The following is a 230,686-nucleotide window of genomic DNA, read 5'->3' on the forward strand; positions in this document are numbered from 1 at the left end:
TGAACGCCTTGGAATTGTTTAAAAACCGGGCTCGGGCTCGCTCACGCGCCCGGGCCCGATTTGTTCCGTGAAAAGTTGAGCATCACGTTAAATAAGACTGTTGCGATGGACTATCGGAGGATCTGAAGGGGTGCCTCCGACTTCATCTTTGGCATTGTTAAATAGCGAGTTTTTACTTGGATTATTCACAAAGCCCGATTTGGTCATGAACAATGAATCGGAAAAAATGATTCTTTCTAGCATAATAGAGAAACTCGCCTTAAGGCCCACTTCCTCATCTTGGCCGGTATGATCAAGCCCATTACCCGAAATATCAACAACTGATATGGAAAGTTTGTTTACAAGGCTTGAAATAAATTGAGCCAAGCTAGATTCAATGGATAATACCAAATTATTGGCAGATAAGATTAAAACTTGTAACGTTTTTGGTAAATTATGTAACGCCTGATTCAGCTTATCAGCTGAATAACAATATAAGTCATTGCGACTTAAGTTTAGTTTTTGAAGAACAGGCATGCTATCACCGATGGTGTGAACGATACTGTTGAAATCGTCATACTTCAACAAACCAAGTTCATTATCATCAAGATGAAGCTCTACTATTTCTTTTGGTAATTCACGAATCCTTTGATTTAACTCGGAAACATCCATATACCTTAAGCCGTTATTGGATAACCGAAGAATTTTAGTATTTTTTGGTATTCTTGAGAAAATTTGATCCCTTTCCGTTCTACTCGTATATCCGATTTTCTGCGACGTTAAATTCACATCCATAAAGAACCCTTAAAATAGCAAATGATGCAAAACCATTCATTATACATAATGAGCAGATATATATCAATACTTGCCTTTAGTCATGATTGGATATAACAAGACCTCCTTAACCAATCTTTGTGTTAAACTGTGGAACCAGGTAATCAAATTATAGACGACAATCCCTTACTTAGTCTAAATTAGGGTATAAATTGGGCCAGTTAACCATGCATATTCGTTACGATAACGAATGGTTAACTAACCCTGGTTAATCTCTGTAGCAACTTAGTGCTTGTCAAATTTTGGCCCTGACTCTGGATCAGGCTGTTTTATATCACTGACTTTACCCTTAAACTTACTCATTTGCTCTTCAACTTTCCTTATTGTCTTGGATTGTGATTCGTCATGCATATCCGGTTTAACCCCATAAGCAGAAAAGACATGGCCAGTTTCCTGGGACTTAGATGTACCTTGATTTCCGATAACATCTAAGTATGTATCTAACTCACTCTTTCTCGCACTGATTCGAGTCATTTCGTCTTTATAATTAGGATCTGTTTTTTTCATGTCCCGTTCTTCTTGTCTCAATTGAAATAGCTCAGCGTGAACTTCATTTGATAGAAATATTCTGTTGAGTAACATGGCGTTATTGATTTGTTGTAATTCTTTCTCTGCTTTAACGGCGAGTGTTCCATATTTTGTGATTTGTTTTTGGGCTTTGTTATATTCAACCGGATCATAGCCCTTTTGACCTTGCTTAGGCGTCGCTTGTAACTTTTTGAATTCTTCCAAAAATTTATGACGTATCTCCTGTTCTTGCTTCAAATAATTAAATTTGCCAATAGCCCCTCCTTCAAATTTCTCCCTTACTTTTAAGCCAAAATCTAACCTTTGTTGACCAACGTGGGTTTGTGCATTGTAAAAGATTTGTTTTTTGAAAAATTCCATGGTTTTCGCATTAGAATCCTTGGCTATAATATCTGGCAATGGCAAATGATTGACAACGCCTTTAGCGACAACCTGTTGGTTTAATGCAGAGCTGTCTTTATTTCGTACTGTTCGGCCATGCAACTGGGGTGTGTCTAAGGCGTTATTTAACTCATCTTTGTCATTTAGAATCGCTTGCTGGGTACTTAACACACTGGGGATTGAGATCCCTGTGGAAAATGCCGTACCGCTTCCGACATGCATAACCAACCCCGTGCGCAATCCATCTAGCAAGGCATTTTTTTCACTATCACTCATATCATTGGTTGAATTAGCCGCATAGGTTGCACCCAGTTTTTCAAGGTCAATATTATCGCCCGAGCTCATCGCTTTAATAGCCTCTTTATCGTCAGCTGCAAACATAAAATTCACCGTGGTTTTTGCCACTTTTTCGATGATTTTTTCACGCTGATCAGGCGGTAGTCCACCCACAAAGTCCATGTTTCTTCTTAAATCTTCTTGAATCATTTCCCCAATACCTTTTTTATCGGTGGGTAATTTCTTTAAAAAGCTTGCAACTTTTTCTTGCCTTAACTGGTGTATCGCGGTTTCATCACTGCCCAACTTTTGGATATCTTGTTGTCCTGCTTCACTTTCAAAATATTTGTCAGCTAATTGTTTTGCTTTATTTTTTCGCCAGTCTTCCGGATGCGTATTTGCTTTGGACGAATCTTTCTCATTGGGTTTATTGTCCGTCATTAACTGATTAAATTTACCCTTACGTATTAACAACTCCATATCGAATGGCTTTTTTCCAAATGCAAGGGCTGCCGCGTTCGAATTGATAAACTGCGCAACTTGTGCCTTCTGAGATGCCTCAATTTCTTGTTTAAGATCAACCGGTTTACCTTCGCCTACTTGTTTTATTGCATCGTCTTTAATTTCGTGATCAGGTCGTTTATCGCCAAGTTCTTTCATCACTTGCATCCGATAATCAACCTCTGCATCTCTGCGCATAATTTGGATATTTTTTTGAAGCGCAGTTAAATCAGAATAGGTCCCTTTGGCTATTTGGTTATAAATACCCATCATTTTTTCTCGAAATGTGGGATCCCCATTAAAAAAGAAGTTTTTTTGATCGATGCTTTTCACGCGATTTTTTTCAACAAAGTAATCAACCTGTTCTGAGAGCGGTTTAGATTTCACATTGGCATTATTAGGGTCCGGTTTAACATAATCCTCACCCGATGATAAATAGGATTGGCGACCAAAATAGCCTTCGATGAGTGTCCGCTCAATATTGTCACTTGCAATATTCGTTTGATGTTGTGGAATGATAGGCCTTAATTGTCCGGCATCCATCACGGTGCGGATATTAACATCCACAAGCGCTTTGTTTCCAAATAATTCATTGAGCTTACTGGTAGGCGTACCAGTAACCGCCAACATGACGTTATTCTGTTTCATTGTTTCTAAATTATGAACTTGTGCTTCATTAAACGTATGCTGGTGGGATTCATCAATACAGACCGTGCGGTTTTTAACAAGCTTGCTCTTTTCAAAAAATAAAGGGTCATCCGCTGTCATGATGATTTGGACATGCTCTTCCTGAATCGCTTTTTTGAATTCGTCGACACTTAAATCCTTAGCCATGTATACTTTCGTGCTTTGTCCGTGCAGAACCATGATTGCATCTTTGCGAGTCTCCTTCGCTAAGCTATCATTGGGCACAACAAAAATCCCATGTCCTACAGCATGAGTCACGCCAGCAAGCACCCAGCTTTTTCCCGATCCAGTTCCCATAATTGCCAAATGACTCGGTTCACCGTTAGCTACTGCTTGACCAAATTTTTCAATGACATCGGCTTGTAACTCTCTTGGCGCGGGTGCTTTGCTGGTAAACACGGCATCCCCAGCTTTAATATCGATGGAGCTATCAGGATTAATTTTGGCGTGCATTACCCTGGCAGGAGTCGCTACCATTTTGTCATCGGTGTACTTGCCTATTACTTTTAAATCGTAGGTCGATTCACCCGTCCTTTCTATTTGAATTTCATAAACTCGGCTATTATCCGTTGATAGTTTAATGGCTTTCCCACTATCAATGGCTAATCCAAATTTATCCGGGTTAGAAATCATTTCATTAATAATATCCGCAGCCGTTAATTTTTTATTCGCTTTTTGCGCTGAGTCCACTAGCTCTTTAAAATGCACGTCCGTGATGGATTTGCCGTCAATGACATTGCTTAATAATATGCGTCCTAAAACAGCATCACCATATTCTTGGATTTGCTTACCCACTTCTTGGGCTAATTTTGAATTAGGCATTTCTCGCTCCGTTGGACTTTGGATTTATATATAAACATATATACCATTTTGATTCATGTTGCACATTATTGCGTCTGATTGATTTTGTTATTGTCGTTAATTTAGAGAGGGACATGTTGTATTTTTTTAATAAAAACAGATGGATACTGTATTGATTCATTCAAATTGATAAAAATTGAAATTTATTTATCAATTTGAAAATATATTAGATATTACCTTTAGGTTAGGTTGGTATAGTCAATGATGAAATATACTATGCCCATCACCCAGCAAGATGCTAGGCGATGGATGTATGATTAAAGAAAATTGCATAAGTGTGAGGGCTAAATTTTACTAGGGTTAGTTTGAAAATTTTTTCCGGATTTATATTTATAGGACTTACGAAAAACCCTAGAACCCGTCATCCTGAACATAGCGAAGGATCTACTGAATTGAGCATTGGTCTTCGGCAAAAGAAGATCCTTCACTACGTTCAGGATGACCAGCGCACATAAGAGAAATAAAGCAGATCTTTTAAGGCAAGTGTATAAGAGTCAATTGCTTGCTACTAGGGATTTCTGTTTCTGATTGATATTTATAAAGTGTGAATTCGCAACAAAGGACTTATTAATAAGCACAAACGGCAATTTATGTCTATAATGTTTGTAGGTTAAACACATAAATATTATGGAGTGCAATATGACTAAAGGTAGAGCTCGAAAGAAAGAAAATCAAAGGAATCAAGAGATTCAGGCTGAAATAAAAAAGCGTAATAATCTTTGTAAAAAGGATTTGTTGGGCCTTAATTTAAGTCAAGCACAAAGTCTTCTAAAAACACTGAAGGACCCAATTAAATATGGTGGATCTCAAGCGAACTTGGATGATATACCTAGCGAATACCCAACGCCGGGAAGTAAAGATTTAAGAGGTCATATTCGTACATTGCAAAAAAACATCGAATTACATAAAGCAACCCAGGAAAAATTATCTGAACTTATAGAGCAACTTAAAACTGGGCTTGGTGGAATCAACGATGAGAATGAATACAAAGAAACGGTTAGCAGTTTGGTAAGCGCTATAGAACAAGATACAAAAACATATTTAGATAAGCCTATGAAAGATCTAGAGTCTTCATTTAAGAAGTTTTCAGAGAATGTTGCTGAACGTTTTCTAAATTCTAAAGCTGATTTTCAGCCTAAAGTATGGCATGGTGTTGCTGATGTATTTATTTCTATGCTTAATGGATTGAAAGCTATTGGCAGGGCTCTTGGTGTATCATCCCAAAGAATGAAACTCTTCAGTGAGCAAAAAGCAGAATCTGAAGTAGTGAATTCAGCTATACAAAAATTATCAGAAGATGTAAGACCCTTAATATCTCCATCACAATAATAGTTAAAATTATAGAGTGAAGACCACATTAGCCATACGGCTAATGTGGTAGTCTGCAAAAGCGGATGCTATCCAATCGAGTCTGACCCCATTGGTTCGCCAGCCCGGCTGCAAGCCACACATGATTAAATTTTCTTATGTTAATCTGTTAACTAAAAGCTAACAATGAATTTGCAATAATTCAATTGTTCAAAATAAGTGCTATTGGTATAATTTTGTCAGTGGCATCTCTTCTCCAAAAAGACGAATGGAGAACTGGATAATCCAAGTTTTAATGATTAAACGGGTTTGTCGCTGAGATTTCGTGATGTTTTATGTTTTTGAACTCAGCTTCAATATTGGAAATAAACCCAATCTTTTAGATAAGGAGTTCATTTGCATTATGTAAAAAATTATATGCCTATCAAAAAAGAATTGAATAGGAATATCGATTTGATTAATCGCGAATTCTCACAAATATTAAACCAAATGCTCGCCATTATGAGTGCTAATAGTCACTTAGTGATTCGAGATAAAGAGGGTAATTATCTATATGCCAGTCCGAACTTAGAACAATCGCTAATCGATAGTCGGGTTTTAGCTCAAGGGGAGCACATCGTTGGCAAAAATTTAAAAGAAGTTTACCCCAGTGATTACAAACAGATTCTTGAAAATGATGAGACTGTAATGTCTCAAGGCGCAGAAATAACTTTTCATGAATTTTCATAAGATCAGGACTTACGGAAAACCCCTCATGCATAGTCAAAAGATCAAACTAAATTGAGATATTTCTTACAACCCCACTGTCTAAAAGATCAAAGTTATAAGATCAGAGCTATTGTAAAATACGCCCAATCTTACTAATCAGGTAGTTGTCATAAGCCGTCCTAAAAAACCATTTGACCAGTTAGACTATTGTCAATATTTACTGAGTAGCCAAGTCAATTACACACTAACCAACTATGCAGAACACGTTTCAAACGTTAGCCATGACTTGGTAAAACTATATTTGGAAAGAAATCGTCTGACAGCCAGCAATGTATGGTCTCAAGTAAAACCAGATATTATTGAAAGTGATGATGGGTATTTGGTTTTTGATGACACGGTTCTTGATAAAAGTCATTCACGTCGCATTGAGTCAGTCCGGTGTCAATATAGTGGAAATGCTCACAAGGTCATCAGAGGCATAGGTCTTGATAATTGCATTTATGTTAATCCAGAAACCAAGCAATTCTGGGTAATTGATTTTCGCATTTTTGATCCGGAAAAAGATGGTAAAGGTAAAGTTGATCATGTGGCAGAGATGTTAACTAATGCGATTTTCAGTAAAAAGCTCCCATTTAAAACTGTCTTAATGGATACATGGTATGCCACAAGCAAGCTTATGCTCCTTGTAAATGATCATAAGAAAAAATTTTATTGCCCAATTAAAAAAAATCGCCTGGCTAAAGCCCGTGAGACGGGCGATGAGTATCATCCCATCACAGAATTACAGTGGTCTGAAGACGAATTACACCAAGGTAAATCAGTGCGCCTGAAAGGTATGCCTGAACACCTCGCGATGAAAATGTTTTCCGTTGCTGTTTCTCCCAACAGAACGGATTTTGTTGTCACAAACGATACTAATCAAAACTGCTCTGATGATACAAAAAGTATTTGTGCCATTAGGTGGTTTGTCGAACAATTCCATCGTGAGGTAAAACAGCTTACAGGTATTGATAGGTGCCAATGTAGGAAACAGCGTATTCAACGAAACCACATTGCCTGTGCGATACATGTATGGGTAAGGTTGAAAAATATTGCCTATAAAACAGGACAGACGGTTTACCAAATCAAAAAAAACTTGCTCAAAAATTACTTAATTAACGAGCTGGCAATGCCATCGGTAGAAATGTGTTTTTCGTAAGTCCTGATTTGCTGGCTTCATTAACACCACTGCCAAAAAATGCAAATATATTAGCAATAGCACCCGCAGCATTGATGGCTGCGTGTTTATACTCACCCGCTTGTGCGGCAGCTACCGCATCATTTGTTAATGCACTGACTTCGCGCGCATGGGTGGTGGGCGCAGTGATTGTCGCGTCTTCCATTTCACTATGGATCATCCATTTACGGTAAGGAAATGGGTGCATTAATGGGGATGGATGCTGCCTTCTTTGATAACAAACGTGTTTTTAAAACCGATAAACGCCCTCTTACGCAGATGAATAATTCCAAATCAGCAAAGGAAGAATTAAACGATTCAGAACACGTTCTACTAATTAACTACCCTACTGGAACCGATCAGAACTCATCATCCAAGGCATACCACCAAGTGTATTTTGGTAAAAATAAAGACAAAACAGGCTGCTCTTTTTTCGACGCTAATTTGCCCGGAGGAAAAAGAGAAGGAAGTTGTGACGAGATGATCAAACTTTTGGCGAATTAAATAAATAACACCACATCCACAAATGATGACAGACCTTGCCTCGTTTCAAAATCTTTATAACACGAGGTCTCGCAATGAATGACGTAACCTTTATTTTTTGCCCGATATGAAGCTTACATTTATATCACTTTGTCTTGTTAATAAAATCTTAATAGAAAAAGTATATAATTAACTATATCGAAATTACATTTGGGGAGAAATAGCTTATGCCCCCTATCACTCGCGAAGACTTTCAACCTAAAAGCTGGAATGCTGAAAGTGAACAAACGACAAAGGAAGGCAAAAAACATGCCTTAGTCATTAAAACATCTCAAGAATTGATAGCGCCATTAGTTATTGATTGCAATCAAAAGGCTACCGATACTCAAAGCCCATTAGCACTCATTGATGAAGCATTCAAAGGGGGGTCTGAATCAAAAGCCTATAATGGTATAAAAGATCATAAGGAACGAACATGGGGGTTGATATATCATTTAGCCGATGCATTCATTGATTATCGTGATACCCTTGACGAGGAAAATCAAAAAGATATTGAACCTATTTTAGAAAATCTACTAGCATTATGGAAAAACATTAAAGATAGCCAAGCCCGAGAAGATTTACTCAAAAATATGACAGATTGGCTTAAAAAGCCCCCTTCTATCGAGAATATTGATAACACGGGAAGGATGCTGGAAATTGGTTATTTTGTTCTGAATGGACTGTCTTCTGAATTAAGTACGTTTGGAAGTATTGAAAAATCCATTGCTAGTAGAATGGGTGTTGATTTGGGTACCTTGAAGAATACCCTTGATATCTCACTAAAACCACTCGTTGCCCAAAAATATCAACAAATATCTCTGATTAAGAAGCTATCCACTAGTCCTGAAAATGCTTTTGCAATTATCGCATCTGATCGGGAAAACGCCGCGAAGGTATTATTAAGCAATATAAAATTAACTGAAGAAATCCTCAAAAGAGGAGACCAAGCCGCAAAAATTTTTATTTTGAATAATGACGCGTTAGTAGCAAAACTGATTAGTGAAGATAGAAAAAATATCTATTCTTTGATTGAAGCTAATCCCAAAGAGGCTAAGACAGTTTTCGAAAAAAACACGAAAGTTCGGGATCAGATTGCCATTCTACTCGGTGCAGATTTAGATTTTACAAAAAAGTTGGCCGAGGATCTATTAACAAATAAACAGCTGTCTATCCTCGAACCAATATTTAAGGTCAATTCAAAGCTTGCGCTTAAACTGAGTGGACAAGTTTCCTCAGATAGCGAACTCTCTCAATTTTTAAAACCATACGTCAAGTTAAGCGATGACCACGTAAAGATGATTCAAGGCCTTGGCGGCAATGTTAACCTATCACTTTCAGCGATTGCAGAAAATGTGGCTATTCCAGACAATACCACCTCTCAAAAAAAAGCGCTTCAAGCGACATGCGAGCGATTACAAACGTTGGATAAAATATTGTCTTTAGATGATAGTCAATTAGTAATCGCCTTTTGGGAAGAATACAATACTCAAGAAAAGCTAGATACGCTTAAAAGTGATTTGTCCTCCTTGTCAGAAGCGAACAAAACTAACTTGCAAAGACATTTTAGATCCGTGTTTGTTGGTGGTATAACCGGCATATTTGTTTCTGCCTATAGTTGGGTTCAAACCACCGCAAATCCTGAATTAACTGGGGGTGTCCCGCCTCTGTCTGGCATTTTAAGGGGGGCGGTGAAAGATGCACTATCCTCTTCTCAACAGACATTACAGAATCAAGCACTTGAAATCATGCCAACATTTGTCGTTTCTGGCGAGTCAACGCCAGAAAAATTAAATTGTATTAGCAACGTCTTAAAAGGCGAAACCAACGCAGAAATTATTATTAGGCTCACAGATGAGTTGAAATCCAACCTTGATAACTTGCCTTCTACCGACATTTTCACTGCAGATAGTGTTAGTGAGGCTATGTCGATATCTGTAAATTTATTCAACAGTGCAAATACAGATAAATTAGATAAGTTGGCTGAATACCAAAGAGTACTTCGAGATTTTGATAGCGCGTTAGCAATCATTGACAACCACCAACGGATGGTAGATATACTGAAGCAAATTGCATCAAATATAAACCAGTTAGAAGAAAAAGGGGTAGATGTCGTTCAATTACGCCAAGCTTTTGATAGACAAGTTAAAGACACAATTAAGCATGGTGGGGATATTTATAAATCAATACCGACTAATTCATCAGCTAAGATTATGATTGATGCCTTACAAAAAGATTTAACAAACGCTAAGACATCCATTCAATTAAACAGGGATGGATCAGAAAAATTGTTTAAAGTCATTCGTGACAATAAAGATACAATTGAAGAAACTAGAAAGTACCTTCAAACAAGAAGCAGTACCTGGGCTCACTTTTTTATGAACATTTTTTCACCCAGTTATCGAGCAATGTACAAAAACCTGAAAGAGACTATCGAACAATATGATAACAAACAAATATCTGAGCCAGTTGCAGTGAAAGCAATTCAAAAGACTATCACAGGCGACAAGGGCTATGACTCTGAAAAAATTGCAGGCATAAGAGAGCACATTGCCAAATCACCAACAATAGAACTCGATGACAACTCAACGCCGGCCAATAGTAAACTTTGAGCGTAACGCTTAAAAAAGTATGGAATATGAATTGCAAATAAATAATACCCACTGCCCTTATATTAAGAGCAGTTTAAGATCTGCCAAGCATGCAAGCAATTAGGCAAAATAGCCTGCAAAATAAACTTGGTACAATAAAAACAAGCCGATAATTAGGAAAATTACCGTTGATATCGTCATTCTCGTTGGATGGTTGATAAAATAGTGTCCCATTTTAATGGCCGTTTCTGGACAGAAAAATCGGACCAGGCCACTTAGCAACACAAGCCATGAAAATAGCGTCACAACCACTGGCCATCCCATCACCCAAACATTATGACTCGCGACCATGAGCAGTCCTAAAATGAGAGTAAATACAGCCAAGATAAAGACGAGACTGCGCTGTCCCATAATGTCTTGCATCACCGCTATTGAAGCATCACGTCGAAATAATGTAAACAGGCTGACGATGACCAAATACCAGCCAATGACAGTCGCCAAAAAGAGTGTATTCATGTTAATCTCCTCCTTCAATTCCTCCTATTATAAGTTTAGTTGAAATTAACCTCTTAAATCAGAATCTATCTCATTGATTATCATTTTAGGGTGCGGAATCTAGGTCAGGAGCAGTCCTGGTGATAAGCTCCTCTTGATATGTTTATTTGTTTTTCATATAACGCATTCTTTATACCACATCGCCTGGAAGTATTTATGAAAACCCCGATGTTTGATATGGACTATTTATCCTTTTTCAATCACCACGGAATCAGGTTACGCCATAATAATTTGGAAACGGGGTTATCAGAAAAAAAGTAATGATTGTTCAGGCTATGGCGGCGATGCGGTTAGTCTTGCTTAAAATAAATAACAACACGGGGAATATTGCTAAATTTCAGACATTAGTTGAAGAATTTATATTACTCTGCTGCAACAGTTTTCATTTAACCGAAAACCACTTTCAAGATATCGCCCTGTCACTTATTGATAGAGGTGATGATGCGAGAGTTCCCTATGATTTTTACAATTACCCATTAGGTAAATGTGGAAAAGCCCCTTTTTCTGCTACAAAAAACATTAATGACCATCACATCAGAGCACTATGATCAAGAAGAACCAGAAAATGCTGTTTTGTAATTGCTACAAAAGCTTTGCAGTGAAATCAACGAATATAAATCAAACCAAATTCGCAAATTAATAGCGAAGGCTTCAGAAAATCAAGCAGTTAAAATCATTTTAGAAGATATATTGGCCCTTTATTCAAATATGATATTTCTGAGCAATCCGATTTATAGACATCTCATGGAACTGGCGAAATCCACCCATGATTTTGAAACAATTTCAGAAGCACAAGTTTTAAATTTAAAAAACCAAATCAGTGCTTTGAATCAAACCACAAAGAAAGGGAAAGAGCTTCTGTCAATCACCATTAAAGAATTTAATACCAGCAACTTATTCCAAGACAACTTAATGAAATCAGAAAATTTAACAGTCAACCCTTTGAATGATTTAACAACGAATAAATTATTGTTTTGCTTTGACCTAATTGAAAAATGGCCTGCTCCCCAACCCATGGAGCTGACTGAATATCAAAAATTAGAAAATGGTTTAAAAACCTTGCATCAAATGATTCAAGCAGTTCAATCGGACTATATCAAAGTCTTAAAGCCCTCCAACAACCAAATACAAACCCCTTTTGATGCAATTTTACAAAAAGTCAGCAACGCGGATAAGGCACTTTCCCCAGACAATGATAAACAGCAAAATCAAAAGCTAATGGCTCAATGCTTAAAAGAAACGGTTGACGATATACATGCCATTATGAATGAATCAACCAATCAGTCATTACGAAATAGCACAAACCCAATTATCCGCTTTATCCCGTATTTATGGGATAATCTCACTTGGCTACAAACTTGGTTTGACAGGCCAAAATCTACCTACGAAAAACAATGTGATTTGGTGGTTAATCAAATCAGCCTCTTTCAAAAAAGTAAATTGCTATCTGAAGCAAATGAGCAAGAAGCAGCACTTACTAATCAAACGGTTGATAACAGTTTCTAATCGCAACTATAGAGTCATGCGTAGCATGAGAGTTGGATTATCAGCCGAGATCATAGGCTCCTCTATGCCTTAGATATCCTAGGGTCGATTAAAGTGCTATAATTTTTTCAACTTTCACCTATCCAATATTCGCATGAAGATATTAATCTCTGGTGCCGGCATTGCCGGTCTTTCTTTGGCCTACTGGTTAAAACACTATGGCTTTGAGCCAACCATTGTGGAACGAGCGCCCGCGCTTTTAGTTGGCGGGTATAAATTAGATATTCGCGGCAGCGCCTTAGAAGTCATTCGCCGCATGGGGGTATATGAGAAATTAAAGCAATTAAATACCAACATGCAAAATGCAATTTTAGTGAATAAACAGGGCAAAACCATTGAAGAGATGGATGGTGAAGCGTTTGGGCATCGGAGTGGCGATGATATCGAAGTGGTGCGTGAAGGTATTTGCCGAACGTTTTATGATCATTTATCCGGCATCGATATTTGGTTTGATGATGTCATTGAAGCAGTTGAACAAACCGATACGCATGTTGAAGTGAGTTTTAAACATCGCAACAAGCAGTCATTTGATCTCGTAATCGGTGCAGATGGCCTTCACTCAACTGTTCGTCATTTGGTGTTTGGCGAGGAATCTCAGTGGCTCCATGATTTAGGTGTGTATTTATGCGTTTATAATGCCCCAAATTATCTCCATTTAAACAACCAAGAGATGCAATTCACCGAAATTGGGCGCGTTGCTCAAGTGTGGAGCACCGGCGACAATCAACAAATGAAAGCTTGTTTTGGCTTTGTCAGCAAGGAAAAAGCGATTCCTCTGAAAGACCGAAAAGCGCATGAACAACGATTAAACCAAGCATTCCATGGCATTGACTGGGTGATGCCTAAGCTGCTTTCCTATCAAACTACGGGCGATGATTATTATTTTGATAAGGCTGCCCAAGTCAAAATGCCGAGTTTTAGCAAAGGTCGGGTAACCTTAGTTGGAGACGCCGGCTACTGCGCCTCCCCTCTTTCAGGACAAGGCACAAGCCTAGCAATTATTGGTGCTTATATCTTGGCAGGCGAGTTAGCGCGAGAGAAAGATAATTTTGCCGCAGCATTTATGACTTATGAAGATGTCATGAAACCGTTCATTGAAAGCAACCAGCGCCTTGGTCAACAGGCTGCCAATATGATGAATAGCCAAGGGTTTATCAGTCAGGTGATTGGTAATTTTATTCAAAAAGCCTTGAAATATGCCCCTGGAAAATTAGTACGATGGATCATTAACATGTCCACCAAACGTATCCAAACCGTTGCCAATTCCATCCAAATTAAGGACTACCCGTAATCAGTGATTAATGATTGTGTGGACATTTGATATAAAAGCTCTTAACTAACTTCACAATTTATTTCCTATTTAAGCGCATCGGTCTTCTGGACTGCTTCGCGTTGCTCGTAGCGACAGAAAATTTAACTTGGGACGTTTTTTTCTGGACCTGTATAAAGGCTCGCAACGACTTTGATGTATGAATTTATCCAACACGGCGATGCTAAGTATCTAGGGAAATATCCTTAATTATTTGGCGCATCATCGACGAAATAGTCAACAAATGCCCTTATTTTGGGTTGTAAATAGCGTTGCTTTTGCCAATACATGTAGACTGTCTGGTCGACTAAACTGGCTTCGGGCAATAACTCAATTAAATCCCCTCGTTTTAGTGCATCCTTAACCACATAATCATGTAAATAGACAATCCCCAGCCCTTCTAAAGCAGCCATGAGCATCGCACCGCTATCATTAAACGTTAGGTAAGGATCAATTTCTAGTCGTTGATCTTGCCTAAATTGGATAACATCAACAGGTTCACGCATTGAATGAGTAATATAGCGGTGTTGATATAAATCATGCACCTGTGTGGGATTACCCTGTTGGCTTAAATACTTGGGGGTTGCACAAAGCACATAGCGCGTTTTGGTTATCCCTCGGCAAATATAATCAAGCTTACCAGGCATGGTCACACCAAAAATAATATCAATTGCTTCCGAAGCGAGATCCGGCATTCGTTCAGCGAGATCAAAGGTGAGTTTTAATTGCGGGTATTTTGTTAGAAATTGAGGTAGTTTCGGGATAAGATAATGATGGGCAAAGTATCGATTGCAAGAAACGTTTAAACAACCTGATACATTTTTCTGGCTTGCAATTAATGCATTTTCTGCTTCAGATAAGGCGCTAAGAGCTTGCCGGCAATGGGATAAATAAAGCTGGCCTGCCTCGGTTAAACGAATTTGCCGCGTTGTACGATGTAAAAGCTTTACCCCCAATTCATATTCAAGCTGGGCAATTTGTCGACTGATTGCGGCTGTCGAGATTTTTTTTATCCTTGCCGCAGCCGAAAAGCCACCTTGCTCGACCACACAGATCAACGTCTGAACCGCATCAAATTTACTCATTTATTATTGCATTTTAGTTAATAGTTATTAACATTTTATCGAATTGTAAATTTATATGCAATTTATGATAATAGAATAACTATTTTGTATTTATTTAAAACGGTATAATGATGAACAACACCCCCTTCCCTTGGCTGACATTTTTGCTGATGATTTCATTTGCTTCGGTGAATGCCGTTATTCCAACACCGGCGCTGCCTGAAATCACCCATTATTTTGAAATCAACAACGATCAAGTTCAATTATTGATGAGTCTTTATTTGATTGGCTACGCAGTTGGTCAGCTCATCTATGGGCCTCTTGCGAATCGATTGGGCAGAAAACCGGCGCTTTATGTTGGTATTCTTGTCCAGATTTTATCAAATATTGTTTGCATCATGGCTGGCGTCTTGCATTGCTTTAGCCTGTTACCCATTGCGCGCTTATTTATGGGTTTGGGAGCCGGGGTCGGTTTAAAAATGGCTTTCACCCTGGTCAATGAAATGTGCAATAATCGCATCGCTGCAAAACGGATTGCGATTCTTGTCATAGCGTTTGCCATTGCCCCCGGTTTAGCGGTTGGCATAAGCAGTGTCATTTTGAGCCTTTTTTCCTGGCAAGGATGTTTTTATTTTGCATTAGGCGATGGTCTAGTTATCTTGATACTCGTATCCCGTCTACAAGAAACGCTATCAACCCCTGATAATAATGCATTGAATATTTCATACTTAATAACGAAATATCGACGCCAATTTCAAAATAAGTCGATTATTCAGGGCGGTGTACTACTAGGCTGTGCGAGCAGTTTTATTTACCTCTTTGCCACTTGGGCACCATTCATTTCAATAACTGGCAATGGATACAGTGAAAAAACGTTTGCGTTGATGAATTTGCTCCCGACACTTGGCATGCTTTTTGGCGCAATCACCAGTGCTTATTTAACACATTTCTTTTCGTCTTCTTTTATCATGAAATTGGGCGTCCGATTTGCAACTTTTGGCGTCCTTACCATGTTATATGCTTATATCATCGATTTTAGTCTTGTTTATTCTTTATTTTTACCCATGACGTTAATTAATTTTGCCTTATCATTCGTATTTGCAAATGCATCCTCGTTGGCATTACGGCATTGTGATGATACATCAAATGGCTCCGCAGTGATGAACTTTATTAATATGGGGATGACGGCAATCATCGTTCTTACAATTGGCCAGCTTCCGGCGTCACCTAAGTTATTGGTAACAGGTTTTATTGGAATATCCTCGATTATGGCGCTAACTTTCAAGATTGATTCTGGCATATCAACGTCATTAACTCGGCAAGCTGACATAGAAAACAATGCTGCCAACTAGTCTTTCAATTCAATGGCATTTCGTTATATAGATTTCAGCATGTTATGTTGAACATAATGATCACGTGTTTCTTCGTGGAGACTTATCGCATCAACCCCTTGATTAAATTGGTTTAAAAGCCTCTGACAATCGTAGACGCGATCTGAAATAATGGTAAAAAGCGTATCGCTTTGTGGATTCCCGTGATAATAACTCATGTTTATCCACTCACCTAAATCTTGCGGCTGAATGCTCGATTCTTTTGAAAAGTGATTGAGACTATCATTGAAGGCTGTTTCATAGAGATTAGGATTAGACTCAAGATTATGGATTGCTTGCTCGACCATTGTAGCAAAGCCCTTGCGCATACTTAAACTGATCGGATTGTTACCGGATAGATCAAACAAATTTTCAATAATTGTATGGGGAAGTAATGTGCCTACCCTCCCATCGAAAGGCAATGCAAACCGGTGTCGATAATCTTGTAAATAGTTACTTGTAAAGAAGCGATAATTGATTTTTTTACCTTTAGTAAAATTTTCATCGTCGATACAAAGACTATCATTGTGACGTCCCTTATAACTCAAATGACCACAAAATCCAAAATCCACAATGCAGGCTTTAAATTGATTATCAACTCGGATTTTTCCAGAGTTGAGAAACTTTGAATTTAAAATATCCCAGTGATTAAATATTAGGGCAGCAGCATAGATTTGACCAATAAAAAAAGCATCGTCCTCATTAAGATCTAATTGTTCTCGCCTTGGAATCTCACTATTTTCAAGCACTGCTCCAAATTTTTGGGTGACTTTTTGGTGTAAAAACTCATCAAAGTGACTAAGAATCTTTGACAAAAGTATCACCTGATTATTCTGGCCAACATGCAGATAGACCTCAGGGACCACCATTAGATCACCAAACAGCCCTTTCATCACGTTGGGGATAAGCAATTCTAAAAATGCCCCCTCAAATTCAAGTGAAAAAATATGGCGTTTGGTTTTGGGGTCTAATTCATCAATGGCTTGTGGTGGAACATACCCGTTAAAAACGTCTTTTGCCGTTAACGGATCGGGGGATTTTGCAATATAACTGTGCCCTTCTTGGTCTTGCATTATGGTCTTTGGCGTAAATCCTTTGCTGATTAATTCAGAATCTTCAGGACTTAATTTCGACTTTTCTTTATATTCTATTCGTAAACTTCCGGGAAAGTTCAGCATAATTTTATCTTCAGCACATACATATTGGTCTATTTTAAACCATGCAGGATTGAGTGTAAACATACTCTCTTGAAGAGGTGGGATTTATGCGAAGAAACGTCATAACCATACTAATAAAAGACCCTTCGTTTCGATGCTTATTTAAAGTAGTCCACATTTTCAAGACGAAGTTATTTCAACATAGCTTTAGCGTTATTGTTTCGCTTATGTGACTTCTTATTTCACTATTATGACAATCATCAAAACATCTTGTCTTAATTTATTTTCATCTATTCATAATCCATCTCTTTAATTAAATTTAAGCCCAGTTTCACGAATATTTGAACATTTTGTATTGACATTAATTTTAACCAGATGGTATTACTATTATTAGCATGATCGAATATGTGCTTATGCATCCTATTTTGAACCAGCTTGCCGCACCATGGAGGGTAGATTATGACGCTTGAAGAAATGCAACGAATGCTAATTTATTGCCAAATACTTGCGATTGATGGGTTAAGCAATGGAACGAATGCCATTATTCCTGAACTTACAATTGACCTTCTGAGTGGAAATTCCTTTTTTGGTTTAAAAAATAACCCTGCGATTTTCGTCACAGAAATCACTTACAAAAAATTGAAGCACGTTTATCCAGATTGGATTCCAAACGTTACCATAGCAATCAGTCAATCTTTTTTGGATGCAAAAAAAACAAGCCCCATAGATATTATAGGAGTACTTGTTCATGAAGCTGGACACGCATTTAATGTCTATGGGCGTATCTCTAATAACGAAGCTAACGCCTACATATTTGAAATTGAAACCCTGCTCAAGCTCTATAACATGAGCGTTCTATCGAGACAGTTTGACATCTCCAAACAAGACATGACGCAGTATTTTCAATCACGGTTAAATCAATATCAAATGAACAAAAAGAACGGCAAGTATTTACAGTCACTCATCGATGAAATTACGGAGACATTTGAGTTAGAAAATCACCACAGTCATCGAGTCATCGAATTTGTGACTAAAAACGCAATCAAGATTCATATAAAGCTAGGATTTTTTAAACACATGAATTCGGAGGATATTAAATTATCCAAAGATAGCTCCTTTAAACCCTATGTGAATATGACGAAGGTCCATACTTAGCGACATTCTTATGCCTAGGATTAGGTGGCAGTATTAATATTCACAGGCTTTAAGTGGAATTTATTAAATAAAACCAACTGGGCTATTGCGAGATACCCCATTAAAAAAGGTTGCTGATCAACGGCATAAGCTACGACGTTTTTGTCTATCAAAGACAGGGTATTTGGGGTTTTATCAAAACTAAATACGAGCGGCTTATAATTAAAATTATTCTTTTTAGGTTGAAGTAGCATTTGCCCAATGGGGTCGAGTGCCTGGGAGGTTAAGCAAAACAGGATCGTTGTATTGGGATGACGCAGAAAATAGGACTTGACTCTTGATTGTACAAAATTAGCATCGGTGCCCACATCCAGCTCTTCCACAACCATGTTATTTTCACTTAATACTTGCTTGATACCTTTAGCGCGCATTTCAAGACCAACATGGCCAGGTTGAGGATTCAATATAACCGCCCTCTCTTTTTCGCGTGCATGCTTAATTGCTTCCATAGCCAGCATTTTCCCTGCTTGGAAGTTATCGGATCCCAAAAACGCCAAATACGGATTTTTCTGATGATTACTTGGTTTCGTATCCACCGCGATGATTGGAATATGCTTACTTTCTGCTTGTTTTAAACTCTTCGAAAATACGGTATTCGAAGGAATCGTCGTCGCGATGCCCAATGGATCAGTGGCAAGGACACTTTCAATGAATTTTAGTTGCTTGGGAACGTCATTGGCACCGGGTGGGGATAAAACTTGGACTTGAACGTTTAAATCCTTCGCTGCTTGCTTTGCACCGTCAAATAAAGAAGTCCAATAAGGGTCCTGCGAACCATGAGTAATCAAATAATAAGTATTATTGGCAAAACTGCTCGTTACACTAAGCCAAAAAAACATGACAGAGTGTATAATTTTAAAGTATTTCAAAGTTAACTCCTTCTAAAAAGCGTGATATTCTTCTGTTTTTATCTGATTACGTTCACTTACCTTCCTCGCTACCAGGGCTCCTTTATCTAAATAGAGAATCTCCTTTGCAACCGCCTGCAAATGCTCTCTTTGGTGGCAAATGTATATAACTGCAATGCCAGCATCGGCCACGGATTTAATCGATTTTAAAACACTGTCCATACGATTCTTTGAGAGTGCACTCGTTGGTTCATCAAGAATGAGTAATTTCGGTTTAAAATATTTTGCCCGACATATCGCTAACGCCTGCCTTTCACCACCCGATAAATCACTCACTCGTGTTTGGGCTTGAAAGGTCTTATCCACACCAAAATCTGTTAATTGTTGCTGGGTTATCTGTTGCATTTGCTTAACATCTAACCGTCTAAAAGGAAAATGGCCTGTCACTAATTCATTGCCTAGAAAAAAGTTTCGCCATAGGGATAAATTTTCGATTAAGCCTAGCTGTTGATAGACAGTTTGTATACCAATGCGATAAGCATGAATAGGTCCGAATGAACGTCGATAGTTTAAGGGATTGCCTTGCCAATATAGGTTGCCTTTACTGGGTGAGTAATAACCAGTAATGATTTTCACTAATGTTGATTTTCCCGCCCCATTTTCACCCATTAAACCAATGATTTCCCCTGGGAATATCTGAAAAGAGACATCGTCCAATATGTTGACATTGCCAAACCACTTACTAATATGCTCCGCCTGCAATAGAGGCTTTTGTTTATTATCGCATGCCATATTTAACGCTACCAAAGGAATAATTAATCGAGACAGCAAGAATGAGGATCACACCAACAAATGCCCGGAACCAATAAGTTGATACACCAATCTGAATCAGTCCTGAGTCAATGGTACTGATGAGCAATGTCCCTAACGCAGCGCCGAATATACTGCCTTGTCCACCTTTCAATGACGTTCCGCCAATGACTGCCGCTGCTATGGCATATAGTTCATATTGTTCGCCAGCTGTGGGTGATAGGCTATTGATATGACTAAATTGAATAACACCTGCAAGTGCCGCCAGCATCCCACATAATGTAAAACACATTAATTTAATGGCGTGAGTGTTGATGCCCACAGAGTAAGCCGTATCTGGATTATTACCCGTGGCTTGGATATGATTTCCCAGTTTTGTTTGGTTCAATAGGTAATTAAGCAATACGCCAATCACTAACCACCAAAGAAACGATACCAACAAGTTATCAACGAAAGTACCTGCAAGCAGTTCCATCGTCATATTATTGCCATCAATGGTAATTGGATACCCTTCGGTGAAAAGGAGCACCACGCCTCTTAGTATCAACATCGTGCTTAGTGTGGTAATAAACGAAGGAATTCTTAGAATCAATGTGATTAGTCCATTGATAAACCCAATGCCAGCGCCTATCAAAAGCGCCATGCATAAGGCAAAAATTCCATGGCTAGCATGTTGCGATAGTGTAGCAAATATCATCCCAGTTAAAGCAAAATTTGAGCCCACAGATAGATCAAATTCCCCGGCAATCATTAATAAGGTCATCCCTAAAACGACAATGCCAAAGTCTGCGGTGAAATTAAGAATACTCGCCCAAGTTGGAAAAGTTAAAAAGGTCGGTGCTAATAAAGAAAACACACTTACTAGCAAGAGAAATGATAAAACGATGCCATTCGAAATATTCTGCTTCTTAAACATAAACTACCTTGTTTTTTTACGATGCGAAGTTTACCTGATTTTCAAAGCAACTTTAAGATAATATTAAAAAAAGAAACATAAAAAATTCGTGCGTCTAATACTATAAAATACTACCCCATAAATCTGGGTAAGATTTTTTAATCACGAAGCCCGAGTTATGGTGTAATTATTAGCACTACCTATAGTGATATTAAAGTATCTGTTAAGAGCTTACTGCTGAATTCATTTTGCTCTTTATTGACAATATATATTCATATTGTTAATATATACGACTAGAAATTCGTCAGGTAAAGAAATGGCTACCATTAAAATACATGTATTAGATTTTCATAGTATATTTACACACATCGAGATAGTCCTCGAAAACACATCAACAACCCCCCATACTTTTTACGGGATTAATCGATGGGAAGAACCTGGACATAATTGGGTAACATCAGGTCCTAATGCGTATATCGATCAAGCCAGCTCTACTTTTAGCTTTGATATTGAAGCAGACCCTAAAGACATCGTTAAACAATATCGAGACTATTGGTATTCAACTGACAAAGATGCTGGCATTTTATCCCTTAACTGCGGCGATACCGCGCAATGGTTTTTAAGCAAATATGCAAGAATTCCAAAACCAAATTTATCAAACATTAGCTGGAATCATTTTGCTCTAGGTATCATATGGCCTAGTTTTATTCCTTGTCCAATCACCATTCCTGGCCGCGTGATGGCTAACGCAAAATTCCATGTTAATGCCAGAAATAACCCTGAAGAAACTGACAAATATTCGCGTCTTTTTCTGTATACTTGCATGGCAGCTGCTTCCTTGCTCATTGCGACCTCTGTGTTCGCTTTAGTGGCATCGGTAACCATTCTAAGTGCTGGATTAGCAGCGCTTGCTATTGGAGGATGCGCCCTTGCCGGCTTAGTAGGCACTTATGGCTTTTTCAAAGCATATAACCAATTATCAGCTAAAAACATCGCTGATAAATTAAAAAATCCAGATGAATCGTTTAGCGCTGATCCTAGCAGTAATACGCCAGTCGAACACCCGGATATCGCAAGGGTTGCTCCCCAATAATATAAGTTAGCCCCCCAGCTGAGCCGTTACGCCAAGCAATCAGTTTATTCTTAACGGCTCTATAGCCCTTGACCAGAACAAGGTATCTAAATTCGCTTTCCTAAACTCATGTTGAAAATCAGCAGATAAACGCAATAACGTGTTCAATTTCAATTACTTTTTAAACGTTGATAAATAGAAATTTGAATGCTAGTATTTTAGAATATTTGAATATTGGTATGTATAAAATGCCTTCTAGAACGCTTATCTCGCAAGAACTAGCCAGTTATTTAAATGCGATATCCCACGCGCATCGTATCCGAATTATAGAAGAACTCTATACAGGTGAAAAAGATGTTACAAGTTTATCTAATTTATTAGAAATAAGTCACTCATCTGTTTCACAACACCTCTCCGTTTTAAGAGCAAAAAAAATGGTGGACCAACGAAAAGAAGGTAATCGCGTGTTTTATCGATTAGTCCAACCCAAATTAGCCAAATGGTTGTTAGAAGGTATTGAGTTCATTGAGGCCGGGTTTCAGTCACAACAATTGATTCGCAATGCGTCCTTTCAAGCTAAAATGCTTTGGGGTTGCGATGTGAGTCAGCCAGTAAAATAAATGATATCAAATAACACCGATTGACAATGCAATTCCTGGAGCACTGATATGGTAAACACGGTTAAAAACGATGTTGCAGCAAGCATTGTTGTATTCTTTGTTGCCCTCCCCTTATGCCTTGGAATTGCTTTAGCTTCGGGTGCACCTTTATTTTCTGGAATTATTGCAGGGATTGTTGGAGGAATAGTTGTTGGGCTAGCAAGCGGTTCTGCTTTAGGTGTCAGTGGTCCAGCTGCCGGTTTAGCCGTTATCGTGTTAAACGCTTTAAGTGTTTTAAATTCCTGGTCAGCCTTTTTACTTGCAGTGGTGCTGTCGGGGGGAATGCAACTTATGATGGGCTATGCGCGCACCGGGTTTATTGCCCATTTTTTTCCATCCTCCGTCATCAAAGGGATGTTAACAGGTATAGGTTTGTTAATTATATTAAAACAAATTCCTCATGCATTCGGATATGACAAAGATTATGTCGGTGAATTATCATTTTTTCAGCCCGATGGTGAAACCACGTTAAGCTCCCTCATTAAAATGTTTGACGCTTTTACCCCCGGGGCAGTCACGATTTCCTTAATATCTATTATCCTCTTGATAATTTGGGACAAAGTGTTGACTAAAAAGCACAAGCTGTTCCAGGTTTTACAAGGACCCGTTGCTGTAGTTATCTTAGGTGTCATTGTCAACATGCTATTCAAAATACATGCCCCCGAATTTTACCTTAATCAAGAGCATTTAGTGTCATTACCCGTGGCCTCTTCTGTGACTGATTTTTTTCATCAGTTCACGATGCCAAATCTATCAGAGATTACTAATTATTTGGTTTGGAAAGTAGCGATTGTGTTAGCCTTAGTAGCAAGCCTTGAGACATTGCTTTGTGTCGAAGCAACCGATAAATTAGATCCTTATAAACGAATCACACCCACCAACCGAGAATTGAAAGCACAAGGGCTTGGCAATATAGTTTCTGGCATGATTGGCGGGCTACCAATCACACAAGTCATCATTAGAAGCAGCGCCAATATAACGTTCGGTGGACAAACGAAATTATCTACCATTCTTCATGGTATATACATTCTTATCAGTTCTATTGCGATAGCCAATTGGTTAAATATGATACCACTCGCTAGTTTAGCCGCTATCCTCATATTCATTGGCTATAAGCTTGCAAACCCGGCTCTGTTTAAAAGAATGATACACCTAGGTGATGAGCAATTTGTGCCCTTTATTGCCACAGTAATAGGCATTTTAGCTACCGACTTGCTAATTGGTATCCTTATTGGCATTGGATTCGGTATCTTTTATACCTTAAGACACAGCTATCGTAACTCCTATTACATGAAAAAAATGTCTTCCAAGGAAAATACACATATTATTCATCACTTAACGTTAGCGGAAGAAGTATCCTTCTTTAATAAAGCAAGTATTATCAAAGCGTTAGATGAAATTCCTGCTGGTTCTGGCGTCATCATCGATTGCAGTAATTCAAAGTCAATCGCCTATGATGTGGTCGAGTTTATCAAAGATTATAAGAGTAATGCTCAGAGGAAAAATATATCGGTCGAAACCATTGGTTTCATCGAGCCAAACTAACATCATACGCAGTTAAATTAGAGGGGATATTTAATGAAAACGTTAACCAAAGAACTGCAAGAAAAAATAACACCAGAAATCGCAGTAGAATTATTGAAAAGAGGCAATGAACGTTTTGTTAATAATCTCAAAATTAATCGTAATTTACTCCAACAGGCCAACGAAACCTCCGATGGGCAACATCCCTTTGCCGTGATTTTAAGTTGCATTGACTCGAGAACGTCTGCTGAGATCATTTTTGATCAAGGACTCGGCGATATTTTTAGTATCCGTGTGGCTGGCAATATTATCAATGAAGACATCCTTGGCAGCATGGAATTTGGTTGTCAAGTCGCCGGCGCAAAACTAATCGTCGTCCTAGGCCACAGCAAATGCGGAGCAATAAAAGGAGCTTGTGATCACGTGGAGATGGGAAATTTATCCGCCTTATTAGAGAAAATCAAACCCGCAATCGATGACGAAGATACTGAAGTAAATAATCGAACCTCGAACAATCCCGAGTTTGTGGAAAAAGTAGCCCATATTAATGTCAAAAAGACGATCGATGCTATTCTTGACCGAAGCCTTATTTTAAAAAAACTCATTGAATCAGGCCAGTGCGGCATTATTGGTGGGATGTATGACGTATCCACAGGTCAAGTTACCTTTGACGAAGATTTAACAAACAGCTAGATATATCAATCTGTTACATGTTAAACAACGATAATTGGATTTAGCGACCACCGATGTCATTGACCCGATTAGTTTGGGAAGATGGATTTTAGCTTTCGCCACAACATTTTAGGCAGACAATGCCGCCAATAATTTATTAAGCATTACCGTTGGTGTAGCCCATTTATAGCTGTCTGGCAGGATGTCTTTTAACTCACCAATACACCAAAAAGTGAAAATAAGGAGACTTTAAGTAAAGGGTCCTGTCACATCATTTCCATTTTGTAAAAGACAGATAACCCACACTTGCTAGGGGTGACGGCTAAGTTGTCCGGCGCGCCGCATCTTAGCTGGCAGTGTTATCCATTCGGTTTTAAATCCTAATTTTTTGAGCGACTTATCATACAGCTTAGCCACTTTTTTAACGCCATTCAGATTAAAGGTGCCGCTATTGATGTTGACTGTTTTTTGGATAAATTCAATTTCTTGCTTTTCATTTTGATGGATGATTGCGACGATCTTTTTTTCATTTGCATCGAGCTCGCCTTTAGCATGAGCACCAAAGCAAACCAACATCAGTAGTATCAATAGTCCTTTCGACATTCTTGTCCTCCATCCTAGATTCCAATGCTGCAAACTTATCATTTCATTTTAATTCAACCTGAAGAGATTAAAACCCAATTCAATCCTGGTTCAGTTGTCTTTCCGTCTCTTTAGTGCCGATAGAAATGTAATCTAACGTCTGAGCTCCAGGACCATCCGCTTTAAGTAGAGCGGCGAGCATCCTAAGTGATTTCTAAAATTTCATAAATAAATCTTGTTTTCTAGTAGGAAATGACACGCAATAATTTGGTTTCACTTTTTTTGTTTCAACTTAATCTTTGTACCGGACAATTTTTTAAAAAAGCCGTCTTTGCGAACGTAGTGAAGCAATCTAGAACAGATTTCTGTTCAGAGATCGAACTGGATTGCTTCGCAAAGCTCGCAACGACAGTGCTTTTAAAAAATTGTCCGGCACAAAGCAACTTAATTGTCAATACTGGCCTATTAATGTTTTGTTAATATATAATATGTACAATACATTCTCATTCAATTAGATATATTTTAACCCCATGCCTAAACAAGATATGCTGACCGGTGGCTGTGGAACGTATGCCATTGATGTTAACGCTTTTTATCAATATTGGATGCCCTGCCAACAAACGTCTGTTCATCCATATTATGTCGATTCGTATAAAACTAAGATTCAACATGGCAGTGAAATTCTAGCACCGCTTTTGCAATCTATCGATTTTGATAACGATAAGATATGTATTCGAACCCTCGATGGTCGCCACCGAATCGCCGCGGCCAAAGAGTCGGGTGTTTCAATTATCCATGTTCGGATGAGCGAGAAGTTGTATTCTCAAATACAAGAGATATTTCCGGGCGTGATTCTAAATTTGAAATCTGAATCTGCATGCGAGAAAAATGAGGAAAAAGAAGAAGACACCTACCTTGACGATCTTGCGTATTTTAAAAACTTTTTTGCCAAACAAAAAAAGATGGGCGTAAGTAACGCTCCTCAAAATAAAGAAAATTTTACTAACACGAGAACCCTCTGATATACGCATACTCTTGATATAGATAAACTCAGGTTTTACGCCCCCAAGCATTAGAGTAGACCCATGCGATACTCAACTTTTCAAGGAACGTATCCCTTTTTTTCCCTAAACGCTAGATATGAACGAGCGCTTCTTCAGAAGCAGGTGATTTGGCCAACAAACCATCATATTCTTGAGTGGCGTGATTATTTTTTGTGATATCTGAAATGGTATAGTAAATACCGTTTATGGGATCTTTTCCTTTAAGTTGATAGTTCTTTATAAGCGCCTCTAAATCATAGACCTGATTTCCTCCCATGACACATACGGGAATCTGAGGCAACCCTAACGTAATAGCACATAGCAGGTCTTTATCCATTGGATGTCCTTCTAATTGAGAAACTTTTTGAAATCCTGCAAATCCTGGCCGATGACGAAAACTGGTTATTTCCATTTTTAGAACCGGGTTAAATTGCGGGTAATACTGAACTAATAAGTCCTTCGACTCAGGATAGATGTCAATAAGCCATTTTATATTTAATTCATCCTCACTGGGAATTTTATTGAAAAAACGATGCCTTGAAATCTGTCCATCGCGCGTGCGATTGACGGCGTTCACATAAGCGCGTTTTTCTCCAGTAAACTTTTCTAAAACAGATTCTCTTGCCTCCAACCCAAGTTCAAGGGCAAGGGTTTCAAAGTCACTTTGAGTTTTGTTGATTAATCCGGTCACTAACACGTCGACTGCTGATTCATCACAATAACTCATGATTAATTTTGCAAGGTTGGAAATAACTGTTTTAGGTGGCTCGTTTACCTGGATTAACTCAAAACTTTTAACTAATTCAACCGGGTAGCCATTACGCCATAATCGAGCATAGGGTCTGGTAACGGTTTCCTTGCCATTGAGCAGGTAAGTCATCTTCATGGCATCCTGAACATACCGTGCGGTATTTAAATCCATTTGGGCTTTTAGGCGAGTATCTTGTTGGATAATCTGTAATTTTTTCACGTTGCCATCGATTCTTTGTTCAATTTCATTGATTATAGGATGGATTGAAAATGATTTTTTCACGTTCGTTAATGTCGATTTTAGAAAGGCATTACTGTCTAATAACAATTGCCGCTTAATATACAATTCAAGAAAAGGACAATTATCTGCAAGAATTTTTATGAGATAGTCGGATAATTCCTGTGCAATACCATTTAAAATAAGTTGCGCTCGCTCATCAAAATAATCACCTGAATAAAGCGAAAAAATATCAAAAACATAACCAATGGACAGTAACCTATTCGCTTCATCAACAGCCGAACCAAGGATTGCTGGTGAGCTTGGTGATTTCGTCAGTGCAAATTCTCTTAAGGCCTTCCTATTATTGATATTCATAGAAGATAAATAACACTTATAAAAGTTGACAGCATCACTCACTTTTGAGAAATATTGTATGGAATTCTGGACAAAATAGTCTGTTTCTAAATTTTCGACTTGTTCTTTAGTTAAATCCCTGAACTTGGACAGCTTTGCTTTCACTTTTGCGATATTGATGGCTTTCGATTGAGGCTCAAACGCTTTCAAAATTGCGCGTTCCAATTGAGCCTTCACTTCCTTTTGATACTGTTCAATAAACTTATCAGATAGAATGCAATCCAATGCTAACTGCAACTGATTGTTAGCCATAGCATAGGATTGATCAACAATCCTTAATAAATCACTCATGGTATTTGACATTAGATTTTACTTCTCTGCTAAAAAATTAATTAGTCGAACTCTCCACGTACGTACCTTTGCGTTGGACAATTTCTCAAAGGCACCGTCGTTGCAAGCTTTGCGAAGCAATCCAGTTCGATCTCTGAACAAAAGTCCGTTCTGGATTGCTTCACTACGTTCGCAATGACGGCGTAATTTAAAAATAAACCGGGACAAAGCGCACAGAGTCTTTAAAAGTGCAGCGTAATATCTGTGTGATATGTGGTCAAGTGTTTTGACATGAAATTAAACTAAGTTAACTTGTTTAAAACAATGGCTAGAATCCACATAGCTAACATGAATGATAAGAGGTCTCAACCAATTTATTGCTGAATCGGGTATAACCCTTATCTTCTATGCTCAATCATTAGAACATGGGGAAACCATAATGCGGAATCTGAATTTCATCAAAAAGAAAACTATCATAATCCATTTTTTGCGGTCGAGTGCTTTGATCGCTTGAATGTGAGTGGTGTCGATGAGAGGTCTTGTCTTTCGTTTTGTTCGTGCAAGCTATTATGAGCAATACCTACCGAAAACCTCATCGCTTCAAACTGAACTGGATGCGGTGTTTAGTGTCCTGGAAGTCATTGCTCAACCCTCGGGGACCGCATCGCCAGAACGCCCAGAAGTTGGCAAAACTATTTGGCGAAACATTGCCGACCTAACCCACCTAACTTATTATTTCCAGTCGCAACACCAGCGTCAATTAATCTCAGCCACGCTCGCAAAATTCAATTTTAATGAAGGTGCCCCTATTGCAGAATTTGACCCCAAAAACCACTCAACCCTCACCGGTGATGTATCCGATTTCTTTAAGGCAGCATCATAGTTTGGCTGCATTTTTTGGGGGGTAATGACGTTTAAACCATACAATAGGCTTCAAGCTGAGCGTTACCTAGATTGACTAAATTAATTTGTGCGCCCGAGTCAGCACTAACCGAGTGACATGAATACCCAATAGAAAAGCATAAGGTGATGCTCAAGGATATATCCACTTTGATTGGATATTGACCTTATATGTTTAATCAACTTAGTTTAACAAAAAAAGGTATAAAGCGGCTGAAGCAAGCCACATAAATAGCATGAGCATGCTTAAAATAGCGGCGAAACGATTACGGGCGATAGTCCATACAATCATGAATTTGGAAACATAACTGGCGGTAATAGCAAGACTTAAAATCTCCAATGCCTGAGTTATGGTAATTTGATGATTAACAAATAATACTGCTATCGCATAAGTCATACCCTGTAGTTCAAATAAACCAGTAATAAAGGCCAGTGGATAAATAGCTTGTTCGCCAATAACACGTTTGGTTAGGGTAACTAAAACCAAAATGCTAATTAACACGGTTGCAAGAATGACTATCGATTTTATCTCAAGCGGTTTTAACGAGGATTTGACCGTTTTGTTCGCTGCTAATTTTTGATGCCATACAAAAAATCCATACAAGCATCCCAATATAATCATTGGGAGAATAATTGGTGTGATTCTTAAGGCTAATTTTGGCGAAACAAGGATTAACACAATAAGGAATTCAACCAATGTTCCAATGATGGCAAACACCGCGGCAATGAGGAGTGCCGATAAGGATTTCCGAGTTTTCGAGTTAGCTGATAAAGTTGCAAACACGGCAGTACTTGAAACCATTCCTCCTAAAAATCCCGTGAAAACCATACCGAAGGTCTCACCAAAAATGCGAATGGCTAAATGACTGCCAAATTGAATAATCGATAAAACCAATATAAGGAAACCGAATTGCTGTGGGTTAAATAATTGCCATGGATCAATCGTCTTGTTTGGTATAAAAGATAATATCCCTAAAGAAATGATTAGAATGGTGACAACTGCTTGAAGTTCTGCTTGAGTAATTTGATCCCTGGCAAATTGGTGCAAACTTTTACGACCTAACAGTAACAGCAAACAGGTAAAACCAATCGATAAACTCAGCAACGGATTTTTGGATGCTAAAATCCCCAATAAATAGACAAGACCGGCTGATATTTCAGTCGTTATAGCAGGCGATTCTCTAAATTTAGCTTTACGCTGATAATTCATCAGCAAGATTATAAAGACGAAAAAACTCGCTGTTAGTGTAATCATCGTTAAATTCAATTCAGCAACAACCACACCAAATAAAGCGTAGAGAATAAAAGTTCTCATACCAACATCATGGTCGCCTTTGGGAATATTGCGCTCTCGCTCAATGCCAATGAGAAGTCCAATGACAAAGGCTATAGCAAATGGTTGCAGTTGTTCAAACATAGTTTCCCCGAGTATAATCAAGGTGTTGCAAATGACATTTCATTTGATTGTAATATAGACTCAAGATACGTCAAAGCCTAACGATGGCTTTAATCTTATACTGGAGTTATCGAACGATGAATAATGCCATCCACATTATTGCAATTGGCTCTCCGTTCGGGGATGACCGATTAGGGTGGGAGATGGCTCGGCAATTAACCGAGATTCTGCCTAAAACCATCTCAATCTTATCGCTTGATCGCCCAGGCATGTCGTTATTGTCCTATTTTAATCATGAAACAGGTGTTTTATTAATCGATGCTGTTCAATCAGGCGCCCCCCCTGGCACCATTCACTGGCTGGAAGGCGAAGATATTCCCAAAGCCCAACAGCCAACCTCTTCCCACGGCATTGGCATTCGCGAAGTATTTCAATTAGGTAAAACGTTAAATATACTGCCGCAGCAACTTAATTTTTGTGGCATTGAGCGCGATCCTGCATGGCAATCAATTGATGCCCTTTCCCCAGCTCTTTTAAAGTCGATACCCCTATTGCTGGAGCAAATAACCAATTTTATTCACTCGCCTGCTTGCAAAACTCCCTAGGGAAGGCCTTTCAAACTTTTGCTTGTGTTTAATCCCACAATTTTCTAGACTTAGTTTCAGGTCAATATTTTAAAAATTCATTATGCCTACTTCATTCTTAGCCCTTATCCCGATGGTATTTATGCTAGGTCTAAGACATGGCTTTGATTTAGATCATTTGGCAACCATTGATGCGATGACACGTAGTGTCAACCAAAAAGTGTTTTATGCGCGTTTGTGTGGATTTTTCTTTTCGTTAGGCCATGGCATCGTCGTCATTTTGGTTAGTTTAATTATTAGCCGCGGCCTATTATCAACGCATATTCCCAGTTGGCTTGATACCCTCGGTCAGTTAATATCCGTCCTTTTTTTGCTGTTGTTCAGTTTCATTACTTTATGGCAATCTTTAATCAGCAAAACCAATCCTGGTTTTGGGGTTAAGACCAGGCTGAGTCACCGGTTATTACCAAAAAATTTAACCCCCATCATGATGATGACCGTTGGTGCTTTATTTGCATTATCGTTTGACACCTTCAGCCAGGTCGCCCTCTTTACCATCACCGCTAACCAGTTAAAAGGCGGACTCTTACCCGTATTTTTTGGCCTAATTTTTATGATGGGTATGATAGTGTCGGATGGTTTAAATGGTCTTGTTGTCTCACGGTTATTAGTGAGCGCCAATGAGTTCTCAACAACTCTTTATCGCCTAGCCGGTTTGTTAATAGCCGCGTTTAGTTTTAGTATTGGCAGCATTGGGTTGTTCAACTTGGTTTGGGGTAGCTGATGCATGAGCTATCCATTTGTAAAAATATCTTATCGACTGTTCTTGATTACCATCAACAACACAAAAAATCGAGAACCATCAAATCCATTCAAATAGCGATTGGCCAATTAACCCATATCGATATTGCAAGCTTACGATTTAATTTTGCTGTGATTGCTCGTAACACGGCCGCTGAAAATGCTATGCTTGATATTAATCAAATTGATGCCAAAGCGGAATGCAATGCTTGTAACCGAGTATTTTCCTTAAAAAATTATTATGACCCTTGTCCTAATTGTCAGCAGCATTCTAAGACGATCTTGCAAGGTGAAGAAATGACCATTACTTCAATGGAGATTCAATAATGTGTGGAATATGTGGCTGTTCTGATACCAATAATCATCCTAATGATGTTCATCATCACCATCATCATGACCATGGGCATACCGTTCCAATTGAACAAGCTATTATGGCAGAAAACCATCGATATGCTGCACAAAATGCCGCTTATTTTGCTCAAAAAAATATGTTGGCCATCAACCTCATGTCAAGCCCGGGATCTGGCAAAACAACCCTGCTTAGCCATACCATCGCTCACCTACCTAAATCAACACCCGCTGCCATTATTGTGGGCGACCAACAAACCGATGCCGATGCAAAGCAATTACAGCAAAGTGGGGCCCAGGCATTACAAATCAATACAGGCCAAGTTTGCCATTTGGATGCGCACAATTTAGGTCATGCGCTGCAAACCATGAATTTAGCTAACAATTCACTGTTGTTTATCGAAAATATTGGCAACCTTGTCTGCCCAGCCTTATTTTCTCTGGGAGAACATCGCCGCATCGTCATTCTCTCAGTAACAGAAGGGGAAAATAAACCATTAAAATATCCGGATATGTTTCGTATTGCCGATTTAGTATTGATCAGTAAAATCGATCTATTGCCCTATATCGACTTTGATATTGACTTATGCGAAACCTACATCAAGCAAATTCAGCCTAATGCAGCAATCATCCGATTATCCAGCAAAAGTCACGATGGGATGGATTTATGGCTAAATTGGCTTCAAAAAGCCTATAAGATGCGACATGCCGAGCAAACGATATAAACTCCTGGTAAAAGGCACCGTACAAGGCGTTGGTTTTCGTCCTTACGTTTTTAACCTTGCTAAACAATTCCGTTTAACCGGCTTTGTTCACAACCAAGGTGACGGTGTGGCAATTGAAATCCAAGGAAGCCAAGCAAATTATTTTAAAACACAATTACCTCAATCGCTGCCAAAGCTTGCCATCATCGAGGACATCTTAACGCAAGAAATAGCACTGATTGCCCAAGAAGATGACTTTGTTATCATGCCGAGCAAACTGACTCAAGGCATGACACTGATTTCGCCTGACATCAATGTCTGTGACGATTGTTTGACTGATTTATACAATGCGAACAGTCACTATCACCGTTATCCCTTCATCAATTGCACCCAATGCGGTCCGCGCTTTTCGATTATCCATTCCCTGCCCTATGACAGGCATCACACGAGTATGTCGCAATTTCACTTATGCACTCGATGCCAAACGGATTATGACAATCCTTGCAATCGAAGACATCATGCCCAACCTACCGCATGTGTTGAATGTGGCCCCACCTATTCGCTTTCAATCGCTGACATGGCCAAAAAAATTGAGGAAGGTCAAATTTTAGCGATCAAAAGTCTCGGCGGTTATCAATTAATTTGTGATGGCCACAACCAAGACACGCTCACACGATTACGAAACCGCAAAAACCGTCCCTTCAAACCCCTTGCTGTGATGGTTAGTGATCTGGCGGATGCGAGCTTTTTTGTCAAAATCAATGAGGCAGAGTCTGCTCAATTGAATTCAGATGCTCGCCCCATTGTTTTATTGAATAAATACAACGATAATCTAGCAGAAATCCTTGCGCCTGGTTTAAACCAGCTAGGCATGATGCTACCGTCCACCCCTTTTCATCATCTTCTAATGGATCACTTAACAAAAAATCCACAGAGGCCACGCATGTTGGTTATAACCAGTGCGAATCGTCCAGGTGATCCGATTTTGATTGACGATGATGATGCGAAACACCTATTAAATGACGTAGCTGATGATATCGTTGCCCATAACAGAAAAATTGTTGCGCACGTCGATGATTCAGTGATACAAATGATTGATGAAAAACCGATATTTGTACGCAGAGCCCGAGGCTATGTTCCCAATCCAATTAAATTAAACCGCCCCCTACCGCCCATTCTTGCACTCGGCGCCTCACAAAAAAATACCATTTGTATAATCCGTGACGATCAAGCATTTGTTTCCCAATATATTGGTAGCTTATCCAGCCCACTGAGCATTGATTATTTTGAGCAAACCATTAAACATTGGTTAAATTTACTTAACGTGACGCCAGAATACCTAGCGCACGACTGCCACCCTGATTTTTATAGTAGCCGATGGGCAGAGCAACACCCTCTTCCCAATTTTGCCATTCAACACCACCACTCCCACCTTGCTTCGGTTATTGCCGAACATCAAATTACGACACCCTGTCTGGGTTTAGCATTAGATGGTTATGGATATGGCCCAAATGGCGAGATTTGGGGCGGCGAGTTGATGAGATTAGATGAAGCAATTTGTCAACATTTGGGTCAATTAGAACCGCTCGCAATGATCGGTGGTGAACAAGCTATTCGCGAGCCTTGGCGCATGGCCGCGGCATTTTTACATCAGACAGGACGACGTGATGAAATTCTGCCACGATTTGGTCAACTACCCATGGCTAAACCACTATTGCAACTTCTAGATAGCCAACAAATCAAAACAGCCAAAACCAGTTCCTGTGGGCGATTGTTTGATACGGCAGCCGCGTTAGTGGGAATTGGTTGGCAATCCTCTTACGAAGGCCAAGCAGCGATGCAATTAGAAAGCCTTGTCACCAAACCATCGGTGTTACCCAATGGTTGGATTATCGGTGAACATAATTTATCGCTTATCCCTTTACTCCATCATCTCGTCGATTGTCATTCCCCTGAATCGGGTGCAAATTTATTCCACGGCACTTTGATTACAGCGATCACGGATTGGGTTGTTTATCATTGTCAAAAACAAGGCATCAATCAAGTTGTCCTATCCGGTGGGTGTATCACTAATCGGGTACTGGCAAGTGGCTTAAATAAAGCCCTAAAACAACAAAATATTCTTGTCTATTTTCCTCACCGATTGCCTGCTAATGATGGGGGAATTTCACTTGGACAGGCCTGGGTAACGGGCTTGTTAGTCTCTTAGCATGGGAGTGAGATATCTCCAGAGATAAACGCCCAAGCTAAACTAACAACTTTTAGCTTTTATTACCCATCAGTTATGGTAGTATAAAAACAATTTTTTATTCATTGCAGCACTCAAGCCGAACATTTACTAAGAAGTGAACAGCCTGTTGAATAATGAAAACCCGTTATCAATCGCTATGAATTTGGATTTCTTATGTGTCTAGCTATTCCAGCAAAAATCATTCACCATTTTCAGGATGAAATGGTTGAAATCGATATCGGTGGAGTTCGTAGGACCGTTTCTATTGCGTTGGTACCCAATGCAACCATTGGGGATTATTTGATCATTCATGCAGGCTATGCCCTGACATTGCTTAATGAAGAAGAAGCACTAAAAACAATCCAATTATTTGAAGACATGGTGGCGAAAGACCAATGAAGTATATTGAAGATTTTCGCAATGCCGAACATGCAAGTGCATTGGCCAAACGAATTGCAAATGAAGTCGTTTCCGATAGATATTATCAATTTATGGAATTTTGCGGAGGCCACACTCATGCGATTCATCGTTATGGCTTACCCAAGTTATTGCCAGCCAATGTTGAACTTATCCATGGTCCAGGCTGTCCAGTATGCGTTTTACCCATTGCCAGACTGGATAAAGCAATCGCCCTTGCTCAATTACCCAATACCATATTAGCAACCTACGCTGATATGATGCGAGTACCCGGGTCAAATCGTAAAAGTTTGATGCAAGAGCGCGCAAGAGGCGCGGATGTCCGAATGATATACTCCGTTGACGATGCTTTAACGTTAGCGAAAGATAATCCAAGCAAACAAATTATATTTTTTGCTATTGGCTTTGAAACAACCACTCCCCCCACTGCCATCGCCATTGTCAAAGCCAAGGCACTGAATTTATCTAATTTTTCGGTCTTTTGTAACCATGTGCTGACTCCGCCAGCCATGGCTGGATTACTGGCCGGCGGTGATGTCAAGTTAGATGGTTTCATTGGCCCTGCCCATGTGAGTATCGTTACTGGCGCAAAGGCTTATCAACCTGTGGCGAAAGAGTATTGCAAGCCGATTGTCATTGCTGGATTCGAGCCGATTGATATATTGCATTCCATCTTAATGCTCATTGAAAAAGTGAACCAAAATCAATCGGATGTCAGCATTCAATATACGCGTGCAGTGACGCATGATGGCAATCTGAGCGCCCAACATTTAATGCAAGAAATATTTCAAATACGGGATCACTTTGAATGGCGTGGATTAGGCAGCATTCCTCGCAGTGCGTTAGCGATTGCACCGGCTTACCATGCATTTGATGCCGAAAATCGATTCCCCCTGGAAGACACCAAATCGAAAGAACACCCAACTTGTCAATGCGGGGATGTGCTCCGTGGAAAATCAAAACCTCATCAATGCCCCTTATTCGCTAAAATCTGCACCCCCGAGAATCCCCTCGGCTCTTGTATGGTATCATCGGAAGGAGCTTGCGCAGCTATCTATGCCTATGGACGGGAGACATGAATTGGCAGCCGTTAAACTGAACTTAAACAAAGAGTGTATTACCATGCAACATGGCAGCGGTGGGCGAGCTATGGTGCAATTAATTGAACAAATTTTTAGACCTGCGTTTACAAATCCGATCTTAGCACAACAAAATGATGGGGCTAGTTTCAAGGTTGAAGCAGGCCGTATGGTCACCACAACCGATGCCCATGTGGTTCACCCTTTATTTTTTCCGGGTGGCGATATCGGCTGTTTATCCGTTCATGGCACTATCAATGATTTAGCCATGTGTGGGGCAAAGCCGCTCTATCTCACCGCCAGCTTCATTCTCGAAGAAGGCTTACCATTAGCCGATTTAAAGAAAATTGCTGATTCGATGGGAGAGGCTGCGAAAGCCGCTGAGGTTGTTATTGTCGCAGGCGACACGAAAGTCGTCGAACGAGGTCATGGCGATGGTGTTTTTATTAGCACCACGGGCATTGGCGTCCTGCCTGTAGGGGTTCATTTATCGGGAAACCAGGCCCAAGTGGGTGATGTGATACTACTAAGCGGCCCCATTGGTGACCACGGGGTCGCCATCATGGCCCAACGCAACCACCTCGATTTTTTCACTAGCCTACAATCAGATACCTGTGCATTACACGATTTGGTTGCGCACATGCTTGCTAACAGTAATGGCATAAGATGTTTACGCGATCCAACCCGTGGCGGCCTAGCCACGACCTTAAATGAACTAGCACAACAATCTCAAGTGGGAATGTGCATTGATGAAAGGCTTATTCCTGTTCGTCAAGAAGTAGCCAGTGCTTGTGAATTACTTGGCCTTGACCCGCTTTATATCGCTAATGAAGGTAAGTTAGTAGCCATTGTCGCACCCAATGAGGCAGAAGCTTGCTTATCGGCCATGCATCAACATCCATTAGGTAAACAAGCAACCATAATTGGCGAAGTCATTCACGACTCACGCCAATTCGTCCATCTCAATACCCGATTGGGTGGGCGTCGTATTGTTGATTGGTTGGCTGGTGAACAACTTCCTCGCATTTGTTAGCTAAAGCCTCTACAATTAAATTGACTGGTTAGGATGACATTAGACTATGGCAGAACAAACGTTAGAATCCCCTCTTTTTCTACCTCATGACAGAATTGATGACTTGATCGCTGTCCTTAAACAGCATGGTTATCGCGTGATTGGTCCGCAAGTACGTGATGGCGCTATTATCTATGATGAATTAGCCATGGCAAAGCATTTGCCCTGGGGATGGCGAGATATCCAACAACCAGGTAGCTATCAATTAAAACAACTAAACACCAAACGTGCCTTTGCATTTTCCGTGGGCACCCAAGGTCTAAAACCCTTTCTGTTCAAACCCTATGAAACAGTGTGGCGTGTCGAACGGGATAAAGCAGGCAAATTAACGTTTTTTCCCTTTACTGCCGAAGAAGCCCCAATTGCATTTTTTGGCGCCCGTTCTTGCGATTTACGCGCCCTTGCCATTCAAGATAAAGTCTATATATACAATGATTATCCAGATAAGACCTATCAGAAAAGGCGAGAATCATTATTTTTGATAGCGGTCAATTGTAGTTATTCTTCATCCAATTGCTTTTGCCTTTCGGCAGGCGGTAGCCCTCAAGTTCATGAGCAAGCCGATCTTATCCTGACTGAAATTGATCATGGCTTTGTCATAGAAACAGCCAGTGAGAATGGTTTTAACATCATTTCATTATTAAAACTTCCCCAGGCTGAGAAACAGAAACTTACCCATGCTAAAGAAGAGATTGAAAAAGCCATCGTCATGCAAGAAAAACGCATTCCTAAAGACAACCAATCGGTATTAAACGATATCTTATTTGCCAACTTAGACCACCCCCAATGGGATGATGTTGCCGCGCGGTGTTTATCTTGCGGTAACTGCACCAACAGTTGTCCTACTTGTTTTTGCCATACCCAAGTGGAAAAACCCGACCTTGATGGACAAGCAAGCACCCATGAACGCCAATGGGATTCTTGTTTTAATGCAGGACATAGTTATTTTGCCAGACAGGTTTTACGCAATGACACGAAAAGTCGATATAAACAATGGCTGACCCATAAGGTGGGAAGCTGGCATGACCAATTTGGCTGCAGTGGTTGTGTTGGTTGTGGACGGTGTATCGCATGGTGCCCAACCGGCATCGATTTAACGTCTGAATTATCTGCTATCACAGGTGAATCAAATAAACGGAGTGATCATGACGGCCCAGAGCGCCCCTAATCTATTTATACCCATGGAAGCTGAGCTAGTCAGTCGACGAGATGATAGCCGTAATATATTTACGCTCGATTTAGTGTTAACCGATGCTCAATTAAATAAGATTTATGCGTTTCAGCCGGGACAATTTAATATGATTTATCTTTATGGCATTGGTGAGGTAGCTATCTCGATTGTGTCTGATCCCAGAGAATCCAATTTATTGAGCCATACTATTCGCGCCGTGGGACGTATCACCGATGCTTTGAAAAGCTTAAAGATAGGCGATAGGCTTGGAATTCGAGGCCCTTTTGGTCGCGGTTGGCCGATGAAAGAAGCTGCTGGCAAAGATGTGGTTGTGATCACAGGAGGCTTGGGCTGCGCACCTTCCGTCTCTATCATAGAATATATATTGAAACGACGAGAACGGTTTGGACAATTGAATATCCTACAAGGGGTCAAACACAGCGATGATTTTATTTTTCATCAACGCTATGAGCAATGGCGAAAAAGCCCCGATACCCATGTGTTTATTGCCGCGGATGAAGCCGGCTCGAAATGGCCCTGGCAAATAGGCTATGTTACCAATATGATTAACAAAACACAGTTTGACCCTAAAAATTCGATTGCCATGATGTGTGGTCCAGAGGCAATGATGGGAAATGCCGTACAATTATTGGCGAGTAAAGGCATGCCAGAATCGTGTATTTACCTCAGTATGGAACGAAACATGGAATGTGGCATGGGATTATGTGGCCATTGTCAATTCGGTGGTAAATTTATCTGTAAAGACGGCCCTGTATTTGCCTATCCCGAAATCAAAGCGTTATTTCATGAGAAAGGATTTTAATCATGGCCAAAATAACCGCAGCCGTTCATAAATTTACATCCTGCGATGGTTGCCAACTTGCTTTTTTAACCGCAGGTGAAACCTTATTGGCCTTATCTGAAAAAATAGAATGGGCCCATTTTGCAGAAGCCGGCCCCGTTAATCCAGACGCAACCGTTGATATTGCCTTTGTTGAAGGCAGTGTGTCGACCCCTCATGAAATCGAACGCATTGAAACGATACGTAAGAACACCCGATTTTTAATCACCATCGGTGCATGCGCAACCGCTGGGGGCTTGCAAGCATTACGTAATGCCGCCAATGCAGACGAGTGGATGGCAGGTGTATATACCAACCCAAAACACATCGATACATTGGTGACTAGCCTGCCGATCTCCAATTATGTGAGTGTTGATGCGGAGATCTGGGGTTGCCCTGTTAATATTGATCAAGTCCTTGCCGTGACAAAATCGTTATTGGCTGGGGCTAAGCCACAAATTAAACGCGATGCGGTGTGCGTGGAATGCAAACGTCAAAACAATGTATGCGTGATGGTTAGTCAAGGTATCCCCTGCATGGGACCCGTCACCCAATTAGGATGCGGGGCCATTTGCCCGAAACTAGGCCGGGGTTGCTATGGTTGTTATGGCCCGCAACAAAATCCTAATACGCAAGCCCTTGGTCACCTGTTTAAACATATTGGGCTTAGTGATGAACAAATTGCTCGTCACTTCAATCATATCAACAATCAAGCGCCTGCCTTTGCCAAAGCCAGCCAAACATTTAAAGGAATTGCCATTACTCATGAACAAAAAAATTAATATCAATGTGCCCGTGTTAGCCCGCGTTGAAGGTGAAGGCGCGCTCGATTTAACTATCCATGGCAAGCAATTAGAAAAGGTTCATTTAAAAATATACGAACCACCAAGGCTATTTGAAAAATTTCTTGAAGGCCGTAGTTATGATGAGATCTTAGATATGGTCGCCCGCATCTGTGGGATTTGTCCAGTGGCCTATCAAATGAGCGCAGTTCACGCAATAGAACAATGTTTTGCAACAAAAACCACACCGTGGGTACGAGAAATGCGCCGTTTGTTTTATTGCGGTGAATGGCTAGAAAGCCATAGTTTACATATCCATTTACTCGCCCTACCCGACTTTTTAGGCTTTCATTCAGCGCCTGAGATGGCTCATAAATACCCTGACGAAATAAAAAGAGGCTTGCGATTACAATCCTATGGCAATTCGATACTGCGCTTACTCGGTGGTCGCGCTGTTCATCCCGTTGGTGCTTGTGTGGGCGGTTTTTTTAAAGCCCCCTCGATGCACGACGTACATACGCTTCTTGGAGAAGGCGAAGCGAGATTAGCCGATTGTGAAGCCTTGATTCGGTTTTTAGCCACACTCAATTTGCCCGATCATCATCTTGATTTAACCACGGTATCTCTTTATCATCCACAGGAATACCCGATGTGTGAAGGTCATATTGTTTCCAATCGCGGGTTAAACATTCCCATTGAGGAATATGAATCCTATTTTGTCGAACACCAAGTTCCCCATTCTACCGCCTTGCATGCTTTGCTCAATGGAAAACCTTACCTGGTTGGTCCACTAGCGCGCGTTAATAATTGCTTTGGTCATCTACCTGAAGAAATTCATTTGTTGTTGCAACAACTTAATCTTAATTTCCCAGCGAATAACATGTGCCATAGCATCATTGCCCGTGCCATTGAAGTGTATTATGCTGTGTTAGAATCGATACGTATTATGCGTGATTATCAACCCACGGAAGCACCCCACACACCGGTTGAACCGAAAGCAGGGGAAGGATTTGGATGCACTGAAGCCCCGCGAGGTTTATTATGGAAACATTTTCGCTTGGATGACAAGGGATTAGTAACGAGCAGTCGAATCATTCCGCCAACCAGTCAAAACCAAGCACAAATCGAACATGATTTACGTGAATCCTTGATAAGATTCGGGCTAAATCGTCCTGAAAATGAGTTAAGACATTTCAGTGAGTTACTGATTCGCAATTACGATCCTTGCATTTCATGTTCAACTCATTTTTTAAATCTAACCATCGATCGTCAATAACTGGCATTTATTGCTTTTATTTTAGGTAATTTCTAGCCATCATTTTTTCAAGTTCGATGATGAAGAAAACAACTAAAACAAGGACAAATGAAACACCCCACTGCGCCATATTGAGAGGTTGCGTTTTGAATAGGTATTGCATAATCGGCAGATACGTAAAGGCTAATTGAAGTACGATTACTAAACCGATAGCAATTAACGCCGGTTTACTGCCGAACAGTCCTTCGATGCTAAGAACCGAATCATAGATTCGCCGACAATTTATCAAATACCCAACTTCTAAAAACACTAATACATTCACCATCAATGTTCTTGCGATTTCAATATGGATTCCTTGGTTTATTTCATAAATAAATAAGCCGAACATGCAGCAAACATATACCAGTGAAACAAAACAAATTCGCCAAATTAAAAAGAACGAAAGCAAAGGCTCATCCGGGTTTCTTGGTTCTTGCATCATGATATTTTTGTCAGGTTTCTCAAAGGCCAACGCCAGCGCTAAAGTGACTGTTGTCACCAAATTCACCCAAAGAATTTGTACGGGTGTAATTGGCAATGTGTAACCAAATAATATCGCTAAAAATATCACTAACCCTTCGCTACCATCATTGGGCAAGATAAATAAAAGTGCTTTTTTAAGATTGTTGTAGACATTGCGCCCTTCTTCAACAGCCTCTTTTATAGAAGAAAAATTATCATCCGCCAATACGATTTCGGAGGATTCTTTGGCAACGTCAGTGCCTTTAATACCCATGGCGATACCGATGTCGGCATTTTTCAGTGCAGGCGCATCATTAACCCCATCGCCTGTCATGGCAACAACATGGTTATTTGTTTGTAGAGCCTTGATAAGCCGAATTTTATGTTCAGGAATGGTCCTAGCAAAAATATCAATCTTTTCAACAGCATCTGCTAACTCCGCATCGCTCATTTCGTCAATGTCTTTCCCAGTGATGATACAAGTGGTTGGGATACCGATTTGCTGTGCAATAGCCTGGGCAGTTAAGCGATGATCACCAGTGACCATTTTAATGCGAATACCTGCTTGCTGGCACGCTGAAATAGCCTCTTTCGCTTCTTCACGTGGGGGATCAATGATGCCGACTATGCCGATAAGAACTAACCCTTTTTTCATATCAGCCATTTTAAAATCAGCAGGCGTTGAGGGTAGTTGTCGAAAAGCAAGCGCTAATACACGCATACCGTCAGCGGCTAATTCATCAATTTGTGAATGCCAAAATGATTTATCCAGCGTATTTAGAATTCCATTTTGTAACTCAAAAGAACACATCGACAATAACTTTTCAGGTGCACCTTTCACAAAAATATAGCCTTGTTCCTGTTGGTCATGGTGAAGACTTGCCATAAATTTATGCCTGGAATCAAAAGGAATGCTGTCTTTGCGAGGATAGTGATCCTTTGCATTCTGATAGTTCAATTTTGCTTTTAATGCTAAAGCCAATAAGGCACCATCCATAGGACTTCCAACAAGGATCCATTTCCCATCCATGCAGGTTAGTTCAGCCTCATTACATAACAGCCCTGTTCTAATCAATAAGGAAAGATCCGAATCATCTTCCATTCTAATCGGTGATTTATCCCTCTCAATGATGCCATCATCGTTATACCCACTACCAGTCACGTTATAGTGACGTTTAGCCAAAACAATTTTCTGAACTGTTAGCTCGTTTTTTGTTAGCGTCCCTGTTTTATCGGTGCATATGACCGTGACAGAGCTTAACGTCTCAACGGAAGATAAGCGGCGAATAATGGCATTACGCTTGGACATGCGCGTTACACCAATCGCTAAGGCAATTGTAATAATGGCAGGAAGTCCTTCAGGTATGACTGACACAGCGATTGCAACAGCAGCCAGCAACATCTCTTGCGTTGGGTAATGACGTATTATGATGCCAAATGGAATAATTAATAATGAAAAAAATAAAATGATCACGGCTAAGGTATGACCAAATTTTGCGAGTTGGCGTAACAAAGGCGTTGAATAATAGGACGTCCCCTTTAACATAGCAGAAATTCGACCAATTTCTGTATTGCTGCCAGTGGCAATGACCACACCTATTCCCATACCGAAGGTTGTTAACGTCCCCGAGTAGGCTATCGACTTTCGCTTCATAAGCGATTCAGTTGCCAGATCAGGGTGTTCATTCTTGTCGACGGGCCAAGACTCACCCGTTAAAATTGACTCATCAATTTGCAAATTGTTGGTACGAATTAATCTTAAATCAGCAGGAACTTTGTCTCCGGGTTGTAAACAAACAATATCACCAGGAACTAACAGGTCAGCATCCATTTTCATTCGCTGCCCTTCTCTAATCGCGTTCGCTTTTAAGGGTAACATTTTCCTTAAAGCCTCAATGGCCTTTTCAGCTTTGCTTTCTTGGATATAACCAATGAATGCGTTTATTAAAACAACAAATAAGATGACGAATGAATCGACGAATTGCTGGAAGAATCCTGTAAGAATAGCAGTCATAATCAATATATAAATCAAGACATTATTAAATTGATTTGCCCACTTTCTGAGTATACTTGTCTCGTTACTTAGACGAATTGTATTATGACCAAATGTCATCAATCGTTTTTCTGATTCGTTTAAAGATAATCCTTCTTCAGTAACATTCAGTTCATTTAAACAGGCATCTATCGTTTCAGCATGCCAATTGAGTTGTTTCATTTATGCCTCTAACTTCATTGTTATATCAGTAAAATTTCTTCAGCCCCATCAAGTTGGGTAGGTAAACCAAATAATATTAAAATATCTCCCGCATGTATGATAATATCGTCATTGGGCTTCAGATGCTTTTTACCTCGTCTTATAGCGACAACTTCCACATTTTTTAGCGCTAGTTGACTAAGCGCTTTATTAACAGCATGCGCCTGTGCAGGAATTGGAACAGGTCTTAAGTACTCATGTAAAGAACCTTCTTCGGTTACTTCTTCACTGAAGGTTCCAGGAAACACTTGGTAGAGTAGCGCGTAATTTTTGTCCCGAATCTCCTGCATCAGTTTCATAATTTTCTTTTCAGGAACGTGAATCAACTCTAATAAATAGCTTGCTAGCGATAAACTTTCTTCAAATACTTCCGTCACAACTTTGGTTGCCCCCGATTGTTTGAGCTCCTCATAATCGGATTCATCTTTACATCGTACAAGGATGGGAATGGTTGCGTTTTGGCGACGGATTTGCTCAATGATGTTAATCGCTGCATGCAAATCATTAAAGCAAATCACTAACGCTTTTGCTTTATCTAATTGGGCTGCTTTCAATATATCCAAATGAGTTGCGTTTCCATAGGCGACATTCTCCCCCGCCAATTGGCTATTTCTAATAATTTCAGGATCGAGATCTAAGCTTAAGTAGGGATATTTCATTTTTTTCAAAAATCGGGCAATGTTTTGTCCCACACGTCCATATCCGCAAATAATGATATGCTGTGATAAAGAAGGCGCGATAGCTTTGATATTTTCTTGGATTTCTTTATTGCTCTGCTTTACAACGTTGGGAAAGAAAAACGCCGCAATTTTTTTATTATAGCGAATGATAATAGGCGCTAACGCAAACGTAACCAATAATGTGGTTAAAATAACTTGGCCATAATCTAACGATATTAACCCCTTATCCAGTGAAAGCGTCAAAATCGCAAAGCCAAATTCACCTCCTTGGGATAACACAACACCCGTTCTTGTAGCACAGGCCAGGTCGATTTGAGAAAAATGACATAACAGGATAATCAAGATTGTTTTGCCAATGATGAGTGCAGCTAGCAAAAGAACAATCCACATCCAAGCATCCAATAGGGTGGCAATATTGACTAACATACCAACCGAAATAAAGAACAATCCTAATAACACGTCTTTAAAAGGCCTGATCTCAACATTAATTTGGTGCCGAAATTCTGTTTCCCCTAACATGATCCCTGCTAAAAAAGCACCTAATGCATAAGAGATTCCCAGGCTATTGGTAAACCAAGCAGATGCAATTGCCACAAACAAAACACTCAATGTGAATAATTCGATGATACGCGTTGAAGCAATGATATGAAATAATGGCTTTAATAACCATCGACCTAACCCCATGATAATTAGGATGGCTAAAATCCCCTTCGACAGAGCCCATAAAATAGTGGTGGGAAAAGCAGTCAGTTGTGTTCCTGACAGACTGGCAATTAAAACTAAAATAGGAATCACAGCAAGATCTTGGAATAATAAAATGCCGACCGCATTCAGACCATGCTTGGAATGCAACTCAAATTGATCCGATAGTTGTTTGATAACGATCGCTGTCGAGGACATGGCCACAACGCTGCCCACAACAATAGACTCAACCAGCGTCATTTGTAATGATAATCCGATAAGTGTTGTTATCAAGATGCTTATCAAAACTTGTAAACCACCCAGTATAAATACTTGATGTCGTAGTGCGATGATTTTAGAAAATGAAAATTCCAGACCGATGGTAAACATTAATAAGGCGACACCAAATTCTGCGAGTTCTTTGATATCGGCAGCCTCAGGCAACCAACCTAAAACATGAGGTCCAACCAACACGCCAACGACAAGATAGCCAAGAATGATGGGTAAGCGAATGATTCGAAACACAACACTAACGATCAGCGCCGTTAAAACCAAGATTAATGTCGTTTCAATAATGCTAAAATTCATTTTATGCGCATCCTGAAATATCTCTCTCCCTTGAACTGGAATATTCTTTGGAACACTATCAGGGCGATCTTGACCAAGCAATCATGTTTGATCTCTTAACAAAATTCTGCTGTGTCCGTTCGCAATGTCGGTTTATTTATCAATTTTGTAGTACAAATAAGTGTATACCCAAGTTGCGTCAAAATACGAGTCTTTGATTCTACTCAAGGGCGTATTTGTTCATCGGGTGATTCTCCCTTAGCAGGATCCTCTCTCTTATTAGCAGTATGTGTTTGTTCGTGTTTACTTTCAAACTGTCGCGCCAGTAGATGGGAGCCTTCTTTTATTGCATAGTCAACGAGATCATGTGAGGCCTTAGGCAACGCTTTTTTTAATTGACCCTCAACATAACCCGTTAAATTATCGGGTGCCTTTCCCTCGGCAATAAAGTCCATCACGCCTTCAGCCACCTTGATGACCTTACTAGCTTCAACCTCCTCCAGTGCATCAGCGATTTTCCCTTCACTGGCATTGGAAAAATAAATCAACTGATGTGTCAATTGACCTATCACTGGGACATATTGGAGCGCCTCATTTGCTTGACTTTTTAATAAATTAACCCGTCCAAGGATAAATTCAGCACCTTGTTTTGTCGCTTTACCAATCGTCGGTGCAAGCCATTTGGCAACCTTCCCAGCAACTGGACCTGCCGCCCCATCTGATAACGCATCCACGATTGCTGCAGCTATCCAAGGCGTTACTTCCTGAACGACATCACCGGTAAATTTTGCTATTTTTTTATCTGCTACAGTCGGCTTTGCTTTCGAAGAATCAACGGGCTTAGTTAAGGCTTCAAATATTTGCTTTGAGCTACTGTTTTTATCCTCTGGCATACGATGCTCCCATTACTGAATATATAATCTCATCGGGCATAGTTTGATTATAGCAACATTCTCGCTAGTCCTTCTTTACATCCTAGTAGCAAGCAATGAAATATTTCCTGGGGTGTCACACCTTTTATTGGGTATAAAATAGCCTGCTCGCATGACAGATTATGGTTAGATATCAACAAATCTTGGTGCTGAATTCACACAACGCGCAAACGCTCGATTTGCCGCCCGGAATGACGGATATTTGCCAAAATGGCCAGCACCGAAGTAATGACAAGGCTTGGCACTTCTAAAGCAACCAAAGTAATCGATATCGATATAAAATGGTGTCCGATGAATAACTTTTGATTGATAGCACACATAGGGCCTAAAACCATCCGAATAATAAACTCTTGTGGCAAAAGTAGAACTTGACATTAAAGCCGCGGCAGAAAAAAAGGCGAAGATACCCACCCGTTCATAAATACGCATAACAACTCCCTATGAACAACCGATATGGTTAAATATAGACCATTTGTGTCAATTAAGTAGCTATTTGAGGATAAAGTTATTGGTTCATCTCTATTTCTAAGGGAATGCGTTTATAGTAGGCCACCCCTAGTAAGACACGCTCCGCTCGATGCGCTTGCTTTTACTCATGGCTCATTTGGCGATAACTCTATACAAAATGAGTTACAAGATGCCGACTTGTGATTACTGACCCTTTAATAAACTTGCATATGCCTCAGGCGCAGTTCTTTCATCTAAACCCAAGTCATCTTTTGTACGCGGAGGTTGTTGAGTCGCTGTAAAAAAAGCATTAAGTGTGTTAGAAAAATACTGATTCGGCAAATAAGGCTTCCCCCTATGTGAGTAGGTAGGCTTTCCTTCTAAAACTGCTTGGTTAAGCAGTGCACCTGGAACCGCTTGGGTAATGCGATCTGCTGCCAAGGCAGCCTCGGCACCCGTCAAATTGGCCTTTAAAAAGAAAGTTTCATAGGTTGGGTTGTTAATCGTTAGCTCGGGTTTTTTAATGCGCATTAGTAAATTTTCAGGAAGAATAATTTTAAACTGATCAGCGACTTTATGATGAGGCACAATTTTTAATATTGCTTGCAAATAATCATCCAAATTTTGAATACCTGGGTGAAGTCCGAGACGAACTTGCATACTTGGGTGCTTGGGTAGCTCAGCTAATAAGCATGTTAAAAACTCTGAATCGATTTCAATGGGTTGAGTTGTGCTACTTGCAAATACCAACGATTGATTTTGTTTAATCCGTAGTGTTTCTCTGACTTCTTTTGGGTTAGTGGTTGCCCCACTATTCGCGGAAATCGCATTATCAATGCTCAAATGGCCAGTAATATGTAGCCTTTCTTTTGCAACAGGGAAGTCTTCTTGCGCAGATGCTAGAGGAATTCCCCAATGAACATTTAATTGATTGCGTAGAGATGGTAAGTATTTCCATAAACTATGGCTTTCGGGTTTAAACATAAATTCATAGGCAATGACAGATGGGATATTTATGATTTGTGCAATCTGAAACGGTATTTCATTTTGGACGGAAGGAACCCCCAAATACGCATAATCAATTTTTTCTTTGGTTAAAAAATCACTCACTAACGTTAACTGGTTCTTGGCTAGTGCACCATCAGGATACGCGTCGGCATCTAGTTGAAGCATTTTTGTAAGGGAGATTTGAGTAACCGATAACGACGATTGATAGTTTTCAGCCCGTTGATGCGCTGTATTAGTCAGTGAAATAATGAATACTTCATGCTGACTATATTTCTCTAAGGCAGTAATCGTTTTTAACGCCAAGTCGGTATCACCGACGCTACTAATAAAAAAAGCTGTTTTCATAGGTATCAATCTGTTAATTAACATATTATTATGCGCATTATAGCGTCATTTGTTGCATATGGCTAGAATCCAATACCATGACAAGAAAAATCGATTTAAGCGATCACTCCCCCATTTAAAAATTTAAATTTGCCTCAAGTGAAAAATGATCGCTGAGATCAGTATCTCCGTAATGAAATAGCATCCGTCGATTGAGTGTTGATATGCGGGTTGGGAACCGTATATTTAATTACTGTCATAGACAGCAAAACATTGGCTAGAAGTAACCATGAGGACCATAAAACAAACACGTGATTTCTTAAAGGACAAAAGAAATTGCTTTGGCTTAATAATGAAAGAAAGAAGGTTCAATGTAGTAAGTCCTTAAACAATTCAACTATCCCTCTATCCTATAGCTACCAGCACAAAGATTAAAGAAAAAGTTAAGCAGGACACTAATCAATCTTTATTGTTTCTTTGTCTATTAACCAGCAGCATTATAGTGCATATATAAGGTTAACTAATTGATTTAAAAATCGTTTTTACTCATGCCCAGTAGTTTATGAATTGTCGGGTCAATTGGGATTTCAATCAAGGTTGTCCCTTTGGATTGAAGTGCTGATTGAAAATGTTGTTGTATTTTTTCAATCGAGTCAGCGTGCATAACCTTTGCACCATACCCCTTTGCAATTGAAACAATATCTAAACCGGGTAGATCTAATCCAGGTATATTCGGCGTATTTTCTAATAACGCAAATGATTTTAGAATACCATATTCAAAATTTCGCAACGCAATGACAACGAGGTGCACGTCTTCTTGCACTGCAGTCCAAATCGCTTGCGGTGAATATTGAAACGAACCATCTCCTATGATTAATATCACCGGTCGATTACGACCTAATTGCTTTTCAGCAATGGCTAATCCAACTGCCGCAGGTAAATCCCATCCTAATCCGCCAGAGCTCATCGTATAAAAACTATCCGGTTTCGTGATGGTCCCTATGCCAGAATCTTGGAGATCATGGCCATTGGAAGGTGATTCTTGAACTAATACATAGTCGTTGGGAGCAAGCGGTGACAACACATCAAATACTTGCAGTGCGGTTAATGGGTAATTAGGCGATGACGATAATCCGGATGCAATCGTTTTGCGACTTTTCACCGTATTTTTCTTAGCCTTTATTTGTGGAATTAGCGCCTTTAAAGCCAGGGCGCTATCCCCTACTATCGCATCCCCGACGGGCGCTTTTGCTGCTTCATACGGGTCATCCGTAATTTGAATCAATTGTGCATTTTTAGGTAAATAAGAGCCGGGTATCCAAGGGTAATAACGAAATACCGGGGCACCAACCACTATAACTAAATCATGACCATTTAAATAATTGCATAATGGGCCAATGGCTGAGGGAAGCTCACCTTGGTATAAAGGGTGATTTTCTGGAAATGAAACGAGCTCTGAGAAAGGCCCCTTCCACACAGGAGCACTCAGTTTTTCAGCAAATTCAATACCTTCTTCCCATCCTTGACTTCTAGCAATGTCGCCGCCATAAACCAAGACGGGATTTCTACTGGCATTGATTTTAGCTGCAAAGATAGCAATATCTTCGGAAGATGGGACCGTTCGAGTAGGAACGGTTCGCATAATATGATTATCTTCCATGGGTTTATCCCAGTCATCCAAGGGAAGCGATAAAAAAACTGGGCCGGCGGGCGGTTGAACAGCCATTGCATAAGCCCGCATAAACGCACCGGGGACATCTTCAGGGCGAGCGGGTTCATAACTCCATTTAACCCAAGGTTTGGGTCCTTCCGTCGATTGAACGTTGGTAAGAAAAGGCTCCATTAACAACATTTCTCGTGTTTGTTGCCCTGCTGTGAGGATTAACGGGGTTTTATTCAACTTGGCGGTGACAATGCATCCCATCGCATTTCCCATACCAGCGCCAGTGTGAACATTAATCATAACTGGCTTTCGTAACCCTTTACATAGACCATCGGCAATACCCACAACACTTGCCTCTTGCAAGGCTAATATATAGGTAAAGTCTTCAGGTAAATTGCTTAGAAAAGTCTCTTCAGTTGAACCTGGGTTTCCGACAATGTTAGTTAACTGAAGTCGTCTTAAAAGATTGAGGGTCACTTCGCGAACAGTCGGCATGGTCTATGTCCTTATCTCATAATTTTATGAAATTATAGCTCATATAATGAATGATTAAATTACTTAGAACCCTGGAAGCTGTCAGAATTGCTATCTTGTCCGCTTTCTTCCTCTTCTTCCAAATCGCCATTCAGGGTATCATTTGCAGCCTTGCACTCAAAGCAATCATCCATCCCATCTAATGAACCCTTCAATTGGCCGAGCAGATCATGAACACTGGTGCCATTTGAAAATATTTCAGCTTGTGCATCCTTTATTGGCTCAGGCTCAGGCTCAGATTCAAATTCAGATGCAGATTCAGATGCAGATTGAGATCCAAGTTCAGGTTCAGATACATCCTCTGACTCAGCAAAAGGGTCATCCATCTCTTCAAGTTCATCATCTGACAATGAAGAATCACTTGAAAGCCGACCGTCAGACATCATGGATAAATCATCAAATAAGCTGGCGCTATCATTCGAAGAAATCGCTGACAACTCCCCGAACTCTTTCAGTGTGGGAATCGTCGGAGCAGACCTTGTTTCACCTAAATCGCTCCTTGCTGGGATTGTCGGTGGTGTTTTAGGCGCTTCTAAATCGCTTCTTGCAGGAACGGGTGGTGGTGATCTCTGCTCACCTAAGTCGCTCCTCGCTGGGATTGGTGGCGGTGATCTAGGCGCCTCCAGGTCACTTATTCCAGGTATCGGCGGTGGTGCTTTTGGATTTTGGCGCGCGTCAATTGCATCCTGGCGATATTCATAATTTGGCTCTGTGACGTCAGTTATCAATTGCTTAGCCGTCTCCTGGCTGGTTTGATCTGAAATTACTGTTTGATGTTCAGGTGGAATATCTCGACCTAATGCCCGATAGATACGTTGCCTTTGTATTTCGTGGGTCGCTAATTGTTGTTTTATGGTTCCGTCATTAGGGTTCTGTTTTAACATTTGAGCATCGCTATCGATAGCATCATTTAATTGAACAAGCTGTCGTTCACATCCATCTTGCAATGTATTGATGCGTTTATCTAGCACGTTTAATTGCCGCTTCAAACCAATAAGGGTACTCTCTTGGCGCTTCCTAGCATAGGTAGACTTAGCATCACTATTTTCAATTCGAGCAATTTCCTGCACAATCATCTCCCGATGTGCTTTTCTAACAGCAAGCCGCTGAGCGGTATAGTAAGGGGGTTCATTTCCTGCGGCAGTGGCCAGCCCATAAGATTTAGCGATTGAATTGTACGTTGCGCATAAGGAATCAAAATTTGAATCAACGTTGTACGTTTTTCCATTGATGGAAATCGTCAATGGCTCTTTAAGCATCCCTTCATCACGCACCAAATCAATGTATGAGGCTAAATCAGAAAGTTCTTGATCAACTTCTTTCAACACGACCACAATGGCATCATGGGCTTCTTTGGTTGTTTCACTGATATCAATCTTAGGTAAATGGGTGATAATGCCATCAATCGAATTTAAAATCGTAAAACAGTCCTGTAACTTTGTTTGATGATAAGATTCTGAATCTAAAGCATCGACAATGCCGGAAGTCGAATTGATAATATTCAAAATTGATTTGGCGGTTTTGATACTGGCAGAGTCATCCTTACTTATCTTGACATTTCCTTGCTTATCTAGCCTAATTTTATCCGGCGGAATTCCCTTTAATATCGAGTCATACGCCTTACTTAGCTGAATGTTCGCCTTGGTGATAGCCCCAGGCTTAATGGCTTTTGTCGGATTTTCAAGTTCCTTCGCTGCCTTGATAATCTGTTGGAATTTACCCGTCACATCAGTTGAAGAAATGTCATCAACCTTTTTCTGAACTTTTTCCCCGGTCGTCTTTGAGTCTTTCGCTTTCGCGATATCCGTTTGAATAGACGGTTCAAACAAAGAATCGATTGTCGATTGCAAAGATTCGGGCAAATAAGGTTTAACTGTATTCAAGGTACTTTTAAAATTTTTGAGCGCTTCTCCTGAATTACCATAAATGAGATTAATACTATTCTTCAGTTCCTCTATCGCTTGTGGCGTGAATTCATAATTGGTTTCATTTTCCCATTTGGCATAACCAACGTCTAATGCAGCATCTTTTACAACACCCGCCGCACTATATCCCGCAACAAGATATTTTCTTGGGTCATAGTTTTCTTTTGATAAAGCATATTCAGCATAATACAAAAAATTTAATACTTGTTGGCAAGCACGAACGTTAGCCGATTGGGGTTTAGACGTGTCAAACGCATCATCTGTGATTAAATGCCCATTAGAATCCTTAAACTCCTTCATGACTTCATCATCAAATGTTCCGTCCATTTTTTGCAAGAAATCTTTCCGTGTTGCCCCGATTTGTCTGGCTAGGCTTTTTTGGACGTTGACATTTTTTGCAACATTGGTATCAGTAAAACGAACGTTTGGGACATGCACCATTCCTTGCCCCAAGTTCATTTCAATCTGATTAAGCGAATCATTTTGCGAAGAATAATGATTAATTGAGCGTTGGTGGGCTTGAATTTGTTTGTCAATTTGCTCAACGAGCTTGGGTAAAAACTTCTTATCCAGTTTATCGGCATAGACGGGTGAGTCGCCTGTATTATTTCTTCTGGCTTCAAAATAAGAACCTAGCTCACCCTTTAACTCATCACTGATGTCAAGTCGATTATAATTTTTTTCAAGCTCATCCAGTGCATTGTCTGGCAGTTTTGACATTTTCAGGTTGGATTTTTTAATCCCGGAAAATGCGTTTCTTAACGCTTCCAGTGGTTGGATATCTGCTTGTTCCTTTTCGATTTTTCTCTGCAGGGCCTGCCTTTTTTCTTCGATATTATCCGGTACCCTATCGAGTTGCGCTTTCATTTCATCGATACGGGTTTGTATGGCTTGTGATTGCTGTTGGGTTGTTTCAATGGTGGCAGAATACCTGGCATCGGTCTTTTTGGCTTCCGATAAAACCTGAGCAACTAAACTAATCCCCGTTTTCTTCCCGGCTATCCCAATAGCAGTATCATAATAGCCAAGCTTTTTTACCGCCCCCTTGTTGTTTGGGTCATCCTGTTGAATTTTAGCTTCTAATGCTCCGCGAAATGATTTCTCAAGATCAGGGTCGAGTTTCAAATAATCGATGTTATCCAACAGATATTTGGCGCCGTTGGTTGAGAGGGACTCGATTTTATCATGTTTTTCAAGGAAATTGAGGCAATATTTAACGCGCTTTTGTTCCTTTTGCAAACGGTCTCTGTCACCTTGAAGCGCTTCAATATGAAGCTGGCGGGTATAGATACGTTCCGGTAAATAGTGCGTTGCATTTCCAGGTAAAGCCACACCTACTTCATCAGCAAGCGTTTGCAGCTCATCATGCGCTGATGTAACCTGACTGCTAAACACACCATTTTTGACTCGTGTTTGATCTTCGAATAAATCACTTAACTCATAAACCTGACAAAGATTAGCATCCACATCGCGCAATGTGTTTATGACACTATTTAGCGCATCACCGCCCAGTTCGGATTTGAGTGCCTTAATATCTAATTTTCCTAATTCACAACGTATGCTATTCACAAGCCTTAATTGGGATGTTCGGCTTACTCTTGCACTTGTCGCCTGATTTGTACTTAATTCATAAGTCGCATGAAGTATGTTGAGCAACGCCTTTTCGTTACATTGGGCGGTTGATTCATTTTTATCATGGGTATAATACCCTTTAGCATCTTTTTTAAAGTCTCTTATTGGTAAAGCATTCGATAGTACTTGCGCATCCGCTGCAATGTTTGAGGAATTATCAGCCATATTATCCGGAATGTTCGCTGCTTGCCTGGTTAATACGTTTGCAAACTGTTGGCTAGCAGGAATCGAACTATGGTGATCAATGTTGAAAGTCAAATCTGCCGCTCGTTGTGCCTTTTTCGGTAGATGATCATAGATTTGAGCGCCCGCTTCAGCCGCACTGGGGCTGAGCATGCTGGCATTGTTGTATAACTCACTAAACGTACCGCTAAGGTCTTCAAGAACGGATGGATCAATTTTAAAGATTTCCGTCACCGCATAAACATAATCTTTGCCCTGATAGAATTTAGACGTTTGCTTGCCTGCTGAGTCCGCATAGTACAGGGCGTTATACAAGTGTTTCATGCTGGCAACAATGGTGCTATCTTTTTCACTTATAGGAATGGGTTTGTCCCGAATATAATTACCATAGTTATCTTTAAATGCTTGTTGAATGGTTGGATCGTAATAATTATCGAGCGCTAAAAAAAAATTTTTTTTCGCTTCGGGAGTAGGATTAGCAAGTATGCCGTCAATGAAATCAGCATACGGTGTTGACGTCGTATAATCCTCGTCTTCATCTACTTGAGAAGAATCATCTCGTATCATTTCATCCGACTCTGAACTCATGTCAGACGTGATATGAGGAATACTGCTTGAATCGGACTCTCTTCCCATACTAGCTCTACCAATAAATTGCTTTCCTCTAAGTATTAGTTTAGACGAAAATAGATCCCTAGCATTGTGATAGTCTAACGACAAGGGAAAGAAATATCGTAAGAGGTTTCCTTAGAATACTTTGTTTTTGATAAAAATATTGATTATCAAAGAGGTAACTTCTGATATCATCGTCTCATTAGAAATTTGCGAACGATTAGATTTTCTGTCATTTCACCAAGGATGGATTAGTATAAACATGATTAAAAATGCCGTAACAAGCCTGATTTTAATTCTAGCTCACATGCTATTCTCTTTTTCAGGTGCACAAGCCGGATCCGCAGAAACGATTCACAATTGGTCAGGTTTTACTATTGGTGCCAAAACAGGCGCCGTGTATTCACAATTCGATCTGCAAACAGCCATTCAATCCGAGACGTTACTCAATCCAGACTATGCCAATATCGTCAATAACGCAGGGCGTTTAAGGTTAGATAGATGGGGGTTTATCAGTGGTATTGAAGGTGGATACGATTGGCAAATAAATACTATCCTCTTAGGAATCAAGTCAGATTTTCAATCGTTAAGTACGTATGGTGAAATCCATTCGGGTGCCCTCTTATCTCCTAACGGAATTAATAAGGCAGTTATCACGTCTTATGCCAATAATAATTGGTTATTTACCGCAAGACCGAGAGTTGGGTTTATTGTTGATAGATGGCTATTATATGCAACTGGTGGCTTAGCATTATCGCTTGTGCAAAATGATTTTGTCTTTTCTGATTATAATTTTCTTTCCGACTCGACACAATTTAGTTCAAGAAGATCTCGTCACTGGAAAGCTGGGTACGTCATCGGCGGAGGCATCGAAACCAGTTTAACCAACCATATTAGTTTAATAGCAGAATATCTGTATGAACAATTCAATCAATTAAAATCATACCCCATGAATAACAATCTGACTGCAGGCCAAATGTATTCTGAAATGGTTCACTTAAAATCAAGCATAGTCACGTTAGGTCTTATCTACCACTTTTCTGAATTGCCTACACAGAACCCACTTCTTCTAGGGTTATTTGATTTAAACCAATGGGAGAATGAACTAGGTGCTCGTCTATTTTTTAGTTCAGGTTTAGATGGTGCCCCAAATCCTTTATTAAATCAGTCAACTATTGGCGATAATCTTGCATCAAGACTAATTTTTAGCCATTTATCTGCCGTTTCTCAAGAGATATTTGGTCGGTTTGATCATCGAACTGGTTTATTTTTGAAAGGAACTGTCGGGGCTGGCAGTGTTAAACGTAGCCAGCTTAATGATGAAGATTTCCCAGGCGGTGAAGTCTATTCAAATACGTTAAGCAACGTTTGGGGTAGTTTGTCTTATGTGACAATTGATGCGGGTTATTCCTTCATTAAAAGCGTATTTGGAAACGTTGATGCTTTCATTGGCTATAATTACTTTGCACAAAATCTTGGGGCATATGGGTGTCGGCAGTTAGGTGGTGAATCAATTTGTATTCCAGCCACAGAGCTGAAGAACTTTCTTGGCATCAGTCAGAGTGATCATTATCAGTCAATGCGAATTGGCATCCTATTACTGTTCCATTTGACAGACAAATTATCCCTTATTTCAGAAGCCGCCTATTTACCCGTTGTAAATCTCGAGGGTTTAGATACGCATAATGCACGTCAATTGCTTGGTCCGGAGTCTTCTCATAAAGGCGATGGCTCAATGTTAGAAGCGATTTTGAATTATCAGTTAACCAATGCTTGGAGTGCTGGATTGGGTGGACGCTATTGGATGTGGAATATGCGTAATGGGAATGCCGGTTTCGACGAAATTGGTGAAAGTGAAATAGCAATTGAGCCAGCACGATATAATAGCAAACGATATGGTGTGTTTTTGCAAATCAAATATCGAAATGAGACCCCCTACATTTTGAAAGATGCGCCGATGAAAATGGATTGGCGGGGTATTTATATCGGTGGTAATTTGGGAGGGGCATGGGGAAAAAACACATGGTCTGACCCATTTGGCCCAACCATGTCGATGCTAGGTCCCGTTAATTATGCAGGATTTGGTAATCAAATCCAATCGACTGGGCCGCTTGGTGGCGTTGGTATTGGTATACTAGGGCAACTAGGCCAAGTAGTTTATGGTGCAAGTGGTAACTTCCATGTAACTAATTTACGCGGCGAGAATACCCTCTTTTCAGGGATCGGTGGTATCAACGGCCAAACAATCATTCAATCTTTTGGGACTATCGTTGGCCGAATCGGTACCACATTTGACCGTTCACTGATTTATATGAATGCGGGAAGAGCTGTCATCCAATCAAAATATGCAATCAACGCCAACACAGACGCACTAAGCTTAGGTAGTGAGAGCCAAACGATGTCAAATTGGGGTTGGACAGGCGGTTTTGGCATAGAATATGCCTTCAATGAGCACTTGACCGCAGGTGCAGAATATAACTACATCCATATTCCAAGACAGGTTGTCTCCTTCCCTTCTGTTATGATGATAAATGCGCAGCGATTGACAACAAAGCAGGTGTTCAATGTATGCAAGCTTGCGATGAATTATAAGTTCGATATTTTGACGAGGAATCAGGCTTAGGACTGAAGGATAGCCACTTTCATTTAAAACTTAGAATTATCCTCAAACGCCGACGTACCGCGGCTTGTCCGCGGTATCCAGAGATCCTTGTCTGCACTAAATAACAACATATCGGTCGAAATCCCTGGATCCCGCGGACAAGCCGCGGGACGTCGGATTAAACATTGTGCCAATGTATTATGCGATCCCTCTGTTTGAAAAAAGTGTCGATCCCTCAGGGACAAGCCGCAGGACGTCGGGTTAAACATTATGCCAATATATTATACGAATACTCTGTTTTAAAAAAGTGTCTATCCTTCAGGCTTAGGCCTTCCATTGACTAAAGAGAATGTGTAATCATAAAAGTCACAGCTAAAGCATTTTCGAGGGATTATGAAACTTCCAAAACGACTAGTTGGCTTGCTTTTTCTTCTATTAAGCAATATTTTTGTAAGTGCAGCTAGCCCAACCATTGCAAAATTAATTGAGATTGGAAATAACCATCTTATTAACGGACGGAATCCTATTTCATTTTGCAATGTGCTCTTTGCCAGTAGTTTTGCCGCGTTACTCACTTTAACCCTACTGTATTTCAAAGAGCTTAAGTCATTTAATCCGAATCAACTGTCAAGATCCCATTGGATAACTGTTGTGTTAAGCGCAGTTATTGCAGGATTCCTTGTCCCTATGCTTTATTTTTTTGGTATTAAATATAGCAATATCATTAATGTTGTCTTGATTTCGACGCTTCAAACACCGTTGTATATCCTAGCTGGTTGGCTTTTTTTCAAACAACCACCCTCTCCCACTGTGCTTATAGCCGGAATGTTTACCATGATAGGTGTTGTCTTAATCGTCCTTTTGCCCTCAGAAATGACAACCTCACAAATGACCTCTCCCAAACCCTTAGGCAATCCATTTTTGTCTTCTATCCCACATATTGGAGATATTTTTATTTTCTTAGCCGTCCTATTGACCACGATATCATCCATACTTATGTATCAAACAATTAAAACCATTTCGGGGAGTTTGTTTAATATTTTGAGTACAGCGCTGGGCACCGTATTTTTCGCCTCGATTGTCATCGTTCTTTTTGGTCCATCACATTTTAACGATCTATTTTCACCTTTTTTATGGCGCTGGATGTTGTTTTACGGTGGCGTCATCATAGCCTTAAGAGGTTATTTTAAGTTTATAGGTCTGAAAAATGCCAATATGGCGGATATCGCCATCAGCAATTCTCTGACACCCCTAGCATCGATTGTTCTGTCGTTTTTTATCTTAGGCGTATTACCTCAGTCAGCTCAATTAATTGGGGGTGCTCTCATTTTTATTGGCCTAGGGACAGCCTTGTATGGCAAGCTATCTGAAAATGAAAATCCGGTTTCCATCAGTCCTAAACAAGGAGCCACTGGTTTTTAAAAAAATATACCTCAGCATCAATCATTTGTGATTCACCTGAGATATCGGTGTGGATTTTTTTTCAATAAATGCAATGAATTATTTAAACTCCTTTTCAAATAGTACACTTTTTATCCTATAAGTTGGTATTAGGAGTTGCCATTAAACAATTTCAACCCTCAAATCGCTGCAATAGTTGCCTTAATTATTGGCCATATTTAAGTTCTTCTGATTATTTTCTTTGTATTGATTCATCAAGGATTCTATTTTTTCCAACCCGTGTTTTTGGATTAAACGAACTAATTCTTCCATCCCTTCTTCAACCTGTTCCGTTTGCTTTGGCTCTTTATTAGTTTGGGGGGCTTGCCGAGTTTGTCCGAAAAACTTGTCTTTGACGTCAATTGTTTTGGGGATAGCTGGGGCTTGGGGTTCAAACAAGTTTCTAGGAAAATTGGAGGGTGAAGGCAGACCTGCTTCGCTCATGATTAACTTAAACATATCCATTGGCAAAAAGTCTTCATTAAACAAGCTTTGATCATCAAATTGCCTCGAAAGTAATATTAATAGCTTAGGATCTAAAGGGGCTTTGTTTATTTCACTGGTAGGCTTATAGGATGATAAACCAGCTTCTTTCAATATTAGATTAAACCTATCGATAGGCAATGATTCGCCACTTAGGAGACTTTCCTTTTCAAACTCCCTGACTAAAAGCAGATACATGAGGCTTTTATTAAAACCAGGTAACAATGCTTGAGCAGAAGGATACGATAAATATTCCTGATGCAAAGAAATATTGGCCTTTAGAAACTTAGATAAGTCGACTTTCTTTCCAAAAAACTCCTCAAACAGGCCTTTTACTTCTTCAAAGGGCATATTTGGATTCGGCTTTATTAACTTCCCTAAGAAATCTTTTGTCTCTTGGCTGATATTGGTATCTTCTTGTACTATTTCATACCTGTCTTCTTCGCAAGGGTATGTGGAGCGCCCAGGTTTAATTTGCGTTAATATAGTAATCAGAAGATGTGGGATGCTAAGCGTCGGCGTGGCAAACTGATGCAGCTTAAATTGACCATTATCATGTTGGAAGCATGTGATCCCCATAGCACATACATCTGGCAGTGGGTAACTTTGCTTTAAAGCTTGGTCAGGGTCTTTTTGAAAAGTTCCAATGTATTTGACATCCACTTCATTTTGGTCTGTCACGGATATCACGTAATCATTTAAGTTGATAAAAAATGTTTTTGCATCGTTTTGTCCGGGAAGTACACCATACACATCTTGATAGTCACGAAAAAATTGGTACATTTTTAAAGTGATTGCTAATGCGATGCCTTCGGGAATTTCATTTTTTTCATCAAATACATAGTCGTGTAATGAAACATAATCCTTTCCGATGCCTTTATAAGTATATAATGAAGCGTCTTTGAAATGTTCAACATTGACCAAATTGGCTTTGCTTGGGTGCTCAATAAGCATGAATTTTCTTGTCTCATCCTCAGACATCGATTCTGCTGTGGCGGTGATAACGCCATAAAGCGCTTCGCCATGTTTGTTTGTTGCTCTAATGATGACTTGTGAACCACGGTCGATGTAGGAGGGCTTTACTATCTTGTAGCCCCTATTACTCCATTCGTTTATCACTCCCTGTAGAGCTTTTAAAACCAGGTTGTTAGCCATAATTTCCCCACTTAAGCTAATCTCATCTCATATCGATGAATTCGCTCAATCATTATGATATTTAATTATATGCTAAAAACACGGCAAGCGCATATTGATTATAGTTTGGTCATTTTTAGGGGGCATGGCCTACAAAGAAAAGCTCGGTCCAATCGAACACCTCTCTCTGACACCATTGATTTATTTAGATAGTAATTTTGTATGCCCCATGATGCTTATCAGCATCATGAACAAATTGCCCGAAAAACTCATGTGCACTAACGCCGTATCTATTGCGAATTTCCTTCCATTCAGCAATGTGACCTTCATCACCATTGTTCTTTGTTTCCATTTTTCTGGCACTTGATACACTATCTCTATCAGCCTTTAATTTTGCTTTTTGTAAATCGTCTTCTGGGATTGCAAGTCGTATTTGCTCGTCTATTTCAACCTTTTTAGCAAGCCTCTCACCCTTAAGACTATTATAAATTGATGCAAAGTGTGGAATAATTGTATCATCATAGCGATTCTTTCTAATTTCCTTTCGACTTCATACAACAATATATTCCCGATATTTTTCAGGTCTGTTACCAAAGGCTTGGGCAGGCAATACTATATGATTGACGGATTTTCCCGCTATGAGGTTAACAGCCAGTTTTAATCGATCTCCTACTAAGTAACGTCCCTGAAGTTTTTTAACACACCATCAAATCTCTAAAAATACACAGTTCTTGAAGTTTACTCCGATCTGCCCCCTCACCCGCGCAAGAAATTTGAATAAGGTGTGACCGGTACATAGGTAACAAACTTGACCGGATACATCGGTAACAAAACTGTATCATATTTTATACATTTTTTGTTCCCTATGTACCGGTCACACCAAATTGAGGGAAGTTATTTAGAAGTCCTGTAAAAATCAAGGGGGAAACCTTCTTGACAAAACTGCAACATGTCTTCAAAATCTTTAATTTTCTACTGATTTTTGTTGATTATATTGTATGAATGCTCTCCAAATGGCTTTTCGAGAACTAGAACGTTTTAAAGATATCGTTGAAATTAAAGAATTACTTCAATTTTATAATGCCCAAAAATCGAGGGTGCTCTCTTTAGAGGCTCAAGAGGATTTAAAAAATAGGCTAAACACGATATTGTCTAATTGCGAGTTTGCTGATAACGCTTTGATTCAGAACGCCGCTCATCGTTCTTTACTAGCACTTCATGTTTTAAATCCCAAAAACACCGTTGATCCGATTACACAAGAAACATTCAAAAAGCGATTTAATTTTAGGTATTTTTTTCCCAAAAGAAATCTGTTCATTGTTGATTCTTTGGGCCTTAAATTTGATTTATACGCATTAATTGAATGGCATCATAGCCGACCTTTTCGATGTCAGTTAGGAGAAACTCAAGATAGTAAGTATTTACTAAATCCTCTCACCAACTTACCTTTTAGTAAGCTTGATGGGGAACATATTATTCGGGTAGCAAAACAACATCGAGTGACAATTTCTAATCTAAGCCAAGTATACCAAGAAACGCCATATCGCCGCATGGCATGGTTAGGAATATTTGGGCAAGCTCATCAGGGTGATAGGGTTCCTGCTCCACAGGAAGAAGCTTTTCCTGCTCCACAGGAAGAAGCTTTTCCTCCTTCACAGGAAGAAGCTTTTCCTCCTTCACAGGAAGCGATTGATGCTACTTCAGATGATGAAACCACGGATTATATGATGTATTAAGTAGCGTCGTTACATCAAGACATTGACTTTTGCCCTTTGACCATGTCCAAATCCTCCAGCCCCTGTATAACCTGCTAAGCCAACAACAGATTGGTTAAAACCATTATATTGGTCAGATCGTTGCTTGTGGCAATTGAAACCTTTATTATTCGACACCGTTAAATTTGGATATATGAAAGGCCATCGCTAAGAAGCACCTTTGGTGCTTCTTCTAGATATATTGAGGTTTGTTATATACAACCCAATGATGTTTAAGGGAGTAAATGTGAGTAATTTGATCGATGAAATACCAGATAATGCACGGGTTAAGTTTACGGGAGATGTAACAGTCGGTAGAAATCTCGTTGCTATGCTTTTCCCCCACCTGACGTTACTAGGTTTATACGCGGATTGTTTCTAAGAAAAGTAACCTAGTTACAGGTAACTCGGCTAAACACTTAAACTTATTTGATAAGCTATTTTTGCATTTCAGCCTTCGATATTTCAGCAACCTCTAGAGCAAGATTTGCTGAATCACCGTCCTCTAAAGACCAAGCAGCAGATAAAGCGGCATAAACAAATATCCATTTAAAAAGATGATTTTTATCAATTCCCGTTTCTTTGGCCACAATATCGGCTTGCTTATTAAGACGACCGGGTTTAACGGCCGTTTGGTAATCGGGGTTACAGAATAAATTTGCATAGTCGTAACAGGGATCGCCTATCAGACCTTTGGGATCGATAGCAAGCCATCCCAATTCTCCAAAATCAAGAATATTTTGATGATGAATATCACCATGCAATACGATGTTTTTTTCCGATACGCTCAATAGTTCTCTGCTCACCATCTCCGCTTCAGCATAGATACCGCCATATCGTTGAGAGGCGGCATATAAAGAACGAAACCAATTATCCAGTGAGGTGAATTGAGAGGGAATAGGCTCCTTTTTATAATTATGCAGCTTTTTTACTACCTGACATATTATGCGAGTAGCATCATCATCTTGATTTTTGTCCACCCTATCAACCAGAGAGCTATTTTCACTCGCATGCTTCATTAATATGGCATGTTTAAAATGTTCTATCACAGGGACAGCGCCATGACCATTCCACCAAAGTAGCGCTGAAATGCCTTGTTGTTCTTCAGGAGATAGCGCTATTTTCAGCATAGCTTTTTGATTGTGATATATCACCGGCATAAGGCAGCTACTAGGTGTTGAAATAATGTCACCCGTTTGCTGCAAGTGCCAGTGGTTTATATACGCTTCAAACATTGATTTATGACAGGTATGCATGCCGTTATTCTTGATATCATTCATTGTCAGTCATTCTAAGTAGGGTGTTATTTAATCGCAATTGCCACTGCTGTTGGATTTGAAAACCGCTTCTTAAAAACGCTATCATCAATTTGTTAACTGGTAGTCTCATAAAAAATTGGTATTTTCGTGGTGGTCGTCGTCTTTCATCTCCGGATTCATTTGTTCTTTTGTTTTTGCAACCGTGGTTAAAAAACCAAGGCTAGCATTTGCGACCATTGAGGATTGCTTTGCCTTAGCAGTGACGCCCCCTTGATTCAATCCATTGATTTGGCCGTAACAGGCCAAAACAGGCTCACTCGTTAACAACTCATTCATGACTGGTTGGAGTAACTTTCTCGATAAAAATTGTTGGAAAGCATAGTAAACAACATTCGTATTTTTGTTTTCTAGTGTAATCCCTTTTTCATTCAATACACCATTATTGAGCATCAACTGATTGAGAGTAGTGATAATATCTAAATGCTTGCTGTAGATAACCACTTTGCGCCGAGGACTTTTGGTTTGATCATATGGCATTAACAAGACTAATAGATCCAAGCCTTTTTTTTCAGAAATCGCTTCAAAGTCTGGCAACAACTCATCCAAATTTTCAAACGAAAACCCTTTTGATGAGACAAGCGTCGACATGCCATATGTCACCTCCCCTGCGTTAAACTTTTTAAAATCTTTAAGCAAAAGCAACTTATGAGAAAGACCTGACGTATCTTCTTTTTTTAATCGTAACGTTTCATAATAATTGCTAGGCATTTTATCGCCAATTCGTTCTTCAAGTATGTTGTTAATCCGGATATCTTCTGACGTGGTTTTTTCTTTGGACTTGAGATTACTTGTATCAATCAATATCGGTGCCAGGATTAATCCTGCAAGGGCTTTTGGCATTTTCTCGATGGGTAGGACCTTAAGCATTTCATTGGCAACAAGACAAGTACACGAGCCAATGACTTTAATCGTTTTTTGTTTTAAAGCAGGATAGTTGATTTTGGCATCTGAATGATGATCGATGATATCGACCACCGTATTAACAAGATAACTTTGGTCGGGATTGAGTTCATTATGATCAACGAGATGTAGCTTTAACAGATTGGCCTGATTTAATAGCGCCAGGGATATTGGATCATCAATATACGATAAGTTTTCAGCTGAAATACCTAACCCTTCAAAAAGATATTGGACATCTTTGCGCAAGCTCAATTCCTCGCGCGGGATATTGATATAGGGAAGGTAAAGGGCATCATTTTCGCCAACTAAAAAAAGCTGATAGGCGCGAACAATCGACGATATGATTGAATCCATATCGGCAGATTCATTTCCTAAAACGATGTGTACGTCTGGTTTTGTCTGTGGTGATAAATGCATCCTATTTTGGAGCTGTTCTCGTTGCTTGTACAAAAAGCCCCGTAATTCATCGAGATCATGTTCATCAAAGCTAAATTCTGAACTTTGCACATCTTCTTTGACATCTTTGCCTTGGTGAGGTGGGGTATTTTGCAGCGAATCGTTCGAACTTTCCAATTTTTCTTGCATCACTGACTCCTCGTATGAATCGTTGTTTGTTGACTCAACATATATTTAGCATAAGTATTAGGGGCAATGGCGTCAAACTTCGCATGATTCCTCTTACTGGGTATATTCATAAAGGCATCTCCTAAAGGATGCCTCCATTATGAACCAATTCACGCTCAAAGTCCCCTGTCTATCAGAACCATCCTAGTGACAAGGCTTCCTTGTTTGTGCAGGCTTCGATACCGTAGTATTGCGGTATTTATTATTAGACTGTGTGTTTTAATATAAACCATTCGTGCGTGTGTTTGAATTATATTTAGGTAGCATAATAAATGATTAGAATTTTTCCCAACTCGTGTACCGATAAAAATGCTGTCCATGTATTTATCGGAATGTCTGATGGGTTTAATTTGAGTTGTATTTTACTTAAATAATGAAAACAGCTTATCGCAATACCAATTGCACTGAAATCACGCCAAACAGGATGATCGCCTAAAAAATAATAGGGTAAAATGGTAATGGTTAAAGAGCGGCCAAAATTATTAATAAATAATATAAATGCCATATAAAAACGTAAAAAAGCCATGTTTAGATTTTTGTAGGGAAAAATACCAATAAAGCCTAAATAGGCTGATAATGTCAATAGCAGGCGTAGTTCAGGCCCTGAGCAGAGGGATCTTGAGTTTTGAAAGTTGCCTGATATTTAGTCGCTGCGACCCAGAGCATAGCGAAGGGGAATCAGGTCGATATCAAGCTAACGTGTAGAGGTGTCAATTTTTTTAAGCAAATCTCACCTTACGCCTCAGGCTGATGTGGGCTAGACTCGCTGAATTAGTATGAGAAAATCACTTCAGCGCCGATTTAAATGACGTTTATGCAGCCACATTGTCCAATATGTTGCTATAATTTTCTCAGGTAATTAAAAAGGTCTCTGTTATGAAACTCCTCCTCAGTTCCATACTTATGCTCATCTCAATAAGCTCGTTGGCCATGGATTCAAATTCTAATCAACCCGCTTATAACACACAGTTATTACCCTCCCCGTTTCCAATCTTTATTATGGGTAGTTATGGCGTGGTTAATCATGAAGTCCCAGGCTCTCAGAAAAAAATGTTGCCAACCGACAATAGTTATACAAGTGCGCCGGGTTGCTATATTGCTTGCTATTCACATAATCCCGGCATTTATAGTGTTTCTGAATCAATTAGTGTCATGGGGCAGATTAGAGTTGCGGGCGAATATGATGGCAGAGTTTGTCAGCCTTCAAATTATAAAGGACAAGATATTAGTAAGCTTCAACTATTTAAAGATGCATGCGCTAAAAAAATTACTGGTTGTGAAAACGGTGATTGTTGGGCGGGTGGTGATACAGGTGGATGGTTTGGCATTCAGTAAGAAACATATTGGGTTTATATCCATCATAAATTTAGCAGACGTAGATCGGGCCCTCAGTGCCTAACCTACGTCTGCTAAATTTTTCGTCTTAATCACCCAACTCAGAATGTACATATTTTGCATGCTGTGATAAACTTCGCGTCGTTAATTTTTTCCGCCAATTAAGTTATGCTCACTCAGCTTAAAAAATATGTAACAAATTTAGGTGCAAATCTACTCTCTTTCTCAATAGCCACCTTTGAATCAACCAAGTCCCTTGCTTATGGTCCCAACATAAAAAATGTCATTAGACCACTAATAGCCATTTCGTTTGAAGACGTTCTACCAGCAATAATGGTTTATGCTTTAAATAATCACATTCAAAACAGAATCAGTGAATATCAGGACTCAAGTGATGACTCTGATGTATTCAATATGACTTTAATGGCTAGTGCAGCAACTACAAACATTTTAGTATCGGGTTTTATCATTCATAAAATTATTCGCGGGGGTATTCGCACAGTTGCACTTCGTGAGGCAATTCCTCTTATATTAAATGATCGGCCGCCGGAAGACATTCCTCCGCTGCAATTTGATATCCGAACCATTAAATTTAATGCAAAACGAATACAAAGGGTGTTTTACACCCTGCCTGATATCATGGTTAATAATTTCATTAACCTTTATTTACCAGAACACTATATTATCCAAATCCTTGGGGATTTGTGGATTGGTTCTGAAATAGTCAATATTGCCCTGGATGAAAGAACATTAAACCGATTAAACAATCTAAAAATAAACAGCCTACCATTTTTGGTTGGTAGTGTATATTTACTTGTTTCATCTTTAAAAAACAGCTTGTTACAAGACCTTCATAACCCTTATCTCGATGCGTGGATTGACAATGGGATCTTCGTATTGTTATTAATGGTTGTTGCCAATCTAAAATTACAAAATACCCCCTTAAAATCCGAATTATACTCGCCAAATCTACCTTCAATAATTGACATACTACCTATAAAAATACTGGCTCATAGGGTATATAAATCAATAAAAGATATGCCAACGGAAAAATCACGAATTCTGAAGCGTCTTTTCCAGAATTCTCTCTCTTTTCTAATACAAACAGGTATGGCGCCAGAAATGTTTCGGTCCCCAAAGAAATTTTTTGATGATAATGTTATTAGTTCATTATTGATGTCTTTACCTGAATCTAGCAAGGCATACCTAATAGAAAAGTATTCTAAACGACAAATAAGATCTTTGTTAACACACTTGTTATTAGGATTTTCCACACTATCGCCAAGTTCCCTTGATTTATTTTTATTATTTAGATTAGCCACAAAAATAAATAAAGCGGAGAGACGTGCAGACTCTATTTATAGCTTTTTCCATGTGGATAGGGGTGTCAGAGCATTAGAAAATAAAATTCATTCCCAACCCAGACGCCTTGAAAGAGATAATAACTTTCCTGGAGAGGATGTTTTTGAGGTGGGTCTAAGAGAATATCAGAATTGAATAGAATTTGCAGGCGTAGGTCTACCCCTCAGAGTCGGGCCTTGGCCCGACGATTAAATATCTACATTGAAATTTAAGAAATAACTATTAAAGTTAGTAGTGGTCTACGCTTGCTGCTTGTTTCATTGTGTCTGCATAGAAGCCTCTAAAATCCATAAAAGTACGTCAGGATATAACCAGTGTTTTGATGCTCTTACCCACCCAAAACACCAACGATGCAAGTAGATGATGATAAGTCGGGCAGACAACCCATCTTTGACCATTCACATCCTGAGTTATAAGATCTGGTTCATTCTACCTATACCCAGTTGCTTAAATTCTATATATGAGGCTGTTTACAAAAACTATTAATACGTTTCAATAGTAACAGTGATAGGGACTGATTTTGAAACAACATCATAAACAGGAGAGAAAGGGTAATATTTCTCCAGTTCTTCTGACTTTGCATTTGTTTTAATTTTAAAATGTATCGCTATATTTTGATAGCCTGGCCTCACTAAAGGATCAAGATTAAAAATTCCTTGCAGATCAAGTTCTCCTCGATACGAGGACGACATTTTTTCTATCTTGTAACCGTTTAATGCCGCATAATAGGCAATTGTCGTAGTCATACACCCAGATAATGCACTGAGTAAAAATTCCACAGGATTAGCCCCATTGTCATGGCCTGCTAATAGGGGTGGTTCACCAGCTTGCATTGTAAAAGCACTTTTATGACGTTGCTCCCCCCCTGCTGCATAAAAAGTTTCAACTTTTGATCGATTACTATCGCCATTTATCCATTCATTATTTAGACGAAATTCACAAAGCCCTAATTTTGGATTTTTTTGAATATCACCCACCACTTTTTTTAATACCCCTGTATCCACTCCATTTAATTGCTGGGTCTTATCCTGATGTGATTTCATAATATGCTCCTTTTTATCAATAACATTTAACTACTGAAGTATAGATGGAATTTTAAAAAAGTTTGGAAAATCTCACTTTTTTTGATCAAACAGCGTTTATGATATCGATGACAAAGATAAAATCTGTGGTTTCGGCTGTGAAAAAAAAAGGAAATTGGCGAAGAAGTCAGCGAACAACGAGAAGTCATTCCAGCAAGCCTAAAAATTGTTGCTAACATCCGATCCAAATATGCTTGTAACCGCTGTGATCAGTTAGCATATGTTATAGCTATATATTAATTCGAGTTAAAAGAAAATTTCATCTAAAGATACACAATACGAGCAATCAGTATAACTATAAATATTTTCCCTATAATTGCCTCTGTTGTAGCAAAAAATCTTGAAATCATATTAGTCGGCAAGACATCACCAAACCCACTTCTATTTACTTACTTTTAAAATGGCAGTATCTACTTTATCAAGTAATGATTGATAATAATATCCCACGTTGATACATTGGTAGGAATCAGTTTGACAAACTTAATTAATATGCAAAGAAAAGATCAAGATCAAACCATGTTTTCTTTATCTCTAGCAGCTCTGGGGATTGTATATGGTGATATCGGAACAAGTCCTTTATATGCCATCAGGGAGTCATTGGGTGGATTACCAATAAATCTTGTTGATGTATTGGGAGTGCTGTCCCTTATTTTTTGGGCCCTTACCTTGGTAATTTCTATTAAATATTTAACAATCATATTTCGAGCTGACAATAATGGAGAAGGTGGGATATTAGCATTGCTAGCTCTTTTACGAAGAAAAAACGGGAAACATCAGAGATATTTTTTTCTTATTGGTATTTTTGGTGCGGGGCTAGTGTTCGGCGATGGAATGTTGACACCTGCAATTTCTGTTGTCAGTGCCATCGAAGGTTTGGATGTTGCAATCCCAAAGCTATCTAATTGGGTAATACCTATATCTTGTATTATTTTATTAGTTCTATTCTTTTTTCAATCATTAGGAACTGCGAAAATTGGATTCGCTTTTGGCCCGATTGTATTTATTTGGTTTTGTACATTGGCTGTTTTAGGTATTAAAGAGATTATAGAAAATCCCATAGTTTTGAAGGCGCTGAATCCCTATTATGCAATTGAATTTATTCATACTAATGGTTGGCGGGGATATGCTTTACTTGGTGGAGTTTTTCTTGTTGTTACAGGCGGTGAAGCATTATATACAGACCTGGGACATTTCGGAAGAAACCCCATTCGATTAAGCTGGTTTTTAGTCGCTTTACCTGGATTATTGCTCAACTATTTTGGGCAGGGTGCTTATTTATTAAAACACCCTGAGGCTATTTCAAGTCCGTTCTTTCTAATCGCCCCTAGTTGGTTTTCCATACCCTTGCTGATCATTGCAACGTTGGCAACAATCATTGCTTCACAAGCTGTCATATCAGCAACCTTTTCTTTAGCAAAGCAGGCTGTTTTGCTAGGTTTATACCCCCGTTTACCCATAATTCAAACATCCGAATCGCAAAAGGGACAAATTTATATTCCACAAATTAATTTTATGCTAGCTTTGGGTACGCTTTTACTTGTATTCACATTTCAAACTTCAACAGCCTTAGCTCATGCCTATGGTATAGCTGTGAACTTAGATATGCTGCTGGTTACTTTTCTTGTTGCTTTTGCGGCATATAGAATATGGAAATGGAATATCTTCCTCATTTTACTGCTTTTTTCTGGGTTTTTATTTATTGATATATTATTCCTTGGAGCAAATGTTCAAAAACTTATGACAGGTGGTTGGGTACCAATTGTATTTGCATTGCTTTGCGCATTTATCATGTATACTTGGAACAAAGGCATGATGTACTTGCGTAAAAAGTGTTATTCAGACAAAGATGACATTTCAAAAATTTTAAAGCAATTGCATTACAAAAGTCTTAATCGATTACCTGATTTAACGGCTATTTTTATAACTGACATTTATGATAAAAGCGGTGGTAGTTTTTTACATTTTCTTAAACTAAACCGTGCCTTACCAGAGCACATCCTAATCGTAAATTACCAGATAGAAGATATTCCTTATGTGAGCTCGGCAAATCGATTCGAAGTCAGTTGTCTTGATGAAAATATATGCAGACTAACTCTTCATTATGGTTTCATGGATTTTATATCAATACCTCAAGCATTATATAATGCAAATGATAGAGAAATATTACCTTTCCCCATCGAGGTCGATTCGGCAACTTATTTAATGGAGATCCCCAACATTATTGCCTCACGAAAACAGAAGACACTTTGGTTTTTTTGGCAAGAAAAACTATTTGCATTCATGTCAAGGAACTACTCTGCCAATTTAAATATAGAATTTTATCAGCTTCCCTATAATCGAACAATTGCGATAGGCGCTTATTGCATTATCTAGTGCCCATTAGTATAAAATAATTAAATACCGGCAATGGATAAATAGAAAATAATGAGAGTTTAAATGTTTGCATATCAGTTACAAAAAAAATATTCTACTTTTTCTGACTATGCCATGTTTGTTATATTTCTTTGCTCAATTGGATTGGTATTGAATGCTTTTTTGTCCCTATCTTTAAATAGTTCCAATTTAATAGTAACTGAGTTTGCATTAAATTTATTGCTTAGTTATGCCATATATTCAATAAGTAAATATAAAAACGTAGCGATGATTCTCTTTTTTTTAACACTATTAATTTTTGCCACGAATTTTTTTAATAACTATATTATAGTGAATGATAACACTGTTTTTTTACTATACCTAACCTCCAAAACTTGCTATCTCGTTACGGTGGTCTATTTAACTATTAACTATGTTTTCACCTATAAAAAACTCTCAAATGACAAAATTTTTGGGATGATCGGCGCCTACCTACTTTTGGCCATTATTTGGGCATGTCTATATACAACACTTTTTATGTTTATGGACATACCTTTTTATTTTAAAAAACCCATCGTTATCGAAAGTTATGGTCCTGGCAATCCATTATCTTTTGCTATCTATTTGCCGCAGATGTTATATTACAGTTTTATAACACTAACGTCGTTAGCCTTTGGCGATATACTTCCCATAATACCAATTTCACGGACACTAGCTACTATTGAAGTCATGATTGGTAAATTCTATATAGCGATTTTAATAGCAAGAGCTGTACAGTTTGATATTGAAAATATTCATGCCCAAAAAAAGATATAAGATATAAGGGTCGGACCAAAAATTTCTTTTATTTAACAATTGCTTAAACATAAATATAGATGTTTATTGTGTCTTAGAAGCTATTTTTGACTATTAATATAGATTCTAAGAAAAAATAGACTGATAAAAGCACCTCACTTCTCGGACATATCCCTTAAAATCAATTTTTATAAAGAAAAATAGGTTTTAAGGCACAATATTAAGCTTGCCTTATAGTTAACTTTATGTTTTTCAATTAAATATTTTGGTCAGACCCCTAATAGCTCAGAAAGTGTACACACCATAAAACTCCATTTTCAGAAACTAGCCAAGGTCAGCCCCTTTGAAATACTGCCTATTATTAATTAAAGAGGGCTTTCACAGCCAGTCACTAATGACTAGCTATTCGCCCCATATGATTTTTATTGACCCATGTGATAATTTGATATACATTTATGGCGATTTTTAACTAATGAATTTCTTATTTAATGATGTCACCCAATATTGCTATACAACAATTTAATTGCAGATATCCCAGCCACAAATTGATTTCTTGATTCATTCCGGCTTCTCATTTTCTATTACCTTGGGTATTTGGCTCTTTTAAAGTTGCTAAATCGTTACGTTTAATAGAATCCAAAATGAACAAGCCTCTCCTTAGTTATTACTCCATTTTTATTTTATAACCCTAAATATAAGGAAAATACAATGAATCCAGACAATACTATTTTAGATAATTCCGATTTTTACTCGTTAGTCACAACTATAGAACAATGGTTCAATAAAGTTTACCAGGAAGCTAAGCAAGGTAAAAACGACAAAATACAATTACGCAATGAACTCGACATTCTAATGAAAAGAATTTTCGAATCGGAACACCTGGAAGAATTAATGGAAGCGAAATTGATAATAAAACCTTCTGCTGACAATAGTGATGATTTACAGATAACCCTGCGTTCAATACTACTTATTGAAGACAAAAAATTCATGCCAATATTTGTGAATATATTTGTTGACCGACTGCAGATAGTTCAATTTTTTGTTCACTCAGGATTAAGTATACTTGAGGCGGGTCTATACCATGATAATCAAAAATTATTAATTGAGTATTTTAAGATTTTCATTGAACTATCAACAATGCACTACAATAAGGAGTGGGTTGACAGACTGCTTAATGTATTGAAATCAGCCAAAATTAGTGTGTTCCAAAATAAGGAAATCGATATAGCATTGAGTAAGTTACCATCAGAAAAACTGACCGCTGATGATATGGCGCCGCCAATGAATGACCCCATGGGTAAAATGTATTCAGATTTTGCTAAAAATAAGTTGCATCTAAAAATGGATTATATGCAAAGGAACGAAAGCTATAGAAGAACATTACTGTTTTTTGCATGTGCCCATGACTTAACTGCCGAAACCGTGCTATCCAGAGATTATTTACCTAAAGATCTCATTAGAGTGATATGTAATTCTGATCTCTGGTAGCAAAGTTGGAAAGATTAGTTCCTGTAAACAACTTATTAAAACTCCTAATGTCGGGTCAATGCGACTTGAAATATTATCATTACTTATTTGATCAATTTTTCCCAACCTAGAACTCCCGTGGTCAGCCCACCGGGGTTCTATATCTTGAGGGATGAGAATAAGGAGCAGATATAGTAACAGATATAAGGGTCGGACCAAAAATTTAAGATATAAGGGTCGGACCAAAAATTTCTTTTATTTAACAATTGCTTAAACATAAATATAGATGTTTATTGTGTCTTAGAAGCTATTTTTGACTATTAATATAGATTCTAAGAAAAAATAGACTGATAAAAGCACCTCACTTCTCGGACATATCCCTTAAAATCAATTTTTATAAAGAAAAATAGGTTTTAAGGCACAATATTAAGCTTGCCTTATAGTTAACTTTATGTTTTTCAATTAAATATTTTGGTCAGACCCCTAATAGCTCCCCTAATAGCTCAGAAAGTACTGATTCCAAAAAAATTACTTTAATACCGAATTAAATGAATTAGTCTACTAACTAATTCAAATTAATTAATGTATCGGAACAGTCCCATACGCTCTGAGATTACTTTCGCTATTTGGCTTTCTCAAAATTACAGATCCATCTAGCCCTTGCAACTAGACCCTTTACTTTATTATCAGGCTCAGCTTTTCTTAAATGGCTATCAGCCAAAAAATTACAACCAAAAGTATCATGAACTCCGCTAATTGGTGAGTAGCGATAGTTGGAGCGTTTTTGGCCTTGCTGAAAATTGTGGTCTTATTCGTATAACATGCAGTGGGCATCAATCTGAACTAACAGAAATGATGAATAGATTAGAGCATTGCCTTTTCTTTGCGAGAAAAGCCAGGCACAATCAATTAGTATCGCAGGTAAGTGATGGACTTTGGCAATTAAAACAATATGAAAAAGAAGTTTATGATTCCTTGCATGCAAAGGTGGCATCGTATTCTAAAGACACAGCAAGCACAAAAGAGTTAAAGTCTAAAAATGATTCTTTGATGAAAGCCCTTACAGTCATTAACAACTTGCTGTTTTTACACCAATCACAGTAATCATGAAAATGCGTGAGGAACCTCAACCTTCATGGTGGCTGCTTTTATTGTATTTTTTCATATTAAAGACCAATAATTGAGTTAAGATCTGTTTAGTTGGTTCTATATTGGTAAAAGACTATTTGAATTCTCTTGGGTTTTGGGATGTGTTTGCACTAAATCTTTAAGTTTTTTAAAAAAGTGAGGTGCATTCATTGCAGAAATACATATTGCGGATGCATAGTCTGGATTACAATTCATTGATAATAATACAGCTTTACTTAACTCCATAATAATGATAATTGCCATACCTGTTAAAAATATTTTACAAGCCCCTAAAAGAAGCCAATAACTGCAGGAAGTGCATAAAGATATAATAGGTTTTAACATGGTATGAATCTTGATAATAAAAAGAGCATTATTACACAATAATGCTCTTAGTTACAATATTAATGACTCGAGATAACGAGGGACTTTGGCTTAAGACTCGCCCTCACCTTCAAGAAAACTTCTTAGCTTTTCTGAGCGAGCAGGGTGGCGAAGCTTTCTTAGCGCTTTGGCTTCAATTTGTCGTATACGCTCACGTGTTACATCAAACTGCTTACCAACTTCTTCAAGCGTATGATCAGCATTCATTTCAATACCAAAACGCATTCTAAGAACCTTAGCTTCACGGGGCGTGAGCGTTGACAGTACCTCTAAGGTCGCTTCTCTAAGTCCCTCTGCTGTGGCCATATCAATAGGTGATTCCATGTTGCTGTCTTCAATAAAGTCACCTAAATGTGAATCATCATCACCAACAGGCGTTTCCATGGAAATTGGCTCTTTTGCAATCTTTAAGACTTTTCGAACCTTATCTTCACTCATGTCCATCTTTTCAGCCAATTCCTCAGGGGTAGCCTCACGGCCAGACTCTTGAAGGAACTGTCTTGAAAAACGATTAAGTTTATTGATGGTTTCAATCATATGAACAGGTATTCGAATGGTTCTCGCCTGATCAGCAATTGAACGCGTGATATAGTAACAGATATAAGGGTCGGACCAAAAATTTCTTTTATTTAACAATTGCTTAAACATAAATATAGATGTTTATTGTGTCTTAGAAGCTATTTTTGACTATTAATATAGATTCTAAGAAAAAATAGACTGATAAAAGCACCTCACTTCTCGGACATATCCCTTAAAATCAATTTTTATAAAGAAAAATAGGTTTTAAGGCACAATATTAAGCTTGCCTTATAGTTAACTTTATGTTTTTCAATTAAATATTTTGGTCAGACCCCTAATAGCTGATTGTATGTACACAAAGACTACCAAAGAAAAGGGATCGCACGATTAATTTTTGAAAAGTGGCTTGCATTTGCAAAAGAAAGAGGATTGAATGAGCTTACAACAGCTGCAAGCATTACGGCTTAGCCTGCAGCTGAAGCGCTAGGCTTTAAGGTTGTTCAAAAACAGATGGTTGAGAAACATCAACAGACCTTTATAAATTACAAGATGGTTTATAAAATCGGTTGAGAGTTCGCCAGCCGTCATGGATCAATTATATTCATGGAGTGAAGATGTTTAAGCGTTTATTTTTTTGGGTCTCACTTGGATTTTTATTCTGGAATTCATCGTTTGCTACAAGCTCAGGTCAAGGAAGCTCTGCTAATCATGAAGAGTCCTTCACCGGGCCACTAGACCTGCATTACACTGTATCACCTTCAAACCTCCCGCTGAAATCTGCAGTCCAAAATTCAGGATTTGAACAAGAGACATTGCTGGTTAGGCCGTTTATTCAGTCAATTGAAACGAATTACGATAACTGCAAATTGATACGCTCCACCATTAAAACTGTCTTCCCACTGCAAATATTAGGGTTTTATACTGATAGTGGGCAACAACTTTTTGAAGTGCGCCGTCAAGTGTGCCTCTATCCAGATAAAGATGCCCCAAGCTCAGAGTTAACTTGCTTTAATTCTAAAGAAACTCTAACCATATCCTCAGATGAAAACCATTCTATCGATGTGGATATTGATCTCTATAATTTAAGGCAAGGCCGGTATTTTGTTGAAGTAACAATGTTTGTTACGCAGCTATTTCCACCAGCAGGTAATTGGCCAATTACATACAGTGCGATGGGTGAAACTAAAGCTTTAGTTGTTGCGGAAAAAAATTGTGAGAATCTGGTGGATTAGAGTCCCTGCTTTTATAGGCAGCCATGTTGAAGCTGAAGGAGCCATCAGGGTTTTACAATCTCTTAGAGTGCCAGTATATCTCATTAAAAAAATACCCCGCAAGTCCTACAACAGCCTAAGCCCAAATCCAAGATTTTGGGCTTGGAAGTTCCCAGATTGAGTTTCACTTCATCCGAGCTTACTTTAAAAGCCCATGCTTAGCTAATACCTGCCTGTTTTCAACGCACGAACGGGAATTATAATTAGGGTTTGTTTTCGCTGTTCCCCCACACGGGATAGTAACAGTTATCTTTAACTCTTTTGCCTTAATATCAGATTTCTTTCCCTGAGCAATGTTAGAGTTGCTGCCAAAAAATCCTGAACCTGAAGGCAATGATCGAGTAGTTTGAGAAGCGCTTCCTCCAGACTTATGATAATTGGTAATCCCTTGACATGCCTGCTCATGTTTTTTTCTATCTTTTAGGAAGCTCTGTTGCTTGTTAAGCAACCTTTGTTTCTCATGTATTCGATGTAATATTTCATCAGTACGCGGTTGGCTTTGTTTAACGATATCTTGTATTGACTTTGTAGGTGCACATGGAAGGGTTTTAGGAAGTGGGGATGGGGATGGATGAGCTATATTCATTTTTTTGTAAATCGGGTTGGGTTGAACAGGGCGGCTATTTGCATAGGCGTAGCTATACTGGTGTTTTTTGATGTATTGGTGTTGGACGTTTTGAAAAATTTGTTGCAGATTTTTTAGAGGATCCTTGGGTATATAGTGGCTCGTGGCTATTTCCTCCACTAATTTTGTAATATAAGGCTCAACCGCAAAATAGGCTTTATCAATGCCCTTTGCAATAATTTGGTTAAATACCCCTTCACTTGCATCGGCCAACGCTTCAAGATAGACAAATAACATATACGTTTGAAACGCTCTTTCTGAACCTCTTTTGTCTTTAGCTAAAGCTAATTGAAAGTGTTCTTTAAATTTTTTCTGAGCAAAAGCCTGTTTTTGAGACTCCTCTCCAATCCAACTTAGCGTATTAATAGTTATTGCATGTGGAAGGGTTGCTTTGACACTGGTTGAAATCGTTCTGCCTGGAGTGGCATCTTTGTGCTGGGTAACCAAATTAATGGTTAACATTGTGAGATACTTTTTAGAACCCAATTTAGCATGTGTTTTAAGAAAGTTTGCTTCTATTTTCTCTAAGTCAATTCCTGATTTCGCCATTTCATTTTTTTGAGGAGTAAACAAATTTTGAGAATTAGGGTTAGTTAAAATTGCTTCTTTTCTAGGAGAGTAGGCTTCCTTGGGCCTGGAAGCAATTACCTCGGTTAACGATGGTAACTTTGATGGTAACTGTTCGGTCAGTATCTTACTAGTTATTAACATCAGATCTTGAGATTCTTTGAATGATTTTTCTTCATTGCGCTTTTTTTTACCCATGCTTCGTAAACCTCTATTAATCAGCTTAAATACAAATTTTAAGGCGAACCACCCAGGCAAGCCCATATTTCAACCACACTGGTCGCATTCTACCGCAAATATAAAAGCAAGCATAGAATCTGATATTGCTGTGTCAATACAAAAAATAGAGATTGACTAGCAAATTGCATTCTATTAGCATTTTACGATTTTATTGACTTAATGAGTAAAGTAAATAAATTCTACCGTTAATTCAATCGGAAAAAGGATGTTTCCCTGTTTGTCTCATTTTTTGGGGAGGTATTCTTTTGAATTCATTCGATAATGCTTCCAATATCCTTGATGATATCATTTGGACATTTGCTTATTTACAAACTGGCTTATTTATTACGTTGTGTGTTGGTTTAGTTTGCTATCGAAAATACTGCTCCTATGAAAATTATAAAGCCACAACTCTACAAAATGGCCATAATAAAAATCTAGATACCTTCATTAAATGGAGAGAGATATAAGGGTCGGACCAAAAAATTCTTTTATTTAACAATTGCTTAAACATAAATATAGATGCTTATTGTGTCTTAGAAGCTATTTTTGACTATTAATATAGATTCTAAGAAAAAATAGACTGATAATAGCACCTCACATCTCGGACATATCCCCTAAAATCAATTTTTATAAAGAAAAATGGGTTTTAAGGCACAATATTAAGCGGGGAATTCTAAACTGATGTAACTGGCGTCCCGGGCAGGATTCGAACCTGCGACCTGCCCCTTAGGAGGGGGCTGCGCTATCCAGCTGTGCCACCGGGACGAAAAGGCTGATGGTAGCGTTTTTTTCTTCGTGAGACAAGCCTAACTATGCAACTACCTTGATTCCAGCGAAGTTGTTTTTAGCCAATTGGGTTAAACTTTCTAGGACGTCATCTTTGGCAATCCATTGATTTGGGTTTTGCATCACCTTATCGATTATTTTTATCAGTTGTTCTGATAAGTGTTCTGTCTCCATTGATATGGGCTCTGGTAATTGCAACATTTCTAGCATGCCATTCATTTTGGGCGTATTACTGTTTAGTGCGATAAAGGGGGTTTTTAAGAAGGCGGCTGCAATACTGTGGTGAAAGCGTCCAGATAACAATAATTGCGCCTCCCCAATGACGCGCAACCACTCTTTTGCACTTTTTGCATCCACCCATTGCCAGGATACATCGCCTTTTTGTTTAAGCTTGTCAATCAAATAGATATCCTCCCGAGCTGGATGTGCTTTTGCGCCTGTCAATACGATGATGTTTAGGCCTCGCTCCTTTAACTCAGGCATCAAGTTAACGAACTGATCGATATGGTCATCCCTTAAAATGACGGATCCCGATAAGACAATATAAGGTTGCCTTTCTTGACTGGGTATTATCTGGTGTTGCTGTAAATAAAGCGGCAAGCAGTCAAAACTTTGCGTGGCATCAATACCCAGTTTTCTCATGAGTGCAGTGCTAATTGGCTCTCGAATGGCAACACTGTCCATGGATGTATAAATAGATTGATACAGGTTACAAATTGGCGTGTCCGTGATTTGTGAGCTGTCATCCGGATAGCAAGAATGATTGATGATATGCGTCTCTTTGCCGAAGCGTTCTTTCGCTAATTTAACCAAAAGAAGTTGGGTTAATACAGGGCTTGATGAGCCATGCAAGCTCCCCTCTCCGTTTAATACAACCACATCGCAGGTTCTGATTTTATCAATGATGACTGCATTTTGTTTGATGAATTTTGTTTGGAAATCTGCTGATTGAACATCATCGAGCGTATTGGGTGAGTAAACAATAGCGAGGCTATCTTGGATAGGGACACTATCGGTGTGATAGCCCCTATCCAACAGGTGCTTTAATATCGCATTACTGGTACAAGTACACCCCCAATGATACCAAGATGACGTGTCATTTAATAATAAGGCCCGTTTTGAATGAGATTGGTTTTCTTTTTCAATAGGCACTGTCTTCTTAAGAACTTGGCTCAAACACTGCTCGACTTCCGAAAAAACAGGTCCCCAATCGTCTCTGTCAGATTGGCGAAATAAGCGAAGACTTGAATACCAAACGCTGGTTTTACTGTCCATTTGCCAGCGCCAGTCTGGTATATAAGGTAATAACACCCAGGTTGATTTTCCAAGCGCTCCGGCGAGATGGACAACGGAGTTGTCAATACTGATCACTAAATCCAAATTTTCAATCAGTGCCGCATAGTTATCCATATCTTTTAATGGATCGATTTCAGAAAAATTGTGAATTGTCACTCCCAAATGCTTTGAAACCCAGTCAATATCTGGTTGGCAATCGCCGTATTGCAAATTAATGAACTGCGTTGAGTGAGTTTGAAGTAAGGATTGCCATAATGACAAGGGCGTGGAGCGCTTTTGGATAATCATGGGTGTTCTTCCACCTCGCCAGGCAATGCCTATTTTTAATTCATTGCCCAATGCAGACAGTTTTTCCTGCCAATATTTTATAGACTGCTTATCACTGAACAAATAGCGTGATTGTTTAGGAAAGCTGTCTTGGTGCTGACGGTAATATCTGGGAAGACTGCCAGCAGGCAGTTGGCAGTCGATTTGATTGTTTTCTTTTAACTGGGCAAAAGCCGGTGCGTTGCCGCGCGCAATCACGGTTGCGTTGGCAAATGTTCTTTCAAACATCGGCACTAGGCGCGGATCACATTCAATAAAAACCTGTTTAAACGAGTCTAATGCGTCAGCAAAACAGGAAGAAAACATGATCTCATCACCAATGCCCTGCTCGCCAATGATCAGTATTGATTGTTGTTCCGGATTATTTCCCTGCCAAACTGGATAGCCGTAATCAACAAACGTCCGCGTGCCTTGCTGAATACCAAAATCATATTTAGACCAACCCTCTTCGTACCGCCCTTGTAACAAGAAAAGCGATGCTTGATTCCATTGTGCATCCAAACCGGATTGGTCAATGACGATGGAATTTTCCGCCGCAACGGCTTTTTGCAGGTACTCGCTTGCCTTATCAAATGCGCCAATCTCCTTATAAAGATTGCCAAGATTTTTTAAAGCGCCAGGGTAATTTGGCATCATCTGGATAGCGTTTTGATAGGATTCGATTGCTAACTCGGCTTGGTTTAGTTTGCGATAACATTCCCCTAAATTATTATACCCATTTGGGGTTGGTTGCAGTGACACCGCTTTGAGGTGCATCGCCAACGCTTCATTTAGAGCCATTTTTTGCTGGAGTAAGGTGCCTAAGTTATCTAAAGCAGCTGCGTTATTAGGGTTTAATTGAAGGCTTTTTTCGTAAGATTGAATTGCTTGCTCAACCATTCCCGCTTCATGGAAGGTAACCGCTAAGTTATAGATAAAATGGGGATTTGTTGAATCCAGCTGGATGGCCTTATCGAAAGCGTAAAGCGCACTTTTAAGTTGGCCACTTTGCTTCTCAATGATAGCTAAGATATGCCACCCAACGGCAAGCTTGGGGTTTGATTTGGTAATATTGCGGCATATATTTCGTGCTTTATCGAATTGCTTGGCATTGAGATTGTCAACCGCTTGATTTAATTTGCTTTGCAGCTTTTGAAGTGCTTTATTATCGGGGGTAAACGTGGTCATTATCTGCTAACATCCTGTTTTATTGAGCAGAAATGATTATGACAGTTTTGCCAGATACCTTCAAATGTTTGATATAAGTCCAGTATATTCGCGGTTGCTCGCAACCAGGCTACATTCTAATGGGTATATTCCCGGCTGCAAGCAGCCGGGATCCAATCCATTAAGCATCTAATGGTATGGTTTCACTTCAACGGTTGTTCCAATATCTATGAAGTTTTCGTTCAGCCATTTGGCAATGGGCGGCTTCACGCGGATACAACCATGACTGGAATTATAGTTCGGCACTTCATAGGCCGCATGTATCGAATACCCACCGTGAAAATGCATGCAATAAGGCATTTTTGCACCACCGCCGGTTTCGATTGGGTAAATACTGGATTTACATTCCTCGCCTTGTTTACGGTAGACACGGAATTTTCCAACCACCGTTCGACAGGGCCTGCCGATATCATCGCACCAGTCTGAACCCCCTGACGCTGCACCAGTACGGATTCGGTTACCGTCTGCATCATAGGCTGCCCATGCAGTTTTCTTCGGATCAAAAACAAACACTTTCCGACCAGTAGCCTCACGCTTCTGGGGAAACGACGAAGCACCTACATCCCCGGTGAGCCCCCCCACAGATGCACAACCAGCAGCCAAAGCAGCGATTGCGCCGATCAACACTACTTTCTTCATGGGTTATCCCTCCCTTATTTTTTATTCTGTCAATACGTACTCCATTACCTAAGGTATTTATTCTTCAATACCTTCGTATTGTTTAAGTCGTTTAATCTCGATTCATCTATCACATTCTAATCATTCATGGATGAATGAGACTCTAATTCTTTCAACATTTTTGGCGATAACATGGCCTTTATCGCCAATATTAACTGTTCATCTTCGCATTCAAAGCAACCCCCTCTCGGCGGCATAGCATTGATTCCTTCATTCGTATTCTTAAACAAGCTCTTTAAACCGTTTGCCACCCGAGACTGCCATTCTGTGTCCACCATTTCTCGAGGAGCGCCAATGGGAATCAGGGGTTTTTGCGCATGACAATTCGCGCAAAACTGAGCAACAATTTGAGCACCCTCGTCTTTCTTTCCACGAATGCCTTTTAAAAACTCTTGTGGATGATGCGAATTTGCCAAAGCAGTCGTTGCAATTGACCCCGCCATTAGAATTCGGTATAACTTAGTAATCATATTAAAACTCAACGTTGGTCTTTTTTTAGACGCGTAATTTATCATTGTTATCAACCAAATTGAATATCAACTATGAAACGATTTATTCTTAGTCTCTTAATTTTTAGTATAGCCCTAAATTGCCAAGCTACCAGTCGAAAGCAATCATTAAGTGAAATTCGACATCAGGTTGACTTGTATATGCACAACAATATCACCATAGATTCCGGGGATCATTTGGCGGTTGAAGTGGGGCAAATCGATGACCGATTAAAATTAAAAAATTGCCCACAAGGCCACCTTCAAGTTTTCAACCCCTACCCTGGTACGGTTGCCCAGACCAATACATTAGGTGTGAAATGTAATGATGAAGCAGTCCGCTGGACATTATATGTCTCAGTGACTACAAAAATTGAAAAAATGATTCTAGTCGCCAAGCGTAACCTACCTCAAAGACACATGATCGAAGCAGATGATATTTATTTGGCGCGTCAAGATATCGTGCCATTGAAATATGGCTGGTTCACCAAAAAAGAAGATGTTGTCGGAAAGCTAAGCAAACAGAATATTGATATAAACCGCCCCATTACCCCCGTTCTATTGGCAAAAGAAACATTGGTTCAACGGGGTGACCAAGTCACGATTAAAGCCGACACAGGTTCCATCCACATATCAATGACCGGTAAAGCGCTTAGCAAAGGTAGTCAAGGGGACATTATTCGTGTTCAAAATTTAAAATCGAAACGCATTGTTCAAGCGGAAGTGACAGGTCCGCGTGAGGTTCGTGTGACGATTTAAATTGGAATGTTTTTTGCATTATCACTTATTAATCCATCTAAGTTTTCGTACTTAAAGGATTTTTGACGACAAGCCAAATGCTCTAAAATTGGATATTTGTAATTTTTATTAGAAATTTACTAAAGATTTTTGGATAAATGCCGAAAGTAATAATATGAGTATGGCCAACGGGAGATAATAATGATAAACCCAATCAATAAGCCAGCGGATTTTAACCGGTCTGTGCAAACGGAAAAAAATAGTTCTACCAAAGATAAGACGCAAGTTGAGGTGCCTGCAACTGATCAACCTAAAGAAGAAATTCATTTAAGTGAAGCTTTTCGAGAAATTGAAAAATTACGGGAAATAATTGATAATACTTCCGAAATACACCATACTCGGATTCAGTATCTGAAAACATTGGTTGATAATGGAGAATATGTTGTTGATAGCAAATCCATTGTTAATCGAATGATAAATGAATAATAATTAGGAAGTATTATGACGCAGGATATTTGTCAGTCTATCATTGTTTATCTTCAGCAAGAAATTGAATGGGTTAGTGCGTTAAATGATTTACTTCTAAAAGAAAAAGAAATATTGGAGCAAAATCAGTTTGATCAATTAAACACCGTCGCCGAGGCTAAGAAAACACTCAGTGAAAATTTGGAAAAAAGCAGTCGTCAACGTGTTATACTCATGCAACTAAACCCAAACAACCCACAACAACATAAAGCGGCCCTTGATACTTTTTTGCAGTCTCTGCCTTCTGGCCAGGCCGATAGTATTCGCCAATTAAATGAAAAACTGGCACATCAGTTACAAATCTGTCGAGAGCGCAATAGCATTAATGGCCAAGTGATCGCTACCAATCTAACAACGCGTAAAGCTATATTTGACGATCTAACTTCAAATGCAACATCCGATGAAAATCAAGCAACCTACGATTCTCAAGGGGATGTGAAAAAGAACCCTAGCTCAGGGAATTACCAACAAGTTTAGCTGGTAATCTTTTTAACCAAACGGTAAAATAACGCCTATTAATTACGTCCTTCATTTTTCTTTCTCCCCAGGCATGGGGAGAAGATGCCCAAAGAGCGGATGAGGGGTTTCTGTCAGACAGCTTAGATTAATATAAACGTGAATACAGAGGAGACTACATGGCAATGGACTATTGTCAATTAGGGCTTGCAGTGGTTGAAAATGAAGCAAGTGCTATTTTTGAATTACAAAATAGGATCGATGCTAAATTCTCTGAAGCCTGCTCAACGATGATTGCCTGTGAAGGACGCATTATCGTCATGGGTATGGGGAAGTCTGGCCATATTGGTGGAAAAATTGCCGCCACATTATCCAGTACAGGAACCCCTGCATTTTTTGTTCACCCTGGCGAAGCAAGTCACGGTGATTTAGGCATGATTACCAGAAAAGATATTGTATTGGCAATCTCCTATTCTGGAAATACACCCGAAATTGTCATCCTCCTCCCTATTTTACAGCGGCTACAAGTCCCACTTATTGCCTTAACGGGAAATCCTGATTCAACCTTAGCAAAGGCGGCAAAAATCCATTTAGATGTCTCAGTTAAGCAAGAAGCTTGCCCTTTAGGGTTAGCACCAACCACCAGCACCACAGCAAGTCTGGTGATGGGTGATGCACTTGCCATTGCATTACTTGATGCAAGAGGCTTTACCGCCGATGATTTCGCACTGTCGCATCCCGGCGGCCAGCTTGGTAAGCGTTTACTCCTTAAAGTGGATGATATTTGCCATGCGGGGGAGCTAATGCCATGCGTCAATGAGAAAACCTTGATTGCGGATGCGTTAATTGAAGTGAGTGAAAAAAAACTCGGTATGACCTGTGTTGTCAATCAGCATGGCATTTTATCCGGCATATTCACCGATGGTGACGTACGCCGATGCTTGAACCGTCACGTTGACATTCACAAAACAGCCATTGCTGAGGTCATGAGCTTAAATCCTTTGGTTATCTCACAGGGCACACTGGCAATTGACGCGCTTAACAAAATGCAAGCACATAGCGTCACAGCACTAATTATTATCAACGAACAAAAAAAGCCTATGGCAGTGGTTCATTTGCATGATTTGCTTAAGGCAGGCGTTATTTAGGAGACATAATGAATCAAACAATTATTCAAAAAATTCGACAAATCCGCTGCCTCATTTGTGATGTGGATGGTGTGTTAACCGATGGGCGACTTTATATTGATAGCAACGGCAATGACATGAAATCCTTCCATGTGCAAGATGGTATGGGTCTTAAATTACTGATGGCTGCAGGGGTCGAAGTTGCCGTTATAACCACCTCCAACACAGAAGTTATTGATAAACGCATGGCGCAACTCGGCGTCATCCATTATTTCAAAGGCCAAGTGGACAAACGAGAGGCTTATCAATCGTTGAAGGAAAAATTAAACCTAGTTGACGAACAAATCGCTTATATCGGTGATGACTACCCTGACCTGCCCCTTATTAAATGGTGCGGACTCGGCATCGCTGTGGCCAATGCCATTGAACCAGTCAAACAGCAGGCAGACTGGGTTACTCAAACATCGGGTGGTAATGGCGCGGTCAGAGAAGTTTGTGACGCATTTTTAACGGCGAAGGATTGCTTGAACCAAGCATTAGAAAGCTATTATCAATGACCAAAAATCCAATCACACGTGCATCCTGGCTCATTATAACGCTTGTTATCGCTGCGTTTTCAGGCTGGTATTATGTTAGCACGGATAATGCTTACCGATTAGATAAACAAACCTTAAATAATATGCCAGATGTTGTTGCTGATAAGGTGCATTTAACTCAGTTTGATGAGAAAGGTCGAATCAAACATGATTTGGTAAGCAAAATGATGTCTCATAAGCCAGCCGACGATCGTTATCTCTTTATTAAGCCCAATATTCGAGTCGCCAGTGAAACGCAAAAATCGCCGTGGTTAATCACAGCCGAGATCGCCATATCCCTCCAAGGTGGTGCACTCATCGAATTAGTTGATTCGGTCCATTTGCATCAAAAAATTGATAATAATAAATTCAATGATATTCTAACAGAGCGTTTATATTACCAACCCAACAAAAAACTGGCCTACACCGATAAACCCATTGAATTCAATCAACCAGGTGCCACCATTAAAGCAGTTGGCATGCAAGCAGAACTGGATAAGAAACATGTCCGCCTGTTAAGCCAAGCCAAAGGAGCATTTACACATGCAAACGCGTAAGTTCATTATTCCTGTTCCTATCACCATGCTTCTCTTATTGCTTGGCTTAGGCGTAGTCAGCTACGCATTACCAGATGACAAGTATAAACCCATCCAATTATCAGCCGACTCAGCCGATCTCAACCAATCTACCCACAAGGGTGAATACAATGGTCATGTGGATTTTCGCCAGGGAACCAGCCATATAACAGCAAATCGGGCGATAACGATAGTTGATGAACATAATAAATTGAAGGAAGCGATTGCGTATGGCACGAACGAAACTCGCGCGCATTTTTCAACTAACACCGATACCAAAAAACCACGTTTGCATGCGAAAGCAGATATCATTCGCTATTTTCCGCTCAAACACCTAATCGAATTGGAAGGACATGCCGTGGTAACACAGGGACACGACCGATTTGAAGCGCATATCATTCGCTATGATACCTTAAACCAACATGTTGTTTCTAATTCCAATGGCGAACGCCGCACATTGATTGTCATAAACTCGGATAAAATCAAATGAGTACATTACGAGCCCATCATTTAAAAAAATCATTCAAAAGCAAAACGGTTGTTAATGATATTAGTGTCAACGTAAGCCAGGGTGAATGTGTCGGGTTGCTTGGCCCGAATGGCGCAGGCAAAACGACCTGTTTTTATATGATTGTTGGACTAATTTCTGCTGACTCTGGAAAAATCTTATTGGATGAAACCGATATCACCACGTATGCAATGCATCAGCGCGCAAAGCTTGGTATTGGCTATTTACCCCAGGAAGCATCGATATTCCGAAAAATGACGGTTTCTGAGAATATTCTTTCTATTTTGCAACTGCGCAAAGACTTGAATTCAAAACAACAAATTGAAGCGATGAATTCACTAATGCAGGAATTTAACATTAGCCATTTGCGCGACAACTTAGGAATGAGCTTATCCGGTGGTGAAAGGCGACGCGTTGAGATTGCCCGAGCCTTAGCCATTGAGCCTCGTTTTATATTACTCGATGAACCCTTTGCGGGCGTTGACCCCATCTCTGTCATCGACATCAAAAAAATGATTACCCATTTGTGCAAAAAAAATATTGGCGTACTCATCACTGACCATAATGTACGTGAAACGCTTGATATTTGCAGTCGGGGGTATATCGTCAATCAAGGTACAATTCTTTGCGAAGGGGATACAAACGCTATTTTGTCGAATGAACAAGTCCGTTCCGTGTATCTCGGCGAGGAGTTCTCACTTTAATGATTGTTGTCATTGATAATTATGACTCGTTTACCTACAACTTAATCCATTATCTTGAAATACTCGATCAATCCATCGTCACCTTTCAACATGATGAAGTCACATTAACTGACATTGAATCCCTAAACCCCAAAGCCATTCTCTTATCACCCGGACCCAATACGCCGGATGAAGCGGGGATATCATTAGCTTGTATTCATCATTTTTATCAAAGAAAACCCATTATTGGCGTTTGTTTGGGTTTGCAATGCCTTGTCCAAGCATTTGGCGGTAGGATTAAACCCGCTAATGCCATCTATCATGGTAAAACAAGCACAATTGAGCATGATGGTACGGGAATATTCCGTCACCTACCCAAGCAGTTTAGGGTTGCACGCTATCACTCCCTTGCGGCCGATGAAAACCATCTTCCGGATTGTTTTAAGATACAAGCTAGAAGCATTGAGGATAATTGCATCATGGCTATCACGCATCGCACATTACCTTTATTTGGGCTACAATTTCATCCAGAAGCCATATTAACGGAATATGGTTTTGAATTATTGGAGCAATTTATACATGATATCAATGAAATCACTGTTTGAAACGTTGATCAATCACCAAGATTTATCCGAAGCCGACATGAAAGACGTGATGGTTTCGATGATGCAAGGTCAACTCGATGATTGCCAAATAGCAGCCTTTTTAGCACTCATGCGTAGCAAAGGGCATGCCGTCACAGAATTAAAGATAGCTGCGGATATTATGCGCCAATACAGTGTTTTCCTAAAGTTAAATGCGCCTTCGGTTGATATCGTGGGAACCGGGGGTGATGGCCACAATACATTTAATGTATCCACCGTTGCATGTTTTGTTATTGCTGCAGCGGGTGTACCGGTTGCCAAACATGGAAATTTATCCGTCTCTAGTAACAGTGGCAGCGCCAATTTCTTAAATGAAGTGGGTATCGATTTGAATGCAAACCATCAACTGCTGCAAACAATGCATCGAACCACAAATCTATGTTTTTTATTTGCACCCAATTTCCATCCTGCATTAAAACATGCCGCTACGGCTCGACGCTCCCTAGGCGTGCGCACGTTTTTTAATTTGTTGGGGCCATTATTAAACCCTGCCCACGTTGAAAGGCAGGTCGTTGGGGTATTTGATAGCAAATGGCACAACCCCTTAAGCGATGTCTTAATTCATCTTGGCAGCCAGCGTCACTGTATCGTTACCGCTGACGATGGCATGGATGAAATCAGCATTGCTTCACCAACGACCATTCTTGAATATCATCAACAGAAACGAAAAACATGGGTACTGGATCCAACGCATTATGGTCTAAATCATGCCTCCTTGAAATCGATTCAAGTCAGCTCTGTCCGGGAAAGTGTTGATTTAGGCTTGTCCGTGTTAAATAATCAACGTTGCGCAGCAAAAGACATTGTTATCTTAAATGCTGCATTAGCTATTTATGTGGCTGACGATTCCACAACATACGATGAAGCGTTACAACGAGCAGAGGATGCAATTGCATCAGGTAAAGCAAAGCACTGTTTTGAAACGTTAATCCAGTTATCAGGAAATACACCATGATTACCAATAATATGCTCACTACCATTGCTGAAAAAAAAGTTGAAGAGATAAAACATGCCAAATCCGTGCTATCCATTGACCAATTGAAAGAGCAATCCTATGGCAAAACCCGTGATTTCATCTCACCACTGAGACAACACAGACCCGCTATCATCGCAGAAATAAAGAAAGGATCGCCGAGTAAAGGCATTATTCGTGCTGATTTTGATGTCGCTGCAATTGCCAAGGATTATCAAAATCATGGTGCTGCTTGCCTATCCGTGCTAACGGATGAAACGTTTTTTTATGGGCATCCCACCAATATAAACATTGCGAAAGCTAATAGCAGCCTACCCGTTTTGCGTAAAGATTTTATCATTGATCCTTATCAAGTTTATGAAAGCAAGTATTTAGGCGCTGATTGCATTTTATTAATTGTTGCCATGTTATCGGATAAACAACTCCTCGAATTGTGTGAGCTTGCCCAGTCTTTGTCCATGGCTGTGTTAGTAGAAAGCCATGATGAATCCGAATTAAAACGCGCTTTAACATTACCCACCCCACTCATGGGTATTAATAATCGTAATTTAAATACGTTTAACACCGACATCCATACCAGTATTCGACTAAGAAAATTAATACCCGAGGATCGAATCATCATTAGTGAAAGCGGTATCCACACAAGAGATGATATTGAAAAATTAAATCATGAAGGCATTCATTGTTTCTTAATTGGTGAGTCGCTGATGCGTCAAACTGAACCTGGGACGTATTTGCACGAACTTACAAGGCGATGATTAGAAATATATTCAATTGTTGAGAGATGCCTGATATTCAATCGTTGCGAGCCTTTTTAATGATCATTGCTGATGGGAATTGAACGAAGATTCTTTACTTCTTTCTCAGCGATGGATAATTTGGATTTCAAATCCCGAATTTCACGATTCTGCCGCCATTGTCTGCAAAGCGTAAACAAAAACCCGACCAAAAAACCAATGGCTAACATTACGATCACCAGAATAGAAATCGGCATTGAGATTTGTTTAATATAAAGATTTAATTGCACTGATTGCGCATTTAATGCAGCAAAGCTTATACCTAGCACAATTATAATGACGTAGAAGATTATAGACAGGATTCGCATCAGTCTTACTCCATGTTAGAAACTTGCAGTCGACAATAATGGTATGTTGAGACGCCAAATACCATTATTACAATAAATAAGTGCCAAAAAATGGCACTTATTTACTAATTGCGATTAATCAGCATCCTTGTCAGCCATTTGCTCTTTGAGCAAATCGCCGAGTGTTGCTGAGGCAACTTCGCTATTTTGACGGGTATATTTCTTGATAGCATCTGCTTGCTCTTGAGCATCTTTCGCTTTGATGGATAAAGAAATATTGCGATTTTTCTTGTCGATATTGACGATTTTCGCTTCCACTTCATCGCCTTCTTTTAAGACTTTAGTCACATCATCGACTTTATCTTCACTGACTTCACTAGCACGAATTGTTCCTGTAATTTCATCTGCAAGTTCAACCGTGGCTAATTTCTCATCCACAGCGATAACTTTACCAGTGACTACTGCCCCTTTACCATGGTTAGAAACATAGGTTGAGAAAGCATCTTCTTCTAACTGTTTAATACCCAGAGAAATGCGCTCTCTTTCAGCATCAATACCAAGAATAACTGCTTCAACTTCTTGACCTTTTTTGTAATGTTTAACCGCTTCTTCACCAGTCTCATTCCAAGATATATCAGAGAGGTGAACTAAACCATCAATTTCACCGATAAGACCAATGAAAATTCCAAAGTCGGTAATAGAGCGGATTTTACCTGAAACTTTTTCACCTTTGCTGTGTTTTTCAGAAAAATCTTGCCAAGGATTACCAATGCATTGTTTCATACCTAGAGAAATTCGACGACGTTCCTCATCGATTTCAAGTACCATGACTTGAACCATATCCCCTAATGACACTACTTTACTTGGGTGAATGTTTTTGTTTGTCCAGTCCATTTCAGACATATGAACAAGACCTTCCACCCCTTCTTCAATTTCAACAAAGCAACCATAATCCGTGATATTTGTTACTTTACCTTCAATTTTCTTAGTGATGGGGTAACGCTCAACCAAATCAACCCATGGGTCATTGCCAAGTTGTTTCATACCGAGTGAAACGCGGTTACGATCTTTATCAAAGCTTAATACTTTAACTCTGACATCTTGTCCGACTGTGAGTAGTTCACTTGGATGTTTAACACGTTTCCATGAAATGTCTGTAATGTGTAATAGACCATCTATGCCGCCTAAATCAATAAAGGCACCATAGTCGGTTAAATTCTTAACGATACCATGCAGCTCTTGACCATCATGAAGCGACTCAAGTAATGCTTGTCTATCAGCACTATTTTCTTCTTCAACAACAGCACGACGAGAAACAACGATGTTATTTCTTTTCGCGTCCATTTTAATTACTTTGAACTCTAATTCTTTACCTTCAAGATAGGAGGGATCACGAACAGGTCTGACATCGACTAAAGAGCCTGGTAAAAATGCGCGGATATTACCTATTTCAACGGTAAATCCACCCTTCACTTTGCCAGTTATGATTCCAGTAACTGTTTCACTGCTCTCATACGACTTCGATAAATTACGCCAGGCTTCCATCCGCTTAGCACGTTCACGAGAAAGTAATGTTTCTCCATGACCATCTTCAACGGAATCAAGGGCGACTTCTACGACGTCCCCAAGGCTAACTTCGAGTTCACCCGATTTGTTGTCGATAAATTCCTCAACAGGGACTATGCCTTCGGATTTAAGACCAGCATTTAAGGTAACGAAGTCATCATCAATTTTGATTACTTTTGCATCGATGATTGCGCCAGGATAGAACTGAGTATTGGCAATACTCTGTTCAAATAACTCTTTAAAACTTTCAGACATGTTGATTAACTCATTCATAAAAAAAATGACCGTTTCACGACGAAACAGCCCCCCTATCAGGCTACTTAACCAAAATGGTTTAGTAGACTAATTTAACGATTATCTAATTGCTTCTCAACTAATTGTAATACAATTGAGAGCACTTGTACAATTGTTAAACTTGTTGTGTCAATTATGACAGAATTTTCCGCTGGCTTAAGTGGCGCAACGGAACGTTCTCTGTCTCGCTTATCTCTTTCTTTTATTTCTTTAATTACCTGCGCGAGGCTAGCATTTTTTTCACTACTTTGCAACTGTAAATAGCGCCTTTTTGCTCTTTCGTCCGCAGATGCATCCATGTAGATCTTTAAAAAAGCATCGGGAAATACCACGGTGCCCATATCTCGACCATCAGTAACGAGGCCCGGTGGCGTTGCAAAATCTCGTTGCCTTTGTAATAAAGCGCTACGAACTTCAGGAATTGCTGCAAGTTCCGAGGCCTTTTGGCTACAAGTGGGTGTACGAATAGCGGATGTAACATCGGTTTGTTCATAAAATACCTGTTGCTCACCTGCCTCATTGATGACAAATCGGAGAGGTAGTTTTTTTGCTAACGAGACCAATTGGGAAAGATCGGTGCTATCAATATGATTCTGTAATGTGCCATATGCGAAAACACGATATATCGCGCCGCTATCGAGATAATGCCACCCAAGCTTTTGAGCTAAAAGCAAACTGATGGTCCCTTTTCCAGTACCACTTGGTCCATCGAGTGTTATTACAGGTACTTGTTTTGCTTCACCCATCGCGATTTTCCTCTGTAACATGCATTCCCAATGAAGTAGCTATTGATTGAAACTGAGGAAACGATGTTCTCACTGATTCTGCATGAGCAATCGTGACTTCATGTTTGCATATTGATGCTGCGACAACAAAGGCCATAGCAATACGATGGTCACCGTAACTATTAATTTCCCCACCTTGCAGCTTACCACCCTCAATATAAACCCCATCTTCAAACGCCTGACATTCAATTCCCATGCGTTGTAACCCTTCGACCATCACGGCGATGCGATCACTTTCTTTGACTCTGAGTTCTCGAGCACCATGCAGCAACGTTTGGCCTTTTGCAGCAGCAGCCGCAACAAAGATTGCTGGGAATTCATCAATGGCTGAGGGTACCAAACTCGCTGGAATATCAACCCCTTCCAATGGGGCGTATCGTACTCGCAAATCGGCCACAGGTTCTTCACCGCAAAGCCGTTTATTGATAATGTCTAGACTTGCACCCATTGACTGTAATATCTCGATAACCCCTGTTCGAGTTGGATTCAAACCAATGTTTTTAAGTGTGATATCGGAACCTGGAATGATGGATGCCGCGACCATAAAGAAAGCAGCCGATGAAATATCACCTGGTACAATAATATCTGTGCCTATCAATTCATGATCCGGACTGATTGTCACGGTATGCTCTGTTTTTCGAATAGGGTAGGAAAATGCTGTTAACATCCGCTCAGTATGATCGCGTGTTAACGTCGGTTCAGAAACTGATGTTTCACCTTCAGCATATAAACCTGCCAGGAGTATAGCTGACTTCACCTGAGCGCTAGCCACAGGCATCTTATAATGAATGCCATGCAGTTTTTGTCCGCCGCGTATTGTGACCGGTGGGCAACCATTGTTTGTGATAATTTCTGCACCCATGACTGTCAGCGGTTTACTCACTCGCTCCATAGGACGTTTAGTTAAGCTTGCATCACCTACTAATGTTGAATCGAAAGACTGACCTGCAAGGAGTCCTGTTAATAATCGAATAGTCGTGCCCGAGTTGCCACAATCAATCGGCATTTTAGGCGCTACTAAGCCATCTTTGCCAACGCCATTGATTATGACACGTTGACTGACGGGGCCCTCAATATTAACGCCCATGGATTGAAACGCTTTCAAGGTAGCGAGACAATCTTCTCCTTGTAAGAAGCCATTGATGATGGTCGTACCCTTAGCAATTGCCCCAAGCATAATCGCTCTATGAGAAATTGACTTATCCCCGGGAATCAGTGCGGATCCTTTTAATGCTCCGGCTTTTTGGCAAATAAACTGACTGCGGCCCATTAAGTATGTTCCTTTTCAAAATGCGTCATAAAGTTAACCAGCGCTTGCACACCTTCAATTGGCATTGCGTTATACAAGCTGGCGCGAATGCCGCCTGCCAATCGATGACCACGAAGTGATAACAAGCCATTTTTTGCAGCTTCCTGGATAAATTTCTCTTCCAAATCGGGCTTATTTAAGCGAAAACAAACATTCAGTACCGATCGGTCTTCAGGGTGGACTGAGCAATGATATAACGTGGAGTTATCAATCATTGAATATAAAAGCTGAGACTTCGCACTATTTTTCTCCTGCATAGCAGAGACGCCACCTTGCTCTTTAACCCAGTCAAACATGAGGGTTGCCAAATAACAATTAAACGTCGGCGGTGTTGCAGCAAGGGATCGTTCGGCTATATGTGAACGATAATCTAACAAGAAAGGGATATTTTGATGTTGAATTTGCTCTGCGAAACTATCACGGATAATGACGATGGTTAGCCCGGCATTCGCTATCAATTTTTGTGCACCAGCAAATATCATTGCGTAATTTTTGACATCGATGGGTTCACTTAATATAAAGGATGTCATATCGGCAATGATGGGAACGTTTCCAACCTCAGGTATGGATCGAATTTGGACACCATTGACTGTTTCATTCGGGGTATAAAAGAGATATTGCAGATGACTATCCAGCATATCTTTATCAACGGATGGGGCACGATCGAAAGCAGAAGGTTCAGAAGACCCAACACAAATCGTTGGCTTCAGTCTTTGGCTTTCACGCCATGCTTTGTGGGACCACAACCCAGAAACAAGATAGCCCCCATAGCCACCCTCGCTGATAAAGTTCATAGGAATCATCGAGAATTGGGTCCGAGCGGGCCCACCAATAAACAACACATGATAATTATCAGGAATCGCCATCAGGCTACGAATGCCTTCTTCGGCCTCAGTCAATAATTCGATAAATACATCACTTCGGTGAGGCACCTCCAATATTGACATGCCGGTTGACCGCCAATTAAGTAATGCATCACGTGTCTCAATTAAGAGGGATTCGGGTAAAGTTGCAGGGCCAGCACTGAAATTATAGCCGCGTTCATTCATTTTCATCGCTTGGCTCATCATCTTCATCGATGGATGTGTCTGATATATCTTGCTCGTCACCCTCAGTGAATTCAATGTCACTATCGTCTTCATCATCAATTTCTTCGATTCGCTGTAAGCCGACGACAACCTCATCTTCGCTGACATTAATCAACCGAACTCCCTGAGTATTACGGCCAATAATGGATAGCTCAGATACTTTGAACCGCACTAATGTCCCCTGATCGGTGATTAACATCACTTCATCCGTATTGGAAACCATCTGGGATTTAACCACATCACCATTTCTATCATTGACCTGAATGGAGATAACACCCTGCCCCCCGCGACCAGTAATTCGATATTCTGCAATGTCGGTTCGTTTTCCATAGCCACGTTCCGTTGCAGTAAGAATGGCACCTTCTTCCGCAGCGATAACCAGCGATATGACTTTTTGCCCCGGTTGTAAGCGAATGCCGCGCACACCACGTGCGGTTCTTCCCATGCCTCTCACGTGCATTTCAGAGAATCGAATCACTTTACCTGCATTACTAAAGAGCATGACATCCTGCTTACCATCCGTCAGTTCAACACCGACGAGTTGATCATTTTCAGAGAGATCAATGGCGATAATACCCGAGGATCTTGGACGACTAAAGGCACTCAGCGCTACTTTTTTCACGGTACCCGATTCAGTAGCCATAAAGACATAAGAGCCTTCATGGTATTCCCTAACAGGCAACATTGCATTGATTCGTTCACCTTCAGCAAGCGGAAGAATATTCACAATCGGCCTTCCTCTGGAAGCACGCGACGCCAGAGGCAACTCATAGGCTTTGAGCCAATATAACTTGCCATGATTGGTGAAACATAAGAGCGTATCGTGGGTATTGGCAACCACTAATTTCTCGATATAGTCTTCTTCTTTAATATTGGTTGCGGAACGGCCCTTGCCTCCCCGCTTTTGCGCCTTGTAATCCTTCAACGGTTGATATTTCACATACCCTTGGTGAGATAAAGTCACGACAACATTTTCTTCTTGGATCAAATCTTCAATGGTTAAATCTTCTTGCGACGCCATTATCTCGGTACGTCTATCATCAGCAAACTGGGTTTTACTTTCGATGAGTTCATCTTTGATGACTGTCATTAAACGCTCAGGCGAAGCGAGAATGTCGAGTAAGTCTTTGATTAGGTCAAGCAACTCTTTGTATTCGTTGATAATTTTTTCTTGCTCTAAACCTGTTAATCGATGCAATCTTAACTCTAAGATAGCCTGAGCTTGTGCCTCGGATAATTGGTATCCATCTTCAAGCAACCCAATGGTTGCTGGTAAATCATCCGGCCGAGACGCATCACTGCCCGTGTTGGACAACATTGACTTAACCAAACCAGGTTGCCATTTGCGTTCTAATAAACCTTGTTTTGCATCTTGTGGGGTTGGTGATTGCTTGATGAGCTCGATCATCTCATCAATATTGGCTAACGCAATACCTAATCCCTCTAATAAATGCGCCCTGTTGCGGGCTTTCTTAAGTTCAAATAGCGTTCTACGCGTCACCACTTCACGGCGATGTTTAATAAAGTGCTCAATGACTTGCTTGAGGTTAAGGATGCGTGGTTGACCATCTACCAAGGCAACCATATTAATCCCAAATACATTTTGCATTTGGGTGTGTTTATAGAGGTTGTTAACGATAACTTCGGCTAGCTCGCCCCGCTTGAGCTCGATAACAATGCGCATGCCTTGTTTATCAGATTCATCGCGTAGACCTGAAATGCCTTCAATTTTTTTATCTCGCACCAGCTCGGCAATTTTTTCAATGAGTCTTGCCTTGTTAACTTGATAAGGAAGCTCTGTCACAATAATCGCTTGTCGATTGGTGTCAGGATCAGTTTCAACATCACTGCGAGCACGCATGATCGCCCGTCCGCGTCCTGTCTGATAAGCTTGGATAATCCCCGCTCGCCCGTTGATTATGCCTGCCGTGGGAAAATCTGGGCCAGGAACAATTTCCATCAGTTCATTAATGGATATATCAGGTTGATTAATTAAAGCGATACAAGCATCAATCACTTCTCCGAGATTATGGGGAGGAATATTGGTTGCCATCCCCACCGCAATACCAGAAGAACCATTGACCAAAAGATTGGGTATTCGTGCAGGCAATACCGAAGGTGCAAATTCTGTTTCGTCATAGTTGGGTACAAAATCAACGGTTTCTTTGTCTAAGTCAGCCAATAAGGCATGTGCCACTTTCGACATTCGAACTTCGGTATAACGCATGGCAGCGGCAGCATCACCATCAATACTACCAAAGTTTCCCTGCCCATCAACAAGCATGCAGCGCATGGAAAAAGGTTGTGCCATTCTAACAATGGTGTCGTAAACGGCTGTATCACCGTGAGGGTGATATTTACCAATCACATCCCCCACCACACGGGCAGATTTTTTATAGGGTTTATTCCAGTCATTACCCAACTCACTCATCGCAAACAGCACGCGTCGATGGACAGGTTTTAAACCATCCCTTACATCAGGTAATGCCCGTCCGACGATAACGCTCATCGCGTAATCGAGATAAGATTGTTTTAATTCATCTTCAATATTGACTGAAATGATTTCTTTGGCAGAATTCACCATAGTTTTGCCTTGTCCTTGCACTGATATATTTAAACTAAGCTAGGATATCATAGGTTTTCGGTGATTTCTATCAGTGCATGTTTAATCATGCGTTCTACTAGAGGCTCAATTGCATCGGCAAATTCCCCTTTTATTCGATTGGCAAGAACCACACTTAAAGATACGCATCGATGCCCCATTAATCGACTTAAACCATACAGAGCCGCTGTTTCCATTTCGATATTGGTGACGGGGATATCCTGGAAACTAAGTGTTGACAGATCGCGATATAAATTCGGGAAGGCAAGCGGATGACGTAAAGCCCTTCCTTGAGCAGCATAAAAACCGTTGCAGGTAATGGTTATCCCTGGTTTTGCATCATTCTTAAATTGCTGATGAAGCGATGACTCTGCTTGAGCGACGAAATAGGCGCTCGTATAATCTGTAAACGTTTTTTGGCAATTTTGATGTAAAAGTTTCTCATCATTTGTCATCGAATATTGATAAAAATCCATCATATTATCCAGTCCTATGGCATAGGCACTGTTTATAATATCACCAATAGCAAAATTCTCATGGATTGAGCCAGTTGTTCCCAGTCTAATCAACGATAATTGCCGGCCGTTATCGAGATAAGTCCGAGATGGCAAATCCATTGAAGCCAGCGCATCTAATTCATTGATAACAATATCGATGTTAGGCATACCAATGCCAGTGGATAGCACTGTCAAACGTTGATTGTTTAAATAACCGGTATGAGTCACAAACTCTCGATGCTGTCGTTTTAGTTCAATCGAATCAAAATGGCGGCTAACTTGATTTACCCGAGCCGGGTCGCCCACGGTGATAATCGTATCTGCAATTTCTTCAGACAACAGATCAAGATGATACACTGCCCCACGTTCATTAAGAGGTAAATCCGCTGCATTTGCCATCGCGTTTCAAATTGTTTGCTAAACTGTATCTAAAGGATATATTTTTGGACGTAACAATACAACATTTACCCATGAATTCTCATGGATATAAATCTCAAATTGACCTTTGTTATGCATTTATATAACATAGCCATTAAATTTGATAAGGGTGAATCCCTGTCTATCTAATATAGACTTAATTACCCTTGATAATATAAACACTAGGAGATTCTATGACCACGAAAAAGGCTCAATTAAACATCGATGGGCATGAACCAATTGACTTACCAATTTTTTCGCCTACCCTTGGTAATGATGTCATTGATGTGGGCAAGCTCGTGTCTGAAGGCTATTTTACTTATGATCCTGGTTTCGTATCAACAGCCGCCTGCGAATCAAAGATTACTTACATCGATGGTTCCAATGGAATCCTTCTCTATCGTGGTTATCCGATTGAGCAACTGGCAGAAAAAAAAGACTTCATTGACGTATCGTATTTATTGCTAAATGGTGAATTACCTACGAAAGAAGAAAAAGAGGATTTCACTTCTCTCCTCAATAATCACACCATGGTCCACCAACAAATGTACCAATTTTTGAATGGTTTTCGTCGAGATGCTCACCCGATGGCAATCATGGTTGGCATTGTGGGTGCTCTATCTGCTTTCTACCATGACACAACTGACTTAAACAACGAAGATGATCGCTATCGCTCTGCCATTCGACTGATTGCAAAAATGCCAACATTAGCAGCCATGAGTTATAAATACTCCATCGGCATGCCTTTTATGTATCCCAAAAATGACATGTCTTATGCTGAGAATTTTCTTCATATGATGTTTGGCGTACCAACTGAGAATCGTAATCCCGATCCTGTCCTAGTTGCAGCAATGGATGTCATTTTCACCCTGCACGCAGACCATGAGCAAAACGCCTCCACATCCACCGTCCGACTCGCTGGATCAACCGGCGCCAACCCTTATGCGTGCACGTCAGCTGGCATTGGTGCTTTATGGGGACCTGCCCATGGTGGCGCTAACGAAGCCTGTTTAAACATGTTGCAACAAATCGGCGACGTCAAACACATCCCTGAGTATATAAAACGTGCTAAAGATAAGGATGATCCATTCCGTCTCATGGGCTTTGGCCACCGCGTCTACAAAAGCTATGACCCACGAGCAAAAGTAATGCGCCACACCTGCCACCGCGTATTAGATGCAGTGGGTGCTCACAATGAGCCCTTATTCAAATTAGCCATGGAACTCGAGCGCATTGCCTTAGAAGATGATTATTTTGTTGAGAAAAAGCTTTACCCCAATGTTGACTTTTATTCTGGCATCACCTTAAGTGCTATTGGCATCCCAACGAATATGTTTACCGTTATCTTTGCCCTTGCTCGAACTGTTGGATGGATGTCCCATTGGTTAGAAATGAGTAGCAGCAAAGGTAAAATTGGCCGACCAAGACAATTATACACAGGCAAAACTCAGCGAGATATTGAATAACTTGCTCCTACAAACCACCCCAAATCTCAACTTTCAAAGCTATAATCGGGCATCTGCCCGATTTTACTGCTTTCAAACTATCTGCAACACCATCTAACCACTTTATAAAATGATCATATTTTAACCTTATTTTCGTCTATCTTCCAAAAATTCCATTCTTTTTATGAAGAACTGAAAATTCTTTACTAAAATAATATTAAGGACATAGTGAAATAAGAATGATAATAAGGGATTGATATGAAACGCATTGTGTCATTTGTTATCATAACATTATTCATAAGCCTCAGTCAGCAAGCCCAGGCTAATAAACGGTATGGCGAATTATTATGCCGCCAACAGGATTTCTTTTGTATCAAAGTTCGTTCTGGTGAAAGCTGGGGCAGCTTATTTCCAAACCCAGAATCACGCGATATTGTACGACGCATAAACCGCATGAACATCCAATTAAAACCGGGTATGGTGATAGCTATTCCCAAGTATCTAGATCGCATCAGCATATATGATGTCTCGCCCTTTCCAAGGTATATCGAATCAACGGGTGAACGCAGCATCTATGTCAGTCAACAAGACCTTGCTTGGGCTGCTTATGATCAGGATGGTGAACTCCTATGGTGGGGACCGATATCGCCAGGAAAAGGTAATTGCCGTAACCAAGATGGCTGCAAAACACCGTCAGGCTCTTTCCGCGTCATACGTAAACAAGACATTGATTGCATCTCAACAGCATTTCCTAGACGAGCCAACGGCGATAATGGCGGTGCTCCAATGCCTTACTGCATGCATTTTTTCAGAGGTTATGCACTTCATGGTAGCCCAGTTGTACCAGGTTATGCCGATAGTCATGGCTGCGTAAGAATGTTTATTGAAGATGCTCGCTGGTTAAATGAGGAATTTGTCACGCTTCCAGGAAATGGTTATAAAGGAACAAGGGTTATCATTGGAAGCCCCGCAAAGAATTCCTAAAGAAGGGGTTTACCAGGTTCTGTGTTAGCGAATCACAGCAAGCGCTTCTTCAAAACCAATTTGACTAAGTTGGTAACGCACTTGCTCCAGTTTTGCGAGCTTATCAAAGGGGCCAATGGTAATGACATATAAATCGCTAATCTGATCCATCATCACGGGCCATCTAAATTCCTTTTCAAGCCGCTTTTTTAATTTTTTGGCATTGTTGTAAATACTCATGCTGGCAACATGGATAAAATATTCGCCGACCGGATCGGCATAGTTAGCCATCGAAACCGCATCAACTGACACTTTGGCTGTTCCAGCTTGAATAATTCCTAATAGATACGCAGCAGAATAGGATAAATCGATAATGCGATCAGTATGGAACGGTCCACGATCGTTGACGCGCACAATAATAGAACGACCATTGGTAAGGTTTGTCACTTTAACATAACAAGGCAATGGCAGCGTTTTGTGAGCCGCTGTGATGGCATACATATCATAGACTTCGCCACTCGACGTACGTTTTTTATGAAAATCAGGCCCATACCAAGACGCAATACCCAGTTGATGAAATCCTTTGCTACTTTTTAAAACTTGATAAACGTTGCCATCCATTTTATAAGTAATTGGGTTGCCATAAAAGCTCAAAGGCTCATCAATTGGGATCACTGGCTTTAATTGCCGCACACGAGTTGCATGGGCTTCATAAGCAAAACCAAATGGCTTTAGCAATAAGATAAAGCATGCGATTAGAAAGCGAGCCAAAAATAATTGCATCGATGAAACTCATATTTGTGGTAACATGTTAGCGACGATCTCTATGATAAACTCAAATTGATTGTTAGTAAAAGTATCTTGGGTCTATAACGAAACGACGATAGGATAAAAAGCGAAACAACTGTCCATTCATAGCCAGATATATAACAATAGGACTATTTTTAACACAACGAGAGATGAGAATATTGCGATGCATCCTGAACAGTCTTCTTTAGGTCAAAAGACCCATTATGAAAATCAGTACAATCCAACCTTGTTATTCCCGATTGAGCGGTTCGCCAAACGAGTTGAAATAAATTTAGATGTCAACACGACCCCTTTATTTGGATACGATCTTTGGACGCACTATGAAGTTTCTTGGCTAAACAAAAAAGGAAAACCCCAAGTTGCCATTGCAATCATGATGATCCCCTGTCACTCTCGTTTCTTAATCGAGTCGAAATCATTAAAGCTCTATTTTAATAGTTTTAATCAAACACCGTTTTCAGATTGGCGGCAAGTCAAGCAAACCATAGTTAAGGACTTAAGCCAAGTTGTTGAAACCGAGATCCAAGTTCATCTCTACCCGTTAGGTGAGGCACCCCTTTCAACCTGCGCTAGATTCGAAGGATTATGCTTAGATGACCTCGATATTTCCTGTCATCAGTATCAACCTGATTCGAATTTGTTAAACACAACGAGTAAGAACACAACAGAAGTCATCCATTCCAATTTGTTGAAATCAAATTGTTTAGTCACGAATCAACCAGACTGGGGAAGTGTGCAAATTTCCTATCAGGGTCCTCAAATTGACCATGAAGGTTTGTTACGCTATATCATTTCATTCCGTGAACATAATGAATTTCATGAGCAATGCATTGAACGGATGTTTATGGATATTTTACGGCAATGCAAACCTAGTAAATTAACCGTAATTGGTCGTTATACCCGGCGAGGTGGTCTGGATATTAATCCTGTCAGAAGCACCCATCCGTTGGATTCCGTCAATTTATATTTAAGATTGATACGTCAATAAAGGCCTTGCGCTTGGGCAAGAGCCAAGGTTGATTAAGACGGCCACATCGCGGTATATTTTTTCATGTAAAGGCTATCATTCCGGCCCTAGCAGATACCCTGTTATGCAAATTCATGCTATAGTTCCAATTTTACATATGATAAAAAGAAAATGGCCGACATCCCCCACATGATCCAATTAGCAGTGTCGCATCTCAAAAATGCCCACGCTCCTTATTCTAAATTTCATGTGAGTTGTTGCATACAAGGAATAAACCAGCGTTATTATGTTGGCGTTAACGTGGAAAATATTGTCTATCCTTTAGGAAATTGTGCAGAAGCATCCGCCATTAGTCAGATGGTAACGGATGGCTGTAAAGGCATCGACAGTGTTGTTCTTTTGACAAGTGAAAATCGACTCTGTAGCCCATGTGGCGGTTGTCGGCAACGACTGTATGAGTTTGCCACACCGAGCACCAAAATATACTTATGTAATCAGAAATCTGTTCTAAAAGAGTATAATTTAACCGATTTATTACCCGAAGCATTTCATTTATTACCGACTTAACAGTGTGAGAATATGACTATTTATAATTTTGCCCATGAAGCTGCACATATCATTAAACAAGATTACCCTCAATATCGCCCCTTAGTAGGCATTGTATGCGGCTCAGGTCTTGGTAGTTTTACCGAGCAATTAGAAGATAGTGTACGCATCCCCTACGGTGATTTGCCTGGTTTTCCAAAAGTCACCGTCAGTGGCCATGGTGGATACCTAGTATTAGGACGACTGGGTGGTACCGATGTTGCCTGTCTTGAAGGCCGTTCACATAGTTACGAAAATCAAGATTTTACACCCGTTCTAACCTATGTTCGCACATTAAAGTTAATTGGTTGCCAGTATTTTATTGCTACCAATGCTTCAGGCTCCTTAAGAGAAGATGTTGGTCCAGGTGAGCTAATGCTAATAACGGATCATATCAATATGCAGCCGAGCAATCCATTGGCTGGAGAAAATGACGAACGGTTTGGCCCTCGTTTTTACCCGCTTGATAATGCCTATGATATCGAGTTACGCGCAAGATTATTAGAAATCGCCCAACAAGCGCATATCAATTTACATCAAGGTGTGTATATTTCCGTGCTAGGGCCCAACTATGAAACTGCCGCTGAAATTCGCGCATTTCGCATTATGGGTGCTGATGCTGTCGGGATGTCAACTGTGCCCGAGGTTCTGGTTGCTAATCATTGTGGAATGAAAGTTGCGGTGATAGCAACCATTACCAATTATGCAACTGGGTTGTCCACTGATTCTCATTCGCACGAAGCAGTCGTTGTGATGGCGGCCGCTGCCTCAAATATGTTAAACCGGCTATTAACTCAATTCATTGGTCAAATACATCATGGCTAGTCTATCAACACAAACAATCAATTTGTCGGATATGACCAATTTGATACACACCATCGAACATCCAACACTGGATAGTCAATCGCTTTTATCGCTAATAGACTATACATTTTTAAATGATAAGCGGTCTCAAGATGCGCTCGATGAGTTTGTTCAATCAGCCTACCGCTATCCTCAATTAGCCGGCATATGTGTTTATGCGCATCATTTACATTTATTCAAACAACACCCTAGCAAGAAAGTGACCGTCGTTAATTTCCCAGCCGGTGATCAAAACGACTTCGCTGTATTTGGCGAATTTGATTCGGTAATCAATGTCGCTAATCCCGATGAAATTGACTATGTATTTCCCTATCAGGCCTATCTTGACGGTGCAAAAGAGTATGCTTTACATCAATGCAAAAAAGTCATTGAACATAGTCGTAGAACCCAAGTGACAATAAAAATCATTATTGAGTCAGGTGAGTTCACCTCGCCGACAATTCTCTACGAGTTATGTAAGTCAATCCTTGAGTTCCAACCTGATTTCATTAAAACGTCGACTGGCTTTAGCAAAACTGGCGCCACCTTTGAAGCAGTTAGCGTGATTTGCCAAGCAATCAAAGATTCAGGCATTGACTGTGGGGTGAAAGTTTCGGGTGGGATAAGAGATGCCTTAGCAGCTTGTCGGTATATTTTCCTTGCTGAAACCATCCTTAACCGTCAAATTGATCCATCCTGGTTTCGTATAGGCGCAAGCCAGTTAGTGCGCAATTTAACATAAGGCAATTGCCGGGCCAAGGCCCTGAAGTATCTTCAGATTTCTAAAACAAGAAAAAGTTGCCGTCGTTGCGAGCGTAAGCGAAGCAATCCAGCACAGATGTTTAACATGACATCGATATGGATTGCTTCGCTTTCGCTCGCAACGACTATATATCATACATCTCCCCAAAACTGAGGATACTTAAGGCCAAGACTCGACCGATATTCGCCAAACTATGAAGCGAGTGCATCCGTGGCTGCTACATATTCATATTTAAGATCCCGAGCAACCGCTTCATAGGTAATCATGCCTTTATGGACATTTAAACCATTGAGAAGGTGTCCATCACTTAAGAGTGCTAATTTTACCCCTTTTGTGACTAAACTGATGATATACGGTAATGTTGCATTATTCAGAGCGAAAGTCGATGTCCTAGGAACAGCCCCTGGCATATTAGCAACACAATAATGAACCACATTTTCTTCAACGTAAGTAGGCTCTAGATGTGTGGTTGGCCTGGATGTTTCGAAGCATCCGCCTTGATCGATTGCAACATCAACCACAACCGAACCTGGACGCATTTCCCGAAGCATTTTTCGCGTGACTAACTTTGGTGCAGCAGCCCCTGGTACTAACACGGCACCAATGACTAGATCTGCATGGGTGACATAATGTTCCATCGACTCTTGGGTTGCATAGATGGTATTTAATTTTGAGCCAAATTGAAAATCAAGCTCTCTTAGTCGTTGCAAGGATTTATCAACGACAGTTACATAGGCCTCCATACCCATCGCCATTCTAACTGCATTCGTACCTACAACCCCACCACCAATCACGACAACACTGGCTGGTGCCACACCAGGTACACCACCTAACAGCATACCGCTACCACCCTGAGCCATTTCTAAGCAATGCGCGCCTGCCTGTATCGACATACGACCTGCTACTTGCGACATAGGCGTTAACAGCGGCAAACCACCCTCGCTTTGGGTAACTGTTTCATAGGCTATCGCAGTTGCTTTTGATTCTTTGAGAAGTTTTGTTTGCTGAGGATCCGGGGCTAGGTGGAGATAGGTAAAAATAGTTTGACCTTCTCGCAATCGCTTACATTCAATGGGTTGGGGTTCTTTTACTTTAACCACCAAGTCAGCTCGTTCGAAGATTTCTTCAGCTCTATCAACAATTTCTGCACCAGCTGCTTTGTAATCATCATCGGAAATACTAATACCCAAACCGGCATTTTTTTCAATAATGACTTTGCTACCTGCTCGAATAATTTCTCTAACGCTTCCCGGCACTAACCCCACACGATTTTCCTGTGGTTTAATCTCCTTTGGCACACCTACTAACATAATTGTCTCTCTTATTATTATTTATTGATCATTGAACTATTCAACAATGAAGCTCAGTTCGTAGGTTGGGTCCTGCCCTGAAGTATTTTCACTTTTCTATCACAAGAAAAAGTTGCCGTCGTTGCGACTAAATATCAAGCATCTCCTAAAAACTGAAGATACCTCAGGCCTCGGCCCAACAATATTCCCCATTAATTACTTAACTTCTCAATCAACTCAGGAACAATCTTAAACAGATCGCCAACTAAACCATAATCCGCCACCTGAAAAATGGGGGCTTCGGCATCTTTATTGATGGCAACAATCACTTTCGCATCCTTGATACCAGCCAAGTGTTGAACAGCACCCGATATGCCTATGGCAAAGTATAATTTTGGCGCAATTATTTTTCCTGTTTGTCCCACTTGATAATCATTGGAAATAAACCCCGCGTCAACCGCCGCTCTTGAAGCACCTACTGCCGCCCCAATCGCATCAGCAAATTGTTCAACTAATTGGAAATTCTCTTTATTTTGCAGGCCTCTACCTCCGGAAACGACGATATCTGCTCCTGTAAGTTCTGGCCGCTCCGATACGCTTAATTGGTGATTGATAAATTGCGTTTTGGCCGCTGAAATAACCACTTTATGATGATTGATTGGAGCAGAAGGCTGCGCCTCTTCCACGGGCGAAAAAGCAGAGGGACGAATTGTAATTACCTTGGTTGTATCAAGCGATTGAACTGTTTCGATAGCGTTACCTGCATATATGGGTCGTTTAAAGGTGTCCGGCGCAACAATCTCCGTCACATCCGAAATTTGGGCAACATCCAATTTTGCAGCAATCCTTGGCAAACAATTTTTACCAAAGGTCGTGGCTGGTGCAGCAATATGATTAAAACCACTGGCAACAGCTAGCACTGCTTCCGTGATATTCTCAGCTAAAGCATGTGCTAAACATTCATCTTCAATCAGAGTAACAGATTGAACACCGCTGATTTTTGCTACTTCTTCCGCAACTGATTGACATTGATAGCCACAAACTAACGCAGTGACTGGCGATGCCAATAGCGTTGCTGCTCTAATAACAGACAAGTTGCTAGAGGCGGGTTTATTGTTATCGTGCTCAATTAGAACAAGCGTACTCATTAATTACCTCCTGTTATAGCACCTTGGCTTCATTTTTTAATTTTTCAACCAACTCTTCAACCGATTGAAGCATAACACCTGCTGTTCTTGTGCTCGGTGATTCAACAATTAGTTGCTGGGTATGCTTTTTTAAATCAATCCCTAAATCGGCAATTTGCATAATATCCAATGGTTTTCTCTTTGCCTTCATGATATTTGGTAAACTTGCATATCGAGGTTCATTTAAACGCAAATCGGTACTAACGACCGCGGGTAAATTAACCGATAATGTTTCTAATCCACCATCAATTTCTCGGGTAACTAGCAGTTGTTCCGATTCCATTTTGATAACAGAAGCATAGGTGACTTGAGGCCAGCCTAATAACCCCGCCAACATTTGAGGTGTTTGATTATTATCACCATCAATCGACTGTTTACCCATTAGCACTAACTCAGGATTTTCTTGACTGACAATTTTGTGTAATATTTTAGCAATATTTAAGGGTGGTAAGGCATCTTTTGTTTCGACTAGTATGCCTCTATCTGCACCAAGGGCCAACCCATGCCGAAGTGTTTCTTGGCAAGCATTGTCACCAATACTAACCAAAACAATTTCGTCAGCCACGCCTGCTTCTTTTAAGCGAATTGCTTCTTCCACCCCAATTTCATCGAATGGATTCATCGTCATTTTTATATTCTGTGTTTCAACACCACTCCCATCTGCTTTCACCCGAATTTTCACATACGGATCTATCACTCGCTTAACGGGTACTAGAATTTTCATATTTCCTCTCTGAAACCAATCCTAACTAATATGATTTATTTCCAATAATATTCCTAAGCATAATGCCAAAAAATAGAGAATAAGTACAAGTTTTTGGAGTTTTTTTTTCTCTTACCGCTAGTCGTGAGCCCAAGCGACTATTATTTTGTGTGGTGCTAAATGAGATGCGTTAACTGAAATAATCCATTAACAAGCCATGGTTTATAGCGTTTTCCCGATAATAGCTCCCTGCAGAAATAGTTCATTGTCTCTTTCTTTTTTTAGAGGCATTGTCTCGTGGTTCATCATCATTGAAAAGAAGTCGGATTACTCATGGGTTGTTCAACTATTTCTTGGTTTTCTGACTTTTCGAGCGTCCTAATTTTTCTTTCCAATAAACCTTTCACTAGTTTTACCATCTCCACCGCTTCATTTCCGCTCCCAGAAATCGTATTGTTTCCCTCTAATTCGGAAGTTGTAAGCTCAAGTGCTGTTTTTAACTTATTAACTAATGTCTTTTCCGATTGATCGATAGACGATAGTTTCATTAAATAAGTTCGCATAATAGTCGCTTTCTCAGTGCCTTTCCAAAGACTTGGAAGTAAAGCATTCTTTTTTTTGTGGATATACGGGAGAAGAATGCCTGCAATCAAGGAAAACTCCTGCGTTTGAAACACAGTTAGCAAATTAACATTCGCAGGATTTTGACTTTGATAGAGAACAAGTGCCCCGCTATCACTTACACTTGGCATCGCTGATCGGTAGCTTTGGTAAGTCGTGCTAATTATCCCCATAATCATATCAGCTAGATAGACATTAATGTAGCTAAGACCTGTGCTTACTAGATTTCCAGGAATGGCTAACAGTGTGGTAATGGTTAATAGGGTTCGATGTAATGACTGTGATAAACCAGGCGTTGAGATTTGATTTTTATAAAGCAACTGTTGCACGACATTATTCACTAAGATAAATGAGGTAAGATAGGGCGTCATAGAAGCCATCAGGACTGTGGATGAAACAGGAACCAGTGCAAGGATTTTTACATACTCCTCACCATAGTTTTTTTCCGTGTTTTTATTATATTGAATAATAAGGTTAACTAATGCGATTTGTGCTTTTAAAATCTGTTGGCCCGCCAGGGTTCTTTCATAAGAGTATTGCTCCTTTAAATCACTCAACAACTCTTCCCAAGAATTTTTATTGACTCCATCTTGAACATTTTTATAAGCAATCGCGGTGCCAACCACACCAAACAACCCAGAACCATCTGTTGCAAATTTATCCTGAAATGCTTTAATTTTTGTATATTGCGCAATTTTATCACCATGGGTCACTAATTTTAGCGCTTTAATCACATCCATTTCAGGGTATACCTCAGACTGCGCTTTAATAAAATTCGAAATGTCTTCTATTAGGCATTTCATCGTTCGCTCTTCTTCCCTTTTCTGAGTAAAGGTATCTAATAACGTTTCAAATGACGTTTTTATCTTTTCATAACTGTCCTTCATACCCTTCTCCTTTTAAACCCAAGAGTTCCACTTTTGGCGATACCGATAAATAAATACAGCAACGACTAATGAAAGATAAGCAGATGCGAGCACATCACTCAGATAATGTTGTAATAATACGATTCTTGTAGCAACAACGATAATTCCAACCCCAAGCCAAATAACACAATATTTTGAATAGATAAAACATAAACTCCACATTATCGACATGATAGTAACAGTATGGCCCGAAGGAAAGGACCAAAAATCTGCGTTCCAAGTGGGACCATAAAATCCATACATGTGTTGATCAAACCATAACATTGGCCTTGCCCTACCGCACAATGTTTTTAAAATAGTTGCGATCGAATTTGTGGCAATCAATGTTAATCCGATTTGAGCAAGCGTCTCACGAATGGATGTGCTTAGTTTTAAAACTCGACTGAATAGGTACAAAACGATGACAAGCGCCACCATAACTGACCACGTCCCTAATAGCGTTATGGCATATAAGAAATGAAATTGATGCCAAGACGGGTGTTGATACACGATTTGCGCAACCCATCGATCAACAAATAGATAGCATCCAACCAGGACTGCTAAAAAGGAAATCCAATAGATCCAATGACAAAAACGACTAATTATAGAAAACATAACTACTATCCCTGGAACTTAGTAGCCTTATTGTATACACTAACGGTAGCAATCTAAAGAGATTTCTATGAACTTAAGCTATATTCAGATTATTTCCGTTTGGATATTACCGTTATTGCTTGCAATCACATTGCATGAAGCAGCTCATGCCTTTGTGGCAAATTATTTTGGTGATGCAACGGCTAAATTTCAAGGCCGACTTAGCCTTAACCCTATCAAACACATTGACCTATATGGCACCATTATTATCCCGATAGTCATTCTTGTCGTAAGCGGGTTTCAATTCACACTAGGTTGGGCAAAACCAGTACCCATCGATCATCGCAATTTTAAAAACCCCAATCGCGATATGGCATTTACCAGTGTGGCGGGACCTAGTGCTAATATTGTCATGGCATTGTTTTGGATAGCCATTCTTAAAACGCTCATTGTATTTCAATTACCAAGCAATAAAGTGGTTGTCTTTATCGCTCTCATGTGCCAAGTTGGCATTGTAATCAACATTGTTCTTGCGATATTAAATATGATCCCAATCCCGCCTCTTGATGGGAGTCGGGTGGTTAGTAGTTTATTGCCTACCCGTTGGGCTTATCATTATAATTTAATCGAGCCCTATGGCATTATCATCTTAATTATCCTTATGGCCACAGGGTTATTAGGCGGAATGATTATGCCTGGCTTAAAATTATTGATGAATTTTTTATTTTATATTTTTAACTTACCCCCAATTGCCCAATGATTCTTCTGGCCGATGCCAATCTCCCTGTTTTGCCTAAAGCCTTTCCTAAAGGGTTTGATATTGTGACATATGCCAATAGTGAGGAATTGAAGGAACAAATCTCGATGGCTGACGTGCTGCTGTGTCGCTCGACACTCTCCGTTGATAAACCATTGCTAGAAGGTACGCACGTTCGGATGGTTGCCACAGCCTCTTCTGGCACCAATCATATTGATACATCCTATTTAAGACAAAATAACATTCGTCTTATCACCGCCATAGGCGCCAATGCCAGTGCTGTCTGTGATTGGGTATTATCGGTTTTTGCACATATTCAACCAAAATTAAGTGGAAGATGCCTTGGAATTATTGGTTATGGTCATGTCGGTTCCCAGCTACAGCGCCGATTTTCATTACTTAATTATAAAGTATTAACCTGTGATCCTTTGATTCACCAACCACCTAATTTTGTGCACATACCCCTTGAAAAACTCTCCCAATGTGATGCTATCTTTATCCATGCAAATTTTCACGCTGATTCGCCGTTTCCTTCCAAGAATTTAATTGATCAACACTTTTTAGCATCACTCAAATCAAGTTGCTTTATCATTAATGCATCGCGTGGTGGCATCGTCAATGAAGAAGAGATTTTAAACACACCGTTTTGTCATAATTACTGTACAGATGTGTTTGAAAATGAGCCGAATATTAATGCCAAAATTGTCGATACGGCATTCCTATGTACTCCCCATATCGCTGGCCATACAGTGGAAGCAAAGGTGAATGCTGTGTTTCAGGTAAGCCGAGAAATTCACCGGGTCGCAAAACTACCCATTCCTCCCATGAGCGCAAGTGAGAATCAGCTGACTATCGACTTAACCCAACAAACGTGGTCACATGACCTGCTCAATCATTACGATCCAGTCAATGAATCCATCTTGTTAAAATCGGCAAAAGATAAAAGCCATGCTTTTTTAACATTACGCAAAGCACACCTTAGACATGGCTTTGATGTGTTTGCGTTGGATTAGCATATACCCGTGATCATTCAAAATGTGAGTTTTCTGCTTTTTCCTTTTCGCCCTACAAAACGTTAAAAAACACACAAGGGAATGAGCCATTGCGCGATTTTTAACGTTTTGTAGGATCAAAAAATAAAGGCGCATAAATCCTCGTATTTTGAATGATCTTGTGCTTTATAGAAATCAGGATTTTGAAAGGCAGCAATACGAATCAGTCTATTTAATAACGGGGATGGCAATGATTCCTTTTCAATAAAAATCTCATTACTGATGACCAAGTGTATCTTTTTGGGTAATGTATCAATGATTGGCAATGGTACTGTTGCTTTCCAAGGCGTTCTATTTTCTTCTTCAGTAATTTCTAATCGGATGCCAACAACACGTCCTTTAGCCTCTGCCTCATTTACTAATTGCTCTATTTCAAAACGAGTTATTTTCTTAATACCTGCAAGATAAGCCAATGCCTTCAATTTCGTCATAAGGACGGATTTATTTGCTGGACTATTATTTTTACATGACTGAATTATTTCAACAGGCGGCATCGCATATAAAACGCCATTAAAAGTTGGGATCTTTTGAAATGAGTTCACTAACTGATTTATATCCATATGCTTTCATTCTTCGCAAAGTAGCACTCGCAATTCCTGCCATTTCTTCATAATGATTGCTCCAATGTGATTCGGCATAAGCAACAGCAGCTAATAACGGTTCTTCAGAAACATTATCAGGGTCACGAATACAAGGTCGATTTTCACGAGTACAAGTTGATTTATCCGCAGCTAATGTCCAGCTTTGATCAGGGCACGAGGGAAAATCATCGCAAAAATTATCAGGCTTATTGAAATAACTTATTGATCCATTTGCACAGAACCATGTGTCTGCCCCAATTATCATATTACCAGTCGGTTAAAGATAAACAACTATCAGCTCGGGGTGACGTGGTTGGGAGTTACGGTTAACACAATATTAAGTTAAACTTTAGTTGGGATATTTGCAGGGCAACTGCATCTAATTTTGAAGCAAAGTAAAACAGAACAACTGGATAATAGGGGCGCTTATGTCAAAAAAAGGAGCCTTACGGCTCCTTTGGATAGGAAGGATTGTTCGCGTACTTTATTGTTTCTTGGATGAAGGAACTGCATCGATAAGATATTGGTTCCAGAATCCGCAACTTCCTTCTGTACGAGCAATATGGAACTCAGAGCGAGGTTGCCCTTGCCTTGGTTCCCATTTTAGAATTTGCTGGTTTAGCGCAGGAAAAATAGGGGCCATACGATATTTTCTCCATGCATCAGTAAGCGGAAGAATGCTTGTTGGTCTACCTGCTCTCATAAATAGATAGTGATATCCGAGAAGATCATCTGAGAACAATAGTTCATCTGAAGAAAAACTATTTAATGCAGGAAAATCCCCGAAAGCAGCAAGTTTCGCTTGATAGGGAAGATCAACACTGTGCGTATCACCATCACCCGCATTAAAATTATAGACTGGGTCGTTTGGCTGATGGGTAAATACATAACGCCATACATCCTGATTCTGCTCGGCTAGAGAATTAGATATGATGTCTACAGGGCAAACAAAACTTCTATCACCAATACTATTGGCAACTTGCTTCCACAGAGTAGTATTTTCTACAGCCGCTTTTTGAGCATAATAAGCAATTGCCTGAGAAGGATCGCCTATTTCAGAAGCGTGAGCAATACCCATAAGCACCGCAAAGGCTTCTGGAGTCACGTCCGTTAAGGTGGCATTGGCATAGCTTATTCCAAAACCTTGTGGAGGTGGTGCTGCAAAAATTGCTGAAGTGGTTTGGAACACCGGATCGGCAGGGTTAAAGGGAGGGAACGAAGCGCCGCCTAAAATCCAGGCTAGTCCTGTGCCTTCGTTACCATTGTATCCAATAATCGTGTTCAAATCCTGTTCATTCTGACCTAACTCAAACAGCTTTAATGGTTTATCTGCAAATTGAGTGCCTGGACCATAGCTGAATGTAAATGCACCAGCAAGAACAGGATTTGCATTAACCGTATTTAAGACTTCATTGGGTTGTTTGCTAAGGACACATTGAATAGCAGCAGGAATGTCAGGGTTTTGAGGATCTTGAACACAACCTAAAGTCTGGGCCACAGCTATGCTAGCGCCTACTTGCGTTGCGATAGGTATGCCATTAATTGGCGCAGGGGAGTCTACTATGACATTCTTTACCCCCAGAGAGGCAATGCTATCCGGTATACTAACTGAATTGTTATTTAGCATCAAACGTGTGATCAGCCCGCCTCCAGCGCTTTGTCCCCATAAAGTAATATTATCTGGATCTCCGCCGAATTTATTGATGTTGTTATGAACCCATTTTATTTGTGCCTTGGCATCCTCAATACCTAAGTTCGCTGGTAATGCACCGAATAATGGGAAGTTTGCAAACACTCCTAAACGGTATTTTATTACTACGGCAATGCTATTGGTTTCTTTAACATGGTTCGTCATGCTGTAGAAATTTTCGCTATTTGAGCCTGTAAATCCGCCGCCACCATGGATGTAAACAATTACTGGTAATTGATGCGCTATTGATAAATTAGGTGATTCAGGGGTAATCACTGTCACATCAAGACAATCCTCTTCCACCGCTCCAAAATTAGTTATGGCCAGTGGCGCATTAGGGTAGGGAATTAATCTCATTGAATTTTGATAACAAGCGGGCTTTTCTACAGTTGCGTCTTGGGGGATGGGGGAATAAATGAGGGGTTGGGCATATTGCCACCTAGAAGCATTGTGTGTTTTTATGTCCAAAAATTTTCTAACCCCATCTTCCATTTTACCTTGAACAGGTCCTTGGTCTAGATTTACGATGGTTGGAAAATTATTGCCTGCAATCACCATGTTTGAAACTAAGCACATGGATAATATACAGGGGAATTTCTGTGATATTATCATAACGACTCCTTTCTAGTTAATAAATCATTATTAATGCTAAGCATTGATTCAAAATACTAGAAATAGCTAGGACTTTCAAAACATTTTTTTAAATTAGACAGGACGTACGCAAAATCCTTTAATAAATGCACACACCCAGTTAAGGTAACAAACTCAAGTTGGGATAAGCACATGCGTTCCCACTCTATAAGTGTTCGAATGCACGTTTAACAGACTCAAGTTGTTTATCGTCTTTATTCATGAAGCTTGCCTCTTGGATATTATCGAGGCTATAGCTTATCTAACAAAGTCGTCCATGGTCACGCAGGTTTGCAGAAAGCCCAGGAATGATCAAGGGTATATCTAACCTTTATTATGAGAGGTTATGGTATCTTTGATCAGTTCTTTTATCACAAGTTGATCCGAGAACGGATAAGATTTCGTTCCGATGATTTGGGATACTTCATGACCTTTTCCAGCCACTAAAATAACATCATCGAAATCAGCCATATCAATCGCTTTTTTGATAGCCAAGCGTCTGTCACTTATTTTTTCCATTGATTGGGTAGCCGGTACACCTGCTGCAATAGCAGACATGATCGTTTCTGGGTCTTCAGTTCTTGGGTTATCACTGGTTATAATAATATGATCAGCAAAGCGTGAAGCGACTTCGCCCATAATAGGACGTTTTCCATAATCTCGCTCACCCCCACAGCCAAACACGACGATAATTTTACCTTGGCTTAATTGACGAACGGTTTTTAATACATTGCCCAAGGCATCCGGTGAATGAGCAAAATCAACAATGATTTGCGGTTGATGAGAAATCAACTCCATTCGGCCGGGTGAGGGTTGCAAATGACGAATCACTTCAACAACCTCTGCTGCATCATAACCAGCACTCACCAAGCTGGCAAAAACAGATAGGATGTTATACAAATTAAATTGCCCTATTAACACCGTTTGTAGGCAAAATTTCCCCCAGGGCGACGTTATATTAAAACTCATCCCCTGTTGGTGAGTATGCATGTCTAAGGCATGGATGTCTGCTTTGGGGTGAAGTCCATAGGTGATTAACTGACACCCTACAGGAATTTTCTCTGCCATTAAATTCGCATAAGGATCGTCATAATTAATAATGGCATATTTCAGCGAAGGGAAAGCAAATAATTTTGCCTTCGCAGTCGCGTACTCAGCCATCGTTTTATGATAATCCAAATGATCTTGGGTCAAATTGGTAAAAATAGCTTGATGATACTTGACACCTGCAACCCGCTGTTGGCTCAACGCATGGGAAGATGTTTCCATCGCAACATGGCGGATACCCTGATGTTGATAGCGATGAAATAATTTTTGCAGCACAAGACTATCGGGCGTTGTATTTGCAAGTCGATTTAACTGGTTAACTCGCCCCTCTCCAAGGGTGCCTATATACGCTGCATGACCATTTAATCGCTCATAAGCCTGGGCCAACACATAGGCGATGGTTGTTTTTCCATTTGTACCAGTTACCCCTGTTACCAGAAGCTCTGATTCGTCAATCGGATAGAATCGTTGAGCCAACCCCAGCATTTTACTTGCTAAATTCTCTATGGGTAAAAAGACAATTTTTCCATTTTCTGCGGGTTTAAATCCATCCATTGACTCATAAGCGACTGCAACAGCACCGGCATCGATAGCCTGTTTGATATATTGACGGCCATCCGTCGCAGCGCCTGGATATGCTAAAAATAGCGCATTTTTAGTCACTTGGCGACTGTCATTTTCGATCGACTCGATAGCAATACTTGGAAGGTTTTCTTGAACCCACGGCGATAACAGATTATCTAACTTCATAACAATTTTATCCAATTTTATCCGGCTTAATTTCGAGCACATGTAACGCGCCACCCATCACTTTTGCAAACAATGGAGCCGCAACTTTACCCCCATAATAACTGCCCCGAGTCGGTTCGTAAATAACTGCGGCGACGATTAATTTCGGGTTGCTAACAGGTGCAATCCCCACAAAGCTTCCGATATGCTTTTCAGCATTGTACCCTCTTTCATCAGCAACACGAGAAGTTCCCGTTTTACCCGCTACACGGTAACCAGGAACCCGAGCCAAACTACCCGTACCTTGAGCACTAATCACCCCTTCCATCACTTGCAGAAGTTGATTAGCGACTTCTTTGTCAACCGCTTGGATAGGTTGTTGTCTATTTTCGTTTTGATAGATAAGATTAACGGGACGTAATTGACCCTCATTGGCAAATATCGAATAGGCTTGGGTCAGTTGGATGGGTGTGACTGACACATGATAGCCAAATCCTAGCGTCGCTAAAACAAATGGATTAATATGTTCTGGCCTAGGGAGATCCCCTTCTGCTTCGCCAGGATATCCTGTATATGATCTTTGAGCAAAACCAACGCGCTTAAACAAATCGATCAAATGCTCTGCATTATTAGCTAGCACCATTTTCGTCACCCCCACATTACTGGAGTGTTGTATGATTTCAGCAACGGAGATTTTCCCATAATTGCGCATGTCTCTAATGGCATGGCCTTTCACCATCATATAACTTGGATTAGTATCGATGACTGTATTCACCGTGAATTTTCCAGAATTTAAGGCGGAAGCGATACTGAACGGTTTAATCACTGACCCAGGCTCAAATAAATCAGTAAATGCACGCTGGCGGAAATGTTCACCGATGTATTGCCCACGATTATTTGGGTTGTATGATGGGTAATTGGCAATAGCCAATAAATCCCCATTTTGGCTATCCATAACCACGACAGTTCCGGCTTTGGCAGCGTACGTTTGCACGGTTTGTTCAAGCGCTCTATATGCCAACGATTGAATACGTTGATCAATCGTGAGTGTGAGATTATGCCCTGGCTCAGCTGCTCTTTGTTCGCCAACTTCAGCAATGATATGACCATCACGATCCTTAACAAATCGTTTAATACCAGGCTGTCCCTCCAACCAGGAATGGTACATTTTCTCAATCCCTTCGATCCCAATTTCATCAACATTGGTATAGCCTATTAATTGGGCTATTGTTTCGCCTTGCGGATAAAACCGCTTAAAGGACTGATCAACATGCAATCCATAAATAGGCAGCTGTTTCAATTTTGCAACGATGTCCGGGGATAAGTTGCGAGCTAAATACATGTAATGTTTATTTTGATAGCGTTGGATTTTTTTTATTATTTTTTCCGGCGTTGTTCCAATTGTTTTTGCAAGCTGGTGGAGCTCTTCGGCTTCTGCAAAAAAATGCTCAGGGTCTATCCAAAGGGATTGAACGGGCGAGCTAATGGCTAAAGGAATATTGTTTCTATCGAAGATAATACCCCGATAGGCAGGAAGTTTTACTTTACGAATCTGTCGTGCATCACCTTGTTGAACCAAAAAGGATTGGTTGATTATCATCAAATAGATGACTCGCCCGATAAGCGTCATAAATAGCAACAAAAAAAATGTGCTAATTATTTTTACTCGGAGTTGGTGATTAAACATATTAAGCGTCTATAAGATAGTTTACCCATCGAGCCAATTGCATCGCACAAAACAACGAAAAGCTCAACATACATGATTATTTCAAGGATTAACGAGCAGATCTTTGTGAGGCAACTTACAACAGCAAAGGGGCATGTTGGCCTTAGCCCAACATGCATTTCAACTGTTTATACCTAAGTTTAGACCAGGCTTCAACTAATCCATCAATCAATATAGCTAATATTATCAGGATCTTTCATAGAAAGGGAGCCCATCGCGATAGTCTTTAATCGATCATGGCGAGTGTAGTAGGTTCGTTCAGTCATTAACTGATTTTTCTGCTGAACGAGTTGACGGTTTTGTCGTTGTAACTGCTCATACTCCGAAAAGTTAACGCGATATTGATTAGTTGTAAATATTACCGCGATGGCAGTGACTAAAACAGCTAAAATAAAAACCCCATTGACTGGCAAAGAACTAATCTGTGCAACACTGTTCAGGCTATCAGGCCTTAAAATTCTTTTAACTGCGGTATTCATGCTACTTTCTCTCCTATTCTTAACACCGCACTGCGTGCTCTTGGGTTATGTTTTATTTCAACATCTGATGCTTTGATTGCCTTACCAATCCTCCTAAATGGCACAATGATATCTTTTGTCATTACAGGGACATCTCTCGGTAAATGCGGGCCTTCAGACATACTTCGCATAAATTGTTTGACGACACGATCTTCTAACGAATGAAAACTGATAATGGCTAAACGCCCGCCGATCGTTAAAACGTCCAAAACATGTTTTAAAAATTGCTCCAAATCCGATATCTCTTGGTTAATATGTATTCGAATTGCTTGGAATACTCTTGTCGCAGGATGTTTGTGTTTTTCCCACTTTGGGTTCGCTGCTTTGACGATTTCTGCCAACTGCAACGTTGTTTCAATCGGGCGAATTTTTCTTGCCGCCACAATTGCATTGGCTATTCTTTTTGCAAATCGTTCTTCACCATATGTCTTAAACACGTACGCCATGGTTTTTTCGTCACTGCCCATAATAAATGTTTTTGCATCCATTGGCTGTTTTGTATCCATCCGCATATCTAATGGCCCATCATGCATAAAGCTAAATCCTCGCTCCGGATTATCTACCTGAGGTGAGGAAATGCCTAAGTCGAGCAATATACCGTTGACCTTTCCCATCAATTCATACTGCTCTGCCAGGATCTTTATATCTGCAAAACTGCCTTGAATCATGGTAAAACGTGAGTCGTTAATCAATTCTTCGGCGTAGGATATGGCTTGCCAATCTTTGTCAATGGCAAACAAGCGGCCTTTGTCAGACAACTGGCTCAGGATTGCCTGACTATGACCGCCGCGCCCAAAGGTCCCATCGACATAGATGCCATCTGCATCAACAGCCAGACCTGCCACTGCTTCGTTGAGTAACACCGTTTGATGTTCGCTCATACTTGCCCCTACAAAGAAAAGTCTTTCATTTCATCTGGCAATTCATCTTTGCCAGAGGCTTCATCTTCAAGCCATTGCTCACGTTTTTCTTGCCACAACTGTTCATTCCATACTTCAAATTTATTTCCCTGCCCGATCATCACCACTTTTTTGTCTAGCTGGGCGTAATCTCTTAACACGGTGGGAATCAAAACCCGCCCGTTCGCATCAATATCGACGTCCGTTGCATGGCCAATCAATAACCGCTGGATTCGTCGTGCTGCCGCGTTAAAACTTGGCATTTTTTGCAACTTATTTTCGATGTGTTGCCATGCGGCAATTGGATATAAGAGCAAGCAAGTCTCTTCGGTATCAATTGTCACAACAAGCGACCCACCATCCATGTTTTTCAAGGCGTCACGATACCGAGTCGGAAAATTTAACCGACCTTTCGCATCAATGGTTATCGCATTTATGCCCCTAAACATGGCGACCTCATTCAAACTGGGTATCGACTTCCAAACTTATCCCACAAATTTCCACTTTTAAACTTTTTTTCACCACTTTTTTACACTATAAAGACACAATAACCCATTCGTCAAGCATTTTTGGAAAAAATTGATGAATTTTATGGCACAGGACTTACGAAAAACCCCTCTCACGCCCTTCGGGGACCCTCTCTCCGTTTCCGGGGATAGGGGAAATTGAGGGAAGTTATTTAGAAGCCCTTTTGAAATAGGATGAGGTTTGACAGAACTAGGCTCGTATCATCAATCCCGTTCGCATTTTGAAGTTAGTTGGGTATAAAATTAGGATCAGGGTAAGACAGGGCTTACGAATGAAGTGATTGATATTTGAGGATGCCGCGCAAAGTGCGCAGAGGCCAATTAGACAGTCCTAATCGACGATTGATCATGAATGATCACGGGTATAAGGTTATTCCCATTCAGGGTTATTACTTAGCGCAGCTAGGCGAATGCCCTCAAGAACCAAATTTGGAGCTAATATATCAAAAATATCGCTTTGCTCAAAAAGTACGGCGAACCCACCTGTTGCTAAAACAGTGGCTTTTTGTTTTGGAAAATGACGTTGATTGATTTCAGACACAATTTCTTTGCAGGCACCTTTAACCGAGTAATAGATCCCTGACTGTATGGATTCTATCGTAGAGCGCCCTATTGGATCGGAGCACTTGATAATTTCAACCGATGGAAGTCGTGCTGTGTTAGTGCTCAACGCTTCCACTGATAAGCGGCAACCGGGTATTATTGCGCCACCCAAATAATTTTTATCTGAGGTGACAGCACAAAACGTTGTTGCCGTTCCAAAATCAATAATAATAAGCGGCTGTTGGGGGAATTGGTGAACGGCGGCAATCGCATTCGCTATTCTGTCAGCACCCACCTCGAGGGGATTTCGATAATTGATCTTCAAACCCGTTTTTACACCCGGTTGAAGAATAAAAGGATCCTGACCAAAATATTTTAAACAGGCCGATCGCAACGAATAATCGATGTTAGGAACAACCGAGCAAAATGCAATTTGAGTTATTGCGTCGGGTGAACAATTATTTTCACGCAGGACTGACTTCAAAAAAATACCGAATTCATCGGATGTGCTCATTTTTGAAGTATGGCGGAAACGTAGGCGCAACTCCTTCCCCGCAAACACGCCCCCATATATGTGGGAATTGCCAACATCAATACATAGCATCATGGGAAGTTACTCTCTATTATAAAAATACCGACTCTAATTCTTTTTCGATGGCTTGCAGCACGGACATTGGATTTTTAGCTTGCGTAATTGGGCGACCTATCACCAGAAAATCGCTGCCACCTTTCCTTGCTTTTGCCGGCGTCATCACTCTTTTTTGATCATCCAGAGAACTATCAGACAAACGAATACCGGGGGTGACCGTTAAGAGGCTAGGCGTATTTTGCTTTATCGCACTTGCTTCTAGGGCAGAAGCAACAACGCCATCACAACCAGCTTTCGAAGCCAAATCAGCTAGCAACAAAACCTGTTGTTCAATTGAATGCTCTATACCGATTTGATGCAGTTGTTGTTGGTCAAAGCTTGTTAAGACCGTGACAGCGATGAGTAAAGGACGCTTTGTTCCATAACTTTCTAAACTTTGACGAGCAGCATCCAACATGGCAGGGCCACCCGATGCATGAACATTGACCATCCAAACCCCAAGGTCTGCAGCCGATTGACAGGCTTTGGCGACTGTATTTGGGATATCATGAAATTTTAAATCCAAAAATACATCAAATTGGCGATTAACCAAAAGTTTGACAAAATCCGGGCCAAATCGAGTAAACATTTCTTTGCCGACTTTTAGCCGACACCGGGTTGCATCTAATTGATCGATGAGCGCTAATGCTTCCACCTGAGAAGCATAATCGAGCGCGACAATGATTGACTTTTCCATTTAGCTTAAATCTCTGCAATGACCGACAAGCTGTGACGAACGGCATGCACAACTTCATCTTGATTTGCTTCGCTGAGATAAGGGTGCATGGGTAAGCTAACCACAGACGCACTTGCTTTCTCTGCATGAGGGAATTCACCGAGTTGATGCCCTAAATAAGCGAGCGCAGGTTGCATGTGCATGGCAATGGGATAGTGAACCGCCGTTGGAATGCCTTGCTCTTGCATTGCTGCGATAAACGCATCACGATGATTGACTTCAATGGTATATTGGGCATAAACACTGGTATTGTGGCTCAATACTTGAGGCACTGGTAAAAACGGGGATAACAGTTGATTATATCGTTGTGCAACCTTTTGGCGTAATTTTTCTTCCTCAGCAAACAGTTTTAATTTTTCAATTAAAATGGCCGCTTGAATGGTATCCATTCGGCCATTGATGCCGACTCGCGTATGAAGGTAGCGCGCTGATTGCCCATGAACTCGGATTTCGCGAAGGCGCTCGGCTAAAACATCATCGTCGGTAAAACAGGCACCTGAATCACCATAGCCACCGAGGGGTTTAGAAGGAAAAAAGCTCGTACAACCAATATCCGATATGGAACAAGAAGGCTTGCCATGATGCGTCGCTCCGAAACTTTGTGCAGCATCCTCAATGACGGCAATACCATGTTTGCGTGCTATTGCTTGGATGGTATCAAGCTCAGCACATTGTCCATACAAGCTGACAGGCATAATCGCTTTGGTTTTAGCAGTAATTGCCTGCTCAATTGCATTCGCATTAATGTTATACGTGATAGGATCAATGTCAACAAACACTGGCTTTGCATTCACCAATGCCAACACTTCCACTGTCGCAAAAAAGCTAAATGGCGAGGTAATGACTTCATCCCCTGGTTGAATTTCCAACGCTAGTAACGCCATTAATAATGCGTCTGTACCACTGGCATTGACGATTACATGTTTGACACCAGCATACATCGCTAACCGTTCTTCTAATGTTTTAATTTCAGGGCCCATGATATATTGGCCATGGTCAAGAACGGCTTTAATACCCATCAATACATCGGCTTCAATTCGTTTGTATTGGGCTTGGAGATCGATAAATTGCATACTGGTCACCTATAACAAAAACACATGGAGTGGCCTATATTATGATGAAATTTTAACGAACAAGCAATTAAATAAGGGGCGATACCCGAGAAACTCTTTTTATCAGACAAATTTTAAATAAGCCGTCGTTGTGATCGAAGTGAAGCAAAGAGAGGGTCATTAACAAATAGCATGATACAAAGCGAGAAACCTCAATCACTCATTTTTGAAGTGCCTTGAGTTCCTTTCTCGAATAAATATAAATAATCACCATACCCAGCGGCTTTCATTTCATCTTTGGGAATAAATTTCAGTGCGGCAGAGTTGATGCAATAACGCATGCCGGTTGGCTTTGGTCCATCATTGAATACATGCCCAAGGTGGGAAGACCCTATTTTAGACTTAACCTCAGTGCGCTTAATCAAAAACCAACTTCTATCTTCGTGATAAGTGAGGGCATCTTTAGTGATTGGCCTGATAAAACTAGGCCATCCTGTTCCGGATTGAAATTTATCCGTGGAACTGAATAAAGGCTCCCCACTAACAATATCCACATAGATCCCTTCCGCTTTATTATCCCAATAGGGGTTTTTATAGGGCTTCTCGGTTGCTCCCTCTTGTGTTACTTTGAACTGCAGCGGTGTTAATTCTTTTAGTCGTTTTTGTTTATCAAATGTTTCTGCTGATAGACAAAACGCCAAGGACATCCCTAAAATGCCCGCGATCATTTTATAACGATTTACCATCCCACACCTCTTTAACACGTTGGTCTCTACCACATCGCCAGCGATAATAATTGTATTTAACGGAATGATTGACATGATAATTTTGGTGATATTGTTCAGCTGGGTAGAAAGTTGTTGATGGAGACAATTCTACAACGACCTTTTCCCTTTCTAACACTCTTTTTGCCTCGAGTAATACCGAATAGGCGATATCTTTCTCTTGATCATTTTGATAAAAAATGACCGGTCGATATTGACGACCCCTATCACAAAATTGACCGCCACTGTCGGTTGGATCAATATGCATCAAATAATATTCCACCAATTTTTGGTAGCTAATTTTGTTCGGATCATAAGTGATTTGCACAGACTCAACATACTTGGTTTTACCCGACGAAACGAGTTGATAAGTTGGCGATTTAACTTTTCCACCGTCAAAACCAGAAATCGTTTTTGTGACACCAGGCAACTTATCAAAGTCTGCTTCCACACACCAAAAGCAGCCCCCAGCAAAAATGGCTGTTTCACTGTAAGTAGAAATTGAAATGAGACACCCGAATACAAACAATACAACTCGTAACATTAGGAATACCTCTGATATATCTAATGGAAAGTATAGGATATACCCAAGATACTGCAAAATGCTAGTATTTGGGCGAAATAATGGACATCATAGAGTCAGCAATTTAAAGTATCTTGGGTATATTATTGCTCCCATAAACAAGTTTCGGTATTCTGACTGCTTTAAAAAAAGGAATAATTGATGACAGTACTCGTGTTTGATATTGAAACTATTCCCGATGTGGAATCTGGTCGCCGGTTATATCAGCTAGATGGATTAACGGATTATGAAGTTTCTGAAGCGCTATTTAAACTAAGGCGAGAAAAAACAGGGAATGACTTTCTACCCCATCATCTGCAAAAAGTGGTGGCGATATCACTGGTCCTTGCCCAACATGAAAAAGTGAAAGTTTGGTCCCTTGGCGAAGAGGGCTCGTCAGAAAAAGAATTATTGGAACGATTTTTTCAAGGTATCGATCGATTTAAACCTATGTTACTCAGTTGGAATGGCTCAGGGTTTGATTTACCGGTTATGCATTATCGATCATTGCTTCATTCGGTTGCCGCCCCTTCGTATTGGGAATTGGGAGAGCATGATCGCGATTATAAATTTAATAATTACATCAATCGTTATCATTATCGCCATTTGGATTTGATGGATATGATTGCAGGCTATAATAATCGTGCCTTCGCTCCGTTAGATGAAATTGCTACCATGCTTGGATTCCCAGGAAAAATGGGCATGAGTGGGAGCAAAGTATGGGAGCAATATCAAGCGGGGAATTTAAAAGCGATTCGTGATTATTGTGAAACCGATGTGTTGAATACCTATTTGGTATATCTGCGTTTCCAATTAATGCGAGGTGAACTCAATCAAGAAGATTACCAACGTTGCCTATCGTCATTAACTGCTTATTTGCAAGAGGATACGCAACGTCAACATTTAATTGAATTTGCTAAATTTATCGAATAACAAGATAGCCAAATTATTTTGCTTGCATTCTTAAGGCGCCATCCAAACGGATTATTTCGCCATTAATATACTCGTTTGTTACGATATGACCGCATAAACGTGCAAACTCTTCTGGCGCCCCAAGCCGTTTGGGAAAGGTGACCGTATTGGCGAGTGACTCTTGCACTTCCTCTGGCATATTTAATAGCAGTGGTGTTGCCACCAGTCCTGGCGCAATGGTGTTTACTCGTATACTCATTGAAGCGAGCTCACGCGCGGCGGGCAAGGTCATTGCCACAACACCTCCTTTTGATGCGCTATAGGCTAGCTGACCTATTTGGCCTTCATATGCAGCAATAGACGCCGTGTTGATAATAACCCCTCTCTCCCGCTCATTTTCCTCTAAAGACAACTGAGTCATGCCATAGGCTGCCACTCTCATCACATTAAACGTGCCAACTAAGTTAACATTAATTACTTGTTGAAACTGCTCTAACGGCATAGGACCATCGCGACCAGCCATCCGCTTTGCAGGTGCGATGCCCGCACAATTGATAACGACGCGGGGTATTCCCATTACATGACACGTTTGGGAATAAGCTTTCTCTACATCATCGGATTGGCTCACATCACAATTCAAATAGTGCATTCGTTTTGAAGTGGTCACTTGCTGTGTATTCTTATCCCATCCCATCACTGTGGCACCTTGTTCGGCAAAATAGGTTGCACAGGCTAGACCCATACCTGAGGCCGCGCCAGTGACTAACACGACTAGATTATCTTGATTCATTCACACATACTCCTATTAAGATATTCGGGGCGTCACGAGGAATCTTCCCTAAGATTGCTCTTTGTCTTTCTTTCTAATAAAAAATGTTTTACTTAATTCTTTGAACTGGGGATTTTTGGCATCGCGTAAACATTCAAAGAAAACCATTTCTTTGGTCACTAGAGCGATGTCATTTTGCTGATATCGCTTCAGCGCTATCTTATAATCTTTTTCATGGCGGGAACCAATCGCATCAGCAACAACGAAAACGACATACCCTTTCTTCTTAAGATCAAAAGCCGTTTGTAAGACGCAAACATGGGCCTCTATCCCCATGAGAACAACTTGTTTACGATTTAACGACGCAATTTTTGTCAAACATTGGCTATCTTGGGCACAGGAAAATGCCGTTTTCTCAGCAACGAGATGATGCTTTTTAAACATTGCAAGGGGTTCTGTGGTTTCCCCTAGCCCTTGAGGGTATTGTTCGGAGATGAGCACCGGGATAGATAATTCGTCAGCTAACTGCATTAACCAATGACAGTTGTCCACAACTTGTTGATGATGATGTATCGCACCAATGAGTTTTTCTTGCACATCCACCAATACAAAGCATAATTCTTCTCGATTCATTAGCATTTGCTTGAGTCCTTAGCGTTGATTTTTGTTTCCCCATTATGATTGGATTGAAATTGGTTTTCCACCCCTATTTATACAACAGTGATTATCAAGTATGATTATTTATCGAGATATGAGAAGGATTCTATCTTATGCCTTTATTGCGCAATGTCTTAGTCATAGGAATTATTTGCTTTAGCGCACAAGCGTTGGGAGGCCCCCTTTTTACCGGCCCATTACTGGCACGGAGCGGCCATACTATCCCTGCTGGACATTATGATTTTGAGCCCTATTTTTTTTATACTGAAAATACCGGTTTGTATACGCGTCATTGGCATCACGTTCACTCAGCCAGTTCCACTAATATCCAAGTTAACCCATTATATACTTATGGATTAAACGATTGGATGGATGTGCAGTTTCTTCCCCCTTATACAATTAATCAAGTTAATAAACCTTCTGTTTATCATCGATTTTCCGATGTCTCCGTGTTAATGGGTTTTCAATTATTAGAACAACATGACTATTGGCCAGACTTCCGCTTAAGTATTTCAGAAACACTCCCGACGGGAAAATATGAAAATATCAATGCCTTAAAAAACAACATCACCGGGTTAGGTAGCTATCAAACAACCTTTGGCTTTAATTTTCAATACCTCTATCATTTCTTTGGTGATCAGTATCTACGAACACGACTTGTTATGGACTACAATTACGCATCGAATGTCAAACTAAATGGTCGGAATACCTATGGTGGATATCCTGGAACCACGGGAACTATCCATATAGGGAGCATGGTCAGTGCTGATCTCGCCTTTGAGTATACTTGGACGCGTCATTGGGCAGCGGTGATGGAGGGGTATATTTCACATCGCCAAGCAACACGCTTTAACGGCAGAATAGCCAATCCAATCAATATGCCTGCTATTATCGGGCACCTCTCAGTAACAGAAATATCGATTGCCCCCGCAATGGAATATAATTGGAATGAACATATTGGTATTATTATCGGCCAATGGCTTACTATCACTGGAAAAGATACCGTAGATTTCACTTCAACAGTGGTAGCGTTAAATATCTTTTGGTAAAGTAGGCAGTTCGATTTGAAGTTCTCAGGACTTATGCAAAAAACCAATCTTTGCGTTGAAAAAAGAAATTTTGACCTTGGTTATTTGCATAAGTCCTGGTTTTCTAGAATAAGCCGATGGTCTGTTAACATTTTGTAATGAATTGTCAACATACGCTTGGCATTCATCTTTAATAATCATACTAATCAACAGGTGATACTATGTGGTTCAATCAATTAATGGTTTTCCATTATGAATTAGCAGAAGAAATAGACTTTGCTGAAGCGCTAAGAAATGACTATTTAAAACCTTGCCCCCCCCATGCTCGATTTATGTATGGGTGGCTACCAGCTTATTCGGACGAACTCGTCCAAGATGTGGCTGGCGCAAAACTCATTTGCCTTGGAAAGGAAGAAAGAATATTGCCAAGGGCTGTCATCCAAAGAGAGCTGAGTGAAAAAATTGAGCAAATTGAAGTGCAACAAAATCGCCAAGTAAAAAAACAAGAAAAAGCGCAAATGATGGAAGACATTGAATTTGACTTATTGCCAAAGTCGTTCTGCTTACAAAAGCGCTTGCCAGCCATCATCGATACGGTTTCTCATCGCATTTATGTTGCCAGCAGTTCTGCAAACCAGGCTTCTCAATTACTCAGCTTGCTACGAAAATCTGTTCCATCAATCAGCATTGAGCCATTTAGCCCTCAAGTTGACATGGCATTAAGATTTGCAAGTTGGATCAGTCACCCCGAAACACTACCAGCAAACTTTTCTTTAGCGAATGATTGCTTGTTATTCTCACAAAGCGACGAAAAGAAAAAAATTAATTGTAAAGGGTATGAAATGCCTGCTGATGAAATATTAACGTTGATTGAGCAAGGGCTAGCAGCAGCTGAAATCTCATTAACATGGCACGATAGAATTCAATTTACACTCACCCAAGATCTCATTGTAAAACGTTTGAAATGCCTTGATTATTTGAATGACGATTTTCAAGAAATAAAACAACTTGATGAAGACTATCAACAACAAGATGCTGCACTGACCCTTTTATCAGGTGAGCTGCGTGGTTTAGTGGATGACTTAGCAAAGAGCTGTGTTCAATCCATTACGCTGACTTCTGAACAAGAACCAACTGTGGCATAACCGCGCAAAAACATCCTACAATTAGACTAAGGAAGATATCATGGTAATATGGCCGCCCCCTCTTTTTTATCAGGGGGGTATCTTCTTTAATCAACTATAAGGATTGCGAATATGGCAGAAAACTACATCGTTCGCAGGATGGTTCGCCCAGAAATCGATACGGCTATTGAATGGGCTGCAGCCGAAGGATGGAATCCTGGACTTCATGATGCAGACTGTTTCTTTGCCACTGACCCCCATGGTTTTTTTGCCGGCTTAGTGGATGACCAAATCATCGCAGTTGGGTCAGCCGTCCGCTATGATAATCATTTTGCTTTTTGCGGCTTTTACATCGTTGCATCCGATTTTAGAGGACAAGGATACGGTCTTAAACTAACGAAAAAGAGACTCGAGTATGTTGGTAGCCGTAATGCTGGTATCGATGGCGTCACCAACATGCTGGATAAATATGCACGCCTTGGCTACAAAATAGCCCATAACAATGCACGATATGAAGTGGCCAAACTGCCCTCTTTTCCTATCAATCATAAGGCAATTAAACCCATCGAACCACGGCATTTACCAACCTTATTCGACTACGATCGCCAACATTTTCCGGCTGAAAGGCCTGTGTTTTTGAAAGCATGGGTTAATCAACCTAACAGCCTTTCACTCGTATGGATAGAGGATAATGAAATCAAAGGATATGGCGTTATTCGCGCCTGTCGAAAAGGGTTTAAAATAGGTCCTTTATTTGCAAACACACCCGCTATCGCAGACCAATTATTTCAGGCTTTGGCTAATCATGCCCATGGTGAGACGGTTATTTTAGATATTCCCGAGAATAATAAACATGCCCGGGCATTGGTTGGTCACTACCAAATGGAAAAAGTGTTTGAGACTGCCAGAATGTATCTAAAGGGTCAGCCTAATTTGAAAGATGCACAAATTTATGGCATCACCACATTTGAGTTAGGCTAAAATGAAACGCAACCTCATCGGCTATGGCCCGAACCCTCCTGACTATGATTGGCCAAATGGTGCAAAAGTTGCCGTTAATTTTGTTTTAAATTATGAAGAAGGCGCTGAGCTAACGCCAGTCAATGGCGATGATAGTTGTGAAAATTATGGGGGCGAATTCCCATTAAGCCGCAAGGAAAAAAATGAACGCAGCCTTAGCATGGAGTCTTTGTATGAATATGGTAGCCGTGCCGGTGTTTGGCGTTTATTGCGGTTATTTGAAAAAAACAATGTCCCATTAACCCTTTTTGCAACAGGACTTGCCTTACAATTAAATCCCCCGCTTTGTCAATATTTGACTCAGAAAGCGTATGATATCGCTGGGCACGGTTGGCGGTGGATTGATCAGTCGCAATTGAGTGCTCCTGAAGAAAAAAGGCACATGATTAAGACCATTGCTACGATTGAACAATTAACGAATCAACGCATAAAAGGTTGGTACAGCGGTAGAAAAAGTAATCATACCCGCCGTCTATTGAAAGAAATCGGTGGATTCTTGTATGACTCGGATAGTTATGCTGATGATATCCCCTATTATGATGACGATCGCCATCTCATTATTCCTTATAATTTGGTCACCAATGATTTTCGTTTTTGTACTCAACCAGGTTTCAGTGGACCCGCTGATTTTTATCTGACATTAAAAAATACACTGGATTATTTAGTATCTGAAAATCGATGGTCTGTCATGACAATTGGCTTACACCCAAGAATTAGTGGCTATCCGGCACGCGCCCAAGTGATTAAGGAATTTTTGAATTATCTAAAATCAAAGCCAAACGTTTGGGTATGTCGTAGAGTTGATATTGCCCAATTTTGTATGAATCACTTATAAAGCTGATTGGCAATATACCCTAAACCATGTGGATAGACACGGTTATCAAACCTTCATGGATTTATGATAGGTTGCTTCATAGACTTTAGCAACATCCGCAGCAGCTGCTTGTAAACCCAATTTTATATTCGCTCGATAGGCTATCGTTAACGCCTGCTCGGCAGACGGTGCCTGAGGGTAGTTTTCTATCAGGTAATTGGCGCGTTCAACGGCCGCAACGTATAGTTGACGTTCAAAGTAGTAATTCGCATTGTTTAGTTCGCGTTGAGCAAACATGTTTCTTAAATAAATCATTCTTTGCAGCGCATCCGCTTTATATTTGCTGTTTGGGAAACGTTGGATAAATATCCCAAAATCTGCATAGGCCTGCGCTTCAGTACCAGGATCACGCCAGGATTCGTCCATGGGTAAAAACTTAGCAAAAGCGCCTCGGTATTGTTGGAAGTTTGCCAAACCTTTCAAATAATAGGCATAATCAACGTTCTCAGCGCGAGGATATAGATGGATATAACGCTGCGCAGAAGCAGCTGCGGAGGCATACTCTTCGTTTTTATAATAGGCATCCATCAATTTTGTCTGAGCGGTTTGCGCATAGGTTGAAAAAGGGTATAACGTTTCCATTGCCTCAAACTCACGGATTGCCGTTTTGTAATTGCCTTTATTGACGGATTGATTTGCTTGATCATATAGCTGCTTTGCCGTCAAACCACGGTATTCAGCATTCACATCGACTTCTTTGTTTGACCAACTGGAACAACCCGATAATAACACCGTGCAAAGTATCAATAGGCTGGTAACTAACTTCTTCATACGACCTCTTTATTGTTAATACGTTGTCTTAATTTTCTTACCCGGTCAGCAGCTTGTTGAAGACGCGATAGCGAAATGTCCCCATTGTTAACGAGTGAAGCCATCATGTCAATGATTGCCATCGGCTCATCATAACTCATTTGATTACCAATGATTAACAAGTCGCAACCCGCATTCATCGCCATTGCTAGCCGCTCACTCAAGGAATAATGATGCGCTAAAGCATGCATTTGCAGGTCATCACTGACGATAACCCCATCGTAATGCCATTTATTCCGTAATTGTTGATTCAACATCACACGGGATAACGTCGATGGTAACCCGGTTGAATCGAGATTTCGATTGATAATATGGGCTGTCATTACCATCACCAAAGGATGTTGGTGATGTAGAATTTGTTGAAACGGATTTAGCTCATCCATCTCGTAGGTATCGGATACATCGACTAGCTGTAAATGGGTGTCGCCCATGGCGGATCCATGGCCAGGGAAATGCTTTAGACAGCAAGCGATACCCAACTGCAAAAACGGTTGCATAAATTGCCATGCTAGCTTGCTAACTTGTTGCGCATTTGTACCATAACTGCGATCCAACATATTGATACAACCTTGGCCATTGCTCAAATCCAAATCAACGACTGGTGCAAAATTAATATTAAACCCTAATTGATGACAAAAATCTGCCATTGATTGGGCTTGTTGGTTAAATAATGATTGCGGAAGCCTCGCTGATTCTTTGGCTGAACAAGTCACTGGCGCCCCGCGCAAATGCCCTAAGCGATCAACCTGCCCCCCTTCATAATCAACCGCCATGAGTAATGGTAATGGATGATGCTTACCATTAATAGCTTGCAAACCTTCGATTAATGATTGGGTTTGAAAATAGTCAACGATATTTTTTTTTAATTGTCGTTGCTTGAAATGATTGCTAAACAGGATAAAGCCTGCTGCATTTAATTCGATTAAAGGCGCTAGTTCATCACGAACCTCATTGATGTCAGCCCCTTCAAAACCCACAAGCAACGTTTGAGCGATCAAACTTTTTAACTCAGACATACTTTATTGTTCTTTGAATTAAGTCTTTAAAAAGTCGTTCATCATACACCATCGGACAATATAAACTCAATGTTGAAAAGTGAAACTTGGTGATAAAAGTAAATTGGGTATAAATATGAATCACACTTTCGATAACTGTCAGGTTTATTGGCTGGAGCTGTCTGTTTTTAGCTTTAATGGTTGAATCTGATCGTATTGGCAAGCGCAATCACTGCCTGCAGTGGGCGGAAAAGGCACGCCACTAAAGCTGCTTGGAAAACAGATTGTCAATTCCCAGGCCACGTCGCCAGGGTTTAATTGGTTCGGTAAAGACCAATATTGGGTAGCATGGTATACTTTATCCTTATCTGCTTCCCAAAACGCCGGCGTAAATGTCGCATTATAAAGCAGTGTTTGCCCTGGATTGCATTTGAAGGAAACTCGTGTCCATTTGCTGCCTTTGGCAATGGTAGCCTGTGCAACTTGACTTCTATTACTTGTATCAATGGCCACAACATTGACATTAAAATCATTCCAGCAGGAATCTTTTACGATATTTAAATAACAGGTCACATCGGCGTAGCTGATTTCCATGACGAAAGGCAAAAATAGCGCATAGAAGTACTTCATATGATTTCATCCCTATCAACGCAGTTATCGAGGTATATGATAGATTATAGTCAAATTTATTTTTTTTTATCTATTCACCTAGATTTTTCAATTTACAGGGAAAAGTCAGGTTTTAGCTCAAGATGCGCCAAATAGGGCTTTTCGGTGAACGAGGCTAAATAGTTGCAATTTTTATTATTCATCTTGTGGGTCAACCACATAGATGCCAGGTGCATTGCGGAGATATTCATTATAGTCCATCCCATAACCAAATATGTAATGATCATCGACTTCCAATCCAACAAAGTCTGCTTTATCTAAACCATTGGGCACACGTTTGTGATGTTTGTCCACTAATACTGCTGTGTAAACCTCATCCGCGCCCATTGCTTTAACCTCTTTGACAATGGCAGCCAAGGTAACACCGCCATCTAAGATGTCATCCACAATCAACACATTGCGCCCTTTCAGATCCACCGATGGGCGGACAATCCATTCAAGTTCTCCACCCCGTATTTCACCCCGATAGCGGGTTGCATGAACATAATCCACTTCGAGGGGAAAGTCGAGCCGGAGCAATAAATTGCCTAAGGGAACCAACCCCCCAATCATCACGCAGATTATCACGGGGTTTTTATCGGATAATTTGTCATGGATATTGATAGCCATTCTGTCGAGCGCCGCCTCCACTTCGTTTGACGTATACAGACAACTCGATCGCTCATAAACTTGACGAATTTTACTGGGAATAGACATAATACTTTACCTTTCAGTTTCAGGGTGAGGAAAATAGCTTATTTTAGTTTGGCTATTTTTGCCATCTAAGATTTTAGCAACGCCTTGTTTATCAACTTCATCAATTCGCAAGATTGCGTGCATCGGGATATAGGTTTTTTTAACTGACTTAAACTCCATTTTTAGCTTCTCTTCGGAAGGGTCAACTACCATGGATGCCTGCGTATCAAATACAAATTCCTCTGCCTCTAGAAATCCAAATATATCACTCTCACAAATTGAACGAACGTATATTTCGTATATTTTGTCTTGATATGCAAAAACCAACCGATATAGACACTTTGAAGCCATTTCACTACCCAATTACAATTTTTGCACGATTATACTTAATTCAGACAATTAGCTCAATCAAATTGACGTTGACGCTTTCTGAGTTAAGGTTGAAACCACTGCATCGGGGTATGTAAGACTGGATTTTTTCATCACTAATAGGTAAAAAGCGGCAGGCCAAGGGGGAAACAACTCCCCCATTTGCTCAATTACCCTTAAGCGATTAATGGTAATATTGCGGCTTACGGGTGGGAGATAGTAAAAGTAGTTGACATAATAATGCTGATACCCTCGACGGAGCATGGCCCTTTTTAACTGCAATAATGAGGGAAGATGAGACACGGTTTTATCGATAAAGGAAAGTTTGCGAAAACGTAAACTTACCCCCCACAAACTGATGGGGTTCACAGCAAAAAAAATAACATAGCCCATGGATTTTAACACCCTGTCAACCTCATCTAATGGCCAATCATGAAAGTTTCGTTCACAAAAACTCAGCGGCATAAGCAGTGCATTCAACGATTCATTTTCAAAAGGAATTTCATCATAGTTTGCCCGAACGACTCGCGAATCGTTGCTAGATTTTGAGGTGAGAATCCACTCATGTGAATAGGATAATTCAGAAAAAAGAGGCGTGTTGCTGGTTAATCCCAACTGCAAAATTTTATCCCCTTTGATGGTAGGTGATAACGGACGCAACTGCTCACGAAATTGTCGCATCACGCGATGTCCATGTTGGGTTTGAAACCATGCTTCGATACCATTATGAAACTGATCCACCTTGCACCCTATTATAAAAGTAAGTCGTTTAAGTTAGGTTATAAAATTTCGGAGTGCGCTTGACAATCGCACCCACCTAACAAACGTAACAACTGTTTGCCAAAGTAATAAGTTAGGGGAAGCTTGTTTAACTGTCAATAAACCAATGAATAGCTTCTTTACAAGAAATTAAAATCTACCCCGTTCGAATACGTGCCCGTGCCCAGCAAAGCGGTGCCCATGACCGTGCCCGAACATATTGGCTATACGATAGAATTGACATTCGTCATCAAATTGATAGACTCCCTTGCAAAAGTCCAAACCTAGGATAAGGAAATAGCCCCAATGTGTATATATTTAAATCTTTTTGTATTTCTTTACAATCATATCAGCTTAATTTTCAGCAAATATTTTCTTTATACACTATATTTAATTTAAATCTATGTGATTTTATTGATTATGCAAACAACAACAGAAACACCCAGATTACATGGAATTTCTCAGTTATTAGTGCATGAAGAGCTCCTGAGCAAGGAAGATGCATTAAAACACCAGCAACAAGCACAAAAAGATAAAGTGCCCTTATTGCATTTCTTGGTGGTAAATTCCATCCTAAACGCAACCGAAGTCGCTATACGTCTAGCTGAAAGTTTCGGCGTGCCTCTTTTGGATCTGGATGCGGTTGATATCGACACTGCCCCACTTGCCTTAGTCAATGAAAAGCTCATTCAAAGACACATGATTTTACCCATATTTACGCGAGGTAATAATCTTTATATTGCGACCGATGATCCATCAAAACATGCTTCTTTAAAGGAAATACAATTTCATACGGGACTTCATTCCCACGCTATCATTGTAGAAAGCGATAAACTTCATGAAGCCATCGAATCATTACTCAGCAAAAAAGATAAACAAGGCCTGGATGATTATGTTGATGATGGAATTACCGATTTAGAAAGTCTTGAGATCACAAGTGATGAAGATGCCGATGGCGATCCAGCCGATCTAGCCAAAGATGATGCGCCGATTGTTAAATTCGTGAATAAAATACTGATCGATGCCATCAAATCAGGGGTATCAGATATCCATTTTGAGCCCTTCGAAAGTGAATACAGAGTTCGCTATCGACAAGATGGTATTTTAGGTGTCATTGCTACCCCACCGATTGGTCTGTCTGGTCGAATAACAGCGCGGATCAAAGTGATGTCGAATTTAGATATTTCTGAAAGACGGGTGCCACAAGATGGACGCTTTAAAATGCGCTTATCAAAATCACGTGCAATCGATTTTAGGGTCAGCACCTGCCCAACTGTCGGTGGCGAAAAGGTGGTTATGCGTATTTTAGATCCGGGTACGACGAAATTAGGTATTGAAAAACTCGGTTTCAGTGAGGTTCAACAAAAACATTTTCTCAAGGCAATTGACAAGCCTCAGGGGATGATTTTAGTAACAGGACCTACCGGTAGCGGTAAAACAGTCACGCTCTATACGGCATTAGGAATGTTAAATACCAAAGAAAGAAATATCTCAACGGCAGAAGATCCGGTGGAAATAAAGGTGCCTGGCATCAACCAAGTTAATATTAATTTAAAAGCAGGTTTAAATTTTGCCTCCGCATTGCGCTCATTCCTTCGCCAAGATCCGGATATCATCATGGTGGGTGAGATACGCGACTTAGATACCGCTGAAATTGCAGTGAAAGCGGCACAAACCGGTCACTTAGTATTATCCACATTACACACCAATAGCTCCGCAGAGACGTTAACTCGCTTGGTGAATATGGGAGTCCCTTCGTTTAATATCGCCAGCTCCGTCAGCATCATTATCGCCCAACGTTTAGCAAGACGGTTGTGTGAATCCTGCCGTGAGGTTATTGATGATATTCCACCCGAAGGTTTAATCGAGCTTGGGTTCTCTGAAGCAGATGCCAAAAAAGTTAAACCATATAGGGCTGTTGGCTGTAACCAATGCACAAATGGATACCGAGGCAGGGTCGGATTATTTGAAGTAATGCCGATGACTAAGGAAATCGGACGCATCATCATGACTGGCGGAAATTCGCTCGATATTCTCAATCAGGCAACCAAGGATGGCATGCTAACAATCTATCAATCAGGGTTAATAAAAATTAAAGAGGGCGTCACCACGATAGAGGAGGTCAACCGAGTAACGGTTGATTAAATGACATGGCGAATACAAAAACAACACAAGTAGCAGTCTTCCAATATGAAGGCATCAATAAATCGGGTGAAAAATGCAAAGGCGAAATTGAAGCCCGTTCTGTTGCGCTCGCAAAAGCCGATTTGCGTAAAAAAGGAATTGTCACACGCAAGGTGCAAAAAAAGCGGGGTTCATTATTTGATTCGAGCAATAAAAAAATAAAGCAAGGAGATATTACCGTTTTTTCCCGACAATTAGCCACCATGATAAAATCGGGTATACCGCTTATGCAATCGTTTGATATTGTCGCCAAAGGCCAAGCAAATAAACGCATGCAAAAACTAATCCTTGAAATCAAGGCAGAAGTCGAAACAGGATTAACCTTATCCGAAGCATTGAAAAAGCAACCTGACTACTTTGGTGACTTATTTTGCAATCTTGTCGATGCAGGGGAAAAATCAGGTTCACTTGAAATTATGTTAGACAAGGTAGCAACTTATAAAGAAAAGATTGAAACCATTAAGAAAAAAATCAAAAAAGCACTTACTTATCCGATTGCCGTTATGGTAGTCGCATTCTTAGTGACAGCGGGGTTAATGATCTTTGTGGTTCCACAATTTGAATCGTTGTTTTCAGGGTTTGGCGCTGATCTGCCTGCACTAACGAAAATGGTTATTTCGATTTCAGAATTTTTCCAAGCTTACTGGTATATTATTTTTGGTGTCGCTATATCGGCTGTCTGGGGATTTGTCTATACCCTTAAGCATTCCAAACCCTTTGCCGAAAAAGTTGATGCGAGTTTATTAAAATTCCCAATCATTGGTCCGATTATTGAGAAAGCGGCTATTGCGCGGTTTGCAAGAACCCTATCGATAACATTCGCTGCTGGTCTTCCTTTAGTGGAAGCCCTTCATTCTGTATCCGGTGCAACCGGGAATATTCTGTATGCAAAAGGAACCGAGAATATTCGTACCGAGGTTTCAACAGGGACCACGATGCAACTGGCCATGGAGCATACTAATTTATTCCCCAACATGGTCGTACAAATGGTGGCAATTGGTGAGGAATCGGGTTCGTTAGAAACCATGCTAGCCAAGGTTGCCGATTTCTATGAGGAAGAAGTCGATAATGCGGTTGATGCACTAAGTAGTTTGCTTGAACCAATAATTATGTCAATATTAGGGATATTGGTCGGAGGCATGGTTGTGGCAATGTATTTACCGATATTCAAACTGGGTTCTGCCGTCTAATTTCAACCCTAATTACCGTTGGCCAATCGCATCAAAGATACATTTTTTTTCTATTCATCAACTGAATTAGGACCACGCTATAACTTACTTCAGTTTTCCTTCTCCCAAGACATGGGGGAAGGTACCCAAAGGGCGGATGAGGGATTGATGAGTTGAAGTTATATAGTTGATGTGTAGCATAATGTGCTTAAAATGCTTATGAAAAACAATTTTTAACGAAGAGATCGGCGTTCAGAGAATAATAACAAGGATAGCAATGTTTCATTTACCACCGATGTATTTTTATATTTTCACCGTATTATTTGCACTGTGTATTGGCAGTTTTTTGAATGTTGTTATCGCTCGACTGCCACAGATGATTTTATCTGAATGGCGAATAGATTGTCGCACATTACTAGCACTCCCTGAAAAAGAAGAAACGAAAATAAACCTGGTTTCACCAAGATCTCATTGTCCCCATTGCCAAACACTGATCCCATTTTGGCACAATATCCCTATCCTAAGTTTTATTCTTTTAAGGGGTCGATGTCGGCAATGCAAGGAAAAGATCTCCTGGCGTTACCCCATAGTTGAAGCGACTACCGCCCTTCTTGCCTTATTATGTGCTATCCATTTTGGTCAAACAGCAGCATTTTTGTTTAGTTTGTTATTTTTATTTTACGCCATCACTATTTTTTTCATTGATTTGGATCATCAACTTATTCCAGACAGTTTGAGTTTATCACTGCTTTGGATAGGACTCTTAGCTAACACACAGTCCTTATTTATCGATGTGAATACGGCTATTTATAGTGCGATTGGTGCCTATTTATTTTTATGGCTATTTATCCAATTATTTTACTGGGTTACCGGAAAAATTGGCATGGGCAATGGTGATTTTAAATTATATGCCGCTTTTGGCGCTTGGATGGGCTGGAAAGCATTACCGCTAATTTTGCTGCTATCTTCTTTAATTGGAGCGATTGTTGGTATGATTTATCTTCGCATGAGTCAACAAAGCAAAGATACGCCTATCCCATTTGGTCCCTTTTTAATTGCCTCGGGGTTTATTGCCTTATTATATAGCCCAACAATTATCCAATGGTATTTAGCATTTTACCCTTAAATAGCCAGGATAGAAGAATACCATCCATGTTATTTTCTTCGATGCTGGATTAATTCTGAAATTAATTCTGGCCGATTCAACCCCAATCGCGAGAATATTTCAGTTAACTTACCCCAAGCATTTTCCTTTTCAATGCTACTAACCACCATATCAAATCCTTTATCCTTGTCTTTTGCTTTACCCCAGCCATGGATATAACTAAGTCCTAGCAGCCGCATCGCTTCAATGTGACCTAGGTTGGTAGCCGCCTCAAGATAGATATGAGCTTGCTCATAGCAACTATCTCGTTGCTTTAGATTTGAGGGATGTGAGAATAGCCCTTCTTCTTCTAAATGCTGACGATAGTTCGCTTCATCCATCATATATTTTCCAAGATGATAACTGGATTCAGCATCATGGAGACCTGCAGCCACACGATAACTTTCAATTATCTGTATTTGTGCATGGGGATACCGCTTTTTGCCGATTAGTTTTTGGTACAGTTTAATGAGTTTTTTGTATATCTTTATTTCTTTTTTTAATGCCGATTCAGAAGGCTCAGCATTCAGTCGGCCAGCTTGGTACGCTTTAACTCTCTTTAATAGTTTGTTAATTTGGCGTTGTCGAATATTAAACATGATCTATCTTCCTTAACTTGCAGGGGCAGGGACTGATATTAGCCACTCCACAGTAAACAATACAACTAAGGCAACCAGCATTAATAATACCAATTTGGTTGCAAAGCTTATATCTTGTTTGATCGGACCAAGTGCAGCAGATGTAGGCTGAGGCGCTTCATCAACAGGAATCGATGTTCTCACCTTATTTTCTTCTTCTCTGACAATCTTGTTATCAATATAATTGGAAATAATGCTGGAAATCAACATAAAAACCAGCGCTGGAAGTGCATAGGTTAAGAATGTTAGAACCTTGGATAATCGTACACTCATCCCTAAGTCAAATTGCAAGTAAAATAGCCAACTTAAAACCAGTTCGGGAATATCATATCGTAAATCCCAAATTAAAAATGGGATTATATAGAGACTATATAAGATAAACACCCAAAACAGCACCAACATGGTTAAGCCTATCACATATAATTTGGGACTTTTTTGATATCTATCTTGCTCAAGCATACTAGACCTTTTAATCAAAAACCGTGACTTTATTACCTTGTTTATATAAAGTATAGAGCTGTTGAATTTGTTTTTCAGTAATTCGATATTGAGACAAAGTTGGTAATTTATCAATAGGAAAAAATTTTATATCTTCAATTTCGTGGCTAAACTTTCGCGTTCCACCTTTCAGCTCACAGGCAAATATCGCTTTATAAATATAAGGCCAATGAGGTGGGTGATCATGATGCGCTGTATCCCAATAAGCCATTAAATAATCGGCTTCAACGCGAAACCCTGTTTCTTCTAATACTTCTCGGATGACGCATTGGGAAGGTGTCTGATTGACGTCGGCCCATCCTCCCGGTAAAGACCATTTGCTATCTTGTGCTTCTTGAACAAGGCAAATGGAATCCTCTTTAACGATAAAGGCTCTAACATCCAGCTTTGGACAAGCATACCCTTTTTGTTGTAAAAATGCTTTGTATAATGCGCTTTTATCTGCGTCAGTTAGCTCGGCCATCATTTGAGCAGAAATTGCAACCAACTTCTCATACCGCTCCCAATCATACACATCTTTCGTATAACTAAGGCCTGTCTGTGCTATCGCTTGAATCTCAGTTGCCCATCTTAACCACAATGACTGCTCTTGTATTGTTTTAACCATCGATTGCTCCTCAAGGATTTGGTTATCGGAATCACTGATACTCAGACAACCAAAAGCACCATCAGCGGCAATATAATCTATTGATATTATTTAAAAATAGCACATTCTTAATGAAAATGTTAAAATTAATCATTACGATTCAAGTCTAAAAGGAATCGGCTTCGCCGATGCTTCCCGAATTACGGCAAAAGGCCTCCATACGGGCTAATGTTGATCGTAGTCCGTATGGAGCAAAGCGGAATGTGGGTATAACTCGGCGAAGCCGAGACAGTGTGAATTTGGGCTTATCCATTTTAATTAATGATTTTGAGAAATTATGTCGCGTACAATATTTATGGTATCAGATGGAACGGGGATTACAGCTGAAACATTGGGAAACAGCCTGATGACCCAATTTGACCACGTTCAAACTAAAAACATTACCCTCCCCTATGTCAACTCATTACCAAAAGCCTATGAAGCCGTTGATAAGATCAATAGTGTTGCTCAATCAAGTAAAGAAAGGCCCATTGTATTTGTAACGATTGTCCAACCTGAAATTTTAGCGATTCTGAAAGAGGCGAATGCGTTCATGGTTGATCTATTTACCACATTTTTATCTCCCTTGGAAAATGAGTTAGGTGTTCGATCGTCCTATAGTGTTGGAAAAAGCCACGCCGTTAAAAATGGCCAAGCCTATCGAAATCGCATCGAGGCCGTGGATTATGCACTACAGCATGATGATGGCATACGTCTCAAAGGGTATGATAAGGCAGACATTATCCTCATTGGGGTCTCTCGTAGTGGAAAAACACCGAGTTGTTTGTATATGGCGCTTCACTTTGGCGCATTTGCTGCCAATTACCCTTTCACAGAAGAAGATTTAACCCGCACGAGTCTTCCTGAGTGTTTAAAACCCTATAAAAATAAATTGTTTGGCCTAACCATTGACTGTGACCGACTTCAACAAATACGCAGTGAAAGAAGACCCAACAGTAAGTATGCATCCGTTGAGACATGCCGCATTGAAACATCCCAAATTGAAGCGATATATCAGCATGAAAATATCCCTTATATCAATTCAACCGCCTGCTCAATTGAGGAAATTAGTACGAAAGTCCTCTCAACGATTGGCTTCCAGCGACGTTTTAAATGAGTAAACGGTTTAGCACTACCCAGCTTATCGCAAGGTAATGCTAAATTATGCTAATCCACGCACCCACCAACTAACATACGATTCATTCGGCGAACAAATTCACCCGGATTATCTAATTGTCCGCCTTCAGCAAGTAATGCTTGGTCAAACAACAAATAGACCCATTCTTTAAATTTCTCATCATCAGTGACGGCATGAAGGTTTTTGATTAACGAGTGATCGGGATTTATCTCCAAAACGGGTTTAGTTGCCGGTAATTGCTGACCTGCTGCCTGAAGAATACGCTGCATTTCAAGTCCCATGTCTTGATCATCAGCCACCACACAAGCGGGCGAATCCGTTAGGCGATTAGATAATTTCACCGATTTAACTTTTTCACCTAAAATCGTTTGAATTTGAGACAACATCGATTCAAATGACTTTTCCTTCTCCTTAATGGCTGCTTGCTCTTCTTCATTATTATCCAGTTTGACATCCCCTTTAGCGATTGATTTCAAAGGTTTTTCATCAAACTCACTTAAATAACTGACTAACCATTCATCGACTTTATCGCTGAGCAGCAAGACTTCTATTTCCTTTTTACGGAATATTTCTAAATGAGGGCTATTTTTAGCGGCATTATAACTGGAAGCCGTGATGTAATAGATTTGGTCTTGCCCTTCCTTCATTCGACTCACATAATCAGTTAGTGAAACCGTTTGCTGATCATCCGCATTATGGGTGGAGGCAAAGCGTAGCAACTTGGCGATTTCTTCTTTATTGCTATAGTCTTCAATCGGTCCTTCTTTCAATACAAGGCCGAATTCTTTCCAAAATTTTTGATACTTGTCGTCTTCTTGTTTGCTTAATTTTTCCAACATCGATAGTACGCGCTTAGTACAGGCTGAGCGGATAGCATCTACTTGTTTGTTATCTTGCAAAATTTCACGTGACACATTTAAGGGTAAATCGCTCGCATCAATGATTCCCTTCACAAAGCGTAAGTACCGTGGCAAGAACTGATTAACATCATCCATGATAAATACACGTTTGACATATAGCTTCAAGCCATGTTTGGCTTCATGTTGCCATAAATCATACGGTGCAGAAGAGGGAATGTAGAGCAAGGAAATATAATCGTGTTTTCCTTCCACATGATTATGCGTCCAGGTAAGTGGGGTCTGGTAGTCATGGGATATGGATTTGTAAAACTCTTCATATTGCTCGCTGCTGATTTCTGACTTGCTTAATGTCCAAAGTGCTGTTGCTTTATTAATGGTTTCAAAATCATCAGACTCTTTTCCCTCGTCATCCATTTTCTTCATTTGAATTGGCCAACACACATGGTCGGAATATTTATTAATGATTGAGCGTAAGCGGTAATCGCTTAAAAACTCATCCTCGTCTTTTTTCAAATGAAGAATTATCTCTGTGCCACGATGTGATAATGTTTTATCATCGACAGTGAACTCACCATCTCCGGACGATTGCCAAACAACCCCTTCCTTCGCAGAAACACCCGCCTTTCGCGTATGAACAGTCACTTTGTCAGCCACAATAAATGCCGAATAAAAACCAACGCCAAATTGACCTATCAAATGAGAATCTTTGGCTTGATCGCCCGATAAGTGACTTAAAAACTCTTTTGTACCTGATTTTGCAAGGGTCCCTAAATTAGCAATGGTTTCTTCTTTGCTCATGCCAATGCCATTGTCGCGAATGACAATTTGCTTTTTCTTTTCATCCACTTCAAGGGTAATTTTTAAATCGGAATCATTCTCATACAGCTCACTGTTACTTAATGCCAAAAAACGCAACTTATCCAGTGCATCCGATGCATTAGAAATTAACTCTCTTAAAAAGATTTCTTTGTTAGAGTAAAGTGAGTGAATCACCAAGTTAAGCATTTGTTTGACTTCAGTCTGAAATCCCATCGTTTGTTTTGTCATTGAATACTCCCATCATTTCTGAATCTATCAATGAGATTGAATATGGGGAATATAATCGAAAATTCAAGGGGCAAATGTTACTGGATAACAAAAGAGTCAATCGGTGTGCCGTGAATCTAAGGCCTACCACCGGTTGCAGGTCTACCCATGCCAACACGCGGTCGATGCATATGGAAAGTGACCGTTTCAGAAGTGTTTAACACAGCGCCCTTATCTGATAATACTTGCACGGAGACCGTATGAGAACCGCGAAACACATTGGTTAAGGTAAAGGTTGTCGTATTCTGAGGATCACCGATAGGCTTACCATCATAGATAAGTTGAACTTTATCATTTTTCCTGAGCTTCGGCTCTAACTCAACCAAAATAGGCACTAACCCTTGGTTGTTTCGAATAGTCGCTTCCGGGGTGGGCTGCACAATGCTTAAAACTTTATATCCGGGCGATACCTCATCGTCATTTGCACTATCGGATTGATCATCGTCATTGGTTGCTTCTTTCGATGGCTCGGGGGGAGAATACGTTTGGATTGGAGGCAAATCAATTTGTTCAGCACCAGGGCGCGGTTGGTCAGTAAAATGAACTTGGCCACTGCTATCAGTCCATCGATAGATTTTAGCCTCTGCTGGAATATTAACCAGAAAAGCTAATACACCTAACAAAAAAACACGCATTGTGTTCTCCATAACCACCACTTGCCGGATTTTAAAAACCTCTGCTGACCGTTTCGGTTGAGTCAGACCCTTTTTCTCATCGACATGACTGCCGCTTTCAATCCGAGAATTAAGGGTCCGACAATTAGGGAAAGCCCCTAATTGAACCTATAATTATAAACTATAGTATAAATGAAACTCAATGGGGTGCACCCAGCTCCTAACCTGCTGAATTTCTTCTCGCTTAATGCGAATATAGCTCTCCAAGAAAGGTCGGCTAAACACGTCACCTTGCAATAGAAAGTCATGATCATCTTGCAGACAATTTAATGCTTCTTCCAGAGATGAAGCAACCGTTGGCACATCCTTTAATTCTTCCGGTGGTAAATCATAGAGGTCTTTATCAATTGGATCACCGGGATGAATTTTGTTAATGATACCATCGATACCTGCAAGCATCATTGCTGAAAATGCGAGATAAGGGTTGGCCATGGGATCGGGGAAGCGCACTTCAATACGACGCCCTTTTGGACTAATCACATGGGGTATACGGATGGACGCTGAGCGGTTACGAGCAGAATAAGCTAACAGAACAGGCGCTTCAAAACCAGGGACCAAACGCTTATAACTGACTGTTGCGGGGTTAGTAAAGGCATTCAGTGCACGGGCATGTTTAATAATACCGCCAATATAGTGCAACGCCATTTCCGATAAGCCCGCGTATTGATCACCGTAAAATAGGTTAGTGCCGTCTTTAGACAGTGACTGATGGCAATGCATACCACTCCCATTATCACCGACTAATGGCTTGGGCATAAAGGTTGCTGTCTTACCAAAATTATGGGCAACATTATGGATAACATATTTTAATTCTTGCAACTCATCCGCTTTCGCAGTCAGTGTGTTGTACTTGGTTGCCACTTCACATTGGTTACCTGTTGCTACTTCATGGTGGTGGGCTTCTGTTTGAATGCCCAATTCTTCAAGAATCAAGCACATAGCAGAACGAATATCTTGCGATGAATCAACCGGTGGCACTGGAAAATAACCGCCTTTAACTCCAGGACGATGGCCAATATTACCGCCTTCATACACTTTGCCAGAGTTCCACTCTGCTTCTTCTGAATCAAGCTTATAAAAACAACCGCTAATCCCAGTTTCCCAACGGGCATCATCAAATAAAAAGAATTCAGGTTCAGGACCGAAGAACACTTTATCGGCAATTCCCGTAGATTTAAGGTATGCTTCCGCTCTTTGAGAAATTGAGCGAGGGTCCCGGTCGTATCCCAAGTTGGTTTGAGGGTCAACCACATTACAGCGCACAAACACTGTCTCATCTTGGAAAAATGGATCCAGTTTAACGGTGCTTTGATCAGGCATTAATACCAGATCAGATTTTTCAATTCCCTGCCAGCCTTTGATGGATGAACCATCAAACGCCTTACCGTTTTCAAGAAAATCGTCATCGACTGCTGATACGGGGATGGTAATGTGTTGTTCCTTACCTCGCGTATCGGTAAAACGCAAATCAACAAATTTTGCGCCGTACTGATCAATTGCACCCAATAGATCATTCTGGGTCATAGCCATTTCTCTTTCTCCTAGGGACACTATAAATTTTTTCATGATCATAGCTGCTTTTAGCGCGAAAATAAACAAATTCTAACCAATAAACCGTTTATTTATCGAATTAAATCCACAACACTATTTTGCATGCAATAGGTGTACACTTATGAATCGATCACACGTTCAAACTCAACTAAATTCGGTTGATAATCGAGATTCAATGGCAAGTCGGGACAAACAAAAAACTGGTCAATGACGGATTGAGGGATATCAGCGATTTGACCAAATTGCCATCGTGGTTTTTTGTCCTTGTCGATGACTTGGGCGCGCACCCCTTCATAAAAATCAGCGCATCGCATAAAGTGATATGCCACTGTATGGTCAAGTTGGTAAGTACTTGCTTGGTCACCGTCTCGAACTTTTTTCATGAGATCAAACGTAACTCGCAAACTTAAAGGACATGCATTGTTTAGTTGGTTCAACGTTTGTTGTGCCCAGGCATCTGACATTTTCCCTAAGGCTTCTATCATCTCTTCCACGGAACCCTTTGAAAAGACGGTATCAATTCGATCGCGTAGCAACGCAATGGGGGCCTCGCCCTTTTGTGATTTATCCGATAATGCTGTTGTCAGCATTTGATAGATGGCTTTATCCGTACCATTTTCCTTAGCCATTGTTTGGATTTGTAACGCAACGTCATCCTCAAGAACACCTCCGACTAACCCTAAATAATGGGCATCATGGGCATTCATACGTTGGCCTGTCAATGCCAAATAAAGGCCTGTAAAACCAGGACACTGACTCAAACGATAGCTCATGCCCACATCTGGGAAAAAGCCAATCCCAGTCTCCGGCATGGCAAACATGGCTTTTTCAGTCGCATAGATGGTATTGGCAGGCATTAACAATCCCATTCCGCCACCAATTAAAAACCCATCGACAATCGCCACCACGGGCTTGGAAAATTGGCCCATTGCGTAATCTAACCGATACTCATCGGCAAAAAAGGTCATTTGCCGGTCATGAAACCCTGCTTTGCCTTGTTCATAAAGCCAACGAATATCGCCACCGGCACAATAGACTTTTTGTTGTAACATGGGAAAAAGAAAGCATGTAATGTCGTCTCTTTGCGACCAATGGTAAGCATGCCAATGAATGGTTTTAATCATCGAATGCGTTAGTGAATTCAGCGCCTTTTCCCGAGACAATGTAAACACAGCCAGTTGATTTTCAATCGCAGTCTTCACCTCAACTAGCATGGATCATTCTCCTTTGAATTCGGCAGCACGCTTTTCTAAGAATGCGCTGACACCTTCTTGTTTATCAGCCGTTGCGCACGTTTTTGCAAAATGAACCGCCTCTAGATGCAAGGCATCATCTAACGCCATATCAAATCCTCTATCCACCACTTCCAAAACACTTTGAATGGCTAACGGTGCCATTTGCGTAATTTGACGTAATCGGTCTTTGGCATGAGGGAGTAATTGACCTGCTTCAACGACATCGGAAACTAATCCCCAAGCCAAGGCTTCTTCGGCGCGGATGAAACGGCCCGATAAACAAAGGTCCATGGCTCGACCTTTACCCACTAATCGCGCCAACCGTTGCGTTCCTCCATACCCAGGGATAACACCGAGTTTGACCTCAGGTTGGCCAAATTGGGCGTCAAAACTTGCGATACGGATGCTTGCGCTGATAGCCAGCTCACATCCGCCCCCAAACGCATAGCCATTGATGGCTGCAATGCTGGGTTTTCCCATTGTTTCTAAGGCACGAAATACCGATTGGCCTTGTTGAGCAAACTGATATCCCAGTTGAGCATCGCACTCAGCCAATCGTTTAATATCCGCACCCGCACAAAACGCCTTACCATTGCCAGTTAGAATGAGACCTTTGACTCGTTTATCCGACTTCGCTTGCTCAAATAGTTCTGCTAAACCACGTAAAACCTGCTCATTGAGTGCATTGAGTTTTTCAGGTCGATTCAGAGTGATGGTAGCAAGTCCCTCTTTATCCACGTCATAATTAATATGTTCCATTCCCTACTCCTATTATTCGATGACATAGTCTTCTGTTAATGTGTTCTTAGCGATGATTTCTCGCATAATCTCATTGGTGCCTTCTAAGATGCAATGAACTCTTAAGTCACGAAAGATGCGTTCAATTTGATAATCATGCAAATAACCATATCCACCATGAATTTGCATGGCTCTGTCGGCAATTTGAAATGCCGTATCCGTGGCATAGCGTTTAGCCATGGCACAATAAGTGGCTGCTTTGGGACCTTCTTGATGTAGTGCACTGGCTGCACGATACACCATCAAACGGGCTGATTCAAATTGGGTATACATATCCGAAAAATAAAATCGCAATCCTTGAAATTGTGCGATTGGCTTTTCAAATTGTTTTCGTTCCAACATATATCGTTGGCATGCTCGTAAACACGCTAAGGCTCCACCTAGCGAGCAAGCTGCTATATTGATTCTTCCGCCATTTAACGCATTTAAAGCAATGCGAAAGCCCTCTCCTTCTTTGCCAACCAAGTGGCTTTTGGGCACTTTGACATTTTCAAAATACACCATCGTCGTGGGTTGTGCCTTCCAACCCATCTTCATCTCTTGTGCACCAAAGCTCACACCAGGCATGTTCTTTTCAATCAATAAGCTAGAGATACCTCTATAGGAATTATCACCTGTCCTGACCATAGTGAGGTATAAATCAGAGACGGAACCGCCAGAAATAAATGTCTTGCAGCCGTTGACTAAATAATGATCCCCTTTATCTTCCGCGTTGGTTTTTAAAGAAGCAGCATCAGAACCTGATTCAGGCTCCGTTAAACAGTAGCTTGCCACTTTACTCATACTGGTTAATTGGGGTCCCCAATGTTTGCGAAAGGCATCATCGCTATAACGATCAATGAGTGATGCAACCATGTTATGAATGGATAAATAAGCAGTGGTGGTGATACAACCCGTGGCTAATTGTTCAAAAATAATCGCTGCATCTAATCGCGTTAGCCCTGCCCCACCAATATCCTCACGACAAACCATCGCCGCCATCCCCAGTTGGGCCGCTTCTTTTAATACATTAATTGGAAAGGTGTGATTTAAATCCCATTGCCCGGCATTGGGTCTGAGTTTTTCCTCAGCAAAGTTGGCAGCCATGTCGCGGAATGCGAGATGTTCCTCAGACAAGTTAAAATCCATATTTTTTTCCTTTAATACTTTTCAACATGGTAAACAATGATATCATATGGCGGAATTTGGTAAATAAGAATAATTCGACTCCTTAGCAATAGCCTAGCGTGTCCTGAAAAAAACAATAAAAATAATCAGTATGTCTATAGCATTAACGCCTTCTAAAACAAACCCATCGGCTATTTCTGTTTTACAAACCGTATTTGGCTTTGAAACGTTTCGCCAACCCCAAGCCGATATCATCCAAGATCTGATAGAAGGTAAAGACACCCTGGTACTCATGCCAACGGGTGGGGGGAAATCCATTTGTTATCAAGTGCCTGCCTTAATTCGTTCCGGTGTGGCATTGGTTGTCTCACCCTTAATTGCTCTGATGGCCGATCAGGTGGATGCCCTTCGTTCGTTAGGCATTCGCGCCGCCTTTTATAATTCGTCCTTATCGCCCGAAGAAGCGCGTAGCGTCTTGTCTCAATTACATGCGAATCAATTGGATTTATTATACATTGCCCCTGAGCGCTTGGTCAGTGATTCGTTTTTGCAACGACTCGATGAATGTGAGCTCTCGCTATTTGCCATTGACGAAGCGCATTGCATATCCCAATGGGGACACGATTTTCGCCCTGAATATGCTGCCCTTGGTTGCTTAAAATCAAGGTTCCCTCATGTGCCAATCATTGCACTCACCGCCACAGCTGACAAACAAACACAAAAAGACATCATTGCCAAACTTCACTACCAACCCAAATATTACATTGCCTCCTTTAATCGCCCTAATATTTACTACAAGGTGGTGATTAAAGAAAATGGCCTTTCGCAAATTAAACAATTTCTAGCAGACAAAACAGGTCAATCAGGCATCATCTATTGTTCGACCCGTAAAAATGTGGAAAGTGTGTGTGAAAAATTAAAAGCGGCAGGCTTTTCTGCCCGGGCCTATCATGCAGGCCTTGACCATGAAGAGCGGCAGCGTGTCCAACATTTATTTCGCTATGATGAAATTGACATTGTGGTTGCCACCATTGCCTTTGGTATGGGTATTGATAAACCCGATGTTCGTTTTGTTATTCATTACGATCTCCCCAAATCCATTGAAAACTATTATCAAGAAACAGGCCGAGCTGGGCGTGATGGGCTGCCAGCAACCACGTTGATGTTGTATCACCCTGCTGATATCGCCCGAGTGAAATACTTCATCACGTCTAATGCCAATGAAAATCAACAAAAAGTCGAGCAACATAAGCTCAATCATATGATTGCCTATGCGGAGGCCAACCACTGCCGACGGCAAATTCTGCTTAGATATTTTGATGAAAATTGTCCCACAAGTTGTCAAAATTGTGATGTCTGTGACAACCCGCCCGAAACAGTGGATGTCAGCGAAGAAGCGCAGAAATTTCTTTCCTGTGTTTACCGGCTCAAGCAATCTTATGGTATTCAACAAGTCATTGACGTATTACGTGGGATTGAAAACGATAAGATAATCCATGCCGGTCATCACAAATTAAGTACGTATGGGATCGGCCAGGATAAACCCATTCATTTTTGGCGCCATCTTGCCTGGTATTTAATTTTACATGATTATTGCTATCAAGATTTTGATCAATTCGGCGTTTTAAAATTAACCGAAAAATCGAGAGGATTATTAAAAGGCGAAACGCATATCGCTATCGCCCTTCCGAAAAAAGAACCCAAAGCTTCACGCAAACAAAGGCTATCTTCAACGCCATCAGGCAATAAACAGCACCCATTATTTATCGCCCTACGTGATAAACGCAAATTAGTCGCTCAAGAAGAAAATAAACCCCCTTTTATGATTTTCAGTGATGCATCATTATTTGATATGGTAGCCAAAAAGCCACAAAATTTAGCGGAATTTGCACTGGTTCATGGCGTTGGTCAACATAAGTTAAGCCATTATGGGAAAGCATTTCTTGAGGTGATTTCTGTTCATGTGGATTGATTTAGTGAAGCTATGTTTCAATATACCTTACTATTTCAATTGACGCTTCAATATAAAAGCATCTTCACAACCGGTTAGGTCTTTGTAATATTGTTCTTTCACCCCGGCTTGTTGAAAACCATATTTTTGATAGAGGTTTATGGCGGCATGATTTGATGGCCTAACCTCCAAAATAATGTGATCGATTTCTTTTATAGCAATCACTTCGTCAATCAATTCGTCGAGTAATTGACTGGCTAGGCCTTTTCGCTGGTAAGGCGTATCGATAGCAAGATTTAAGATATGACAGGCGTTATTTAAGTGGCGAGAAATGCAATAGCCTATTATTTTTTGAGGGTGGTGGTCTGAATCGAGCATGACATGGCAGCGGTAATTTAGCCATAAGCAATGGTGAAATATGTCATGCCCCCAGGGAAGTGGATGAATGCGCTTTTCGATTTGGCATACCTGACTTAAATCCACCGGAGTCATGGTTCGTATCAATGGCATGATAAGCAAGTGATGTTAAAATATTAGTTTAATGCAAAACCCGCTTGGAATAAAGCGCTGGCATTCCAGAAAGTATTCTGTAATCATAAACATAGAGATTAACAAAGGACGGGCTTTCGTGAAAAAAAACGATACCTTTTACAGTTTAGAAACGTTGGGGGGAATTTTATTATTTTTCTCAGCCGCTATCGCCATCATCATTGCCAATACCCCCATGCGATTTGCATACAACCAGCTCATTGCCACACCGGTTCTCTTTCAAATCGGTGATTTTCATATTAATAAGCCGCTCTTGCTGTGGGTCAATGATGGCTTGATGTCGATCTATTTTTTACTCGTTGGATTAGAAATCAAACGTGAGATTAAACGTGGGATTCTTAGCGATAAAACGTCCATCTTAGTGCCAGCCATAACAGCACTCTCTGGCTTATTAGTCCCCGCCTTGATATTTACCCTGTTTAATGTTCATGATAAGGTGTATTTGCAAGGATGGGCCATTCCTTCTGCAACCGATATTGCCTTTACGTTAGGTATCTTATCGCTATTGGGTTCTCGCATCCCCGTTTCGTTAAAAATATTACTCACCGCCATTGCCATTTTTGATGATATGGCTGCCATTGCCATCATCGCCGTGTTTTATACAGGCTCCTTATCCTTTTTATCGTTATGTTTCGCAGGCCTATTTGTTATCACACTGATTGGACTGAATTATTTTGGCTGCAAGAAAGTCTCCGTCTTTGTTTTTTTTGGCGTCTTACTTTGGGTCGCCGTATTAAAATCAGGGGTTCATGCAACCCTTGCTGGCATTGTTTTAGCAATGACTATCCCAGACCAACAGCAAGGTAATAAGCCATCCATGCTGGAAACATTTGAGCATGAATTACATCCTTGGATCGTGTTTTTAATATTACCAGCATTTGCCTTAGTCAATGCAGGCGTGTCTTTAGTTGATATCCAATGGCAGATGTTTGTTCATCCAATTGTTTTGGGTATTGCTTTCGGATTATTTTTTGGTAAGCAGCTCGGCATCTTTATGCCACTGTATTATTTTGTGAAACATCGTAGCTATCTTCAATCCGACCGCATCAGTATAGGACAAACCTACGGTCTTGCCCTACTCTGCGGCGTTGGCTTTACCATGAGTTTATTCATTGGTGGTTTAGCTTATAAACAAACGCACCCTGAGTTGATGAATCTAGTTAAAATTGGGGTATTGTGCGGGTCTACTATGGCAGGGATTTTGGGCTATCTTGTCTTGCGTTATACCTCAACCAATCGTAAATAGGCAAATCGAAAAAGTTTAACCTATCGAATCTAGCAATTCTTGCATTTGCATTAGTTATTGACTATGTTTAAAGTGAATTCATTATGTTTGGATAATTGTCAACTGGAGGTTTGTATGCCTGATAATGACAAAAGTAGCGGCTTGTTAGATGGCTTAGGAGGGCTAACAGGGGGTAACGCAAAAGGGGAATCTAAAGGGATAGGCGAAAGCTTAGGTAATACAGTTGATGGTGTTTTGGGTAATACGGGTATAGGTAATGAGGTTGGTAAGCTGGCTGATGGCGTGCTCAAGGAAGTGGGCCTTGAAGATACAAAAGGCGATTTGGACATCAGTGAAGTAACCGATATGGTAAATAAGATATAACCCCACCCTTCCGTTGCCACATACAACCTGTATAATATCCTTTTTCACTCGAAAAGGGATATATGCATGCCTAAAAATGCTATCTATGCTCAATCCGGTGGTGTCACCGCTGTCATCAACGCATCGGCTTGCGGTCTGATTGAAACCGCCCGTCAACATGCGGATAAAATCGGCAAAGTATTCGCTGCCAAAAATGGCATCATTGGTGCCTTAAATAACGAGTTAATAGACACATCGCTTGAATCTGATGCCAGTATTGCTGCCCTAAAGCATACCCCTTCGGGCGCGTTTGGCTCATGTCGTTATAAATTAAAAAATAATATCGAAGAATATAAGCAACTTATTAATGTCTTTAAACAACATGATATCGGCTATTTCTTTTACAATGGCGGCGGTGACTCTCAAGATACGGCGAATAAAGTGGCCCAACTTAGCCGTGAGATGGATTACCCCATGACCTGTATTGGCATCCCCAAAACCGTGGATAATGATTTACCCTTTACTGATAATTGTCCAGGATTTGGCTCGGTGGCCAAATACATTGCCATTTCGACGTTAGAAGCCGGTTTTGATGTCGCTTCCATGGCAGCAACGTCCACCAAAGTCTTTATTTTAGAAGTGATGGGACGTCATGCTGGCTGGATTGCCGCGGCCAGCGGGTTAGCAAACACCAATCCCAATCTCCCCCCACACCTTATATTATTTCCTGAAGTGGTTTTTGATAAAAATAAAGTGCTGGCAGAAGTCGATCGCTGTGTGAAAACACATGGCTATTGTGTCATGGTTGTCTCTGAAGGAATACGCAATCACGAAGGTCAATTTATTTCCGATGCCGGCACCCGCGATGCCTTTGGTCATGCCCAATTAGGCGGGGTTGCGCCAACCATTGCGCAAATGGTCAAAGACGAATTGGGACATAAATACCATTGGGCAGTGGCTGATTATCTGCAACGGGCTGCGCGTCATATTGCCTCCCAAGTGGATGTGGATCATGCTTATGCCCTAGGCAAGGCGGCCGTTGAACTAGCACTTGCCGGTAAAAATGCGATTATGCCCATTATCAAACGGCTTAACGATGAGCCCTATGAATGGGCCATTGATCATGTGCCCTTATCCGAAGTTGCCAATGTGGAAAAAGCCATGCCCAAAGAATATATACGAGCCGATAACTTTGGTATTACCGATGCCTGCCGTCGCTATTTGTTACCACTCATCCAGGGAGAAGCCTATCCCCCTTATGAAAACGGCTTACCCGTCTATGTCCGATTAAAAAATCAATTGGCTAAATAATATCTACCCGGGGTTATTATAAAAATACTCCCGGGTAAAATTTTCAAGATGGCCAGTCGTTGCGAGCATAAGCGAAGCAATCCAGATCGATGTCACGTTAAAATTTTTCACTGGTTTTCTTCGTTCTGCTCTCCCTTTATTAGCTTCACGATTTGTTTCTAATTTGTGCGCATCGATCTTCTGGACTGCTACAAAGCGATCTTCTAGGCAAAAAAAAAGCCGCTTAATCAAGCGGCTTTTAAGAGATTATTATTAGATATTATGCACCACCATTACGACACTCGGAAGGGACGTATTTGTAATTAGCTAAAGCAGCTGTATTACAAGTCCATGTAATAGGATCCCCTGCGTTAGCTTGAGCTGGCACGAGCGTCATAACAACGTTTTGCGCTGCAGCTCCCATGGTGACTGTTATTGTTCCACCGTTAGCAATGGTCACTGAGGCAACGTTCGCAGTGGCAGCTGGCAAACCAGTATAACCGGAGTTTTGCTGGGTAATGTTAGCCAGTGCAGTACCACTTTGTACTGTCTCAGATACCGCTGTTTTCGCAGCAGAAGCTAGTCCTAAGCCTTCTGAAATACGAGCTCTAACAGTGTAATCTTGGTAAGCTGGAATCGCTACTGCTGCTAAAATACCAACAATCGCGACCACAATCATCAATTCAATCAGTGTAAAACCTTTGGATTTCATCTTCTTCTCCTGTACATTATCGACGTAGATACTGTTGCAAATTTAATGCCACTTACCACTATAAAGCAGATTTGCCCTGTAAGCCAATGAATTCATTGTTAAATTAAATTCCACCCAAAATTGACCAATATTATTACACCCTGCATATAGTGACACTTTTTGTCATATAGTGACATTTTTAACACATTTTGCGTTGATATTGGCATTACCTTGATTTTTACAATAATTTCTCGTAAAGTTGCGCCAAACCCTCCAGGAGATGCCGAACATGAATGTTTTAACCGTCAATTGTGAAGATAACCAAGCCCCCCGTTATTTTTGTCAGTCGATGCGTAACACGGGATTTGGCGTTTTAGAAAATCATCCTATTTCCCTGGAGCTTGTCCATGATGTCTATGAAGAGTGGCGTTTATTCTTTGCCGATGAATCACGTAAACAAGCCACACTCTATCATCGCGAAACCCAAGATGGTTTTTTCCCATCCAGTATCTCTGAGATTGCAAAAGGGGCTGAGATAAAAGATATCAAGGAATATTACCAATATTACCCTTGGGGACAATATCCTAGCCAAATAAGCGATAAAACGAAACAACTCTATCAACAGCTTACCCAATTTGCTAGCACGATACTTGGGTGGTTAGAGCAATACTTACCAACTGACATGGCGGGTCAACTATCGATGCCATTATCCGATATGATTACTGATTCGCAGCAAACCATGCTAAGAATTCTGCACTACCCACCTTTATCGGGTAATGAGCCCAAAGGCGCGGTCCGTGCAGCAGCACATGAAGACATTAACCTAATTACGTTATTAGTTGGCGCAACCCAGTCAGGATTGCAAGTAAAAGATATCGATGGCAAATGGCACAACGTACCTGGCTCTCACCGAAGTATTATCGTCAATGTTGGCGATATGTTAGATTTAGCAACCCAGGGTTATTATCGTTCAACCACCCATCGCGTTATCAACCCAGACAAGGGTGAAAATAAGTCACGGTTATCAATGCCCTTGTTTTTGCACCCCCGCCCAGAGGTGCCATTGTCACCGGAAAAGACAGCTAAGCAATACTTAGTTGAGCGCCTGACTGAGCTAGGAGTATTATAACGATGCAAGATAGCTTACCACTGCCAACAAACTATCTTCAATCCATTAAAGCCTATTTATTACAGCTACAAACCAATATCTGTCAAACATTAGCACAATGCGATGGACAAGCGTCTTTTATTATTGATGAATGGACTCGTGAACAAGGCGGAGGCGGTATTAGCCGTGTCCTTGAAAAGGGTTTTGTATTTGAAAAGGCCGGTGTTAACTTTTCCCATGTATATGGTCATACCCTCCCCCCCTCTGCCAGCGCCAACCGACCCCAATTAGCCGGTCGTGATTTCCAGGCATTAGGGGTATCATTAGTGATTCATCCAAGAAATCCTTATGTCCCAACCTCTCATGCCAACGTTCGTTTTTTTGTCGCCAATCATGAGTCTGAACCCCCTATTTGGTGGTTTGGTGGTGGTTTTGATTTAACACCCTATTATGGATTTATGGAAGACTGTGTGCACTGGCATGAAGTGGCCAAATCTGCCTGCGATCCGTTTGGTGCTGCTATCTATGAGAAATTTAAAACATGGTGTGATGATTATTTTTTCCTAAAACATCGTCAAGAAGCGCGAGGGATTGGCGGTTTGTTCTTTGATGATTATTGTGAACACAGTTTTGAACACAGCTTTGCGTTGATGCAGAGCATTGGCAACGCGTATATTGACGCGTATGTGCCCATTGTTGAAAAACGAAAAAATCAGGCTTATGGCGATAGAGAACGAGACTTTCAATTATACCGTCGCGGACGTTACGTTGAATTTAATTTGGTTTATGACAGAGGCACGTTATTTGGATTGCAGTCCGGCGGTCGAACCGAGTCGATATTAATGTCCCTACCACCTGAAGTTCGATGGACCTATGATTGGCATCCCGAGCCTGGAACACCCGAAAGCGCACTATACGAGACTTATTTGCCCAGGCGCGATTGGTTAAATCGGTAATACCAAATACTCGCACAGACAAATAAATTACAGATGGCTAAAACTAAAAACACGCCTTGTATGCTAACATTAATCTCTAACAGCAACATCACTAATAAACTACCCAATACCATGAAAGCGGCATTGAGAATATTATTGGCTGCAATCGTTCGCGAGCGATGACTAATTGGACTTTTGGTTTGTAATAGCGTGTAGCATGGCACAATATACATGCCGCCACAAAAGCATAAAGCAAAAAAATCGACTATTGCTCGCCAATTGGGTAGCGCGCTAACAAACTGGTGTAAATTTTGTAGATGATTACTACCCGCCCCTCTGAGGGTATGCGGTGGTAGGTAATACAAATCAAAGGCAAAAACACTCATCAACAACAATGCCAATGGCACCCACTTTAACGTTACTTTCCCTTTTAAGAAATAATTAATAGCCAAGGAACCGGACGCAATGCCAATAGAAAACAAAATTAGGAATAAAGCAAACACTTTATTGTTAGCGATCAATACAAAGCGTACATAATCGGGCAGTTTTATCATAACCACAGCACCGATTAACCAAAACCAAGAAATTGCCAGAATTATCGCTAATATCAATGGTTGGTGAAGCGATTGCTTAAGCATTTGATACGTTGCTCGAAAAAAATGCCAATCAATGGATAGGGTTTTTGCTTCATGCAGATCCAAAGGAATATACAAGCTCGATAATAACCCTAACCATGCCACGACATTGGTTAACAAAATCGCCCAAAAAACAGACTCATGGCCAACCGTCAAAGCACCCAACGAGGTACCCAGCAAGATAGCGATAAAGGTGCTCGCCTCAATTAAAGCCGTTCCCGCTAATAGTCGCTCTTGCTTAAGCAATTCCGGTAAGATGGCATATTTAACAGGCCCAAAAAAGGTTGAATGGATGCCCATACCGCATAAAATAGCCATGAGAAGATAGATATTGCCCAGATATAAGGCAAAACTTCCAAATGCGATAAGAAAACATTCAAATACCTTGATCCATCTCGCAATAATGGCTTTATTAAATTTATCGGCTAATTGTCCGGCTGTGGCAGAAAACAGAAAAAATGGAATGGTAAATACGGTGCCAGACAGGGCTTGATAAAACTGGGACGCTTCTTCGCTTTGATTTAAATAGAAGCTTATCAAGGTAAGCATGGCGAGTTTAAATGCATTATCATTAAACGCGCCAAAAAACTGGGTAAAAAAAAGCGGACGATAACATCTATCGCCAAGCAAACGCCATGTTGAATGGGATAAATGCTCGGTCAAATTTTTCTCCATTTTGGATTAGGCAGTGGTTGTGCGATCACTTAACTGACTTAGTAGTTTTTCGATAGCATTGGTGTGGGGCATAGAACCAGCTAACATCGCATTGACACGATCCTCATAATGCGCTTTGACCTCCAAATCCGGAAAGATATAAAACTGACCAGCTTCAACCCCCTGATAAATGGACTGTGCAACATCATCGGCTGAGCGGCTATAAGCAAGCACTTTTGCTAGCTTCTCATGCATGGGGTCGCGGTGAACAGGTGCTGAATTATTCAATAAGCTGGTATCTACGAAGGACGGGCAGATCACCGAAACACCGATGGGATGATTGAGCCTTTGAATATCAAAATAGAGGGATTCCGACAAAGCAATAATAGCAGACTTAGACATAGCATACGCCCCAACTTGGGATCCACTAAACAAACCATACATGCTTGCCATGTTGATGATTTTGCATTCATGGGGCTGTTTGATCATTAAAGGCGTAAACGCTTGGATGCAGTGAATAATACCATGCAAATTCACATCGAGGATGGTGCGTATATGCGCCAAAGGCATTTGCCAGATTGGCGCTAAACGGCCACTGATGCCTGCATTATTGAATAACCAGTCAATTCGGCCAAAATGCTCTATGGCCTGTTTAGCTAATTGGTTAACACTATCCATGCTGGTTACATCAGTCACAACACCGTAAATGTCAGCATCACTTTCACTCGATAACAATTCAACTTGATCGCAAAGCTCTGTCACCGCTTTATCTGCCATAACAACATTGATGTTGTTTTGCAAACAGACTTTGGTAAAAGCTAAACCAATTCCACTCGCAGCTCCAGTGATGACAGCCACTCTTCGATTAGCGTCCATTCCAATCTCTCCAAGTTTGGATTTTTAATCGTTTGATCATAACGTTCGTTCATTTTCTTTAAGGGCATCATACAATAAGTAAATGCTTCAATGCTACCTCTTTATGACGATTCCACAATCAAGCTTTACTTATTCACGCGCTGCCTCAACCACAACTTCTTTTGCTTTCAATCCTTTAGGACTTCGATCCACTTCAAAGCTCACTGGTTCATTTTCATAAAGTGTTTTAAACCCTTCGCATTGGATGTCTCGATAATGTACAAATACATCCTCACCGTTGAGATCAATAAATCCAAATCCTTTTCGCTCATTAAACCACTTAACGGTGCCAGTTTCTCTTTGCGACATCTCTGTCAATCTCCTTCAAAAGAACAATATCATTTAATGCTAACATTGTTGGCAAATCATTAAGTGACATTGTCCAAACATATTTAAACCATTGTTTCTTCAGCTCATTAAAAATTGAACCATGCATAGAATAACAGTTTTTTGTTACATGTTAATGGAAAATTAAAAAAAATTTGTTTTTTTCCAATAACTTAAGCAAAAAGACGACACTCTTAATTAGAATTAACCAAGGCAGGGACTGATTAGGATGGTTGACCAGCAACTAACGTCATTATTGGTGACTCTGTGGGATCCGAATTCACAACCAGATTTGGGGAGCGAGCCGATGTATAGACCCAACTCAATCGGGAGTCGTCAGGCGCTGTCTCCAATCGAGGATTAAGATGCAATGCGCTTAAATTTGGGGATAAGCGTTGGTGTGTGTGTTGAATCTCATCGATTTCGCAATCAGGGTCTATTTCTAAACCAAACCGTTGTTTGATGTTTGATTTAATCACGCTCGGGGTCATCCGCCATAATAAGCTTGCAGTTGTTAACGTTACGGCTGTCGCAGCGCAGGCAACGCCCGCTGTGGCAGAAATCTCAGGGAATAAGATGACAAACACCACACAACCAATGACAGCTGTTACGGTTGCCAAAATAAAGGCCCAATTGATTGTCGATTGGATGAAGTTCAGCTGCTTTTGCGACCCGGAAGGGCTATGGCACGCTCGCCAGAGGTTTAATCCTGTTTGAAATAACGCATTAGCACTAAAAACAACGACGCTTGAAAGAAAAATCCATGGCCCAATGGCAAAAGTCGTGCCTGTCAGTAATGAAATTTCTAATAAAGCAATCGACATCGTCGCCAAGCTTGCACAAAGTGAACCAACAATAGCATTCAGCCAAAGATCAAGATTCTTATCTTTGGCTTTAATCAGCTCGTAGATGTCAACAGCAGCCAGACAAATCAGAACAAAGGAAAACATCGGCATCATGACGAGATAGAAAGGAGAAGCACCAAGAGCCAAAAACCATGGTCTACGCAACATCGACCCATACATAAGTTCTTCTAATGGCTCTTTGACATAGAGAAAAAAAGAACGAAATCGACCACTGGACAAAAATCCAACGTTCGATAACATCTTAAATGCTTCTAAAATCCTTTTAAGCACGATGTTTTCCTTATTTTCTCAATTGGGGGAACAAGATCACATCACGGATAGACGGTGAATCGGTGAATAACATCACCAGCCTATCAATGCCGATCCCTTCTCCCGCTGTTGGTGGCATCCCATATTCTAATGCCTCAATATAATCGCTATCAAAATGCATGGCTTCAAGATCGCCAGCTTCTTTTTCCTGCACTTGTTTTTCAAATCGTTGCGCTTGGTCTTGAGCATCGTTAAGTTCTGAAAACCCATTAGCAATTTCCCGACCGGCAATAAATAATTCAAATCGGTCGGTCACATCATGGTTGTGATCACTGCGTCTTGCCAAGGGTGAAACATCCGTGGGATAGGCGGTAATAAACGTTGGTTGAATCAGTTTATCTTCGACGGTTTCCTCAAATAAAATCATTTGTAATATGCCTAAGGTATCTGTTTTCTTATAGGAAAGTCCTTTTTTATCTAAGATATTTCTTAAGCTATCCACACTTTCAATCGCTTCGATGGGTAAATCCGAATGATGGGTTAATATGGCTTCTTTCACCGTTAAGCGATTAAAAGGTCTTTCAAAGCTGATAGTCTCCCCCTGATAGACAATTTCTTTTGAACCAACGAGTTGTTCGCTTAAATAACCGAATAGATCTTCAGTGAAATCCATCATGTCGTGATAGTCTGCATAAGCTTGATAGAACTCTATCATGGTAAACTCAGGATTATGGCGGGTTGAAATACCTTCATTACGAAAACTGCGATTAATCTCATAGACCCGTTCAAAGCCACCGACTACCAATCTTTTTAAATAGAGCTCTGGAGAAACCCGCAAAAATAAGTCCATATGCAAGGTATTATGGTGGGTAATAAAAGGCCTTGCTACAGCGCCACCAGGAATCGGGTGCATCATGGGTGTTTCGACTTCCAGATAATCACGCGTATCCATAAATTGACGAATATGGGTAATTAACCTCGACCGAAGTGTAAATATTATTCGCGATTCTTCATTAGCAATTAGGTCCACATAACGCTTTCGATAGCGCAATTCAACTTCCGCCAAGCCATGAAATTTATCTGGCAAAGGCCGCAATGACTTGGTTAATAACACAATATCATCGGCATGAACGGTTAATTCATTGGTATTTGTCTTAAACAACTTACCTTTTACCCCAACGATATCGCCTAAGTCCCAGTGTTTAAATTGCTCATACAATTCAGGAAGATCATTCTCACGAATATAGACTTGAATTCGACCGCTAACATCTTGAATATGAAAGAAACTTGCCTTTCCCATGACACGTCGAAGCACAATGCGTCCGGCAACCGCTGTTTGTATTGCCTTTTCTTCTAAACCGGCCTTATCTATGTCATTGTACTCAGTCATTAATTTTGCAGCTAAATGACTACGCTCAAATTGATTTGGGAATTTAAACCCAGATTCTCGCAATTCCGCTAACTTTTGGTTTCGGATTTTGTATACTTCACTTTCGTCTAAGTGCTCATCTATCATGTTTGGTCTACTCCTGCTTTTAAGCTGGCTTCAATAAAGGCATCTAAGTCCCCATCTAACACCGCCTGCGTATTGGATGTCTCAACTTGTGTTCGTAAATCTTTGATGCGCGATTGGTCTAAAACGTAAGAACGAATTTGTGATCCCCAACCAATATCAGACTTTGAGTCTTCAAGCGCTTGTTGTGCAGCATTTTGCTTTTGTATTTCTAACTCATACAGCTTTGCACGCAACTGTTTCATCGCCTGATCTTTATTCTTGTGCTGCGAACGATCATTCTGACATTGCACCACAATCCCACTGGGTAAATGAGTTATTCGAACTGCTGAATCGGTTCTATTAACGTGCTGGCCACCTGCGCCAGAAGCTCGATACGTATCAATGCGTAAATCAGCGGGGTTAATCTCAATTTCAATGTTATCGTCAATTTCTGGTGATACAAATACGGCTGCAAATGAGGTATGACGACGGTTACCCGAATCAAATGGTGACTTTCTAACCAATCGGTGCACGCCCGTCTCCGTGCGCAACCAACCATATGCATAATCCCCTTTGACATGAATTGTCGCGCTCTTGATACCCGCAACCTCACCGGGAGAACACTCAATCAGTTCCGCGTCAAAGTGATGTTGTTCAGACCAACGAAGGTACATTCGTAAAATCATTTCAGCCCAATCTTGGGCTTCGGTACCACCCGATCCGGCTTGTATATCTAAAAATGCATCATTTGCATCCATCTCACCACTGAACATTCGGCGAAATTCGAGCTGCGCAACAGACTCTTCAATCTTGTCGATATCCTGGCTCAACTCCTCAAACAGTCCCTCGTCTTGCTCGTCGAGAACGAGTTGCAATAACTCCTTGGCATCGCTGATTTGTTTGCTCAATTGCTCCAGCGTTACAACCACACTTTCTAATGAAGCGCGTTCTTTGCCAAGTGCCTGGGCATGCTCTGGGTCATTCCATATATCACTCGACTCTAATTCGCGGGAAACTTCTTCTAATCGTTCCTTTTTGCCATCAAAGTCAAAGATACCCCCGAAGATCGGCGATACGCTTCTCTAATTCTTTAATTTGTATGGTGACTTGATTGGCTTCAATCATGTTTTTTAATCCAATTTAAAATGTTGTGGGATTATACATAAAAATCATAGCATTGGCTAGGGAAGCGCCCTTAGTATACCTAGGCAGAAGTTGAGGTTTCATACCAGCAAAAATATAAGTTAACGATCGATCTTTTTGTTTATTTAATATACCATATGTTTTTGTTCTATACTATGAAAGAACGTCATGCAATAGGACTGTATCATGGAAACAAAATCGAGATTGTATTTTATCGCCTTAAAGATGGCGTTGTCTTCATTTATCCTATTAACGTTAATGTTTTTTTCAACTCCAACCTTGGCAAATAAACCCTCAAATACTAATCCAACCTATGCCAACCCAGGAACAATCACCCTAGCTCATCGCGGTAGGTGGTATGGTCCTGGGTACGGATATCGTGGCGGTATTTGGGTGAATCCAGGATGGGGCTATCCTCCTCCTTATTGGGGTCCTTGGACACCCTATTGGACAGGCGGGGTATATTGCCGTAAACGATGCTTGATCAATCGCTGGGGCCGGGTCATTAGCTGTCGGGTGAGTTGCTTTTGATTGAGATGGATGGGCATAGGCCCATCCGACAATTATGAATTACGTATCGATTAATGTGGGTTAATCTAAACCATTGGGCGAACGATTAACACATCACATTTAGCACCATGCAAAATCGCATTGGCTGTTGAGCCCAGCAATAACGCAATCCCATGTTTACCATGGCTGCCGGTGACAATGAGATCAATTTTTTGTGCCTCAGCAACACGTAGAACTTGGTTTTTTGTCGATCCCATTTCAAGAAAACGATGCTTATCATCCACGCCTAATTGTTTGGCAAGTTTCTTAAGCTCCGCTTCAGCTTGTTCTTTGATGGAAACTTCTACTTCAGCAAATCCAGAAAAACCAGGGTAAGCGTATGCAGGAATAGGCTCTACAACATGCACCAAGAATAAATCCGCCTTATTTTCATCCGCAATTTTTTTTGCTTTTTTAGCCGCTTGAATACCAACTTCATCGAAATCTGTTGCGAATAACACTCTCTTGTACATAAATTACTCCTTTAATGTGTTGACTGAATTATTTCATCTGACGCAAGTAACGACTCGGATTGATCAAAAGCTGCCAATTGATTATTCGAATCGATTGATTTCAGACGTTGGATTAAACTAGGAATATAGGATTTAAATGTCTTAACAATGGGATCAAACTGGGATGCTAACTGACTATTATTAACGCTTTCTTGTTTAGCTAACGAGGTCATTTGAATTACAACTAACACTAAAGAAACAATAAAAGCGCCTCTTAATAAGCCAAACCCCATCCCCAAAATACGATCGGTGGTGCTTAATCCTGACTTTTTCAAGATAAAGCCTAAAAAGGTATTACCAATACCACCAATAATCAAAGTCCCTACCATAATGACGATAAAGCCTATCCCATACCGCAGTCTGGCATCTTCAACCCAGCCCTGAAAGAAGCCATCGAAATGATTTGCGTAGTGGTAAGCTAACCAAATCGCTAATACCCAAATGCATAAAGCGATTAGCTCTTTGATAAAGCCTCTTAAAATGCCCGTTAGGGTGGAAAGTAAAACAATACCCAGAATGGTGTAATCGAGCCAGTTCAAGCTAGCCATCTAGCCAACCCCTTTCGTGACGAACCCTTTTATTTGATGCTTATCTGCCAATTTATGCTGAAGCTGTTTTGCCGCTTCAGCTGACGCCAAACTGCCAATTAGTACTTTTACGGCAGGCTTGCCATGGACACTTGTTTTAACTAATCGAGATTGAATACCTTTATTGCTTAAATGTTTTTGTAAAATTTTAGCGTTGGTTGTTTCTGAAAAAACGCCCACTTGAACCGCAAACTTTGAAGAAGAAGCAGCAACTTTCTCTGGCCCTTTAGCGGGCACTTTTGTTGACACTTTTGCAGGGGCCTTTGCAGACAATTTTGCAGGCGCTTTTGCTTGGACTTTTGGCTCAGGTGCCTTCTTCGTGACATTAACCTCGGGATTTGGTGAAGGTATTTTAGCAGCTTCCATTTGTAAAGGTTGTTGGGGTCGTGTCAATTCTTCCAGCTGTTCAATATCTTGGTTATCCGACACAGGCTTACCATTGCCAATGGGATAACTTGCTTGAGATGCCTCTTGGATTGGTTTTGGCTCAGAAATCGGATTTGCCTTAACTTGTTCCTCCGTATGGCTTAATACACTTTGCGTATCTAAGTCAACATGCGCCATGCGAGTTTCAGCAAAAACTTGTGGCTCATTGACCTCAGCCATTTGTGGTTGCGGCGGCTTGGCAGGCAATTCAACAACAATTCTTTTTTCTTCCAGTCTTTGATTATTTTTTTTAATCATTGCTGGCACAAAAACCAATGCTATGGAAATAATAACGGCTATTCCAACGACGCGATGTTTCATCGCTTCATCCATTGTCAATTTCATTAATTTATACCTATCTTTTTCAAATAACAATTAGCCATTTGAACAGTTACAAATGAACCGAAAACAACGATCAGATCATTCATTTCAGCATCAAGTGATGCTTGCTCACAGGCCCGCTCAACCGAATCAAACGCCAAACACGTTCCCTTATGATGGCTAATCTCAGACATTAATTCAAGCCTTGATGCAGTTCTTGAATTAGCCAATGGTGCAATATACCAATTTTGTGATAGTTTTGCCATTAATTCAATCATTTGACCAAACGCTTTATCTTTAAAGACAGCAAATACCACTCGGACAGTTCCCAAACCTTCGCACGCTTGGATAACCTGGGTTAATCGTTTAACGGCTTGAACATTATGCGCAACATCTAATAACCACTTTGGTTGATGATGAATCCATTGTAATCGCCCAGGCACATAGCAATGTTTAAACGCTAGTCGTAAATCGTTATCTAAGACGGTTAAAGTGTCATTCATGAGCGTCACAACCATCATGGCTGTTACACAAGCTTGGGGATGAACATCACTACTCAGGGAATAAGTTTTCCCATTAACTTGACATTGTATGGAAGAATCAATCCTTTGAAAATCAAATTGATTACCTAGCTGATAAAGGGGACTTCCTAGTTGGTTTACTTGTCTTTGGATGGCGTCTGGTAGCGCATAATCCCCAAAGACGGTTGGTTTTTCAGGTCGAATTATCCCCGCTTTCTCAGCAGCAATGGCTTCAATGGTTGTTCCTAAATAGGCTTGATGATCATAATCCACTGTCGTAATTACTGCGCAATCCGTATCAATGATATTAACAGCATCGAGTCTTCCACCCAAACCGACTTCTAATATGACAACATCCAATGGGTGTTGGCTAAAATAAACCAATGCAGCTAACGTGACCATTTCAAAATAGGTTAAATAGGTCGCGCCACGATTGCTTTCTATCCAAGAAAATAATTCACAAAGTGATTTATCCGAAATCAGCGTTTGGTTCACTCGAATCCGTTCATTAAAACGGTCCAAATGGGGAGAAATATAAGCACCTACTTGATACCCGGCTTTTTGGTAGATGGCTTCTAGCAAGTAGACAACGGATCCCTTTCCGTTTGTGCCGGCAACAGTAATCACCTGAGTCGCAGGCTTTGGCAAGTTCAATCGTTGGTAGACTTGTCGAATACGATTTAACCCAAGTTGAATCTCATCCGCATGGCGATTAGCAAGCCAATCCAGCCATTGATCAAGGCTAAACTGGTGGTAATCTTCAACGACTTCAGACATTGCTTTTCCTGAACGTCATTAATTTTGCTAATAATTCGGCGATGGTTTTTTTAAGTTGGTCGCGCGCGACCACCATATCGATATGGCCGTGCTCTAATAAAAATTCTGCCCGTTGAAATCCCTCTGGAAGCGTTTGCCGAACGGTTTGCTCAATCACCCTTGGACCAGCAAAACCAATTAACGCGTTTGGTTCAGCGATAATGATATCCCCAAGGCTTGCAAAACTGGCGGACACGCCTCCCATGGTTGGATCAGTTAAAACAACGATAAATGGTAATTGATGTTGTGAAAGCTTCGATAATGCGGCAGAAGTACGCGCCATTTGCATCAAAGAAAACAATCCTTCTTGCATCCTTGCACCGCCACTTGCCGTGAAGGTCAAGAATGGTTTTTGTTCATCGATTGCCATATGAACACCCCGAACAAATTTTTCACCAACAATGCTTCCCATTGAACCGCCCATAAAAGAGAATTCAAAGCAGCTAACAATCGCTGGGATTTTTTCAATTTGTCCCTTCGCTAAAATTAAGGCTTCTTTTTCACCGGTTGCTTTTTGGGCCTGCAAAATCCTATCCTTGTATTTCTTAGAATCTTTGAATTTCAATCGGTCAACGGGTTCAAGATTAGGAAATAATTCGTCCATTGTTTGTGGATCGAATATTTGCTTGAGTCGCTCCCTTGCTGATAAACGATGGTGATATCCGCAATGGGGGCAGACAGATAAGTTCTTTATGAGTTCACTATGATATAAAACCGATGCACATCCCTTGCACTTAACCCATAGCCCTTCGGGAACACCTTTTTTATCGCGTGTTTCGGTACGAATTTTTGAAGGAAATAAATTTTTAAGCCAACTCATGCTTATATCCGTGACAATTAAAAGATTCTATTATAATCTGATTTATAATACATAATCGATAAAAAAATCATTTGTGGGCGCCATTTGTGATTAAACAACGACTAATCTACCGATTTATACTAAAAAATCGCATGCGGATATTCTTCGTCATCAGTTGTGCGCTGCTTATTCTATTTCCAATTTCCCAACATCAAGACATTTTACCCACGTCGGGTGTTGAATTATTTTCAAACGCACTTTTATTATTTGGTATCTACCTGGTGAGCCCCAACAAACACCTGTTTGCCGTTTCTGTTCTCACCAGTGCGCTAGCAATTGTCCTCATCTGGTCAAGTAAGTTTTATTTCAGCAAACACCAGCTTCTTTTTGGGCTTTTTTTGGAAGGCATATTATTTATGATTGCCATCTATTCCATCATATTGCATGTCTTGACCATGCGAAAAATTAATGAAGACAAAATTTTTGGCGCAATTAGCGCCTACCTCTTATTATGTATTTTTTGGGCATTAATTTACACCATGACTGAAATCTATGACCCCTATTCGTTCTCGTTTTCCACAGGCTTCACCACCGCTTATACGTCCATGGCAGTTCATCGATTCTATTTTACCCAGTTTCTATATTTTAGCTTCATCACCTTTAGTACCCTAGGATATGGGGATATTCTTCCTTTAACTGCCCCAGCAAGAATCGCAGCCTCCCTTCAAGCCGTTGCAGGGCAACTTTATGTCGCCATATTAATTGCTCGCTTGGTTGGCCTACAAATAATCCAATCTCAAAAAGATCATTAAAATTCAAAAACAAAGAATAATCCATCTTTTAAAATCTGAAATGAAACTAAAGTTTTAAATTCTCCGTCCGATAACTGATGTGAGTACGGTGAAATACCACTGTATTAAAACTAATAATATCAAGTATCCCTTACCAGGGATTCAGGTATGAGGAGAACATTACTATGGCTCAAACGATTAACACAAACGTAATGTCTTTGAATTCACAGCGCAATTTGAATATGACTCAAAAAGCACTGTCGCAATCGATTCAAAGACTATCATCGGGTTTACGCATTAATTCAGCGAAAGATGACGCAGCAGGTCTTGCTATTTCTGAGCGTATGTCTGCTCAAATTAGAGGGATGTCTGTTGCAATTCGTAACGCAAATGATGGTATTTCTTTAGCTCAAACCGCTGAAGGTGCGATGCAAGAAACGACCAACATTTTGCAACGTATGCGTGAACTATCCTTACAATCAGCAAACTCAACCAACAGCTCAAGTGACCGCCAAGCGCTTCAAGAAGAAGTCACTCAGCTACAAGATGAGTTGAATCGTATATCTCAAAACACCGAGTTTAACGGTCAACGTATTTTGGACGGTTCGTTTTCAAATGCAAGCTTCCAAGTCGGTGCGAACTCTAACCAAACCATTCAGTTTACGATTGGTAGTGTTAAAGCCTCATCCATTGGCGGTATTGCCGATACAACCGGTAGTGAAGTGAGTGCTGCCGCTGCAACGGATATTACCATTGCCATTGGTGGCGGTGCAACGACTTCTATTACCACATCAGCCAGTTTTACAGGAAGCGCTAATGGTCAAGATTCTACTTCGGCCTATGCAAAAGCGGCTGCCTTAAATGATGCTAATATTTCTGGTTTCAGCGCAACGGCATCAACATCTGGTACGCAAACAGTCGGCACAATTGGTGGTGCTACGTCAACAGATACCTATACACTAACTATCAATGGTGTTTCAGTGTACACAGGTCTTGATGTGAGTACTGCTTTAACAACGACTGCATTAAGAGATGCGATTAACACCGTTTCTAACCAAACGGGTGTCATTGCCAGTGAAAGTGCCGGCGATATTACGTTGACAGCTGCGGATGGTAGAAATATCACCGTTGCCGAAAGTGGTAGTGGTTTCGTTGCAGGTACGGACGGCTTATCGGTTACCGGCGGGGATTTCGACGGTGTGCTCCGTGGAACGATTAACCTCAGTGCCAATGATACCATTGCCATTGGTGGTACAGTCGCGACTATCGGTCATGGTACGTCAATTGCTAAAGATACCAACGGTATTGATGATATCGATATCAGTTCAGCAAGTGGCGCACAAACGGCGATTAAGCGAATTGATGCGGCATTAAACTCGGTGAACTCTACTCGAGCGCAAATGGGTGCGTTGCAAAACCGCTTTGAGTCTACGATATCTAACCTTGCCAACGTATCTGAGAACTTATCAGCAGCACGTGGACGTATTCAAGACGCTGACTTTGCGGCAGAGACTGCCAACTTGACAAGAGCTCAGATTCTACAGCAAGCAGGTATTGCGATGTTAGCGCAAGCAAACGCATCGCCTCAAACTGTACTATCATTATTAGGGTAAGGTATAAACATATTACCTTAATTACTAACGCCTTGCGGCTTATGCCGCAAGGCAATTTGTCCTCTGACGGGACATGAGGAGATTGAGATGGATGTTTCATTTGATCGTTCAATCAATTCAGTAAGCAGTCCTGAAAGTCAGCGGGTTGAAAAACAACAACAAACAAAACCGGTTGTACAATCAGTCACAAGCTTAACTGATAGAGATATTCAGCAAGCAATTGACAAAGCCACAGGTCTCTTGCAGACCATTGTCACGGAAAAATTATCCGATGAAATTATTCGCAAAATGCCACCGGATGAATATTTGAATATGTTATCATTACTCGATAATATAATAAGTGGTTCAGTGGATGAGAGTGTTTAATTAACGCTTAAGGATAGAAGAATGAACGGGATTAGTTCACCAGGTGTCGGCTCGGGGTTACCAATTCAGGATTTAGTCACACAGCTTGTGACTGCTGAAACACAAGCGCAAGTGAATCGAATCACACGCTTAAATGCCCGCTATAATACCGAACTATCCATCCTAGGAAAAATAAAAAGCGGTCTTGCAGGCCTTCAATCAAAAATGGCCTCACTGTCTGATTTAAATCAATTCTATGGATTTAGCACATCATCATCCGATTCTTCTTATGTGACCGCATCGAGCAATATCAATGCTGTTGCTGGAAGCTACCAAGTTGAAGTTCAACAATTAGCTGCCAAGCAGTCGTTAGCCAGCCAATCGATTGCTGACCCATCAGCAACACTCGGCTCAGGTACCCTCACTATTGATTTCGGAACCTACGATGCCGGCAAAACAACCTTCACACCCAATGCGGATGAAGATTCTGTCATTATCAATATTGCACCCGGCTCGGATGATTTGTTTAGCATACGCGATGCCATCAATGACAGTAATTCGGGTGTCACAGCAAGTATCGTCAGCGATAGTCAAGGAGCGCGCTTAACGATTACGAGCAAAGCATCCGGAGAAGATTTATCCATGCGCATTACCGTATCGGATAACGATGGCAATAATACCGATAATGCAGGCCTTTCTCAGCTAGCCTATGACCCGGTCAATACAGTTCAAAACATGAGTGAATCCGTTACTGCAGCAAATAGCAAGGTGCGAATCAATGGGTTATTGCTAGAACAAAGCAGCAACACCCTATCCGATGCAATTGAAGGAATTACTTTTACTCTAAAAAAAGCTGAAATCGGAAAAATAGTGGATATTACGGTCTCTCATGATACCAATAAATTGAAAAATGCAGTGGGAGAATTTGTCAACAAATACAATGAAACCATATCCCTACTCCATGAATACACCGGCTATAATGCAGAGACAAAAGAAGGCGGTTATTTCCAAAGTGATACCAGCTTACGCACGTTGAAATCGGCCCTATCCAATCTGATTGGTCAAACAATTGATACAGGTGGTCCGTTACAAACGTTGGCTGATATTGGCATTAAAACGAAAGCAAACGGTCTCTTAGAATTAAACGATAGCCAATTTACCAAACAACTGGAAGATAACTACGAGTATATCGGCGCATTATTTTCCCGCACGGCAACCACGACTGACAATGGTCTTCGTGTCAATACCATTGGCAAAGACGTCAAAGCAGGCACCTACAATATTACGATTGACACCTACACACCCGGTAGCGAATTAACAGGTACCATTGGTGGCGTTTATGCCAATTCCACCGATGGCAAAGTGTTAAACGGAACTGGCGACTTTAAGGGATTGTCCATTGAGGTACTAAGTGGCAGTACGGGTTCTCGCGGACAAATCACCGTAAGGGATGGGATTGCTATTCAATTTGACCAGTTAATAGAAAGCTATCTTAGCAAAGACGGAACGCTGACCCAGAAAACGGACGCCATTACCAAACGTCAGGAAAAACTGACTGTTGACCAAACGAACTTAGATGCCCGCGCTCAAAAACTCCAGCAACGTTACCTGGATCAGTTCATTGCGTTGGATACCCTCATTTCTCAATTACAATCAACCAGTAGCTTTCTCACCCAACAATTAGGCAACCTGCCTCAATTTAATTCGGGAGGTAATAACTAATGAAAAATCATTACGAGCAAGCCCTCAATCAATATAAAAATATTGATTTGCAAGCCCGAATTGAGGAAGCAACGCCTTATGAATTGATATTATTGCTTCTTCAAGGTGCACGATCGCATATCTCTTCTGCTATCAACCATATTGAGCACAAGCAATTGAGCCAAAAGGGAGAGCGAATTGGTAAGGCAATTAGCATCTTAGATGAACTAAGACACGCCTTGAACCATGACGTTGATCCTCAAATGACGGGTAATTTAGACCAGTTATATGACTACATTCAACGAATCTTACTTAAAGCAAACTTGGATAATAGTACTGACCTTCTCCGTGAAGCAGCAGCTCTTTTGGGCCAAGTGCATACTGCCTGGCTTGGCGTTAATGAAAAGGCGTCGGGCACAACCGGTTAAGTGAGCTTATTGCTTACAGGGCTTATCAACGAAGTTAACAATCACTACCGTGTTATTATAAGATTGCTTATTCCAGGCTTGCCCATATGCGAGCAAAAATACCGCATCTTTACCACTATCATCTTTTTCAATTTTCTTAAAATTAAAAGTCATCATGCCCCCTGCCCCTATCCGCTTAGTTTTAGGTGCCACAAATGTTGCCTTTTCCTTTTGAAATCGTGTTTGGTTATAATCGACCACTTGCCAACTATACCCTGTTGTTGGATTAGCAGGTAACTGAAATGAAATCGATGAGCACTGCTTACTTTGTTCAATCGTTTGAAGAGGGTTTGCCATTGCCGTGGAAGCCATAAAACCACAACTAATCAATGTCAAAATATGCTTTTTCATGTCATCACCTTTAAAAAAAATGTCATTTTGGGCCAAGTGTAACCGTATCATCTTGCTGGTCACTCTGATTAAAATCATCTAAACAGGCGCTAACTCGCTCAATCGATTTTTCAGTCAGCTTGCGCACACCATCCATTAACAAAGCGGTACCATTTACAATCGCTTTGAGTAACAAGTTTACCAAAGAGACCATCTCACACACTAAAGCCGCTAGTAAACAACACGTTGTTAATACGACAGCCTTTGCTAGACGATATAATGGTATCACCAGATAACGCCATGGCAATAGAAAAAACGTATAGCCAATTGCGCGAAGGCCTGTATACAATATTATATTATTGATGGTTCGCATGCTTTTATCGTGATCGTGTGGCTCTTTGATGAAGCGTGTATGACTGGAACGGGCAAAGTTGACAAAATGATGGGTTAAGAAATTGGGGCATTCTTTGTCGAGCTCACCGCGCAATATAATCCAATCAGGCTTCCATGTCCCCATGATTGACACCGGATCGGCCCCTTGTTTAATGACGAACACCGCGGGCTTAGTTACTAAGCTGTCCCAAAGATCAATCTTCTTAAGCGAACTATTTTCAACCAGTCCCGCTGGATTCAGCGCATAAACATGGCTACATCGATCCCCTAAATTGCAAGCGGTAAGTAACGATAGCGCCCCCCCCAGACTGACTCCTGTGACATTTATTTTACGATTAGGAAATTGGTCAAACCATCGTTCAATTTCTGCTTTGCCAGACATATACAGATCATGACCAACCGTTTTGAATGGCTTCATATCGGTCATCAATTGTGTCATAAATCCATTGCCACTTGGATAAGTCGTTCCCTGATAAACGAGCCACGGCGAGGCATCCTTATCATTTCCTTGCGGTGATAACCCATAGGCCCACACCCTATCATCATCATTAAAGACATAAGGAATATTTTTATAACTTGCAGTTAAATCGATTGGGTTAATTTGACAGGAAACCATTTTCCATTGCTCATTAACTAACTGAGGGATCTCAATAACGCTCTCTTTTTCAGGATAAGAAAAAGGCACATAGCTTAAAACACTCGCAATTAATATCGATGCTTGTCGCTGTTGCTGTTCATTCAGCGTTTGATGTTGAAGCTGGTAGCCAATATAAGATAGACCTTCTTGCAGTACTTCAAACATATACTTTCGTTGAATGGCTGTGGCATCATAAAAGGCAAACTTCACGGTATCCAAATTGAGCGCCTGCTGCCAGCCTATCACTTGCTCAAGCATTAATAAACGGACAAAATTACGAGCATTTGCCCGCACTCTATCATCGCCTGTCAGGTTATCGAGCGATTCGAATCCTTTTTCAACAAAAAAATCGAGCGTTAGGCCGCCAGCATACACTTCTTTCGCCATATTAACCTAGTATCATTGTCAGAAACTTCGCTTTAGGCCAATCTCAATTTGCGGTGACATTGGCCTCCTGAAAGTTAATTGCTTAGATTATATCATGATAGGATGAATTGTTTATGACCATTTTGACATTTCAGCGAATTCGCTTATCATAATGACTCTTGTCACAATCATTTCACAACAATCATCATGACAAAATTACTTCAAACATACAATAGCAATGCATGGATTGTTGAAATGTTCTTCATTATTCTTTGTGCTGCAATCATTCATTTCATTGCGTCGAAACTATTGTCTCGCCTACACCGCAAGGCTGAGAAAACTCGAATTATCAATAGTACTCGCAACCATGGTGCACAATGCGCCTTTCCAACGCAAACCATCCATTTGCAAAATGAGATGGCCTTGAAAGCACTTGAAGAGGCGAATTGAGATGCAATTTACCCTGGGTAAAGTGAAACGCGGCATTTTTGAAGCAGTCCCTTTAATCATCGCAGGACTCCTGCTTCCTTTATCGTTTTCACCCTTTCACCTCTCCGGGTTTGCTTTCCTATCGCTTGCTTGGCTAATTGTGCGCCTAGATAAGAAAATAAACCCATTTACCAGTGGTTTTATTTTTGGGTTGGCATTTTTTGGATTTGGTATTTCGTGGATTTATAATAGTATCCATCAGTTTGGGCATCTCCCCCCACTTATCGCCTTTATGGTTACCTCCCTCTTTGTTGCTTATTTAGCAATCTACCCAGCCATAACGAGCTGGCTTTACCTAAAACTGAAACAACCTTTTGCCAGCCCCTTGTTTTATAGTGCCCTCTTTGCCACCTTGTGGACAATGAGTGAATGGTTACGGGGGCATTTATTCACCGGCTTTCCCTGGTTACAAGTCGGGTTTGGCCAAATTGATAGCCCGCTTGGCAAGCTTATCCCAATTATCGGTGTCTATGGCACAACGTTTCTAGTCGTCTTTATCGGCGGCTTAGTCGCAAGCCTATTTACCTATAAAGGCCTGAAGCGAATGGGCGTGCAAATATTTCTGGTTATCTTTTTATTAGGTTTACATCAATGGCAACCAAAACCTTGGACTACCCTGATTGATAAACCCATGAGTGTGGGGGTTGTTCAAGCAAACTTATCCATGCGAGACAAGTGGGATGAATCTTATTTTTGGCGTCTGATTAGCCACTATCAAAAAGCAATCTATCAATTGTTAGGAAAAGATTTAATTATTTTGCCTGAATCGGCTATTCCAGTCCCTGCGGAAATGATTGCCGAGGAAATGAATGCATTTGACTCAGTCACCAAGAAATTTGGATCCGCTTTATTAGTCGGTATTCCTCAAGAAGATGAACAAACTGAGCAGCAGCGATATTACAATAGTTTGACCGTTCTTGGACAAGGTGAAGGCATCTATCGAAAGCAACAGCTCGTGCCTTTCGGAGAATATTTACCTAAACCTTTTCAATTTCTGAATCATTGGGCACCCCTTGCTAGTGCGAATATGTTGCCAGGCGATAATAAACAATCCCTGCCTCTGGCCAAAAGAAGACCATTTGCTACGCTAATCTGTTATGAACTTGCTTATGATCATTTACTAAGAAAGCAGCTGCCGGATGCGCAATGGCTTGTCAGTATTAGTGATGACGGTTGGTTTGGGTATTCGTTAGCGCCTTTTCAACAACAACAAATGGCTCAAGTCCGCTCCTTGCAAACCGGACGCTATCAGATTATGGCCAATAACGATGGTTTATCGGCCGTGATTGATAGCATCGGAACCATCAGTGCCAGTTTACCTGCCTTTACATCCGGCATATTATCTAACCAGATATTTCCAGCAACCGGTATGACACCATGGTCCAATTGGGGAAATTGGCCAATACTGATACTTTGCCTCCTCATCATTTTCTATTCGATCACTAAAAAAGCCATCGATATCCTCAAATAAGCTTGAGTCATCGCGTTATTTTTTCTCCAATAAGCCGCACCAGGTCAGGCTCTTGAGAATGTCCCTATCAAATATCGCTTTTTTTTGCAGCTAACACTTGCTGAGACATTCAAGAGGAGTTATGCTTAGCGGTCTATGTTGAACAAAACGAAAACCATTATGGAACACCGTTTTAACCCGAAAGAAATTGAAGAAAAAGCCCAACAGTACTGGCAAAAAAAACAAAGCTTTAATGTCAGCGAAGATCTTAACAAGGAAAAGTTTTATTCACTATGTATGTTCCCCTATCCAAGTGGCACATTACACATGGGGCATGTTCGTAATTACACCATCGGTGATGTGATTGCACGTTATCAACGCGCTCTTGGAAAAAATGTATTACAACCGATTGGATGGGACGCATTTGGCCTACCCGCAGAAAATGCAGCAATAAAACACGGCATACATCCTGCTGAATGGACTGCAAAAAATATTCAATCCATGAAAGCTCAGTTTCTAAGACTGGGAAATGCCTATGATTGGAAAAGGGAGTTTGCCACGTGTGATCCAGAGTATTACCGATGGGAACAATGGTTTTTTTTGAAACTGTATGAAAAGGGTTTAGTTTACAAAAAAAATTCCGTAGTTAATTGGGATCCCGTTGATAAAACGGTCCTTGCCAACGAACAAGTTGTTGACGGGCGTGGTTGGCGTTCGGGCGCTCTTGTTGAAAGGCGCGAAATTCCTCAGTGGTTCCTAAAAATCACCGCCTATGCTGACGAATTATTAGAAGGCCTAGATACGTTAGAAAATTGGCCAGAGCAAGTCAAAGCCATGCAGAGAAACTGGATTGGTCGATCGGAAGGGTGTGATATTTATTTCTCTGTGATTGAAGAACCTAAGCGGCTAAAAATTTATACCACACGAGCTGATACGCTATTTGGGGCCACCTACCTTGCTATTTCCCCCGATCATCCAATCGCAAAATTAGCTGCTGAAAAAAATACGGACGTGAAAGCATTTATCGAAAGCTGTCAGCACACAAAAACCGCTGAAGCTGAAATCGCAACCATGGAAAAGCGCGGTATTGATTCCGGTTTTACCGCAGAGCACCCATTGACCGGCGAAAGCATCCCCGTGTGGATTGCTAACTTTGTGTTGATGCAATACGGCTCAGGGGCAGTGATGTCAGTGCCGGCTCACGATCAACGCGACTTTGAATTTGCCCAACGCTATCAACTACCCATAAAAGAGGTTGTTAAGCCTGCTGACGGTCACCAACATGACTACACCCAGAGTGCTTATACCGATATGGGTGTTTTGGTAAATTCCAGTGACTACAGTGGCTTATCATCTCATGAGGCTATCGAGAAACTCGGTCAAGATCTCGAGAAAAAGCAACTCGGCAAAAAAACAGTGAATTATCGCTTACGTGACTGGGGCGTCTCTCGCCAACGATACTGGGGAACACCCATTCCCATGATTTACTGCGATGAATGCGGTGCTGTGCCTGTTCCTGAAGATCAATTGCCGGTGACGCTACCGGAAGATGTTAGTTTTACTGGCAGTGGTTCACCTTTAAAATCCTGCGACAGCTTTGTGCATACCCATTGTCCCCGTTGTGGTCAAGATGCTACCAGAGAAACCGATACCTTTGATACCTTTTTTGAATCCTCTTGGTACTACGCTCGATTTGCATGCAAAAGCCAAAGCAATGCCATGCTCGATGATCGCGCCAAGTATTGGACACCTGTTGACCAATACGTCGGCGGTATCGAGCACGCCGTGATGCACTTACTTTATGCCCGATTTTTCCATAAATTGATGCGCGACCAAGAATTACTCAACTCCGACGAACCTTTCACTGCACTACTCACACAAGGCATGGTCCTTAAAGATGGCCATAAAATGTCTAAATCGGTCGGCAACGTTGTGGATCCCAATCATTTGATAGACCAATATGGCGCTGACACTGCTCGCCTGTTTGTGATGTTTGCATCACCACCCGAGCAATCACTGGAATGGTCTGATAGTGGCGTGGAAGGCTGTCATCGATTCTTAAAACGCTTATTTAATTTGACTATTCAATTTCATTCAGAAATTGCTGATTTAAATCAAGCAAACAAAAATCATTTTGATATGAGCGAAAAAGAGAAAGATATCAAAAAACTTCGCCAATCAATGCATCAAATCTTGAACCAAGTTTGCCAGGATTATGAGCGGTATCAATTTAATACCGTGGTATCTGGGTGTATGAAAATCTTTAATTTAATAAACGACTATGCGCAACAAGATGTGGTTGATAAAGAGGTCATTTATGAAGGGGTCAGTGTCCTTTTACGATTGCTTGCGCCAATAACACCGCATATTTGCCACCATCTATGGCAGTTATGTGAGTTTGATGGCGCTATCATAGATGCGCCTATGCCGAAAGTGGACAAATCAGCACTAAAAAGTGATGAGGTATCCTATGTCGTCCAAGTCAATGGCAAACTTCGTGGTGAATTTTCTGCCCCGTCTGACTCGTCTGAAGAAAGCTTAATTGAATTAGCACAACAATCTTGCGCAGATTTTATCGAAGGAAAAGTCATTCGAAAGGCGATTGTCGTTGGCCATCGCCAACTTATCAATCTGGTCGCAAACTAATGAGACATGCGTGGATCATTAGTTTGTTCGCCCTACTCAGTGCTTGCGGGTTCCACTTACGGGGTTCAATCCGTATCCCTCAATCAATGATGCCGGTAGCTGTCATATCAAAAAGTGGCCACTCTCCGCTTGAAAGGCTCCTTGAAAGCAGATTACGCCTTCATGATGTGGCTGTCACGGACGACCCAGCTATTGCCAAGTACTGGATTGTCATTTTAAATGAATATCTACGCCAAGATATTGCCGCTGTCGCAGCAAGTACAGCGCCTCGTCAATATCAATTAACATTAAAGGTTGTCTTTCAAATCCAAAAGGCGAAAGGTAAAACGAAACTTCCTCCAGAGCCAATCAAAGTGAGCGTCAACCGACTGTTGACTATTAACAATGATCGTATTTTAGGTTCCGACAGCGAAGCGGCCATATTAAAACAGGAAATGGAAGCAGATGTTGCCACACAAATTCTTGCAAAATTGGAAAACTCTCTTTACATTGATAAATAATTTGTTGTTTAAAGGGTTTCATGTTAATTAATACGACCGCATTAAACTCACATCTTCAACAGCCGTTATTGCCGGTGTATATAATTTGTGGCAGCGAAGACTATTTCATTCAAGATACCAAAGTGGTTATCACGAGAGCGTGGCGCCAACAGTGCCTTCAACAAGCGAATGCTGATGCGCTTGAGAAACAATCACTGGAAATTGGCCGAGATGGCTTAAGCTGGGAATCGCTAGCTACGCAATTGCAATCGTATAGCCTCTTTGCTGAAAAGACGTTGTATCAAATCAATTATCCGAAAGGAAGTCTCGACAAAACGGCACAGCGTATTTTAATATCCTTTGCTGAATCGAACAGCACCCATGCCACAGTCATTGTCACAGGGAATCAGCTTAAACATAAATCGTTGGCCACATTGGAAAAGCACGACCAAATCGGGTTGATCCCCGTTTGGCCTTTAAAACCCAACGAGTTTGTGCGTTGGGTTGATCATCAGTTGAAAAATGCCTTTCCTAAAACTGCCTCCGCAGCCGCACAGCTTATCGCACGTTTCTGCCATAATAACCCCTATGCGGTTCGCCAAGTCATTGCTAAGTTAAAATTAACCCAGCCGAGTACCGCCCCTCTTAGTGAAGAGTCTATCAGCCAGCAACTTAGCAACCAATGCGAATTTCAAGTATTTGAGTTAAGTGATGCTTGTCTTGGAGGCGACACCCAGAAAGTTCTACAAATTTTGACCTATCTTCGAAGTAACCCAGCCGAGTTAAATCTCCTATTGTGGGTGATAAGCAAGGATATTCGCACACTGGTCCAACTTCATAATCTTTGCAAGATAAAACCCTTCACCCAAGCATGCCAACAATTGAGTATTTGGCGAAATAAAACATCTCTTTACCAATCAACCTTAAAACGGTGTGACATCGAACAGCTAAATCATCTTCTGATACACTGCCATAACGCCGATAAATTAATCAAAACCGGCCAATCAATGGTGGCACGTCACTCCATTGAACATATGGCTTTCATATTGGCAACGGGCAAGGAACAGCTGATTCATGAATAATATTGTCATTTTTGGTGGGACATTCGATCCCGTTCATAATGGCCATATCGCCATGGCGGAACACGTCATTACCGATATCAAGGCAGAAAAGTGCATTTGGGTCCCTAACAAAATACCTCTATTAAAAAACCGGGCTCAAGCAAGCACACAACAACGAATTGACATGCTTGAACTTGCCATCCAACAAAGTAAGCAAAGGGAAAAGTTTTTTATTGACCACTGTGAAATAAACCGCCAAGGCCCTTCCTTCACCGTTGATACCTTACGGCACTTTCGCAACCAGTTTGGCCAGCAACAAAGCCTTAGTGCATTGATGGGTGAAGATGCGTTTGCTCAACTCAACCAATGGCATGAGTGGAAAACGATTATTCAATTAGCCCACATTATCTTAGTGACTCGACCAAAACTAGCAAGTATCTGGCCGGATGAAATCACTTCTTTCTTCAATCAACATCGTTGTGATAATGCATCGCTTCTCAACCAGCAACCTAGCGGTCTCCTCTTCCAATTAAATCTCGATATTGAAGTCTCATCCACCATTATCCGCCAGCATTTAGCCAAGCATGCGTCCTTAAATGACGTTTGCCCCAAAGTCGTGGCAGATTATATTGTTCAAAATGGATTATACCGCTAGCCCCTTCTTCAGAAGCGAAAATGAAGGAACCTATTATAGAGGCCTCAGGCAGCAGCAACACTATTAGCAAATTGATGGATATCTTCGGCTATTGGATCCGTATGCGCATGTTTAAAAAACATATACGAACCATAAGCACTACTGCTTGCACCCAATGCAGCAGAACTGGTTGCTAAACTACCGAAAACAAGTGATTCACCTAATGCCATTCCCAGCGCGCTTAATGGGGCAGCAACACCAAACGATTCAACGGCAATTGCAATACTCAGCGAAAAGATCATCGCCCCTGCCAAAGTAATGGCAATCCCCCCAAGCGACTTTGCAACAGAATGATTTGACAGCAAATTCCCTTTATCAATACATGCTTTAATGGTTTCAGCATTGGGATTGACTAACGCGTTTGCACAGGTCGCTTCCAAGTCAGCTAGCATATTAATCTCATCGGGTGATGTGGCTTGTTTAGCTAGTTGGTAGACTTCCTGGCGAATTTCCTGGGCATATTGGACTACTGGTGAATCGTTTGGATAACGCTGCAGGCTATTAGATAGCAATTGATCGGTCTTCACCAACTGATCATGTGCACGCAATACCGGTGCCGCTAGACTCAGCAGATAGCTAAAATAGATCTTTGTTTCATCTTGCGCATACTGTTCTTGCTCAGGATGTTTTGCAATATAATCCAGGTATATCTTTCGAAACTCTGTAGGCATTTCATCCGTTTCAAACCCCATTAATTGGTGTAAAGCATTGGCTATCACCGAGTGGTAATAAAACTTAGCTTGGTAACTTATGTTTTCAATTTCATTGACATCTAAGCCCGTTTGACTCAGTAATTCTAGATTTAAATTACCACTTGTTAAACGATATTGTTGGGTATTTCCTTCGGCAATAGCCTGTAAGGCAATTTGCAATTCTTCGTTGGTTAAATCGCTAACGGGCATATCATAAATACAGATTGCCTGTTCTTGGTTGATGATGTTGAGTAAATGATTCTCATCGAAAAGCGCCTTAAAAAGCTTATCCTTAAATTGCGCTTCCCATATTTGCCGTCGTTTAGAAGGATAAATCGTTGTATTATAATAAGCCATGCCAACTCTCCTCACATGAAATTTTTAAGAAGTGTAGCAAGCAATTCTTAACATTTTATTAAGAATCTTTACGTTTTTGAAATATTCATTTTGTACCAGACAATTTATTAAAAGCACTATCGTTGCGAGCTTTGCGAAGCAATCCAGTTCGATCTCTGAACAGAAATCTGTTCTGGATTGCTTCACGACGTTCGCAACGACGGCATTTTTTAAGAATTCTCCAGGACAAAGGAACGAGTTGTCTGTCACTTTTATGACACAACATTAAGTTTTTCTTAACATTTGCCATGTATACTATTAATTCATTCACGGCATTATTAACTCTATTAGACCATACATATTTCATTCATAGTCGTTCTTGCTGATGAATTTTTTTAATCGTTAGTAAATGCTCTACTTAGAATATTTATGCCAAATGAAGAAGATTGATGCCTCATAAACATAGTATCAACCAACGAATCGAAGATTTCTTGAATCTTTATTATCCTAAATTCAACCACGGTTTGTTACCACCTTTACCATCCGAGGAAGAAATCAAGCAACGAGATGAGCAGTGGAATACAATCATGCAAGATCTGCTTGCGGTTAAGGATCTCAAAAAGCTAAATGAAATTTGCTTTTATCCTCTGGATCTTTCTAAGACTGAAATTGACGGTTATGCACAAAGCATCATTGAATACTTATCACTTTATCCTAATCAAAATGATAATTTTGACATGATACTTGAGTTGATTGATAACGGCTTGCTAATTTCTGATGCGTCGATGATTATGTGTATTTTAAGGCAACTTATGCCATCATGGAGTGATAATGTCGTTCCACATGAAAAGCTAGAAAACCTTATGGGGAAATTAACCCTATCCCATGCCTTGAGCTTCAATCAGCTATGTGAGATTTTTAAAAAGGTACTGAAAGAAAAAACAGTGTACCCTATAAGCACCTTAAAATATAATTTACCAATCGTTTTATCGACCAAACAGAAAGCACAAAACCAGTTAGCTTTGAAGTGGTTGGACAATGTTCAGCATAACTTGAGGTCAGTTGCGCTGGCCTATGAATTTGATCCAGACAGCTTAGTTCATCAAGATTTGCTCCCAAGGGATATGTTAGGTCATTTATTGCCTCTTAAATCCGCTGCGAACAAACCAACGTTGACGCCCCATGCCGACTCCTATTCAGGTAGCCAAAAGGCTTCTTCGCTATTGCTTTTGTTAGCACGAGAAAGGGATGACCAAAGTTTGTTGCATCAAGACTATCTTCCTCCCGATATGTTTAAACTGATCATGTTGGAAAAACTTGATGAAACGGTGAATGCTTATGCAAGCTTCCTTAGAGATGCAAAGCATACATCCGTAAACGCAGATTCTATCATTAAAGAAAGTATGTCTTATTTAGAAGAAATCATCGATACAATGATATTTTTACATGCCATCGGCGCTATTTCTATAGATAAAACAAGCGCGAGCCCTTTACTACCCCTTCTAGAGATTGCCAAAATAGACAAAAGGCTTCCATACGATAAAATGCTAGAGGATGACACTGCGCCATCGATTTTAGATATCGTGCTTGGAAATACCTCTATTTTAATAAGCAATGTCGACCAAAAAAGATTGATTGGCAAACTTGCTCAGGCTGGTTTAAAGGTATCAGATAAAGTGTTTGCAGAAGATACTTTGAGGTCATTGCCTTTATTTTATGGTACTACTGAAGGTATGAAACTAAATGCTGCCATACTAGGTTTGGATGCATTAGGCTTATCGATTGTTGACAATCTAAGCTGGTATGAATCGATAGTCCAACAGTTCGATTCAGATGATAAGTTAGTAAACTGGTTAAAAGAGAAAGCATATCGAAAGCAAGAAAGTCAGAAAAGCAGTGATTTATCCTCATTAAGCAATGTCCTTAATACAGGCAGGTTTTCTTTTCTTGGTCAAGCAACAAACAATCATGCCCCTACTGTGACTCGTTCACAGGAGAATGAGGACATCTCGAGCAAACCGACCTCGCATCATCAAAGAAATAATAGTCGATAATAGTTCTTGCTTATCACCTTACTGTCTTGAGAAGGTATTGGTAGCCTGGACCCTCCGCAAATTCGCCTGTCTCTTGGTCACTTCTCACCGAAACGTCATATTTGGGGCATCTCGAGAGAAAATGATTCAAAAAAGTGCTCACATACTGATGTATTCTGCGCTTTTTTTGAATCATTTTCTCCCGACCTGCACTCAAATCTGACGTTTCCCCGTAAATTCTATATTTGTGTAGAAGAGTCAGGCAAATTCGCGGAGGGTGACGCATGGTTTTCGTGGAGGGAGACACGATTGGTTGATCTAATAGATTTTGTGCCTAGATACTCACGGTATTTTTAATTTTTTCATGATTTCATTCTGCATTATTTTAGCTAAAGCCATGCATGTTTTTTCCCGCCCTGCCCCATTTCGCCATAGTAATGCCAATTCTCTATACGGTTTTTTACCTTTTTGTGGTATCAACTTGACAGGTTGATTAACCAAGATGCCACTTTCGATGGCTAACTTAGGCACAAAGGTAACGCCCATGCCGTGGGCAACCATCTCAGTGAGGGTGTGCAAGCTGGCTGCTTTGAAGGGATGGATTAAGCGTTTATCACGAATGGTGCACGCTTGTACCGCATGTTGACTCAGGCAGTGTTCATCTTCTAATAGCAAAACACTCTGATCGGGCCAAAGATTCATGGAATGATGATAAAAATCCGGGGAGTCTTGTGCTGGCACAACGAGATAGAAAGGGTCGTCACATAAGTGATGACAGTGAAAATCCGACGTGTCATACGGAAGTGCTAAGAGTAAACAATCCAAGTCGCCTTTTTCCAGTGATGCTAACCCTTTTTCAGTCGTCATTTCTTTGACATATAAGTTTAGGCAAGGAAAAAGCTTTTGGCATGCTGTCATGATTTCGCTGATGATAAATGGTGTTATCGTTGGAATACTGCCTAAGATCAAATCCCCATGCATCGGTTTATTTTGCTCATTAATATAATCAACCAGGGAGCTCGTTTGTTTGACAATTTCTACGCTCATCGATACAACCGCTTCGCCTAATGCGGTAAAGCGAAACTGTTTATGCTGGCGCTCAATTAACATGGCATCCAGCATCGCTTCTAATTGGCTGATTCCTGCGCTTAACGTTGACTGAGATACAAAACAAGCATCAGCCGCTCGACCAAAGTGCTGATAGTCGTGCAAAGCAATGAGATATTGAAGTTGTCTAAGGGGCGGTAACTTTTTCATCGTTTTTTTCGATTAGGATTATCGATATATTTCATTTTATTTAATTATCATACAACACTATAGTTTAAATGTAACCATTAATAAAGGAGCAAAGTATGCTAACAGTAGGTCAAAAAATCCCTGATTTTTCGGTGGTCGCCGTTAAACCTGGTTTTAATGAGCATGAAGAAAATGGCAAATCGGCCTTTGAACAAATTACTCAAGATAGTTTTCCAGGCCAGTGGAAAATCCTATTTTTTTATCCAAAGGATTTTACCTTTGTCTGTCCAACGGAAATTGTCGAATTTGCGAAATTAAATGCCGAATTTTCGGATAGAGAAGCGATTGTGCTTGGGGGTAGCATTGATAATGAATTTTCCAAACTCGCCTGGCGCAGAGACCATCCAGATCTTAATCACCTTGACCAATATAGTTTTGCTGACAGTCGCGGGCAATTGACAGACGGCCTTGGAATTCGAGATGACGCTTCAGGCGTTTCATTACGGGCAACCTTTATCATCGATCCTGATAACATCATTCAGCATGTCAGTGTTAATGGGTTGAACGTTGGTCGAAACCCCCAGGAAATCTTACGCATTTTAGATGCCTTGCAAACGGATGAATTATGCCCATGCAACAGGCAGATAGGTGGAGAAACGTTGCATGTTTAAGGGGGATGATATGAATTTTGAGCAATATAAAAATACACTTCCGGATTATGCAAAAGACATCAAATTAAATTTGAGTAATTTGCATAGTCAGTATGAGCAGCAAGGTCTCAATGCAACCCAATTTTTTGGATCAGCATTGGCAGTTGCCTATGCCTTAAACAATCCTGAGCAAATTAGGCTATATGAAGCGTTTGTGAATGACATTGACTCGTCAAATTTACGCCAAGCGGTTAAAACAGCAACAACCATCATGGCAATGAACAACGTCTATTACCGAACCATACATTTAGCCGGCGATAAAACGTTATCGAGCTTGCCAGCTGGATTGCGAATGAATGGGCTCAGAGGGCATGGGATCGATCAAAACGATTTTGAGCTCTTTGCCCTTGCTGTTTCAGCCATAAATGGCTGTGGTATGTGTATTCAAAGTCATATCAAGCAATTACTCGAGCATGGGATCACCCTGCAGGCTATCCAAACCACCCTACGCTTAGCTGCCGTATTATCAGCAGCGGCTCAGGCAGGAACAATTGCTTAGAAAATTGGGCCAGCACATGGCCCAATCCAATTTTATAAGTCGTTCATAACCACGCTAACGATTTATTATGCACACTCTGCTCTTTTTTTGTCTATAATTATTACATACAATAACGATAAGGATAGACAAATGTCATCAAGTGCTTCCTATGGACATATTAAAGCGATTCACGGATTATTACTGAAAATAAGCGCTAACGGGCAATCCCACCTGGCATTGCAAGGTGAGGAAATAAGCGCCGACGATACGCTTACGCTTCTTAGTGGGAATGCATTTATACAAATGGGGGATAACCCTCTCACCAAACTTTCCGACTACACTAGTATTCCGGTTAAATCATCGGAAAAATCGGAAGTTCCTGCTGGCAAATTGAAAGAGCATCAACTCATTGAAGAAGGGTTAAATGAAGGAAAGGACATTGGCGATATATTAGCATCCTTGGATGATCCCACAGCGGGTGAAGCACTTCCCCAATCGGGTGGTGCTAATTTTTTTATTCAACAACCTTCTTATAGCTTAGGCGCTGTTTCAGCAGGTTATGAGACATCCAATTTTGAACAAAGTACAACGACATTCGGCAGTAAAACACTGTTATACCAACCTAATAGTGAGAGTAGCGAAAGTAGCTTTGCCAGCGTAAGTAGCACTACAGTAGGCCAAGTAACATCCGCGATACTTCCACCTACCGTACAAATGCATAGCAATGACTTAATTTCATTATCTCGCAGTGGGTTAGACTCAAGTCCTTATGGAAGTTCCGAGGTCGCTGAATATCTATTAAATCAATCAAGAGATGGGAAGGCGGTTACCAGCGTTCCTATCAATGGTGTTGATTTATCCAATTTAGCCATGCGTGTTGAAAGCGATATTACCGTATCATTTATTCGTGAAGGAGCTGGTTACCAAAACATCATTGGATATTACTTATTTGATCCCAGCACAGGTGAAATCCTTACCGGGAAAGAAAATTCGGGGTTACTATGGATCAACTCCAGTCAAAGTGGCAACAATCTTATTTCTCAACCTTTTGGTGCCAATACTTTAAAACAATCTGTGAGTTATACCATCGAAAGCGTGCCTGAAGGAGTGGCTGTCGGATTTTTCTTAATTGGCGATGGGTTTAACTATTTAAGTAACAATGAAAAAAATAGCTTAAAGACCTATGAGGATATGTACGAACTCAATGAGCATATTGAACTTTCTATCAATAACGGTACCGCCTTAGTTACGTTTAATGATGGCGACAATTTTGTGGTGTTTGAAGGTCGAGGATTGTATTTTACCCATGATGATTCACTCAGTAGTGATGGCATAACCCATTCATTAAGTGGCGTATCGTTTAACAACAACATTGCAGAAACGCTTCGAGGTAAGCTGATTGTGGGATTTGAAGACCTATTAAATGGCGGTGATAATGATTATGAAGATATTATATTCAGTGTTGATTTTAATAATGATTTAGCATCATTTGTTGGTGATAGCCGACCTATCGTGCGTGCCATAAACGTTGCAGACAATGCCATGATAGCTTCGTTGACTTTAATTGCATCGAATCTACTCGAAAATGATGTCATTAACTTCAAAGAAAGCAATAACACATTGACAGTGCTAGGCTCTCAGGGTGAGCTGACTGTTGTCTATGACGATATTAATTATCAATTCGATTATGAATTATCCATCGATGGCAACGCGATTACCTATACATTTCTTGCTCAGGGTGAAAGCGAGACAACGTTTGCGCCTGCTGGAGCGTATGAGCTTCTTGCACAATCACTCATTTTTAAACCCTCCACCGAAAGCGGAACAGATGGTGTTCGGATATTTAGTGGTTATGTTGTTGATGAAAATGGGTTACAAAGCGATTTTGACCATGTCAATTATATGGTTGAAGTCGAAGAAACCTTGCAAATTGATATTGCTGAAAGTGCGGGCATACTTGATTTCAATGCAGGCAATGACATGTTACTAATTAGTAACGAAGATGTTGAGCTCGACGACCAAAGCCAATTTTCGGGAGGAACTGGCTTAGATACGATAAAGCTAGATGGTTATGGCAACATGTCGTTTGATGCACAATTTTTTAAAGATCATTTTGCCGGTGGCTGGGAAAAAATCGATATGACCGGCGAAGGAAACCAAGCCATCAATTCGATTACGCTGGATGCAGAAGCCGTGTTTAGTTTAATCGATGAATCAGAAAATACCTTAACCATCACCGTCGATGATAATGAAGTACCTGTGTTACAGATTGTGGGTGATGAATTTGATAAGGTAACCCTAAAAAATGCGGCCGAAATATCTAACTCGGGTAATGCCGGTAAACTATATGAATTTAGCAGCGATCCGGGCGTCTATGTGCAAGTTATCAGCGCAAGTGGCCCTACAGGCGACCTTCCAATCATCGAAACACCGATTGCTTAATGATATCCCCAAATTAAGTCAAAACGCTAACACTATCCCCGTTCGCTGTAGCAATAGCCCATACTTACCCAGCGCATAAGGATAGCACTCCCACACTAGCCTACAGCTAATGTGGGCTAGTGTGGTATCTCTCTATATCAATTAATTCCCACAAGTTAGGGTATCACCCCAATTTCCTTTCTCCCAAGAACAAGAAACACCTTGAGAACCGGGGCCACTTGCATAGGAACAAGTTGCACTGCAACTACCCGAAGATGCCACAGGATTGGTAATGGAGACAACTCCCCAACCAAACGCGTTAAAGGGACAACCTTTGGTGCTGATAGAACCGTATTTTGAAATTTGGTCATACATTTGCCCTTTATCAATATCACAACTCGCTGCAAAGCTACTTTGAACAAAGATAACAAAGAACAAACATACAACTTTTAGTACTGCTTTCATATTTTACTCCATTTTTTATTATTAATCATCGACATATCGATGAGTTGAGAAAGATATCATAATCAACTCAAGATTCAATTGAAAATTTGTTAACTATCGTTTTGAGAAAAAATCGCTTTACGAGAAAATCCCAAATCTATGAAAAAAGAAGGAATTGATAGAGAAATCCTGCAAATTTTAAGCATTGGCTGATAGCTTTCACTATCAGCTACTTTCAGATAAAGGATTCTTATAAGAAATTAAATGCCGACAGTCCTTGGATCATCGCAAACGTCTGCTGCGCGGCTTGCAAGTAGATACGCTGAAGATTAAGTTCAACCGCAACAGAGGGTAAATCAACATCTTCTAGCTTTGTTTTTATTTCAATGGATGTATCAATCAGATCTTGGTTAACAAATTCAGCAATATCCAATTGATTTAGCCTTGCACCCACATCGGCTTGATGGTTGAGAAGGTTATCCAAGGCCGTATCCAATTGTTCCATCATTTGGTTATTTTCGGTTTGAATAGCTGCCTTATCAAAATTATTCACGCTGGACTTCTCTAAGTTGGCTACCATTCTGTCGATGGTTGCAAACACTGACTCATTAACGGAAGGCTGCAAGGAAAAACTATCGCCTGCTTGTGGGACACCGGTAAATTTGATTTCAATACCATTAAAGCTGATGGTATTGCCGCTCTCATACAAGGGCGCATCATCTGGTAGCCCAGTTGGTGGAATAATATTACCACTGACAGCACCTGACACCAACACAACCATATCCCCTGCCGTATTCGTAGTAAATGAAACCGTATAGTCATCTTCGACATAGGAAGCTTCTTGTGTCACTGCACCTGACGTTGCCACGACGGTTCCCGCATTTCCTGGTTGAGTGACCGTAAAACGACCATTTCCATTAGGTAAACGCATATATAAGTCTGAGCCGGTGTCATTTAAAGCCACTCTTAAACCAAGCGTCACATCCTGGCGAAGAATTAATTCATCACCACCATAGACAAATTGACCAGCCCCGTTTCGAGAGATTGTCGCCACGTTGGTTCGCGAACCCGAAAAAATATACGATCCATCACTGTCTTGGGTATTAGCAAGACTAACTAATTGATCTTGTAACGAACGTGCTTCAGCAGCGATTGTTTTCCTATCTTCATCAGACAGAGCACTATTGCTTGCTTGCAATTGAAGCTCCCTTAGCCGTTGTATTACATTAATTGAGTTATCTAAAATACTTTCTTCAAAGCTTAAAATTCCTTTCGCTGACTCATTGTTATCTTTAAGTCGGGTTGCGGAATCGATTCGTTTGTTTAACTGTTCGATTTGCGCAGCGGCAATGGGATCATCCGAGGGAAACTGAACGCGTTTACCAGTGGATACTTGTTGTTGCAACTCTAATAACCGTTGCTGTTGAACCTGCATCGAGTTGACACCACGTAAAAATATTTGATTTGTCGAAATTCTCATACCATCACCTTGTGTCTGATGAATACAATTTGTTTAAAACGCCTGGTAAAGGACATTTAATATTTCCGATGAAATGCGTAACAATTGACCTGCTGCCTGATAGGCTTGTTGGAATCGCAAGATGTTCGCTGCTTCTTCATCTAAATTAACACCACTGATACTTTCTCGATAATCCACTGCTTGCTTATGTAATATATCGGCAGATTCAAAGCGAAGTTGAGCCGAATAAGTACTTCCACCCACATCAGCCACTAAACCCGCGTATTTATCAAACAACGTTGCGCTTCCACTTTCAAATAGCTTGCTGCCTTGAATATCATTTAACATTAATCCGTTCCGATTATCACCCGCACTGCCCGAATTATAGGTCATGTTAAACACATCTCCCGTATCCGGCGCCCCTGAAATAATGACTGAATAAGAAGGCGTTACCCCATCGGGGATAAAAATCTCATTATCTTGATTGGGAGTATAAGCAAAAGGACCAGTCGTTACGGCGTCGGTCACATTAACGATTTGGTATTGGTTAGGACCAAGAAACTCAATTCGATAATCTTTTTGCACTTCCGTCGTGTTTAGCACCGTCCCAAGATTAATTTTACCAGTACCAGTATTGCTCAATGGGCTTTCAGTTCGTACGGCAGCAGCCAAAGCAATTTGAGAGGGATCATTGACTTCGAGGCCTAATTGCCCAGCCGCATCCCGTAATGGCGTCAACGAATAGCTGTCATTATCAACCAGATTGCCAACGTCATCAAAGGTAATTCGTAAGCCATCTATGACCACCTGTCCTGCCGGTGGCGCTGGTGGCGTATCAGTCCAATTCAACGTGAAAGACTGTCCATCGGATTGTCGTATGACCCGCACTTCATTGGTTGCTGTATCACTAACGACCAATTGGTAATCACTTAACTTTGTTTGGCCGATATCTGTTATTTCTACCGATAAAACCCCTGTTCCCGCGTTGGTGGGAGCCGCAATAGAACGGTTAAGTTGTAACGTTGGGTCATTAAAATCGGTGAAGAAGTCCCCACCTAAATTATCATTCAAATCCACGCCAAGATGATGTTGTTGGTTAAAAGCCATGGCCATACCGATAGCCATTTGGCCTAACAGTAGATTTGCCTTATCCAGAATATTGCTTTCATACTCAAGCAAACCACCAAGCTTTCCTGTTGTAATGCTTTCCGTAATATTAATCGAACCACTGCCATTATTGAGAAATATTTGCGTGCCCACTTCACCTGCCGGCGACGGTTGAATTTCTAAAACTTGGCGAGTGCTTCCAACAACTAATCCCTGCCCTTTTCCAATAAACACATTCACCGCCCCTGTATCGGTTTCAGTCGTACTGACTGAAGTATACTGAGACAATTCTTTTAATAATTCATCTCGTTTATCCAGCAGATCAGGCGAGTTAGGGGATAATCGCAATTGTTTGTTAATTTCAACGATGCGTGAACTGATTGAATTAATTTGATTAGCCGTTAATTCGATTTGCGTTTGATTCCCTCGGACTTGATCATCGAGTTGCTGTTGCATTCGATTAAACTGATTCACGAGCAATTCACTTTGCTTTAACATGACATTGCGAGAAGAAATACTGTCAGGGTTTTCATTCAATTGAGAGATTGTATTAAAAAAGTCTTGCATGCTGGCTGAAACGGAAGTGCCATCTCCCGATAATAACTTATCGATCTGCAATGCCTGTTGATAAAAGGCATCATACTGCGACATCGCCGTTAATGTTTGGCGAACTTGCATATCGGCGAAGCGATCACTATTACGATAGACGCCATCAAACGATACACCGGTTCCAATAAACGAACCAGCTACCAACTGAGGTTTGCTACCACTTAATATCACCGATTGTCGGGAATAGCCAGGGGTATGGGCATTCATGACATTGTTACTGCTAATATCTAAACCACGTTGAAACGCATTTAAACCCGACACCGCAATTGATAACATATCCGTCATGATTTATCTCCCTGCTGCATAACATTAGCAACGTGTTCCATCGCTGCTTGTAAGTTTGGATTACGATAAATTTGTAAAATCTTATCTGCATAACTAGGGTCTGTCGCATACCCCGCTTTTTGCAATCCTTGAATGAAATGCTCACTATTGCCGTGATGATTGAGCGCTTCTTGATAACGTTGCGATCCTTTGATTAAGTTAACAAAGTCCTTAAAACTTTCTTCCATATTGTCGTATCGCTTAAAGTATTGATTCATCTTAATAGGTTTATCGGCCAAAAACTCCGTTGTTTTAATTTTTACAGCATTACTATCGGTTTGCTTTGCCTTGATATTAAATAGATTATGCGAGCTATTGCCTTGACTATCCTTTGCTGTGAATACACCCCAACCTGTTTCAAGTGCCGCTTGCGCGATCAACATTTTCTCATCAATACCAAGCACCGAGGCCGCTTGCTCTGCATAGGGCTTTAATTGCTTAACAAAGTCAATCACATAATCAGCAAGGTTTGTTGAGTCCTTAGCGGGTGGCAATGATGCTGGCGCGCTCAGTGGGTTAATTTCTGTTGGTTGATTCGCTTTTTGCTGTGTTGATAATCCTAAAGCGATGGGAGCCGAAATCAACGGTTTGATTTCGGATGGTTCGCTTGCTTGCTGCTTCGACAATTGCTGAATCATCATTTGGCTTAACCCAATCCCTTTGCCCTGACTAATTTCCATCGCAAATTGACCATCAAGCATTTCTTGAAAGGTGTCCTGTGCGGCTGATCGAAACGGACTGTCTTCGTCTAATACTTTTTGGCTTGAACGCATGGTATTTAATAACGTTTGCAAAAACAACGCTTCAAACTGGCGCGCCGCCTCAGGTAATGCTTTATTACCATCACGTCGGGCGTCGGCCAATAAGGTGGTTAGCCCTTGAACATCATGTATTGCCATGCTTGGATGGGTCATGATTTCTCCTATATGACAATCAGCGTTGCACTTAGCGCACCAGCACCTCGAAGTGCTTCCAAGATAGCGATAATATCGTCTGGGCCAGCACCAACGGCATTAATGCCATTGACGATCTCTCGCAAGCTGGTTCCTTCGCGCATTAAGAAAGCACGACTGCCTTGCGTTTCAACATTAATTTGAGTTTGTGGCACAACAACGGTTCGACCGCGGGCAAACGCATTGGGCTGACTGACCTCTCGGTTTTCACTGATTGTCACCACTAAATTACCGTGAGCAACCGCTGCTTGTTTCACCATCACATTCTGATTGATAATAACCGTTCCCGTTCGGGCATTGATGATAACTCTTGCTGCTGCATCGGCCGGATCAAACTCAATGTTTTCCAACACAGACACATAGTCAACACGATATGCCACTTTTTTAGGGGCAGTGACTTTCACTGACGTTGAATCCACCGCACTGGCAGTGCCTGGCCCCATCATTTGATTAATCGCATCGGTCATGCGTTTTGCAGTGGTAAAATCAGGGGTATTTAAATTGAATGTCAATGAGTCCGAAAAATAAAACGGATTAGGGATAGCTTGTTCAACGGTGGCGCCATTGGGAATGGTTGCGCCACTGGGAACGTTTACCGTCACGCTTGACCCATCTTCTCCACTTACCCCAAGTCCACCAACCACCAAATTACCTTGCGCCATGGCATAAGGTTTACCATCAGCTCCTTTAAGTGGAGTCATTAACAGCGTGCCTCCTCGTAAACTCTTTGAATTACCAATGGATGATACATTCACATCCAAGGTTTGGCCGACTTTTTTAAACGAGGACAAATTAGCCGTCACCATGACAGCAGCAATGTTTTTAGAATCTAGCTTGATGCCAGGCGGGATATTGATGCCCAATTGGACTAACATATTGCGGAAGCTTTGCTCTGTAAAAGTAGTCCCAGAACGATCCCCGGTCCCATCAAGGCCAACCACCAAGCCATAACCCACAAGCTGGTTATTGCGCACACCTGCTAAGGTTGCCACATCTTTGATGCGTTCCGCCTCAGCGATAAGGCAACTTAGGCTTATAAAGGTCAATGTGATTATTTTTATTATTTTTATCATAGCCATTCTGCCATTAAACAGGGAATAAAGGCCCCCATAAGAATCGGGAGAACCATCCTTGCGCATTGGTATTATTCACCTGACCAACCCCGCCATAAGTAATTTTCGCATTCGCCACGCGATCTGAACTAATTGAATTATCCGGTGTAATATCAACGGGTCTTACAATGCCCGATAGGCGAATATACTCTTTACCCTGATTGATCCCAACCCACTTCTCACCTTGTATCACCATATTGCCATTGGATAACACTTGTGCCACCGTGACAGAAATGCTACCACTTAATTCGTTATTTTGTATCGATTGTGCGTCCCCATCAAATTGCCGTTGCGTTTCAATATCAAAGTCAAAATTGTAATTATGTCCCAAATTGATTGGTCGACCAAAAACAGTATTATTGGTAATTTGTATATTGTCGTTCTTCCTTTGACGACTCGTGGCTCGTTTTTGCCCTTGTGTTTTTTCCACCAAACGAATTGTCAAAATATCACCGACATGGCGAGCCCTTGGTGTTTCAAACAAGGGAATCGTTGTTTCAGGATTATAGATAGCGCCATGCACATAGCGACTTTGGTTTGGATTCGGCGTCGCTGGATAAGTAGGCGCATAATCCGGATCTTTTCCTGGCGATGGTGGGGATAAAGCCTCACAACCCACCAACAATGCCAGAACAGATATCAGCAACAATCCTCGCTTAATCATACCGATTCCTTAGTTATAAGGTTTGAGTGATGTATTGCAGCATATTATCAACCGTCTGAATGCTTTTTGCGGTAATTTCATAGCTTCGTTGAGCTTGGATCATATTGACCAGCTCTTCGACAACATTCACATTCGACGCTTCCAATGCACCTTGTTGAAGCGTTCCAAGACCGTTGCTCCCTGGAATTCCCTGCTGGGCAGCACCACTTGAAACCGTTTCAAGAAACAAGTTTTGCCCCATCGGCTGTAATCCACTGGGGTTGATAAAATCGACCATTTGTATTGAGCCTACTTGGTTTGGTGCGTTGCTTCCGGCAATGACAGCACTTACTGTACCATCTTTTCCAATCGTCACGCTGATTGTTTGCTGAGGAATGGTAATGGGTGGCTGCAAAACATAACCACTATTGGTCACTAATTGTCCTTGAGAATCGATATGGAACGTGCCATCCCGGCTATAAGCTTGGGTCCCGTCGGGGAGGAGGATTTGGAAGAAACCACGTCCTTCAATCGCCATGTCAAACGCATTACCCGTATTTTGAATACTGCCTTGATTAAACAGCTTTTCAGTGGCAACTAATCTCACCCCTGTTCCCATATTAATACCGGTGGGGATTTGACTATTTTGTGAGGAATTGGCACCTGCTTGCTGTAAGTTTTGATAAATCAAATCTTCAAAAATAGCACGACCTTTTTTATAACCGGTAGTATTGACGTTCGCCAAGTTATTGGCAATGGTTGCAATATGGCTATCTTGCGCTTCAAGCCCCGTTTTACTCACCCAAAGTGCTGGTTGCATATCAACCCCCTTTTCTTATTATTCTAGTTTTATAGCTGCAAAAGCTGTGCCAACCTGCGGCTATTTTCTTTCAAACTTTGCACATCTTTCATTAATTGTTCATATTCTCGGCTATGCTCAATCATATTGACCATTTGTTCAATCGCATTGGTGTTACTACTGATTAAAGCCCCTGTTTGAACCTGTAAATTGGGGTCTGATTCAATCACGCCCCCGTTTTTTAAACGAATCAAGCCCTCACTATCTTTGATTACTTCTTGATTATCAATTTTAACCAGTTTTAATCTGTCTAAAACTGCCAGTTCATTGGGGTTGGCCCCAATTGGGAGAATCGAGATAGTACCATCTGTCCCAATATCGATTTTTTCAGCGGGTGGAATGGCTATTGGTCCACCATCCCCCAAAACAGGTTGTCCTGTTGCTGTCGTTAATGTGCCATTTTCATTAATGCGGAAATTCCCCGCTTGTGTGTAACTTTCTTTACCATCTTTGCCTTGAACAGCAAACCAACCCTCAAGAACAGCCACATCCAGCTCACGGCCAGTTGTCATTAAGGTCCCTGGCGTGAGATCCGGGGTGGAGCGTTGCCCTACCACCATCGATTGCGTACTCCCCAAAGGCCCACTCAAAAGCATTGATTCAGCAATGACGAGATCTTGCTTAAACCCGGGCGTATTTAAGTTGGCTAAATTATGACTGCCAACCGATTGACGGTCTAAGTCGAGTTTTGCACCGTTGATGGCGTTATATAGTACCGGATCCATGGCTTATCCCCTCATTAACGAATATTAATAATGGTTTGAGTCACCGCATCAGCCGTTCGAATGGTTTGTGCATTGGCTTGGAAGTTTCGTTGCGCACCGATTAGATCAACCAACGAGGAGGTTAAGTCAACATTGGAATTTTCTAAGGCGCCGGATTCAATCAACCCAAGACCTGCAGCGCCTGGATTACCTAAAATGGGTTGGCCTGACGCGGCTGTTTCTGCCCAGGAGGTGTTCCCAAGCTGCTGTAATCCATCCAAATTGGTAAAGTTTGCTAGTTGCACTTGTCCCAGTGCTCGGTTTACCCCATTGTTATAACTGGCAAAAATAACCCCGGCGTCATCAACCCCCAGACCATTGATTTCACCCGAGGTATAACCATCGGTCGATGGGTTTCGGGTTGCCCCGGATAAACTGCCAAATTGGGTTGAGTCGGATAAATCCACGGCTATGGCCAAATTGGCTGCCCCGTTGGATAAGGTATGCGTTAAATTAATTAACCCACCAGCCACTTGTGCACCCGCAACCGCACTAAACGAACCATCGCTGTTAAAGTTAACGCGGTTTAAGTTAGCTGAGTTTTCTGTTCCCCCTAATGCGGGAACATCCGTGCCATCGATTTGAAACGCCACATACCATTGGTTATTAGTACTCGCTGGCGTCGATCCGTTTGGATCGGCTGGGGTTCCGGCCGCATCGGCTTTGATAAAATACATCGATAAGGTATGTTCATTACCCAAGCTATCATAGACAGTCATGGAAGACGTGTAATTATAGGTGTCTGACGCGGGTGAAGCACCACCTGGCCAAGCAACGGTTGGCGGTGTGCTATTAGAATCTAAATTAAATCCAGCGGTTGCCGTTGTACTAGCATTCGCTGGTATATTGGACGTATCAACTTGCAAGTTACTACTAACACTTGAAATATTTCCGCTAGCATCAGCCGAGTAGCCCACTAAGCGTTGGTTATAGTTATTGATAATATACCCTTGATTATCAATGTGGAATTGACCAGCGCGACTGTAGATTTGAGCACCTTGATCTTGTAAAACAAACAAGCCCGATCCATTGATACGCAGATCCAAGGCATTATTCGAGTCGATTTTGGTTCCTTGTCCAAAATTTTGTTTAATATTGGCCAAACGAACACCTGTCCCCACGGTATTGCTACCTCCGCCCAATGGCCCCGCTGAATACAAATCAGCAAACTCACCTCGTGAGGATTTAAATCCAACCGTGGATGCATTGGCAATATTATTACCGGTAATCTCTAACTGCTTTTGTGCGGCTTGTATACCGCTTATCCCTGTACTAAAGACCATGATTTGCCTCCTGGCTTAGCTAGTAATTTCCCTAACGTCATCTAAAGAAACAGACCCAATTCCCGCAATATTTAAGCGAACACCTTCCCCATTTTGTCCAATGCTGACTGAATCAACACTGGCTTTGGTCATGGTATTTAATGCGACCCCTTTACCGAGATAACTACCGGTGACAGCAATTCGATAGGTGCCCGCTTTTTGACGGACGCCTGAATTATCCATGCCATCCCAATTAATGGCCATTTCAGCTTCCGACGTCGATCCTAACGAAATTTGACGAACGATTTCCCCTTTATCATTATAAATAGTGGCTTTCATATCGGTAATGCCACTGGGAACTTGCACCATCGCTTGCGTTTCACCTTCCTCAGGAAGGGCAAACTTATCGCTATTAACCATCACTTTTTTACCCACAAGTGCTGTGGCCTGTAGCGCATGTGCCGATTGCAATGATCCAGCTAAATTCGCCAAAGATTTTTGCATTTTACCAATGCCATCGGTGGTGCTAAATTGTGCCATCTGAGCCATAAAATCCCCATTGGTTTTTGGATCCATGGGGTCTTGATTTTGCACTTGTGCAATCATTAAGCGTAAGAAATCGTCTTGCCCAAGTTCCTTTTTCTGCTCGGTGGCTTTAGGCATTAAATCAAACCATTTGGTTGCACCTGTACCATTGACTGAGTCTGAACTCATTGTTGTCTCCTTATTCGCCTAAATGCAGTGTTTCTTGCATTAATTTCTTCGCAGTACCCATAATTTCTAAGTTCATTTGATAACTTTGAGAAGCAGATATCATATTCACCATCTCTTCGACCCGACTAATGTTGGGGGCATACACAAACCCTTCACTGTCTGCAACTGGATTATTTGGCTCATAGCGCTTGACCGGATCGGAATCGCTTTCATAAATTCCATCTAATTTGACCCCACCCAGCTTATTTTCTTCACTCATTAATTGACTCGCTTGCGCCTGAATAGCCCTAAATATCGGGTATTTCGCTCGGTATACGCCTTCTGGCGTCCCTGAAACGGCATTCGCATTGGTAATATTCGAGGTAGATGTGGTTAGGCGCATCGTCTCAGCAGTTAATGCCGTGCCAGCAATATTAAATATATGATTCAGTGCCATTGTTATTCTCCTCTTATTGCTCTTATCATCGATTTAATCTTGCCATCTAAAAATGATAGACTGGCTTGATAACTCAATGCATTTTGCGTAAATGCACTGACTTCAAGATCTTTATCCACCGAGTTCCCATCGAGTGACGTCTGGGATGGAGTTCGATATTTTAATTCAGCCGCGAAAGTTGATTGGGCTTGAATATGGCCAGGCGCATCCGTTGTCATTCCTTGCATTTGGCCAGCCATATTCGCTTGCAACATTTGCTTGAAGTCAACATCACGCGCTTTATAATTTGGCGTATTGATGTTTGCCAAGTTATTAGCGATTTGCGATGAGCGTTGATCGCGAATCTTTAACGCGTTTTCATGAATGCCAAACCAATTATTCACATCCAGTCCCATAATCACCTCTTTGTCGATTTTCTATGAAATAATATGCAATTGCTGTGCCACATTTGCTACAATGTTACTTTTGCATAATTAGTCGTTATGAAATCGATCTTAGCCTTGCCCCCCTTAAAATCGGAACTCCTTTGGCAAAATTTGTATGGCGCTAGCTTGTCGTTAACTTGTGCAGAACTCTTGCAAAAAAATAGCGGGACGACACTGTTAATCACGACTGATAACCTTTCTGCCATGCAATTATTTGATGAGTTGAATTTTTTCCTAGCCGATAGCGAGCAACGAAAGCATTTGTTTTTTTTTCCCGACTGGGAAACATTACCTTATGATCAGTTTTCACCGCACCAAGACTTAATTTCTGAACGCCTGAAAACCTTGACGCAGATAAAACAAAATCCGCATGCAATTGTGATTAGTGCCATCAGCACGTTAATGCACCGCCTTTGCCCTCCGATGTATCTTCAACAATCGGCTTTTCATCTTCAAATTGGTCAAGCTATCGACCGAGAAGCATTTCGCCAGCAACTTCAGCAAGCAGGCTACTTTGCTGTGAATAAAGTCATGGAACATGGGGAGTTTGCGCTTCGAGGCTCAATCATCGATGTATTCCCCATGGGAAGCAAACGACCTTTTCGTATTGAATTATTGGATGATGAAATCGAAAGCCTAAGGTATTTTGATGCCGACAGCCAAAGAACCACTGAAAAAAGTGACAGAATTACCATTCTGCCTGCGCGCGAATTCCCTAACAACGAACAAGGCATTACCCTGTTTCGTCGTCACTTTCGAGAGCAATTCCCTGGCAATCCAAGCCAATGCCCCATCTATGAGTCTGTGAGCGAAGGCCATTATCCAGGCGGCATTGAATATTATCTCCCTTTTTTCTTTGAAGAACCCGCGACTATCTTTGACTATTTACCGGAGAAGACCAACCTCCTTTTTATCAAGTCAGTCATCGATGCAGCGAATCAATTTGAACAAGAAGTCAAAACTCGGTTTCAACAACGTGCTTTCGATGTTTCTCGACCGATTATCAATCCAGAACAGGTGTTTTTAACCAGCCAGTCATTTTTTACATTAGCCAAACCCTATTCGCAGCAACGATTAAGTGATATGCCCATCGATAAAAAGGGACAAATGGTTAACCTGCCCATACACCCTCCCGAGCAATTGCCTATTGATAGAAGTGCGACATCACCGTTGCATCGATTAATTGCTACGATTGAGCAATCAAGCGAGCGATTTCTTCTTGTGGTCGAAAGTGCTGGCCGGCGAGAAGCCTTATTGGATTTGCTATCTCAAAGCCATTTGTCCATCAGCCAAGTAGATACCTGGCAATCCTTTATCGAATCCGATATAAAACTTGCGATCATCACCGGGCCTTTGCTGGATGGCTGTGTGCTCCATGAAGCAGGCATTCACATCATTGTTGAAGCCCAATTATTCGGTGAACAACCCGTGGTTAGTCATCGTAAAAAGCAAGGAGGAATCGATCCCAATACCATTATCCGTGACTTAGCAGAATTAAAGATTGGTAACCCTGTCGTCCATATTAACTTTGGAGTAGGTCGCTACCAAGGCTTAAAAACACTGCAATCGGGTGGAGTGACCAATGAGTTTGTGGTACTCAATTATGCGGGCGATGATAAAATTTATGTCCCTATCACCTCGCTTCATGTCATTAGCCGGTACACAGGCGGTGAGCATGAGTCAGCGCCCTTGCATCGTCTTGGCAGCGATACCTGGCAAAAGGAAAAGAAAAAAGCGGCTGAGAAAATTCACGATGTGGCAATTGAGTTATTGGATATTTACGCGAAGCGACAAGCAAAATCTGGGTTTAGTTATGAAATTCCACAAATGGATTATCATCGCTTTGCCAGTGGTTTTCCTTTCGAGGAAACGGATGATCAGAAAAAAGCCATTGCCCAAATTCAATTGGATATGAAATCACCACGTCCTATGGACAGGTTAATTTGCGGTGATGTGGGTTTTGGTAAAACGGAAGTGGCTATGCGCGCGGCATTTATTGCTGTTCAAAATAGCAAGCAAGTTTGTATCCTAGTTCCGACAACGTTGTTGGCGGGTCAACATTTTGACAATTTTCGAGACCGCTTTGCTGACTTTCCCGTTTCCATCGAACTATTGTCGCGATTTCGCAGTGCCAAAGAAAGTGAAGCTGTGATTAATAAAATCAATCAAGGCCTTGTTGATATTGTGATTGGCACCCATAAGTTATTCACTAAGCTATTGAATTTTAAACGATTAGGTTTATTAATTATTGATGAGGAACATCGATTCGGGGTCAAACAAAAAGAGTATATTAAATCGATTCGCAATGAAGTGGATATCTTATCCATGACAGCCACCCCTATCCCCAGAACATTAAATATGGCGATGTCAGGTATTCGCGATATTTCCTTAATCGCAACGCCACCTGCCAAACGATTGGCAGTGAAAACCTTCTGGCAAAACCGCAATAATCCCGCAATCCGAGAAGCAATTTTACGGGAAATTCTTCGTGGTGGTCAGGTGTATTTTCTCCATAACAACGTACAAACGATTAATCGCATATTAGAGGAAGTAGAAAGCCTCGTTCCTGAAGCAAAAGTTCGCATAGCCCATGGCCAAATGAAAGAGCGAGAACTTGAGCGCATCATGAATGATTTCTATCATCATCGGTTTAATGTATTAGTGTGCACAACCATCATTGAAACCGGCATCGATGTTCCCACTGCTAACACCATTATCATTGACAGAGCCGACAAATTAGGGCTTGCTCAATTACACCAATTACGTGGCCGTGTCGGGCGCTCCCATCACCAAGCGTATGCCTATTTATTTACCCCGGATGAAAAAATTGTCACACCCGATGCAAAAAAACGGTTGGAAGCGATTGTTTCCTTTGAAGACTTGGGGGCAGGTTTTGCCTTAGCAACGCAGGACTTAGAAATTCGTGGTGCCGGCGAACTACTTGGCGAAGAGCAAAGTGGTAGCATGCATGCCATTGGTTTTACGTTATTTATGGACATGCTCGATAAAGCCGTCAACGATTTAAAAGCAGGAAAAACACCCGAATTGGAGCAACCGTTTCAAACTGGCCCTGAGATCGAGTTACGTATCAGCGCCATCATTCCAGAAAACTTCATCCCTGATATTCAAACCCGCCTCATATTTTACAAACGCATTGCCAACGCACAAAACCAACAAACATTACACGACCTGCAAGTTGAAATGATTGATCGTTTTGGCCTATTGCCTGAGCCAGTGAAGCATCTATTTCGCTTAAGTTTATTGAAAATAACGGCATTGCAATTAGGAATCACCCGCATTCAGGGTAATCTCGACCAAGGGAAAATCGAATTTTGCCAGCAGCCAATGATTGATCCAGGAAAGCTAATCAGCCTAATCCAGCTCCATCCGAAACGCTATCAGCTACAAGGCCCACAGATATTGAAATGCCAGTTTGATGGCAAAGATGCCAATGATTTGATTGATAAAATTGATGGATTGTTAAAGTCGCTAGCGTTATCAAATAATTAGCCGACAGACATAAATCGGGCACCTCGTCGTGCCCGGATTTTAAAGTTTCGGCAGAACCACTAAGCCTCGGCCATTTCCATATCTTTTTCCCAAACTATTTGATTGTGTTGAGCGACGGCCAATTCGAGTTTTGATTGATGCATCGATTCAACGGCTGGGCGCCTTACTTTTAAGGTTGGCGTTAAAAAGCCATTTTCAGGCGTCCAATTTTCTTTGCACACAAATACGTGGCTAATTTTCTCATAGCTCGCTAATTTTGAATTGACGGTATGCAATGTGTCTTTCAAATATTGGGCGAACTTATCTTTGTTGCGAGGGTGTACGTTTTGGGCCAAGGTAACAACCATGACATTGCTCGGTAAGCCTCGTCCAACCAAGCAGAGTTGTTCAATTAATGTATTGGAAGAAAATTCCTTCTCGATGGGTGAAGGGGCAATGAATTCCCCTTTTTGATTTTTGAAGTTTTCTGAGATGCGTCCAATAATTTTGACATTGTTATTTTCATCCAACTCAGCTATATCGCCAGTTCTTAGATAACCCCTATCATCAAATTGCTCTTTGCTTTTCTTTGGCTCTTTATAGTACTCATTCATCAAACAATTTGATTTGGTTAATAACTCATTCTCATCACCCATCGCCAATTCAACTTCCAGTCTTGGGCTACCCACGTAACCTAACCGTCGATTTTCTAATCGATTAATCGTTGCATAAGCTAGGTTTTCGGTTTGACCGTAACCCTCTTGAATCGGAATATCGAGTTTATCAAAAAACGACATGATAGCGATTGGCAATTGAGAGGCACCAGAGACAAAATTTTCGCATCGGCTAAATCCTAACTGTGACTTAACCTTTTTCTTAATTAAGGATGAAATTAAAGGGATTTTTAATAAAATGTTCATTTTTTTTGGTGGCAGTTTATGTTCAATTTTTTGTTGAAACACCCCCCAAATTCTAGGCACGGCCGTAAACAAGGTCGGTTGTATCTCTTTAAGATTATCCGCAAATTTGTCTAAACTCTCCACAAAGGACACATCACAAGGCACCGTAAGGCTTGTTAGTTCAACGGCAGTCCTTTCATACACGTGCGCTAAAGGTAAATACGACACAAAATGGTGGTATCTCACAGGGGTTAATGTCAGAACGTCTCGGCCAACCACTTCTAAGTAATTGGCGATGCGATCGTGGTTATAGACAGCCCCTTTAGGATTACCCGATGTTCCGGAAGTATAGATAATCGTATACATATCGTTAGCTTCAGGCATGACCACTTCCTGAACGGGTTCGGCTTTCATCATCGCATCCCAACTAAAATCAACGGTCAAATCGGCATGATAATCAAAACCAGCTGTTTTCATTTGTGAAGGAATATTAGCCCGTGCATGAACATGATCATCCAATTTACCAACGAACACCATTTTCACCTCAGCATGCTCGAGAATGTATTTAATACTATCGGGATGCTGGTTTCCAAATAGAGGGACATTGACCATTCCCGCAAGGGTGATGCCGAAATCAGTGATAAACCACTCCGCACAGTTTTTTGAATAAATAGAAAATTTATCCCCTTTTTTATACCCTTGGTCTTTTAAAAATTGGGCCACTCGGCGCGCTTTATTCATCACTTGCGACCAAGTTAGTTCTGTCCACACATCTTGGAATGGTTGACGCAAATACACTCTGTCGGCATTTTCTTTTTCGTTTTTTAATAAAAGCTCAGTAATGGTGGGATTATTCATAACGAGATCCTTTTTTATTCTATTTTTCATAAGTATAGACTGAATTTTTGAATATTGGGAAGCCAGAATAAGATCGCATGCTTTGCAATACGTTAACAGGGATCCCGCACAGTGATTTGGGGGGAATTTGGTATTATCTCAAGGGAGATCCAATGTTAATGTTGGCATAACTCGATGATTTTAGTGATTAAGGCGAGTTGTCGTTGGGTCGCCTCCATGCCTTCTCGGATGGCACCATCCGCTTTATGAAAATCATATAATGAAAAATCCGCTAACAAGGGTTCGATACTAATATCGGCAGGGTCACCCCCTGCGCGTGCTTTTGTGATCCGGTCTTGCATAATTTTAATACTTTGACTTAAGACGCTATAATAACCAGGCCGCTCATCCCAGCCGATTAGTTTTTTCAACCAACTTTCAATATTAAGTCCGTCTTTGGAAGCATCGGGTGCAAGTACTTTGCGTGGCTGCATTAAGTCATGGTTCAAGTTCACGCCAATGACAATATCTGCCCCCATCGCTCGGCATAATGAGACAGGAACAGGGTTAACTAACCCGCCATCAACGAGCCAAGCGTCATGATAATCGACTGGTTGGAACAACCCGGGAAGTGAAATGGAAGAACGAATGGCTAACGACAAATCGCCTTCCGTCAACCATATTTCTCTCCCGGTATGCAAATCCGTGGAAACGGATGCGAATTTGATGGGTAAAGACTCAATCGACTGGTCTAAATTAAACTGCTTTAAAAAGTGCATGAGTTTTTTACCAGACATCACCCCGCCACCCGAAAAGCTAATGTCGATTAACTGAGCCATGTTTCGACGGTTCAACCCCCTAACCCACTGGCTGAATTGGGGGAGTGAACCCGCTGAATAAATAGCGCCAACCACAGAACCAATCGAGCATCCTGCAATGCAGTGAATGGGGATACCGGCTTGTTGTAATACCTCAATAACACCAATATGAGCCCATCCTCGAGCAGAACCACTACCAAGTGCCAACCCTATTTTCAGATGAGGATTCTTCACTTGGTACCACCCACCGTGAGCGCATCAATTTTTAACGTGGGTTGGCCAACGCCAACAGGAACAGATTGCCCATCCTTGCCACAAACGCCAATCCCTTTATCCAACGAACAATCATTACCAATGAGACTAACTTGTCGCATGACATCGGGCCCATTGCCAATCAATGTGACGCCTTTAACGGGTCGTGTGACCTTGCCCTTTTCAATTAAATAGGCTTCACTCGCTGAGAAGACAAATTGACCGGAGGTAATATCGACTTGACCGCCTGCAAAATTCACGGCATAAATTCCCTTCTCAACCGTTTTAATGATTTCTTGAGGATGATAGCTTCCGCTTAACATGTATGTGTTAGTCATGCGTGGCATTGGTACATGGGCATAGGATTCTCGACGGCAATTGCCGGTTGGCTTCATGCCCATTAAGCGGGCATTTAATTTATCTTGCATATAATTCACTAAAACGCCATCTTCAATTAATGTGGTACATTGGGTAGGTGTCCCTTCGTCATCAAAGGATAAGGAGCCACGACGATTGGCAATCGCACCATTATCCACGACTGTCACGCCCTTGGAAGCAACCTGCTGGCCCATTTTACCAGAGAAAGCGGATAACCCTTTGCGGTTAAAATCACCCTCCAGCCCATGGCCAACTGCTTCATGCAATAAAACGCCAGGCCAACCTGGGCCCAAGACAACGGGCATGGTTCCGGCAGGCGCATCTTCCGCTTCAAGATTAACTAATGCTTCACGGACGGCATCTCGTGCAAACTCAAGCGCTAGGCCTGAGCTTATCACCTGGTCAAAGCCAAAACGTCCTCCCCCGCCACTCCTTGCCGTTTCACGTCTTCCCTGTTTGTCTTCGACAACCACACTCACATTAACGCTGATAAGCGGCCGAATATCGGCTAACAATTGTTGATTCATCCCCGCAATCATAATCGTTTCATAACTTGCGCTTAAGGAAGCATTGACTTCAATCACACGGGAATCCATTCGTCTTGCTTCTTCATCGATGGCTTTTAGCAACGCAATCTTTGCATGCTTCGTTGTGGTTTCAATGGGATTAATATCTGCATATTGTGGCTGTATTGCGCGCGTTGTTTCCACCAATGTCTGCTTAGATTGGCCTGAATGAACAATGCTCTTTGCTGCATCAGCCGCTTTTAACAAGGAGGGCAATAAAATATCATCACAGTAAGCATAGCCTGTTTTGTCTTCACTAACCGCCCGAATACCAACGCCTCTATCGATTGAAAAAGAGCCGCTTTTTACTTCGGAATCTTCGAGATACCAGGATTCATAGCATGCATTTTGAAAATATAAATCCGCATCATCAACGGTCGCAGATAACAACTTATTCATCACTTTTTCAATGGCTGATTCATCGATATCAGAAGCGTTAAATAATAAATCTTTCGCTTGGGTTAACGTATTACTCATGAGTAACCTCTGCTATTTCAACACATGGTGTTGGTTACATGGAAATTGGGCCCTTAATCGTTTAACATCCTCTAAGTCAATATCCGCATAAATAGGGCCTGATTGCCTGTTTGCATTGACTAAAACTTTACCCCAGGGATCGATAATCATGCTATGGCCATATGTCATCCGCCCATTTTCATGCTTACCGCCCTGATTTGGTGCAGCCACATACGCTAAATTCTCGATAGCCCTGGCTCGTAATAAAACTTCCCAATGAGCAGACCCAGTCGTTTCTGTAAACGCTGAAGGGACAAAGAATAAATCAACCTCTTTTATTATTAATTGTCGGAAAATTTCAGCAAAACGCAAGTCATAGCAGACTGTCAAGCCAACTCGGCCCACTGGCGTATCAACAGCAACAATGTTTGACCCAGGTTCAATAGCAGCCGATTCTTGATAACTTTCCCCATCTTTAACAGTCACATCAAAGAGATGAATTTTATCATAGCGTGCAACTTGCTCCCCTTGGTCATCAAATAATAACGATGCAGCATAGATTTTATCTTTACCCGGAACTTTAATCGGCACTGTACCGCCAAGCAAAAAGATATGGTTTTCTTTGGCAGTGTAACTTAACCACTGTTGGATAGGACCATCACCTCCCGTTTCCGCCAACGCTAATTTGTCGCGCTCATGAAAGGACATGCACGCAAAATTCTCAGGTAAAGCCACCATTTTAGCGCCTTTTTCGGCTGCCTCGACGATATAGTTTTCAGCGACCTTTAAGTTGTGCTCAACGTTTGCTGATGATACCATTTGGACTACCGCGATTCGATGAGACATTTTATATCCTATGCAAAATACTAGTTATAACACGATTACCGTGTTTAAAAAACTGTTGATCGTTTTTTGGTGCGCTTGGTGGCTAATCGCACTTTGGACCGATGTGGTGGGTGGAATAGCTTATTTAAATTGGTTACATGCCGACTGGGCACCTGCAAAAAACTACCCATTTTTAGTCGAATCCTTAAAAATGTACCATCTCCCCAACTGGGTTCCCGCCTTACTATTCCTTAGCATTATTGGATGGATGACAATCATAAGTGTCATTTTTTTGTCAGCCGTCTTTCGCATGTTTGCAAGAAAACCCTATGAATCGATAACCGATGTCGCCTTTTTTGTTAGCATGGGGTTATGGCTTGCCTTCTTTATTGCTGATCAATTAATCATGAATTATGAATTAGAAGCCAACCATATGATTCAAGCGAGCTTCCAATTTTTAAGCTGGATGTTTTTATTACATAACAGGGCTGTTCGATAGGGAACGACTTTAACGTTTCGCAAATTAGGTGAAATGAAAAAAAGGCGCATTGTTCATGCGCCCTGGAGATGGCAGTTTGTAACGCGTTGAACGCGATGGGAGCCAAGCTTAATGAACAGCCACATTCTTCTTATCAGCTGAATCATCCCAATCGTCGCTATCCATATCATCAAGGGGATCGTCATCCATTTCATCATCGATATCGCTTGAGTTATCCCCGTTTTGATTAATCTTATCTTCTTCATCAGCCACGTCTTCGCGATTTTTTAGTTCTTCTTTCAACTTGTCTAGATTAAACCCAGTCCCAGCCTTGAAGTAGGACATGAGAAATTGAATAGGGGCTTTCATAATCATCGCAAAGGTATTCGTACCTGCATCAATGCTTTTTGTTGCCACATGCTCGCTGTTTTCATTATGGCGAATAAACATTTTCTCTAACATCAACGAATGCTTGTCATACAACGCATCTAGATTTTCGTTTGCTCGTTTGTCTTGTTCAAGTAAATAGACGCCAATTTCGTGATGGGTATTTAATAACGTTTCGCGTCTTTGCTGCAATTGATTAATTTCTTGATCATAATTCATCAATGCATGATCAATGCCTTGTTTGACCTTGTCAAATTTGTACTTTTGTTGTTGATCACTGCCATTATCAATCATCTGCCTGGAAGCATCTATGGTAATTTCAGCCCATCGGGTGATCAATTCCGCTTTCTTTTGAGTTAATTCGTCTATTTTGTCATCCAGATGTTGAATGGCATGTTTGTTTTCGGTTAGCAACTGATAGTGCGCTGTCATTCGCTTACGGTTTTGCATTTCAAACCGCAAATTTTTCAGCTCTTCAGCTTCCTGACTTAATGCGCGATGCTGAGCATCGTCATTTAACTGTTTATCACGACTGAGCAGTAAATGGCGCAGGAATGCGGAAAACGCAACCACTGCACCAAAGACAGCCGCACAAATCAAACCAATTGCTATGACTTCCATGATAACAACCTCCTTTAATGCAAATGAATCATTTGCGTGTGCAGATCAACAGCAAAATATCGACAAAACGCATTATAAGAATCCACTCTTGGCCATTGAGAGGGATTGTCATTCATGCGCGACATTTCTGCTTTGAATATTGGCTCGTAACACATTTCCAGAAAAGGTTGTACTTCCTTTAATTGTTTAAAGTTTTTCACCACGACTGTTGCATTTTCAGCTAAATGTGAGACATTGACGCGCTGTAAAATATCAACGAGTTCTTTATCATTTCTTTCGATGGCTGACTTCATCCATTTCAAGATGATTGAACGGGGGCGTACTCTAATTAATTGATGTCCTGATTCAATGGAATCTTCCATGACAACAATTTGTGAATGCAACTCAAATTTAAAGCAACACAAGAAGTCTAAAAAACTACCTTCCATGTGATGGTGTGCCTCATCGCCCAACCAACGTTGAATTTCATGACTGAACATTTCTTCATAATGCTTTTCAATTTCATCGAGTGTTTGTTCATCGGTTTCACGTTTTGGAATGACATACGCTGTGGTGTCAGTCAACATCAGCCTTAAGTTGGGGATGTCAGCTTCTTCAAATTGAGATGCAATGAACGACTGAAAAACAGGGGTTGGTTTTAGGATAACCACTTCCCATTTACTTGGTTTCATTGTGCTCTCCTTGTCTAATTAAACTCATCCTGAGTAAAACAGAAAAGCTAACTCATGCTGAACAGTTCCTCGTAAAAAAAATAAGGGTGAGGATTCTCCAGATTAGATCGTTCTGAATAGGGAGTCAATATGAAAAAACGTTATTTTTTTAGAAAGGTATTTATATGTCTAAACAAGCAATAAACAGCTAAAAATAAGGGCATAATGGACTGATTAATAAAACAATATCAACGAGCTTTCCAGTTAGATACCTGGTAGCGGGCCAAATTTTGCGCACGCTATTACCCCTCCCCTATCAATCTAAAGAGCAAGAATTTTCAGATTTGTTACTCAATAATTAATAGCTTTTTTAATTTCTTTTGGGTAACATGGCTGTGGGATAATTATTATCCTCTCTATCAAATTGTTTTACAGGAGTAAAATTTATGCCAAGCGAAAAGTATACGAAATTAATTGAGGGATACAATAGTGCCGTTGATGCTTACCTCAAAGAACAGAAAGTTATCAAAGATGAAAAAGAGGTTGATTCAAATGACAAGAGACTTGAATTAATTGAAAAGCTTCCTGTCCAAGAAAGAGTATCTCAATTAAAAGCGGTTAACGCATTCATTACATCTCTCAAGAAGCAAGAAGATCATGATGCCGAAAAGTTATTGGTATTTTTAGATACACTTGCTCAAACCATCAGCGTTACTCCCTATATTGGTCACTCAGAATTAAAAAATAATCTACAAAAGCTAGTAAAAGAGCATATGCCAGTCGATGATGTTCTTAAGGCAAGATTATTTAATAATTTCAACACAACCATTAACAACCAACAAGATAGCCTAGCGAGTTGGTTCAAGGGTTGTGAGAAAATGGGTAAGGATTTCATTAGAAAATTTTATGAGCTATACAACCAATCCTTTATTAAGGCTACCCAAGTTCAGCAAGGTGAATTAGAAAAGTTATTTACTCCGAAGGAGAAAGTGTCTGCTCATTCAATATTGACAGCTTCTTCATCCGTTAAAGATGAAAAACCCGATGAAAAGACTGCATCGCCAAAGCATGGTTAATTGATATTGGATTTCTTGTCATTTCTTTTATTGTAGCCCGTATTACGGCTTCGCCTAATACAGGCTACTATGTTACCCTTAATATACCCCTTGAATTGTTATCAATTTATACGTATCCTGTCCTTTTTTATATCTGCATAATGCTTTCAAATAATTTCCTTCATCTTTCCTTCGCCCCAGACATGGAGAGAAGGCGCCCAAAGGGCGGATGAGGGGTTGCCGAATCGAAGCTATTATTTGGATGTTTAGCACATTGTGATTGAGATGCTATGTTAAAACGCCTTCTTATTTCGATATTACTCGTATTCGTTATTCTTATCGCTGCCCCAATCGTTTATATTTACCAGCTCAGCCCAGACGAGTTAAAGCAATCGGTCAGCAAACTCTTAAGTGCCAAAACGCATCATCAAATAACCATTCAAGGAGATATGAGTTGGCGGGTTTTTCCCAGCATTAAATTAGTCATTAACCAAGTCACCATTAAACCTGAAAATAAACAGTCAATTGTTCAAGGCCAAGTCGGTCAATTGCTGTTAACGTTAGACACGTGGGATTTACTTCGCCGTCAAGTGAGTATCGAACAAATTCAATTAAATCGAGCTAACCTAAAGTTATCACTGCCCAACCAATCTCACCCAAAACGGAAGACCCCAAACACCAAAACGCAAGCGGTTAAAGAAAACCACCTGCTCTCCTTTTCTGTCGATAAGATATATATTAATGACAGCTCCTTCACGGTAAATCATGGTATAGACCGCATTACCTTGAGCAATGTCGACTTCAAATTAACCCAGCATCATCAATCACAGCGGTTTAGCCTGCAAACAAACTTACTCATTGAACAAGATAATCGCCCAATAAAAATCAATAATCTGCTATTTTCCGGCTCCATTAGCCAATTCAATCTGCTACTCAATAACCCAGATAACCTAAAGAAAATAGCCATCGAAGCTCACTTAACTGGCAAAGAAATTGATGTTGAACGGTTAACAGTTAATGACTTGCAAGCCAAAGTCACACTTAACAAGGGTGTTATCACAATGAATAACTATCAATTTTCCCTTGCAGATGGAAAAGTGGTAGGTACGTTGGATTATGATATCACTCGCGATGTTTTATCGGTGAACCAGAAGCTCAGGAATATTAATACAAAATCGTTAGTCAATGCGTTGGGAAGCGATGACTACATGATTTATGGCAACCTTGATTTGGATTGGCGAAGTAAAACTCATCCCGTTAATCAAGATTTTTGGGATAATACCATCGCATCGGGTCAATTAAACTATGACAACACCCTTATCAATTTGCCAAAAACACGCAATATGATCGATGCCTTGATGCAGAGCTTGCCAAAAATATTAGGTCACTCTCCGAGCAATTTACAAAACAATCTGAGTGAAGATATATCGCAATCAAATAACACCAGTCGATTTGAACAACTCCGTCAAGGGTCACTCGAAGCTCAATTCAAAATGGGCAGTGGCGTTGTCAATCCTGTTCTTTTTACCATTACTCACCCAAAAATCAATGCCTCAGGGGAATTAAGCTGGACTCTCAAAAATCAGGCTATCTCGGGGCGAATGAAGCTTATTACATCCTCCATCGATAAAAACGTGCGAAAACTTCAAACGATGTTAAACGGCGCTATCCCTCTAATCCTGAAAGGAAAAATCACCGATATTCGTGCCTATCCTGATATGAAAGCCATAGCACCTCTACTGGTTAATCAGCTGGTGAATAAAACGGGCAAAGAAGTCATTCAAAACTTGGGTAATCAACTTTTAAATAACGCGATTTTCAAAATCCATGATTAATACGCAGTTCACCCAGCCTCTGTTAACTTGGTATTTTCAACATGGCCGTAAAGACTTGCCCTGGCAACATCCTCGCTCGCCATACTTTGTCTGGCTATCTGAAATAATGTTGCAGCAAACACAAGTTAAAACAGTGATACCTTATTTCCTTCGTTTTATTGAACGGTTTCCAACCCTTGAAACATTAGCATCCGCATCGATAGACGATGTCCTCGCCTTGTGGTCAGGGCTTGGCTATTATAGTCGTGCCCGCAATTTATATCGATGCGCCCAACACATTGTTGACGACTATCAAGGTGTTTTTCCTTCATCAGCAACGTTGTTAGCGACACTACCCGGAATTGGGGAAAGCACCGCGGCAGCCATCGCTTCATTGGCTTTTAATCAACCAACGGCCATCTTAGATGGCAATGTTAAGCGCGTGTTATGCCGCTTCTTTGCTATTGATAAACCACCTGAAAATGCCGCTGTGAAACGTCAACTATGGCATCTTGCACAAGACTGCATGGATAAAGCGCGTTGTGCTGATTATACCCAAGCGATTATGGATCTAGGCGCCACCCTGTGCACACGAGCCAAACCATCTTGCAGTCAATGCCCTATCCAAAAGAACTGCCAAGCCTTTGCCAAACAAATGGTTGACCGATTACCAATCCGCCAATTAAGAGCAAAGATTCCAACGCGTGAAGGGCACTTCATCCTTTTACATCATCACTCAGGGGACATTTATATCCAGAAAAATCCTGATAAGGGCGTTTGGGGTGGGTTATGGAGTTTGCCACAATTTAAATGCTTACAAGATAGTCATCACTGGTTGGAACATACTTGGGGCGTTAATCCAGTTAAAGCGCAACCGGATTACGAATTTAAGCATACGTTCAGCCATTTTCATCTCCAGTTAAAAATCTATCACTATCACACTGACAAGGCTCTATATGAAAAGGAAAAGTCAAGCCGTTGGCTAAGCGTTGATGACCTAAACAACGTTGGATTACCCAAGCCTATCCATGTCATTCTTAACCAATACTGGCGTCAACCGAACGAAGAAACGCTGGGTGAGAAGGGTTCATAGGAATCATCGACACCCAGGTTGTGAGAGGCAAACATACATTAACGTTGTGCTAACTACTTCATATGCCGTCTAAATGATACGGCCAAGAGGATATAAGTCCAGCCGGCTACGATTAGTTCTATCGCTATAATCAAGCCAATGAACCAGACGCCGCTCATGGGCCAGTGAACCAGTAGAATCACCCCTAATGCAAGAGATGCCAAAGCGGATAATAAGAACCAACCTGTCCCCGGTGCTTTATTTAATTTAAACCATAGAATAGTCCGTGCTATTCCCATAAAAATAAATAACCAAGCCAAAAACGCGGTAATTAAGGTTGAAGCCATCAATGGGTCATAAGATACTAAGGCTCCAGCAATCAAATATAAAAAGGCGATGACCAGATGCCATAACATGCCATGCCAATGCAAACACTTAAAACTATCAGCTAATTGCGCAAACCCTGCGATAAATAAAAGCACCGCAATAAAGTACATGCTCATCACAGTAATGCTTACGAGCATACCAAGGCCAACTGTTCCTAGAATAACAAATAAAATTCCTAAGAATAACAACCAACCCCAGTTTCGTTGCAACCTTCTTGATGCAAGGAAAATCTCCTTATCTTGCTCTTTCATTCTCTTCTCCTTTCAGCCCATCGTTTTTATCCATATATATCTAGGGAATGTCCCTATTCCTTCCTTTTTTGAAAATCGCTTGTCTATTTATAGCATAGTCTTTATTTCATGGGGTAACAATCGACGTGTCGCCCTAAAATATGACATGGGTGAATGTTGGAGCAAATGGGAAAGTTTTTCCATATAAATACAGGCAAACCGTTCCATTTGGTAGGCAAAATAGGTCTCCTCCGCACCGCTACGAAACACCCTTCCCCAAAGGGGGTTGAACGCTGTTTCCATTTTTTGGATTAATTGGGCAAGCTCTGCATCGACATCGGCGATTTCTGCTAAAATCTCCTTGATTTTGCTCTCCGAGCGCTCCGCTCGAGGTTTCATGTTTAGGTATAAAATTTGCTCTTCCAAATCTTCTTTTTCTTTCATGAGTTGATTGATTTGTTCATTGATATCTTTCGTTTTATTTAAACCTTCGATTTCTTGTCCCAGTTCTTCAACAACCAAGGCTGTCCGCCAATTACAGTCTTTTTTCAATCGAACAATATCACCATAAATATGATCACCTATGTATAATATTTCATCGCCGCTTACCTTAAGGTGATTGGTGAACGCCGTTGCATTGCCACCTTGATACACGCCTGGCACCATCGGTCCGCTGAGGTTGCTCATTAACCCAGACTCTGGGTTAACATGCAAAAACTTTAAATTATCAAAAAAGAAACGAGGCTTGTTGGCAAACGTTATCACATATTCAAACAAATCCAACCACGTCTTACCCTTTTCTAAAAACGGGTTAATGGCAAAATCTAACAATAAGTTGCTATACCAATAGTCAGAATTTGTCAGTATAAAGAATTTCTTACCACTATCGATGTAATTGATTAACCCTTCGACTAACGCTTCATCTCGAATCACATAGTCTTCTAAATTGTCTTTTACTTTGTTTTTCAAGCTGCCATCGGCATGGATTAAATCCACCATTTTGTAGACATCTTCACTGATACACTCATAATCCGGCAATAAATGGGGATATTTATCTTTTAAATCAACCAATTGTTGATATAAAACACAATAGGCAATCGAAAAAGCAGTGTCCACAGGGATATAATCCTTATCCCCCAAATCAACATACACACTGTAATAAATATCTTTTTGCTCTTCATAACTAAGCGGACGCGTGCCATGAAAGCTATTGCGAATGGCCCCGAAGCGACTTAATTTGATAATATTTCCTCGCTTGATATCAATAACTAAACCGCGGATTGCATCGTGATAATTGAACTTAAACGATAATACTTCTTCAGGATAGTTTTTATGTTTAACCAACCGTTCTGTCACAAGATGAAAAACAAGGTGTTCGAATCGTTCTGTATGGTAGCGAATTAAAGTATGATCCATATCTAAACCGATGTATTTAATTTTTTTCATATTTAATAATCGGTTGATAAAAACTGGTGCAGACATAGGCAATCCATCCCTCTTTGATAATGCGTTAACACGTCCCTCTTAACCATGGGTCAACCCGAATATGGGCTTTTACCTAGCACTATTTTGGTGACGGCTGGGTGACTTCATCATCAAGAGAATATTGTCATAGTAGCATGTTAAATTGTCCAACACTATTGGGTGACGAGGTGATTATTTTCATTTATACTGCGACTGTTTCATCTATATAACAAGGAGAAGGTATGAGAATCCGATCATTGGCTACAGCAGTTGCAAGTTTGGCACTGTTTGTCGGCAGTGTTCATGCAAACTGGGTTTGTAATGTCAGTAACGATAAAGAACAGCAATTCACTTATTCTGCCCCTCAGGAAACTGATGCAGAGCAAATGGCCCTTAGCATTTGCCAAGAAAATGGCATAAAAAAAGATAATTGCGATGCTGATTGTTTTGACACAGGAACCAACACCAGCCGATGGCATTGCGCGATCACCAACAGTAAGCGAGAAAGCTGGTCTTTCACTATGTTAAATAAAGACAAAGCGCTTGCACTAGCAAAGCTAGCCTGCAACTCCCATGGAATCAAAGACAAAGACTGTCACCCAACCTGTGCGGTAGAATAGTTGTACCGGTTTTTCGGAACACTGTAACCACAGTGTTCCGAACGCAGCTTAATCCGAGCAACCAATAAACGATTGATAGATCGAAGTGATTTCTTTGAAAGGATAGGATTTAATTTTTCGCTTTAAACCAATGGATTGCACCTGAAGTTGGTGGTGCGCTTTCTCCCAACCTGACTTTAAAAGAACCAATTGATCATGAGAGATTATCCGATGCTTGTATAATTGGTGCATCAAACTGATGGTGTGCGTGTATCGGGCCATATCAATATTATTTGCCCGTAAAACCAAATATTGAATCAAAAATTCAATATCCAACAGCCCCCCAGGAGAGCGTTTAATGTCTTTTTTGTCTTCCGTTTCATAGCCAACTTTATCTCGCATGTCCTTGACAGACTTTGCCAACTGACCTTCATCCTTAGGCTGTATAATGATGGTTTTTTTTAGTGCCAATAACCGCATTCGATAGTGGCGGGTTCCATACATGACACGCGCTTTTAATAATGCTTGATGCTCCCATATCCAGGCTTGGTTTTGTTGATAGTGCGCAAAAGCATCCCAGTGACTCACCAATAATCCTGCTGATCCAGAAGGCCTTAGCCGCGTATCCACGGCATACAACACGCCAGTTTGAGACCGGGTTGTTAGCATGTGGATCAAGCGTTGACTTAATCGCATGGCCAAGGTTTCATCGTTGCGTGGGAAATTATGCACAAACACTAAATCCAAATCCGAATCAAAATTAAGCTCTCGGCTACCCGCTTTGCCATAACTCAAAACAGCAAATGAAACCGCTAAGCGCTGTATTCGTGGGTATTTTTCAACCAATTGCTCAACGGCAATATGCACAACTTGATTGACAATCGCTTGCGCTAGATCCGCTAAAAAGCGGCCGACTCTTATGACAGGGACATGTTTATGAATCATGGCACGCGCTACACACAGCCAGCTTTCTAATTTGAATTGTTTAATAATTTCAATTTTACCTTCATCATTTTCTGCAAATTGAACACGGTTTTGTAAAATTTGATTTAACTCATTTCGACTGGGCAAGGAAAATGAAGGCGATTCGGTTTCTAATAATGCCTCTAATAAAAAAGGATATTGAACGATTAATTGGGCAATGAATTCACTTTCAGCAAAATAATAGATTAAGGTTTGAATTGCATGAGGGTTTTCAGTCAGTAAGGCTAAATAAGTCCCCCTTCCAACAATACTCTCTAACAAATGAATTAAGCGAAGCAACACAGCCGCTTGATTTTTAAGTTTGGATAATTCAGAGATGATCATCACCATCAATTTTCCTAAACGCATTCTTGATACTTGGCTAAGCCGTCTAACACGGTGCGTTTGACGAAAATCATTGATCAGATGGTAGCATCGCTTGGCATCATCAAAGGATAAGCTCTCAAGGAGGTGCATCGACATTTCCATTTCAATATGCCCTTCCCATAGATTTTCAATTTGCTTGTAAGCAACGCGTTTATCGTCTTCAAATGAAGGCTGTTTCCCTAAAAACGATTGAAATATTTGGCTAACAATACGCTGATACTGTTCTAATCGTTTCAAAAAAGCATCCACGTCATCAAAGCGCATGAGAGCGGCAATCATTGCAAGACTTGCTTGCTCTTCAGGTAATGTATGTGTCTGTAAATCCCCTTTCACTTGCAGCAAATTTTCGAGCTGACGAAAAAACAAATACGACTTTTTGAGCGCATCACACCGCTCTAATAATTTGTGCTCCTTTAATATGGCTAACGCGGTCAACGTCGATTGAACACGTAATGGCGGTATTCGACCCCCGCGAATAATTTGAGCTCCTTGAACCACAAATTCGATTTCTCGAATACCACCTTTTCCCCGCTTGATATCATCTAATCGAGGATTTAACTCAATTTCTCGCTCAATGAGGGACTTCATGCCGCGCAATGATTCAATCACACTAAAATCAACATAGCGCCTAAAAACAAACGGGATAATCATCGCGTCGACCGTTTTTCTGAGCGAGGCAGGCAAAGATGACTCAGCCACTCTGGCTTTTACCATCGCGTATCGCTCCCAATCACGTCCTTGCTCTTGGTAATACGTTTCGATTGATGCCAAAGAAGGAACCAGCGATCCACTATCGCCGTGAGGTCTTAGGCGTAAATCCACTCGAAACACGATGCCATCTTGGCTTTTTTGTTGCATAATTTGGCTAAAAAGTTGGACCACTTTAATAAAAAACTCTTGATTGCCAATGCGGATTTCGCCATTTGTTTCGCCATGGTGATCAAAGGTAAAAATCAAATCGATGTCTGAGGAAAAGTTCAGCTCTTGCCCACCCAGCTTTCCCATTGCCAGTGTGACTAAATGGGCAGGCATGCCGTCCTTTGCCATTGGCCGCCCGTGCTTTTGAGCAAGTTGATGGGTGGCATATTCAATGCTTTTTTGAATAGCCATATCAGCAAAATCAGACCAACATCGTAATGTTTGTTCAATATGAGAAAGCCCCGCGATTTCTCGTAATACTAATCGCAACATTTGTTGATGGCGAATGATACGAAGTTGCTGGCAAAAGATGGGCAAGGTCGTTGTCAAATCAAGCTCATTGAGCAAATGCTGATAATCGGATGCAAAATAAGGCTCTAAACCATTGTCCCGCTCCATCATAGCCACTAAATGGGTCATTTGCTGGCAAGTAAAAGGGGAATAGCGCATTAGCTCAGTGAGTGCTGATTGTAATGAATGAGAGCCCAAATTTGCCTGAGCTAACATTGTTTCAGCACGTTGAAAATGATAGGACTCTCGCATCAAAGTCATCATGAAAAATAGCGTATACTAAAATCATATCATACCCGGGATTGTCCCTAAAGAACGTCCCTAAAGTTTTGCAATAAATGACAAAGGAAAGCGTGGAAGCGAGTGTTAACCCAGTATTTGTTTTGTAAAGGATGGCCGAAGATAAAATCCCCTGGGTAAAGTTTGGGTAAGGTTGCCTTGTTTATCAAATGCTTCTGTCAACGTACGGGCATTTGCAGCTTTCGGCCGAATTTGTAAATACTTGCCTGCCTTCGCATTAATGTCTTCCAGCTCGCCACAAATAATGCGTTCAACATGCTCTTCCCAATCTTGGCGTAACAGGGTTGATTGTTCATTGGTAGGAGACCACAAGAAACCCATGCCGACCCTTCTCTGTGCAATGGGTATACGACTATCCCCTTCAATCGGCAACCAAAGAACACGTTTTAGTTTTTGCCAACAAGCGGAGGTTTCCCAGGTTTGTTGGTGAATAGTCAGCAAAGGGATATTGGTCACATAAGTTGACTCAGCAGGAAAGCCTTTCTGGTTCAGCGGCAATGTTTTAAGTTCGATTGCGAGTTCAACAAAATCGGGGGATGCCTGGTTTCTTGCACTTGCCCCTAAGACAGTCTCAATTAATTGGCCTGCCCATCCCTTCCCTTGTGTGGTTGAAGAGGGAAGCTGCCAATTGCAAAGTAATGCAATCTGGGCCAGCGTTTTACCGGCAATTGATTGACAGCGCCTGGTTAACGCTGCCTCTGTCAAAGGTGGTTCAATCGTCACATTCATTGTCAATCAATTTAGTGTGAGGATGGTTCCTCGGTAACCACTGCAATGGCAAGTTCATCCAATTGAGCCTGGCTAACTTGTGAAGGCGCTTCAGTTAACATGCACGAAGCTGATTGTGTTTTGGGGAATGCAATCACATCGCGAATCGAATCACTATTTGTTAATAGCATGGCTAATCGATCAACCCCTAGCGCAATCCCCCCATGTGGCGGGCAACCATAGGAAAAAGCATCCAGTAAGAAACCAAATTTATCTCGCGCCTCATCATGACTCATGCCAAGCAACTCAAACACCACTTGTTGCATTGCTGCGTCGTGAATTCGAATCGAACCACCGCCAATTTCAAAACCGTTGATGACAATATCATAAGCTCGGGCTTTGGTAGTCTCTGGATTGTTTCGTAACTCACTTGGCTCAGTCGTTTGTGGGCCTGTGAAAGGATGGTGCATGGCTGCATGACGATGATTTTGTTCATCCCACTCAAACATCGGCCAATCAATCACCCACAGCAACGCCCAATCATGCGTATAAAGGTTCCTGTCATGGCCTAATTTATTACGCAGCGCTCCCATTGACTCATTAACGATCGTTGTGTCACCTGCGCCAAAGAATAGTACATCACCGGTTTGACCTTTAGCTCGCTCTAGGATGGATTTAACCATCTCAGGTGCCAAGAATTTCAAGATTGGCGATTGCAAACCATCCATGCCTTGCTTTAAGTCGTTAATTTTTATATACGCTAATCCCTTGGCACCATAGATACCAACAAATTTAGCATAGTCATCCAACTCTTTTCGGCTCAATTGGCAACCATCTGGCAAGCGCATGACAACCACACGACCATCTTCTTGAGAGGCAGGCTGTGCAAAGACTTGGAAATCACAGTCTTTGACAATGTCTTCGATATCAATTAACTCTAAAGGGATGCGAAGATCGGGCTTATCACTGCCATATCGACGCATTGCTTCATCATAGGTCATTGCAGGCAACGAATCAGGAATATCAACGTTGATTACCTCTTTAAATACTTTTTTTAATAATCCTTCAATCACACGCATCACAACGGATTCATCAACAAATGCCATTTCGCAGTCTAACTGGGTAAATTCAGGTTGCCTGTCAGCGCGTAGATCCTCATCCCGAAAGCAGCGAACAACTTGATAATATCTGTCAAAACCCGCCATCATTAATAGTTGCTTAAATAATTGCGGCGATTGGGGAAGCGCATAAAACGAACCAGCATGCACTCGAGAAGGGACAAGATAATCCCGAGCCCCTTCGGGCGTTGCTTTGGTAAGCATGGGTGTTTCAATGTCCACAAATTGTTGGTCATTTAAATAATCACGAATACAACGAATCATTTTATGACGCAGTCGAATATTATGCTGCATCGATGAGCGTCGCAAATCTAAATAACGGTATTTATAGCGAAGATCTTCATTGACAAATTGATGTTCATCGGGCAAGAAAGGTGGCGTTTGCGCCGGATTAAAAATGGTTAGCTCAACTCCCACGACTTCGATTTTTCCCGTTCCCATAGCCGAGTTAATCATCCCTTCTGGGCGGGCTCTCACAACCCCGGTTGCCTGGATCACAAACTCATGGCGCAAGCGTTCAGCCTGAGTAAAAACGGCTTCATTTTCTGGCTCATAGACAACTTGTACCAAACCCGAATGGTCGCGAATATCTAAAAAAATGACGCCGCCGTGATCCCGTCGATTATGAACCCAACCGCAAATGCGCACAGTTTGGTCTAACAAGGTTTCGGTTACATGGTTGCAATAATGTGTTCTCATAAAGGACCTATCGACATTTCAACAATTAAGGATTAGAAGGATTTGTTACAGTTTGATTTTGAGGGGGCAAACCATTCTGCATGACACCCAATGAAATTACCAATTTTAAAGCTTCATCGATAGACATGTCCAGCTCGGTAGCTTCCGATTTTGGAATAGCCATCAAAAACCCTGACGTTGGGTTCGGTGTTGTTGGGATGAAAATGGTCAACATCTCCAAACCTGTTTTGTCTTCGATATAAGGATTTGACTGATTGGTTAAAAAAGCAATACTCCACATCCCTTTTCGGGGATATTCAACCAACAAGACTTTGCGAAAAGCTTGGCTATTCGTTGAGAATACCGCTTCGATAACTTGCTTTGCTGCGTTATAGATAGAACGCACTAGGGGGATTCGTGCTAATATGGATTCCCCCCACCGCACCATCCGTTGGCCCAAAAAATTGGTAGCAAACATACCCGTCATGGATAAAACAAGGAGCGTGACGATGACACCTAACCCGGGCAAATGAAAGCCAATTAACTGTTCCGGCTGATAGGCGTGCGGTAATAAGGAAATGGTTTTATCAAGCAATTCAATGACAAAGCGAAATATCCATAAGGTAACAATAATCGGAAGCCAAACGATAAGGCCAGTGACTAAATAATGCCTGAGCGGTTTAAATTTCAATTGTCATCACCTTTTTTCTGAGTTGTTTGCCCAGACTTCTGAGCAGGCTGCTCTGCCGATGCTGTTGTTGATGCATTTGCATCCGTTTTCTCGGATGCTTTTTTAGGTTTTTCTTTAAAATCTGTTTGATACCATCCGCTGCCTTTCAATTGAAATCCAGCGGCAGATACCATACGAACAACCGATAGTTGAAAGCATTTTGGGCATTGCTTCACGGGTTCATCACTCATTTTTTGCATTAAATCAAATTGGTGATGACATTTTTTGCATTCATACTCGTATATTGGCACCATCACTCTCCAGTTTTACTTTCAATCAAGGACCCCACACCCGCCCTTTAAGCACCATCTCCCCCGATAGGAGAAAAGGCAAAATGGCGTACGTTTTATCGAAGGCCTTAAAGATAATCCGAATTGATCGATTCTTCAAGGGTTCGATTCAAGGAACTTAGGACTAATTAGGCTCAGAAACACTTGATCATTTAACCATAAATAGACTATTATTTAAACATAACCTGTATATTTTTTTGGTTAGGTAATTATTTGAGTAGCACGCTAATAAAGCAATCGTTTTTATTGCCAAATATCGATAGCATCCATCGACGCAATTTCCTCGGCCCCAAAAATTCAAATCTATCCTTAATTGAAAAATTATTAGGATTACACTTGTCTATACGAAATAATCGTCTCATTGTCATAGCCAGCAATAATCAGCAGGCTCATCAAGCCCACGATGTCGTTCATCAAATGATGACCCTTTCCTCTGAACCCATTACCCCGAGTACTATTGAAAGTATTATATACCAGGAGACACCTTTGCAAACGCTTTCCAAAAATTCGCGTCGAACGCGCAAGTTCATCACCCCCAAAAATCACAATCAAGCGGCCTATATCGCTAGCATGAAAACAAAGGCTATCACGTTTGCTGTTGGCCCAGCGGGCACTGGAAAAACCTATTTGGCGGTTAACCAAGCAGTTGAATCCTTTGAAAAGGGAGAAGTCCAACGACTAATATTTGTCCGCCCTGCTGTTGAAGCCGGTGAGAAACTTGGCTTTTTACCCGGTGATTTAGTGGAAAAAGTGTTACCCTATTTACGCCCCATCTACGATTCCCTCTATGAAATGCTTGGTTTTCAAGAAACGCAAAAGTTGATACAAAATGACATTATCGAGGTCTTGCCCCTTGCGTTTATGCGCGGCCGCACGCTCAATGAAGCCTTCATCATTCTGGATGAAGCACAAAATGCAACCGTACTTCAAATGAAAATGTTTCTCACGAGAATGGGATTTTCTTCACGGGTCGTTATCACGGGCGATACCACGCAAACCGACTTACCGAAAGGCACCCAATCCGGATTAACGCATGCTGTTCACATATTTAAAGACATTGACGATATTGCTATCCATCACTTTGACCGTGCCGATGTTGTTCGCCATCCCTTGATCACGCAAATCATCGAGCGCTACGAGCAAGATGAGGAAAATAAATAATGTCTGTTGATATCCAAAATGAGAATCAGTTATTGATACCAATTCCTCAAGCTGACATTATCCAATGGGTTGGTCTGACTTTAAGCCGCTTACAACAAAGCGGCGATATTTGTATTTGCTTTGTTGATGAAACACAGATGTCTGAACTAAATGGCCAATACCGAAATAAGCCGACGCCAACGAATATCCTCTCATTTCCAAGCGAACTGCCTAAAGATATTCAACAAGAATTAAATATTCTCGGCGATATGGTTATCTGCCCTGCCGTGTTGGCTGACGAAGCGGTTCAACTTAATAAACCGTTACGCGATCATTGGGCCCATATTTGCGTCCATGGCGTTTTACATTTATTAGGGTATGATCATATTGAGGAAAAGGACGAAAAGGTCATGCAAATGCAAGAAATTTCAATTCTGGCCCAACTCAACATCCCTAACCCTTACAGTGAAACAGAAGGAGCAAAACTTGAGCACTGAAGAAGATAGCCCGTCATGGTTTTCTAGATTAAGACAGTTTTTAACCAGTGAACCACAAAATCGAGATGAACTCATCAGCCTACTAAGAGATGCCCGGGAACGAGAACTCATCGATAATGAAACCTTAAACATGACTGAAGGCGTCATACAATTTGCCCAGCTTCGCGTGCGGGACATCATGGTTCCCAAAACACAAATGGTTTCAATTCCTCATCAAGCCAGCCTTGCACAAGTGATTGATATCATAACCGAAAGTGGTCATTCCCGATTCCCTGTCTATAGCGAAGATAAAGAGCGCATTGAGGGGATCTTGCATGCCAAAGACTTACTGCGCTATCAAAATCCAAGCAATACCGAAGAATTTGACATCGACGATATCATACGCAGCTCAACATTTGTCCCTGAAAGTAAGCGGCTTGACCTGTTGTTAAGTGAATTTCGCTCCCACCGAAATCATATGGCCATTGTTGTCGATGAATACGGTGAGGTCAGTGGTTTTGTGACCATTGAAGATATCATCGAACAAATTATTGGTGATATTGAAGATGAATTTGACATTGAAGAAGAAGACAACATAAAAGTTCATCGCAATCAACAATACATTATCAAAGGACATACCCCAATCGAGGATGTCAACGAAATATTACATACCCAGTTTGATGATTCCGATTATGACACCATTGGTGGCGTTATATTAAATCGGTTTGGCTATTTACCCAAGCAAGGGGAAAGCATTGACATTGACGGCTGGCAGTTTAAAGTAATAAATGCAGATGCGAGAAGAATTAAGCTTTTATCCTGTATCCATAACCGTAATGAATCAACTTTGTGAGCACCATAATTATGCAAAACACCATTTTGCTTATTGATGACGACACGGAATTAACCGATTTAATTGTCGAGTTTTTAGAACCAGAAGGCTTTCAAATTCACGTCGAACATGAAGGAGAATCGGCAGTCAAACGAGCCATCAATCAGTCCTATGATGCCATCGTTTTGGATGTCATGCTTCCCAAACTCAATGGTTTTGAAGTCCTAAAAGCAATTCGTGAACATTCATCAACGCCTGTTTTAATGTTGACTGCACGAGGCGATAATATTGATAAAATTGTTGGTCTAGAAATCGGTGCCGATGACTATCTCGCAAAGCCATGTAACCCTCGAGAGCTCGTCGCGCGCTTAAAAGCCATATTACGCCGTGTACAAAAACTACCCTCTCAACGACCTATCTTAGAATCCCATGATGTGTATATGGATTGCAGTAAACGCTCGGTCACGTTTAAAGGTAATCCGATGGAATTGACCAACGCGGAATTTAATATACTCGAGATGCTATTAAAATCACCCGGCCAAGCTTTTTCAAAGGAAGAATTGACGGAATATGCGCTTAATCGTAAATACACTGCCTATGACCGAAGCATCGATGTGCATATATCAAATCTTCGCAATAAATTAGGCGATAACCGACAAGGAGAGCCTCTCATCAAAACCGTACGTGGCTACGGGTATATGTTTAATGCGTAGTTTATATTGGAAAATATTCCTATCTTTTTGGTTAGCAACCATCGTTATCATTTTGATAACGACGTGGGTTATCTCCATCGTCACCCATAAATCATCCCTGCATGCTCATGAACAAATATTTATGGATAGTTATGCCACAGCTGCAGTGAGTACTTATGAGACTGGCAATGTCTCTACGCTGAAAAAATGGCTTGAAAAAACAGGTAAACAAAAAGGCATGCATTTTTATTTGCTCAGCTCCAAACAAGGCGTGCTAGGTGACGATAACCCGCCTGAATCTGTTAAGACCATCGCTAAAAACCTCATTGATGAAGAGCTTGATGAGGGCTTATTCAAATTTCATAATCTGATCATCAGTCATGAATTGGTAGCAACCTCAGGTGCCATTTATCGATTAGCTGCCATTACCAACAAACCAATATATCCCTTAAGTCACCTTCCCTGGGGAAGTCTTGTTTTAAGGGTGCTACTGGGCGTTTTTATCAGCGGTTTAATATGTTATTTACTCTCCTATT

217 protein-coding genes and 1 tRNA gene (1 of these 218 cut by a window edge) are annotated in these 230,686 nt (G+C 40.8%); 101 read left to right on the forward strand and 117 right to left on the reverse strand.

Features of this window, described 5'->3' with window-relative positions:
• Positions 1-87: 87 nt before the first annotated feature.
• On the reverse strand, positions 88-774 hold the full coding sequence (locus AB3348_RS07980; RefSeq protein ID WP_367607071.1) for a hypothetical protein: 687 nt from the start codon (positions 772-774) through the stop codon (positions 88-90).
• A gap of 264 nt (positions 775-1,038) precedes the next feature.
• On the reverse strand, positions 1,039-4,008 hold the full coding sequence (locus tag AB3348_RS07985) for a DEAD/DEAH box helicase family protein (RefSeq protein ID WP_367607072.1): 2,970 nt from the start codon (positions 4,006-4,008) through the stop codon (positions 1,039-1,041).
• A gap of 678 nt (positions 4,009-4,686) precedes the next feature.
• Between AB3348_RS07985 and AB3348_RS07990 the strand changes: the two genes are divergently transcribed.
• From AB3348_RS07990 to AB3348_RS08000, 3 genes are all read left to right on the forward strand, one after another.
• Positions 4,687-5,376 (forward strand): hypothetical protein, encoded by a 690-nt coding sequence (locus AB3348_RS07990; RefSeq protein WP_367607073.1) that lies wholly within the window; start codon positions 4,687-4,689, stop codon positions 5,374-5,376.
• Between the two features lie 375 nt (positions 5,377-5,751).
• Positions 5,752-6,084: a hypothetical protein gene (locus AB3348_RS07995; protein WP_367607074.1), complete on the forward strand. Its 333-nt coding sequence runs from the start codon at positions 5,752-5,754 to the stop codon at positions 6,082-6,084.
• Positions 6,085-6,232: 148 nt separating this feature from the next.
• Positions 6,233-7,261: a transposase gene (locus tag AB3348_RS08000; protein ID WP_367607276.1), complete on the forward strand. Its 1,029-nt coding sequence runs from the start codon at positions 6,233-6,235 to the stop codon at positions 7,259-7,261.
• Here AB3348_RS08000 and AB3348_RS08005 read toward each other — a convergent pair.
• Entirely contained in the window at positions 7,218-7,460 is a 243-nt protein-coding gene (locus tag AB3348_RS08005) for a hypothetical protein (RefSeq protein WP_367607075.1), read from the reverse strand. The two genes, AB3348_RS08000 and AB3348_RS08005, sit on opposite strands and share 44 nt — an antisense overlap.
• A gap of 17 nt (positions 7,461-7,477) precedes the next feature.
• Between AB3348_RS08005 and AB3348_RS08010 the strand changes: the two genes are divergently transcribed.
• Both AB3348_RS08010 and AB3348_RS08015 read left to right on the forward strand, forming a co-directional pair.
• Entirely contained in the window at positions 7,478-7,783 is a 306-nt protein-coding gene (locus AB3348_RS08010) for a hypothetical protein (RefSeq protein ID WP_367607076.1), read from the forward strand.
• A 206-nt stretch (positions 7,784-7,989) separates the two neighbouring features.
• On the forward strand, positions 7,990-10,413 hold the full coding sequence (locus AB3348_RS08015; protein ID WP_367607077.1) for a hypothetical protein: 2,424 nt from the start codon (positions 7,990-7,992) through the stop codon (positions 10,411-10,413).
• 99 nt (positions 10,414-10,512) lie between these two features.
• On the opposite strand, the gene AB3348_RS08020 is transcribed toward AB3348_RS08015, so the two are convergent.
• A complete protein-coding gene (locus AB3348_RS08020; protein WP_367607078.1) occupies positions 10,513-10,908 on the reverse strand; it encodes a hypothetical protein in 396 nt (131 codons plus the stop codon).
• 299 nt (positions 10,909-11,207) lie between these two features.
• On the opposite strand from AB3348_RS08020, the gene AB3348_RS08025 reads away from it, so the two are divergent.
• The 3 genes from AB3348_RS08025 to AB3348_RS08035 all read left to right on the forward strand — a co-directional run bounded on the left by AB3348_RS08025 (position 11,208) and on the right by AB3348_RS08035 (position 13,783).
• Positions 11,208-11,495, forward strand: a complete 288-nt coding sequence (locus AB3348_RS08025) for a hypothetical protein (protein ID WP_367607079.1) — start codon at positions 11,208-11,210, stop codon at positions 11,493-11,495.
• 196 nt (positions 11,496-11,691) lie between these two features.
• Positions 11,692-12,453 (forward strand): hypothetical protein, encoded by a 762-nt coding sequence (locus tag AB3348_RS08030; protein WP_367607080.1) that lies wholly within the window; start codon positions 11,692-11,694, stop codon positions 12,451-12,453.
• A 133-nt stretch (positions 12,454-12,586) separates the two neighbouring features.
• Positions 12,587-13,783 carry an FAD-dependent monooxygenase gene (locus AB3348_RS08035; RefSeq protein WP_367607081.1) on the forward strand — a complete coding sequence of 399 codons (1,197 nt, stop codon included), beginning with the start codon at positions 12,587-12,589 and terminating at the stop codon, positions 13,781-13,783.
• A 224-nt stretch (positions 13,784-14,007) separates the two neighbouring features.
• Here AB3348_RS08035 and AB3348_RS08040 read toward each other — a convergent pair whose 3' ends face one another.
• A complete protein-coding gene (locus AB3348_RS08040) occupies positions 14,008-14,886 on the reverse strand; it encodes a LysR family transcriptional regulator (protein WP_367607082.1) in 879 nt (292 codons plus the stop codon).
• 107 nt (positions 14,887-14,993) lie between these two features.
• Here AB3348_RS08040 and AB3348_RS08045 point away from each other — a divergent pair, with 107 nt between their 5' ends.
• Positions 14,994-16,217, forward strand: coding sequence for an MFS transporter (locus AB3348_RS08045; protein WP_367607083.1), 1,224 nt, complete (start codon positions 14,994-14,996; stop codon positions 16,215-16,217).
• A gap of 23 nt (positions 16,218-16,240) precedes the next feature.
• Here AB3348_RS08045 and AB3348_RS08050 read toward each other — a convergent pair whose 3' ends face one another.
• Complete coding sequence (locus tag AB3348_RS08050; protein ID WP_367607084.1) at positions 16,241-17,476, reverse strand: hypothetical protein; 1,236 nt, start codon at positions 17,474-17,476, stop codon at positions 16,241-16,243.
• Positions 17,477-17,851: 375 nt separating this feature from the next.
• Between AB3348_RS08050 and AB3348_RS08055 the strand changes: the two genes are divergently transcribed.
• Positions 17,852-18,547 (forward strand): hypothetical protein, encoded by a 696-nt coding sequence (locus AB3348_RS08055; RefSeq protein ID WP_367607085.1) that lies wholly within the window; start codon positions 17,852-17,854, stop codon positions 18,545-18,547.
• Between the two features lie 20 nt (positions 18,548-18,567).
• On the opposite strand, the gene AB3348_RS08060 is transcribed toward AB3348_RS08055, so the two are convergent.
• The 3 genes from AB3348_RS08060 to AB3348_RS08070 are packed head-to-tail and all read right to left on the reverse strand — an operon-like array spanning position 18,568 to position 21,160.
• A complete protein-coding gene (locus AB3348_RS08060; protein WP_367607086.1) occupies positions 18,568-19,455 on the reverse strand; it encodes a substrate-binding domain-containing protein in 888 nt (295 codons plus the stop codon).
• Positions 19,456-19,467: 12 nt separating this feature from the next.
• Positions 19,468-20,226 (reverse strand): ATP-binding cassette domain-containing protein, encoded by a 759-nt coding sequence (locus AB3348_RS08065; RefSeq protein WP_367607087.1) that lies wholly within the window; start codon positions 20,224-20,226, stop codon positions 19,468-19,470.
• Positions 20,213-21,160, reverse strand: a complete 948-nt coding sequence (locus AB3348_RS08070; RefSeq protein ID WP_367607088.1) for an ABC transporter permease — start codon at positions 21,158-21,160, stop codon at positions 20,213-20,215. Before AB3348_RS08070 ends, AB3348_RS08065 begins: the two co-directional genes overlap by 14 nt.
• A gap of 295 nt (positions 21,161-21,455) precedes the next feature.
• Here AB3348_RS08070 and AB3348_RS08075 point away from each other — a divergent pair, with 295 nt between their 5' ends.
• From AB3348_RS08075 to AB3348_RS08090, 4 genes are all read left to right on the forward strand, one after another.
• Entirely contained in the window at positions 21,456-22,232 is a 777-nt protein-coding gene (locus AB3348_RS08075; protein ID WP_367607089.1) for a hypothetical protein, read from the forward strand.
• A 227-nt stretch (positions 22,233-22,459) separates the two neighbouring features.
• Complete coding sequence (locus AB3348_RS08080) at positions 22,460-22,831, forward strand: ArsR/SmtB family transcription factor (protein WP_367607090.1); 372 nt, start codon at positions 22,460-22,462, stop codon at positions 22,829-22,831.
• Positions 22,832-22,879: 48 nt separating this feature from the next.
• Positions 22,880-24,415, forward strand: coding sequence for a SulP family inorganic anion transporter (locus AB3348_RS08085; protein ID WP_367607091.1), 1,536 nt, complete (start codon positions 22,880-22,882; stop codon positions 24,413-24,415).
• Positions 24,416-24,448: 33 nt separating this feature from the next.
• On the forward strand, positions 24,449-25,087 hold the full coding sequence (locus tag AB3348_RS08090; protein ID WP_367607092.1) for a carbonic anhydrase family protein: 639 nt from the start codon (positions 24,449-24,451) through the stop codon (positions 25,085-25,087).
• A gap of 288 nt (positions 25,088-25,375) precedes the next feature.
• Here AB3348_RS08090 and AB3348_RS08095 read toward each other — a convergent pair whose 3' ends face one another.
• Positions 25,376-25,669 (reverse strand): hypothetical protein, encoded by a 294-nt coding sequence (locus AB3348_RS08095; RefSeq protein WP_367607093.1) that lies wholly within the window; start codon positions 25,667-25,669, stop codon positions 25,376-25,378.
• Between the two features lie 509 nt (positions 25,670-26,178).
• Here AB3348_RS08095 and AB3348_RS08100 point away from each other — a divergent pair.
• Complete coding sequence (locus AB3348_RS08100) at positions 26,179-26,670, forward strand: hypothetical protein (RefSeq protein ID WP_367607094.1); 492 nt, start codon at positions 26,179-26,181, stop codon at positions 26,668-26,670.
• Positions 26,671-26,782: 112 nt separating this feature from the next.
• Here AB3348_RS08100 and AB3348_RS08105 read toward each other — a convergent pair whose 3' ends face one another.
• The gene (locus AB3348_RS08105; RefSeq protein ID WP_367607095.1) at positions 26,783-28,366 is read right to left on the reverse strand and encodes a hypothetical protein; all 1,584 of its coding nucleotides are present in this window, start codon (positions 28,364-28,366) and stop codon (positions 26,783-26,785) included.
• Between the two features lie 508 nt (positions 28,367-28,874).
• Here AB3348_RS08105 and AB3348_RS08110 point away from each other — a divergent pair.
• Positions 28,875-29,228, forward strand: a complete 354-nt coding sequence (locus tag AB3348_RS08110; RefSeq protein WP_367607096.1) for a linear amide C-N hydrolase — start codon at positions 28,875-28,877, stop codon at positions 29,226-29,228.
• A 201-nt stretch (positions 29,229-29,429) separates the two neighbouring features.
• Here the strand turns inward: AB3348_RS08110 and AB3348_RS08115 are convergent, their stop codons facing one another.
• Positions 29,430-30,662, reverse strand: a complete 1,233-nt coding sequence (locus AB3348_RS08115; protein ID WP_367607097.1) for an MgtC/SapB family protein — start codon at positions 30,660-30,662, stop codon at positions 29,430-29,432.
• Positions 30,663-30,778: 116 nt separating this feature from the next.
• Here AB3348_RS08115 and AB3348_RS08120 point away from each other — a divergent pair, with 116 nt between their 5' ends.
• The 12 genes from AB3348_RS08120 to AB3348_RS08175 all read left to right on the forward strand — a co-directional run bounded on the left by AB3348_RS08120 (position 30,779) and on the right by AB3348_RS08175 (position 41,946).
• Positions 30,779-31,246, forward strand: a complete 468-nt coding sequence (locus AB3348_RS08120; RefSeq protein WP_367607098.1) for a hydrogenase maturation protease — start codon at positions 30,779-30,781, stop codon at positions 31,244-31,246.
• Between the two features lie 82 nt (positions 31,247-31,328).
• On the forward strand, positions 31,329-32,009 hold the full coding sequence (locus tag AB3348_RS08125; protein WP_367607099.1) for a DNA repair protein: 681 nt from the start codon (positions 31,329-31,331) through the stop codon (positions 32,007-32,009).
• Complete coding sequence (gene hypA, locus AB3348_RS08130) at positions 32,009-32,353, forward strand: hydrogenase maturation nickel metallochaperone HypA (protein ID WP_367607100.1); 345 nt, start codon at positions 32,009-32,011, stop codon at positions 32,351-32,353. Before AB3348_RS08125 ends, hypA begins: the two co-directional genes overlap by 1 nt.
• On the forward strand, positions 32,353-33,099 hold the full coding sequence (gene hypB, locus AB3348_RS08135) for a hydrogenase nickel incorporation protein HypB (protein WP_367607101.1): 747 nt from the start codon (positions 32,353-32,355) through the stop codon (positions 33,097-33,099). The genes hypA and hypB overlap by 1 nt, the downstream gene beginning before the upstream one ends.
• Complete coding sequence (gene hypF / locus AB3348_RS08140; RefSeq protein ID WP_367607102.1) at positions 33,080-35,287, forward strand: carbamoyltransferase HypF; 2,208 nt, start codon at positions 33,080-33,082, stop codon at positions 35,285-35,287. Before hypB ends, hypF begins: the two co-directional genes overlap by 20 nt.
• A 195-nt stretch (positions 35,288-35,482) precedes the next feature.
• A complete protein-coding gene (locus AB3348_RS08145) occupies positions 35,483-35,707 on the forward strand; it encodes a HypC/HybG/HupF family hydrogenase formation chaperone (protein ID WP_367607103.1) in 225 nt (74 codons plus the stop codon).
• Positions 35,704-36,804: a hydrogenase formation protein HypD gene (hypD, locus tag AB3348_RS08150; RefSeq protein ID WP_367607104.1), complete on the forward strand. Its 1,101-nt coding sequence runs from the start codon at positions 35,704-35,706 to the stop codon at positions 36,802-36,804. The genes AB3348_RS08145 and hypD overlap by 4 nt, the downstream gene beginning before the upstream one ends.
• Positions 36,788-37,837: a hydrogenase expression/formation protein HypE gene (hypE, locus tag AB3348_RS08155; RefSeq protein WP_367607105.1), complete on the forward strand. Its 1,050-nt coding sequence runs from the start codon at positions 36,788-36,790 to the stop codon at positions 37,835-37,837. Before hypD ends, hypE begins: the two co-directional genes overlap by 17 nt.
• A 46-nt stretch (positions 37,838-37,883) precedes the next feature.
• A complete protein-coding gene (locus tag AB3348_RS08160; RefSeq protein WP_367607106.1) occupies positions 37,884-39,044 on the forward strand; it encodes a 4Fe-4S dicluster domain-containing protein in 1,161 nt (386 codons plus the stop codon).
• A complete protein-coding gene (locus AB3348_RS08165) occupies positions 39,022-39,870 on the forward strand; it encodes an FAD/NAD(P)-binding protein (RefSeq protein WP_367607107.1) in 849 nt (282 codons plus the stop codon). The genes AB3348_RS08160 and AB3348_RS08165 overlap by 23 nt, the downstream gene beginning before the upstream one ends.
• A 2-nt stretch (positions 39,871-39,872) precedes the next feature.
• Entirely contained in the window at positions 39,873-40,670 is a 798-nt protein-coding gene (locus AB3348_RS08170) for a sulfhydrogenase subunit delta (protein ID WP_367607108.1), read from the forward strand.
• Positions 40,654-41,946, forward strand: coding sequence for a Ni/Fe hydrogenase subunit alpha (locus AB3348_RS08175; RefSeq protein WP_367607109.1), 1,293 nt, complete (start codon positions 40,654-40,656; stop codon positions 41,944-41,946). The genes AB3348_RS08170 and AB3348_RS08175 overlap by 17 nt, the downstream gene beginning before the upstream one ends.
• Positions 41,947-41,962: 16 nt before the next feature.
• Here AB3348_RS08175 and AB3348_RS08180 read toward each other — a convergent pair whose 3' ends face one another.
• The 7 genes from AB3348_RS08180 to AB3348_RS08210 form a co-directional block, all read right to left on the reverse strand.
• Complete coding sequence (locus AB3348_RS08180; protein ID WP_367607110.1) at positions 41,963-44,641, reverse strand: cation-translocating P-type ATPase; 2,679 nt, start codon at positions 44,639-44,641, stop codon at positions 41,963-41,965.
• A 20-nt stretch (positions 44,642-44,661) separates the two neighbouring features.
• The gene (locus tag AB3348_RS08185) at positions 44,662-46,629 is read right to left on the reverse strand and encodes a cation:proton antiporter (RefSeq protein WP_367607111.1); all 1,968 of its coding nucleotides are present in this window, start codon (positions 46,627-46,629) and stop codon (positions 44,662-44,664) included.
• Between the two features lie 203 nt (positions 46,630-46,832).
• Positions 46,833-47,501 (reverse strand): hypothetical protein, encoded by a 669-nt coding sequence (locus tag AB3348_RS08190; protein ID WP_367607112.1) that lies wholly within the window; start codon positions 47,499-47,501, stop codon positions 46,833-46,835.
• 165 nt (positions 47,502-47,666) lie between these two features.
• The gene (locus AB3348_RS08195; RefSeq protein WP_367607113.1) at positions 47,667-47,969 is read right to left on the reverse strand and encodes a hypothetical protein; all 303 of its coding nucleotides are present in this window, start codon (positions 47,967-47,969) and stop codon (positions 47,667-47,669) included.
• A gap of 222 nt (positions 47,970-48,191) precedes the next feature.
• The gene (locus AB3348_RS08200) at positions 48,192-49,340 is read right to left on the reverse strand and encodes a hypothetical protein (RefSeq protein WP_367607114.1); all 1,149 of its coding nucleotides are present in this window, start codon (positions 49,338-49,340) and stop codon (positions 48,192-48,194) included.
• Between the two features lie 508 nt (positions 49,341-49,848).
• Entirely contained in the window at positions 49,849-51,477 is a 1,629-nt protein-coding gene (gene mdlC / locus AB3348_RS08205; protein WP_367607115.1) for a benzoylformate decarboxylase, read from the reverse strand.
• Positions 51,478-51,536: 59 nt separating this feature from the next.
• Positions 51,537-55,892 carry a hypothetical protein gene (locus AB3348_RS08210; protein ID WP_367607116.1) on the reverse strand — a complete coding sequence of 1,452 codons (4,356 nt, stop codon included), beginning with the start codon at positions 55,890-55,892 and terminating at the stop codon, positions 51,537-51,539.
• A gap of 238 nt (positions 55,893-56,130) precedes the next feature.
• Here AB3348_RS08210 and AB3348_RS08215 point away from each other — a divergent pair, with 238 nt between their 5' ends.
• On the forward strand, positions 56,131-58,491 hold the full coding sequence (locus AB3348_RS08215) for an outer membrane protein (RefSeq protein ID WP_367607117.1): 2,361 nt from the start codon (positions 56,131-56,133) through the stop codon (positions 58,489-58,491).
• A gap of 372 nt (positions 58,492-58,863) precedes the next feature.
• Positions 58,864-59,892, forward strand: a complete 1,029-nt coding sequence (locus AB3348_RS08220) for a DMT family transporter (protein WP_367607118.1) — start codon at positions 58,864-58,866, stop codon at positions 59,890-59,892.
• Between the two features lie 180 nt (positions 59,893-60,072).
• Here AB3348_RS08220 and AB3348_RS08225 read toward each other — a convergent pair whose 3' ends face one another.
• Both AB3348_RS08225 and AB3348_RS08230 read right to left on the reverse strand, forming a co-directional pair.
• A complete protein-coding gene (locus AB3348_RS08225) occupies positions 60,073-61,548 on the reverse strand; it encodes a hypothetical protein (protein ID WP_367607119.1) in 1,476 nt (491 codons plus the stop codon).
• 184 nt (positions 61,549-61,732) lie between these two features.
• Positions 61,733-61,879: a hypothetical protein gene (locus AB3348_RS08230; protein WP_367607120.1), complete on the reverse strand. Its 147-nt coding sequence runs from the start codon at positions 61,877-61,879 to the stop codon at positions 61,733-61,735.
• Positions 61,880-62,525: 646 nt separating this feature from the next.
• Between AB3348_RS08230 and AB3348_RS08235 the strand changes: the two genes are divergently transcribed.
• Positions 62,526-63,263, forward strand: a complete 738-nt coding sequence (locus AB3348_RS08235) for a hypothetical protein (RefSeq protein ID WP_367607121.1) — start codon at positions 62,526-62,528, stop codon at positions 63,261-63,263.
• Positions 63,264-63,718: 455 nt separating this feature from the next.
• Here the strand turns inward: AB3348_RS08235 and AB3348_RS08240 are convergent, their stop codons facing one another.
• From AB3348_RS08240 to AB3348_RS08250, 3 genes are all read right to left on the reverse strand, one after another.
• Complete coding sequence (locus AB3348_RS08240; protein ID WP_367607122.1) at positions 63,719-64,561, reverse strand: aminoglycoside phosphotransferase family protein; 843 nt, start codon at positions 64,559-64,561, stop codon at positions 63,719-63,721.
• A gap of 105 nt (positions 64,562-64,666) precedes the next feature.
• Positions 64,667-66,085: a DHHA2 domain-containing protein gene (locus tag AB3348_RS08245; protein WP_367607123.1), complete on the reverse strand. Its 1,419-nt coding sequence runs from the start codon at positions 66,083-66,085 to the stop codon at positions 64,667-64,669.
• A 295-nt stretch (positions 66,086-66,380) separates the two neighbouring features.
• Positions 66,381-66,650, reverse strand: coding sequence for a hypothetical protein (locus AB3348_RS08250; protein ID WP_367607124.1), 270 nt, complete (start codon positions 66,648-66,650; stop codon positions 66,381-66,383).
• A 404-nt stretch (positions 66,651-67,054) separates the two neighbouring features.
• On the opposite strand from AB3348_RS08250, the gene AB3348_RS08255 reads away from it, so the two are divergent.
• Together AB3348_RS08255 and AB3348_RS08260 are read left to right on the forward strand one after the other, a co-directional pair.
• Entirely contained in the window at positions 67,055-67,459 is a 405-nt protein-coding gene (locus AB3348_RS08255) for a hypothetical protein (protein ID WP_367607125.1), read from the forward strand.
• A 168-nt stretch (positions 67,460-67,627) separates the two neighbouring features.
• Positions 67,628-68,956 carry a hypothetical protein gene (locus tag AB3348_RS08260; protein ID WP_367607126.1) on the forward strand — a complete coding sequence of 443 codons (1,329 nt, stop codon included), beginning with the start codon at positions 67,628-67,630 and terminating at the stop codon, positions 68,954-68,956.
• Positions 68,957-69,303: 347 nt separating this feature from the next.
• Here AB3348_RS08260 and AB3348_RS08265 read toward each other — a convergent pair whose 3' ends face one another.
• Positions 69,304-69,864, reverse strand: a complete 561-nt coding sequence (locus tag AB3348_RS08265) for an OsmC family protein (protein WP_367607127.1) — start codon at positions 69,862-69,864, stop codon at positions 69,304-69,306.
• 153 nt (positions 69,865-70,017) lie between these two features.
• On the opposite strand from AB3348_RS08265, the gene AB3348_RS08270 reads away from it, so the two are divergent.
• From AB3348_RS08270 to AB3348_RS08290, 5 genes are all read left to right on the forward strand, one after another.
• Positions 70,018-70,143, forward strand: a complete 126-nt coding sequence (locus tag AB3348_RS08270) for an IS66 family transposase zinc-finger binding domain-containing protein (RefSeq protein WP_367607277.1) — start codon at positions 70,018-70,020, stop codon at positions 70,141-70,143.
• A gap of 249 nt (positions 70,144-70,392) precedes the next feature.
• Positions 70,393-72,276: a potassium transporter Kup gene (locus tag AB3348_RS08275; protein ID WP_367607278.1), complete on the forward strand. Its 1,884-nt coding sequence runs from the start codon at positions 70,393-70,395 to the stop codon at positions 72,274-72,276.
• A gap of 63 nt (positions 72,277-72,339) precedes the next feature.
• A complete protein-coding gene (locus tag AB3348_RS08280) occupies positions 72,340-73,071 on the forward strand; it encodes an ion channel (protein ID WP_367607128.1) in 732 nt (243 codons plus the stop codon).
• A 687-nt stretch (positions 73,072-73,758) separates the two neighbouring features.
• Positions 73,759-74,538, forward strand: a complete 780-nt coding sequence (locus AB3348_RS08285; RefSeq protein WP_367607129.1) for a hypothetical protein — start codon at positions 73,759-73,761, stop codon at positions 74,536-74,538.
• 831 nt (positions 74,539-75,369) lie between these two features.
• Entirely contained in the window at positions 75,370-75,621 is a 252-nt protein-coding gene (locus tag AB3348_RS08290) for a hypothetical protein (protein WP_367607130.1), read from the forward strand.
• Positions 75,622-75,723: 102 nt separating this feature from the next.
• Here AB3348_RS08290 and AB3348_RS08295 read toward each other — a convergent pair whose 3' ends face one another.
• Together AB3348_RS08295 and AB3348_RS08300 are read right to left on the reverse strand one after the other, a co-directional pair.
• Positions 75,724-75,990 carry a hypothetical protein gene (locus AB3348_RS08295; RefSeq protein ID WP_367607131.1) on the reverse strand — a complete coding sequence of 89 codons (267 nt, stop codon included), beginning with the start codon at positions 75,988-75,990 and terminating at the stop codon, positions 75,724-75,726.
• Between the two features lie 90 nt (positions 75,991-76,080).
• Positions 76,081-76,665 (reverse strand): sigma-70 family RNA polymerase sigma factor, encoded by a 585-nt coding sequence (locus AB3348_RS08300; RefSeq protein ID WP_367607279.1) that lies wholly within the window; start codon positions 76,663-76,665, stop codon positions 76,081-76,083.
• Between the two features lie 228 nt (positions 76,666-76,893).
• Between AB3348_RS08300 and AB3348_RS08305 the strand changes: the two genes are divergently transcribed.
• Both AB3348_RS08305 and AB3348_RS08310 read left to right on the forward strand, forming a co-directional pair.
• Complete coding sequence (locus AB3348_RS08305) at positions 76,894-77,016, forward strand: GNAT family N-acetyltransferase (RefSeq protein WP_367607132.1); 123 nt, start codon at positions 76,894-76,896, stop codon at positions 77,014-77,016.
• Between the two features lie 146 nt (positions 77,017-77,162).
• Positions 77,163-77,780: a hypothetical protein gene (locus tag AB3348_RS08310; protein WP_367607133.1), complete on the forward strand. Its 618-nt coding sequence runs from the start codon at positions 77,163-77,165 to the stop codon at positions 77,778-77,780.
• Positions 77,781-77,958: 178 nt separating this feature from the next.
• Here AB3348_RS08310 and AB3348_RS08315 read toward each other — a convergent pair whose 3' ends face one another.
• The 5 genes from AB3348_RS08315 to AB3348_RS08335 form a co-directional block, all read right to left on the reverse strand.
• Entirely contained in the window at positions 77,959-79,209 is a 1,251-nt protein-coding gene (locus AB3348_RS08315; protein ID WP_367607134.1) for a hypothetical protein, read from the reverse strand.
• Between the two features lie 712 nt (positions 79,210-79,921).
• A tRNA-Arg gene (locus tag AB3348_RS08320) sits at positions 79,922-79,998 on the reverse strand.
• 45 nt (positions 79,999-80,043) lie between these two features.
• Positions 80,044-82,809, reverse strand: coding sequence for a tetratricopeptide repeat protein (locus AB3348_RS08325; RefSeq protein ID WP_367607135.1), 2,766 nt, complete (start codon positions 82,807-82,809; stop codon positions 80,044-80,046).
• Between the two features lie 168 nt (positions 82,810-82,977).
• Positions 82,978-83,487: a L,D-transpeptidase gene (locus AB3348_RS08330; RefSeq protein ID WP_367607136.1), complete on the reverse strand. Its 510-nt coding sequence runs from the start codon at positions 83,485-83,487 to the stop codon at positions 82,978-82,980.
• Between the two features lie 116 nt (positions 83,488-83,603).
• Positions 83,604-83,996 (reverse strand): cytochrome c5 family protein, encoded by a 393-nt coding sequence (locus tag AB3348_RS08335; RefSeq protein ID WP_367607137.1) that lies wholly within the window; start codon positions 83,994-83,996, stop codon positions 83,604-83,606.
• 72 nt (positions 83,997-84,068) lie between these two features.
• On the opposite strand from AB3348_RS08335, the gene flgA reads away from it, so the two are divergent.
• The 11 genes from flgA to trpC all read left to right on the forward strand — a co-directional run bounded on the left by flgA (position 84,069) and on the right by trpC (position 91,576).
• Positions 84,069-84,773 (forward strand): flagellar basal body P-ring formation chaperone FlgA, encoded by a 705-nt coding sequence (gene flgA / locus AB3348_RS08340; protein ID WP_367607138.1) that lies wholly within the window; start codon positions 84,069-84,071, stop codon positions 84,771-84,773.
• Between the two features lie 180 nt (positions 84,774-84,953).
• On the forward strand, positions 84,954-85,238 hold the full coding sequence (gene flgM, locus AB3348_RS08345; protein WP_367607139.1) for a flagellar biosynthesis anti-sigma factor FlgM: 285 nt from the start codon (positions 84,954-84,956) through the stop codon (positions 85,236-85,238).
• 15 nt (positions 85,239-85,253) lie between these two features.
• Positions 85,254-85,754, forward strand: a complete 501-nt coding sequence (flgN, locus tag AB3348_RS08350; protein ID WP_367607140.1) for a flagellar export chaperone FlgN — start codon at positions 85,254-85,256, stop codon at positions 85,752-85,754.
• A gap of 164 nt (positions 85,755-85,918) precedes the next feature.
• A complete protein-coding gene (locus tag AB3348_RS08355; RefSeq protein WP_367607280.1) occupies positions 85,919-86,881 on the forward strand; it encodes a KpsF/GutQ family sugar-phosphate isomerase in 963 nt (320 codons plus the stop codon).
• A gap of 8 nt (positions 86,882-86,889) precedes the next feature.
• Positions 86,890-87,417, forward strand: coding sequence for a KdsC family phosphatase (locus tag AB3348_RS08360; RefSeq protein ID WP_367607141.1), 528 nt, complete (start codon positions 86,890-86,892; stop codon positions 87,415-87,417).
• Positions 87,414-87,992, forward strand: coding sequence for an LPS export ABC transporter periplasmic protein LptC (gene lptC, locus AB3348_RS08365; protein WP_367607142.1), 579 nt, complete (start codon positions 87,414-87,416; stop codon positions 87,990-87,992). Before AB3348_RS08360 ends, lptC begins: the two co-directional genes overlap by 4 nt.
• A complete protein-coding gene (gene lptA / locus AB3348_RS08370) occupies positions 87,979-88,500 on the forward strand; it encodes a lipopolysaccharide transport periplasmic protein LptA (protein ID WP_367607143.1) in 522 nt (173 codons plus the stop codon). Before lptC ends, lptA begins: the two co-directional genes overlap by 14 nt.
• A complete protein-coding gene (lptB, locus tag AB3348_RS08375) occupies positions 88,497-89,222 on the forward strand; it encodes an LPS export ABC transporter ATP-binding protein (RefSeq protein WP_367607144.1) in 726 nt (241 codons plus the stop codon). Before lptA ends, lptB begins: the two co-directional genes overlap by 4 nt.
• Positions 89,222-89,806: an aminodeoxychorismate/anthranilate synthase component II gene (locus AB3348_RS08380; RefSeq protein WP_367607145.1), complete on the forward strand. Its 585-nt coding sequence runs from the start codon at positions 89,222-89,224 to the stop codon at positions 89,804-89,806. Before lptB ends, AB3348_RS08380 begins: the two co-directional genes overlap by 1 nt.
• Complete coding sequence (trpD, locus tag AB3348_RS08385) at positions 89,784-90,800, forward strand: anthranilate phosphoribosyltransferase (protein WP_367607281.1); 1,017 nt, start codon at positions 89,784-89,786, stop codon at positions 90,798-90,800. Before AB3348_RS08380 ends, trpD begins: the two co-directional genes overlap by 23 nt.
• Positions 90,797-91,576 carry an indole-3-glycerol phosphate synthase TrpC gene (gene trpC / locus AB3348_RS08390; protein ID WP_367607146.1) on the forward strand — a complete coding sequence of 260 codons (780 nt, stop codon included), beginning with the start codon at positions 90,797-90,799 and terminating at the stop codon, positions 91,574-91,576. The genes trpD and trpC overlap by 4 nt, the downstream gene beginning before the upstream one ends.
• A 56-nt stretch (positions 91,577-91,632) precedes the next feature.
• Here the strand turns inward: trpC and AB3348_RS08395 are convergent, their stop codons facing one another.
• The 7 genes from AB3348_RS08395 to AB3348_RS08425 all read right to left on the reverse strand — a co-directional run bounded on the left by AB3348_RS08395 (position 91,633) and on the right by AB3348_RS08425 (position 100,442).
• Positions 91,633-91,923 (reverse strand): lipopolysaccharide assembly LapA domain-containing protein, encoded by a 291-nt coding sequence (locus AB3348_RS08395; protein ID WP_367607147.1) that lies wholly within the window; start codon positions 91,921-91,923, stop codon positions 91,633-91,635.
• Between the two features lie 114 nt (positions 91,924-92,037).
• Positions 92,038-93,723, reverse strand: a complete 1,686-nt coding sequence (gene rpsA / locus AB3348_RS08400; RefSeq protein ID WP_367607148.1) for a 30S ribosomal protein S1 — start codon at positions 93,721-93,723, stop codon at positions 92,038-92,040.
• Between the two features lie 92 nt (positions 93,724-93,815).
• Complete coding sequence (cmk, locus tag AB3348_RS08405; RefSeq protein ID WP_367607149.1) at positions 93,816-94,508, reverse strand: (d)CMP kinase; 693 nt, start codon at positions 94,506-94,508, stop codon at positions 93,816-93,818.
• A complete protein-coding gene (gene aroA / locus AB3348_RS08410) occupies positions 94,501-95,817 on the reverse strand; it encodes a 3-phosphoshikimate 1-carboxyvinyltransferase (protein ID WP_367607150.1) in 1,317 nt (438 codons plus the stop codon). Before aroA ends, cmk begins: the two co-directional genes overlap by 8 nt.
• The gene (serC, locus tag AB3348_RS08415) at positions 95,817-96,905 is read right to left on the reverse strand and encodes a 3-phosphoserine/phosphohydroxythreonine transaminase (protein WP_367607282.1); all 1,089 of its coding nucleotides are present in this window, start codon (positions 96,903-96,905) and stop codon (positions 95,817-95,819) included. The genes aroA and serC overlap by 1 nt, the downstream gene beginning before the upstream one ends.
• The gene (gene gyrA, locus AB3348_RS08420; protein ID WP_367607151.1) at positions 96,898-99,528 is read right to left on the reverse strand and encodes a DNA gyrase subunit A; all 2,631 of its coding nucleotides are present in this window, start codon (positions 99,526-99,528) and stop codon (positions 96,898-96,900) included. Before gyrA ends, serC begins: the two co-directional genes overlap by 8 nt.
• A 47-nt stretch (positions 99,529-99,575) precedes the next feature.
• Positions 99,576-100,442: a nucleoside phosphorylase gene (locus AB3348_RS08425; protein ID WP_367607152.1), complete on the reverse strand. Its 867-nt coding sequence runs from the start codon at positions 100,440-100,442 to the stop codon at positions 99,576-99,578.
• A 212-nt stretch (positions 100,443-100,654) separates the two neighbouring features.
• Here AB3348_RS08425 and gltA point away from each other — a divergent pair, with 212 nt between their 5' ends.
• Positions 100,655-101,926: a citrate synthase gene (gene gltA, locus AB3348_RS08430; protein WP_367607153.1), complete on the forward strand. Its 1,272-nt coding sequence runs from the start codon at positions 100,655-100,657 to the stop codon at positions 101,924-101,926.
• Positions 101,927-102,163: 237 nt separating this feature from the next.
• Positions 102,164-102,889, forward strand: coding sequence for a L,D-transpeptidase (locus tag AB3348_RS08435; RefSeq protein ID WP_367607154.1), 726 nt, complete (start codon positions 102,164-102,166; stop codon positions 102,887-102,889).
• A gap of 24 nt (positions 102,890-102,913) precedes the next feature.
• Here AB3348_RS08435 and AB3348_RS08440 read toward each other — a convergent pair whose 3' ends face one another.
• On the reverse strand, positions 102,914-103,651 hold the full coding sequence (locus AB3348_RS08440; RefSeq protein ID WP_367607155.1) for a septal ring lytic transglycosylase RlpA family protein: 738 nt from the start codon (positions 103,649-103,651) through the stop codon (positions 102,914-102,916).
• A 190-nt stretch (positions 103,652-103,841) separates the two neighbouring features.
• On the opposite strand from AB3348_RS08440, the gene queF reads away from it, so the two are divergent.
• From queF to AB3348_RS08460, 4 genes are all read left to right on the forward strand, one after another.
• On the forward strand, positions 103,842-104,666 hold the full coding sequence (gene queF, locus AB3348_RS08445; protein ID WP_367607156.1) for an NADPH-dependent 7-cyano-7-deazaguanine reductase QueF: 825 nt from the start codon (positions 103,842-103,844) through the stop codon (positions 104,664-104,666).
• 93 nt (positions 104,667-104,759) lie between these two features.
• Entirely contained in the window at positions 104,760-105,212 is a 453-nt protein-coding gene (gene cdd, locus AB3348_RS08450) for a cytidine deaminase (RefSeq protein ID WP_367607283.1), read from the forward strand.
• Between the two features lie 12 nt (positions 105,213-105,224).
• Positions 105,225-106,055 carry a purine-nucleoside phosphorylase gene (locus AB3348_RS08455; RefSeq protein ID WP_367607157.1) on the forward strand — a complete coding sequence of 277 codons (831 nt, stop codon included), beginning with the start codon at positions 105,225-105,227 and terminating at the stop codon, positions 106,053-106,055.
• Entirely contained in the window at positions 106,048-106,815 is a 768-nt protein-coding gene (locus AB3348_RS08460; protein ID WP_367607158.1) for a deoxyribose-phosphate aldolase, read from the forward strand. The genes AB3348_RS08455 and AB3348_RS08460 overlap by 8 nt, the downstream gene beginning before the upstream one ends.
• A gap of 212 nt (positions 106,816-107,027) precedes the next feature.
• Here the strand turns inward: AB3348_RS08460 and ald are convergent, their stop codons facing one another.
• The 5 genes from ald to AB3348_RS08485 all read right to left on the reverse strand — a co-directional run bounded on the left by ald (position 107,028) and on the right by AB3348_RS08485 (position 112,156).
• Entirely contained in the window at positions 107,028-108,146 is a 1,119-nt protein-coding gene (ald, locus tag AB3348_RS08465) for an alanine dehydrogenase (protein WP_367607159.1), read from the reverse strand.
• A gap of 191 nt (positions 108,147-108,337) precedes the next feature.
• Positions 108,338-109,273 carry an electron transfer flavoprotein subunit alpha/FixB family protein gene (locus AB3348_RS08470; RefSeq protein WP_367607160.1) on the reverse strand — a complete coding sequence of 312 codons (936 nt, stop codon included), beginning with the start codon at positions 109,271-109,273 and terminating at the stop codon, positions 108,338-108,340.
• A 13-nt stretch (positions 109,274-109,286) separates the two neighbouring features.
• Positions 109,287-110,036 (reverse strand): electron transfer flavoprotein subunit beta/FixA family protein, encoded by a 750-nt coding sequence (locus AB3348_RS08475; protein ID WP_367607161.1) that lies wholly within the window; start codon positions 110,034-110,036, stop codon positions 109,287-109,289.
• Positions 110,037-110,323: 287 nt separating this feature from the next.
• Positions 110,324-111,523 carry a hypothetical protein gene (locus AB3348_RS08480; protein ID WP_367607162.1) on the reverse strand — a complete coding sequence of 400 codons (1,200 nt, stop codon included), beginning with the start codon at positions 111,521-111,523 and terminating at the stop codon, positions 110,324-110,326.
• 12 nt (positions 111,524-111,535) lie between these two features.
• On the reverse strand, positions 111,536-112,156 hold the full coding sequence (locus tag AB3348_RS08485) for a phosphatase PAP2 family protein (RefSeq protein ID WP_367607163.1): 621 nt from the start codon (positions 112,154-112,156) through the stop codon (positions 111,536-111,538).
• A 61-nt stretch (positions 112,157-112,217) separates the two neighbouring features.
• On the opposite strand from AB3348_RS08485, the gene AB3348_RS08490 reads away from it, so the two are divergent.
• Together AB3348_RS08490 and AB3348_RS08495 are read left to right on the forward strand one after the other, a co-directional pair.
• Positions 112,218-112,895, forward strand: a complete 678-nt coding sequence (locus tag AB3348_RS08490; RefSeq protein ID WP_367607284.1) for a site-2 protease family protein — start codon at positions 112,218-112,220, stop codon at positions 112,893-112,895.
• On the forward strand, positions 112,892-113,905 hold the full coding sequence (locus AB3348_RS08495) for an NAD(P)-dependent oxidoreductase (RefSeq protein WP_367607164.1): 1,014 nt from the start codon (positions 112,892-112,894) through the stop codon (positions 113,903-113,905). Before AB3348_RS08490 ends, AB3348_RS08495 begins: the two co-directional genes overlap by 4 nt.
• 116 nt (positions 113,906-114,021) lie before the next feature.
• Here the strand turns inward: AB3348_RS08495 and AB3348_RS08500 are convergent, their stop codons facing one another.
• The 13 genes from AB3348_RS08500 to msrA form a co-directional block, all read right to left on the reverse strand.
• The gene (locus tag AB3348_RS08500) at positions 114,022-114,438 is read right to left on the reverse strand and encodes a hypothetical protein (protein ID WP_367607165.1); all 417 of its coding nucleotides are present in this window, start codon (positions 114,436-114,438) and stop codon (positions 114,022-114,024) included.
• A gap of 16 nt (positions 114,439-114,454) precedes the next feature.
• On the reverse strand, positions 114,455-114,790 hold the full coding sequence (locus AB3348_RS08505) for a hypothetical protein (RefSeq protein WP_367607166.1): 336 nt from the start codon (positions 114,788-114,790) through the stop codon (positions 114,455-114,457).
• Positions 114,791-115,009: 219 nt separating this feature from the next.
• On the reverse strand, positions 115,010-116,827 hold the full coding sequence (locus tag AB3348_RS08510; RefSeq protein ID WP_367607167.1) for a carboxylesterase family protein: 1,818 nt from the start codon (positions 116,825-116,827) through the stop codon (positions 115,010-115,012).
• 342 nt (positions 116,828-117,169) lie between these two features.
• Positions 117,170-118,642: a UDP-N-acetylmuramoyl-L-alanyl-D-glutamate--2,6-diaminopimelate ligase gene (locus AB3348_RS08515; RefSeq protein ID WP_367607168.1), complete on the reverse strand. Its 1,473-nt coding sequence runs from the start codon at positions 118,640-118,642 to the stop codon at positions 117,170-117,172.
• A 7-nt stretch (positions 118,643-118,649) separates the two neighbouring features.
• Positions 118,650-120,251 carry a peptidoglycan D,D-transpeptidase FtsI family protein gene (locus tag AB3348_RS08520; RefSeq protein ID WP_367607169.1) on the reverse strand — a complete coding sequence of 534 codons (1,602 nt, stop codon included), beginning with the start codon at positions 120,249-120,251 and terminating at the stop codon, positions 118,650-118,652.
• 260 nt (positions 120,252-120,511) lie between these two features.
• The gene (ftsL, locus tag AB3348_RS08525) at positions 120,512-120,826 is read right to left on the reverse strand and encodes a cell division protein FtsL (protein ID WP_367607170.1); all 315 of its coding nucleotides are present in this window, start codon (positions 120,824-120,826) and stop codon (positions 120,512-120,514) included.
• Complete coding sequence (rsmH, locus tag AB3348_RS08530; RefSeq protein WP_367607171.1) at positions 120,823-121,746, reverse strand: 16S rRNA (cytosine(1402)-N(4))-methyltransferase RsmH; 924 nt, start codon at positions 121,744-121,746, stop codon at positions 120,823-120,825. The genes ftsL and rsmH overlap by 4 nt, the downstream gene beginning before the upstream one ends.
• A gap of 8 nt (positions 121,747-121,754) precedes the next feature.
• On the reverse strand, positions 121,755-122,213 hold the full coding sequence (gene mraZ / locus AB3348_RS08535; protein WP_367607172.1) for a division/cell wall cluster transcriptional repressor MraZ: 459 nt from the start codon (positions 122,211-122,213) through the stop codon (positions 121,755-121,757).
• A 448-nt stretch (positions 122,214-122,661) separates the two neighbouring features.
• A complete protein-coding gene (locus tag AB3348_RS08540) occupies positions 122,662-123,441 on the reverse strand; it encodes a type III pantothenate kinase (protein ID WP_367607173.1) in 780 nt (259 codons plus the stop codon).
• Positions 123,442-123,457: 16 nt separating this feature from the next.
• On the reverse strand, positions 123,458-124,159 hold the full coding sequence (pyrF, locus tag AB3348_RS08545) for an orotidine-5'-phosphate decarboxylase (RefSeq protein ID WP_367607174.1): 702 nt from the start codon (positions 124,157-124,159) through the stop codon (positions 123,458-123,460).
• 5 nt (positions 124,160-124,164) lie between these two features.
• A complete protein-coding gene (locus tag AB3348_RS08550) occupies positions 124,165-125,271 on the reverse strand; it encodes a DegT/DnrJ/EryC1/StrS family aminotransferase (protein WP_367607175.1) in 1,107 nt (368 codons plus the stop codon).
• Positions 125,272-125,462: 191 nt separating this feature from the next.
• Positions 125,463-125,978 (reverse strand): peptide-methionine (R)-S-oxide reductase MsrB, encoded by a 516-nt coding sequence (gene msrB, locus AB3348_RS08555; RefSeq protein ID WP_367607285.1) that lies wholly within the window; start codon positions 125,976-125,978, stop codon positions 125,463-125,465.
• Between the two features lies 1 nt (position 125,979).
• The gene (gene msrA / locus AB3348_RS08560; RefSeq protein ID WP_367607176.1) at positions 125,980-126,558 is read right to left on the reverse strand and encodes a peptide-methionine (S)-S-oxide reductase MsrA; all 579 of its coding nucleotides are present in this window, start codon (positions 126,556-126,558) and stop codon (positions 125,980-125,982) included.
• 180 nt (positions 126,559-126,738) lie between these two features.
• Between msrA and AB3348_RS08565 the strand changes: the two genes are divergently transcribed.
• Complete coding sequence (locus AB3348_RS08565; protein ID WP_367607177.1) at positions 126,739-127,509, forward strand: 3'-5' exonuclease; 771 nt, start codon at positions 126,739-126,741, stop codon at positions 127,507-127,509.
• Positions 127,510-127,522: 13 nt separating this feature from the next.
• Here the strand turns inward: AB3348_RS08565 and AB3348_RS08570 are convergent, their stop codons facing one another.
• Together AB3348_RS08570 and AB3348_RS08575 are read right to left on the reverse strand one after the other, a co-directional pair.
• Positions 127,523-128,278, reverse strand: a complete 756-nt coding sequence (locus AB3348_RS08570; RefSeq protein ID WP_367607178.1) for an SDR family NAD(P)-dependent oxidoreductase — start codon at positions 128,276-128,278, stop codon at positions 127,523-127,525.
• A gap of 48 nt (positions 128,279-128,326) precedes the next feature.
• On the reverse strand, positions 128,327-128,896 hold the full coding sequence (locus tag AB3348_RS08575) for an isochorismatase family protein (protein ID WP_367607179.1): 570 nt from the start codon (positions 128,894-128,896) through the stop codon (positions 128,327-128,329).
• Positions 128,897-129,027: 131 nt separating this feature from the next.
• On the opposite strand from AB3348_RS08575, the gene AB3348_RS08580 reads away from it, so the two are divergent.
• From AB3348_RS08580 to AB3348_RS08595, 4 genes are all read left to right on the forward strand, one after another.
• Entirely contained in the window at positions 129,028-129,963 is a 936-nt protein-coding gene (locus tag AB3348_RS08580) for a hypothetical protein (protein WP_367607180.1), read from the forward strand.
• A gap of 200 nt (positions 129,964-130,163) precedes the next feature.
• Positions 130,164-131,087 (forward strand): recombination-associated protein RdgC, encoded by a 924-nt coding sequence (locus tag AB3348_RS08585; protein WP_367607181.1) that lies wholly within the window; start codon positions 130,164-130,166, stop codon positions 131,085-131,087.
• A gap of 111 nt (positions 131,088-131,198) precedes the next feature.
• The gene (locus AB3348_RS08590) at positions 131,199-132,047 is read left to right on the forward strand and encodes a GNAT family N-acetyltransferase (protein WP_367607182.1); all 849 of its coding nucleotides are present in this window, start codon (positions 131,199-131,201) and stop codon (positions 132,045-132,047) included.
• A 1-nt stretch (position 132,048) separates the two neighbouring features.
• A complete protein-coding gene (locus AB3348_RS08595) occupies positions 132,049-132,921 on the forward strand; it encodes a polysaccharide deacetylase family protein (RefSeq protein ID WP_367607183.1) in 873 nt (290 codons plus the stop codon).
• A 45-nt stretch (positions 132,922-132,966) separates the two neighbouring features.
• Here the strand turns inward: AB3348_RS08595 and AB3348_RS08600 are convergent, their stop codons facing one another.
• From AB3348_RS08600 to AB3348_RS08625, 6 genes are all read right to left on the reverse strand, one after another.
• The gene (locus AB3348_RS08600; RefSeq protein ID WP_367607184.1) at positions 132,967-133,731 is read right to left on the reverse strand and encodes an outer membrane protein assembly factor BamD; all 765 of its coding nucleotides are present in this window, start codon (positions 133,729-133,731) and stop codon (positions 132,967-132,969) included.
• Positions 133,728-134,786: a glycoside hydrolase family 3 N-terminal domain-containing protein gene (locus tag AB3348_RS08605; RefSeq protein WP_367607185.1), complete on the reverse strand. Its 1,059-nt coding sequence runs from the start codon at positions 134,784-134,786 to the stop codon at positions 133,728-133,730. Before AB3348_RS08605 ends, AB3348_RS08600 begins: the two co-directional genes overlap by 4 nt.
• A 144-nt stretch (positions 134,787-134,930) precedes the next feature.
• Complete coding sequence (locus AB3348_RS08610) at positions 134,931-135,395, reverse strand: hypothetical protein (RefSeq protein ID WP_367607186.1); 465 nt, start codon at positions 135,393-135,395, stop codon at positions 134,931-134,933.
• A gap of 174 nt (positions 135,396-135,569) precedes the next feature.
• Positions 135,570-136,130: a hypoxanthine-guanine phosphoribosyltransferase gene (locus AB3348_RS08615; protein WP_367607187.1), complete on the reverse strand. Its 561-nt coding sequence runs from the start codon at positions 136,128-136,130 to the stop codon at positions 135,570-135,572.
• Positions 136,131-136,136: 6 nt separating this feature from the next.
• Positions 136,137-136,460, reverse strand: coding sequence for a DUF1820 family protein (locus AB3348_RS08620; RefSeq protein ID WP_367607188.1), 324 nt, complete (start codon positions 136,458-136,460; stop codon positions 136,137-136,139).
• Between the two features lie 57 nt (positions 136,461-136,517).
• Positions 136,518-137,219 (reverse strand): hypothetical protein, encoded by a 702-nt coding sequence (locus AB3348_RS08625; protein ID WP_367607189.1) that lies wholly within the window; start codon positions 137,217-137,219, stop codon positions 136,518-136,520.
• Between the two features lie 438 nt (positions 137,220-137,657).
• On the opposite strand from AB3348_RS08625, the gene pilB reads away from it, so the two are divergent.
• From pilB to AB3348_RS08640, 3 genes are all read left to right on the forward strand, one after another.
• Complete coding sequence (gene pilB, locus AB3348_RS08630; protein WP_367607190.1) at positions 137,658-139,382, forward strand: type IV-A pilus assembly ATPase PilB; 1,725 nt, start codon at positions 137,658-137,660, stop codon at positions 139,380-139,382.
• A gap of 5 nt (positions 139,383-139,387) precedes the next feature.
• On the forward strand, positions 139,388-140,611 hold the full coding sequence (locus AB3348_RS08635) for a type II secretion system F family protein (RefSeq protein WP_367607191.1): 1,224 nt from the start codon (positions 139,388-139,390) through the stop codon (positions 140,609-140,611).
• A gap of 256 nt (positions 140,612-140,867) precedes the next feature.
• Positions 140,868-141,716 (forward strand): A24 family peptidase, encoded by an 849-nt coding sequence (locus tag AB3348_RS08640; protein ID WP_367607192.1) that lies wholly within the window; start codon positions 140,868-140,870, stop codon positions 141,714-141,716.
• A 29-nt stretch (positions 141,717-141,745) separates the two neighbouring features.
• Here the strand turns inward: AB3348_RS08640 and AB3348_RS08645 are convergent, their stop codons facing one another.
• Genes AB3348_RS08645 through AB3348_RS08655 form a run of 3 tightly spaced genes read right to left on the reverse strand, consistent with a single transcriptional unit; the run spans position 141,746 to position 143,477 of the window.
• Positions 141,746-142,333 (reverse strand): hypothetical protein, encoded by a 588-nt coding sequence (locus AB3348_RS08645; protein WP_367607193.1) that lies wholly within the window; start codon positions 142,331-142,333, stop codon positions 141,746-141,748.
• A 12-nt stretch (positions 142,334-142,345) separates the two neighbouring features.
• Complete coding sequence (locus tag AB3348_RS08650; RefSeq protein WP_367607194.1) at positions 142,346-142,831, reverse strand: hypothetical protein; 486 nt, start codon at positions 142,829-142,831, stop codon at positions 142,346-142,348.
• 10 nt (positions 142,832-142,841) lie between these two features.
• Complete coding sequence (locus tag AB3348_RS08655; RefSeq protein WP_367607195.1) at positions 142,842-143,477, reverse strand: NUDIX hydrolase; 636 nt, start codon at positions 143,475-143,477, stop codon at positions 142,842-142,844.
• 316 nt (positions 143,478-143,793) lie between these two features.
• Here AB3348_RS08655 and AB3348_RS08660 point away from each other — a divergent pair, with 316 nt between their 5' ends.
• Positions 143,794-144,612 (forward strand): pyruvate, water dikinase regulatory protein, encoded by an 819-nt coding sequence (locus tag AB3348_RS08660; protein ID WP_367607196.1) that lies wholly within the window; start codon positions 143,794-143,796, stop codon positions 144,610-144,612.
• Between the two features lie 50 nt (positions 144,613-144,662).
• Here AB3348_RS08660 and htpG read toward each other — a convergent pair whose 3' ends face one another.
• The 6 genes from htpG to AB3348_RS08690 form a co-directional block, all read right to left on the reverse strand.
• Entirely contained in the window at positions 144,663-146,540 is a 1,878-nt protein-coding gene (htpG, locus tag AB3348_RS08665; protein ID WP_367607197.1) for a molecular chaperone HtpG, read from the reverse strand.
• Between the two features lie 116 nt (positions 146,541-146,656).
• Positions 146,657-147,214: a DUF4124 domain-containing protein gene (locus AB3348_RS08670; RefSeq protein WP_367607198.1), complete on the reverse strand. Its 558-nt coding sequence runs from the start codon at positions 147,212-147,214 to the stop codon at positions 146,657-146,659.
• A 153-nt stretch (positions 147,215-147,367) separates the two neighbouring features.
• Entirely contained in the window at positions 147,368-148,777 is a 1,410-nt protein-coding gene (glnA, locus tag AB3348_RS08675) for a type I glutamate--ammonia ligase (RefSeq protein WP_367607286.1), read from the reverse strand.
• A gap of 146 nt (positions 148,778-148,923) precedes the next feature.
• The gene (locus AB3348_RS08680) at positions 148,924-150,018 is read right to left on the reverse strand and encodes an enoyl-CoA hydratase/isomerase family protein (RefSeq protein ID WP_367607199.1); all 1,095 of its coding nucleotides are present in this window, start codon (positions 150,016-150,018) and stop codon (positions 148,924-148,926) included.
• A 3-nt stretch (positions 150,019-150,021) separates the two neighbouring features.
• On the reverse strand, positions 150,022-150,798 hold the full coding sequence (locus AB3348_RS08685; RefSeq protein WP_367607200.1) for an enoyl-CoA hydratase/isomerase family protein: 777 nt from the start codon (positions 150,796-150,798) through the stop codon (positions 150,022-150,024).
• A gap of 12 nt (positions 150,799-150,810) precedes the next feature.
• The gene (locus tag AB3348_RS08690) at positions 150,811-151,965 is read right to left on the reverse strand and encodes an acyl-CoA dehydrogenase family protein (RefSeq protein ID WP_367607201.1); all 1,155 of its coding nucleotides are present in this window, start codon (positions 151,963-151,965) and stop codon (positions 150,811-150,813) included.
• 130 nt (positions 151,966-152,095) lie between these two features.
• On the opposite strand from AB3348_RS08690, the gene recQ reads away from it, so the two are divergent.
• Positions 152,096-153,916: a DNA helicase RecQ gene (gene recQ, locus AB3348_RS08695; protein ID WP_367607202.1), complete on the forward strand. Its 1,821-nt coding sequence runs from the start codon at positions 152,096-152,098 to the stop codon at positions 153,914-153,916.
• Between the two features lie 30 nt (positions 153,917-153,946).
• Here the strand turns inward: recQ and rimI are convergent, their stop codons facing one another.
• Entirely contained in the window at positions 153,947-154,405 is a 459-nt protein-coding gene (gene rimI / locus AB3348_RS08700) for a ribosomal protein S18-alanine N-acetyltransferase (protein WP_367607203.1), read from the reverse strand.
• Positions 154,406-154,523: 118 nt separating this feature from the next.
• Here rimI and nhaA point away from each other — a divergent pair, with 118 nt between their 5' ends.
• The 3 genes from nhaA to AB3348_RS08715 all read left to right on the forward strand — a co-directional run bounded on the left by nhaA (position 154,524) and on the right by AB3348_RS08715 (position 157,343).
• Positions 154,524-155,690, forward strand: coding sequence for a Na+/H+ antiporter NhaA (gene nhaA, locus AB3348_RS08705; protein ID WP_367607204.1), 1,167 nt, complete (start codon positions 154,524-154,526; stop codon positions 155,688-155,690).
• 114 nt (positions 155,691-155,804) lie between these two features.
• The gene (locus AB3348_RS08710; RefSeq protein WP_367607205.1) at positions 155,805-156,053 is read left to right on the forward strand and encodes a hypothetical protein; all 249 of its coding nucleotides are present in this window, start codon (positions 155,805-155,807) and stop codon (positions 156,051-156,053) included.
• Between the two features lie 66 nt (positions 156,054-156,119).
• Positions 156,120-157,343: a 6-phosphofructokinase gene (locus AB3348_RS08715; RefSeq protein WP_367607206.1), complete on the forward strand. Its 1,224-nt coding sequence runs from the start codon at positions 156,120-156,122 to the stop codon at positions 157,341-157,343.
• A 259-nt stretch (positions 157,344-157,602) separates the two neighbouring features.
• Here the strand turns inward: AB3348_RS08715 and AB3348_RS08720 are convergent, their stop codons facing one another.
• Positions 157,603-158,034 carry a pilin gene (locus tag AB3348_RS08720; RefSeq protein WP_367607207.1) on the reverse strand — a complete coding sequence of 144 codons (432 nt, stop codon included), beginning with the start codon at positions 158,032-158,034 and terminating at the stop codon, positions 157,603-157,605.
• A gap of 268 nt (positions 158,035-158,302) precedes the next feature.
• Between AB3348_RS08720 and AB3348_RS08725 the strand changes: the two genes are divergently transcribed.
• Both AB3348_RS08725 and hemF read left to right on the forward strand, forming a co-directional pair.
• A complete protein-coding gene (locus AB3348_RS08725; protein WP_367607208.1) occupies positions 158,303-159,142 on the forward strand; it encodes a 2OG-Fe(II) oxygenase family protein in 840 nt (279 codons plus the stop codon).
• Positions 159,143-159,144: 2 nt separating this feature from the next.
• Positions 159,145-160,077, forward strand: coding sequence for an oxygen-dependent coproporphyrinogen oxidase (gene hemF / locus AB3348_RS08730; RefSeq protein ID WP_367607209.1), 933 nt, complete (start codon positions 159,145-159,147; stop codon positions 160,075-160,077).
• Here the strand turns inward: hemF and AB3348_RS08735 are convergent.
• The 6 genes from AB3348_RS08735 to prfB form a co-directional block, all read right to left on the reverse strand.
• The gene (locus AB3348_RS08735; RefSeq protein ID WP_367607210.1) at positions 160,044-161,354 is read right to left on the reverse strand and encodes an MFS transporter; all 1,311 of its coding nucleotides are present in this window, start codon (positions 161,352-161,354) and stop codon (positions 160,044-160,046) included. The genes hemF and AB3348_RS08735 overlap by 34 nt on opposite strands.
• An 18-nt stretch (positions 161,355-161,372) precedes the next feature.
• Positions 161,373-162,221, reverse strand: a complete 849-nt coding sequence (locus AB3348_RS08740; protein ID WP_367607211.1) for an SDR family NAD(P)-dependent oxidoreductase — start codon at positions 162,219-162,221, stop codon at positions 161,373-161,375.
• 129 nt (positions 162,222-162,350) lie between these two features.
• Positions 162,351-162,569, reverse strand: a complete 219-nt coding sequence (locus AB3348_RS08745) for a cold-shock protein (RefSeq protein ID WP_367607212.1) — start codon at positions 162,567-162,569, stop codon at positions 162,351-162,353.
• A gap of 242 nt (positions 162,570-162,811) precedes the next feature.
• Positions 162,812-163,723: a hypothetical protein gene (locus AB3348_RS08750; protein WP_367607213.1), complete on the reverse strand. Its 912-nt coding sequence runs from the start codon at positions 163,721-163,723 to the stop codon at positions 162,812-162,814.
• A 10-nt stretch (positions 163,724-163,733) separates the two neighbouring features.
• On the reverse strand, positions 163,734-165,218 hold the full coding sequence (lysS, locus tag AB3348_RS08755; protein WP_367607214.1) for a lysine--tRNA ligase: 1,485 nt from the start codon (positions 165,216-165,218) through the stop codon (positions 163,734-163,736).
• Positions 165,215-166,322, reverse strand: a protein-coding gene (gene prfB / locus AB3348_RS08760; RefSeq protein ID WP_367607215.1) for a peptide chain release factor 2 whose coding sequence is annotated in 2 segments (ribosomal slippage) — positions 165,215-166,246 and positions 166,248-166,322 — 1,107 coding nt in all. Because the reading frame shifts where the segments join, the coding sequence is not laid out codon by codon here. The genes lysS and prfB overlap by 4 nt, the downstream gene beginning before the upstream one ends.
• A 204-nt stretch (positions 166,323-166,526) precedes the next feature.
• Between prfB and AB3348_RS08765 the strand changes: the two genes are divergently transcribed.
• Positions 166,527-166,871, forward strand: a complete 345-nt coding sequence (locus AB3348_RS08765; protein ID WP_367607216.1) for a hypothetical protein — start codon at positions 166,527-166,529, stop codon at positions 166,869-166,871.
• Positions 166,872-166,936: 65 nt separating this feature from the next.
• Here AB3348_RS08765 and AB3348_RS08770 read toward each other — a convergent pair whose 3' ends face one another.
• The 5 genes from AB3348_RS08770 to accD are packed head-to-tail and all read right to left on the reverse strand — an operon-like array spanning position 166,937 to position 170,892.
• The gene (locus AB3348_RS08770; protein ID WP_367607217.1) at positions 166,937-167,362 is read right to left on the reverse strand and encodes a universal stress protein; all 426 of its coding nucleotides are present in this window, start codon (positions 167,360-167,362) and stop codon (positions 166,937-166,939) included.
• 11 nt (positions 167,363-167,373) lie between these two features.
• Positions 167,374-167,949, reverse strand: a complete 576-nt coding sequence (locus tag AB3348_RS08775) for a CvpA family protein (protein ID WP_367607218.1) — start codon at positions 167,947-167,949, stop codon at positions 167,374-167,376.
• Entirely contained in the window at positions 167,950-168,759 is an 810-nt protein-coding gene (locus AB3348_RS08780) for an SPOR domain-containing protein (protein WP_367607219.1), read from the reverse strand.
• Positions 168,759-170,033, reverse strand: a complete 1,275-nt coding sequence (locus AB3348_RS08785) for a folylpolyglutamate synthase/dihydrofolate synthase family protein (RefSeq protein WP_367607220.1) — start codon at positions 170,031-170,033, stop codon at positions 168,759-168,761. The genes AB3348_RS08780 and AB3348_RS08785 overlap by 1 nt, the downstream gene beginning before the upstream one ends.
• On the reverse strand, positions 170,026-170,892 hold the full coding sequence (gene accD, locus AB3348_RS08790) for an acetyl-CoA carboxylase, carboxyltransferase subunit beta (RefSeq protein WP_367607221.1): 867 nt from the start codon (positions 170,890-170,892) through the stop codon (positions 170,026-170,028). Before accD ends, AB3348_RS08785 begins: the two co-directional genes overlap by 8 nt.
• Before the next feature lie 86 nt (positions 170,893-170,978).
• Between accD and AB3348_RS08795 the strand changes: the two genes are divergently transcribed.
• The 5 genes from AB3348_RS08795 (at position 170,979) to fliS (ending at position 175,749) form a co-directional block, all read left to right on the forward strand.
• Entirely contained in the window at positions 170,979-171,683 is a 705-nt protein-coding gene (locus tag AB3348_RS08795; protein WP_367607222.1) for a potassium channel family protein, read from the forward strand.
• 164 nt (positions 171,684-171,847) lie between these two features.
• Entirely contained in the window at positions 171,848-173,275 is a 1,428-nt protein-coding gene (locus AB3348_RS08800; protein ID WP_367607223.1) for a flagellin, read from the forward strand.
• A gap of 87 nt (positions 173,276-173,362) precedes the next feature.
• Complete coding sequence (locus tag AB3348_RS08805; RefSeq protein WP_367607224.1) at positions 173,363-173,641, forward strand: flagellar protein FlaG; 279 nt, start codon at positions 173,363-173,365, stop codon at positions 173,639-173,641.
• 21 nt (positions 173,642-173,662) lie between these two features.
• Entirely contained in the window at positions 173,663-175,342 is a 1,680-nt protein-coding gene (gene fliD, locus AB3348_RS08810; RefSeq protein ID WP_367607225.1) for a flagellar filament capping protein FliD, read from the forward strand.
• Positions 175,342-175,749 (forward strand): flagellar export chaperone FliS, encoded by a 408-nt coding sequence (gene fliS / locus AB3348_RS08815; protein WP_367607226.1) that lies wholly within the window; start codon positions 175,342-175,344, stop codon positions 175,747-175,749. The genes fliD and fliS overlap by 1 nt, the downstream gene beginning before the upstream one ends.
• Before the next feature lie 6 nt (positions 175,750-175,755).
• Here the strand turns inward: fliS and AB3348_RS08820 are convergent, their stop codons facing one another.
• Both AB3348_RS08820 and AB3348_RS08825 read right to left on the reverse strand, forming a co-directional pair.
• The gene (locus AB3348_RS08820; protein ID WP_367607227.1) at positions 175,756-176,139 is read right to left on the reverse strand and encodes a protease inhibitor I42 family protein; all 384 of its coding nucleotides are present in this window, start codon (positions 176,137-176,139) and stop codon (positions 175,756-175,758) included.
• 22 nt (positions 176,140-176,161) lie between these two features.
• On the reverse strand, positions 176,162-177,535 hold the full coding sequence (locus tag AB3348_RS08825; RefSeq protein ID WP_367607228.1) for a hypothetical protein: 1,374 nt from the start codon (positions 177,533-177,535) through the stop codon (positions 176,162-176,164).
• A 186-nt stretch (positions 177,536-177,721) separates the two neighbouring features.
• On the opposite strand from AB3348_RS08825, the gene AB3348_RS08830 reads away from it, so the two are divergent.
• From AB3348_RS08830 to nadD, 6 genes are all read left to right on the forward strand, one after another.
• Positions 177,722-177,964 carry a hypothetical protein gene (locus tag AB3348_RS08830; RefSeq protein ID WP_367607229.1) on the forward strand — a complete coding sequence of 81 codons (243 nt, stop codon included), beginning with the start codon at positions 177,722-177,724 and terminating at the stop codon, positions 177,962-177,964.
• Between the two features lies 1 nt (position 177,965).
• Complete coding sequence (gene lnt, locus AB3348_RS08835) at positions 177,966-179,474, forward strand: apolipoprotein N-acyltransferase (protein ID WP_367607230.1); 1,509 nt, start codon at positions 177,966-177,968, stop codon at positions 179,472-179,474.
• Between the two features lie 159 nt (positions 179,475-179,633).
• The gene (gene leuS, locus AB3348_RS08840; RefSeq protein WP_367607231.1) at positions 179,634-182,099 is read left to right on the forward strand and encodes a leucine--tRNA ligase; all 2,466 of its coding nucleotides are present in this window, start codon (positions 179,634-179,636) and stop codon (positions 182,097-182,099) included.
• On the forward strand, positions 182,099-182,599 hold the full coding sequence (gene lptE / locus AB3348_RS08845) for an LPS assembly lipoprotein LptE (protein ID WP_367607232.1): 501 nt from the start codon (positions 182,099-182,101) through the stop codon (positions 182,597-182,599). Before leuS ends, lptE begins: the two co-directional genes overlap by 1 nt.
• Positions 182,600-182,619: 20 nt before the next feature.
• Entirely contained in the window at positions 182,620-183,660 is a 1,041-nt protein-coding gene (gene holA, locus AB3348_RS08850) for a DNA polymerase III subunit delta (RefSeq protein ID WP_367607233.1), read from the forward strand.
• Entirely contained in the window at positions 183,653-184,294 is a 642-nt protein-coding gene (gene nadD, locus AB3348_RS08855; RefSeq protein WP_367607234.1) for a nicotinate-nucleotide adenylyltransferase, read from the forward strand. Before holA ends, nadD begins: the two co-directional genes overlap by 8 nt.
• 44 nt (positions 184,295-184,338) lie before the next feature.
• On the opposite strand, the gene AB3348_RS08860 is transcribed toward nadD, so the two are convergent.
• Complete coding sequence (locus AB3348_RS08860) at positions 184,339-185,382, reverse strand: hypothetical protein (RefSeq protein ID WP_367607235.1); 1,044 nt, start codon at positions 185,380-185,382, stop codon at positions 184,339-184,341.
• A gap of 428 nt (positions 185,383-185,810) precedes the next feature.
• Here AB3348_RS08860 and AB3348_RS08865 point away from each other — a divergent pair, with 428 nt between their 5' ends.
• Positions 185,811-187,415, forward strand: coding sequence for a hypothetical protein (locus tag AB3348_RS08865; protein WP_367607236.1), 1,605 nt, complete (start codon positions 185,811-185,813; stop codon positions 187,413-187,415).
• A 321-nt stretch (positions 187,416-187,736) separates the two neighbouring features.
• On the opposite strand, the gene AB3348_RS08870 is transcribed toward AB3348_RS08865, so the two are convergent.
• Positions 187,737-188,651 carry a hydrogen peroxide-inducible genes activator gene (locus AB3348_RS08870; protein ID WP_367607237.1) on the reverse strand — a complete coding sequence of 305 codons (915 nt, stop codon included), beginning with the start codon at positions 188,649-188,651 and terminating at the stop codon, positions 187,737-187,739.
• 95 nt (positions 188,652-188,746) lie between these two features.
• On the opposite strand from AB3348_RS08870, the gene AB3348_RS08875 reads away from it, so the two are divergent.
• The 3 genes from AB3348_RS08875 to AB3348_RS08885 all read left to right on the forward strand — a co-directional run bounded on the left by AB3348_RS08875 (position 188,747) and on the right by AB3348_RS08885 (position 192,260).
• Entirely contained in the window at positions 188,747-189,301 is a 555-nt protein-coding gene (locus AB3348_RS08875) for a peroxiredoxin (protein WP_367607238.1), read from the forward strand.
• 10 nt (positions 189,302-189,311) lie between these two features.
• Positions 189,312-189,839, forward strand: a complete 528-nt coding sequence (locus AB3348_RS08880; RefSeq protein WP_367607239.1) for a carboxymuconolactone decarboxylase family protein — start codon at positions 189,312-189,314, stop codon at positions 189,837-189,839.
• Between the two features lie 129 nt (positions 189,840-189,968).
• Positions 189,969-192,260 carry a DUF4114 domain-containing protein gene (locus AB3348_RS08885; protein WP_367607240.1) on the forward strand — a complete coding sequence of 764 codons (2,292 nt, stop codon included), beginning with the start codon at positions 189,969-189,971 and terminating at the stop codon, positions 192,258-192,260.
• 141 nt (positions 192,261-192,401) lie between these two features.
• Here the strand turns inward: AB3348_RS08885 and AB3348_RS08890 are convergent, their stop codons facing one another.
• The 12 genes from AB3348_RS08890 to flgB all read right to left on the reverse strand — a co-directional run bounded on the left by AB3348_RS08890 (position 192,402) and on the right by flgB (position 203,320).
• Complete coding sequence (locus AB3348_RS08890; RefSeq protein WP_367607241.1) at positions 192,402-192,704, reverse strand: hypothetical protein; 303 nt, start codon at positions 192,702-192,704, stop codon at positions 192,402-192,404.
• Positions 192,705-192,933: 229 nt separating this feature from the next.
• Positions 192,934-194,163, reverse strand: coding sequence for a flagellar hook-associated protein FlgL (gene flgL / locus AB3348_RS08895; protein ID WP_367607242.1), 1,230 nt, complete (start codon positions 194,161-194,163; stop codon positions 192,934-192,936).
• 33 nt (positions 194,164-194,196) lie between these two features.
• On the reverse strand, positions 194,197-196,143 hold the full coding sequence (flgK, locus tag AB3348_RS08900; protein WP_367607243.1) for a flagellar hook-associated protein FlgK: 1,947 nt from the start codon (positions 196,141-196,143) through the stop codon (positions 194,197-194,199).
• Entirely contained in the window at positions 196,140-197,096 is a 957-nt protein-coding gene (gene flgJ, locus AB3348_RS08905) for a flagellar assembly peptidoglycan hydrolase FlgJ (protein WP_367607244.1), read from the reverse strand. The genes flgK and flgJ overlap by 4 nt, the downstream gene beginning before the upstream one ends.
• Before the next feature lie 8 nt (positions 197,097-197,104).
• Positions 197,105-198,208: a flagellar basal body P-ring protein FlgI gene (locus tag AB3348_RS08910; RefSeq protein ID WP_367607245.1), complete on the reverse strand. Its 1,104-nt coding sequence runs from the start codon at positions 198,206-198,208 to the stop codon at positions 197,105-197,107.
• A 13-nt stretch (positions 198,209-198,221) separates the two neighbouring features.
• The gene (gene flgH / locus AB3348_RS08915; protein WP_367607287.1) at positions 198,222-198,908 is read right to left on the reverse strand and encodes a flagellar basal body L-ring protein FlgH; all 687 of its coding nucleotides are present in this window, start codon (positions 198,906-198,908) and stop codon (positions 198,222-198,224) included.
• 16 nt (positions 198,909-198,924) lie between these two features.
• Complete coding sequence (flgG, locus tag AB3348_RS08920) at positions 198,925-199,710, reverse strand: flagellar basal-body rod protein FlgG (protein ID WP_367607246.1); 786 nt, start codon at positions 199,708-199,710, stop codon at positions 198,925-198,927.
• 29 nt (positions 199,711-199,739) lie between these two features.
• A complete protein-coding gene (locus AB3348_RS08925) occupies positions 199,740-200,474 on the reverse strand; it encodes a flagellar basal body rod protein FlgF (protein ID WP_367607247.1) in 735 nt (244 codons plus the stop codon).
• Between the two features lie 14 nt (positions 200,475-200,488).
• Positions 200,489-201,796: a flagellar hook protein FlgE gene (gene flgE, locus AB3348_RS08930; RefSeq protein WP_367607248.1), complete on the reverse strand. Its 1,308-nt coding sequence runs from the start codon at positions 201,794-201,796 to the stop codon at positions 200,489-200,491.
• Positions 201,797-201,811: 15 nt separating this feature from the next.
• Positions 201,812-202,489 carry a flagellar hook assembly protein FlgD gene (locus AB3348_RS08935; protein WP_367607249.1) on the reverse strand — a complete coding sequence of 226 codons (678 nt, stop codon included), beginning with the start codon at positions 202,487-202,489 and terminating at the stop codon, positions 201,812-201,814.
• A gap of 10 nt (positions 202,490-202,499) precedes the next feature.
• Positions 202,500-202,925, reverse strand: a complete 426-nt coding sequence (gene flgC / locus AB3348_RS08940; RefSeq protein WP_367607250.1) for a flagellar basal body rod protein FlgC — start codon at positions 202,923-202,925, stop codon at positions 202,500-202,502.
• A 2-nt stretch (positions 202,926-202,927) separates the two neighbouring features.
• Positions 202,928-203,320 (reverse strand): flagellar basal body rod protein FlgB, encoded by a 393-nt coding sequence (gene flgB / locus AB3348_RS08945; RefSeq protein WP_367607251.1) that lies wholly within the window; start codon positions 203,318-203,320, stop codon positions 202,928-202,930.
• Positions 203,321-203,407: 87 nt separating this feature from the next.
• Here flgB and mfd point away from each other — a divergent pair, with 87 nt between their 5' ends.
• Positions 203,408-206,860 (forward strand): transcription-repair coupling factor, encoded by a 3,453-nt coding sequence (gene mfd / locus AB3348_RS08950; RefSeq protein WP_367607252.1) that lies wholly within the window; start codon positions 203,408-203,410, stop codon positions 206,858-206,860.
• 59 nt (positions 206,861-206,919) lie between these two features.
• Here mfd and AB3348_RS08955 read toward each other — a convergent pair whose 3' ends face one another.
• The 4 genes from AB3348_RS08955 to AB3348_RS08970 form a co-directional block, all read right to left on the reverse strand.
• Positions 206,920-208,596, reverse strand: a complete 1,677-nt coding sequence (locus tag AB3348_RS08955; RefSeq protein ID WP_367607253.1) for an AMP-binding protein — start codon at positions 208,594-208,596, stop codon at positions 206,920-206,922.
• Between the two features lie 155 nt (positions 208,597-208,751).
• The gene (gene rssA / locus AB3348_RS08960) at positions 208,752-209,627 is read right to left on the reverse strand and encodes a patatin-like phospholipase RssA (RefSeq protein WP_367607254.1); all 876 of its coding nucleotides are present in this window, start codon (positions 209,625-209,627) and stop codon (positions 208,752-208,754) included.
• Positions 209,624-211,066: a metalloprotease TldD gene (gene tldD, locus AB3348_RS08965; protein WP_367607255.1), complete on the reverse strand. Its 1,443-nt coding sequence runs from the start codon at positions 211,064-211,066 to the stop codon at positions 209,624-209,626. The genes rssA and tldD overlap by 4 nt, the downstream gene beginning before the upstream one ends.
• 12 nt (positions 211,067-211,078) lie before the next feature.
• Positions 211,079-211,891 (reverse strand): carbon-nitrogen hydrolase family protein, encoded by an 813-nt coding sequence (locus tag AB3348_RS08970; RefSeq protein WP_367607256.1) that lies wholly within the window; start codon positions 211,889-211,891, stop codon positions 211,079-211,081.
• 10 nt (positions 211,892-211,901) lie between these two features.
• Here AB3348_RS08970 and AB3348_RS08975 point away from each other — a divergent pair, with 10 nt between their 5' ends.
• Positions 211,902-212,369 carry a hypothetical protein gene (locus AB3348_RS08975; protein WP_367607257.1) on the forward strand — a complete coding sequence of 156 codons (468 nt, stop codon included), beginning with the start codon at positions 211,902-211,904 and terminating at the stop codon, positions 212,367-212,369.
• Positions 212,370-212,477: 108 nt separating this feature from the next.
• Here AB3348_RS08975 and AB3348_RS08980 read toward each other — a convergent pair whose 3' ends face one another.
• Positions 212,478-213,356, reverse strand: coding sequence for a hypothetical protein (locus tag AB3348_RS08980; protein ID WP_367607258.1), 879 nt, complete (start codon positions 213,354-213,356; stop codon positions 212,478-212,480).
• Between the two features lie 14 nt (positions 213,357-213,370).
• A complete protein-coding gene (locus tag AB3348_RS08985) occupies positions 213,371-214,027 on the reverse strand; it encodes a hypothetical protein (RefSeq protein ID WP_367607259.1) in 657 nt (218 codons plus the stop codon).
• A 425-nt stretch (positions 214,028-214,452) separates the two neighbouring features.
• Between AB3348_RS08985 and AB3348_RS08990 the strand changes: the two genes are divergently transcribed.
• From AB3348_RS08990 to mutY, 3 genes are all read left to right on the forward strand, one after another.
• Positions 214,453-215,082 (forward strand): hypothetical protein, encoded by a 630-nt coding sequence (locus tag AB3348_RS08990; RefSeq protein WP_367607260.1) that lies wholly within the window; start codon positions 214,453-214,455, stop codon positions 215,080-215,082.
• 269 nt (positions 215,083-215,351) lie between these two features.
• Positions 215,352-216,896 carry an AsmA family protein gene (locus AB3348_RS08995; RefSeq protein WP_367607261.1) on the forward strand — a complete coding sequence of 515 codons (1,545 nt, stop codon included), beginning with the start codon at positions 215,352-215,354 and terminating at the stop codon, positions 216,894-216,896.
• Positions 216,889-217,968, forward strand: coding sequence for an A/G-specific adenine glycosylase (mutY, locus tag AB3348_RS09000; protein WP_367607262.1), 1,080 nt, complete (start codon positions 216,889-216,891; stop codon positions 217,966-217,968). The genes AB3348_RS08995 and mutY overlap by 8 nt, the downstream gene beginning before the upstream one ends.
• 53 nt (positions 217,969-218,021) lie before the next feature.
• Here mutY and AB3348_RS09005 read toward each other — a convergent pair whose 3' ends face one another.
• Positions 218,022-218,585, reverse strand: a complete 564-nt coding sequence (locus AB3348_RS09005; RefSeq protein ID WP_367607263.1) for an HdeD family acid-resistance protein — start codon at positions 218,583-218,585, stop codon at positions 218,022-218,024.
• An 87-nt stretch (positions 218,586-218,672) separates the two neighbouring features.
• Positions 218,673-220,046 carry an HAD-IG family 5'-nucleotidase gene (locus AB3348_RS09010; RefSeq protein ID WP_367607264.1) on the reverse strand — a complete coding sequence of 458 codons (1,374 nt, stop codon included), beginning with the start codon at positions 220,044-220,046 and terminating at the stop codon, positions 218,673-218,675.
• A gap of 224 nt (positions 220,047-220,270) precedes the next feature.
• On the opposite strand from AB3348_RS09010, the gene AB3348_RS09015 reads away from it, so the two are divergent.
• A complete protein-coding gene (locus AB3348_RS09015; RefSeq protein ID WP_367607265.1) occupies positions 220,271-220,648 on the forward strand; it encodes a hypothetical protein in 378 nt (125 codons plus the stop codon).
• Positions 220,649-220,696: 48 nt separating this feature from the next.
• Here AB3348_RS09015 and glnE read toward each other — a convergent pair whose 3' ends face one another.
• The 5 genes from glnE to AB3348_RS09040 all read right to left on the reverse strand — a co-directional run bounded on the left by glnE (position 220,697) and on the right by AB3348_RS09040 (position 226,971).
• Positions 220,697-223,450, reverse strand: a complete 2,754-nt coding sequence (glnE, locus tag AB3348_RS09020) for a bifunctional [glutamate--ammonia ligase]-adenylyl-L-tyrosine phosphorylase/[glutamate--ammonia-ligase] adenylyltransferase (protein WP_367607266.1) — start codon at positions 223,448-223,450, stop codon at positions 220,697-220,699.
• A 102-nt stretch (positions 223,451-223,552) separates the two neighbouring features.
• Positions 223,553-224,215 (reverse strand): DNA mismatch repair endonuclease MutH, encoded by a 663-nt coding sequence (gene mutH, locus AB3348_RS09025; protein ID WP_367607267.1) that lies wholly within the window; start codon positions 224,213-224,215, stop codon positions 223,553-223,555.
• Positions 224,216-224,226: 11 nt separating this feature from the next.
• Positions 224,227-226,011, reverse strand: coding sequence for an aspartate--tRNA ligase (gene aspS / locus AB3348_RS09030; protein WP_367607268.1), 1,785 nt, complete (start codon positions 226,009-226,011; stop codon positions 224,227-224,229).
• A gap of 25 nt (positions 226,012-226,036) precedes the next feature.
• A complete protein-coding gene (locus tag AB3348_RS09035) occupies positions 226,037-226,681 on the reverse strand; it encodes a DUF502 domain-containing protein (protein WP_367607269.1) in 645 nt (214 codons plus the stop codon).
• The gene (locus AB3348_RS09040; protein ID WP_367607288.1) at positions 226,678-226,971 is read right to left on the reverse strand and encodes an FmdB family zinc ribbon protein; all 294 of its coding nucleotides are present in this window, start codon (positions 226,969-226,971) and stop codon (positions 226,678-226,680) included. The genes AB3348_RS09035 and AB3348_RS09040 overlap by 4 nt, the downstream gene beginning before the upstream one ends.
• A 252-nt stretch (positions 226,972-227,223) precedes the next feature.
• Here AB3348_RS09040 and AB3348_RS09045 point away from each other — a divergent pair, with 252 nt between their 5' ends.
• The 5 genes in view from AB3348_RS09045 to AB3348_RS09065 are tightly spaced (at most 11 nt apart) and all read left to right on the forward strand, a layout consistent with a single transcriptional unit that may run on beyond the window.
• Positions 227,224-228,171 (forward strand): PhoH family protein, encoded by a 948-nt coding sequence (locus AB3348_RS09045; RefSeq protein WP_367607270.1) that lies wholly within the window; start codon positions 227,224-227,226, stop codon positions 228,169-228,171.
• Complete coding sequence (gene ybeY, locus AB3348_RS09050) at positions 228,171-228,647, forward strand: rRNA maturation RNase YbeY (protein ID WP_367607271.1); 477 nt, start codon at positions 228,171-228,173, stop codon at positions 228,645-228,647. The genes AB3348_RS09045 and ybeY overlap by 1 nt, the downstream gene beginning before the upstream one ends.
• Positions 228,637-229,479, forward strand: a complete 843-nt coding sequence (locus tag AB3348_RS09055; RefSeq protein WP_367607272.1) for an HlyC/CorC family transporter — start codon at positions 228,637-228,639, stop codon at positions 229,477-229,479. The genes ybeY and AB3348_RS09055 overlap by 11 nt, the downstream gene beginning before the upstream one ends.
• Positions 229,480-229,490: 11 nt before the next feature.
• Positions 229,491-230,171 (forward strand): two-component system response regulator CpxR, encoded by a 681-nt coding sequence (gene cpxR, locus AB3348_RS09060; protein ID WP_367607289.1) that lies wholly within the window; start codon positions 229,491-229,493, stop codon positions 230,169-230,171.
• Positions 230,164-230,686, forward strand: the 5' portion of a protein-coding gene (locus AB3348_RS09065; protein ID WP_367607273.1) for a sensor histidine kinase. Its footprint extends 836 nt past the window's final position; 523 of the gene's 1,359 nt are visible here — the first part of the coding sequence; the start codon lies at positions 230,164-230,166; the stop codon falls past the right edge of the window. Before cpxR ends, AB3348_RS09065 begins: the two co-directional genes overlap by 8 nt.

It is taken from the genome of Legionella sp. W05-934-2 (genome assembly GCF_964199965.1).
Classification (GTDB): Bacteria; Pseudomonadota; Gammaproteobacteria; order Legionellales; family Legionellaceae; genus JAFIFT01.

Bases quoted from the DNA above. Each gene is read 5' to 3' on its own strand.
- AB3348_RS07980 (WP_367607071.1), bottom strand. From the start codon at position 774: ATGGATGTGAATTTAACGTCGCAGAAAATCGGATATACGAGTAGAACG.
- AB3348_RS07985 (WP_367607072.1), bottom strand. From the start codon at position 4,008: ATGCCTAATTCAAAATTAGCCCAAGAAGTGGGTAAGCAAATCCAAGAA.
- AB3348_RS07990 (WP_367607073.1), top strand. From the start codon at position 4,687: ATGACTAAAGGTAGAGCTCGAAAGAAAGAAAATCAAAGGAATCAAGAG.
- AB3348_RS08005 (WP_367607075.1), bottom strand. From the start codon at position 7,460: ATGATCCATAGTGAAATGGAAGACGCGACAATCACTGCGCCCACCACC.
- AB3348_RS08010 (WP_367607076.1), top strand. From the start codon at position 7,478: ATGGGTGCATTAATGGGGATGGATGCTGCCTTCTTTGATAACAAACGT.
- AB3348_RS08015 (WP_367607077.1), top strand. From the start codon at position 7,990: ATGCCCCCTATCACTCGCGAAGACTTTCAACCTAAAAGCTGGAATGCT.
- AB3348_RS08020 (WP_367607078.1), bottom strand. From the start codon at position 10,908: ATGAATACACTCTTTTTGGCGACTGTCATTGGCTGGTATTTGGTCATC.
- AB3348_RS08025 (WP_367607079.1), top strand. From the start codon at position 11,208: ATGATTGTTCAGGCTATGGCGGCGATGCGGTTAGTCTTGCTTAAAATA.
- AB3348_RS08030 (WP_367607080.1), top strand. From the start codon at position 11,692: ATGGAACTGGCGAAATCCACCCATGATTTTGAAACAATTTCAGAAGCA.
- AB3348_RS08035 (WP_367607081.1), top strand. From the start codon at position 12,587: ATGAAGATATTAATCTCTGGTGCCGGCATTGCCGGTCTTTCTTTGGCC.
- AB3348_RS08040 (WP_367607082.1), bottom strand. From the start codon at position 14,886: ATGAGTAAATTTGATGCGGTTCAGACGTTGATCTGTGTGGTCGAGCAA.
- AB3348_RS08045 (WP_367607083.1), top strand. From the start codon at position 14,994: ATGATGAACAACACCCCCTTCCCTTGGCTGACATTTTTGCTGATGATT.
- AB3348_RS08050 (WP_367607084.1), bottom strand. From the start codon at position 17,476: ATGTTTACACTCAATCCTGCATGGTTTAAAATAGACCAATATGTATGT.
- AB3348_RS08055 (WP_367607085.1), top strand. From the start codon at position 17,852: ATGACGCTTGAAGAAATGCAACGAATGCTAATTTATTGCCAAATACTT.
- AB3348_RS08065 (WP_367607087.1), bottom strand. From the start codon at position 20,226: ATGGCATGCGATAATAAACAAAAGCCTCTATTGCAGGCGGAGCATATT.
- AB3348_RS08070 (WP_367607088.1), bottom strand. From the start codon at position 21,160: ATGTTTAAGAAGCAGAATATTTCGAATGGCATCGTTTTATCATTTCTC.
- AB3348_RS08075 (WP_367607089.1), top strand. From the start codon at position 21,456: ATGGCTACCATTAAAATACATGTATTAGATTTTCATAGTATATTTACA.
- AB3348_RS08080 (WP_367607090.1), top strand. From the start codon at position 22,460: ATGCCTTCTAGAACGCTTATCTCGCAAGAACTAGCCAGTTATTTAAAT.
- AB3348_RS08085 (WP_367607091.1), top strand. From the start codon at position 22,880: ATGGTAAACACGGTTAAAAACGATGTTGCAGCAAGCATTGTTGTATTC.
- AB3348_RS08090 (WP_367607092.1), top strand. From the start codon at position 24,449: ATGAAAACGTTAACCAAAGAACTGCAAGAAAAAATAACACCAGAAATC.
- AB3348_RS08095 (WP_367607093.1), bottom strand. From the start codon at position 25,669: ATGTCGAAAGGACTATTGATACTACTGATGTTGGTTTGCTTTGGTGCT.
- AB3348_RS08100 (WP_367607094.1), top strand. From the start codon at position 26,179: ATGCCTAAACAAGATATGCTGACCGGTGGCTGTGGAACGTATGCCATT.
- AB3348_RS08105 (WP_367607095.1), bottom strand. From the start codon at position 28,366: ATGAGTGATTTATTAAGGATTGTTGATCAATCCTATGCTATGGCTAAC.
- AB3348_RS08110 (WP_367607096.1), top strand. From the start codon at position 28,875: ATGAGAGGTCTTGTCTTTCGTTTTGTTCGTGCAAGCTATTATGAGCAA.
- AB3348_RS08115 (WP_367607097.1), bottom strand. From the start codon at position 30,662: ATGTTTGAACAACTGCAACCATTTGCTATAGCCTTTGTCATTGGACTT.
- AB3348_RS08120 (WP_367607098.1), top strand. From the start codon at position 30,779: ATGAATAATGCCATCCACATTATTGCAATTGGCTCTCCGTTCGGGGAT.
- AB3348_RS08125 (WP_367607099.1), top strand. From the start codon at position 31,329: ATGCCTACTTCATTCTTAGCCCTTATCCCGATGGTATTTATGCTAGGT.
- hypA (WP_367607100.1), top strand. From the start codon at position 32,009: ATGCATGAGCTATCCATTTGTAAAAATATCTTATCGACTGTTCTTGAT.
- hypB (WP_367607101.1), top strand. From the start codon at position 32,353: ATGTGTGGAATATGTGGCTGTTCTGATACCAATAATCATCCTAATGAT.
- hypF (WP_367607102.1), top strand. From the start codon at position 33,080: ATGCCGAGCAAACGATATAAACTCCTGGTAAAAGGCACCGTACAAGGC.
- AB3348_RS08145 (WP_367607103.1), top strand. From the start codon at position 35,483: ATGTGTCTAGCTATTCCAGCAAAAATCATTCACCATTTTCAGGATGAA.
- hypD (WP_367607104.1), top strand. From the start codon at position 35,704: ATGAAGTATATTGAAGATTTTCGCAATGCCGAACATGCAAGTGCATTG.
- hypE (WP_367607105.1), top strand. From the start codon at position 36,788: ATGGACGGGAGACATGAATTGGCAGCCGTTAAACTGAACTTAAACAAA.
- AB3348_RS08160 (WP_367607106.1), top strand. From the start codon at position 37,884: ATGGCAGAACAAACGTTAGAATCCCCTCTTTTTCTACCTCATGACAGA.
- AB3348_RS08165 (WP_367607107.1), top strand. From the start codon at position 39,022: ATGACGGCCCAGAGCGCCCCTAATCTATTTATACCCATGGAAGCTGAG.
- AB3348_RS08170 (WP_367607108.1), top strand. From the start codon at position 39,873: ATGGCCAAAATAACCGCAGCCGTTCATAAATTTACATCCTGCGATGGT.
- AB3348_RS08175 (WP_367607109.1), top strand. From the start codon at position 40,654: ATGAACAAAAAAATTAATATCAATGTGCCCGTGTTAGCCCGCGTTGAA.
- AB3348_RS08180 (WP_367607110.1), bottom strand. From the start codon at position 44,641: ATGAAACAACTCAATTGGCATGCTGAAACGATAGATGCCTGTTTAAAT.
- AB3348_RS08185 (WP_367607111.1), bottom strand. From the start codon at position 46,629: ATGAATTTTAGCATTATTGAAACGACATTAATCTTGGTTTTAACGGCG.
- AB3348_RS08190 (WP_367607112.1), bottom strand. From the start codon at position 47,501: ATGCCAGAGGATAAAAACAGTAGCTCAAAGCAAATATTTGAAGCCTTA.
- AB3348_RS08195 (WP_367607113.1), bottom strand. From the start codon at position 47,969: ATGCGTATTTATGAACGGGTGGGTATCTTCGCCTTTTTTTCTGCCGCG.
- AB3348_RS08200 (WP_367607114.1), bottom strand. From the start codon at position 49,340: ATGAAAACAGCTTTTTTTATTAGTAGCGTCGGTGATACCGACTTGGCG.
- mdlC (WP_367607115.1), bottom strand. From the start codon at position 51,477: ATGCCGACTGTTCGCGAAGTGACCCTCAATCTTTTAAGACGACTTCAG.
- AB3348_RS08210 (WP_367607116.1), bottom strand. From the start codon at position 55,892: ATGGGAAGAGAGTCCGATTCAAGCAGTATTCCTCATATCACGTCTGAC.
- AB3348_RS08215 (WP_367607117.1), top strand. From the start codon at position 56,131: ATGATTAAAAATGCCGTAACAAGCCTGATTTTAATTCTAGCTCACATG.
- AB3348_RS08220 (WP_367607118.1), top strand. From the start codon at position 58,864: ATGAAACTTCCAAAACGACTAGTTGGCTTGCTTTTTCTTCTATTAAGC.
- AB3348_RS08225 (WP_367607119.1), bottom strand. From the start codon at position 61,548: ATGGCTAACAACCTGGTTTTAAAAGCTCTACAGGGAGTGATAAACGAA.
- AB3348_RS08230 (WP_367607120.1), bottom strand. From the start codon at position 61,879: ATGGAAACAAAGAACAATGGTGATGAAGGTCACATTGCTGAATGGAAG.
- AB3348_RS08235 (WP_367607121.1), top strand. From the start codon at position 62,526: ATGAATGCTCTCCAAATGGCTTTTCGAGAACTAGAACGTTTTAAAGAT.
- AB3348_RS08240 (WP_367607122.1), bottom strand. From the start codon at position 64,561: ATGAATGATATCAAGAATAACGGCATGCATACCTGTCATAAATCAATG.
- AB3348_RS08245 (WP_367607123.1), bottom strand. From the start codon at position 66,085: ATGCAAGAAAAATTGGAAAGTTCGAACGATTCGCTGCAAAATACCCCA.
- AB3348_RS08250 (WP_367607124.1), bottom strand. From the start codon at position 66,650: ATGGCTTTTTTACGTTTTTATATGGCATTTATATTATTTATTAATAAT.
- AB3348_RS08255 (WP_367607125.1), top strand. From the start codon at position 67,055: ATGGATTCAAATTCTAATCAACCCGCTTATAACACACAGTTATTACCC.
- AB3348_RS08260 (WP_367607126.1), top strand. From the start codon at position 67,628: ATGCTCACTCAGCTTAAAAAATATGTAACAAATTTAGGTGCAAATCTA.
- AB3348_RS08265 (WP_367607127.1), bottom strand. From the start codon at position 69,864: ATGAAATCACATCAGGATAAGACCCAGCAATTAAATGGAGTGGATACA.
- AB3348_RS08275 (WP_367607278.1), top strand. From the start codon at position 70,393: ATGCAAAGAAAAGATCAAGATCAAACCATGTTTTCTTTATCTCTAGCA.
- AB3348_RS08280 (WP_367607128.1), top strand. From the start codon at position 72,340: ATGTTTGCATATCAGTTACAAAAAAAATATTCTACTTTTTCTGACTAT.
- AB3348_RS08285 (WP_367607129.1), top strand. From the start codon at position 73,759: ATGAATCCAGACAATACTATTTTAGATAATTCCGATTTTTACTCGTTA.
- AB3348_RS08290 (WP_367607130.1), top strand. From the start codon at position 75,370: ATGATGAATAGATTAGAGCATTGCCTTTTCTTTGCGAGAAAAGCCAGG.
- AB3348_RS08295 (WP_367607131.1), bottom strand. From the start codon at position 75,990: ATGTTAAAACCTATTATATCTTTATGCACTTCCTGCAGTTATTGGCTT.
- AB3348_RS08310 (WP_367607133.1), top strand. From the start codon at position 77,163: ATGTTTAAGCGTTTATTTTTTTGGGTCTCACTTGGATTTTTATTCTGG.
- AB3348_RS08315 (WP_367607134.1), bottom strand. From the start codon at position 79,209: ATGGGTAAAAAAAAGCGCAATGAAGAAAAATCATTCAAAGAATCTCAA.
- AB3348_RS08325 (WP_367607135.1), bottom strand. From the start codon at position 82,809: ATGACCACGTTTACCCCCGATAATAAAGCACTTCAAAAGCTGCAAAGC.
- AB3348_RS08330 (WP_367607136.1), bottom strand. From the start codon at position 83,487: ATGAAGAAAGTAGTGTTGATCGGCGCAATCGCTGCTTTGGCTGCTGGT.
- AB3348_RS08335 (WP_367607137.1), bottom strand. From the start codon at position 83,996: ATGATTACTAAGTTATACCGAATTCTAATGGCGGGGTCAATTGCAACG.
- flgA (WP_367607138.1), top strand. From the start codon at position 84,069: ATGAAACGATTTATTCTTAGTCTCTTAATTTTTAGTATAGCCCTAAAT.
- flgM (WP_367607139.1), top strand. From the start codon at position 84,954: ATGATAAACCCAATCAATAAGCCAGCGGATTTTAACCGGTCTGTGCAA.
- flgN (WP_367607140.1), top strand. From the start codon at position 85,254: ATGACGCAGGATATTTGTCAGTCTATCATTGTTTATCTTCAGCAAGAA.
- AB3348_RS08355 (WP_367607280.1), top strand. From the start codon at position 85,919: ATGGACTATTGTCAATTAGGGCTTGCAGTGGTTGAAAATGAAGCAAGT.
- AB3348_RS08360 (WP_367607141.1), top strand. From the start codon at position 86,890: ATGAATCAAACAATTATTCAAAAAATTCGACAAATCCGCTGCCTCATT.
- lptC (WP_367607142.1), top strand. From the start codon at position 87,414: ATGACCAAAAATCCAATCACACGTGCATCCTGGCTCATTATAACGCTT.
- lptA (WP_367607143.1), top strand. From the start codon at position 87,979: ATGCAAACGCGTAAGTTCATTATTCCTGTTCCTATCACCATGCTTCTC.
- lptB (WP_367607144.1), top strand. From the start codon at position 88,497: ATGAGTACATTACGAGCCCATCATTTAAAAAAATCATTCAAAAGCAAA.
- AB3348_RS08380 (WP_367607145.1), top strand. From the start codon at position 89,222: ATGATTGTTGTCATTGATAATTATGACTCGTTTACCTACAACTTAATC.
- trpC (WP_367607146.1), top strand. From the start codon at position 90,797: ATGATTACCAATAATATGCTCACTACCATTGCTGAAAAAAAAGTTGAA.
- AB3348_RS08395 (WP_367607147.1), bottom strand. From the start codon at position 91,923: ATGCGAATCCTGTCTATAATCTTCTACGTCATTATAATTGTGCTAGGT.
- rpsA (WP_367607148.1), bottom strand. From the start codon at position 93,723: ATGTCTGAAAGTTTTAAAGAGTTATTTGAACAGAGTATTGCCAATACT.
- cmk (WP_367607149.1), bottom strand. From the start codon at position 94,508: ATGGGTGAAGCAAAACAAGTACCTGTAATAACACTCGATGGACCAAGT.
- aroA (WP_367607150.1), bottom strand. From the start codon at position 95,817: ATGGGCCGCAGTCAGTTTATTTGCCAAAAAGCCGGAGCATTAAAAGGA.
- serC (WP_367607282.1), bottom strand. From the start codon at position 96,905: ATGAATGAACGCGGCTATAATTTCAGTGCTGGCCCTGCAACTTTACCC.
- gyrA (WP_367607151.1), bottom strand. From the start codon at position 99,528: ATGGTGAATTCTGCCAAAGAAATCATTTCAGTCAATATTGAAGATGAA.
- AB3348_RS08425 (WP_367607152.1), bottom strand. From the start codon at position 100,442: ATGGCAAATGCAGCGGATTTACCTCTTAATGAACGTGGGGCAGTGTAT.
- gltA (WP_367607153.1), top strand. From the start codon at position 100,655: ATGACCACGAAAAAGGCTCAATTAAACATCGATGGGCATGAACCAATT.
- AB3348_RS08435 (WP_367607154.1), top strand. From the start codon at position 102,164: ATGAAACGCATTGTGTCATTTGTTATCATAACATTATTCATAAGCCTC.
- AB3348_RS08440 (WP_367607155.1), bottom strand. From the start codon at position 103,651: ATGCAATTATTTTTGGCTCGCTTTCTAATCGCATGCTTTATCTTATTG.
- queF (WP_367607156.1), top strand. From the start codon at position 103,842: ATGCATCCTGAACAGTCTTCTTTAGGTCAAAAGACCCATTATGAAAAT.
- AB3348_RS08455 (WP_367607157.1), top strand. From the start codon at position 105,225: ATGACTATTTATAATTTTGCCCATGAAGCTGCACATATCATTAAACAA.
- AB3348_RS08460 (WP_367607158.1), top strand. From the start codon at position 106,048: ATGGCTAGTCTATCAACACAAACAATCAATTTGTCGGATATGACCAAT.
- ald (WP_367607159.1), bottom strand. From the start codon at position 108,146: ATGTTAGTAGGTGTGCCAAAGGAGATTAAACCACAGGAAAATCGTGTG.
- AB3348_RS08470 (WP_367607160.1), bottom strand. From the start codon at position 109,273: ATGAGTACGCTTGTTCTAATTGAGCACGATAACAATAAACCCGCCTCT.
- AB3348_RS08475 (WP_367607161.1), bottom strand. From the start codon at position 110,036: ATGAAAATTCTAGTACCCGTTAAGCGAGTGATAGATCCGTATGTGAAA.
- AB3348_RS08480 (WP_367607162.1), bottom strand. From the start codon at position 111,523: ATGAAGGACAGTTATGAAAAGATAAAAACGTCATTTGAAACGTTATTA.
- AB3348_RS08485 (WP_367607163.1), bottom strand. From the start codon at position 112,156: ATGTTTTCTATAATTAGTCGTTTTTGTCATTGGATCTATTGGATTTCC.
- AB3348_RS08495 (WP_367607164.1), top strand. From the start codon at position 112,892: ATGATTCTTCTGGCCGATGCCAATCTCCCTGTTTTGCCTAAAGCCTTT.
- AB3348_RS08500 (WP_367607165.1), bottom strand. From the start codon at position 114,438: ATGCCGCCTGTTGAAATAATTCAGTCATGTAAAAATAATAGTCCAGCA.
- AB3348_RS08505 (WP_367607166.1), bottom strand. From the start codon at position 114,790: ATGATAATTGGGGCAGACACATGGTTCTGTGCAAATGGATCAATAAGT.
- AB3348_RS08510 (WP_367607167.1), bottom strand. From the start codon at position 116,827: ATGATAATATCACAGAAATTCCCCTGTATATTATCCATGTGCTTAGTT.
- AB3348_RS08515 (WP_367607168.1), bottom strand. From the start codon at position 118,642: ATGAAGTTAGATAATCTGTTATCGCCGTGGGTTCAAGAAAACCTTCCA.
- AB3348_RS08520 (WP_367607169.1), bottom strand. From the start codon at position 120,251: ATGACGCTTATCGGGCGAGTCATCTATTTGATGATAATCAACCAATCC.
- ftsL (WP_367607170.1), bottom strand. From the start codon at position 120,826: ATGAATACCGCAGTTAAAAGAATTTTAAGGCCTGATAGCCTGAACAGT.
- rsmH (WP_367607171.1), bottom strand. From the start codon at position 121,746: ATGAGCGAACATCAAACGGTGTTACTCAACGAAGCAGTGGCAGGTCTG.
- mraZ (WP_367607172.1), bottom strand. From the start codon at position 122,213: ATGTTTAGGGGCATAAATGCGATAACCATTGATGCGAAAGGTCGGTTA.
- AB3348_RS08540 (WP_367607173.1), bottom strand. From the start codon at position 123,441: ATGATGCTATGTATTGATGTTGGCAATTCCCACATATATGGGGGCGTG.
- pyrF (WP_367607174.1), bottom strand. From the start codon at position 124,159: ATGGAAAAGTCAATCATTGTCGCGCTCGATTATGCTTCTCAGGTGGAA.
- AB3348_RS08550 (WP_367607175.1), bottom strand. From the start codon at position 125,271: ATGCAATTTATCGATCTCCAAGCCCAATACAAACGAATTGAAGCCGAT.
- msrB (WP_367607285.1), bottom strand. From the start codon at position 125,978: ATGATCGCGGGCATTTTAGGGATGTCCTTGGCGTTTTGTCTATCAGCA.
- msrA (WP_367607176.1), bottom strand. From the start codon at position 126,558: ATGTTACGAGTTGTATTGTTTGTATTCGGGTGTCTCATTTCAATTTCT.
- AB3348_RS08565 (WP_367607177.1), top strand. From the start codon at position 126,739: ATGACAGTACTCGTGTTTGATATTGAAACTATTCCCGATGTGGAATCT.
- AB3348_RS08570 (WP_367607178.1), bottom strand. From the start codon at position 128,278: ATGAATCAAGATAATCTAGTCGTGTTAGTCACTGGCGCGGCCTCAGGT.
- AB3348_RS08575 (WP_367607179.1), bottom strand. From the start codon at position 128,896: ATGCTAATGAATCGAGAAGAATTATGCTTTGTATTGGTGGATGTGCAA.
- AB3348_RS08580 (WP_367607180.1), top strand. From the start codon at position 129,028: ATGCCTTTATTGCGCAATGTCTTAGTCATAGGAATTATTTGCTTTAGC.
- AB3348_RS08585 (WP_367607181.1), top strand. From the start codon at position 130,164: ATGTGGTTCAATCAATTAATGGTTTTCCATTATGAATTAGCAGAAGAA.
- AB3348_RS08590 (WP_367607182.1), top strand. From the start codon at position 131,199: ATGGCAGAAAACTACATCGTTCGCAGGATGGTTCGCCCAGAAATCGAT.
- AB3348_RS08595 (WP_367607183.1), top strand. From the start codon at position 132,049: ATGAAACGCAACCTCATCGGCTATGGCCCGAACCCTCCTGACTATGAT.
- AB3348_RS08600 (WP_367607184.1), bottom strand. From the start codon at position 133,731: ATGAAGAAGTTAGTTACCAGCCTATTGATACTTTGCACGGTGTTATTA.
- AB3348_RS08605 (WP_367607185.1), bottom strand. From the start codon at position 134,786: ATGTCTGAGTTAAAAAGTTTGATCGCTCAAACGTTGCTTGTGGGTTTT.
- AB3348_RS08610 (WP_367607186.1), bottom strand. From the start codon at position 135,395: ATGAAGTACTTCTATGCGCTATTTTTGCCTTTCGTCATGGAAATCAGC.
- AB3348_RS08615 (WP_367607187.1), bottom strand. From the start codon at position 136,130: ATGTCTATTCCCAGTAAAATTCGTCAAGTTTATGAGCGATCGAGTTGT.
- AB3348_RS08620 (WP_367607188.1), bottom strand. From the start codon at position 136,460: ATGGCTTCAAAGTGTCTATATCGGTTGGTTTTTGCATATCAAGACAAA.
- pilB (WP_367607190.1), top strand. From the start codon at position 137,658: ATGCAAACAACAACAGAAACACCCAGATTACATGGAATTTCTCAGTTA.
- AB3348_RS08635 (WP_367607191.1), top strand. From the start codon at position 139,388: ATGGCGAATACAAAAACAACACAAGTAGCAGTCTTCCAATATGAAGGC.
- AB3348_RS08640 (WP_367607192.1), top strand. From the start codon at position 140,868: ATGTTTCATTTACCACCGATGTATTTTTATATTTTCACCGTATTATTT.
- AB3348_RS08645 (WP_367607193.1), bottom strand. From the start codon at position 142,333: ATGTTTAATATTCGACAACGCCAAATTAACAAACTATTAAAGAGAGTT.
- AB3348_RS08650 (WP_367607194.1), bottom strand. From the start codon at position 142,831: ATGCTTGAGCAAGATAGATATCAAAAAAGTCCCAAATTATATGTGATA.
- AB3348_RS08655 (WP_367607195.1), bottom strand. From the start codon at position 143,477: ATGGTTAAAACAATACAAGAGCAGTCATTGTGGTTAAGATGGGCAACT.
- AB3348_RS08660 (WP_367607196.1), top strand. From the start codon at position 143,794: ATGTCGCGTACAATATTTATGGTATCAGATGGAACGGGGATTACAGCT.
- htpG (WP_367607197.1), bottom strand. From the start codon at position 146,540: ATGACAAAACAAACGATGGGATTTCAGACTGAAGTCAAACAAATGCTT.
- AB3348_RS08670 (WP_367607198.1), bottom strand. From the start codon at position 147,214: ATGCGTGTTTTTTTGTTAGGTGTATTAGCTTTTCTGGTTAATATTCCA.
- glnA (WP_367607286.1), bottom strand. From the start codon at position 148,777: ATGACCCAGAATGATCTATTGGGTGCAATTGATCAGTACGGCGCAAAA.
- AB3348_RS08680 (WP_367607199.1), bottom strand. From the start codon at position 150,018: ATGCTAGTTGAGGTGAAGACTGCGATTGAAAATCAACTGGCTGTGTTT.
- AB3348_RS08685 (WP_367607200.1), bottom strand. From the start codon at position 150,798: ATGGAACATATTAATTATGACGTGGATAAAGAGGGACTTGCTACCATC.
- AB3348_RS08690 (WP_367607201.1), bottom strand. From the start codon at position 151,965: ATGGATTTTAACTTGTCTGAGGAACATCTCGCATTCCGCGACATGGCT.
- recQ (WP_367607202.1), top strand. From the start codon at position 152,096: ATGTCTATAGCATTAACGCCTTCTAAAACAAACCCATCGGCTATTTCT.
- rimI (WP_367607203.1), bottom strand. From the start codon at position 154,405: ATGCCATTGATACGAACCATGACTCCGGTGGATTTAAGTCAGGTATGC.
- AB3348_RS08710 (WP_367607205.1), top strand. From the start codon at position 155,805: ATGCCTGATAATGACAAAAGTAGCGGCTTGTTAGATGGCTTAGGAGGG.
- AB3348_RS08715 (WP_367607206.1), top strand. From the start codon at position 156,120: ATGCCTAAAAATGCTATCTATGCTCAATCCGGTGGTGTCACCGCTGTC.
- AB3348_RS08720 (WP_367607207.1), bottom strand. From the start codon at position 158,034: ATGAAATCCAAAGGTTTTACACTGATTGAATTGATGATTGTGGTCGCG.
- AB3348_RS08725 (WP_367607208.1), top strand. From the start codon at position 158,303: ATGAATGTTTTAACCGTCAATTGTGAAGATAACCAAGCCCCCCGTTAT.
- hemF (WP_367607209.1), top strand. From the start codon at position 159,145: ATGCAAGATAGCTTACCACTGCCAACAAACTATCTTCAATCCATTAAA.
- AB3348_RS08740 (WP_367607211.1), bottom strand. From the start codon at position 162,221: ATGGACGCTAATCGAAGAGTGGCTGTCATCACTGGAGCTGCGAGTGGA.
- AB3348_RS08745 (WP_367607212.1), bottom strand. From the start codon at position 162,569: ATGTCGCAAAGAGAAACTGGCACCGTTAAGTGGTTTAATGAGCGAAAA.
- lysS (WP_367607214.1), bottom strand. From the start codon at position 165,218: ATGATAGATGAGCACTTAGACGAAAGTGAAGTATACAAAATCCGAAAC.
- AB3348_RS08765 (WP_367607216.1), top strand. From the start codon at position 166,527: ATGGAAACAAAATCGAGATTGTATTTTATCGCCTTAAAGATGGCGTTG.
- AB3348_RS08770 (WP_367607217.1), bottom strand. From the start codon at position 167,362: ATGTACAAGAGAGTGTTATTCGCAACAGATTTCGATGAAGTTGGTATT.
- AB3348_RS08775 (WP_367607218.1), bottom strand. From the start codon at position 167,949: ATGGCTAGCTTGAACTGGCTCGATTACACCATTCTGGGTATTGTTTTA.
- AB3348_RS08780 (WP_367607219.1), bottom strand. From the start codon at position 168,759: ATGAAATTGACAATGGATGAAGCGATGAAACATCGCGTCGTTGGAATA.
- AB3348_RS08785 (WP_367607220.1), bottom strand. From the start codon at position 170,033: ATGTCTGAAGTCGTTGAAGATTACCACCAGTTTAGCCTTGATCAATGG.
- accD (WP_367607221.1), bottom strand. From the start codon at position 170,892: ATGAGTTGGCTTAAAAATTTATTTCCTTCAAAAATTCGTACCGAAACA.
- AB3348_RS08800 (WP_367607223.1), top strand. From the start codon at position 171,848: ATGGCTCAAACGATTAACACAAACGTAATGTCTTTGAATTCACAGCGC.
- AB3348_RS08805 (WP_367607224.1), top strand. From the start codon at position 173,363: ATGGATGTTTCATTTGATCGTTCAATCAATTCAGTAAGCAGTCCTGAA.
- fliD (WP_367607225.1), top strand. From the start codon at position 173,663: ATGAACGGGATTAGTTCACCAGGTGTCGGCTCGGGGTTACCAATTCAG.
- fliS (WP_367607226.1), top strand. From the start codon at position 175,342: ATGAAAAATCATTACGAGCAAGCCCTCAATCAATATAAAAATATTGAT.
- AB3348_RS08820 (WP_367607227.1), bottom strand. From the start codon at position 176,139: ATGAAAAAGCATATTTTGACATTGATTAGTTGTGGTTTTATGGCTTCC.
- AB3348_RS08825 (WP_367607228.1), bottom strand. From the start codon at position 177,535: ATGGCGAAAGAAGTGTATGCTGGCGGCCTAACGCTCGATTTTTTTGTT.
- AB3348_RS08830 (WP_367607229.1), top strand. From the start codon at position 177,722: ATGACAAAATTACTTCAAACATACAATAGCAATGCATGGATTGTTGAA.
- lnt (WP_367607230.1), top strand. From the start codon at position 177,966: ATGCAATTTACCCTGGGTAAAGTGAAACGCGGCATTTTTGAAGCAGTC.
- leuS (WP_367607231.1), top strand. From the start codon at position 179,634: ATGGAACACCGTTTTAACCCGAAAGAAATTGAAGAAAAAGCCCAACAG.
- lptE (WP_367607232.1), top strand. From the start codon at position 182,099: ATGAGACATGCGTGGATCATTAGTTTGTTCGCCCTACTCAGTGCTTGC.
- holA (WP_367607233.1), top strand. From the start codon at position 182,620: ATGTTAATTAATACGACCGCATTAAACTCACATCTTCAACAGCCGTTA.
- nadD (WP_367607234.1), top strand. From the start codon at position 183,653: ATGAATAATATTGTCATTTTTGGTGGGACATTCGATCCCGTTCATAAT.
- AB3348_RS08860 (WP_367607235.1), bottom strand. From the start codon at position 185,382: ATGGCTTATTATAATACAACGATTTATCCTTCTAAACGACGGCAAATA.
- AB3348_RS08865 (WP_367607236.1), top strand. From the start codon at position 185,811: ATGCCTCATAAACATAGTATCAACCAACGAATCGAAGATTTCTTGAAT.
- AB3348_RS08870 (WP_367607237.1), bottom strand. From the start codon at position 188,651: ATGAAAAAGTTACCGCCCCTTAGACAACTTCAATATCTCATTGCTTTG.
- AB3348_RS08875 (WP_367607238.1), top strand. From the start codon at position 188,747: ATGCTAACAGTAGGTCAAAAAATCCCTGATTTTTCGGTGGTCGCCGTT.
- AB3348_RS08880 (WP_367607239.1), top strand. From the start codon at position 189,312: ATGAATTTTGAGCAATATAAAAATACACTTCCGGATTATGCAAAAGAC.
- AB3348_RS08885 (WP_367607240.1), top strand. From the start codon at position 189,969: ATGTCATCAAGTGCTTCCTATGGACATATTAAAGCGATTCACGGATTA.
- AB3348_RS08890 (WP_367607241.1), bottom strand. From the start codon at position 192,704: ATGAAAGCAGTACTAAAAGTTGTATGTTTGTTCTTTGTTATCTTTGTT.
- flgL (WP_367607242.1), bottom strand. From the start codon at position 194,163: ATGAGAATTTCGACAAATCAAATATTTTTACGTGGTGTCAACTCGATG.
- flgK (WP_367607243.1), bottom strand. From the start codon at position 196,143: ATGACGGATATGTTATCAATTGCGGTGTCGGGTTTAAATGCGTTTCAA.
- flgJ (WP_367607244.1), bottom strand. From the start codon at position 197,096: ATGACCCATCCAAGCATGGCAATACATGATGTTCAAGGGCTAACCACC.
- AB3348_RS08910 (WP_367607245.1), bottom strand. From the start codon at position 198,208: ATGATAAAAATAATAAAAATAATCACATTGACCTTTATAAGCCTAAGT.
- flgG (WP_367607246.1), bottom strand. From the start codon at position 199,710: ATGCAACCAGCACTTTGGGTGAGTAAAACGGGGCTTGAAGCGCAAGAT.
- AB3348_RS08925 (WP_367607247.1), bottom strand. From the start codon at position 200,474: ATGGATCCGGTACTATATAACGCCATCAACGGTGCAAAACTCGACTTA.
- flgE (WP_367607248.1), bottom strand. From the start codon at position 201,796: ATGGTCTTTAGTACAGGGATAAGCGGTATACAAGCCGCACAAAAGCAG.
- AB3348_RS08935 (WP_367607249.1), bottom strand. From the start codon at position 202,489: ATGAGTTCAGACTCAGTCAATGGTACAGGTGCAACCAAATGGTTTGAT.
- flgC (WP_367607250.1), bottom strand. From the start codon at position 202,925: ATGGCACTGAATCATATATTTAATATTGCTGGCACGGCATTAACTGCT.
- flgB (WP_367607251.1), bottom strand. From the start codon at position 203,320: ATGGGACTGGATGTGAATAATTGGTTTGGCATTCATGAAAACGCGTTA.
- mfd (WP_367607252.1), top strand. From the start codon at position 203,408: ATGAAATCGATCTTAGCCTTGCCCCCCTTAAAATCGGAACTCCTTTGG.
- AB3348_RS08955 (WP_367607253.1), bottom strand. From the start codon at position 208,596: ATGAATAATCCCACCATTACTGAGCTTTTATTAAAAAACGAAAAAGAA.
- tldD (WP_367607255.1), bottom strand. From the start codon at position 211,066: ATGAGTAATACGTTAACCCAAGCGAAAGATTTATTATTTAACGCTTCT.
- AB3348_RS08970 (WP_367607256.1), bottom strand. From the start codon at position 211,891: ATGTCTCATCGAATCGCGGTAGTCCAAATGGTATCATCAGCAAACGTT.
- AB3348_RS08975 (WP_367607257.1), top strand. From the start codon at position 211,902: ATGCAAAATACTAGTTATAACACGATTACCGTGTTTAAAAAACTGTTG.
- AB3348_RS08980 (WP_367607258.1), bottom strand. From the start codon at position 213,356: ATGGAAGTCATAGCAATTGGTTTGATTTGTGCGGCTGTCTTTGGTGCA.
- AB3348_RS08985 (WP_367607259.1), bottom strand. From the start codon at position 214,027: ATGAAACCAAGTAAATGGGAAGTGGTTATCCTAAAACCAACCCCTGTT.
- AB3348_RS08990 (WP_367607260.1), top strand. From the start codon at position 214,453: ATGCCAAGCGAAAAGTATACGAAATTAATTGAGGGATACAATAGTGCC.
- AB3348_RS08995 (WP_367607261.1), top strand. From the start codon at position 215,352: ATGTTAAAACGCCTTCTTATTTCGATATTACTCGTATTCGTTATTCTT.
- mutY (WP_367607262.1), top strand. From the start codon at position 216,889: ATGATTAATACGCAGTTCACCCAGCCTCTGTTAACTTGGTATTTTCAA.
- AB3348_RS09005 (WP_367607263.1), bottom strand. From the start codon at position 218,585: ATGAAAGAGCAAGATAAGGAGATTTTCCTTGCATCAAGAAGGTTGCAA.
- AB3348_RS09010 (WP_367607264.1), bottom strand. From the start codon at position 220,046: ATGTCTGCACCAGTTTTTATCAACCGATTATTAAATATGAAAAAAATT.
- AB3348_RS09015 (WP_367607265.1), top strand. From the start codon at position 220,271: ATGAGAATCCGATCATTGGCTACAGCAGTTGCAAGTTTGGCACTGTTT.
- glnE (WP_367607266.1), bottom strand. From the start codon at position 223,450: ATGATGACTTTGATGCGAGAGTCCTATCATTTTCAACGTGCTGAAACA.
- mutH (WP_367607267.1), bottom strand. From the start codon at position 224,215: ATGAATGTGACGATTGAACCACCTTTGACAGAGGCAGCGTTAACCAGG.
- aspS (WP_367607268.1), bottom strand. From the start codon at position 226,011: ATGAGAACACATTATTGCAACCATGTAACCGAAACCTTGTTAGACCAA.
- ybeY (WP_367607271.1), top strand. From the start codon at position 228,171: ATGTCTGTTGATATCCAAAATGAGAATCAGTTATTGATACCAATTCCT.
- cpxR (WP_367607289.1), top strand. From the start codon at position 229,491: ATGCAAAACACCATTTTGCTTATTGATGACGACACGGAATTAACCGAT.